The sequence below is a fragment of the Bacillus sp. FSL K6-2869 genome, from assembly GCF_040869405.1.
GTDB classification, from domain to species: domain Bacteria; phylum Bacillota; class Bacilli; order Bacillales; family Bacillaceae; genus Bacillus; species Bacillus altitudinis.
The window spans coordinates 3,537,812-3,768,497 of record NZ_CP152035.1; the positions used below are offsets into that span (position 1 = coordinate 3,537,812).

Below are 230,686 nucleotides of genomic sequence, written 5' to 3' on the forward strand. Positions count from 1 at the left end.
TTATACAACGTGAAATTCCCGAACTATTCAACAGCAAAAGTGATGGGCTACTATCAAGAAAATGATTTAAAAGCACTTGACCAAAAACAAGTCACACTCGTCCAAGCAGGCATCGGTGACGAAAAAGCTTTTGAAAACATCGATGTCAAAGGAAAGGTGGCAGTGATTGAACGTGGAGCCATTGCCTTTGTTGATAAAGTGGACAATGCGAAAGCTGCTGGTGCGATCGGCGTTGTCATGTACAACAATACCGATGGAGAAATCCCTGTGGATGTACCAGGTCTAGCCCTTCCGACGATTAAGCTGTCAAAAGCGGAAGGAACAGCACTTGTTAAAGCCATTGAGGCTGGTAACAATACAACGACTTTCTCGATTCAATTTGTGAAAGAGTTAAGTGAACAAGTCGCTGACTTCTCATCTCGCGGACCTGTTGTCGATACGTGGATGATCAAACCAGATCTTTCAGCACCTGGCGTGAGTATTGTCAGCACCATTCCGACACACGATCCTTCTCAGCCATACGGCTATGGATCGAAGCAAGGAACAAGCATGGCATCTCCTCATGTAGCCGGAGTAGCAGCGATTATTAAACAAGCAAAACCATCCTATTCTACAGAACAAATTAAAGCGTTAATGATGAATACAGCAGAAACATTGTATGACCCAAATGGTAACCCGTTCCCTCACAATACGCAGGGCACAGGCAGCGTTCGAATCATCGAATCACTTCAAGCGTCTTCTATTGTGTCTGATGCAAGCTATTCGTACGGCACTTTCTTAAAAGAAAAGGGCGTTCAAATCAAAACGAAGAAGTTCAAAGTAGAAAACCTGTCAAAAGCACCGAAAACCTATACCATTGATTATAAGTTCGATGGCAACGGCATTAGCACAAACGGCACGAAAAAAATCACAGTGAAAGGGAATTCCACAGGGTCCTTTACTTCCGCAGTACAAGTGAATTATGGAAAAACGAAAAAAGGAACGTACCAAGGCAGTATCACCATTCGCGAAAATGGCAGAAAGGTCACTGAAATCCCTACTTTATTGATTGTAAAAGAGCCTGATTACCCGCGCGTCACTTCGGTTTCCGTAGAGCCGGATAACCGTGCTGGAAGCTATGTTATTAGCAGCTATCTCCCAGGCGGTGCTGAAAATCTTGCATTCCTCGTCTACTCGACAGATGGAGAGTATTTAGGTGAAGCAGGAGTTTATCAACATGTTGATAAAGGAGAGCATCGTGTGAAATGGAATGGCACGATCAATAAAGGACAGAAGTTAGAAGCAGGTGAGTATACAATGCTTGCGTATGCGAGCCTGAAAGGTAAATCAGATACGGTTCAAACGAAAGAACCATTCGATATTTATCCTGAATAAACAAGAATCACATAAAAAGCCTTGTATGAGCCCATCAGCTCAACAAGGCTTTTCTATCATGTATGGAGGAAAGAGAAATTCATGTTGATATGGCTATGGATCGTTTCTTTTATGACGGCTTTTTTTCTCACGATCACCTTGGTTTATTTTTTTACCTTTTTACATGCAAAACAGCCTCGTCCTTTTCATCAAGCATGTGAACTGACTGTCTATACCACCTGCATTTATCCTCTTAGCTTGGCGGTGACAGCTGCCTTTATTCTCACCATGATGCTCCTCTATCCCTTTTATTGGCTGCGCAAATGGTAAAATGACATACGTTATGCATCAAAAGCTTCTTTTAATAAACGATACGATGTGAGACGGTCTTGTATGTGATGTGTGATGGTCACAGCGATCACTTCATCTGTACGATACGCCTTTGCGAGTGCTGTCAGCTGTTGCTTCACAGAGGACGGCGTGCCAACAACCATCCTCTGCCGATTGGCTGCTACTCGTTTTTGTTCATATGGACTGTAGGAATAGGCCTTTGCCTGTTCAAATGAAGGAAAGCCGCCAAGGTTCTGTCCTTGTTCGTTAGCTAATAATGATAAATCTAAGCTGACAGCCAATTTTTCTGCCTGTTCCTCTGTTTCTGCACATAAAACGAAGACCGCAAGACTGACACGCGGCTCATCACCAAATTCCGAAGGTTCAAATCGGCTGATATACTGCGACACAGAGTCTTCTCCGCCTTCTCCATTAATGAAAAGAGCAAACGTATAGCCTGCACCTACTTTTGCGGCAAGCCGTGCACTTCCTCCAGAAGAACCTAACATCCATACCTCTGGGGCAGTATCTACTTTCGGAGAAGCGGTCAGGTGAGGCAGCGGATAAAATTCATCGGCTAAATCATGTAAATACACCCTTAATTCTTCTACCTGCTCAGGGTATTGATCACCAAGTCGCTTCCGTTCTCCATGATGAAGGGCAATGGAGGAGATCGGCATACCTCCAGGAGCACGTCCAATGCCAAGATCAATTCTGCCCGGAGCCAAGGCTTCGAGCACTCTGAAGTTCTCTGCTACTTTATAGGCACTGTAGTGGGGCAGCATGACGCCGCCTGAACCAATACGGATATGTGACGTCACAGCTGATAAATGACCGAGAAGCACCTCTGGACTCGATCCTGCGAGCCGGTTTGAAAAGTGATGCTCTGATACCCAAAAACGATGATAGCCCCATTTCTCTGCCTGCTTCGCCAGCTCGACTGTTTGCTTCAGTGCCTCAGCAGGCGTCGCATCTCCAATCAAAGGAGATTGATCCAGTATACTTAATTTCATGATGTCGCACCTCTTACACAAATCCCCCTCTCTCACTCGAAAGGGGGATTTCCTGATTTATTTTCGATTAAAGCCCTTCTCTTTCACAAAATCTCCGAGGAAAGCACGTTTTGGCTGGCTAAAGCCTCGAAGCATTTGCTCAGACCATGTATCTTTTCTCTCACCGTTTGTTCGTTCTTCATAATATGATGAAATACGATCATCGTATTCTTTTAAATAACGATCCACATGAGCTTCGTCTTGCTGATATGTGTTTTCATGATAGATCAGCTCAACGGGCAGCCGTTCCTTTTGAGATGACGGATTGGCAGGATGTCCTATGGCCAGACCGAATAGCGGCAGCACATAGGAAGGCGTTTCAAGTAACTCGGATACTTCCTTCAGCTGATTACGCAGTCCGCCGATATAGCAGATGCCAAGTCCCATAGATTCTGCGGCGACACTGACATTTTGCGCAGCAAGCGCCGCATCAATCACACTGATAAGAAAGGCTTCAGTATTCTCAAGCGCTTCTTGATGGTTCTTTCCTGCTTTTTTTGCGATATAGTCGTGGCGTTTCAAGTCTGCACAGAAAACAAAAAAATGCCCATTCTTCTCAACGTATGGCTGATTTCCAGCCAGTTCAGCAAGCTTCGCCTTCTTCTCCTGATCTGTTACACCAATGATACTATACGCCTGTACATAGCTTGATGTCGAAGCAGCCTGTGCACTTTTGATAAGTGTCAGCACCTCTTCCTCTGTCAGACGCTCATCTGTAAACGAACGGATGGATCGATGATTTAAGATGGTTTCTATCGTTTTATTCAATTCGAAGACCTCCTTCACTCCTACTATCATAAGTCAAATGAATATTGCTTTTCAAAAGTTAGAACTCACGCCAAAAAGGCAGCCTACGCTTAGACTGCCCTTTACCCGTTTTATTTAAATAAATAACTTTGATATTTCGTTAATTGAACACTTGCATTATAGGCGATACCAAATCCAATAAGAACAGATAAAACAGAGCTTCCCCCGAAGCTGATGAATAAGAGCGGTATCCCCGTTACAGGCATGACGCCTATGTTCATGCCAATGTTCTGGAATGTATGGATGACAATCAATGCTGTATATCCTACACAGAAAAATGACGCAAACCGGCTATAAGGATGGATACGGTCAATCAGCACAACAAGCCGATAAATCAGGAAGAAGAACATGATGACCACAAATGCGCAGCCGACAAAACCAAAAGCTTCCCCTATGATAGAAAAAATCATATCTGTCTGAGCTTCTGGAACATATACTTTTAAGTTCTTAACACCGTTCCCGAAAATTTGTCCTGCCCCAATTGCCATAATGGCTTGCTCGACTTGATATTTATCCGATCCAGATGCATCCTGTGTCTGGGCTTGGTTAGCTGTCGAAGAACTATCAGGCAGCCAAGCGGTAATCCGGTTGATCTGATACTGCTGAATCCCGATCTTTTGTGCGAAATCAGGGAATAGAATAATCACGGCTAACACAGCGGCAACTAAGAGCACAACCACTGAACCGATGAGAGAGATCAATTTCCAGTTGACCCCTGATAAAAAGACCATGACAACGACAATAAACATACATACCGCAGCCGTACCTGCATCTTGCAAAAAGATGAGTCCGACTGGTACAGCAGCCACGCCAGCAATTTTTAATAGTAGGAAAATATCATCTTCTAATGTTCGTTTTCCTCTTGGGGTTGCCTTCCCAATGACAGAGGCGAGCATCATAATCAAACCAATTTTCATGAATTCTGAAGGCTGAAATGTTCCAATTCCCGGTAACACAAACCAACTTTTCGCACCATTTTTAATTGGAGCAAAATCATGACCTGCAATTTGTGCAGGAGCAATTTTTAAAAGAATTAAGAGCATAATGCCGCCTATAAAAATATATAAGCTTAACTTTTCTAATTGTTCCAGATCGAAGTAATTAATAGCCACAATACAGATGACCCCGACCATGTAGTAAATGATCTGTCTGGTCCATGCATTAGATCCATATTGCCCAAACTGTCCCGCAGCATAAATAGCGATGACACTGATGGCAAAGAAGGCTAAAAATATAAAAATCAAATCTCCTTGATAGTAAGGAGATGTATTCTGCTTGTTCATGAACTAACCACCCTTATTACAAAACATAAAAGCCCTTATTTATATTAGATTGAAATTTTCACAAAAGCAACTCACCTTAAATATGACGGAAGTGACACCTGAAAGGTTCCATTCTAATTTCAAAAAATGAAATACTTTTCATCCTAATAATAGGAAAAAATCCCTTTCTACTCTATCATGACAACCGATCATAAGTCCTTTAAAAAGATTATTTTACAGATTTTAAGGGGAAAATTCAATGACTTATGTGGCGATATGAAAGGTTAACATCTTGCCAGCATAAGCTTAACTGAGGTATAAGAAAAAAACAATTTCTGCGGAATAAGGCCCATTTTCCAATTATTGAGTTTACTTCAAAGTCAATTGTGGTATAATATTTGTAACAAAATGTTCACAATATCTCCTAAAAACAGACACAATTGCATCCTGACCTCTCATTTGAATTGAACATCAACTTACAAAGGAGTTGGATACGATGGATATGTTCTTTGCGTACCTATGTATTGCAACAGCTACACCCCTGTTTTTATGGTTGGAAAACAGAAAGATTGCATTAGCATCTATTCCACCCATCATGATTATGTGGATTTTCTTCGGTCTTTACATGACAAGCAGTTTATCTCCAGCAGGACATACCTTCATGATCGCATTCTTTGCCATTAACGTGATTCTGGCTCACATTGCAGCATTCCTCATCTATGGACTTCCATTCATTCGCAAAAGATTCAGCAGCAGATAGATATTGCATCATCAATTGGAAGCGTTATCACAATCAGCATAAAAACCACTCACCTATGAAAGATGAGTGGTTTTTTATTATTTCTCTGAATGCTCAGACTGCTTTGGCGCAGATGGTGAATAACCGTCTTTGCTGTTCTCTCCGTGGCTGTAGTGAGCCGCGAAGATCCATACAGACCCGATGACGAAAATGATCGCACAGAACAGACCAAACAAAGTATTTCCGACTTGAACAGTTCCGTTCTCGCTCTCTGTCATATGCATAAACATGAACAGCTGCAAGAATGCTTGAATGAAGGCAAAACCAAAGATAATCCATAGTTTTGCGGAACTGCCAATTTCAGCTCCGATGGCAATCCAGAATGCTAAGATGGTTAGCACAATGGAAAGGATGAAGCCGACTACGTGTTTCCAAGGGAAGTGTTCGTGCTCTGCTGAGGAATGTGTTTTTCCAGCCATATCACAAAAGCCCCCCTAATCCGATCAAGTACACAGCTGTGAAGATGAAAATCCATACAACATCAAGGAAATGCCAGTATAGACTTGAGATAAAGATCTTCGCTGCTGTTTGTGGTGTTAATCCACGTTTTTTAATTTGGAACAAGACACCTGTAATCCAGAAGATACCGATGGATACGTGTAATCCGTGAGTTCCTAAAAGAACAAAGAATGCAGACCAGTATGCACTTGTATGGATGCTCGCACCCTCATGTACATAATGGAAGAATTCGAAAATCTCAAAACCAACGAAACCTGCACCTAGAAGCAGTGTCAGAATCGTCCAAATGACAACCCCTTTTGTACTTCCACGGCGCATTTCATGAACGGCAATCCCACATGTAAATGAACTCACCAATAGCAGGAATGTCATGATCAATACAAGCTTCATATCAAATAGCTCAGCTGGCAAAACGCCGCCAGCTGTTCTGCCATGAAGAACAAAGTAGGTCGCAAAAAGTGTTGAGAATAACACGATTTCCGCGCCAAGGAATATCCAGAAACCAAGGATGTTTAAACGTCCTGTTTCAGACTGATATTCAAGCGGTGCATTTGCATAGCTGCTATCATTATGTCCCATTACTTCTGCGCCTCCTTATTCTTTTTCTCTGTTTCAATCACTTCTTCAACAGGAATATAGTAGCCATCGTCATATTCAAATGAACGTAAAATCATTGTAGCGAATACACCGATTAAGCCGATAACGCCAATCCAGTACCATTCAAATACAAGACCGAATGCACCAAGTCCGAAGAATGCAGACATGATTAGCGGTCTGCCTGAATTGTGCGGCATGTGAATTTTCTTGAATTCTTTTTCAGGATGAACGTCAACATTGTTTTGCTTCCAATGATGGAATGCATCTGGTGTCGTCACTTCTGGAAGTGCTGCAAAGTTATAATGCGGCGGAATTGCAGAAGATGTCGCCCAGTCAAGTGTACGTCCTTCTCCCCAGCTGTCTCCAGACACTTCACGTTTCGCGTGTCTCCAGCTGTAGTAAATGTTATAGCAAAGGATGATGAATCCGATACCCATCATGAATGCACCAATTGTTGAAATAAAGTTTAGTGCAGTCCAGCCATCTTCTGGTCCATACGTATAAATACGTCTTGGCATCCCTTGCAGTCCTAAGAAGTACTGCGGGAAGAAACAGATGTTAAATCCGATCATGAATACCCAGAAGAACCATTTGCCGATTCGTTCGTTTAACTTGTAACCAAACATTTTCGGATACCAGAAAACAAGACCTGCAAAACAAGCAAATACAGTACCTGCGATTAATACATAGTGGAAGTGGGATACAAGGAAGTACGTGTTATGGTACTGGTAATCCGCAGCTGCCATCGCAAGCATAACCCCAGTCACACCACCGATTACGAAGTTCGGGATGAAACCAAGTGCCCAAAGCATTGGGGATGTAAAGCTGATACGGCCTCGATACATTGTAAAGAGCCAGTTAAAGATTTTCACACCTGTTGGTACAGAAATCGCCATTGTTGTGATCGAGAAGAATGAGTTAACCGCTGCACTGTTCCCCATTGTAAAGAAGTGGTGAACCCACACAAGGAAACTAAGAACAGAGATTGCCACAATCGATACAACCATCGCTTTGTAACCAAACAACTGCTTTCTTGAGAACGTCGCAAAGATTTCTGAGAAAATACCGAAAGCCGGCAGGATCACGATATATACCTCAGGATGTCCCCAAATCCAGAAAAGGTTCGCCCAAAGCATTGGCATACCGCCCGCTTCGAGTGTAAAGAATGCTGAACCGAATAAACGATCGAATGTCATAAGTGCTAAAGCAACTGTTAAAACAGGGAATGCGAAAACGATAATGACAGACGTGATCAATGTTGTCCATGTAAACATCGGCATACGCATAAGCGTCATACCTTTTGTACGCATTTTTAAGATGGTCACCATGAAGTTAATACCTGTCATTAGTGTACCAATACCTGCAATTTGGAGCCCGAGCAAGTAGTAGTTCTGTCCAGGTCCTGGTGAGAAATCATTTCCGGCGAGCGGCATGTAACTCGTCCAGCCTGCACTTGGTGATCCTCCAATAACGAAGGAAATGTTGAACAGCATTGCTCCGACCATAAATGTCCAGAAGCTCAAGTTGTTCAAATACGGGAATGCAACGTCACGTGCACCAATTTGAAGAGGAACCACGACGTTGATTAAACCAATTAAGAATGGCATCGCCATGAATAAAATCATGATCGTACCATGCGTTGTGAAAATTTCATTATAGTGGTTTGAATCTAAAAACGTATTATTAGGAAGCGCCAGCTGCGCGCGCATCATCAGTCCGTCTACCCCACCGCGGAAGAACATAATCACAGCAGAAAGGATATACATGATTCCAAGCTTTTTATGATCAACTGATGTCAGCCATTCTTTCCAGAGCCATTTCCACTTTTTGAAGTAGGTTAAAACAAACACGATGGCAATGGAAGTAAGAGCGATAGAAATTTGCGCACCAAGAATTAATGGGTCTCCAGTTACAAAAAACTCATCCCATTTTAAATGCATAACGGCCTCCTCCTTTCCTTAGTCAGTTTATTCGTTTTCTAGTTTTCTTTTATAGTTCTTCACATTCTCGAAAGGATCTGTCTTGGAATGCGGAGAAACTGATTGGTAACCTAAACGTTTGCGTGCTTGGAGTGCATATTCAGAATCCTCTCCGTGCTTCGCAAAAGATAAATGTGTTGATGAGAATGTCTGCACATCTGCAGCATCAGGAAGCATCAAGTAGTCATACGTTTTCTTCGTTAACTTTGGTGCTTCTTTTTTCGTTTTATTTACCCATTTATCATAGTCAGACTGCGTCATCGCATTGACTTTGAATTTTTGCTGGGCAAAGCCTTCGCCTGTAAAGTTGGCGTTTCTTCCTTCATACGTGCCTACTTCATCAGCTTGAAGATATTGTTCCATTTCCATTCCAGCCATCGCATACTTCTCCCCGCCTAGCTGAGGAATCCATAGTGATGCCATTGTATCAGCGGAAGTGATTTTGAATAAAACCGGCTGATCTTTTGGAATGTTTAAGTAGTTCACTGTTTCAATATTTTCCTCTGGATAGCTGAAGATCCATTTCCAATCAACTGCTGTAGCATAAACGACAAGTGGATCTTTATGACTTGTTGCTTGAGGCGCCTCTTCCAAAGAGTAAATGGTTTTTACAGTTGGAACTGAAAGGGCAGCAACGATTAATATTGGGATCACTGTCCAGACAACTTCTAGAAGCGTATTCCCGTGTAGTTCTGGGTTATAAGAGGCGTTTCCAACGTCCTTACGCTCACGGTATTTAACCAAAATGATGGTAAACAGTACAAATACCGCACCAACGATAAAGAGCATGAATCCAATAGATAATAGGATTAAGTCTTTTTGTTGTGCTGCGACTGGTCCTTTAGGATCTAAAACAGCGATATTGCTGCAACCTCCTAATACAAAAACACTCACGAGCATCGCTAATAAAAGCATAGGTTTAATGGCTCTGAACAAGAAGATCACCATCCTTCCTTAAATAATGTATAAATTGCTGAATAATTGTGAAAAGCCATCTGCCTTCGAAAACTTTTCTTCCCTTTGTAATGCTATCAAAATCTGTTGGAGTTAGCTCCCCTTTTTTCAAAAGTTCATTTATTTTTCAACAGATTTCTATTGAAATGTCATAAATTCGCCATAAATTTATATTATTGCACACACAATAAATTTCTAGGATTTTGAAAAGTTGAGAGTTGAAGGCAAAGGACATACAATCAAGAACTTTGTCAAATTTAGGTTTACCACAATAAAAAAGTTTGGTCAAATTTCAATTTAACTTTATGAAATTTTATCTAGGTAAACAATTCTGAAATAGGTATCCCCATATTTAACAAAAACCTTACTCATTTTAACGCAAGTCGACAAGAAAAGAAAGTATCGATCCTCCGCCTATGCGCTGTAATGATTGGTAATGGTGATAAATGAGTGGAAACTCACTAAAGACTTCCAGCAAAAAACCGGCTCATCGCCGGCTTCTCATTATTCGTCTCTCACCAAAATGTCTGGTCGTCTATAGATGCTTCCTTCATGTTCTATGTCTATATACGTCCATTTGCCTGTATAGGTTAAAAAGCGATTTCCTTCTTTCTCAACGACCATCGTATCTTCTGATTTCAATCCTGGTAAGGAAGGATTCCAAGTGAATACTTGATGAAACTGGATCTCTTCCACCGATGTAGGAACTGCAATGATCTCTCTAGACACAAATCCAGTCTTGCCTCCTTGGTGAAGCTTTTTCCAGCTATCAGGAAATCCTTCTTTTTCATATTGAGCAATGCCGGCCTTCAATACAGCTCCAATGGTGTTCCCTGGACGAGTAGCCGCATTCATGACCGTGTCAATTCGCGCAAGCCTTTCCTTGTTTTCTTCAAGCTCCTTTGGTAGCTGTCCAAAGTAAACAGATCTTGTGACATTTGCCACGAGTCCATGCCGTTCAGCACAAAGGACAACCAGTGCATGTTTTTGAAGTGCTTTTTCTGTTGGGATCGGGTGGCGATATTGATGAATCCGGTCATCTGTTGCCACAAGCAGCACTTCTATCGTCATCCCCTGCCCTATCGCTCTTTGAGCAACAAGCGAAGCAATTTCATGCTCCGTCTGTCCTGGAACGATTTCTTGACAGACACTTTCTACAATAACAGCTGTTTCATGACAAAGGGTTTCATATTGGCTGAGCTGTGGCGCTGAAAGGATCGATCGAACACGAGACAAATCGGGTTCGATCCATTCCACTCCTTCCATTTGAATGTCTGCACCGATTCGTTTGTCTTTTATGAGTGTTTGAATGTAAGGATTCTCATCCTCAAACCAATCCATTGTGACGACCTGAAAGGGATGGTCAAAATACGCCATTTCTTCTTCAATGATTCGTTTTTCTTCCATTTGATTCACAACTAAGACAATATCGTCTTTCAACACAAGTAGCTGACAAACGCCCTCTGGCGTGTTTAACACAATGTGGTTTCTTCTTCCTCCTGTAAGCCAAGAAAAGTTATTACGCTTTTGAATCAGAATACCATCGAGTTGTTTTTCTTCCATTAAAGTTCTTACCTGTTCAATCATCAACTCATCACCTGCCTGTATGGAGTGTTTGAATGAAACGTTTAAATGCTGTTTTCCCTTGCTCTGTTCTTTTAAACACACCCGCCTGCGCGAGTATACGAGAAAAAATGAGGCCGATTTCTTTTTGTAAAATGGCTTCTACGTTGTCCTTCGTAAAGGTATTCTCTTCGATCAGACGCTCTGCCCATGACTCGTGCTTCATGATAGACGGGCAGGCTTTGATTTCTTCAAGAGGGTGTTTGGATAGCAGCGCTGCTTTTAGCAGGCTTAATTCCTCTGCTAATCTTCCAGGAAGGACGGCGAGACCCATGACCTCAATTAAACCGATATTCTCTTTTTTAATATGATGAACTTCTTTGTGCGGGTGGAAGATTCCGCCTGGGTGCTGCTTGTCTGTACGGTTATTTCGTAGCACGAGATCTAATTCGTACTCATCCCCATGACGACGTGCAATTGGTGTAATGGTATTGTGCGGGGTCTCTCCTGTATGAGAGAACAGACCCGCTTCTGGATCTGAATACATTTTCCACTCATGTAATATAAAATCCGCTGCCTCCGCAAGCGTCTGCTGGTCGCTGCTTTGAAGCCTGATCACTGACATCGGCCATTTCACAATACCCGCCTTCACCCTCGGAAACTTTTCGAGAGAAAACACTTCTTCCATCTTTGCTTTCGCCATCGGAAATTCATGAGCACCACCTTGAAAGTGGTCATGACTTAATATGCTGCCTCCAACAATGGGAAGATCAGCATTTGATCCTATGAAATAGTGCGGATATATAGATATGAAGGAAAGCAGACGCTCGAAGGTCTTTTTAGATATCTGCATTGGTTCATGCTCGCCCTTGAACACAATACAATGTTCGTTGTAATACACATACGGCGAGAATTGCATAAACCACGACTCATTTGTAAGTGTCACCGGAATAATCCGGTGATTCTGTCTTGCTGGGTGATTGATGCGTCCCCCAAACCCAACGTTTTCTTTACAAAGGAGACAAAGAGGATATTGCTTTTGACTCAGCTGTTTGGCTTCAGCGATCGCTTTTGGGTCCTTTTCCGGTTTCGATAGATTAATCGTGATCTCAAGCTCACCATCTTCTGTCGGTGTAAACCACCGCACATTTTTGGCGATTCTTCCTGTATGAATATAGTGGGCATGCTGCTGCATTTCATAAAACCAGCTTGTCGCTGCCTTTGGTCCGCAATGCTTGCGTTTCTCTTCAAACTTTGCATAGATGACACTCGGAGGCGCCACCAAGCAGCCCATGATTTTGGCATCTAATAAATCACGATACGTATCTGTCCCGTCAGGAATAAGACCTGTTTCAACTGCCCAATCGAGCATCGGCATTAAGATGTCTTCAAGGTCGCTGTCTCCTGAGACTGTTCTTGGCTCAGCATCATCGAGACCAAGCACCTCTAGCAGCCGGTTCCTTGTATAATCCATATCTAGTGGTGATATCAGCTCTTTATTAACCCCATATTGAATCAGCTGTTCTAGCTTTTCAAAAATATCAATCGCCATTCCCTTTGTCTCCTCCCCTGCCTGCTACACGTTACTCACTTTGATAGCCATCTGGATGTTTCTGAAACCAATCCCATGCACTTTGAATGATGGTGTGGAGATCTGCATATTGCGGCTTCCATCCTAGTTCTTTCAGCGCTTTTTCTGATGAAGCAATCAGCTTAGCTGGATCACCCGCACGTCTTTCTGCCACCTGTGCTGGAATGGCATGACCTGTCACTTCTCTTGCGGCTTCTACGACCTGCTTTACAGAGAAGCCTGTGCCGTTCCCTAAGTTGTACGTCGCGCTTCCTTTTCCTTCACGCAGACGCTCAACCGCTAGAATGTGCGCCTCTACTAAATCCATGACATGAATGTAGTCTCTAATGCATGTGCCATCCTCTGTTTCATAATCCTCACCGTAAATCATGATTTGATCACGTTTTCCTAATGCCACTTGCAGAATAATTGGGATTAAATGCGTTTCTGGCTGATGATCTTCACCGACAATCCCTTCTGTATGAGCACCGGCTACATTAAAATAGCGAAGCACAACGTATTCGATACCATATGCCTGCTCAGACCACTTCAGCATTTTTTCAATCGCGAGCTTTGTTTCCCCATAAGGATTCGTTGGGTTCGTCTCATCCGTTTCAACGATCGGTACACGCTTTGGTTCACCATATGTCGCAGCAGTTGAAGAGAATACAATGCGTTTCACATCAAATTCATTCATCACCTGAAGTAAAGCCGTTGCCCCTCCGACGTTGTTGTCATAGTACTTCAGCGGGTCTGTTACACTTTCTCCAACAAGTGAATCTGCCGCAAAGTGCATGACCGCTTCAATGTCATGTGTTTGAAAAACACGTCTTAAAAAAGCGTGATCCCTTAAATCTCCCTCTTCTAATACGGCACCCTTTACGACTGCCTCTTTATGACCTGTCTGCAAATTATCCACAATCACCACTTGTTCTCCTTTAGCCAAAAGAGCCGCTACCGCATGACTGCCAATAAAACCTGCTCCCCCACATACTAAAATTGCCATCAAAATTCCTCCTTCGTTAATTCTCTAGCGCCGCCTCCAATTCCAGCTGTGTAAAAAGAGGCTTGAATGCCTATTTTTTCTTGATAAATCGCACCTGTTTCTTCTATAAATGAGTCCAGTAGCTCTTCTTTCACAATGCTGACGGTACAGCCCCCAAAGCCAGCACCTGTCATACGGGAACCAATCGCCCCTGGATGCTGCCATGCGGCTTCGGCCAGTGCATCTAGCTCAAGCCCAGTGACTTCATAATCATTCTTTAAAGAAAGGTGAGACGCCTTCATGAGAGCACCTAGTTCTTCCATTTTATCATCTTTTAGAAAATTTACTGCTTTCATGGTCCTCTCGTTTTCCGTGATGGCATGTCTTGCACGTCTTCTACACGTTTCATCTTGTATCAAATGGTCATGCTTAGCGAATTCATCCTCCGTGAGCTCACATAAATGACCGATATCTAATTCTTTTCTAAGATCGCTTAAAGCAGATTGACATTCTGAACGGCGTTCATTGTATTTGGAATCTGCAAGTGTTCGTTTTTTATTTGTATTGGCAATGACAAGTGCCAGACCCTCTTGCCGAAATGGGCTGTATTCAAAGGAAAGCGTGTCACAATTGAGCAAAATAGCGTGACCGTCTTTTCCAAGACTAATTGAAAATTGATCCATAATGCCGCAGTTCACACCAATAAACTCATTTTCAGCACGCTGCGCAAGAAGGGCTAGGTCGATTTGCGTTACGCCGAATGACGACCATTCATTGATCAAGACAGCCGTGACGAGCTCAATAGAGGCAGAAGATGACAGACCTGCGCCATTTGGAATATTGCCAGCATACACAATATCAAAGCCTTCTTTCACATCCATGCCTGCTTCGATAAACTGTTGGAATACTCCCTTCGGATAGTTCGCCCAGCCGTCCGATTCTGCGAAAGCGATTTCAAAAAGGTCGAACTCTTTCACACCTTCTTCTTCAAAATTCAAGGAATACATTCTAACTCGTCCATCTGACCGCCTTGCACCCGCAGCATATGTACCAAGAGTGAGTGCGCAAGGAAAGACATGACCTCCATTATAATCTGTGTGTTCACCAATTAGATTGACTCTGCCTGGGGCGAAAAAATAACGGAGTTCTTCTTGATCTCCAAATTGCTGGTAAAATGCTGCTCGTAATGTGTCGATCATATCCATTCCCCTTTTCTCTTCTGATAATCTTATTTTAGTTGCCCTGTCAGCTGAAGTTCAATGGTAAAAAAATCGTTAAAAAATACCCTTTTTTTGCTGTGAGTGGTACGATGAGATATGAGGTGTAACATGATTCAAAATAGAAAAAGGTTGTTTTTTGCTGTGAAGGAGGGTTTCCAATTTGAAGAAAGAAGCATTTGCATTTCGTTTTCACCATTCTGATGTGACATTGCCGGCCCAAATCTGGTCTGTTGGCTGGGAAGTTCAATCATCTTCGTTATACAGCTGGAATGGCGTAGAGCGGAAGGATCAGGGCAAGTGCATCTTTCAGCTCACACTGTCTGGACACGGCATGATTGAAATCGGACAGAAACGATTCAAAGTATTGCCTGGACAGGCCTTTCTGGTGAAAAGTCCCAGTGCTTATCAATACTATTTTCCAGAAGACAGTGAACATTGGGAATTTCTCTATTTAACACTTTATGGGGAAGCCTGTGACCTTTGCTTTGATCAATTTATCGATCAAGGAAAGCAGGTCATGCGTTTTCATCCGAATTCCAAACCGATCCGCCTGCTAAAGAAGATTTATGATGAAGCCAGTGAAAGACGGATTACCAATCCATTTGAGGGGTCTAGCCTTGCTTATCAATTTGTCATGGAACTGTATTCATATTTGCCAAAGCTTGAGGGACAAATGGAGAAATGGCCTGAGCCCATCGTCCAAGCGGCCTTATTTGCAAGCCACCATTTTCACGAGGAGATTGGGCCTGACGATATGGCAGCTGCGGCACGTTTATCCAAAAGTCATTTTACGAGGGAATTCAAAAAGGCAACTGGCTTCACACCGATTCATTATTTAACCAATATTCGTTTAGAAAAGGCGGAAACGTTACTGAAAACAACGAAATACTCGATTGAAGAAATCGCCATACAGTGCGGCTACCGAAACGCGAATTACTTGAATAAAGTCTTTCGAAAGAAAATCGGCATGTCTCCAAAGCAACTCCGGGAAACAAGCGATGCATAATAAAAAGCAGCCGCTTTTCAATTGGCTGCTTCTTTTACGCTTTCGTCAGGTCAACACGAATTCTCCCTTGTCTTAAAACAATGGTCATTTGCGTATCAGGGGTCATTAAATTTTCTAAAATGTCCGTTGCTGTTTGAAGCGCAATGTCCATCCGGTTGATCTTTTCCTTTTCTTGTTCAGAAAATGCTTCTGGATGTGCGGTCATTTCTTTGACTAGCCTCAACACTTGTTCATGCTGCTTTTCTGTTTGTTGATATATGGCATCATATAATTCGTCTGGCCTGCTGCTCATTTCACATCACCTATCTTTTTCATGTGTTAAATCGCATCTTCTTTTGTTTTCTTGAAGACGAACCATTTACTGGCGACATAATTGACCACGACAATCACAAAGTTAACAAGAATTTTTGCGACGGTTTCGTTGAGCGCCATTTGGCTCACAAATAAAATCATCAGCCCCAGATCTACACCTAGAGACATGAGACGGACACTAAAAAATGAAGAAAGCTCACGCATTAGGCTTTTTGTGTCACGAGCCTTTTGCTTGAAGACATACTTCTTATTGGTGATATAAGCAAAGAGCACAGCAAATACCCATGAAACAACCGTTGCTGTTTTGTAATCCATAGAAAACATCTCAACGAATAAATAGAAGCTGACTATGTTGACAATGGTTGTACACACACCCATGATCAGATACATGACAACTTCTTGATACTTTTGAAAAAGGCTATACATGTCTTTCTTCATTCCTTCTTGGTGAATTCTGTTTCTTTTAGAATACCATCTTAAGAAGAACTTCCCAAACGAACAATATGTGCGTCCTGTAAAGATGAAATTTGTTCACGCTGATGGCATATGTCAACCTTATTGGTTTATATGAGTCAAATGATTTAGGTCTTTATCATTATTTTAATTTATAATCTTTTAACTGACTTTACAATTGTTTATTATGAGAAGTAAGAATTCAATATTTATGGGTTTTTTAGTCATTTTTTTAGGGACGTGGTAGGTGATAGATTTTACAAAATAGGTTAAATGTCATCATTTTTCGACAAAAATCTATTTTTGTACTCCATTCACATACACGTACAGTTACTAGACGGTTTGTTCAAGTCATTGGTTGCAGATGAATATGTCTTATTGAACTGGAGGATATTATGGATACGCAAGTGAAAAGAAGAGTTGACGAAGAGTGGGTTTATTTGATTCAAGAAGCGAAAAAAATTGGACTAGGCATCGAGGAAATACAAGCTTTTTTAACATCCAACGGTGATCAGAAGATGATAAACAAACCGTAATCAACGCCGTTATCCTTTGTCTTTCAGATTGCTTTGGCTAAAGTTCTAACCTGTCAATTGACCTTTTAAACATCCTTTCATGACGATACGCTACAATAATTGAACACCTCATCATACCAATCCCTTCCACTCAATGGGGTTCTGTCTTTCTATTTTTAGGAGGACAGTCCGTTCCCTGTTCTTTATATGACCCCTTTTTAGCTGTCATTCATGAAAATTGCCCATTTTCGTTATAAAACCAAGCTCCCCACCCATATATTAAGCATAAGACACAAGAAAGAAGAAAGGTGGGTGGCGCGTGAGTTCAGATTCCCTATCTTATTATCATCAAAAGAAGGATCAATATTATCACGGTGTGAACCCTGTGATTGTCCATCGTATTCGCAAGGAATGGACGTCTATCTTGGATATCGGATGCGGCACAGGTCAGCTTGGCAAAGTCCTAAAACAACAAGACCGTACCATATATGGAATTGAATCTTTTGAAGATGCGGCAAAGCAGGCTGAGAAAGCGCTGGATCATGTTTTATGCGGCAATATTGAACAGATGGCGCTGCCTTATCAGCATGAACAATTTGACTGCATCATTTTCGGAGATGTTCTTGAACATTTATTGGACCCTTGGGCCGTTTTAAAAAAGGTCAAACCCTTTCTAAAAAGGGAAGGGGCCATCTTGTCTTCCATTCCGAATATTGGTCATATTTCAACGGTTTTAGAATTACTAGCCGGGAGATTTACTTATACAGATGCAGGGTTAATGGATCAAACACATTTACGCTTCTTTACCCTTCACGAAATTCATGCCCTCTTTCAGTCAGCCGGGTTTCATGTTCGTGAGCTTGAAACCATTCGTGTACAACACCCTTCCTATACGGGCGTCATGAATGATCTACATGAATTACTCGTAAAACATGGCATCCGTTTTGATTTTAACGAGGCAGCGACAGCCTATCAATACGTGGTTGAGGCGGTTCAACTCAATGAGTAGCCCCACCATCTTATTTGTTTTATGTGTAAATGATGAGTCGATGTTTCAAGCTTGCTTCCGGCAGCTCGCTTCACTTCCTGCTCCGCACGGGTATCATGTAGAGGTTTTGCCCATTAGACATGCATCAAGTATGACCTCTGCATACAATGAAGCTCTCACTCATCCTGCACAGTTTAAAATTTATCTTCATCAAGATACACTCATCGTCAAACAGCATATGCTTCTCGAGCTGATCCCACTTTTCTTGCAGAATCCGTCACTTGGCATGCTTGGGGTAATAGGTGCAGAAAGTGTGCCAGACAATGGAATCTGGTGGGAGAGCCATGATTGCAGAGGGAAAGTCATTGAATATCGGCACGACACCTATCAGCTACTGACGTTTGAATCTGGTCATCCACAGACAGAGCCCCAAGGTTATATCAAAGCTTCTGCTATTGACGGTCTTTTTATGGCAACACAATATGATATCAAGTGGCGTGAGGACCTCTTAGACGGGTTTCATTTTTATGATGTGTCACAGTCTTTTGAGTTTGCACAGCAGGGATATGAGGTTGGGATTGCAAGGCAAGTGGAGCCCTGGTGTATTCACAAATGCGGAGATCATTTTGATGCAGAAGCATATGAAAAAGCAAGACAAACATTTCTTGCGCATTATCGGTAGAAAGCACCCTTTTCGGGTGCCCAGAATGTAGAGAAACTCCTGTTTTTCTACATTCTTTTTTATTTTCCACGTCATGATGTTAGGTGAGAATGAATGAAAAGGCCTTCCACACATGTCTTGAAATGGCCTTTTGGTGCTTTTGAGATCTTGTGCAGCTTTCAAGAAAAGGACACGGAGCTCATGCTTTCGGATCTGATTTGTAGAACCAATAACCTTTCCGATCCGTTATTGTACATGCTTTTCTTTATTATAAAATGAGGAGATGTAAATTTTAAGGGGGACAATTAGGCTGTCGAGATTTTCTCGACAGCCTGACAGACCCTAAAGATCTGTTTGATTCATCAAGTAGATAATCTAGAATCACGGGTTCCAAAACGAACATCAGGATTTTCACTAGAACGGGTTCCATTCCTCACAGCAAAATCGTTATCTTGTTGAGATAAAGTTATAAGAGGAAAATCCTCAGTAGTAACGCTACTGCCTGTAGCATTTCTTACAGTCAGATCAGTGGATTCTGGAGAAGTAGCATTTCTTGAATTCACATCAAAATCGACAGATGATAATGAGATCACACCTAGCAATGCTGAAGCACTCAAAAAACCAGTAAGAACCGTTTTAAAATTCATATGAACAGTCGCCCCTTTGGATTTGTTTTCGGGCGTACATCACTTTTTCATACATTTTTACAGATTCATCCATACGCCCATTCTCATTATAGTACCGAGCCGCTTCGAGCGCTAGGTCTTCCATGTATGGATAACCCCTCTCATTCTCTAATTTTTCCAATGAGCTCAAGACTTCACTTAGGTTTGCTGTTTTTAAAAATAAAATGTCCAATACCATCAGTAACGATAAAAATAGATCGTTTTTTCTATTCTTCGCTTCTTCCAAGCCTCTTTTGAAAAATCTTTCACCCTCAATAAATTCCTTTTGACTCAAATGAAATAACGATAATTCATAATAAACCAAAAGCAACTCTGTAGCATTAATAGGCTCTCCTTCTAGAATAACCTGATTAAAATAAGCTAGTGCCCTATTAAAATCACCTAATCCTTTAAAACAACACCCAATATTAAATAATGACTTCACAATCATTGGCTTATTAGACATTGCCTTAGATTTTTCTAAAGCTGACAATAAATGAGGAAGCGCCTTTTCTCTGCATTCAAAATCAATGAAATTACCTGCCATAACAGTTAGACAATTAATTTCTCGAATCATATAAAGAGAATTGCTCTTATGTGCCTTATAAGTATCATAAGAAAGACCAACGTAATACATAGACACGTGCGTCTGTTTCATGTGATAAAACACTTCTGATAATTTATAATAAAATTCCGCTCTCTCTAACTCATCCCCTACTTGCTCTAGGCGCTTTTCCGCGCGCTTATAGAACACAATAGCTCTAATAAACTCTCCTTTTTTGAATTCATACATCCCTTGAAAAAAATTAAAATAGTATTCAAGAATGGCTGACATCTTCTTTCCTTGTCCTTCTATAGCTTTCAAGTAATCCGATTTTTCAAGTGGTTCTTTAGAAGGCTGCACATAGTCTGTCATCAATTGATGACGGAACTCCATCAACTGAAAATAAAGAACCGCCTGTTCATCTTCTTCCATGACATCGATTTCTTTTCTAACCTCTTCTCTTAGCTTCTGAGCCTCTTTAACATTGAATCTTTTTATATGCTTATACCATTCATTTATCTTGATTGCCACAACTGGAGACGGTATAGACGCCATTTACAATCCCCCCTAGAAAACCAATTTTTAATAAATGTTAGCACATCAATTCCTAATAAAACCCTATTTATCCAATGATTTGTAAAATTTTCGGCATAGCGCAAGCACTTTTTTATGCAGGTAGGGAACAAGACATATCGGTTTTTATACGCAATCGCAGTGGTGTTTTTGAAATAGGCGCCATGTATTTTAAATAACAAAAAAACAGGCTCTTCAGCCTGTTCTTTATTATGATGAATGGGAAACTCATTAAAAAGAAAACGACAGCAAAATAACAAGCACCATTTAACATCATCAATACTGATATTACCGTCATCATACATTCGCCTTCCTTATAAAAGAACCTAAATTGCGGTCACCGCAACCCAAAAAGAAATTTTCCAATGAATTCCCAAATTCAAACCGATCAATGATAGGATGAAAACATGTCAAAAAAGGAGGGAGTACTATGAATTATTATGCTGTTGTATTTTTTTACGCCGCCACTTAATAAAAGCCACTGAAAACACAAGAAGTAAAATCGCAATAAGCTTGAAAATAAAGCGAGTGAAGAAAGTAGCATCTTCGAACTCCGTTGCAAAGATACAAGCCCCTATGATTATCCCGATCATGCCTACTACCCAATTCCAAAACACATCAATCACTCCTCAATTAACTTTTTTTAAAAGAAAAGCATTTTTTATCCATATGTTTATTATTGCACAAAAAACAAGGGGGAAATATCCAAAATGAAAAAGTTCATAATCGGACTTTTAGGCCTGACGCTATTTTTAACAGTTCCATTACAAACCGTAGCCGCAGTAACCCTAGAACCTCAAGGAATTAAAGAATCTTATCAAACTGAAATTGAAGGCAAACTACATACTTTCAATTCTGTAGTTAAAGGCAGCACTCAAACAATAACGATTGATAATGGTGAACAAATAGATACCGTCTCTTATGACCGGGAAAAAGAAGAACTCCGTATCAACAATGAACTAGTAGAGTTAGAGGAGTTTAAAGAAGCTGGCAAAGAATTGATCAATGAAGACGGTGAGGTTAGCTCAAAGTCAAACAAAGATTACCAATGGAGACTTGTAAAAAACTTTAAAAATAAATTCAACATCACTGTTGCTATCATAGTTGTTGTGACAGGTGCGATCTTAGCAATACCAACAGGGACCGGTGCTATAGCTGGCGCAGTCTTGACACTGAAAGCAGTAGCTTTAATCGCTTCAGCAGTAACTTCAGCTTCAGGATCCACAGGTCAAAAAGTCTTTCATTACACATTCAAAACATACTACAGCCCGAAAAATGGTTACTGGAACAACAAATTTGTCCTATCTGTCTACAAAGATTCAAAGCGTAAAAAACATGTTAAAACAGTTACACATACGACACGTCTCGGGAAAAAATATTAAAAAAGAAGCAGGTTCCATCAGCCTGCTTCTCTACATGTTTATGTAATGTAATTCTTGATGTTAATATGCCAACGTATCATGACCTCAAATGTTTCATTTGCTAAATCGAATCTACAGACCATGTGACAATGGATATCACAGAGTTTTTTTCTTTGATCTTATATTTGATTTCCAGCTTCTTGTGTTTATTTTCATTTTCCCAATATTTATATCCACAATTGATCAGGCTAATCACCCTTTTCGGGTGCCTTTTTTATGATATACTGTCATAAACAACCAGATCGTCTCATATGCATTGGAGTACCTTGTCCCTAATTCGTACAAAGGAGGAAACAATGGCAGACAAAAACGTTCATTATAAGAAGGTTGCCGCTTCAAAGGATTTTCGAAAACTTCTTGAGGAAAAACGCAGATTTATCGTACCGATGACGATTTTCTTTTTTCTCTTTTACTTTTCACTTCCGGTTGCTACATCCTACTTCACCTTTTTGAACACGCCAGCAATTGGAGCGATCACGTGGGCTTGGTTATTTGCCCTCACGCAATTTGTGATGACATGGGTTTTATGTGGGCTTTATGCAAAAAAAGCAGCTCAGTTCGACAAATATGTAAGCGCTTTAAAAGTTGAATCGAGAGGTGATGACGAATGAGTATGACCGCTTTTATTTTATTCATAGCGATCGTAGGGCTCACATTGGTCATCACGTATTTTGCTGCGAAAAAAACAAGCAATGCGAGTGATTTTTACACCGCAGGCGGCGGACTGACTGGATTTCAAAATGGCCTTGCCATTGCCGGGGACTATATGTCTGCTGCTTCATTTTTAGGGATCGCCGGCATGATCGCCTTAAATGGATTTGACGGCTTTTTCTATAGTATTGGTTTTCTTGTAGCGTATCTTGTCGTCCTTTATGTCGTGGCTGAACCACTGCGAAATCTAGGAAAATATACGATGGCTGATATGATTGCTGCACGATTTAAGCGTCCTGCCATTCGAGGGGTAGCCGCATTTAACACAATCACAGTCTCAACTTTTTATATGATTGCGCAGCTTGTTGGGGCAGGTGCATTAATCAAGCTGCTTCTTGGCATTGATTACTGGATTGCGGTGCTGATCGTAGGTGTCTTGATGACCATTTATGTCGTGTTTGGCGGCATGATCGCAACAAGCTGGGTACAGATCACGAAAGCTGTGCTTCTCATGCTGGGCACGCTGATTATTTCGCTGCTTGTGTTTGCCAAATTTGATTTTAGTCTGCTGAAGATGTTTGAACAGATGAAAACAGCGACCCCGCTTGGTGAAGCTTTTCTTCACCCGGGAAATAAATATGATGTGCCTTTAGAGACCCTGTCTCTGAACCTTGCACTTGTGCTTGGAACAGCAGGTTTGCCGCATATTTTGATCCGTTTTTATACGGTAAAGGATGCCATTTCTGCGCGTAAATCTGTTCTATCCGCTACGTGGATAATCGGGATTTTTTATTTAATGACGGTTTTCCTCGGCTTCGGTGCCGCTGCTTTTGTCGGAACAGATGCAATTACGGCAGCCGATGCAGCAGGAAACATGGCAGCACCACTGCTTGCACAGGCCCTAGGGGGAGATTTATTATTTGCCTTTGTTTCCGCTATTGCCTTTGCGACTATACTGGCAGTGGTCACCGGTCTCGTTTTATCAGCCGCGTCTGCCTTTGCTCATGACTTTTATAGCCAGATTATCCGCAAAGGGAAAGCGAGTGAACGGGAACAGGTGAAGGCGGCACGCTTTGCTTCTATCGGCGTGGCCATCCTTTCCATCATTCTTGCATTATTTGCGCAATCTTTAAACGTCGCTTTTCTTGTGTCACTTGCCTTCGCAGTGGCAGCAAGTGCGAATTTACCGTTGATTATCTTCACTGTCTTTTGGAAACGATTTAACTCAATAGGTGCTATCGCAGGAAGCTTAACAGGTCTTCTGAGCGCACTCCTGATCGTGTCACTCAGCCCAAGCGTCTGGGACCCATCAGGGGCAGCCATTTTCACAGGAGAGCCGCTTATCCCACTATCGAACCCTGGGATTATCTCGATCCCGCTCGGATTCCTTGCGGCTTACTTAGGCACCATTTTTTCCTCTGAAAAAGCAGATGAAGACACCTTTACAGAAATTCAAGTAAAAGCACACACAGGTATGCATATGGATACAGATTGATGAAAAAAAGCCGGCTGCTCTGCCGGCTTTTTCAGTGTTCTTGCTATTTCAAAACTGTACTCAATATGGGATAAATTGGCCTTTTAATCTCTCTTTATATCTTTCTAACTTGTCACATTTCCTCAACGTGATCAACGAACAGCATGTGATGATGATCAGCAGAATTTCATGAACTTCTCCTCTGTTATCAATGATTCTTTTCAACCCTATTACCCCCATAGACTTCAATTCTCTTGTTATTCTTATGTTATCATTTTAAACACATACTGGAAATTCACCCTACAAGGAAGAAGTGAAACATATGCATAAATTGTACTCAGCAAAATTATTATTTGAATCTAGCTCCTCACCAAAGGTGAGACCGGATAAAATCTTTGAGGAACGAATCATTTTAGTGAGAGCAAAAAACAATCGAAAAGTGAAACAAATCGTCAAAGACCATTTTCCAGATGAGACATTTGAAAATGGAGATCATGGACAAACAACCACAAAACTAGTAGCCGTACTAGATATTTTTGAGCTAGTTGAAAACTTAGACGAAGGTCCCCTGCATTTAAGCGAAGTGTACAGCCGATATCTTCTTTTTGATCAAGAAACATCTGCTAAAGAAGCGATTGACGCTTATTCGTTAGACAAATAAAAGAAGTCTAAGCTACCAGTGTGTGACGGTATTCTATCGGAGCACACTGGTTTAATTTTTTCTGGAATCGATCGTGATTATAGAATTGAATGGAATGATTAATTGACAGCAGCACAAAAAGAGATAGTGGAGGGAATAAATGATGCCAAGACTAGAAGAGAATGATGATTTTGTATTTGCTAAAGATGTATTTGTTTCTTCTTTTGAAGTGAAAGAAATTCAAGCTGCTATAAAGGTCGGTGTGCCTGTTAAGTTTGCAGGTGCAGTTTTAAATGCAGTGATTGGTTTTGCTGTAGGGGTGGTGTAGGTGTTATACAATCATTTATTATTAAAAAAGTAAAGCGGAAGCTAAAAAATTAGCGATCTCTATTGGTGTTGCTGTCGCAATTTCATTAAATGATTCGGATATCGAAACTCAAATTGCTAAACAGTTAGATAAGAGGGATAAGCGCACTAATAATGGTTGGTAGATATATATTAGGAGGAATGTTGTGAAGAGTATGATCAAGTATGCAGTGATGATTTTATTTATGAGTGTATTTTTCTATTATTACAATATGTTTGTACCTAAAAATGTTCTGTACATTTTCATTGCATTTCCATTTTGTTTTGTTGCTATAAGTTTGATTGATAAGCTATTTACGGATAAATAAATCTAATAATAAGCAAGCCTCATGCTTGCTTATTATCTCATACTGTCTAATTAGAGGGGATAATATCTGCTCTGCCGGCTTTTTAATATCGCTGGAATAACTCTGGGTTTTTCGGGACGTTTTCTAAATAAACGATCTTTCCTTGATCATCCAGCTCCGCAATATCAATGCCTTCTGCTGTATATACACGACCGTCTGTTAACTTTCCGCAAACAGCCCAGTTTGTTTCATACTTCCCATCTTCTCGTTTCACCCAGCCATCCCACATGTGCTTAATGTCTTCATGTACGTGGAAAAATGTGTTCAAAAACTGTGTGAACGCTTGGATGCCAGGCTTTTCAGCACCATTTAAGACAATCATGACATCATCAGAAAACAATGCCAGCAATTCGTTCATTTGCTCTTGCCCTTTTCCCGCTTCATCATATCGGCGAAAATACGTATCGAGCACTTCCATGATTCATTCTCCTTTATTTACCTGTCATTTCGAAGAAAATCGAACAATTAGATTGTACACAATTGTATCTCTTCTGTCTATTTTTCACGCAGGTAAGAAAAGACATGGATGAGTCAATCCATGTCTTTTACAGATGAAAGAGCTGCTTTCTCTGACTCGACGAGAGATGTTAGTTCTTCCGCAGCTTTTTTCGGATCAGCGCTTTGGCTAATGGCGCTAATGATGCTAATGCCATCGGCTCCCGCTTGGATGACTGGTGCCGCATTTTCATATGTGATACCGCCGATGCCCACAATAGGAATGTGAAGACCGTGTTGACGTACTTCGTTGATTAAAGAAACACCTTGGACACTGCGTGTATCCTTTTTTGTTTCTGTAGGATAGACTGGACCCATCCCAACGTAATCTGCCCCGTCCTTCATCGCTTGCCTCACTTCATCTAGATTGTGCGTGGACACGCCTAATATTTTATTCCCGATTCTTTGCCGTACATCTTGTGCAAGTGTATCTTCCTGCCCAACATGGACACCATCTGCATCAAGATCGATTGCAAGCTGTACATCATCATTTACGATAAAGGGGATATTCGCTTCTTGGCAAAGTGCTTGAATCTGCCGAGCGATTTTTTTCTTTTCTTCACCTTGCAGAGCACCTTCACCCTTTTCACGAAACTGAAACATCGTGATCCCGCCTTGAATGGCCTCTTTCACCACATCAAGCGGATGCCGGCTTGTATTCGCTGTTCCCATAATAAAATAAACCGATAATTGCTGTTTGATTAGCTGCTGATCAACCTTCGTCATGCAAAACTCCCCCTATTTTTCCTAACGTGATCACATCTTGACCATTTGTATTGGACAGCGCGTTTAACAATTCGATTTGAAAGGTCCCTGGCCCTTTCTCATTTGTATGCTGAGCTGCCTTTTCTGCAGCGACACCATAAAACAGCAGAGCTGATGCCGACGCATGAATGGGACGTTCCCCTGTTGCACAAAATGCCCCTATGACAGAGGTGAGTAAACAGCCGGTCCCTGTCACCTTGGTTAACCATTCGTGTCCATTATGAATAGACAGAACCTCTTCTCCATCTGACACGACATCCACTTCCCCTGTAATCGCCACAACGGTTTGAAGGGCTTTTGCCGCCTGCTTTGCTAAAGACGATACATCTCCATTTGCCCCTTTTGCATCAACGCCTTTTGACTGCCAGCCCTCCACTCCAATTAAATGAGCCATTTCAGCAGCATTCCCTCTGACAACAGTGATGTCCACTTGCTGTAACAGCTGTTTCGCCGCACTCGTCCGAAACGTTGTCGCACCAACACCAACAGGATCTAATAGAACTGGTACACCTTTTTCATTGGCCGCTTGTCCAGCAATGACCATTGCCTCCACTGTATCCTTTGTTAGTGTACCGATATTCAGCACAAGTGCATCCGCTAATTGCGCCATTTCTGCCACTTCTTCTTTGGCGTTTGCCATGACTGGAGAAGCACCTAAAGCAAGCAGTCCATTCGCTGTAAAGTTCGTCACAACTTGGTTGGTGATATTATGGACAAGCGGATTTTCCGCTCGAACCTTTTCCAAAAGATGAGACACGCAGCTTAATTTCATCTGTATCGTCCTCCCTTTTACTCTGCATCCCACACATAGGATTTTGTATGCTTTAACCATTCTCTTGCAGCAAAGGACAAGTAGCGGTCCTTTCGCCAAATGACACCCAAATGCCACGGAATAGACGGATTTAAGGAAATGATCCTCACTTTATCAGGATCTAGATCACGGCAAATCCGTTCAGGCAGAAGCCCGATTCCAAGGTTCTCAGCAACCATTTCACTGATGAAATCCCATTGTGACGTTTCATAAATAACGTTTGGCCTGAATCCCGCATTCATACATTCATTTAAGATTCGGCTGTGCAGAACGAAATCTTCTCGAAAGAAAATAAAAGACTCTTCCTTTAAATCAGCCAAATGAACCTCATCACGTCCTCCCATCGGATGTGATGGATGGGTGACAAGCTTCATATTCTCTTTAATGATGGTGTATGTATGAAAAATTTTATCATTTGCAGGCAGAACAATGACACCAATATCTAATGATCCATCCTCTACCCCTTCCTCTACTTTAATGGAGCCGTGCTCCACCAATTGAAAGGTGACATCTGGATACTGCTGGCGGAATTCCCCCATCACATTTGGGAAAAAGCTTGATCCAATCATGGGCGGCAGTCCTATTCGGATATGTCCTTTTTTCACATTCATTAAATCATTTAATTCACTCGTTAAATTCTGAAAGGATTGTGTGATTTCACTCGCCTGTGTATACATGGTTTGTCCAGCATCTGTCATTTCAACCTGTCTGCCATTACGGTAAAACAACTGCACACCTAGCTCATCCTCTAGGTTTTTGACCATCTTGGAAATGGTCGGCTGCGACACATAGAGCGATTGCGATGCTTTCGTAAAACTCTTTAACCGTGCCACTTCTAAAAAATATGTTAAATGTCTGATGTCCACATGGTTCACCCTTTCTATAGACAAAAGGAATACTAACTATTCGATATATGTATTTTACCTATAATAGAACGTGCTGTACACTTTAAAGTAAGCTCACCAATTAGAACGTTGTGTTGTTTTTGTGAAACAGTGAACAATTTATATAGAAAAAGGAGTGAACAGAAAGTGCAATTGCTCAAAACGTCGCTGATTGCTACCCTTCAGATTATGGCTTTATTTGCTTTTGCGAAATTGATGAATGTGCTGGCGGCCTTTTTGCATTTAAGAATTCCGGGCACGATCTTAGGCATTCTTGTCATTTTCTTATTACTTCATTTTAACATCATTAAATTAAAATGGATTGAACTTGGCGCCGTTTGGCTGCTTGGAGAACTGCTGCTCTTCTTTATCCCTTCAGCAGTAGGTGTGATTGATTACGGAACATTACTTTCTCAATCTGGCACAAGTATTGTCCTTGTGGTTTTACTTAGTACCTTTGTGGTCATGCTCTCGACTGGCATGATGACGCAGATGATTGCGAAAAGAAAGGAGCGAAAAAAGCTATGTTAGTTGGTGGACTATTTTTGATCTTAACCATTCTGATCTATCTCGGATCAAAAGCGGTTTATAAACGTCATCCGAAAGTCTATGTCTCCCCTTTACTTGTAACACCGGTTGTTCTTGTGGTCTTGCTGTTAATCGTGAACATTCCTTACGATGCTTACAATCAAGGCGGAAAATGGCTGACAAATATGCTTCAACCTGCGACTGTGGCATTTGCCATTCCTTTATATAAGTATTTTCACATTCTGAAGAAGCATGCAGTAGAAATTATTTTGAATGTGGCTTGCGGTTCTATCGTTGCGATTTTATCAACAGCGTTTATCGCCAAATTGTTTCATTTGGATACGAGTCTGATCGAGAGCCTCGTCCCAAGGTCCGTCACAACACCCGTTGCAATGAGTGTGTCTGAAATGATTGGCGGGATGCCGTCCGTTACGGCTGTATTCGTCATTTTAACAGCATTATTTGGTTCAATCATTGGGCCATTGGTTATCCGTTATTTCCGCATTGATAATGACATTGCAATGGGCGTTCTGCTTGGTACAGGAGCACACGGTGCAGGCACATCGAAGGCCTTTGAACTGAGCTCCGTCTCAGGCACGATCTCAAGTGTGTCCATGATCATTTCGGCCATTATTACATTATGTGCAGCGCCTATCCTGATGTCGTTTGCCTTATAGAAAAAGCCATTTCCCCTTATCGGAAAATGGCTTTTTCTTATGCTTGGATGAAGACAACCTTTAAATAGTTCCCCTCAGGATAATTTTTCGTTGTACGGAAGTCCTCAGGAAGTGTATATTCCTCAAGAATACGATACGTTTTCCCAGATTCTTTAAAGGCCTGTGCAATAAATCCTTTAAACTTTTTCATCCCAAATGCACTGCTATTGGTTGACGCCACAATGACGCCGTTCTCAGCTGTGATCTGGATGGCTTCTTTTAATAGTTTCTTGTAATCCTTCGCTGCACTGAATGTGTGTTTCTTCGTTCGTGCAAAGGAAGGTGGGTCCAAGATCACGACATCATAGCTCCAGCCTTTTTTCGCCGCAAACGGGAAATATTTAAAGACATCCATGACTTTGATATCCTGCCCGTCTACATCAATGCCATTCACTTCAAACTGCTCGGATGTTTTTTTCAAACTGCGGTTTGCAACATCTACACTTGTCGTACGGCTTGCCCCGCCAAGCGCTGCTGCTACAGAGAAAGCGCCGGTATAAGAGAACGTATTAAGGACGGTCTTTCCTTTTGCATAGCGATCTCGAATTGCTTTTCGCACATGACGCTGATCAAGGAAAATACCTGTCATCGCACCATCATTTAGATAAACCGCCACGTTCATCCCATTTTCTTTGACGATAAGAGGAAATTCACCTTTCTCCCCTTTTACAAAATCGTCATCTTCGATATATTGTCCAGACGTATCAAATCGTTTCTTTTCATAAATGCCTTTATAGTCAGGGTACACCTGCTCAATCGCAGCCAATACATCTTCTTTTAATGTAAAAACACCTTCGCTATACCATTGGATGAGATAGAATCCATCATAATAATCAATCGTGATTCCACCAATTCCATCCCCTTCCCCATTGAACACACGGAAAGCCGTCGTCTGTGCATCACGAAATAGATGCGTTCTGCTTTTGGATGCCTGTTCAAGTTTAGAAACAAAAAAGGGCTGATCTATTTTTTCGTTAGCGTCAAAGGAAAGCACCCAACCGATGCCTTTATTTTGCACGCCATAATATCCTTTCCCTAAAAAAGAGCCTCTTTCATCTACCCATTCAATGAGCTCGCCTTCCTGTACACCGTTCACACGCGACACAGCATCTTTTGAAATAAGCGGATATCCCTTTTTCACTTGTTCTGCAAATGTTTGTTTTAATGAGATTTTTTTCATTTGTGTCATCCTTATCCTAAATTGACTCTCTCTATCCTACCATATGAATGTATACGTTACTTCTATTATGATAAGATGAGGAGAAAAATATCAACTCGACATAGAGGAGGCTCTTTTTTGACAACATTACGCTTAGATCATACAGGGATTATGGTGACAAATATTGATCAGTCCATTGATTTTTATGAAAAAGTGGTGGGCATGAAATTAAAGGATCGCATCACTCATACAAACGGAGTCATTGAACTTGCCTTTCTTGGCTTTAAAGACGAAGCGGAAACGGAAATCGAACTCATTCAAGGGTATAGCAGTGACCTTCCATCTGAAGGAAAGGTTCACCATCTCGCCTTCACAACAGATAATATTCACGCTGAATTTAACCGTATTCAAAAGCTGCAAATTGAGCTAATAGATGAAGAAATCACAACATTGCCCAATGGCTATTGCTACTTCTTTTTCCGAGGGCCAGACCAAGAGTGGATTGAGTTCTTCCAGCGATAATATTTCCTAGGAAATGCATGTGAATCGGTATATTCATTCTCGTCACAAAAGAAAAAGAGTAAGAGCATGTGTACCTGCTCTTACTCTTTTTTTATAGCACCTTACTAAGAAATGATTTGGTACGCTCATGCTGCGGGTTTCCAAAGAGTGCTTCTGGTTTGTCTTCTTCGACGATATATCCGCCATCCATAAAGATCACGCGATCTCCCACTTCTCTTGCAAAGCCCATTTCATGTGTGACGACAATCATCGTCATTCCTTCGACTGCTAATTGTTTCATAACAGCTAATACATCCCCAACGACCTCAGGGTCAAGAGCAGATGTCGGTTCATCGAATAAGAGCACTTTTGGGTCCATCGCCAAGGCTCTTGCAATGGCAACACGCTGTTTTTGTCCACCAGATAATTGGTTAGGGTAACTTTTGGCCTTGTCTTTCAAGCCGACCTTTTCAAGCAAGTCTAATGCTTTATCGACTGCAGCTTTCTTCTCCATCCCTTTTACTTTCACCGGTGCGATCGTGATATTTTCTAACACGGTTTTATGAGGAAATAAATTAAAGTGCTGAAACACCATGCCAACTTCTTGTCTTACTTTATTGATATTCACTTTTGGGTCTGTAATCGTATGTCCGTGGACAACAACTTCCCCAGCCGTAATATCCTCTAATTTATTGAGACATCTTAGAAATGTGCTTTTCCCTGATCCTGAAGGACCAATGACACATACAACCTCTTTTTCCTCGATGACTGCATTAATATCCTTTAAGACTTCGTTATCACCAAAGGATTTCTTCAAGTTTTTCACCGTAATCATACTCATTTCACATCAAATCTCCTTTCTGCGTAGCTAGCCAGTAGAGAAAGTAAATAAATGATCACGAAATAAATGACACCGACAATGAGCCAGACATTCAAAGGATCAAATGTAGCCGATGCTTGAACTTGTCCCCGCTGCATGATATCAGCAATACCGATAATCGATAAGAGAGAGGTGTCCTTCAAACTGATGATGGCTTGGTTCGTAATGGCTGGAAGCATACGGCGGAATGCCTGTGGAAGAACGATAAAACGCATGTTTTGTCCACCTGTGAATCCTAAAGAGCGTGCGGCTTCTGTTTGTCCTTTATCAATGGACTGAATCCCTGCACGAATAATTTCTGAGAAATAAGCTCCTGCATTAATCGCTACTGTAATAATCCCTGCCGGCACTCGATCAAGCGAAATGAATTCAAGTGTATTAAGCCCAAAATAAATGAAGAATAGCTGTACGATAAATGGCGTACCTCGAATGGCATTGACAAAAACGAGTGAAATAAAGTTCAAGATTTTAAATGGTGACAGGCGGAATAGCGCCACAATCAACCCGATAATAAAACCTAAAATGATAGCAACAACAAAGATATATAAAGTGGTTTGCAAACCATCCATTAAATACGGAAATGCATTAACAATCGTATCCATGTTTCTCCCTCCCTAATTCACATACGGTTGACACATAAAGAAAGCGCGCTCTGAGCGCGCCTCGCTTGTGTTATGACTTCAAATATTTCTCAATAATTTTGTCATATTCACCGTTTTTCTTTAGGTTTTCAAGCCCTTTATTGATTTTCTTCAATAAGTCCTGATTTTTCCCCTTCATGACTGAGATCCCGTATTGGTCGCCATTCAAGCGGTCTCCAACTGTTTTCAATTTCAAGTCTTGCTGTGCGATCGCATACGTAATGACAGGATAATCCTCAATTAAAGCATCTGCATTTCCATTAGATACTTCTTGGAACATAGATGGACTGTCATTGAATTGAACTACTTCATACCCATATTTGTCTGCGTTATCTGATGCAAATTTTGCACCTGTTGTCCCATTTTTAACAGCTAGCTTTTTCCCCTTTAAATCATCAATCGATTTGATGCTGCTGTCCTTTTTCACAACAACTGTCAGACCAGCGTCGAAGTATGGATCTGAAAAATCCACTTTCTTTTTACGCTCATCTGTAATACTCATACCACCCATTCCAACATCAAGCTGACCTGCTTGCATCGCTGGAATGATCCCTGAGAAATCCATTGCTTCAAGCTTCACTTTGAAGTCTTGGTCTTTTGCAATTGCGTTAATTAAATCAACGTCTATTCCCTCATATTTACCGCCCTTTTCAAATTCAAATGGCGGATATGTTGTATCTATCCCGATTTTATATGTGCCTTTGCCTTCTCCCGAACCGCTGTCCGATTTTGAACCACAGGCTGCCATGACGAGCACAACAATTAGTCCCATGATCAGTAACATCGATTTCTTCATAAAACACGACCCCCAATTGTCAGTTTTGTCTAAATATTCGCAACAACAATCTTACTATACCACGCTAAAGCTATACTGTGTGATATTTTTTATCAATACCAAAGATCCATACAATTCTAGATCGATAGTCTCTTTAAATTTTACTTTTTTGCGAATAACTCATTTTATTCTGAAAGAAGCATGTTTCACAATATTCATGTGATATAATCTCACAAAAAACCGCGAACACTCCTTTATAAATACCACTTCTTTCTCACCTATGAAAAAACCCTCTTTCACTGTCTCTCTTCCTCTATTGATATCCTGATATATTTTTTTGAACATCCTCTTTTTACCTAAAAAAATGTAAGCGTATACAATTAGATCACTACTCCCTATTTTTTTCACTACTGGTTGAATTTACATCAAAAAACATGTTTTACAAATTGAGATAGACCGCTTAAAATATAAGAAGATACTTAATATGGAAAGATGATTCAGACAAATAAGAATCAGCAGAAATGAATAGGTGAAGAAAGGAGGATACCAATTGGCAGAAACAGGTGTTTTGTCATCCGTTGATGTAGCAAATATGCTAAATGACTGGTATGTCTTGATGAAAAAAAGAGACATACAAGAAGCAATACAGCTAAAAGAAGAGATTCTTCAAGCATTTGATCGAATGGAAGAGAATCAAGATGTCTTACTCTACTATCAACTTTTAGAATACCGTTTCAAAGATTTAGTCGAAGATACAGCTTCGTTAGATCACAGTCTTTTTGTGGATGAAAATGCGATTCGTACAGATGATATGCTCAGCTACTATTTCTATTTCTTTAAAGGCATGTATGAAATGCGCAGAGGGAATCAAGATACAGCATTTCACCATTTGAAATTGGCCGAGGATAAATTAGATCTCGTACATGATGACATTGAAAAGGCAGAATTCCATTATAAAACAGGATGTCTATACTATAATATAAGATCCACACTTCTCTCCATCCACCACTTAAAAAAGGCTTCGTCTATTTACGACGCAGATCCATGTTATGTGAAAAAATCAATCAGCTGTCAAATGATGCTTGCTCTGAATTATGCGGATCAATCGAAATATGATGAGGCAGAAACTTTGTTTCAACAGGTAATTCACTCACTAGAACAGATGGAGGATCCAGATTTACTTGGTCACGCGTATTGCAATGCAGCTTTTATTAAAAGTCTAAGAAATGAATACAGTGAAGCTGTGCCGCTCCTAGAAAAAGCTTTATTGATTGAGTCATTCGAAACTTCTTCCCCAGGCGGCTATTTACTGGCCTTGTATGCCTACACGAAAGCGCTGTTTAAGCTGAAAAAGCCTGGTTTGTTCCACTATTATGTACAGCTTTCACTTCAAAAAGCAGAAAATTTAAAACAACGAAACATTTCACTTAAATTATCCATTTTAGAAACATTGATGCTCCAGCCAGACAACATGATTGAGCAGATCATTTCTTATTGTGATCAATTAGAATCTATGAATTTCCTTGTTGATCTTGAGGCTATCTGTCAGGATGTAGCCGCCTACTTAACTGAAAATGGTCTTCCGAAAGAAGCGATGTATTTTCAGAACAAGGCATTGTCATTCAAAACTTGTTAAGAAGATGGAGTGATGTATGATGAAAAAATGGCTGATCTCAAGTGCGATTTTTGCGCTCTTGTTCACAGGTGTTTGGATTGGCACTTCTACACAAAAAGGCAGCCCGTCTGCACAATCGCAAGATGACGGTACGATCATTCAAAAGAGAGATCGAGGCACCAACCCTTAATAAGACTGAAAAGAGTAGCTGTCATTCAAAACAGCTACTCTTTTTATTGGTTAATCAATTTCTCGTTTGATATTTTGCATTTTTTCATCTAAGTAGTGAGCGATATCTGCCGCTTCCTTTAGTTCATCGGTGAGCTGATGAGGAACATCGTTTTGCAGTTTATAATAGATTTTATGTTCGAGACTCGCCCAGAAATCCATCGCAATGGTCCGCACCTGAATTTCAACCTTCACATGCTCCACACGATTCGTTAAGTAAACAGGAATTTCAACAATTAAATGAAGACTTCGATAGCCATTTGGTTTCGGATGCTGAATGTAATCTTTCACTTCAAGGATCTTTAAATCCTCTCTTTGCCTCAGAACATCAATAATGTTATAGATATCTTGAATAAACGAGCAGATGATGCGGACACCAGCGATATCATGTATGTACTCCTTGGCACATTGTGTGGTGATGTCACATCCTTTTCTCGCTAGTTTATTCACGATGCTTTCAAAGGATTTGATCCGTGATTTTGTATGCTCTATTGGGTTGTGTCCATGGATTAAATTATATTCCTGACTAATAATCGAAAACTTTGTATCCATTTCATCTAATGCAAATTTATATACTAATAATTCATTTTTCCAGTCTTCCATGACACTTTTCAAATCTTCTACATGAGTTGCTGACATATTCATTTCTTTTTGTCATCTCCTTTTGGCAAACAGCTGTTACACTGCTTTCCGTTTACTAGACGGAGAGAGAACGCAAATGGTTTTAAAAAAGTACATCTTACCCCCGTTGTTTGTAATAAGTCAGCGCGAGTGCCAGTGCAAGCACAGATCCTTTCACGATATCCATTGCATAATACGGGACAGACATCATCACAAGTCCATTTTGCAAAATACCGATGAGCACCGCACCAATAAACGTACCGAATGCGTTTGGTTTACCTGCTCCCATGACTGAAAACCCAATAAAAGCAGCAGCTACCCCATCCATTAAATATGGCGTTCCTGCGTTAATTTCTGCTGTCATCACCCTTGATGCCAGCACGATACCACCGATCGCCGCAAATAAGGCAGACAACAGATATGCTGCGATTTTGTATTTGTTCACATGAATACCAGATAATCGAGCGGCTTCTTTATTTCCACCAATGATATACATCAATCGCCCATGCTTTGTGTAAGTCATAAAAACATGTGCAAAAAGCACAATGGCCGCCATAATCAAAATGATATAGGGTACCTGCCCAATCTTGCTGAAAAAGGCAGGGATGGTGCCAGTTGAAAAAGTGCCATCAGGCAGCACCATATTTTCAGAAATGGTCGCACCTTTCGTATAGGTTTGTGCCAGCCCTTGAATGATAAACATCATGGCTAGTGTCATGAGCATATCTGGAATCTTCATTTTGACAATCATCCAAGCATTCAGCAAACCGACAATAAGAGAAGCCGCCAGCGCAGAAAGGATCGCAATGAGTGGGTTTTGCGAGAACCATACAAACATGGAGATCACAATTGCATTTGATAACGTAGCAACTGAGCCTACAGATAAATCAAAGCCGTTCACTGCTAGGGAGATCGTCAGCCCTACCGCAATGATGGTTACAATCGAGATCGATCGTAAAATATTGATGATATTTCCTGACTGTAAAAATGCCGGATTGGCTGCCGCAAAGACAACAATCAATACGACAATCGTTAAGATGGTGCCATATTGATAAAAGAAATCAAACAGATGAAAGGATGGCCGCTGTTTCTTGATTTGTTGAATTGGGGCTGAAACTTGTCGTTCACTCATGATTGTCCTCCTGTTGAATGATATAAAAGCTCTTCTTCAGTCATTGGTGCCGTCATTTCCCGGGCAATGCTGCCATCATATAAGACGTATACTCGGTCGGCGATTCCTGCAATTTCTGAAAGCTCACTTGAAGCATAAATAACCGCTTTTCCTCTTTCAGCTAGTTCTGCAATGAGAGAGAAAATGTCCTTTTTTGCTCCAACGTCTACACCTTTGGTTGGTTCATCAAAGAGATAGACATCCGCCTCAGCCAACAGCCATTTTCCAATCGCAATCTTTTGCTGATTTCCACCAGATAGATGCTTCACCTTCGCTTCAAGAGAAGGTGTCTTGACGCCAAGCCGCTTGACGATTCCATCTGCTGCCTTCCGTTCCTTAGAACGATGTAAGAAGCTGAACGGCCGTGTAAACGAACGTAGACTTGCAGCTGTTACGTTCCATCCAACAGTTTCTTCTGTTAGAATCCCTTCTTTTCTCCGTTCTTCAGGCACAAGGGCAATACCCGCTCTCACAGCGTGATGAGGCGACTTGATATGAATGGTTTGACCATGCAGCTGCACAGTGCCTGACTTTTTTTCTGAGGCGCCGAATAGGGCTTTGCACAATTCTGTTTTACCAGCACCGACTAGTCCTGCAATCCCGAGAATTTCTCCTTTTTTCACATGAAGATGAATGTTGTTTAATTTATGCTGGTCATGCAACTCTTTCACGTCAAGCACAATCGGTGCATCCTCAAGCGGTGTACGGGATGGGAATTGATCCTCTAATGGCGCGCCAAGCATTTCTTCAATGACCTGCTTTGGATCGGTTTCTTTAATGAGGTGCGCCGCCACATCGGTTCCATTCTTCATCACAGTCAGTTCATCACAGATGTTGAAAATTTCTGGCATGCGATGCGAGATAAAAATGATGCCTGTGCCGTTCTTTTTCAATTGATGAATCATTGAGAATAGCTTGCTTGTTTCTGCATGACTAAGTGGAGCGGTTGGTTCATCTAAAATTAAAATGCTGCATTTGATCGACACAGCCTTGGCAATGAGCACCATTTGTTTTTCTGCCAGTGTCAAATCACTCACAAGACGCTTCGTCGAGATGTCAATGTCCATCTTTTTTAACAGCTGTGCTGCCTTGCGGTGAATCTCTTTCCAGCGGACGAATGGTTTTTTCTCCATTTCATGGATCATCATATTTTCGCCAACACTTAAATAAGGCACTAGAGCTGTATCCACTTCTTGATGGACGGTCTGCACACCGTATGAGGCCGCATCCTTCGGAGTATGAATGGTCGCCGCCTCGCCATTGATGTGGATGGTTCCTTCAAAATGTGAATGAGCACCAGAGAGAACTTTCATTAACGTTGACTTCCCAGCACCGTTCGCCCCAATCAGGGCATGGACTGTGCCTTTTTTTAATGTGAAATTTGCTTGATCTAACGCTTTGACTCCTGGGAATTCAATCGAAATGTTTTTCATATGAACTAGCAGCGTTGTCATAGGTGTCCTCCTTCTCTCCTGATCGTCAATTGAAAAACGAAACACCCTCTATGAAAAGAGAGTGCACGTTGTTTATTTTGCATAATGCTTCTTCAAGGTCTTCATCCAGTCTTCTTCAAAAGCAGTCGATGATCCGAATCCTTTTACTTCATCTGCAAGATTGACCATATTGATGGCCTTTCCTGCATCCTGAAGCTGCTTTTGTGAAATGAGAGAGGCCTCAAGGTCATAGGAAGATGGCGTTTTCTCGCCAGCTAGTTTCTTCGCAAGAATCCTTACGTCGATTGCACCAATGAGCTTCGGATCGACAGCGGCAGTGTACTTCCAAGGACTGTCTTTCGCAGTCATTTCTTGCAGATCGGCATTAGACACATCAATACCGTATATTTTCACTTCGGTTCTTCCTGCTTCTTTTAAAGCTCTTGCGGCACCAATCGCAAATGCATCCCACGTGGCAAAAATCGCATCCAGTTTACCCTTTGGATATTTATTTAGCATAGCCGCAACCGCATTTTGTGTTTGAACTGATATATCAGAGGCCGCAACGCCAAATCGGTCAAGTTCCTTGATTCCTGTATGCTGTTTGAGCGTTTCTTGGTACACCTTGTTTCGTCTCACCATTGGAGGGAATCCGTCTACCCAAAGATACGCAATATTTGCTTTCCCTTTAAAATCAGCCACGAGTGCATCTAATGATTTTTTCGCTAATTGCTCGTCATCTTGAGACGTCACTGTGACCCCTTTGATGTCCTTCAGCTTCGGATTTGAATCAAACGCCACAACTGGAATGCCTTTCGCTGTGATCTTCTTCACATCAGCGACTGTCGCCTCATCATCCCCATGAGAGATGATAAAGCCATCATAGTTTTCTTCTAGTGCTTGAGAAATAGCATCATGAAACTTCGCCGTATCACCATTTGCCGTGTAGACATCTACTGTAAAGCCTAGCGCTTCACCTTCTGCCTTCGTTCCTGCTAAAAACTGAGCAGTATGATCGTCCCCGCCAATTTTACGGATGACTTTAATTTTTGCTCCCTGTCCTTTTGCAAATCGCTTCGGGACATTGTCAAAGGAGACCTTTTCGTTTGCACTAGCCTTTGAGCCTGCGCTTGATCCCGTACCGCAACCAGATAATAGCACGGTCAGGACCGTCAATAATACAAGAGATGATGTCCAATATTTACGTTTCATTGCTGTTCCTCCTCAAGTTGTTTTATTTTTCACATCGGAAAACTAGGTAAAGAAGTGGAAATATGCCTGTGAACCCAGTCTTTTGATTCTAAAAAAAGAGATCAAAAAAAGCCTCTCTTGATAAAGAGAGGCTTGATCACCGTTGCATGAAACATGTATCGGGAAGTCTTCCTCTCTTATCTGTCAAAGCTGTAACAGCTTTGCAGGAATTAGCACCAATTTCTTAAATAGAAACGGTTGCTGGGCGTCATAGGGCCAGTCCCTCTGCCTCTCTTGATAAGAGATCCGTTATGAAATTTGTTTTAGTTGAAATGTCTTCTTTACTTTAATGTGATGTCTCATCAATGTCAATGACTTTTTTGAAAATTTCTAAAATGATCACTTGCACCGAATGCCTTGTTTAACTGCCGATGATTTTCTTAGCAGGTGATGATGCCTTAAGACGGAAATCATATTTTTTCTCATTCACAAATTGGGGATTAAGGTGTGCTGATCCTTTATCTTGACCGCTTTTCGAGCGATACGTTTTGTAGCCTTCCAGCCATTTCCCGCGCCATACCCATTGTGAGGCTTTTGCACCTTTGCGGTCATCGTAGACATTCTTTTGGAATGTATTCTTCTTGTTCACTTCGTAGAGATTCACGACTAAGTAATGCGAAGCACTGGCTGTCATGATATTATTCGTGATTCGATTGTTCACCGATTGATATTGCATGAGCAATTGACCGCCTTCTAAGCCGGCTGTGTCATTTTTGTACAAAATGTTATGGGAGATGGTCGTGTTTGTGGTTCCGCCCCGCTTCTTGTCATAGCCGCCAATGGAGATGCCTGTATAACGATTTAAATATACTTGATTGTGCTCAATGCGAATGCGTTCGGCCATCTTCCCTTTATGTTCACTTGTGACCTCAATCCCAAGGTCATTATGATGGCTGATGTTATGATCAATCACGATGTCTTTCCCGCCATCCACATAGATTCCTCCTGCGGAGATGTCCTTGCCGTACGCTGGATTCCCAACACTCGTAATCTCATAAACTTTGTTTCTAGATACGACACCATTTCGCACTTGATCATACTTTTTAGAAGGTGCGACATTCTCAAAACCAATTAAATCAATCCCGATATTGTCCGTATGCCGGACTGTATTATGTGTCACGCGGAATTTTTTCACGTTTCCGTTTAGCACAAGGGCTTCACTAAAACCCAACTTTAACTTTTCCACAGTGTTTCCTTTGATTTCGATGTCTTCAATGGCTGCAGGTGCTTTCGTTCCATAGACCGCAATGCCATGAGCATTCCCATTTTGATGTGTCGTCTGAATGTCGTACACACGGTTGTTAAGCAGTTTGACGCCTTTGCCGCTTCCTGTGATGAATATACCGATGGGTGTCACATCTTCTTGATTCGTTTTAATATGACCGACTGTCAAACCTTTCAGGGTGATATAGCTCTTTTGATCAAGCTTCACGAGACCTCCGTCTGCTTGATTTCCTTTAAGAGATGCTCCGCTAATGACAGGCTTCTCTTTTCCATACGCTTGAAAAACAACTGGTGCTTTCTTTGTTCCAGAATGGCGGACAATCAATTTCTCTTTGTATGTACCGCCTCTCATATAAACTGTTGTCCCAGCTTTCGCGATACTTGCCGCTTTTTTCAGCGTACGGAAAGGCTTTTGCTTTGTCCCTGGATGTTTGTCGTTCCCATTTGCTGCGACGTAATAGGCAGTACCTTGCTTCGCACCAGCCTCCTCCGTCATCGCTTGACAGCCAAAACTAATGGCGGTCATCAATAAAATCAATAAGGCGCCTGATATCATTCGTTTCATCTCGTTGTTTGCTCCCTTCCACTCTCTTCTACCTTTATCGGTTAAAAAAAAGAGGATTAAAATATGGCAATGCCCCTTGCAATGTACTAGTCAAAAGGTGTATGGTTGAAAGAATATCTTACAGGAAAACAAATCGCTTTTAAATTGTCAGATTAATCAGTTAATAATGAAATTGGATTTTATTTCTAAGGGGAAACTTCAGTAAAACCACGACAGAGAGGAGGAAAGCGCTTTAACAGATTTTTCTTGTCTGAATTCCAGAAAACCTATTGCTAATATTTTGTGAAGGTATAGAATAGAATCATAATTATTTCATATTATTAGAATTTTCAAATAATCAAACAGCAAGGAGATTTACGATGCCAAAACAACCCATCCGCGTTGAACTTAGTTCAACAAAAAAACCAAAACCTCAATCTGATCAACTTGAATTCGGAAAAATCTTCACAGACCACATGTTTGTGATGGATTATTCAATTGATAAAGGCTGGTATGATCCGAGAATTATCCCTTATCAGGCGATTCCAATGGATCCAGCTTCTATGGTTTATCATTATGGCCAATCTGTTTTTGAAGGCTTGAAGGCGTATGTGTCTGAGGATCAAAAGATTCTCTTATTCCGTCCCGAAAAAAATATGGAACGCTTAAACAGATCAAATGACCGCCTATGTATCCCGCAAATTGATACAGAAACGGTTTTAGAAGGCTTAAATGAACTCATTCGCATTGATAAGGATTGGGTACCTGATGCAGAGGGCACTTCTTTGTATATTCGTCCATTCATTATTTCTACTGAGCCCTATTTAGGTGTTGCACCGTCAAGCACCTATAAGCTGATCATCATTTTATCTCCAGTAGGTTCTTATTATAAAGAAGGCATCCATCCGGTCAAAATTGCGGTGGAAAACGAATTTGTCCGCGCTGTTAAAGGCGGAACAGGAAATGCCAAAACAGCTGGAAACTATGCATCAAGCCTGAAAGCACAGCAAGTTGCTGAAACGAAAGGATTTTCACAAGTCCTGTGGCTTGATGGCATCGAGAAAAAGTATATTGAAGAAGTCGGTAGTATGAATATCTTCTTTAAAATCAACGGAGAAATCGTGACGCCTGAACTGAACGGCAGCATTTTAGAAGGGATCACACGGAATTCTGTGCTTGAGCTGTTAAAGCATTGGGAAATCCCTGTGACAGAACGTAAAATTTCAATTGATGAGTTAATCGAAGCACATCAGTCAGGTGAACTTGAAGAAATCTTCGGGACAGGAACGGCAGCCGTCATTTCTCCTGTCGGTGAATTAATTTATCACGATCAGCCATACGTCATTCAAAATGGTCAAACAGGCGAAGTATCGAAGAAATTGTACGAAGCGATTACTGGAATCCAAAAAGGAACTCAGCCAGATATCTTCGGCTGGACAGTAGAAGTCGATTCGGTCGTCAAGCAGGCATAAGCAAGCGAAAGAACCTTTCATTTGATGAAGGGTTCTTTTTTTGTTTCTTTATCTCCTTCTCTACCTCATAATGGAAAATATGGATCTATTCCACGCTTAAGGAGTGATGATATGTTTTTTACTTATTTACTAGCGTTCTTTGGGATTTGCATCGGATCGATCATCATCGCTACAGGTTTCGATGATTCACCGTTCTTCACCCGTTTTCTATTTAAGTTTCTCGGAATTTCTATCTTTGTTCTTTCCATTACTTTTGTAAAAGTGAGGCGAAAGAGGTTACGCAACAAAAAGGCGAAAAAGACTTAGATGTCAGTCAGCCTCTCATCAAATCGTGCACCAAAACAAGACCGATATCCCCACAATGGCCCCTGCATATATCCACTGTTTCCCTTTGATACTCCGCTTTCTCTCGATCAGTAAAAAGATCTCTGGTAAAAAGACGATGATGATTTCTAGGATAAAAACAAGATGATAAACTGGCGGCATCGGCTGGAAATCAAAGTCTCTTTCATCTCCACCAATGGTTGCGAAATACATTAACAGATTGGTTACTGGAATGGTAAAACAAACGAGCAAGCGGAGAACATACATCCACACATCCTGTCTATGCCGAATCAGGCCAATAAATGAAGCGATGATTCCATACAAAAACAAAACCACTGTGCCGTAACTAAGTAGAGGTTGAACGATAAAGCCGTAAAGCATTAAACCAATTGCCACCATATTCTAACCGTCCTTTCTTTGAAGCAGTACATGTTGTTTTTTCTATCATACACTGCTTTCTCCGGTTTCCATATGAAAAAATCATAAAAAACGACCCCATAAAGGGGCCATTTTATTTTACGCATTCACTGATTTGAAGAACTGCGGTAAATATTCACGGTGCGCTTCAAGCATTTCATCTAAGATTTGCTTTGCAATTTCGTCAGAAGGAACGAGTGGATTGATGGTCATGGCGACAAGAGCCGTCTCGTAATCTCCTGTCACAGCTGCTTCAGCTGCCACACGCTCGAAGGACTTGATTTGTTGAACGAGTCCTCTCACAGCCACAGGCAGATCACCTGTCGCGATTGGTTTCGGTCCGTCCTTTGTAATGATACAGTTCACTTCAACCGCTGATTCGGCCGGAATGCTGGCAATCGCTCCTCTGTTCACTGTATTTACCGGTTGAATGTCATGTTTATCATTATAGATGGAGCTGATCAAATTACATGCTGCATCGCTGTAATAAGCCCCGCCTCTTTTTTCGAGCTGCGGCGGTTTAATCGATAAATCTGGGTCTTTATATAACTCAAATAGTTCATGCTCGACTTGCTGCACAACCTCTGCTCTTGTTCCTTTTTCTTGAGCCGCTTTTTGTTCTTCCTCCAGCATATCTTTCGTTTTATAGTAATAACGATGATACGGACATGGAATGACCCCTAAGCCTTTGACGAAAGAAGGCTCCCAGTTTTTCGCTTCAATATTCCTCATGGACCACTGGCTATTTGGATTTCCTAATTCATCTAGCACTTGATCCATAATGCTGACCCCGTCTAAATACACATCTAAGCCATAGACCATGTGATTGAGGCCTGCAAATTGTACTTCAATGCGTTCGACATCGACATCCAGCGCTTTTGCAATGCCCATTTTGATTCCAATCGGCACATTGCATAGACCGACCACTTTTTTCAGATTCGTGTAGCGTAACACCGCCTCTGTGACCATGCCTGCTGGATTTGTAAAGTTCACCAGCCAGGCATCTGGGCAAAGCTCTTCCATATCCTTCACGATGTCTAGAATGACTGGAATGGTGCGTAGACCTTTAAATAACCCGCCTGGACCATTCGTTTCCTGTCCAATGACGCCATATTTAAGTGGGATTCTTTCATCCTTGGCTCTGGCTTCGAGCAGTCCTACACGAAATTGTGTCGTGACAAAGTCCGCATCTTTCAGAGCTGCCCGGCGGTCAAGGGTGAGGTGCACTTCAATCGGCAAACCCGCTTTTTCAACCATACGTTTTGCAAGGGCACCCACGATGTTCAACTTTTCCTGACCCGCTTCAATATCCACAAGCCATAATTCCTTTACAGGCAATTCTTGATATCGTTTAATAAACCCTTCGACGAGCTCAGGCGTATAGCTTGATCCACCGCCTATTGTGACAATTTTGATTCCGTCTTTCATGAATTGACACCTCCGAATTGCTTCATTTTTTCATGGAGCTCAATGATTTCAGCTGCAAGCTCCTTGACGGTCATTGCGTTCATCAGATGATCCTGTGCATGAATCATCAAGAGACTGACGTCGGTTTTCTCTCCTCTGATTTCTCCTTGGATCAGCTCTGTCTGTGCGTGATGCGCCTCATTTAACGCGTCTTGTGCTTCCTGCAATTTTTGCTTCGCCTCATCAAAATTGCCTTGCTTTGCACATGTAATGGCCTCCATGGCCGAGCTTCTGCCATTACCACCGTGCAAGATGAGTTGAAACACAATTTGTTCCATTTCCATCGGCCGCATCCCCCTTGTTCCCTCTATTACATGCTGACGACATTTTCATCTGTTGATGCTTTTGCTTCAAGCTCATTTTCTTCTTTCAATTTCTGCTTATCCCACATTCTAAAGAATGGATAGTATAGCGCAAATGACAAGGCAAGGTTAATCAGCTGCATGACCGCACCAGAGATTTTCCCGCCTGTTGCGAGATAGCCTGAAATGATTGGCGGCATTGTCCACGGGACAGCAATCCCTGCCGGTTTTGCTACAAGTCCTGTGCTCATTCCGATATATGTGGTGATGATCATCATAATTGGGGTAAGGATAAACGGAATGAGAAGCATTGGGTTCATCACAATCGGCATTCCAAAAATGATCGGTTCGTTGATGTTAAAGATGGCTGGCCCAATCGCAAGACGGCCAAGCTGTTTCATTTGCTTACTTCTCGCACGCAAGATCATGGTCAGTACCAAAGCAAGCGTCGCGCCGCTTCCGCCGACATTGATAAAGATTTCAAAGAACTGCGCTGTGAAAATATTCGGCAGCACTTCTCCTGCTTGGAAGGCAAGACGGTTTTCATCCATCGCACCGAGCCAAATCGGACCCATGACTCCACCGACAATGGTGGCTCCGTGAATACCACATGCCCAGAGGAGCATTTGCACACCGATGGCAACGATACTTCCGCCTAAGCTTCCACCAAGAATGGATAGTGGTGTGCCGATTAAGACCGTAATGATATTATGAATACTCTCAAAAGGTGTCATCTCAATCAGAAGCCTAGCGACCCAGATCAGCGTGATGACCACAAAACCTGGAATAAGTGCGATAAACGATTTACTAACTGCTGGCGGTACACCATCAGGCATTTTGATGACGATATTCCGCTGTACAATAAAGCGGTAAATTTCGGTGGAAAGCATGGCAATAATCATGGCAACGAATAGCCCTTTACTGCCCATCAGTGTGACGGGAATACCACCATTCACTAGGATAGCTTCTGTTGATCCTTCAGGTGTGAACGGTACTTGATAAGGTGTGGCTAGGAGGAAAGCTGCGACAGCAATTGCACCAGATGACAGTGCATCGACTGCATACTTTTCAGCTAACCTGTACGCGATCCCAAAGGTCGCAACAAGTGCCATAATGTCAAAGGTGGCATTCACAGGATAGGATAGTTTCGTGGCCCATTCGGCTCCGAAGACACTTGCCATAAAATCGCTGTATCCTGGAATCGGAAGGTTGGCTAAAATAAGAAACAGTGAACCGACGATAATGAGAGGCATGGTTAAAACAATTCCGTCACGCAATGCTTGTAAATGTCTTTGAGCGGCAATCTTCCCTGCAAACGGCATAACCTTCTCTTCTAGAAATCGGTTGAATCCATTCATCCCTTCCGCCCCCTTTATCCGTTCACTAACTGTTCAGCAGATTTTAAAACCTCAGCACCATTACATACGCCATAATGCACGGTATTAATCACGTCTACTGGAATTCCTTTGTCTTCTCCGAGTTTTTTCATTTGCGGTAATAAATAACGAACTTGAGGTCCTAATAAAAGCACATCGGCTTGATCAATATGATTTTTTGCAGCATCTCCAGATACTGCCCAAATACGATAGTCTTTTCCTTGTTCTTGTGCACTTTTCTCCATTTTTGTGACAAGTAAGCTTGTTGACATACCTGCTGCACAAACTAATAAAATGTTCATTGTAAACGCCCCCTTTTTGAAGTATGAAGCTTTTCTTTACACATTCATCATATTATGAAACCGCTTTCATAAACACCCATACTTTTTCCTTTAAGAAGCGGAAAAAGTTAATATCACACCATTAGTTCTTGTACGAAGGCGCTTTTTTATCCATGACATCCAGCATGTCTTCAAAGGTGTCACAGGTGATGAGGTGCTGAATAAATTTCACATGATGGACAAGCTCTCCAAGCAGACGGTACATGCCTTTTAAATCTTTGGCATTCTCTTTTTCGACACAAAGCAAGCACACAAATTGAACTTTTTTCTCTCCCCAAATAATCGGTTTTTCTAATGTACAGATCGCCCAAAACGTCTCTTCTGTTAGCGGGGTCATCGGATGCGGAATCGCTGTATAATGCCCAAATGAAGTCGGTGCAGACTCTTCTCTTTCCATCACAGATTGTGTAAGTTCTGCTGGCGCTAAGCCCATGTCAATGACCTTTTGCGTGAGAAAGTGTATGACCTCTTCCTTTGTTTGAAAGGCGCGTTTTGTAAAGACCAATTCCTTTTTCATATATTGCGTGGCTAATGTCACTCTTGTTTCACTTGTCAAAGCTTCTTCTATTTTTAAAAAATCACTGCCTCCTAAAATCGTGTTCACTTGAATGACCGGAATCGGTAAATCCATATGAATGGGAATGGTCGAAATAATTAAATCCAATGCATGTAAAGAGACATGCGGAAGCGAATAAAGCTCTGCTGTGCCTAAAATGGTCAGCTTCGACCCAAATTGTGACCGCAAACGATCTTGAAGTAGCCTTGCACTCCCAGCACCAGACGCACAGACAATCAGGCATCGCTTCGGTGGTATTTCCATTTTCCTGCGCTCTAAGGCCGCACCAAAATGAAGTGCCATATAGCCGATCTCATTTTCATGAATGGACAAACCTGTCTCTTCTTCAATGACCCTGCTCGCCACAATCCCTGCTTCAAAGGCAATTGGATAGCCCGCTTTGATCTCATCAAGCATTGGATTTCTTAAATTCATTCCATACTTACACCGATTGATCGCCGGCTTTAAGTGCAAACTGAGGCCAATCAGCAATTCCGCATCTCCCGCTAAATCCAGCTGCAATTTTTGATCAATGGCTTTCAGCATCAGCTGAACAAGACGGCTCGTGTCATCATCCACAATTTGTTTTTGACCGCCCGTTGAAAAAGACTGTACCATTTTGGCTGTTCCTAGCAAATGAATGGCGATATAAACGATTTCCTCTTGTGGAAATGAGACATCCAGCAGCCCTTCAAGACGCTCAACCATTTTTTTGGCTACCTTGTATTCTTTTGCCCTTGGGATTTCGTTGATTTCTTCAGGCAGCACAGATACATAGTTTCCGTGTCTAATCCGTTTACAGGCAATAGCAATATGAACAATTAAATTATTCATGCAAATGTCTGATAGATTCATTTTTTCCTCGTTGATATAATCAATCATGGTTCTCTGAATCAATTCCAGCTCATGTTTTGGCAAAATCGTAACCGCCGTGTTCAGCATTGTTTGATAGGAACGCCGTTCATTGAATAAATATTCTGACATGCAATAACGGATTTTCATCTCAGATCCTTTGATCCGGCAGCCTTTATTCGGCTTTGCTTCCAGCTTCAGATCAAAGGGTTCGAGCTTACGTTTGACCCATTTCATGTCATTACTCATCGTCGATTTACTAATAAACAGCTGCTCCTGTAAGTCTTCCAGCTTCACATATGATTCCGCTAGAAGCAGCTTTTTCAAAATAAATCGAACTCGTTCTTCTGGAAGAATAGCAAGCGGTTCTTCCTGTTCGACTTCTTCCTTCATAAAACGGCGAAAGGCAATCTCATCGTTGATCAACAGCTCATAGCCAGCGCCTCTAACAGCTGATACAGCTGCTTGATAAGGGGCTAGACGCTCATTCAGTTCCTTGATGTCTGTTCGGATGGTGCGGCTTGTCACTTGTAAACTGACAGAAAGCGCAGCGCTCGTGAGAGGAGTCTCAGCTGCCATCAGCTGACTTAAAATGTGCGCCAGTCTTTTACTCAGCATTAGGTCTGCCTCCTTCATTTAGGGTGGAGAATCTGCCTTGTTTGGACAGGTTGTATACGCTTACAGTTCTCTTCATTACTCATATTCTACTGAAAAGAAATAAAAATTGCCAACTCATTTATATGACAAACGCCCCTATTTATACAACCAACCATATCTAATGACCTATGAATCTTCTTCTAAGATGCTGTTGTGGAAATCATGAAAAAAAGGCGTTACACCTCCGTGTATCCGCCTTTTTCTTATGAAGAAATCAGTTGTGTAAAGACAACCAATCTTTTTTCATGTGTACCGGCTGCATGATCAAAAGTTCCCGTACATGTGATGAAATTGAGATTCCGTGTAAAGGCGTACCCGAAAAAAGCATTTGGTTTCTCTTCGCGCGGATAGCTTTTCACCTTGAGAACCTCAAAGGTTCGCTTTTCCCCTGACGAGGATGTCACAATGACTTTGTCTCCCTTTTTTAGCTCCTTTAGTCGATAAAAAACAGAAGGACCCCATTTATTATCAACATGACCATTTATGACAGCATTCCCTTTATCACCAGGCTTCGGACCATCTTCAAACCAAGCTGTGTGATCTGTATTTTGCGGAACACCCATACTGCCATCCTTTGATAAAGTCGTTTTCTCCACTTTTGCTTGGACATCAATCGCTGGAATGGAGATGTCAGCGGGAACAATACCCGATGGCTCATCTTTTAACGTGTCGTGTGAATGAGATGGATTCTTGGCTTGTTTTGCTGTCATTGGCTCAGGAGATGATGCAGTTTCAGAGGATGACTTTTCATCTATTGATTGGGATGCGCAGCCCGTGATGATGAAAAGCGTCAGAATACCAAACAGCCATCTTTTCACGCAAGTCGACCTCCTTTTGAAGAAAGGAACGGCACGATTGTGCACGTTCCCTCTTGTCTTGATGCCTGCTTAATTTGATGGTTTGCGGCGAATGAGGAAGAACGCCCCCACTGCACCTCCGGCTAAGATGAGACTCGCCATCATCCCAGCAAATGCTTCATATGACATACCTAATGGACCGGCTGTGCCTCCCATACCTGTTTTCGGCATCTCATTTGGCATGTTGGATTTGAACATGTCAGGATGCTGATCGACAATAGCTGATGCGACATCTTGACCAACCATGAACATATGACCGTATGCTTCTCTGACAGTCGGGTACAGCTGATCGTATTCACCATGATGATAAGACGTGTACGTTTTGATGAGCTCATCAATATGGGTTTTCAACCCAGCTTCTAAGTCAGCCGCCTTCAATCGTCCATCTGTCGCTTGATCTAAAAATTTTGCTTGTTTCATACGGTAAGCATCTAAATCTTTGACAGCCTTTTCTTTTGCTTGCTCGTCTCCTGATGCATCTGCTTTAACATAATCAACTAAATATCCGATATGACTTGACCAGATCGTTTTAAATTGTTTTCCTGCATCTTTTCCATAAACAGAAGCGATCGCATCTGATAAATCATTTGTATTTTCATTTAAGGCTGCGGCTGCTTGGTCAAAGTCCTTGCTGCCATCATTCCCTTTTTGCATAGCCACTACCGCGAGTGCCAAATGCTCTGAGAACAAGTAGTTTAAATCCTCACGAAGATCTGCCGCTGGAGTATCGACTGATTTTTGATCAAATTTCCCAGGAAATTGATCTGTAATCGCCCATGATACACCTTTACCTACTTCAAACATATGATGAATGGATTTTCTGACCGTTTCATAGGTTGTATCAAAATCCTTTTCTGTGTAACTGTCAAAAGCTTTTAGCAGTTCATTGACGTGCATCTTTAACCCTTCTTCAAGTTCACTTGCTTTCAATCTTCCACCTGTTGCTTTATCAAGCATATCAGCTTGTTTCATGCGGTATTGATCAAGCGCTTTGACCGCTTTCTTTTTACCTGCTTCATCTTTTTTCGCTGTCGCTTGTACATAATCAACGAAGTAGCCGATATGGCTTGACCAAATCTCTTTGAATTGTTTCCCTGCTTTTTTTCCATACACAGAGGCGATCGCATCCGATAGATCATTCGTGTTTTCATTTAACGCTGCGGCTGCTTGATCAAAATCTTTACTGCCGTCAATTCCCTTTTGCATCGTGATCACTGCTAAATAAGCATGCTCTGAGAAGAGCTGATCAAGCGCTGCGCGAAGATCCGTTGCTTTATTTGACACCTCTTGTGATGATGACGACTTTTTTGCATCCCCATGCATATGTCCTTCGTGTGCACTTGCCATTTGAGCAGTTGGTAATAATAATGCTGCACTAAGCGGGATCGTTAAAAATGCTTTTTTCATTTTCATCTGTTTTGCCTCCTCTTTCCGTTTGTTATGTACTTAACGGAGAGAGAAGTGATATGGATCATTCACACAGCATATTTTTTTGTTTCATGCATTTCATAAAAAAAAGCCGGATTACCCGGCTGATACGTTACGACTTTTGGATGCTTTTCGTTCTTTATATATTTTCCTCACCACTGGATAAATCACTGGTGCCCATTTGACAATTTGTTTCAGCCACTTTTTCATTTTCTCCCGCGCCTCCTTATTGTCATTCTTACAAGACGATTCCCGATCTTGTCATGAAATAAACAGGTGCGGGAGAGCAGGAGTTAAATGACGCCTTGTGCGATCATGGCATCTGCCACTTTGCGAAATCCTGCAATATTTGCGCCTACCATTAAGTTTCCAGCGTATCCGTATTCTTCAGCTGTCTCAGTACACTGACGATAAATCGACTGCATCATTTGTTTCAACTGACCATCTACTTCTTCAAAAGTCCAAGACATTCTCGCACTGTTTTGCGCCATTTCTAACGCCGAAACACCCACTCCCCCAGCATTTGCTGCTTTTGCTGGTGCAAACAAAATATCATGTTGTTCAAATACTTTGACGGCCTCAAGTGTGGACGGCATATTGGCCCCTTCTCCTACAGCGATGACACCGTTTGCCACTAGTTGCTGTGCTTGCGACTCTGAAATTTCATTTTGGGTCGCACATGGCAGCGCAATGTCACAAGGAAGAGACCAAATTTGTTCGCAATCTTCAATCAATTCAGCATGCGGGTGAATGTCTATGTAGGCACTAATTCGCTGGTTATCGACTTCCTTCAGCTGCTTCACTGTCTCAAGTGAAATGCCTTGAGGGTCGTAAATGGCTCCGCTTGAATCACTACAAGCCACTACCTTTCCGCCTAATTCCAATACTTTTTCCATCGCATAAATCGATACATTTCCTGACCCAGACACAACAACAGATCGTCCTTCAAATTGCATTCCGTGGGCTTTTAACATTTCTTCCATAAAGTACACCAGTCCATAGCCGGTCGCTTCTTTTCTTGCTAAACTGCCTCCGACGCCAGGGCTCTTTCCTGTCAGGACACCTGCTTCATACGCACCACGCATTTTTTTGTACTGGCCGAACATATAGCCGATTTCGCGTGCGCCTACCCCAATATCTCCTGCCGGCACATCTTGATCAGGTCCAATATAACGACTGAGTTCACTCATAAAGCTTTGAACAAAGCGCATGATTTCTCCATCAGATTTCCCTTTAGGGTCAAAATCTGATCCACCTTTTCCTCCGCCGATCGGCAAACCTGTCAGTGCGTTTTTAAAGATTTGTTCAAATCCTAAAAACTTGATGATGCTGGCATTGACCGATGGGTGGAAACGAATGCCCCCCTTATAAGGACCGATGGCACTATTAAATTGAACCCTGAATCCTCTGTTCACCTGTACTTTGCCTTCATCGTCTACCCACGGTACACGAAACATCACAAGCCGCTCAGGCTCAATTAAGCGTTCTAAGATCCCCTGTTTTTCATACTCTGGGTGTTTTGCAAAAACCGGGACGAGGGATTCCAGAATTTCTTTCACGGCTTGTTGGAATTCCGCCTCACCTGGATTCCGTTTTTCTACATCCTCTAGCACACGGTGGATGTAGCTTTGTGCTGTTTGTGCTGCTCGATCTAAGGTCAACATGTCTCATCTGCCTCCTTGTCAATATCTCACTCTTTGGTTGTTAGATTTTCTAACGCATATTGAGATTAATTTAACACCATTTGTAAAAACTGATCAATATTGATAACAGATGAAAACGATGCCGAAATGAGATAGATCAAGCAGAATCACCTTCCGTCATGAAAATAGCCCGCTCAAAGAATGACTATCGTGCTAGAAATGACGAACTGGACGTTCAACATCCCGCTTTCTTTGACACATTCATGAAACTTTCATTTTTTCTAGATGATGATCATTCAAAAAAAAGGTCAAAAGTTTTACAACGTCTTTCAATCTTTCCTGAGCTTTTCTCCTCTTTTACGATCAGGTAAGACAACACACAGCCAATATAAAATAGAAGAAGATGGGAAGTTGATTAATCCAATGATGCCCCAGAACCATTTATAACGCCCTCTTTTCTTAGCATCCATAAATAAGAGAAATCCCTGTGCAAACAGTAACGGTAATGCGCACAATAAGATGATCATTTCCGTCTGACTCATAAGGAGGACCCTCCTTTAATATGTTGATATTCCTTGATGCCGACAACCACACAGAGCGGCACGCTCACCACTTGGAGAAGAATGAAGATGATGGGCAAATGAGTAATGGCAGCTGCAAAAAGTGTCATGATGGTCAGACTGACGATGATGTACGCCAGCACTTCTTGTTTAAAACGTTTTTTCTCTTTTTCCTTTGCCTGCTTTAGCATCAACATCAAAGCTTGTTCACTCGGCTTTTCTACTTCGATTTGTTCATCGAGCTCCTGCAGCCCCTCTTTTAAACGATCGGCGAAACGATCTTCTTTCATCAGTCCCACTCCTTTCGAATTTTCTTGATCCCATGATGAACCCTCGATTTCACCGTACCTTCTCTCACCCCGAGCATCGAAGCGATTTCAGGGTAAGTAAAGCCATAATAGTAATGGAGAAGGATCGGTGCTCTCTCCTGAGCCTTTAACTCATTTAGAGCATCCCACATGTCATGCCAAGTATGGCCTTTTTGCTGAACATCCCATTTGAACCGGCGGATGGCTTCTTGATTCGCCTTTCCTTCTCTCGTTTGTTCACGTTTTCTTTTCTTTTGATGATCTAAAAATTGTCTAGATGCAATGGACATGAGCCATGTTGAAAATAATGAATCTCCTCTAAAAGAAGAAAGTTTCATGTACGCTTTGAGCATCGTTTCTTGCATGATCTCCTCTGTCAGCTCTTGTTGAAGGGTCAATTTCATCAAATAACGGTAAAGAAACGAATAATGATGCCGATAAAGGGCGGTAAATGCGGCATCATCCCCCTGTTTTGCCCGCTTGATCCATAAAGTCTCCTCGGTCTGCTCCAAACACGTCCCTCCTTCCTTTCTATCTCTTATTGATTAGACGACACCGGTGATCGCATCGTTTAAAATAGACCTTCTTTTTTTAAATTGGAGCCTTTTCTACCTACTGTTTAGCGCATGGATCTATTTGATATCCATTTTTTTCTTATGTAATGATTATGACATGTCTTTGTCTCTAACAAAATGACGCTTTCGTAATCATCTTGATTTTCCTTGAAAAGAAGAACGTCCTTTTCATAATCACTAGGTTACCCCAATACCTATCGTCAATGATCCTTGTCTCATGTAGATAAATTGAAATAATCATTGCCTTAGTTTCCTTGAAAATCGTGGAATACTTCGTTCCAATTCTTAGCCGATGATACCTTTTTGCGTGCTATGCTCTTCCTACATTCCGAAAGAGGCGATGCTGGCGAAGGAAGGAGGAGCGGTTGAATCGCAGCTTATTTTGGAAACGTTTACATTAAAACAAAATATAGAATGGAGATGTTCATGTTGAAGAAAAAAGTTCCAATGTTAGCTGGTGTGTTAGCGGTTGGTCTCGTGACTTCATTATTTGCGCCAAATGGGGAGGCAAAAGCAGCAACGAAATATCCAGAAAGCCCTTCGATTATGGCCAATTTTAATCAGCAAGGATTCTCCACATTAAATGGCGGTACAACAGGCGGTGAAGGCGGTAAAACGGTGACGGTGAAAACGGGAAATGAACTATTAGCTGCCCTCAAAAGCAAAGGAACAAATGAAAAATTGAAAATCGTGGTAGACGGAACGATTACTCCTTCTAATACATCAGCCAATAAAATTGATGTGAAAGATACAAACAATGTCTCCATCGTCGGTAAAGGGACAAACGGCGAATTTAATGGGATTGGTATTAAAGTATGGCGTGCTAATAACGTCATCATCCGCAACCTCAAAATCCATCACAGCAAAATCGGTGATAAAGATGCCATCGGAATCGAAGGTGGCTCTAAAAACGTATGGGTCGACCATAATGAACTCTACAACACTTTGAACTCTGGGAAAGATGACTATGATGGGTTATTCGATGTGAAAAATGACTCCGATTACATTACGTTCTCATGGAACTATGTCCATGACAGCTGGAAAACAATGCTGATGGGCAGCTCCGATAACGATAACTACAACAGAAAAATCACATTCCACAACAACCGCTTTGAAAACTTGAACTCTCGTGTACCGTCTATGCGCTACGGAGAAGGTCATGTGTATAACAACTACTACAAAGGCATCCATACAACTGCGATTAACTCTCGTATGGGCGCAAAAATGAGAATTGAGCACAACGTATTTGAAAATACAAACAATGCCATTGGCAGCTGGGACAGCCGTCAAGTCGGTACATGGCATGTCATCAACAACTCATATATTAATAGTACAGGCAGTCTGCCAACGTCTTCAACAGGTACGTACAACCCTCCTTATAACTACTCTTTGCTTAACGTGAACAATGTGAAATCAGAAGTTGTATCAAATGCGGGTGTAGGAAAAGTAAATCCTTAAACTCAAAAAAACGTTCGGGCAGAAATCTTCTGTCCGAACGTTCTTGTCATACATTTTTTACACGTTCGAAAATGGACGATCCATTTCATACAGCTTTTGATAACGCACATTTTCTTTCAGCAAATCATGATGCTGCCCTTCCATCTCAATACGTCCACCTTCAATAAACATCATACGGTCACATGCCTCACAGCCAGTGAGATGATGGGTGATCCAAATGACTGTTTTTCCTTTTAACACGCGAAAGATCGTTTCAAGCAATTCACGCTCTGTGCGTGGATCAAGCCCGACGGTTGGCTCATCTAATACAACAATCGGTGTGTTTTGCAGCAAAATCCTTGCTAGAGCCATACGCTGTCTTTCTCCACCAGAGAAACGAACCCCTGTCTCTTGTACACCTGTGTGATAACCTTCTGGCAAAGACTCAATGTAATCGTGCAGCTGAACTTGCCGCGCGGCTTCTTTTACTTGCTCTTCTGTCGCTTCTGGAGAACCTAAGCGAATGTTGTTTAAAACAGACGTATCGAATAAATAAGGCTGTTGATTGAGTACAGACACATAAGAGGATATCTCCTCTTGAATGCTTTGTACCGGTTTCCCCTGAATGCTGACAACCCCTTGATTTGGCACGACTGCCCCTTCTAACAGTTTTAAAATGGTCGATTTGCCTGCACCGCTTTTTCCTAAAAGAGCGAGCGATTCACCTTGCTTCATGGAAAACGAAAAATGCTTTAGTACATGTTGATCTACTTCATATCCGAAGGTGACTTGATCAAAACAGACCGCTTCAACGCCATCAGAGACGGGTGTCTCGTCTGCTGCCTTCCTCTCCACTAATCCTTCATACGACTGCTCTTCATAATGATTTAATCTGCTGACGGCATGCTGATAAACAGGAATATCGCCTGCTGCATCTGACAGCGGAAGAAAGGCTTCTGTTAATGGAAACAGCACAAGCACAAAGGCTGCGATGAGCGTGTGTGGCATAGAACCAGCCTGAACGACTGAGCCGCTCCAATACACGACAAGGACGACTGCTCCTCCAATGACTAGCTGTGCTAAAAATTGGCGCAGACGGATAAACCGGTGCTTTGCCGCTTCGAGTGCTAATAGCTTTGCTTCTTTTCGTTCATAGCCCTCAACAAAATCGTTCTGTCTGCCGCTAAACAACCAGTCACTCACGCCCATGACAGCATCTGTTAAATGGCTGTACAGTTCATTTCTGCCCTTTTTCATTTCAATTTGTCGCGCCCGGTTCACAAGTACTGTGATGTATGGGAATACAAATACGAGCAGCGCCATATAAAGCAGCATCAACCCGGCAAAAGGCCATGAAAAAAGCCCAAGTGCTCCAATTGAAGCGGCATATAAAAGCAGTGCACCGATGGATGGAAAGATTGTTTTTAAATACGCATCCTGTAATCTCTCCACATCTTCTGATAACAGCCCAAGCATTTCACCTGTTCCAAGCTTAGTCTGTTTGGCACTTCGTTCAGCCATATCATAAAGACGTACCCGCATTTTTTCAATCATCGTCAAAATGAGCTGATGACTCGCCAGTCTCTCTGCATAACGAGCAGCTGAGCGTGAAATACCAAAGGTACGTACTGCCACGATTGGGACATAGACCATCAAGATATTCTCAGGTCTTGTGGCAGCTTTTGAAATGAGGAACCCTGACGTATACATGAGCATAGAAGCAGAAAACACCGCAATCGCTCCTAAAAAAAGCACCAAGGCAAACAGCTTTTGATTCTCCTTGATATAAGGTATAAACCAGCCTTTACTGACCATGTGTGACCGCCCCCATTTGTTCCTGTACCAATTGATAGTACACACCTTTTCTTTCCATTAATGATTCATGAGTTCCCATCTCTGCAATCGTCCCATGATCCATCACAATGATTTCATCCATATCCGTCATCCAATGAAGTCTGTGTGTGGCTAAAAACACAAGTTTATCTTCAAACAATGGAAGCATTGTTTTCTTCAATTCATACTCTGTCTCAATATCCAGATGAGCCGTTGGTTCATCTAACAGCATAATGGATCGCTGGCCGAGCACTGTGCGAGCGAGGGCAATCCGCTGCGCTTGTCCACCGCTCAGTCCTCTGCCCTGTTCGCCAATGACCTCATCCAGTCCATTGGGGAGATCGGCTACGAGCTGAGACAAACCTGCCTCTTGCACCGCTCTTTCGACGTCTTCATCTGTTGCATTCGGTTCATAAAAACGAATGTTTTCTCTCAGTGTCATGTGAAATAAATAAGGATGCTGCGGCATATAAACGACTTCTTTTTGCCATGCCGCCAGCTGTAAATGAGCAAGCGGCTTGCCGTTTAGGATGATTTCACCTGCAGACGGTTCAACAAAACCGCCGAGAACATCCGTTAACGTCGATTTCCCCGAACCACTGGCACCGATGATCCCAATCTTTTTCTTTCCTTTCACAGTGAGATCGACATCCTGAATCGAATAAGGAGCATGTTCATCATGCAACACACTGACACCTTGCAGTGTGAGCTCAGATTGCTCATTCCACTCGTTCAGCTGCACGGATTGTGTCTCCTGCTCTCGGAAGCCCTTTTCCTCTAAAATGACTTGAATCGCCTCATTCGCTTCTTTACCGTTTAACGTCGCATGATAATCATTTCCTACTTCACGGACTGGCAAGAAATATTCTGGCGCGAGCATCAGTGCGGTCAAAGCCGGCAATAACAAAAGATCTCCTTCAATTAAGCGCAAGCCGAGAAATACAGCGACAGTCGCAATGGACAGCATAGAAAAGAAATCGAGAGCAAAAGATGAAAGAAAGGCGACTTTCAGTGTGCTCATCGTCGCCTTTCGATAACGCTTTGAGACCTCTCCAATATTGCGAGAATGCTTTTTACTAATCCCTAAGTAGCGAAGCGTTTCAAGGCCACGGAGAGAATCAGTAAAATGATTGGATAATTTCTCATACGATCTCCATTGTTTGGCCGCTTTACGCTGAGCGACAAGTCCTAGCAAAATCATAAAAACAATTAAAATCGGCAGCGTGACAATGAGAATGACAGCAGATGTTTCATCTAATGTCCAAACATAGACAAGCACCATCACCGGGATAACTGCCATGTTGACCATTTTCGGCAAAAACAGCTGTAAATACTGACGATATTGGGCAATACCCTCCATCGCCAATGTCACAAGCTTTCCTGTTCCTTTTTTCTTCGTGAAAGCTGGCCCTAAACGAAAAAGCTGGTCCAACAGCTGTTTTCTGACGTCTGCTCCAATTCGGGAAGAGTAGGTAAACATGACCTTCTCCCGAATCAAGGTGAGACCGTGCCGCACCAGAAAGGCAGCAAGAAACAGCAAGACATAAGGCGTTGCCTGCATGAGGCTCTTCCCGTCAAACAGCGTTGTTATGGCATGTGCCAGCCACTGTGCTTGAAAAATAATACTTGCTCCTTGGATGATTGACACAATACCTAAGAGGGCAAGAAGCCCCCTCATTCCTTTTAGTTGAAGCAAACGTTTATCCATTAGTAGGTCATTGGCTCCTTACCGCTTACACGTTTACGGAAGACATAGTAGCTCCAGATTTGATACCCAAGCACAAAAGGTAGCAAAGAAATGGCAACAATCGTCATGACCGTCAGTGAATAAGATCCTGATGCAGCGTTTTGAATGGTGAGGTCGAATGCATGGTTGATCGAACTAATCATGACACGCGGGAATAATGCTGTGAAAAGCATGGTCACCGTCACCATAATACCTGCACCTGTGAATAAAAATGTCCATCCATCACGCTCTTTTCTCATAAAGAATAGAGCCGCTACATAACAAACCACAATGAGTACAGTTAAAGGGATTGTGATGATCGGACGCACGGTATAAATGTCTGTTTCAAGAATAGACACACCAACAAATAGAACAAGAACTGGTAGTGCAATCAATAAAACACGCTGACCGAGCTTTCTTGCACGATTTCTTAAATCGCCCTCAGTGCGGAGTGTGACGAAAATCAATCCATGCAGGAGGCAAAGCACCGTCACAGCTACCCCGCCGATCACTGAATAAAGATTGACGAAGTCTGTAAATCCAGCGTACATATTCATATCTTGATCAATTGGCATTCCTCGTAACATACTTGTGAATAGCACTCCGAGTAAAAATGGCGGAAGCAGGCTTCCAAAGAAGATGACCCAGTCCCACGTTTTGATCCATGAAGCCTTCTCGACCTTCCCTCTAAATTCAAAGGCGACCCCCCGCCCAATGAGCGCTAATAGGAGAATCGTAAATGGAATATAGTATCCGCTGAACATCGTAGCGTACCAGTGAGGAAAAGCGGCGAAAATAGCCCCGCCAGCTGTAATCAGCCAGACCTCATTCGCATCCCAGAAAGGGCCAATCGTATTGATTAAAATGCGGCGCTCATGTGCATCTTTTCCAAGCAGCTGCATGGACATCCCGACACCAAAATCAAATCCTTCTAAGAAGAAAAATCCAACAAACAATACTGCGACAAGAATAAACCAAATCTCGTTAAGATATGCCATGATATGCGCCTCCATCAAATGGATCTGTAGACAGGTCCGTTTCATCCTTTTGATCTGTATTCTCTTCAGAATGTGCACCTTTTTTAATTTCTCGAATGAATAAGTAGGCAAGCACGATGGCAAGAATCAGATAAATGGTCGTAAAGCTAATGACTGAGAATAGCAACATGCCGTACGATACGTTTGGTGAAATGGATTGTGCGGTTGTCATCATACCAAAGACTGTCCACGGCTGACGCCCAATTTCCGTCATGATCCAGCCCGCTGAGTTTGCAATAAACGGGAACGCAATCATCCATACCATGAAGCGTAAAAACCATTTGTTTGATTCTAGTTTTTTTCTAAAGCTCAAATACAAACCAATCATACTAGCAAAAATCATCAACATGCCGGCACCCACCATGATTCTAAAGCTCCAGAAGGTTGTTTTGACTGGAGGAATGTAATCTCCAGGACCAAACTTTGCTTCATATTCTTTTTGAAGGGTCAGCATACCTGGCACATCTCCACTAAACTTCGAGTAAGCCAAGTAACTTAAAGCAAACGGAATATTGATCTCCGCAGAGTTTTCTTTTTTATCTGTGTCAATGTTGGCAAATAGTGTCCAAGCCGCTGGATCTCCACTATCCTTCCAAAGGGCTTCACTTGCTGCCATCTTCATCGGCTGTGATTCCATTAAATGCTTCGCTTGATCATGTCCAGAGAACGCCACACCTAAGCCAGAAATGAAAGCAAGCACCATGGCAATCTGGAAAGATTTTTTGAAAAAGGTCACTTCTTGTTTTTTGATCATTTTATAGGCACTAACACCCGCGATAAAGAAAGCACCGGTTGCCAATGCACCAAACAGAACGTGCGGGAACTCTACCCAAAGTTGCGGATTTGTCACGAGCGCCCCAAAGTCATTCATTTCTGCACGGCCATTTTTAATCACAAATCCAACTGGCTCCTGCATAAATGAGTTGGCGAGTAAAATCCAAAACGCCGAAAAGATCGTACCAAGAGAAACGAGCCAAATACATAACAAATGAATTTTTTTCGGTAGACGGTCCCAGCCGAATATCCAAAGACCAATAAAAGTCGATTCAAGGAAAAAGGCCAATAGCGCTTCAATGGCAAGCGGTGCACCAAAGACATCACCGACAAACCTTGAATAATCTGACCAGTTCATCCCAAACTGGAATTCTTGCAGAATCCCTGTCACCACACCTACTGCAAAGTTAATTAAGAAAAGGTGACCCCAAAATTTTGCCATCTTTTTATAGATGTCTTTTTTCTTCACCACATAAAGGGTTTGCATCAATGCAACGATAAATACCAAACCTATAGACATAGGAACAAAAATAAAATGAAATAATGTCGTTGAGGCAAATTGAAATCTTGCTAAAAACAGCTCACTCACAGCCTTACATCCTCCCTTACTTTCGCATGCCGAATGATTCGAGATATTTATGCTCACCATTTCACAAAAAGTTCACTATTTGTTCAATGATTCACAAGTGAAAGTCCATTTGATATAGTTCACTCGGTGAAATTTTACTCTTGATTTTCATTCGGTTAGTTATTTATACCTGTACTTTACACCCATGCGCTTCAAAAATAAAGTAAATTTTACCTAAAATTTGGATAGGATTGTGTCAGTTGTTTGAATACTTTGTCAAAAATATGTGACGGAAAGAGACAATCACAAAAAAAATAGCGCTGCTTTTTCGCTGCAGCGCTTTTGAATATTTAGGCTTTTTTCTGTAAAGCGGGTCTTGTGACTTGCACTTCATAGTACGTAATTTTGTTTTTTAACAGGCCTTCAGGTTTCGCCTTTCCATGAGCATGCGCATCACCAAATGCCTGAGATTTTGTCCAATTCACAAAATCTTCTTTTCGATTCCAGCGGGTGTGAATGGTTACTTCATCGTAATCAGTTGTCTGCTGAGTGACCCATACTTCCATACCTAAAAAGCCTTCCATAAATTCTACTTGCCCCTGCTTGTTAAACCGTTTAACAAGGTGGTCGGCACTGCCTTTTTCTACTCTTACTTGGTTGTTTACAATAATCATGTTTGGTTCATCTCCCTTTTGTTGTTGAATGGAGGCGATTGGGATAATGAGTGGATGCTCACCGTCTAAGTGAACCTCTGCCTGAATCCCAAAAACCTCCTTGAAAAAGTCTTCTGTTAACACTTCTTTTGGTGAGCCAATTTGATGCACCTGACCTCGCTTCATAGCAATGAGACGGTCACAATATTTTGCGGCCTGCTGCAAGTCATGGAGAACCATTAAAATGGTGATGCCATGTGTTTGATTCAGCTGTTTGAGCAGCTCCAGTAATTCAAGCTGATGCGCAATGTCTAAATAAGTGGTTGGCTCATCTAGAATGATGGTCTCTGTCTTCTGAGCCAGTGCCATTGCAATATATGCCTTTTGTCTTTCTCCGCCTGACAATGTATGAAGCATTCTGTTTTCATTGATGCGGCTATTCGTCACTTCAAGCGCCCACTCAATCGCTTCATGATCTGACGTACTGCTTTTTTTCCAGATGGAACGGTGCGGACTGCGTCCAAGTGCGACAAGCTCACGTACGGTCATCGATGGAATGGCGGTTCTTGTTTGCATGAGAACCGCCACCTCCTTGGCGATCTCCTGTGCCGTCATCTCTTTTTGCGGGATGTCGTGAATGTAAATCATGCCGCTTTCGATTGAGGTCAGTCGTGCGGCCGCTTTGATAAAAGTCGACTTACCTGACCCATTCGGGCCAATGATTCCGGTTACACTCCCTTTAGGAACAGCTGCTGAAATGGAAGACAGCCGAAAGCCGCCTTGACTGAGACTCACGTCATGCATTGCAATGACATCCATCTTAACCCCTCCCTTTCTTTTTTAATAAATAGAGGAAGAAAGGTGCACCGATGCAGGCAAGCAAAATCCCGACAGGCAATTCAACCGGTGTAAACCAGACCCGTGCTGCTGTATCGGCAAAGACCACAAGCACGCCCCCTCCAAGCATTGAAATCGGCAGCAAATACCGGTAATCATCTCCGATTAAAAGACGGATAAAATGAGGCACCACAAGTCCGACAAAACCGATTAAACCGCTGACACTGACAGCCGCTCCAGCTAAAAGAGCGGCCAGCGCAATGAGAAAAAATCGAGTCCGTTCTACTCGAAGGCCCAATAGCTGAGCCGATTCATCGCCAAGCAAAAGGAGATTGGACGGTTTAATGGCGAAAAAACAAAGACATAATCCAGCCAGCGCATATGGCGACACAAAGCTAAGATGATGCCAGCTCCGTCCGTTTAACCCCCCTGATAGAAAAGGCAAAACAGCCTGCACACGCTCACTATAAAGCACCATAAACCCATTCATCACCGCACCAAGCAGGGCATTGACGGCAACACCTGCCAAGATCAATTTAAGCGGTGAAACCCCTTGATCAAATGACAGCATATACACGACAAGAGCTGCTAATAAGGCGCCCAGAAAAGCAGCTGCCGGAAGCAAATACGTGAATTGCGGGAGAACAATCATGCTGAGTACAGCAGCTAACCCGCCGCCCGCAGTCACACCAATGATCCCAGGGTCAGCAAGTGGATTTCGGACAACTCCTTGTAAAATCGCCCCTGATGCCGCGAGACAGGCCCCAACGAGAAAACCAATGAGCACACGCGGCAGCCGTAAATCCATGACAATTTTTTCATGAACAGGCAGACCTGATCCCGTGAAGACAGCCATTAAATCCGGCAGCGATAATTGGACAGAACCTACCGCAAGTCCTAGACAGACGCCCACACATAAAGAGAGAAACAATCCTGGTAACAGCCATTTTCGTCTTGACTGCCTTTTTTGAAAATCTAGTTCTGCATTCATCTTCATGATGACAATCGCTTCAATTTCTTCTCTAATTCATCGATCGCTCTGATGACTTCTGCGCCTGGATTTGTCCCAAATAGGTCACTTGGCAAAATCTCAACGTGTCCATTTTTGACAGCTGATACATCGTGCCACGCCGCATTTTGCTTCATTTCACTCATAAAGCCTGCTTTGACATCTTCAGGATTGCTGTGTGTCATCAGCAAAATGAGATCCGGATCGGCCTCGATTACCTTTTCTGCATTGATTTGTGCATATTGCGGAAACTTTTCGAGTGCTGGTTCATTTTCAGCAATATTCGCACCACCAGCGATCCGCAGCAGATCACCGCTTAAAGATTGTGGAAGTGCCGCCATATATGTGCCGGGCGCACCATATACAACGAGTGTCTTTACTTTTTTCTCAGGCTGCTTCACTTGCTTGATCCGCTGATCGATTTGAGCATTGAGTGCTTTGGCCTTTTGCTGTTTTCCAAGTAAATCACCAAATAAAGTAACTTGACGCTGGATGTCCTTCACTGAGTTGGCACTTGTCAAAAGAAGCTGTGAACCAATTCCTTCTATAGTAGAGATATCCTTGCTGTTTAATGATTCATTCCCAAGCACCACATCGGGCTTTAAACTCGTGATCAGCTCGACATCAAATTGATGGGTTGTGCCAATTGATTGTACGGACTTTGCCTTTTGTAGATTGTCTGGCAATTCGGCAGTTGGCCGGCCGACCACCTGGCCACCTAAGGCATAAATGATGCTCATGTCGCCAGTTGACAACGAGACGATCCGTTCAGGTGATTCATGAAACGATAATGTTCTGCCGGCAAAATCCTGAATGTTGAGCGCACCTTGCTTGCTCCCATTCTCGACAGGCGCCGCCTGGCTGCATCCGCCGAGGAGAAGCACGACGACGAGTCCTGCCCAAATCACATGTAAACATTTCAACCGTCTGTCTCTCCTTTTCTAGTAAACTTTCTTTAGTTTCGCCTGTACCACGAGACGCTTGTTTTTAGGTGCCAGCACGTGATCACAGGTCGATAATGTGAGAATCAAGTCATCTGTGGATACGTCTGTTTTCGTTTGATAGATGGACTTCTTACGCACAGCTTGCAAGTAGTGCGCATATTCACCAAGATCCTGAAAATCAGTCTGAATATAATCGAAATCGACTGTCGTCTCATACACAGCAAAAATCTCTGCTTCATAGCTTTGGTACAGCGTATCGTACTGAAATGTGCGATGATCTTGGAAGAAATCTTTTTTCAAATAGTTTGTGAGACCAGCAAACATAGACCCATCCCTCATCCGATGACCGTACAACACTGTATTGGGACTTTCATGCAAGACGTCATTACGATAATCCATAAAGATACTGCCTGCCCGTGTGTCATCCTTTACATAATTACGAGTTAAATAGAATGCATTATCGTTTGACTGAACAATTGGATACTGAATCATCGTGTCCTTCATATCAATCCAACCGACAATGTCTTCATTCACCTTTCGCAAATCATCAAATGACTGACGGATTTCTCCAGGTTTTCGCTGTTTCATTCCATCCTCGTGTGTGTAAAGTGTCTGAGCCTTTGCAAGCACCTGACGATTTTGATAATAGCCAAAGAGCTCCAAGCCAATGGCAGTACCGCTATATAGAAAAACACCTAAACAGACGATCGTCAGCATTCGCTGCCCGATTCTTTTCCCTCGTTTCACACTGTCTCACCTGCTTTTTGCACAACTTATATGCCTACAGGCACGATATACATCCCTGTTTCTGCATCCTGCTTAATTGTGACGGACACATGATAAATGTGCCGCACCATCTCTTCTGTTAACACATCATTTGGCCGTCCTTCGCGAATAATTTGTCCATCTTTCATGGCGATGATGACATCACTATAGCGAATCGCCTGATTCATATCGTGCAGGACCATCACGATGGTTAATCCATGCTCGACATTGAGCTCTCGAATGAGCTCCAGAATGTCAAATTGATAATACATATCCAAATAAGTCGTCGGTTCATCTAAGAAAAGGATCGGTGTTTTTTGCGCTAAAGCCATCGCAATCCATACACGCTGCCGTTCTCCACCTGACAATGAGGCGAGAGGCACCTTTCGCTTATCCGTCAGCTTTGTACAGGACAGTGCCCACTCGATTGCTTTCTCATCCTCTTCCTTGTCACTGCCGCGCATCGTCTGATAGGGCGTTCTCCCAAATGCCACGACTCGTTCGATCGTTAAATCGAGCGGCGCTTCATTTTGCTGATGTACGACTGCCAGCTTTCTCGCGAGTTCCCTGGGCTTGAACGCATTCAGCTCTTGCCCATCTAAATGTATCTGTCCTTTATGTGGACAATGGTTATGTGCCATCAAGGAAAGCAGTGTGGATTTGCCCGAACCATTTGGACCGATAATGGTCGTAATTTTCCCTTTTTCGATGTGCGTGGTGACCGATTGAACAATGTCCCTCTGCCGATCATAGGAAAACGACACCTCACGAATGTCCATGCAGACGATCCCCCCTTCTTAATAAAAAGATCAGAAACGGCCCGCCAATAACAGCCATGATTGTAGAAGCAGGGATTTCATTTGGTGCCACAAGCGTTCTGCCGAGCGTATCAGCCGTCAAAATGAGCAAGGCCCCACTTAACGCAGAAAATGGAATCAGTACCCGATGGTCCGAGCCGACGAGCCTTCTAGAGATATGGGGAATGAGCAAGCCGACAAAGGCAATCACGCCCGCTACCGCAGCAGTCACCGCTGCTAATAACACCGCCGTGATTGAAATCAAAAGGCGCATTCTGGTCACACGCAGTCCTAAGTTTTTCGCCGTCTTATCTTGAAGGGCAAGCAAGTTACACCATCTGCTAAAGAAAAGCGCAACCACAAGCCCAATGACGCCATAGACACCGATTAAACGGACATCTCCCCACGTTTTCATCGTCAGATTCGACTGTCCCGACTGATTAATGGTGATATTGAAATAGCTGCAAATGGTCACAAACGCTTCTGCCATCCCTGTAAACATGGCATTGATGGCGATCCCCACCAAAATCATTCGAATCGGGCTTAAGCCGCCTTTCCAAGACAACACGTATACGAGGAAGCAGGCAATTGCTCCGCCTAAAACTGAAAATAAAGGAGAGTAGAAATAAAATTGAGGAAGCGCTGTAATTGCCATTAAAGAAAAGAAGCTAGCTCCCGATGAAATACCAATAACACCGGCATCTGCTAATGGATTCCTCATCACAGACTGCAAGAGGACACCGGAGACAGATAAAGCCGCCCCTGTAAACATCGCAATGAGCATGCGGGGGATTCTTAAATCTTTAATGATTTCTACCTGTGCATGTTGACCGGTCATAAGCCCTTCCAATAATTCAATCGGTGTAACATGAATGCTCCCCGTAATGGCGGAATAAATAAATACGCCAGCTAGTAAGAGACTGACTATCAGAAATAAAATCCCTGTTTTTTTCATCTTGAACGTCCTTTTATCATTAAGATTCGCCGCTTATGACGGATACAACATACGAGTCAATTCATCTAATGCCTCTGCTGCCTTTAAGTTGCCTGTTGTCCCGAATAAGCTTTCTTCGAGGTCGTACACCCGGTCTTGTTTGACCGCATGGAAATGTTTCCAGATGTCATTTGTTTTAAATTCTTGATCAAACATTTTGACGACTTCATCCGGCATCCCATGTGCGGCTCGGAGAATGATATCTGGATTGGCTTTTTGTAAATACTCCGTATTGGATGCCAAATACTCCATTTTCTCACCTTTTACGATGTTCTTTCCTCCTGCAATACGCACAAGATCACCGATATACGAATTCTCTGTTGCCACTAAATAACTGCCTGGTACACCAAGCAAAATGAGAACGGATGGCTTCGTCTTTCCCTTCGTTCTCTCTTGTATGTCTTTCTTTTTTTGTTCAAAATCATCCACAATGCGTTTCGCTTGTGTCTTTCTATCATATTTTTCTCCAAGCTTTGTGATGGCGTTCTCCATCTTGTCCAGGCTCTCAAGGTTGAGGTATGTCGCAGGGACAGAAGCTTGTTGAAAAGGCGTTTCTAAATCATATTGAAGGGTCGTGACAGACAGGACATCTGTCGGTTGAAGTGATTGGATGATTTCCATGTCCGGGCTCATTGGGTTACCGACTGCTGGGAGTCCTTTGTATCGAGCCGGCAAGGATTTTTGACTTGTTGGCACCCCGACAAGATCCACCTCTAGCGCATCCATGATCTCAGCAGCAGCTACAGTCGTTGCCACAATGCGGGCATTTGATGCTGCGCTTTTTTTGCCTTTCGCTGAGCTTTCAGCTGATTGTGAGCAGCCTGCTAAGAAGACGCACACACATAGAGCCGTGATCAGGGTACATAACATTCGATGCTTCAAAAAACAGAAGCCTCCTTTCGAAAAAAAGGAAGTGGATGCGCCGAGATGAATGGCGCACCTCACTTAAAATAGATTCTTTATCTTGTACGAGTTTGATACTTTCTGACGAGCACGAATAGTGATCCGCCAAATAAAAGAATGTACACCCAAAGAAGTGAAGTATCTCCTGTTTTTGGGTTCAGCTGACCTGTCTCAGACTTGGTTTGGTCATCTGATGGCGTAAAGGTCATCTGCTCTGCACCCGTTTCCTCAGGGGCAAGGTTCGCAAGCTGGCTTGGTTGAGAATCGTGATCATTCGGATTTTTCACAAAGCCGATGCTCTCATCGTCTCCAATCACCGTCGCAATTCCGCTTCCTTCACCAAGTGAAATGCCTTTCGTATCATAGACAAGTTTGACATCGTACTGCTCATGATAATTGGCAGCTGGAATGTCAATTTTCACGCGTGCTGCCTGATCACTGCTTACACTTTTTGCTTCATATTGAATCACTCGTGTATCTGCTTTTTGATCAGTCTTTGCAACTAGCGTCTCTTCAAATTTACCGCCGGTTCCTACTTGGAACGACGTGATGGCTGAGCTGTTCTTCACAGTGTATGAAACGAAATGGCGGCCATTTTTCACCACCAATGTCGCAGGGCTCACGACGTAATCGTTCATGCGAGAAAGCTCATCTTTGTCTGCTTTCTTCATTGAGAAAGGAAGCTTGTACACCCCGTCTTTTAGCTGAACTGTCTCTTGATTCGTTCCGCCGTTCGTTGTGTCTGGTGCTGGTTTATTTGGTTTTGGTGTTTCTGGTGTAGCCGGTGTTTCTTCCTCTATTTGACCGTCCTTCAGTGGAACGATACTTTTTGAATCAAATTGAAAACGAATATCGTACGTTTGATCATAGTGAGCGGCTGCTACCACAATGTGTACTTTTCCGTTAACTGCTTTTTTCAGATCAGACACTTCAAATGAAACCACTCTTGTGTTCTTTGCTTGATCTGTGCTCACGTTTTTCACTTCTTGATAAGAACCGTTTTTCTCTATTTTCAAAGAATCAACTGACGTATGATCCTTTACCGTAAAGGAAACGGTTTGCGTTCCATTTTTAACGGTTAACGATGCTGGATGTGAGAAGTATTGGCTCATCCGAGATGCCTCATCCTCATCGCCCTTCAGCACACTGTAGTTGATACGATACACACCATCTTTTAATTGGTTCTGCGTCGAATCAACTGGTGTTGTGCCGTTTTGATCATCTGGCTTTGTTTCGCTGTCGCCTGGCGTCGTGCCGCTTTGATCATCCGGCTTTGTTTCGCTGTCACCTGGTGTCGTACCACTTTGATCATCTGGTGTTGTTTCACTGTCGCCTGGCGTCGTACCGTTTTGATCATCTGGTGTTGTTTCACTATCGTCTGGCTTCGCAGGCGTGACAAGTGTGAGACTGCTCTCGTCGAAAGCGATCTGTACATCATACGCCTCATCATAAATAAAGCCGCCTAAGTCCCAGTAAATTTTGACCCAGCCATTTAATTTGGCTGATACATCGGCTACATCAAATTTGATCACACGCGTATTCGCTGTCTCATCTTCACTGACCGTTTCAGTGGTGACGAGAGAGCCATTTTGTTCGACCTTGAAATCTGTGATTTCTTTGCTTTGCTTCAGCGTAAGATAGGCAGTCGTCTTGCCATTTTCGATGACGAGCTTAGCTGGCTTTTCTGTATACGTATCCATCATGGATGCTTCAGTGCTGCCATTTTTTAAAATGGTGAATCCGGCCGTATATTCACCATCAACCAATGATGCCGCCTGAGCCGTTCCTTGAGGCAGCTGAAACGCAGTCAACAAACTGAATAAAACGAGCAGAATAGCTGTCTGTAGATGAAAAAGACGTTTCAAAAGATGACACTTCCTTCCGTTAATGCTTGATGATCCACTTTCTCGCTAAAAACCCGCCTGAACATAAGACAAGCACAAGGAGCCATCCCATCTGGCTTGTATCACCAGTTTGAGGATTTTCTTCTTGTTTTGTTTTGGTGGATGAATCAGTTGTTTTGGTTGTTTCCTTTGATGATTCTTGATGTTTTGCTGCACCTGCTGTTTCTTTTGAACTGTCAGAAGAAAGTGACTTGATGCTGCTTTCATCGAATTTCAGCTGGATGGTATAGTCGTGATCATAATCAGCCGATTTGACTGTGACATGGATTTTTGACTTGATTGGTTTAGACAAACTCTGTGCTTGGAATTGAACAAGCCTTGTATTGGCTTTCTTATTCGTTGATAGAACCGTCGTATCGACATAGCCGCCATTTCCCGGCACTTTAAATTCCGTTACCCAGCTGCTGTTTTTAATGGTCATTTGCACAGTCAGCTTGCCATTTTTCACGATCACTTTTGCCGGCTTCAGCCAGTAATCATTTGCCATCGAAACGGCAGTCCCTTCGGCCTTCATCACAGTGTAATTGACGGAGTATGTACCATCATTTAATGAGGCAGCCTGTGCATTTGAAAAAGGCAGTATAAGTGCCAGCAATAATGCAGCCACAAAGGCTGGCATCCTAATCCATTTTTTCATCAAACGAATTTCCTCCCTTTTTATTGAACAGTTGCTGCATCAAACTTGACGCGAATATCGTAATTGCCTGTATATCCAATGACCGGTACAGTCACACTCACTTTAGCTGGTACAACATTTGTCAGGCTGTTGACATTGAACTCTACCGTTCTCTTATTAGCAGCTGTGTTTGTACTGATCACCTTCGCATCTTTGTAGACACCTTGATCCAATGTTTTAAAGCTTGTAATCCAAGAGCTGTTCGTTAACGTGACTTGCGCTTTGATTTTTCCATCCTTCACAACAAGCTTAGCTGGTTTTTCAAAATACGTATTTGCTGTTGACGTTGAATCACTGTCTGCTTTCCATACCACATATTGTGCTGAATATTGACCATCTGCTAAGCCTGCTGCTGAGGCAGAGCTAACCGGGGCTAGAGCAAACAATAGAACAAAGCTAAAGAATAATAAGACGTGTGATGCTGAACGAAGTGATTTCATATATATCCTCCTAATTGATATTGATAATTATTCTCAATGGACAATAAAAAAAATAACCTTTATCAGCGTATGAATCACACTCATAAATGATTATGATAATCATTATCAATTGAGTTTAAAAAATAAATCTTTGCTTTCGACAAGTCAAAGATGTCTGTTGCTACATGATGTAGTGATACACGGTTTAGGTAATCTGTCCCATTCATGATACCATGGCATAACCTCCCCATTCCATTACAGGGAAAAGAACCCTCTTCCCCTTGATATTATATGATGAATGAAATTATTGTCAACATCATTTTTCATACTATTGGCTTAGATTTCTGGAAAATCACAAAAAAAAATCGATCAGGGACACTGATCGAAATCGATTAAGAAGGGACATGTTCACCCTTTTCACTATTTTTGCGCTCTAAAGACCAAGCATACATTTCCCGTATGACTGGTTCAATTTTCTTTCCTTGTTCTGTTAGTTCATATTCAATCCGCACGGGAATGTCGGGATAAACTTTTTTCTCAACAAGGCCTTCAGCTTCTAAATCTTTCAGCCTTTCTGATAATAACCGTCCGCTGATGTTCATTTCATTTTCTAGCTGACAAAAACGTTTTGGCCCTGTCAAAAGCTGATTGATGATCAGAATCACCCACTTCTTCCCTAAAATCTCCATGGCATCTGTAATTGGGCAGCCATCTACTTGAGCCATACTTTACTCCCTCCTGCTTTTCTCTACTTTTTTTCATTATAACATAATTAATTACTTGAAATAAGTCACTAACTATTATATAGTTTAGTTACTAAAAGTAACAAGGTAATCATTTTTATCAATTTTCAATAAACCATTGAACATGCAGATGCATATAACATGAAGGAGATGACCGAGCTTTGAATACAATAGAGCAGGTAAGATTAGGTGTAACAGAATTACATGTGTCCAGCTTTGAGCGTTCTTTGCCTTTTTATACAGACATTTTAGGTTTTACTTTATTAGAACAGACGGATTCTACTGTCACGCTTGGCAGCAACGCAAAGGAACCAATCCTTGTGCTGAAAGAAGATGTGCAGCTGAAAGAGAAGCCGGATCATGAGCCAGGACTTTATCATTTTGCGGTTTTATTACCTACCAGAAAAAACCTGGGCACATGGCTGGCGCATGTGATCAAAAAAGGCTATCCTTTAATTGGAGCAAGCGATCACTTTTTCAGTGAAGCCATTTATTTAAGTGATCCAGATGGCATCGGCGTTGAGATTTATGCTGATCGTCCTCAGGACATATGGGTAGGTGAGCATGGAGAGCTGAAAGGTGGCGGAAATGCTCCGCTTGATGGAGATGGTCTCCTGCAAGAAGCCGCTGATTCCACTTGGGAAGGACTCCCGGCTGGTACAGTCATGGGACACTTGCATTTCCATCTCAACCCAGAAGAAGCCGATTCCTTTTATGTGAACACGCTAGGTTTTCATATCCGAATGGCTCCCCCAGCCAGCTTATTCGTTGCTGGTGGCGTCTATCATCACCACCTTGCCTTTAATGCATGGGGACGCGGGAGAAAAGGAGCCATTGATCCACGTTTTTCAGGAATTAGAAGCTATACACTGGTTTTCCCAAAAGAAGACGATAGAACATCCGTCGTCGAACGTCTGACAAAAGCAGGCGCTCACATGAACACGACAGGAAAAAGTAACGAATTTGTTGATCCATTTGGCGTTCTCGTTCGTTTACAGATTGAAGAAACAGACAAAAAAGAAGGTGCAGAATATGGACAAACACACAGAGGTTAAAACAGCCATTTTAAAAGATAAAATCAAACGAGTACAGCAAGAAGACGGATTTATATATATCACTGGACCTATTAAACTGCCAGTGAATTTAGACGGTAGAACGATCATGTTTAACTGGTATTCATGGTTAAAAGATGACGGGAAAGAACCATTATCAGATGAAGCTTTAATCGAAAGCCTTTCCTCCCGTGAGCTTGCAGATCATCAGCAATCAAGTGTCCTTGTTTACGGAGATTTCGAACATGCTGATGAAGCGCTGATCCGCATGCATTCCATCTGCCACACCGGCGATATTTTCGGAAGCAAACGCTGCGATTGCGGGTTCCAATTGAAACAGTCTATGCGGATGATTGAGGACAATGGAGCAGGCGCACTGTTTTATTTAGCCAACCATGAAGGACGCGGGATCGGTCTTTTCAGTAAAGCCATGGCCTACATCTTGCAAGAAAACGGCTACGATACAGTAGAAGCAAACGAAGCACTGGGCTTTGAAGATGATACACGTCAATATGAAGAAGCGATTGCTGTTCTTCAAACATTGCGTACAAAGCCAGTCAGACTTATTACCAATAATCCGAAAAAGACCGATGCTATCAGTCATGCAGGCCTTTCTCTTTCTGGACGGATTCCACTTTGGGGTGATGTCTCTGAGTTCAATGAAAAATACTTGCAGACAAAAATTAACCGCTCAGGTCATATGAAGGCGGATCAAGAGGTGCGTACGATTGCCACATCATGAGCGATATATGAAACTAGCCCTTGAAAATGCCGAAGCAATGAAAGGTCAGACATCTCCCAATCCGCTCGTCGGGGCTGTGATTGTGCGAGAAAATGAAATTGTTGGGGTCGGGGCGCATATGAAGGCCGGCGAACCACATGCAGAAATCCATGCGCTCAAAATGGCTGGAGACAAGGCAAAAGGTGCCACGATCTATGTGACACTAGAGCCTTGTTCCCACCATGGCCGCACAGGCCCATGCGCTGAAGCACTTGTGAAAGCTGGCGTAGAAACAGTTGTCGTTGCTGCACTGGATCCGAACCCGCTTGTTGCCGGGCGCGGGATTGCCATTTTACAAGATGCAGGCATTCAAGTCATCACAGGCGTCATGGAGCAGGAATCCATTCTCATGAATGAAGTGTTCAACCACTTTATTACGAAAAAAACACCTTTCGTGACACTCAAAGCAGGCATTACGTTAGACGGAAAAATTGCATCTGCTACGTCTGACAGCAAGTGGATTACATCAGAAACGTCCCGTTATGATGCACATCACATTCGCAGTATCAACGATGCGATCTTGGTCGGTGCGCAAACCGTCATTCACGACGATCCTTCATTAACAGCACGGATTCCAAACGGTCATCATCCAATTCGAATTGTCTTAGACTCTAAGCTGTCTATCCCGCTGACAGCAAAGGTGGTCACAGATCAAATGGCGCCAACATGGATCTTTACAACAAAACAAGCCGATGAAGAAAAACGAGCCGCTTTAGAAGCAGCTGGCGTCAGCGTCATCATGACGGATAGCGATATCCGAGTGCCCTTACAAGAAGTACTTCAAGTGCTTGGAGAAAGAAATATCTCCTCCCTGATGATTGAAGGCGGCGGACAAATCAATGCCTCATTTTTAGAACAGCAGCTTGTCGATAAACTCGTCATCTACATGGCGCCCAAGCTCATTGGCGGACGACTCTCTCCTTCTTTTTTCGGAGGCGAAGGCATACGCCTCATGAGTGATGCAATTGAACTCGATCAACTCTCTCTTGAACCACTCGGAAAAGATATAAAGATAACGGGTTATCCTGTTTATCAATAACCTAACCTACTTTCATAAAATAAGGATGTCGAGATTTTCTCGACATCCTTATTGTTTCTCACAAGATTTATTTTCTACAGTCTCTCTAAAAATTCAATTCGATTTCCAAATGGATCATCTACATAAAACCTGATGGCTCCATCTAACGGCTGATCTTCCTTTATAAGAATATGATGTTTCATTAATGTCTCTTTTAAATTTGATAATTTTTTTACTTGAAAAGCTGGATGAGCTTTTTTCGCTGCTTGAAACTGATCTTCAATGCCAATGTGAAGCTGTTGATTGCCACACTGAAACCAAACACCGCCACGTTTTGCTAGGTGAACAGGTTTAGGTATTTCCTTCATTCCTAGAATCTCCCCAAAAAACAAACGTGCTTTCTCTTCACTCCCCTTTTGGGCAGCTAACTGGACATGATCAATTCCAAGAAAATTTGACATCTTTGCTCTCTCCCTTTTCACATCATTTAAAAAACATTATGTGTGACGATCACGTCTGAAGAATATATCTAGATGTGTACTCAAGCCCTATGATGTTGTCGATCCACAAAGCATCTCCACGAAACGTGTCGTAAAATGTTTCATGTGAAACATCTGTGATCTAATATTGATCAATTTCCCTCTATCAGCCTGCCGAAGCTTTCGGGTGAAAGTCCTGGTGAAATGCGCAGGCGGTGTAAGGACATCATGCCTTGTTCCTTTTTCGCATGTCCTGGTTCAGTGGTCACAGCCATTTCATATCCTGCTTCCTTCGCCAGCTTCAGTGTGTCTTCGTTATAGCGACCGACCGGATAGCTGACCATGATCGTTTGTTGAGAAAAACGCTGGTCAAAGAATACCTTCGATCCTTTTAATTCTTCTTCCTGCTGCTTCTGTGTTAAACGATTGAGTTCTAAATGATGAATGGTGTGACTCTCTATTGAAATACCATGCGCCATCATATCATCCATTTGAGCATCGGTTAAATGATGCGGACGGCCAATGGACTGCTCGATCATAAAAATCGTGGCTTTCATTCCATATTCCTTTAAAATCGGAAATGCCTTTGTGTAGTTATCCGTGTATCCATCGTCAAATGTGATAAGAACATACTTTTCACTTGGTGTCGAATTGGTCGCGAGAACTTGATATGCCTCTTTCGGCGACAGCGTGACATAGCCGTTGTCTTTCAGCCATTTCATATGAGCCGCAAATTCGCTTTTTGGCACACGTAACGAATTACCGCTGGAAATACTGTGATACATCAAGATTGGAAGCGCAACGGGTTCCTTTTGCTGAATCCAGTTTTGTTTGTCTATCTCTGCCGCTTCAATTTGCTGCGTTTCTGTTGTTTCTTTCGTTTGTACTTGACCCTTTACCTCTTTGATGGCTTGCTGGTTTCCTTCTGTATGCTGTTTCGTACCCATACAGCCCGAAATGAGCAGCATGACTACACCAACTGCAAGCCACATACATGTTTTTTTCATTCACCAATCCCGCTTTCTCTTTATCTACCGAATGATTATAACAGAAATTGGTTAATAACTGATATCTATTTTGACAGGGTATTCATTTTTTTACACATTTCGATCATTTCAATGGCAAGCAGATGGATGGTCTCTGTTGTGAGCATTTGGTCTTCTGCATGTATGAGCAGTAAAGAAAAGGGAAGCTGTTCCCCTGCCGCCTCTTTTTGTATCAGCGACAAGTGCAGGTCATGGATGCTTCGAAACGCTTCCTCCCCTTTTTCAATCAACTGCTGTGCTGCTTCAAAGTCATCCGCTCTTGCTAGACGAATGGCTTCTACATAATGGCTTCGTGCCTCACCTGCATGGGCAATGATTTGAAAGGCCGCTCCCTGCATTTCCTCTAATACCGTCATCTGCTTCTCCTCCGATTGCTCAAGATTCATTTGCTAGTTTCAGTGCATGTTCTAGAATTTTTTCTCCATTCGCTGTTCCATATAATCTTACATTTACCACATCGACAGGTATATGATAAGGTGCCGCTGTTTTTTCTGCTGCCTTTCTCATAAAGCTAACTTGCGGTCCTAGCAAAATGACTTTTACATCGTCCCCATGCTCTTCTAATTCGTCCGCAATGGCCCCTTCAGGTATCGCATAAATTTCATAATCCAGCCCTTTTCCTTCTGCGGCTGCCTTCATTTTAGATACCACAATCGACGTCGACATTCCTGCTGCACAAGCGAGAATGATTCGCTTCATATCCCATCACTCCTATTGATAAATGACATCTGGTTCATCCCTTAATTTCCTCGTTTGGATTAATGTTTTGAACCAGTACCCTGACGCTTTCATCTGACGATTCCGTTCATTCTCCAGTTGGATCTCTACTAATCCGTAGCGATTCTTGAATGCATTCATCGGCGAGACATTATCCGTAAAAGCCCAGAGCATATATCCCTTGCAGTTTGAACCTTCTTTTTTCGCTTGGAGGGCTTTTTTCAAATGCTGGCTGATAAATGAAATTCGGTACTGATCATCAATGATGCCGTCTTCGTTTTTAAACCGCTCTTCCTGCTCGACCCCCATACCGTTTTCAGCCACAAACCACTCGATATTGCCGTATTGTTCTTTTATTCTCATGCCCATATCATAGACGATATTCGGATAGATTTCCCAGCCTCTGAATGGATTCATTTTTCTCCCTGGGAGCTCAAATAGATCGTAATAATAAGATGGATGAAACGGTGTGTTTTCGTTCCAAGCCTTGCTAGGTGCCTTAACGCGATGCGGATAGTATAAATTAAGACCGACCACATCGACTGTATGATCTTTAATGAGCTGAAGCTCTTCTACCGTTGCATCGAAAAGAATGTCATGCTTTTTCAATACATCAAGCAGTTCTTCTGGATACTCGCCTTTAATGGAGGGATCTAAGAACACGCGATTAAAAAACAAATCATACATGCGGGCCGCTTCTTGATCATGCGGAGCAGTCGATCTCGCATACGTCACTTCTGGATTGAGAATGACCCCGATTTTTGCACCGGCTGATTCCTTCAAGCCCATTTCCTGAAAAAGCTTCACCACTTTTGATGTCGCCAAGGCTTTATGATAGTTCCACTGCATCCATTTCTTCGTATTTTGCTCGAAAGGATAACGAATAGCATCTAGATACACACGAGTCTGAACAACAATTGGTTCATTAAAGGTAAACCAATGTTTGACCCGGTCTCCATAGCGTTCAAACACCTTTTCTGCATAGAGAACAAACAGCTCGACAACATGTTTAGATGACCAACCGCCGTACTTTTCAAGCAAAACAGCAGGAAGCTCATAATGCTCTAAGCAAAACATCGGCTCTACACCTGCTTCAAGTAATTCATTGATGAAATCATCAATATAACGAGCATAGGTCTCATCTACAATTCCATTCTCGTAATCTATGAGAAACCTCGACCAATTGATCGATGTCCGGTAATGAGATAACCCAATTTCCTTCATAAGGGCTACATCTTCAGGATAGCGCTCGTAAAAATTCGTTGCTCCTGCTGGTCCGTACCCTTCGTGCCATACGTGATACCCCTCCTTATACCAAAGGTCTATATACGAATCCTGATGCGGTTTCTTCCCTTTCCAACCCTCCGTCTGCCAAGCAGAAGCCGCAGCACCTAGAATAAAGTCATTGGGTATGTCGATTTTGTTCATGTTGCCACCTGACCTTTCTTCGTGTGAATTTGAAGTCCTTCCCACATCCCTTGTAAATACATAGCTCCAAGTGCTCGGTCGTATAATCCATAGCCAGGTCTGCCCGTCTCACCAAAGATCATTCGTCCATGATCTGGCCGGACATAGCCAGCAAATCCTTCCTTAAACAATGCGTTCACAATCGCTCCCATATCGAGGCTACCTGCTGACGACAGGTGTGCCGACTCTTCAAAATCACCGTTTTCATACAAATTGACATTACGTAAATGAGCAAAGTGTATACGCCCTTTTTTGGCATACTTTCTCGCAAGTGAAGGAACATCATTTTTCGCATTACAGCCTAGGGAACCGGAACAAAAGGTCAGTCCATGCTGTGAGCGTTCATCGAGCTGAAGGATACGATCTATTTGTTCTTCACAGCTGACAATGCGGGGCAGACCAAATATGTTCCAAGGAGGGTCATCTGGATGCAGTGCCATGTTCATGTTCTCTTCCGCTGCAACTGGAAGGATATTTCCCAAGAAATAGTCTAGATTCTCAAACAACCCTTCCGCCCCCAATGCCCTGTATGCAGCCATCAACTTTCTCATTTCTTCCTGCGTATAAGACGTATCCCATCCTGGTAAGGAAAGTCGAGCTTTTTCTATATCCATCTGTTCAAGCTGATGCTGAAAATAGACAAGGGTCGTCGATTGATCAGCTAGTGGGAAATCGAGCTGTGTTCGTGTCCAATCAAGGACTGGCATGAAGTTATAACAAATGACCTTCACACCATGCCTTGCTAATCTCCGGATATTTTCTTGATAATGCTCGATATAAGCATCCCGGCTAGGCTTTCCCAGCTTAATATCTTCATGGACCGGGAGACTTTCTACGACTTCAAAAGCAAGATCATGACGTTCGATTTCCGCTTTTAAATGAGCAATACTTTCCTCCGGCCACAGATCACCAGCCGGCACATCATAGACTGCACTGACAATCCCTTTCATGCCGGGAATTTGCCGAATATATGAAAGGGAGACAGGATCTTCTTTGCCATACCATCTAAATTGCATGTTCATTCATGAGCCCTCCTTCTATTCTGAATCAGGTGCTGCTTCTGGCTTCCGGTTGGATAAGAGGACAAAAGGTAAATAGATGAAAACAGCGACAACAATACAGATGAGCTGTGTGATGACAGCCCCCATACTGCCAGCGGTAGACAGCCAAGCATTCACAATCGGAGGTGTCGTCCACGGCACCATCACCACCGCTTTCCCGGCAAAACCTGTAGCGGTTGCGATATAACCAATCGTACCTGTCACGAGTGGTGTGACGATAAACGGGATCGCCATCACAGGGTTCAACATGACAGGTAATCCGAAAATAACTGGTTCATTGATGTTAAACAGTCCAGGTCCTGATGAAAGCTTGGCAATGCTACGCATCTCTTCCCTTCTTCCTGCTATAAAAATGGCGATCAACAGACCAATCGTCACACCCGAACCACCAATGCTCATATACACATCCCAAAATGGCATCGTGATAATATTTGGAATCTCTTTGCCCTCTTGAAATGCTGTCATATTCACTGCAATTGATCCTAATAACAGCGGCTCGCGAATCGGTTTAATCATTTGGTTGCCATGAATACCGATCACCCAAAAAAATTGAGCCACAAACATTAACGTTAAAATACCAGGCAGTCCCTGCACAACACTTTCAAGCGGACGCTGCACGACGTTATACACCGCTTCATGCAAATAAATGCCTGTCACACGGTGAAACGCAAACCCGAATGAACTAATGATTGTAATCGTAATAATTGATGGGAAAAGTGAAGAAAAAGACGTCGCCACATTCGATGGAACAGAATCTGGCATCTTAATTTGCAGCCACTTCACCTCGGTAAGTTTACAAAAGATCTCTACAGAGACGATGGCAATGATCATACCCAAAAATAAGCTTTTTGGATCGGAGAATTGCCTCGCTAGCACATCGACAACCTCACGCATCGATCCATCGACTTCAAGAAGAAGTGTCGTCGGAATAACGGATATAAATGAAATCAATGCCATTAATCCTGGGAATAATGATTTATGTCCATTGATTTTCCCAAGCTCAATCCCGATGAGGAACACAGCCCCGATCGTTAAAAAGTTCAGCGTGGCATAATTGATTGCCTTCATAATTGGCTGAAGCTCTGCTAAAAACCTGAATATCTCAAAATGGGCAAGCCCCGTTTCCGGGCTCATGATCATATTTGCGACCAGTACAGCAAAAGCCCCCGTAATGATGATTGGCATTAATGTGACAAATGCTTGCTTAATCGCCATAATATACTTCTGATTTGTAATACGATAAGCGACATGTCCCATGACGTCGGCCGCTCTCTCTTTAAAGCTCATGATCCGTCTCCCCCTTTACAAAAACTCGTGATCATCCCTCCTTTTTGATGTTATTTTAAAAGCGCTTTCATTAACATCTAATCTTTTTCCTCACAGATGCGGAAATGGGTGTCCTTTTTTTTCATCTGGCTGTTCCAACACGTGCAGCGCCGCCGTCAGTTCTTCAAATGAAGCAGCTTTGATGATTTGCTCCACCACTTCCTTCTGCTCTGTCAAACGCACAAGAAATTGATAAAGTGACTGCAATTCTTTCTGATACGTCTTCTGTATACTTAACAAACAGACGACCTGTACCCGCTCTTCGCCCCACAGCACTGGTTTTCTCAACGTACAGATCGCACAAAACGTATCATCTGTTGCCGGTTTGATTGGGTGAGGGATCGCGACCAAATGACCGAACGACGTAGGTGACACTTCCTCTCTTTCCAGCAATAGCTGTTCAAAATCATCGGGGATTCGGTTTTGTTCCTGCAATACATTCACGAAAAATTGAAGAACCTCTTCCCTTGTTTGTAGATCTTGCTGAAAAAAAGTCATATTCGGACTGATATATCGCAAGACCCCCATTTCTTGTGACCCCTGTACAAATCGCTTCAGCCTCGACATATCGTCTTCACTGAGGATCGTATGTACATCAATCACTGGCACAGGTAGTGTGTTCTGAAGCGGGATGGTACTAATGATCAAATCGATACTTCTCAAGTCATACGACAAAAGGTCACTGACACTTGCAGTTCCAGCAATCTCTAGCCTTTCGCTAAAGGCGGCCTTCAGCTTATGGAGAAGAAGCTGACTGCTTGCGACACCCGTTGCACACACAATCAAGCATTTTTTTCTCACAGTCTGAGTTTTTGTCCGCTCTATGGCAGCACCAATATGCAGCGCCAAATATCCGATTTCATCTTCATGAATCTCTACATTCTCTTTTTCCTTCAGCCATCTTCCCATATAGACACCTGCTTCAAAGGCAATCGGATAATGCCTTTTTATGTCTGATAAATAGGGGTTACGGATGTTCATATCATATCGGAACCGATGAATCGCTGATCTCAGGTGAAGACTTAGTCCCACAATCAATTCCTTGTCTGTCTGAATATCAAGTGACATGTGCTCTTCGACATAACCAAGTAATTGATGAGTTAAACGGAAATGCTCTTCATCAAGCATGTGAAATAGCGTGTGGCCCGTTTCTCCATACGCCATCATTTTTGCCCCCATTAAATGAATCGCAATATAGGCCATTTCAGATAATGGAAAATCTATACCGAGTACGTGACGCATATCTTCTGCCATTTGCCTCGCCACTTGAAAAGCGGGCTGTGTTTGAATGTCTTTGAGTTCTCCTTCCGGCATCATGACCAATTTTTTCTCTTCAATTCGTTTGCACGCAATGGCGATATGTGTCACTAAGTTACTTAAACCGATCTCTGACACATGAAGGCCGCTTGCCTTTGTACGTGAACGCACCATATCTTGAATCAATTGATATGTTTCTTCAGGTAAAAGGGCAGGATTCGGATGCTCCTGCTGAAACACATGCTCAGCTAGACAATACCTTAATTTCATTTCATCTCCAGTCAGCCTCAGTCCATATTTAGGACGGTGTGCAACAGAGAGGCCATGTAAAGAGAAAATATGCTTGACTGCTTTCAGGTCATTTTTCACAGTAGATTCACTCACAAATAATTCCTCGGCCAATTCATCTAATTTCATATAGTCTTCGGACAATAAAAGCCTTCTCAATAAATAAGAGATACGATCCTCCGGCTGATCTGGAATGACTTGATTCTTTTTTTCATTTCTTTCTCTCATTGAGTTTTTCAAAAAAGTACGAAATGCTCCATAATCTTCGACAGTCAATGTATACCCTGCTCCACGTTTCATATGAAGTGTTGCCCCATGTGCTTCTAATATTGATTTAAGCGCTTTCATATCTGTTCGAACTGTTCGTGATGTGACGCCTATCAGGCGTGCAATTTCTTCACCTGTCAGCTCCTGCTCTGCCTGCATTAACCGCCTCAACAGCTCCTCCTGACGTAGAGATAACATAGACTCCCCTCCCTTGGTCAATTACTTTTGCCTATCATCATAAACGAAAATAGAACTCTTTGCCCAGTTTTTCTTTCCGACCGGGAACTTTGTTATGGCTCAAACGTATGAATATGAAACAAGAGGAGGGATACATCATGTTTGTTATCATCATCATACTAGCTTCTTTAGGCGCCATTGCCGCCCACATGTTTACACCAAAAGATAAGCGTTCATCTTCTAAGCATTCTGCACATCACAGTTCAACAACCAGTAACTATACTGATTCGTATACACATCACGCTTCTGATGCCTCCTGCGGTGGTGATTCTGGTGGTAGCGGCGGATGTGACTAAACCAAAAAAACAGCCGCTTGTTCAGCCGGCTGTTTCGTTTATTTTATTAAAGAGCTTTCCAGCCCCGTTCAATTAAATGTTTGACATCCTTTGCAAAATCCTCGCCCTTTTCCATCACATCTTGGGCTCTTCCTGCAAAATTACTAGCGACAGCGAGTTCCATTTTTTTTAACTCAAAGTGCATAATTTTTTGGTCTATCTCCGTAATATAGGTTTCATACTCATTGTTCACAATGTCGTGCAGGACGTGATAGGCTTCTTTCCGATGACGGTGAAAGTCCGTTCCTCTCTCACCTTTCCATGACGAATCTAGAGCAGGCTTCTTGATTTCCTTTATGTCAGACTGCGCAAGATCTTGTTCTGTTCGAATATTACTTTTGGCTGTCTTTAACCGAGAGATCATTTCGTCAAATTCTGCACGTTTGTTTTCAATCCCCATATGCAGATGGTGCAGCATCTCGGATAAACTCATGTCATCCACCTCTATTAGACCTCATAAGAAAGCACGGCGTCAGCGTTTTTGAAACCGAGCAGATCATCTGCTTTTTCCAGTCCTGACATTTCTATCGTTCGCTTTCATTAAGTATAGTATAAGGCGAAAAGCCTTAGGCTTAAATAGGGAAAAGGTGTCCTTTTAACATGGTGTTTGGAAGAAAAACGGAATAATCTAAGGTCATAAATCCCGAATTATATATGAGTCTTTACGACTATATTTTACGTCGTACTCAGCTACGCTATCAATAAAACGATTGGGGCTTATGATTTTGCCGCAATCGCTTCATCCTGTTCTTTTAGTGTCTTCACATTTGAGCGTGTATCCTGAACGTTTTTGATCAAGGCTTCTTTAAAGCTTGAGACCATTTCGCCCACCTCTGCTTCACGTGCCGTCCATTTGGTTACAAATTCAAGGCTGTTTTCACCAGCTTTATCTGCTGCTTTTTTCATTGTTAAAGCTTCAACTGCTTGGGAGACTTCATCTAGTTTATCCATCACTGTTTGGTAGTTTAACTTAATTTGTCCCATTATGATATCCTCCAGATTTGTTCAGCATGAAGCTCGCTTACAAGCTGCTCCATGCTTTTGAGATCAAGCGTTTTGCGTCTTCTACTGCGTCTTCTCCTTTTTCAGCCAAACGTGCGGCATCTCCAGCTAAAGAGCTGGCAAAGGATAAGGCAGCCTGCTCTGCTTCTAGTGTACTGATTTTGAATTCGATTCGGCTCACGTAGCGTGGGTATTTATCGCTTACGATCGTTTGCAGCGCATCATGCGCTTCATTTCGCTCTGATTTGAAATCTTGGCTCCGCTCACCTTTCCAAGAGGCCCCAAGCTTTGGCTGCTTGATTTGTTTTAGATCTGTTTCTGCCGCATCTTGTTCACGTTCAATCTTACTTTTTGCCTTTTTGAGTCGAGCAATTTTCTCTTCGATCTCTGCCTTTTTATTTGAAATGCCACCGTTAAGGGCAGACAGCATATCCGATAAGCTCATATGGGTTCCTCCTCCTGTCAAAAATAAAAACGCTGCTTAGAGTCCCTCTAAACGAGCGTAATGGTGAATCGCACTTTTTCCAATATTGTTATTATAAGGTTCAAAGACTCATGTTTGAATAGGGATTTGTGCCCTTTTTATGGTATAAATATGCTTTCAATCTGCTTCATACCACACCTTAAGCCCTCTTTTATAGGGGGTCAAAATACACAACCACCCTTCTGGAAACACACATAGTCTTACGGTCCTAGGACAAACAAAAGCCGCCCGGGGGAGGGGCGGCTTTTGCAGCGGCTTATGATGCCGATTCTTCTGAGTCTTGTTGATTTTTGACGTACCAAATGAATTTCCCTGTATATCCGTAGATAATGGCAAGACCAATGGCAACAAAGCTCAACCACATAAATGGTAAATAAGAGAATGTCGAGACGCCTAGAATCCCTGCCATGTAAATTCCGTTATCTGACCACGGAACCATACCAGACGTCATTGTTCCACCGACTTCAGCGTTTCTAGATAGAACGCGTCTGTCTATTTTCAATTTATCATAGCTTTTTTCCATAATTTTCGGTGTAAGAATTAATGAAACGTACATCGCACAGCCGAAGATATTTGCGAAGAATGCAACAACAAGTGTAGATAGGGTTACATTTCCTGCATTATATAATTTCTTCTCGAAAGTAGCGACAATTACTTTTAAGACGCCGAGATATTCAAGTACGCCACCAAAACCAAGTCCGAGAATAATGACCACTAGCGATCCAAGCATATTCACAATACCGCCACGATTTAACAGCGTATTTAAGAAATCTACATCTGAATTAATAGAAAAGCCATTATAAGCTGTTCCAAGCGCATCTGCCGGGTTCATTCCTTGGAATGCCATTGCCCAGACTGCACCAAGAAGGGCACCAATAGCGATAACAGGCATTGAAGGTTTCTTAAATACGAGCAGTAATACAACCACTACTGCTGGGATGATCATCCAAATGTTGATTGTGAATGTATCTTGAAGGGCATTTTTCAAAAATTCTACTTTACCTTGATCAATGTTGCGTCCGCCATACATAAAACCTGTAACCGTAAACATAATCGCTGTAATCACAAAGGCTGGTATGGATAAGACCATCATGGCTCTTACATGCGCCAGCACGTCCACTTTTGAAAGAGAGGAAGCGAGCACAGTACTATCAGATAAAGGAGATAATTTATCACCAAAATAAGCACCAGATAAAACAGCCCCAGCTACGATCGGTAATGGGATACCCAATCCTTCACCAATTGCGATCATCGCAATACCTGCTGTTCCAACTGTACCCCAAGAGGTTCCTGTTGCAACGGACATAATCGCACAGATGACAAGTGTAGCTAATAAGAAGATATTAGGATGAATAAATTCCAGTCCGTAATAAATTAACGTGGGTACAACACCGCCGGCAATCCATGTACCAACAAGTGCACCTACTGCAATTAAGATTAAAACAGCCTCTAAACCATTCGATATCCCTTTTGTAATCGCATTTTGAAGATCTTTGTATGAATGCCCTAAACGAATCCCTAAAGCAATAACCATAAACCATGAGATGAACAATGCGAGCTGAATATCTAGTTTGAAGTAAAGAGTGAATGATAAAACAATTGCTAAAAATAAGCCAAGTACAGACACGACTTCTAAAATAGACGGTAGACGTGGTGTTTTCATTTTGTTTCCTCCCTTTGTGCGTGCGTTAAGCGTTTTCAAAATATTGTGAAAAAAGTGTGTCAATTCGAAAGAAAGTGAATTGCCTGTTTTTCTCTCTTTCACAGGCAATTCCACATATTAATAAAATAAAATTTTTGATATTATTATCGCTCTAGGAGCTCTGCACCGGCAATGCCAGGCTTTGTCATCTCGAATGGATTCAAGATAATATCAAGTTCTTCTTCTGTTAACACATCATTTTGCAGGCAAAGATCTCTGATCGATTGTCCTGTTAAAATGGCTTCCCTTGCGATTCTAGCCGCGGCTTCATAGCCTAAGTGAGGGTTTACCGCAGTAATGACACCTGCACTTTTTTCGACATATTCTTTCAAACGTTTTTCATTTGCTTCGATGTCCGCTAAACAGTGATCTGTGAATGAGCGGAATCCGTTATTCATTATACTAATAGATTGAAGCAAGTTAAAGACCAGAACAGGCTCCATCACATTTAACTCAAGCTGGCCTGCTTCAGAAGCAAGACAGATGGTGTGGTCGTTCCCAATGACCTGGAATGCGATTTGGTTAATGAGTTCTGCCATGACTGGATTGACTTTCCCAGGCATAATGGATGATCCCGGCTGACGAGCTGGCAATGCAATCTCAGCAAGACCTGCACGTGGGCCAGATGCCATTAAGCGAAGGTCATTCGCAATTTTAGACATGTTCATCATGCATACTTTTAAGGCAGCAGATACTTCTGTGTATGCATCTGTATTTTGCGTCGCATCTACGAGGTGCTCTGCGCCTACTAGTGGCAGTCCAGAAATATCAGCAAGCTTCTTCACGACGATTTCGATGTAGCGAGGATCTGCATTGAGGCCTGTCCCAACAGCGGTCGCACCCATATTCACTTCATATAAATGCTGTTTTGATTGGTTGATTCGTTTAATATCACGGCTGAGCACACGGCTGTATGCTTCAAACTCTTGTCCTAAACGGATCGGAACAGCGTCTTGTAAATGAGTACGCCCCATTTTGATGACATGATCGAATTCTTTTGCTTTCTTTTGAAATACGTCATGCATGGCCTGCATCGTCTCAAGTAAAATGTCTAACTGCTTGAGCACTGCAATATGGATCGCCGTTGGGAACGAATCATTTGTCGATTGTGACATGTTCACATGTGTGTTTGGACTTAAATGAATGTATTCGCCCTTTTGATGTCCCATGATCTCGAGGGCTCTGTTTCCAATGACCTCATTGGCATTCATATTCATAGACGTTCCTGCGCCGCCTTGAATCGGGTCTACGATGAAATATTCATGGAATTTGCCTTCAATGACTTCATCTGAAGCTTGAACGATCGCGTTTCCAATTCCTTCATATAAACGTCCGACTTCCATGTTGGCTTGAGCTGCTGCTTTTTTGACAATGGCAAATGCTCGAATGAGTTCTTCATGCATGCGATATCCTGTAATCGGGAAATTCTCTTTTGCACGAAGCGTTTGAACACCATAATACACGTCTGCGGGAATTTCTTTTTCACCTAGAAAATCCTTCTCGTAACGATAAGTTGCTTGAACCATCTCGTATGACCTGCTTTCTATAGAATAGTTAAATCACTAAATCTTCTGCGATTGGCGTTTCCATAATCTTTTTCACTTCTCGTGGATCTGTTGTTTTACCTAATGCCCACATGAGCTTTGGCACGATAGCTTCTGTGTTCATGTTTCTTGAACGAGCAACCAGTTCTTGATTGATTTTACGTCCTACTTCATACACACTCATGTCTTCTCCTTCTTCGAGACACTGAGTGGTGATCACAACAGAAATGCCTTCTTCCAGCAATTCGTTGATTTTTTCTAAAAGGTTTCTTCCTTCGAAAGGAATTCCGCCGCTGCCGTAGCTTTCAATAACGACCCCTTTGTACAACCCTTTGATTGAATCTAAAAACTCAGGCTTCAGTCCAGGATGCAGTTTTAGTAAACAAACGTCTGTGTTCAAGGATGCATCTAATTTAAGCGGTTTCATTGATGATCTTTTTACTTTGCTATTGTATTCAATTTGATGATTTTCAATCGATGCAATATATGGGTAGTTAATACTTTCAAATGCATCGTAGCTTTTCGTTCTTAGTTTGATTGCGCGAGTTCCTTGAATGACTCTGCCATCAAACACGACATACACGCCGCCAACACCGTCACATGCAAAACGAATCGCATCTGTAATGTTTTTCTTCGCATCTGTTTTCTTAAACGTAATTGGAATTTGAGACCCTGTAATGACAATTGGCTTATCAGGATTTTGCAGCATATACGATAGTGCTGCTGATGTATAGGCCATTGTGTCCGTACCATGCGTGACGACAAATCCGTCATATTGATCATAATTTTCATAAATGGCTGTTGCGATATCAACCCAGTATTCAGGCTGCATATTGGTACTATCTATACTCATTAGGGACTTTGTGTCCATTGTGTAGTCTGCATTAATTTCGTTTAAATAGCTTAAAAGGTCCTCAGCTTTAACACCTGGAGCTAAACCATTTTCACTTTCTACAGATGCAATCGTCCCACCAGTGGTTAAAAGCAATAATTTCTTCAACAGGTCCACCTCTTTCAGTAAAATTACTTCGTTTGTCACACATATTATAAGCCAGCTTGTGCTATTCTATAATATACGCTTTACGCGTACCTTCATTGCCATTATAGTCACATAACGCGAATTAATCAAGAAATTATTACGCATAACGCGTACACTCTTTGTCAAAATATGATATACTGTTGTTGTATATAAAGGAGCGTTCATGTATGATACTCGATCGTTTAACCACCCTTAGAAAAAAGAAAAAATGGTCTCTCCAGCATACGGCAGATCGCCTAGGTATCGCCAAAAGCACCTATGCCGGTTACGAATCTGGGTACCGACGACCTTCGCTTGAAGCAGTGAAACTGCTGGCTGATTTGTATGATACGTCCATTGATTTTTTACTTGGTAGAACGGACGAGCCAGAGATACAACGCAAAATCTCTGATATCAAAATTGAGCTGACGGAAGCAAAAGAAGGAACCATCCATGTAGACGGCGTTCCACTAACAGATGAAGAAATTAAACAGCTTGTTGCCTTTATTCGGGCGAAAAACACTCTGAAAGTATAAACAACACAAAAAAGAGAGGTCCCTGTCATAGAGGGACCTCTCTTTTTCTGCTTACGACAGCTCACTTAATTCCTCTAACCGCCGCTTCGCTTCTTCTTTATTAAAGGAACTATAATAGCGATAATTCTCATCATCTAAGATGCGGTAATGCTGACTTAGCACATTCTGCTGAAGACGAAACGTACCTTTTCTCACAGACGTCCGCCACCAAACCTTTCCGCCAATCGTACGTTCAACAGATAAATGCAATTCATCGTGGGCGACGACTTCCAAAATCTCAAGCGGATCATCCCCAAGTGTCCCTTTTAAAATGTCACTATCCCTGAATAATGCACATACGGCCGCAGATTGCGTCCAGTTGAGGCGAAGACGATTCTTTTCTACCTGCTGCAAATGCCGTTTGGATAGCCCAAGCACCTCAGCCATGCGGTCCTGTGTATAGTCTTTTTCTTTTCGAATTCGTGCCATTTGTTCTGTGACGAGGTCAATTACCATTTCTTTGTCCATCTCTCATCACCTCTTGATTGTTCAGTCTTTACTGACATCTTACACGATTTCTTAAAAAAAGTGGCGTCTCACCTCATGGAATGATGGCGAAAACATCTATTGATTCTGCTTTTCACCATGACCATGCTGCTGTTTCCAATTCTCTTGGGCGGTCTCATGTAAATATGGATAAATGTTTTGTTTCACCGTTTGCTCAAATACTTCTTCATCTAAAATACTGTACGCCGGAATCTTGATCAATTTCCCATCAATTTTCCGAATGAGCACATCCATGAACAGAAATCCCCTGATACTGTAACGATGCCTGCGCATATCTATAGATTGAATGTCTTGAAAAGGGATTGTTTGTTGCCGGTATAAAACAGCGCCATTCTCTCCTCGCTGAATGCGAAAAATCACATTTCCCCTCTTCGTAAAAGCCGGAAGAATCATCAAAAAACAGATCCAACCATAGACAATGCCTAATAATCCGCCTAAAAATAAAAACAACGTATAATTCGATTCAAATGTAAGAGCTTCTGAAAATAACCAAATACCGATGATGCCAAATCCGCCCGTTGCTAAGAATGCCCATACTCTTAGAAAGGGTCTGCTCCTCACTTCTATTACTTCACTTGGATTCAAGCGCCATTCTCCTTTTCTCCATTAGAATATAGAACGTAATCCGTCCCTATGAGCCGTCTCTATCCGAAATTCATTTTCCTTCATGCCCGACACTAGCCAAGAATGCTTCTGCCCCGGAATAACAAATATCATAGACTCTACATCCGGCGTATTATTTTTATCATAAGTGACCTTCATCAAAGAATCCATTTTTCCTTTTCTGACCCTTACATCAGAAACAAATGCCCGCACAAGCTCTTGGTTCTCTGCTTTATTTAGAAAAGAAGGCCAATCATCATTCCCTTGACTGGCTTGTTCTAACAGCAGTTCAAATTCTTCCGCCTGCAAATTGATGACTGGTGTGAGGTGTTTACTCATGTGTATGTTCAAAAAGGTTGTCACTTGCTCCACAGTCTGCTGATCTTCTTTTAGTTTGTGAATCTGATGCACTTGTTGATCATAAAGCGTATGGTGTGAATACACACCTGCCTGAGTCGTATGAAAGGACGTACTGACCTCTTCATCTAATGCACCAAACCTTGAAGCTTTCACGGTATGTGATGCATCGTTCATGGCTTGAATGAAATGCCGGTATTTTTCTTTATAACGGTATTGTCTATTTCGAAATTCCAGCACGTCTTTTGCCAGCAAAGAGCGACATGCAATTTCAAATAAAAATCCAAGACGTTCATCCTCTACATCTGGATAATAGGCTTCCTTTAAAGACATCCCTTGCTCAAAATAGCCTTCACTGTAAAAACTAAAGATGAGTTCCTCGATACTTAGACTTAGCTGATCCAACTTGATCTCTCCTTATCCAAAAGAAAATGCGCCCTTCAAGAAATCACCTGCACCTTTCAACAGCGAATCTGCGGTTTCTTTTGTTTTTTCTATTCCTTTATGTATCACCTGATTTGCTTGATCAATGGTGTCATTGACTGCTTTAACACCTTGACCTGCCAGTTCAAATGCTTTTTTTCCTTTATCGACAACCGCATGAATTGGGTCTTTTAATTTCACTGCGACCTGTTCTGCAAAACCAGAAGTAAGCTTGGCGACTTTTTCACCAATAAAGCCACCTACTGCTGATCCTATCGCACCGCCAACGACTGTTCCAATCGGTCCTGCAAAACTTCCAAGAGCGCCGCCCACAACGGCACCTGCAACAGATCCGCCTGCAATAAAGACCGTATTATTCACTGCATTTCCAACAGCCTTTGCATTTTCACGCTTGAGAACTTCTGGCTGATCCCCAAATTCCGCATAGTTCTCCGCAATTTTCAGACCGCAGCCAACCGTTTCTGTTGCACCCGTGACGACCGTTGCAATGATGGCATTTCCTTTCGCAAACCTTGCACCATTTTTCAGAACAGACTTGATGCCAGCTGTGTCCTTCCAATTGATACTTCCTTTTGTGAAATCACGTACACTGTTCGTGAACGCAACTGTATCGCTAGGATAAAATTTCGTAAATTTCTTATGGACAAGGTCAGCCATCGACCAATTGGATCGTTTTAATAATTCTTTTTTACTCAGCCAAATCCTTGCCAACCGGTCAAATCTCGTTCCTTCTACCCGTCCGGTCACATCAAGAAGGAGCTTTGAATGCTGCGCAGCATAGCGGCCATTTTCTTTAATAAAGGTCGTCATGCCAAGTCCATAGTATTTTGCCTGCATCATCACAATACCAGCTAGGCTCGTGAGTGTACCATATTGATCATACAGACTGTACATTTTCCTTAAAATATCATCAGCTTCGACCATTTTATCCGTTGCATGACGAATGGCAATGTCGTCACTGCTCAATTTGCTCATTAAGGCTTGTCCAGAACCCCATGCATCTCCTACTCCAGAAAAACAGCTTCGATAACGGGGATCACAGCCTAGGATGAGGCCATCCAGTTCACTATGTAAATCGTGGTGCTTTGTTTCGATGGCCGAAAGCTCTCCTACAAAATCATTCGCCAGCCCTGTCAGCTGATCTGGATCTACTACAATGTCACGCGCCATCACATCATCTCCCTTCTCGGTTTCTTTCTCTCCGTTCTTCTCGCCTTTTTCGCTCAAGCTCTTCCATTCTGGCGATTTCAGCTTTACGTTCCTCGATTTTGACAGCAGCATCCCGCAGTTCCTGACTTGTTTCAAGCAAGTCCTTTTCAAATTGATCATAGCGTGCCACTGTTTCCTCAAAGCTTTGATCAAATTTATCTCTTGCTTCCCCTTGCCAGCCTGATCCAACTGCCTTCAGCCGATTCTCAAGCAGCTGCTTCGACTGCCGAATGCCATCAGCAGCTTCCTGGAACTTTTGAGCGAGTGCAAGTGTTTGACTAGAATCCAACTTTCGCACCCCTTTCTCCCAAATTAACGTACAAATGGATGATTTTATATGTCCTCATTATAAATAAAAAGACACCCAAAAAAATCACCCTAAAGAACCATTCAGCACATCGCAAAATAAAAGTAGGTCTTTTTCCTCTCTAATTGTCAGAGAAAGCCTTTCTTGTTATGAAGCGCATTCAAGACATGATAAAATGAACATATTCTACAAAAGGAGTGACGTATTGATGAAAGAGGAAATGATCCAGCGATTCACAAGTTATGTAAAAGTGGATACACAGTCTGATGCAGACATAGAGAGCTGCCCATCCACTGAAGGACAGCTGAACTTAGCAAGGCAGCTAGTTGAAGAGATGAAATCCATCGGCATTCAAGAAGTGACAATGGATGAAAACGGTTATGTCATGGGCACGATCCCATCTAACACAGACAAAGAAGTGCCAACCATTGGCTTCCTAGCTCATATCGACACAGCCACTGACTTCACTGGCAAGAACGTGAAACCGCAGATTCATGAGAACTATCAAGGCGGGGACATCACGTTAAACGAAGATCTACATATCGTATTATCTCCAGCACAGTTTCCAAATTTACAAAAATACCAAGGACATACGCTCATCACGACTGATGGCACGACCCTGCTTGGTGCAGATAACAAAGCAGGTATCGCAGAAATTATGACCGCCATGCATTACCTGATTGAGCATCCAGAAATCAAGCATGGAAAAATTCGTGTCGCCTTCACACCAGATGAAGAGATCGGCAGAGGACCTCACAAATTCGATGTTGATGCCTTTGGCGCTTCTTATGCTTATACGATTGACGGCGGCCCGCTAGGAGAGCTTCAATATGAAAGCTTCAACGCCGCAGGTGCAAAAGTATCAATTAAAGGAAACAACGTCCATCCAGGGACAGCAAAAGACAAAATGGTCAGTGCTGCAAAGATCGGCATGCTGTTTCACAACAAACTTCCTTCAGATGAATCTCCAGAATACACAGAAGGATACGAAGGCTTTTTCCATCTCACAAGATTTGTAGGAGAAGTAGAAGAAGCAGAGCTACAATATATTATTCGTGATTTTGATAAAGAGAAATTCAACAAGCGCAAAGCACTGTTTGAAAAAATCGCAAACGACTTAAAAGCGGTCTACGGCGAAAACAGCATCACCCTTAGCATTCAGGATCAATATTACAATATGAGAGAAAAAATTGAGCCAGTCAAACATATCGTAGACATCGCTCATGAAGCCATGGAAAACCGCTCAGTGACACCTGTCATTGAACCAATCCGCGGCGGTACAGATGGCTCACAGCTTTCATATAAAGGACTTCCAACGCCAAACATCTTTACTGGCGGGGAAAACTTCCACGGTAAATATGAATTCATCTCTGTAGAGAACATGCTGAAAGCGTCAGAAGTGATCGTGGAAATTGCACGTTTATTTGAAGAAAAAGCATAAACATGTTTACAACCGTTCCTGTTCGGGAACGGTTTTTTAATAAAAGTTTACAATTTTCTGAAACTTTTATGACACTTAATCGTACTAATAGAGACAACCCCAGAAAAATTCTTCTTGACGAGTGCAATAACTGGAAATATAATAGTTAAAAACAACCAGTATTTTAGACCTAAAAAAGCACCTAGAATAAACCTTTAGAACTAAACGCGATTTGCTAACTATTTTCAGTTATAAACATCACTCACCCTGTCTACACTTAAAGAATAGGATGAATTGGAGGAATGTCATATGATGATTTTATTGATTATCGCTTCACTTTGCTGCTACTTACTATTCTCTTTCAAAAAAGATAACCGCACCCAAAAACGAAAAAGCGCAGAGCTTTCGGAGTTTGAAATCTTTCGTATGCGCCGCCACTACAACGGCAAACGCCGTCACCCACTAAACGATGCACCCAAACAAGTATAAATGTAAAAAGAAGAGCCTCATCACCAGGGGCTCTTTTTATGTATAAAAAAACGACCAAATTCATGGCCGTTTCTCTTGTTTATTTATACACCTTCGCAGGTACTTGAATCATAGGAATTCCTACATAGTACGGTGAAATTTCATATGGCTGGAAGACAACAGCGATTCCCTTTTTCGTGAAGTAGTACTGCGTGTCGTAGCCGATTTGAATATCGCTTTTTTTCAGATTCGCATAGAATTTACTTTTATGCTTCTTTGTGTAGTTATAGATATAATCTCTTACTTTTGTACGCTTTTTCTTTGTTTTTACCACATCTGTAAAGTACAGTTGCTTTGTTTTTTTCTTTGTTAACACATAGTTCATGCTCGTAACCATCGTATCCCCGTGCATGCTACCGTCATTCATGTAATCATAGTTTAGGATACTTAGTTTCTTCCCATTGTTAAATTTCGTTTTAAACGATCTCTCGTATGTGATCTTCCCAATGCCTTCTTTTTTCGCTTCGTCCTTTAAGAACAAGTACGTAGAATAAGAGAATGCAATATCTTCTTTTAAATCACGATTGATGGTTTTCATATGCGCTTTACTAAGGTTTTTCACCTGTGCATATTTAAACGTTTTTTTCTTTTTATAATAGTGTGTACTTACTTTTGCTTTTTTCACTTGTTTGGCATCCGCAGATCCAACTGGCGCAAACAACGAAACAATCAGCGAAAAAATGAGCAGGCTGATCGTTAGGCCTTTTTTCATTGTCATAGTAAAAACCCCCATTTTTGTCTATTACCAATTGAGTATACCATGACAAAAGAACCAAAAGAAGTGTTTTCTTCCATATTATTCTTTATTTTTCATGTGAGGTTTGTTTACCGTTTTCATAAGTTCCTGTATGCTTAAGATAGAATGTTAGATGAAGTGTGGTGTTTATCATAGAAGAGAATATTTTTAGTCATATCCGGACAACATTTCATAGTTTGTCCCCTACCCAGAAAAAGATTGCCAATTACATTTTACAAAACCCTCAGAAAGTTGTGCTTCATTCGATTAGTGCACTCGCTGCTGAATGCAACACAAGTGAAACGACGATCTTTCGTTTTCTGCGAAAAATTGGCTATGAGTCCTATCAAGTGTTTCGTGTCCATGTCGCGCAGGATATTGCGACCAATACGCCTCAATCCATATACGGTGAAATCGAAGCATCTGATAGTGTCGCAGATATTAAACATAAGGTCATAGAGTTAACAACCAACTCTATTCAGGATATGAAACATATTTTAGAAGACCAAGCTGTGACACAATTTATTGAGCAAATGAAACAGGCTCATAAAACCGTCTTCTTTGGAGCAGGTGCCTCCAGTTTTATTGCCGGAGATGCCTATCATAAGTTTCTCCAGCTTGGCTTTGAAGTGAGTCTATGCAGTGATCCTCATATGATGAATATGATTGCAACACATGCAACGGAACATGATTTTATCGTTGCGATCTCACATTCAGGGGAAAGTAGAGAAATCCTTGATGCCGTGCAATTTGCAAAGGAAAAAGGTGCAACGGTCGCCTCGATTACGAGCTATCCGAAATCAGAGCTCGCCAAGAAATCCGACTTTCATCTGCTCAGTTCATCGAGAGAAACAACCTATCGTTCTGACTCAATGATTTCTCGTATTAATCAGCTTGTGATTATTGATGTTTTGTACGTCACAGCTGTTTTAGAATTAGGATCAAATGCAATCGACAACGTCAAACGTTCTCGATTAGCTGTAGCTAAAAATAAAACATAATCGACCATAGACCGGAGCTGTTTCCGGTCTTTTTTTTTGTGACTTTTCTCATATTTTCCGTTGACACATTCCTATTTCGTCATGTACATTAAGTGAACAATAGTTTATTTCCTACTATTAATTTAAATCGATAGTATATATACTAACAAAATGAAAAGAAAGCGCTTTTTGTAAGGGGTTTCTAAATAGGAGGCGGACAAAATGGCAAAACAAATTGGATTCATTGGATTAGGCATTATGGGGAAACCTATGGCACTCAATCTATTAAAAGCCGGTCATACTGTGACTGTTTTCGATATTCATACAGAAGCTGTTCTAGCATTAAAAGAAGTGGGCGCAAATGCCGCTGCATCAGCTGCTGAGGCAGCATCTGAAAGCGATATCATAATCACGATGCTTCCAAAAGGTGAGCATGTAGAAGCAGTCGTAGCAGGTGAACAAGGCATATTGGCTACAGCAAAACCTGGCACGATTATTATAGATATGAGCTCTATTTCACCTGTTACTTCTAGAGCATTAGCGGCACTGGCAAAACAGCATCAGGTCGAATTTATCGATGCTCCTGTCAGTGGCGGAGAGCCAAAGGCGATAGACGGGACACTTGCGATTATGGCGGGCGGAGAAGAAGAGATCTTTGAACAAGTAAAGGATGTCCTCTATGCCATGGGCACAGATGTCGTATTAGTTGGATCAAATGGAAGCGGGACAACCGCTAAGCTTGCGAATCAAATCATCGTCAACTTAAATATCGCTGCCATGTCCGAGGCACTCGTCCTTGCCGCTAAGTCTGGCATTGCGATTGATAAAATGTATGAAGCCATCCGAGGTGGACTGGCAGGAAGTGCTGTCCTCGATGCGAAGGTTCCTCTCATTTTAGAACGAAACTTTGAGCCTGGCGGACGTATTGACATCAACTTAAAGGATTTAACCAATGTCATGGAAACTGCCCACGATATCGGCGTTCCTCTCCCGCTTTCTAGTCAGCTGCTAGAAATCTTCCACGCCCTCAAAGCGGACGGAAAGTCTGGACTTGATCACGGCGGAATCGTTCAATATTACGAAAAAATGGCTCATGTTGAAGTAAAGAAAGGATGAGGTTCTATGAAACAAAGCATTGAGTTACTAAATGCCATTCCGAAAGCGGATTCAGACCGCATTCAATCAGCATACGAACAAGCACTAAACCATTTCCACCATAAAGTGATTGTATTAGACGATGACCCAACAGGCATTCAAACCGTACACGGCGTCTCTGTTTTCACCGATTGGTCAGAGAAAAGCATTGAAGCTGGTTTTCTTGAAGACAGCCGTATGTTCTTTATCTTAACCAACTCTCGCAGTATGACAGAGAAAGAAACGGCGGTTCTTCATGAAACGATCGCATCAACGATTGTAAAAACGGCTGAACGGCTTGATCAAGATTTCATCATTGTCAGCCGGGGGGACTCCACCCTGCGTGGACACTTCCCGCTAGAGACTGAAATTCTCAGAACGACCATTGAACAGCAAAGCTCCCGCCAATTTGACGGCGAAATCCTTCTTCCCTTTTTTAAAGAAGGCGGCCGCTTTACGATTGGCAATATTCACTACGTACAGGAAGGTCACGAATTAATTCCTGCTGGTGACACAGAATTTGCATTGGATCGTACATTCGGATTTCAATCTTCTCACCTCGGAGAATGGATCGAAGAGAAATCAAACGGATCGTTCACTAAGGAAAACACTACTTATATTTCTTTAGAAGATATCCGGGCTTTACGCATTGAACAAATCAAGGATCAGCTGATGACCGTGAAGGATTTTCAAAAAGTGGTTGTGAATGCAGTGGACTATGACGATGTCAAAGTCTTTGTCGTTGCCCTCATAGATGCCATCAAAGCAGGTCAGCACTTTCTATTTAGAAGTGCGGCAGCTCTCACAAAAGTGCTTGGCGGTGTTGAGGATCAAGCACTATTAACTAGACAAGACTTAATACAGGAAGAAAGCACGCACGGTGGCCTCATCATGGTCGGTTCCCATGTCAAAAAAACAACCGAACAATTGCGAGCGCTGCAGCAAAATAAAGACATCGCATTTATTGAATTTGATACACACCTCGTGTTAGAACCTGAAGCATTTCAAGAGGAAATTGACCGCGTGATTCAACAAACTGAACGGCTTTTAACAACCGGGCAATCGGTTGCTGTTTATACAAGGAGAGAACGGCTTGATCTTGGGGACGATCGTCAAGAGGAAGAATTGAAACTGTCTGTTCAGATTAGTGATGCTGTGACAAGCATTGTTCAGCGCCTCTCCATTCGCCCTAAGTACCTCATTGCCAAAGGTGGAATCACCTCAAGCGATATTGGAACAAGAGGACTCAGTGTCAAACGTGCGACCGTCGCAGGTCAAATCAAACCAGGTATTCCCGTATGGCAAACAGGAGAAGAGAGCAAATTCCCATTTATGGCTTATGTGATTTTCCCGGGAAATGTTGGCTCAAAGGATACGTTAAAAGAAGCAGTAGACATACTTGAAGGATAAAGCAGAGGGGGCGTTCACGCTCCCTTATGCAGCACAAAGGAGGAAAGATCATGTCGTTAGTTTTTATCGGACTTGGCGTTTTGTTATTACTTTTACTCATGGTTGTCTTTAAGTTAAACGCTTTCATTTCGTTGATTATTGTCTCTTTAATCGTTGCCGTTTTAGAAGGCATGTCACCACTTGAAGCGATTGCTTCAGTCGAAAAAGGGCTTGGAAGTACACTCGGCCATCTGGCGTTGGTTCTTGGCTTTGGAGCGATGCTTGGTAAATTGATGGCTGATTCTGGCGGTGCTCAGCGTATTGCCATGACACTCATCGACCGCTTTGGTATCGGGAAAATCCAATGGGCGACGATGCTGACTGGATTTGTTATCGGAATTGCTCTATTTTATGAAACCGGATTCATTATTCTTATTCCATTAGTCTTTACCATTGCTCAAGCCGCAAGACTTCCTGTGTTGTATGTGGGAATGCCGCTCGTCGCTGCACTCATTACAACACATGGCTTCCTCCCTCCTCACCCAGGGCCGACAGCCATTGCCAATGTATTTCAAGCCAACATGGGACAAACCTTATTGGTTGGAATTATTTTAGCCATTCCTGCTGTTTTAGTAGGCGGACTTTTGTTTACGAAACTATTTAAGAAAGATCAACTGCATGCACACATTCCAAAGGACTTGTTTAATCCAAAGGAATTTACAGAAGAGGAAATGCCAAGCTTCGGCATTAGTATTTTCACCGCTATTTTACCTGTATTGCTCATGACATTCAGAGCATGTTTAGAAATTTTCTTCCCGTCCTCCCCGCTGCTACCGGCGGCTGAGTTTTTAGGTGAGCCGGCGATTGCCCTATTAATCTCTGTGCTGCTTGCCATCTACACATTTGGTCTTGGCAGAGGAAAGAGCATGCAGGACGTCATGAAATCGATTACGGATTCAATTGGCTCCATTGCGATGATTCTATTGATCATTGCAGGCGGCGGCGCCTTTAAACAGGTGCTCATTGACAGCGGCGTTGATCAATACATTGCAGGGATTATGCAAGGAAGCACACTGTCTCCTCTGCTCCTCACTTGGCTGATTGCAGCTGTCCTTCGTGTCTCTTTAGGGTCAGCAACTGTCGCGGGTCTCACAGCAGCTGGCATTTCTGCACCGCTGATTGGTTTGACGGGAGTCAGCCCAGAATTAATGGTGATTGCAACAGGCGCCGGCAGTATAACATTCTCTCATGTGAATGATGCAGGTTTCTGGATTTACAAAGAATACTTTAATTTGTCGATGGCTCAAACTTTTAAAACTTGGACATTGATGGTGACTGTTCTTTCACTTGTTGGATTAGCTGGTGTTCTCGTCGCTGATTTGTTTATGTAGGAAAATAAATAGGAAAAACCATTGACTTTTTCTCGAAAAGATTGAATAATTGTGTTTATTAAGAAAATTGAATCAAAGGTAACCTTATTAAGAGTGGTGGAGGGACTGGCCCTGTGAAACCCGGCAACCGCTGTTCCTTGGAACAGAATGGTGCTAATTCCTTAAGCAAGCTAATGCTTGTTTGAAGATAAGGCAGAGATCTCACAGTATATGATGCTCTTCCTTATCCAAGGAAGAGCTTTTTTATTTGATTTATAACCTGAAGAAAGAAGGGATTCAGCATGACACAAGTACAAACCATTGGTAAGAAAACAACAAAGCCGCCATTTCGCGCAGATCAAGTAGGGAGTTTACTTCGTTCTGAACGCATCAAAGAAGCCCGCAAGCAAAAAGCAGACGGTATACTGACAGCAGAACAGCTCAGACAAATTGAAAATGAAGAAATCACTCGTATTGTAGAGAAGCAAAAAGAAATTGGATTAGAGGTTGTCACAGATGGAGAATTCAGACGTGCATGGTGGCATTTTGACTTTCTAGAAGGGCTTGATGGGGTCGAAGGATTTGAAGCAGACCAAGGCATTCAATTCCACAATACGACGACAAAAGCGAGAGGCATCAAAGTAACAGGTAAGATTGATTTTACCGATCATCCAATGCTAGAGGATTATCGCTTCCTTCACAGCATCGCGGGTGATCATACGGCTAAAATGACGATTCCAAGTCCGAATATGCTCTTTTTCCGTGGAAAGCTTGAAGAAGGTGTGTACGACAGCTTAGATGATTTTCACCATGACGTGGCACAAGCTTATAAAAAAGCCATCCGTGCTTTTTATGATGCAGGCTGCCGTTACTTACAGCTAGATGATACAGCTTGGGCTGTGTTCTTTTCTGAAAAAGGACATGAACAAATCAAAGCTTTTGGCCGCGAGGAAGATGAACTGCGTGAATCGTTTGCGAAAACAATCAATGAAGCGGTTGCCGATCGACCAGATGATTTAGTGATCACCATGCACATTTGCCGTGGTAACTTTAAATCAACATGGGCAGCCGAAGGTGGTTACGAGGCAGCGGCAGAAACAATTTTTGCGGGTCTCGATTTGGATGGTCTCTTCTTAGAATTCGACGATGACCGTTCTGGCGGATTTGAACCCCTGCGTTATGTGAAAAATCCAAACCTTCAAATCGTACTAGGTCTTGTCACTTCAAAGTATGGGGAACTTGAACCCGTTGATCAGATCAAAAGAAGAATCGAGGAAGCGGCTCAATATGTGGACATCAACCAAATCTGTTTGAGCCCACAATGCGGATTCGCCTCAACAGAGGAAGGCAATTTGTTAACAGAAGAGCAGCAATGGGAAAAGCTGCGTCATGTGATTGAGATTGCGGATCAAGTGTGGAAATAGGCGAAAATCTGCATAAAAACCTTACCATCGTAATAAAGAACCGCTTTATTGGCGGTTCTTTATTTTTTGTCATCTCAATCAACATTATATGAAGTTTAATCGTAATACTTCTATAGTAGAGTTAAGAAGATAAGTTATCTTCTTAAAAACCATCTTTTATACTCATAAGTTGTCTTACAACAAGTTGTGTAGATTGATATACATCTAAGTCATCTTTTTTTCTTGCAAGAATATCCCCTACTGAAATTCCCTTAAAATCGTTTGGCAAATTATTTATCATTGATTTTAATTTTTCTTCTACCTTTTTTCGTTCATTTTCATCCAAAAGATCAATATTAACCAGTTCTCTCCATTCGTCTTTTTGAATCAATCGATTCCTTAATTCTATTAAAATTAGATCTAGCCAAGCTGGCTGACCGAAGGTAAAGTTTAATGCAATGGTTTCTTCAGAAGAACTAGTTGAATGCCAACAACCTCTTGGAAGAAATAAAAATGATCCCGTATCCAAAATCAATTCCCTTCCATTAGATAAATTTTCATCAGGAAAATCACCATTCCAATACGACTTTAATGGATCTGGCAAATGAGGAGCCTCAATTAATTCATAATGTTGAAGTGGATTCACTGTATTAAAATTTTCAGCCAACTTCCATTTCTTTTTCCCTTTAAGTTGAAAAATGAAATTGCAATACGCATCAAAATGTGCTGAAAATCCAGCTGATTCTTTAGCAGCGTACAATACTGCTTTTGCCATTGTTCCCTCAGGCAAGCCTAAAAGATTATCCTATACCATTTAGAATTCAATTTAGTGGATATACAGCTCTCTAAAACCATAAACGCCTTCCTAGATTAAAATAACCGATGATTCTAGCCATCTTTTGTATTTTCTCCAATTTCTTTTTTACAAACTATCAATCTATTTGCAACATCAATCTACTCATCACTATTACTTTATAAACATAAAATTTGTCAAAAAATCATTGTTTAAATATTGAAAAAAATATAAATGACATGCTATTATCACTTTTGTTAGGATATAAAATAGGAATTTAATACATATACAGGAGGAATGTTACATCAAAAAAATAAAACTCCATGTCTTGTTGAGATTCGTAATGTAGTTGTTGCTGGAGGACATTAATAACTAGTTTTTCATCCCCTAACACTTTATGAAAGGAGTGTATAATCTTTGCTGACTCATGACGAATGTTATTTATATAATGATTTTGTCAAAGAAAATCAACTATACATATATCCTTTGAAGATAATAAAATCTTAAATCATACCCTGACACAAACGAGCCAAAGCTATAATCTTGGTACCTTGTTATAGAAAAAAAGAATGGAGGAATCACAATGGAAAATAATACAATTTTCGTGAAAAATACTGATAATGAACAAGAAAGTACTTAAAAGGTATCATTATCGAACCGGGCATGTCCCTAAATCAAGTCGCAACTGATTTTTATGAACGAATTGACGGACAAAGAGAGTTTATTTTTTATTTCAATAGTAACGGAATTTGCTGAAGAATATGATACAGATGTTCAAACTTGTATCAAAGACCTCCAAGCATTGAGTAAACAATTAATTGAAAAGGAAGTTGTATATGTAAAATGAATAAACTGAATGATGATATTCTAGAAAACATCTATAAAAACATTTCAACTAAGAGAAGCAAAACAATCGTTAATTACATTGCAATGCTAATGGCACTAGCAAGAGATCATGAACTAAACGAGGATGATTTAATTAATTGGATTCACAGTAAATTAAGTGCAATAGGATATTTTCAAGAAAAAAACCGTTTATTTACTCAAAACAAATTAGATGAATTTGTCGTAGAGTTTATTGAAGGAAGAGCACTATTATATGATGATATCAACATAACTGAAACAAAACAAAACGAATATGTCATCAGTAGCAAATTGTGGTACAAAAAGAATCCACCTGAAAGTTTTTTTTATTTTGGTATTGACCCTGAAGATTTTTCGAACTACGCACAAAAACTTGCTCAAATAAACGCCGAAAAACTAGGTATCTCAATCAATTTTTCTAAGGATCAAGCGACTGACAACGAAATAGCTCATATCCAGCTTTCAAAAAAATGTTCTCTTTCAGAAGAATTGACAGTAACTCAGCCAAGTTCAAAAGACTTTTCGTGGTTAACATGTTTTTTCAATGAACATTGGGGTGGAACGACTATGGTGTCTAAAGGGACAACTTATAATGTTTTAAATGAAAACATTATGTTGGCTAAACGTGGAGATACTATAGTAGGAATATTAGTTTACAAAATATTCAAAGAAGAGGCAGAAATCCTGACTTTAGAGGCTCTAGAAAAGTACCATGGGGTTGGCAGTAAATTGCTTTTTGAGTTAGAACAACATCTAAAAACACAAAATATACAATCTATTAATTTAATCACTAGTAATGATAACTTAAATGCCATTAGGTTTTATCAAAGGAAGGGATATTCTTTCAAAAACATCTATATCGGTGCAATTGATAAAGCAAGAATGCTTAAGCCGACAATTCCCTCTATAGGAAATTACGGAATAAATGTCAAAGATGAATTAGAATTTGAAAAAAGGTTGATACGATGACTATAAAAAGCAGATTGATTGTTATTGCGATTTCACTTTTAACTTAAACCAAGACGAAGCTCTCACGATTAATACATTACACGTTCCAATACTAAAAGAAAACATAGATGTTTTAATGCCTTTACAAGAGGATAACTTATTATATATCACTATTAATAATAGCATTGAATACCTTGTTGATTCACGCGATGATTATGAATGGTTTACTTTTTTAAGTAAAATCAATGGTATCAAATCCATAAAAGATATTTTATCTCAAAATAATCAAGACTTTAGAGATATAAAAGAAAGACTTGAAGAATCAGTATTACTTAATATTATCGAATTAAAACCACTTTTTGAAGATCAAAGCTCTTCTCCAAAAGCATAAATAAATATATTCGAAAGATCATATGATTTATTTGAACCACACAAAAATTTAAAGTGTGGTTTATTTTTTGTACAATTTTGTCTTTTTCATAAAACAAAAAGCATTATCATTCCAAAGTGACACCTAAAGAATGATAATGCCTCGATTCAAATTGTTTTCATCGTTTTATGAAACCGTGTGTTCTCAAAGAAACCAAACAATATTTTCTCTATTTATGCGTCTAAATGCTTTCCATTTGTCGCGATCACTTGTTTATACCAATCAAAGCTTTTCTTTTTCTTTCTATCTAATGTACCGTTGCCTTCATTGTCACGGTCGACATAAATGAAGCCGTAGCGTTTTTTCATTTCAGCTGTTGATGCACTGACAAGATCAATTGGGCCCCAGCTTGTATAGCCGATCAGATCAACACCGTCTGCGATCGCTTCTCTTGCCTCAAGCAAATGACTTCTGAGGTAATCAATTCGGTAATCGTCTTGAATGGAGCCGTCTTCTTCTACTTGATCCACAGCACCCAATCCATTTTCTACGATAAACAATGGTTTTTGGTAGCGGTCATATAGTTGGTTTAGTGTTGTACGAAGTCCTTTTGGATCAATTTGCCAGCCCCAATCACTTGCTTCTAGATAAGGGTTTTTCACGCCTTCAAATAGGTTACCACCAGTCACTTGTCCAAGAATCTCTGGATCTGTACTTGTCACAAAACTCATATAATAGCTGAAGCCGATATAGTCGACTGTATGGTTTCTTAGAATGTCTTCGTCACCGTCTTGGAATTCAATGTTGATGTTATTTTCCAGGAAATAACGTTTCATGTATCCAGGGTAATAGCCTCTTGCCTGTACATCTGAGAAGAACAATGTTTTACGATCTTGATCAATCGCAGCAAACATATCTTCAGGTCTTGAGCTGTACGGATATGTGGTCATCGCTGCAATCATACAACCGATTTTCGCATCTGGAATGATTTCGTGTCCTGCTTTAACAGCTAGAGCACTTGCAACAAATTGGTGATGCGCTGCTTGATATTGAATGCTCTTCTCGTCTTCGCCTTCTTCAAATACAAGGCCGCCCCCTGTGAATGGAGCATGTAAGACGACGTTAATTTCATTGAAGGTCATCCAATATTTCACTTTATCTTTAAAGCGAGTGAACAATGTTTTAGCGTATGTTTCATAAAGACCCACAAGCTTACGGTTTCTCCATCCGCCGTAGTTTTTCACAAGTGCAAGTGGCATTTCATAGTGAGAGATCGTGACAACTGGCTCAATTCCATGCTTATGCAGTTCATCAAATACTTTTTCATAGAAAGCGAGGCCCGCTTCATTCGGTTCCGCATCGTCGCCATTTGGGAAAATACGTGGCCAAGAAATGGATAGTCTGAAGCACTTGAATCCCATTTCTGCAAACAGGGCAATATCTTCTTTGTAGCGATGATAGAAGTCGATCGCATCATGATATAAGTTAAGGTCTTTCATTGATTCATCGAATGGGTGCATAATACCGTGTGGTGATACATCCGCTGTTGATAAGCCTTTTCCATCTTTGTTATAAGCACCTTCAATTTGGTTGGCGGCTACTGCGCCGCCCCATAAGAAACCTTTAGGAAATGTTTTTTCTAAATTGGTCATGTTGAATGCCCTCCTCATTTTCTTCTACACTGACTGTAAGCAATGTCTCTTTTACTGTAATCGCCCCATCTGTTTTCGCATTAACTTGTGCATAATCATTTGTGTTGGTGACGATAATTGGCGTTGTTACATCATAGCCTTCTTGCTGAATGCCCTCGATATCAAATTCAACGAGCACATCTCCTGCTTGAACAAGATCACCTGACTGCACATGACTTATGAAATGTTTACCGCCAAGTTTTACTGTATCAATCCCCACATGGATGAGAAGTTCTGTGCCTTGATCACTCTTTAAACCAATGGCATGTTTCGTTTGGAAAATGGTTTCAACCTTGCCGTTGAACGGTGCTACTACACGTCCAACTGTTGGGACAATGGCTGTTCCTTTACCCATGATTTCATTAGAGAATGTTGCATCATTTACTTGATTGAGCGGCTTTAGTTGACCTTCAAGCGGGCTTTGTACCACTTCATTTTGAAGCGCTACTGTGTCTTTCTTTTCTTCTGGTTTGTCTGCTTTTGTATCATCTTTCACTGGTACATCTTTGAACCCTAGAACAAGTGTCATGATGGTTGCTACAACAAAGCCGATCACTAATCCAATGATGGAGTAAACAAATGTCGGTCCAATGAACGTTGGGAGACCTGGAAGACCTGCTGATCCTGATATCACATATGACTTTACTTTGAAGATAGACATGAACACGCCGCCTGCTGCTGCACCAATGAGGGCTGCAAGGAACGGTTTTTTCAATCGCATGTTCACACCATACATAGCAGGTTCAGTAATACCCATTAACGCAGTGATACTTGTAGACATCGCCAATGATTTGAATGTTTTGTTTTTTGATCTTAAGAAGACACCGAATGCTGCGCCTGCTTGTGCCATATTCGCTACAAACATCATTGGAAGAATGAAGTCAAAACCGTTTAATGTAATGTTGTTGATCATGATTGGAAGTAGTGCATAGTGCATGCCCGTAATGATCAATGGTGACATAAAGCCACCGATTAAGAGTCCGGCCAAAATACCTGCATGTTTGAACAATAAATCAATTCCACCTGAAAGGCCATTTCCGATAATACCACCAAGCGGTCCAACCGCGATGAGCATAACTGGTACCACGACAAGAAGTGTAACTGTTGGAACAAGAATGATTTTTAGTGATTTCGGACTATATTTTTCCGCGAATCTTTCAACATATGAGCCGAGCCAGATAGTGAGTAGAATTGGAATCACCGATGAAGAGTACACAACGGCAACCACTGGTAGCCCTAGAAATTCTGTATTTCCTGCGCCTAGTAAAGCCGTTAACTGCGGGTGCAGTGCGGCTGCTGCAATGGCAGCGGCGATATATTGATTTGTGCCAATTTTTTTGGCTACGCTTACAGCAAGCAGAATCGGTAAGAAGTAAAAGGCTCCGTCTCCGATAGCTGTTAAAATCGCATATGTGCTGCTTTTATCTGAGATCCATTGGAACGTCAGCATTAATGCCAAGATCCCTTTGATCATACCAGCTCCAGCGATGGCTGGAAGAATCGGTGTGAAGACACCAGAGATAAAATCGAAAAGTTTAGAAATCACATTTTGTTTTGAAGCTTCTTCTGAACCGCCTGATTTCACATCGGCTGATAACCCAGAATCAGCAATCATTGCTTGATAGACGTTTGATACGTCGTTGCCAATAATGACATGGTATTGACCGCCGCTTTGATTCACGCCCATGACGCCGTCTGTTGATTGCAGCTTCTCTTTATCCGCTTTGCTTTCATCGTATAGGTTGAAGCGGAGCCTTGTCATACAATGCGTGGCTTGCTTTACATTCTTTTCACCGCCGACAAGCTCTAGAACTTCTTTTGCTGTTTGTTTGTGGTTCATTGTGTAACCCTCCAATCGTTGATTTCATCTTGATATAGAAAAAACCTAAACATCCATTAATGCCCGAAAAATAGCGATTCAGACATTAATCGATATTTAGGTTTTGCCTGCTTAACCAGTAACAATCCTTCATAGCGATTGATCGTTATTCAATTTTATAAGCCTTTAGATACAAAAAAACCTAAATCACGCCTTATCAAAGATAGGGACAATGATTTAGGTTTTGCCTGCTTGACCAGTAACAATCCTAAAAGATTGTGGGTTATTGAGTTTATAGTTATAAATTAGCATGTTAATTTTGATATGTCAACGCTTTCTTTTTGATTTATTTTCTTTTTATGACTCGATCGATGTGCAAAGTTAAGTATAACATCTCATCTTCTATGAGACTTCGGTTGTATTCTTTTTGAACATAGTCATTAATTTTCTCCGCACATTGAAAAGCGGCTGTATTTTTTTCCTTTACCACTTCATACAGAAACTCATTTTGATTTTCCATTTGTGTTTCGTTAAACAGACGCTGTCCAAAAAACTTCAAATGCGTGACAAAACGGAAATAATTTAATGATTCTTCGTCCAAATCAATTTGGAAATGATACTTTACGATGTTCAAAATATCTTGAATCAGTTTTGTAATTTGAATGACATTCGGCATTTCCTCATTCAGTTCTGCATTGACAATATGCATCGCAATAAAGCCTGCTTCATCCTCGGGAAGATGGATGTTGAGCTTGTCCTGTATGATCCGAATCGCTTCTACACCACACATGAATTCCTCTTTGTACAGCCGTTTGATTTCCCAAAGCAAGGCATTTTTAATGTCCATTCCTTTTTGATGACGTTCAATAGCAAAGGTAATATGATCCGTTAACGTGACATAGATGCTGTCATTTAAATTTTTGTTAAGGGTCGTTCTCGCGTGATCGATAATTGCCTCACACACTTGCATATACTCGATCGGAATATCATAAAGCAGGGTTTTGAATTTTTCTGATATATCTTTATTTTGAATGGAAAATACTTTTTCGATACGTTCTTCGTCAATCGGGTCTCCGCTTTTCTTTTGAAACGCAATCCCTCTGCCCATAATGACCAGCTCATGCTGCTCGTCATCATACGCACTGACCACATTATTGTTGATTACTTTCGAAATGATCAATTGATCCCCCCCAGTACATTCCGCTTTTTCGAGCATTTCATTGTTGATTGATATGTCATTTTATTATTATTTTCAAAAAAGAGGACTTTAAGATGATTTTACATTTTTTTTTGATACGGTCAACTAGAAAGAATGACATATTACCTCTCAGAAATGACGATTTAGGGGCAAAAAGGCTAAAAATAGACAAAAAACACTCTTCAAAAAGAGTGTTTTTTACAAAATTAGGAGCAATCCCAGTTATAGACGACATTTTCGAAATGTTTTCGTTTGAGGTCTTCTGGTTTGATAAAAAAGTTGGCAATGCCGCAATCTCCCCACAACATGTCCACTTCATCATCTGAGTCAATTTGCAATAATAGCACAGTATGTTCTTGGTCTACATAGGTACGCGGGTCTTCTTGTGTAAAACCTGGGTATCCGCCAACTTTATGGCCAAAACCACTTGCTGTCTCATAAAATTCATCTAGCAATTGATCTGCTTCATCACCATCAATACCAACAGCATCTTCGAATAGATCCCAGCTTTGCTTTCCTGTGACTTTTTCAAAGCGGAAATCTCCTACACTGATCGTTTCGCTTGATAATTCACCTGTAATTGCACCTTCCTTCGTAACTGGAAAATAAAAATCGTCAGGAATTTTCACGAATGAAAAATCAGTCAATAAGTCTTCTTCAGCTAAGAAAGGTTCCTCAATAAATTTGATCCGAAAATCTTTTTGCTCTGTTTTTTGGTCAATATTCATCCCATAAAGATCATCATGTACAGAAATAAACACTTGCAAAAGTCCTGTTTCTGGGTAATCTTTTAGCTTTGGCAGTTGGCCGAAATTGATTTGTGCCAGCAGCTTCATAGGATGGCCTTCTCCATCAACGGGATATTCGTCGTTTTTTGGGAAATAAGGATCACCTGCTATTTTGCTGTCATATGGCCCTGTTTTTCCTTGTTTTATCTGTAATTGAATCAGTGGTTTTTCAGTTTGATCTAACAATGGACGGTAAGGCGCAAGTACTTCTTGCAGCTTTGCTGATTGTGTCAAGATGGTCTTCCTCCTTATGAATAGGTCTAATGATCAAAACAGGTCTCTCTTTTTCTATCATACAGAAGTGTAACTTCTCTGTCAGTGAAAAACCCGTCAATATCATGACAAAAAACTCACTTTAACACGTTAAAAAACCTCCGATACGGCTGGAGGTTTTGTGATTCGTTTATTTATTTCACTTGATAATTCACTAAGTCTGTTGCCAATGTTTTCATCGTTTCGTTCGTTTCGTGCAGCCCCTCAATAATTTTTGTGAAAGTGCCAACGAGTTCTGCTTGATGTTCAGAAGAAGCCACGATTTGTGCTATTTCTTCTTCCATTCCTTTGATAGAGCCTTGCACATCTTTTAGCGCTGTTTCAATATCAGTCGTTGCTTGCTTCGCGTGAGTAGACAGCTTCCTCACTTCCGTAGCAACCACCCCAAAGCCTGCTCCTGCTTCACCTACTCTTGCAGCCTCAATGGATGCATTGAGTCCAAGTAAGTTCGTTTGATCAGAGATACCTTTGATGAGATTAGACACTTGGTTGATTTTAGAGGAATTTTCGACAGTGGTTTTTGTATTTTGTAGAATTTGTTCACTTGTCGCTTGTAGTTCCTCTGAATGTGCAGCCACTTGCTGTACCATCGCGACTAGTTTTTCGGAAGCATCGTTACTTTCCGTCATAATGTGTTCTAATCGTTGTTGATTCGTTTGGTCATATGCTACACAGAAGGCAGCGATCACTTGACCATTGTCATCTTTAATCGGAACGGCGACGATGTCCATAGGAATTCCGTACACCTCTTTAGGAATCTGGATAAACGATGGCTCTCTCCCATTTTTCAACATCGAAAAGTTTTGGAACCCGGGAGCTACAACATCCCCAGCTTTAAACCCTAAGTCAATGTTCCCGTGCTGCTGATAATAAAGAACCTTCTCTTTCCCTAATACAGAAAAGGTTAGCTGCTCTCTCATAGCTAGTCCAACGATTGGTAAAGCGTCTATTATGTTATCAATTCTCTGTGACATTCGCTCACGTTCATCCTCTCTTTTTCTCAGTACACTCTCTTTATCGGTTCTTTATATGATCTATTACAGCCTGCAATGTGTACTAATATCAACCAAATGTCCTAAGACATATAAAACAGCCACATTCTATCAAGAGAATGTGGCTGTTTTTAAAAAAAGAACATGCATATCAACACACTGATGACGATGAAAAAAAGATACATGCAGTCGATCCATGAAGTGCTGATGACATGATAATACGTTCTCTCCCTCGTCCCTGTGAAGCCTCTTGCTTCCATCGCAATGGCTAGTCGTTCAGATTTCCGTACGCCTTGCGTGAAAAGAGGGAGTGCATAACGTATAAAGGCTTTCCAGCTGTTTTTTTGCTTGTAGCCTCTAATTTTATGTGCAGCCTTCATTTGCTTCAATTCACTTTGAAACAACGGGATAAACCGGAAGCCTGCCAGCATCCCATATGCCCATTTGGGTGACATTCGGCATTGATGGATTAAGCTCATCATAAAGGCCGTCAAATCAGTTGTTGATGTAAAAAGGAGACCAAATGTCACAAACCCAAGCATTCTAAAAGAAATGGTCAGCCCATTTCTTAAACTCTCCTCTGTGATATGAAACCATGCCCATTTCCAAACTGTATGATCTCCCTTGCCAAAGGCCGCCATCATCCAAAACACGAGAATGAAAAAGAGCAGATAAGGTACAAGTCTGGTGATGAGGTATTTCAAATTCCAGCCGCCTAGGACAAGTCCAATTCCAAGTGCAAACAGCCAGATGATGAACGTCGTTTTAGGATCAGAAATCGCCATCAGACAGCACATCGCAAGGAGATGGGCGAGTAATTTCATGACTGGATTTACAGTGGATAGAAAGGAGTGATTACTTTGCAATCGTCATCACTTCCTTTCTTTCAGCCATATAGCGATAATGTAACGGCACTCTCAACTCACAGGAAGTGACAAGTTCCTGATGAGAAAACAAATCAAAAGGCGTACCATCATAAACATGCTCCCCTTGATGAAAAACAAGCACCTGATCAGCGCACTCATCAACGAGTTCCATATCATGTGTGACCATGATAATAGTGGTGCCTTGTCGTTGACATTCTTTTAAACGCCGGATTAACTCCCTCGCCGTTTTCTCATCCTGCCCGAAGGTCGGCTCATCTAAAATGAGTACATCCTGATCAAAAAGAAGCATCGTGGCAACACTTAATCTTCTTTTTTGTCCTAAGCTTAAGGTGAAAGGATGCGCGTCTCTATGCTTCTCTAGGCCGAACTCTGCTAATAGTTGATTCGTTTTTTCTTGCACCACAGACTCTGACCAATTTCGCTGTCTCCCACCAAATGCGATTTCATCAAACACTGTATCCTGTATAAATTGAAGTTCTGGATTTTGAAATACAAAGCCTGCTTTTTCATATAATGTTCGGTCAGACCACTTTTTCAGGTGTTTTCCTTTTAAAAAAATGTGACCTTTCTTTATTGGCTCTAAACGGATGACATGTTTAAGAAACGTACTTTTTCCGCTTCCATTTTCACCGATGATCGCAACCCAATCACCTGCTTTTATATCAAGATGCAGGTCATCTATAATGCTTTTTTTCCCGTAGCTTAATTGTAGATGATCTGTGCGAATAATGACCTCTCGATCTGTTGTTGACAATTTCTCATGACGTTCTTTTCTCGCCTCAAAGGTTTGCAAGAGTGTTTGACTCAGTGGATGAAACGGATTTTGTAAGACATTGGACCATTTCTCGGGAAATATTTTCGGACGCCAAATGCCGGCATCTTTCATTTCTCCCTCAAATGTATTCATCACGTCTTTTGGCGTTCCATCTGCTATGATACAGCCTTGATGATCTACCAAGATCACCCGATCCATCCACTCGATGACACCGTCTAACACATGCTCCACAAAAATCATCGTCTGATTCTGTTCAGCTGAAAGCTGCTGAAGTAATTGAAATATCTCCATTCTTCCTGCTGGGTCAAGCTGTGCTGTCGGTTCATCAAAGAACAGGACATCTGGCTCTAATGCTAGTAAACAAGCAAGCGCCAACCGCTGCTTCATTCCGCCAGATAAGGTATGAATATCTGTATTTGGGTCGACATCCAGCTGTACCTTTTTCATGAGATGCTGAATCATGTCATCCATTTGTTCACGAGGGACAGATCGATTCTCTAAGCTAAACGCAATTTCTTCATTGACTCGGTGCATACAAAACTGCGAATCTGGGTCTTGAAACATGACACCAGTATGCCTTTGCCGCATCACTTCTCCCTGTACTTCAGCTTCCATATGCTCTGGAATAATGCCAGCAAGCACAGAAATCAGCGTAGATTTCCCGCTTCCACTTGGTCCTAATATCAGCACCTTTTCCCCCTTTTGAATAGAAAGAGATACTTGATGAAGAACGGGATTCGGCTGTTCATAAAAACGGACAGTGAGATTACTGCACGCGAGAAATGAATCCATGCTGGTCACCCTTACTTCGTTTTTCTTTCATGATGGCATATTGATTCAGCACACCCGTTTTAGATAAAGCATCCACCACAACCTTTGCCAAGCAACCGCCGAGTAACATACCGCTGATGACTTGAGTGACAAGTGTCATGAGTAACACTTGAGGCGTGTAATAGCCGAATCCATTGGCAATGAGGCTATATGCCATTGCCCCTACTGCTGCAAAGGCACCAGACAACATGAGTGTCCACATGCGATATCGCTTATAGCCAAAAAGAGCGAAGGCGATTTCTGCTCCAAGTCCTTGGCATACACCAATCAAAAGCGCAGAAAGACCGAAGTGGCTGCCTGTCAGTAATTCCACGGCAGCGGCAGCTGTTTCTGCGATGAGGGCAGCGCCAGGCTTTTGGATAATGTAAGCAACGATTGGACTGGCAATGACCCAAATTCCGAACATGATGTTGCCTCCTGCTGGACCGACAAGGGCTGTAATCGGTAAATAAAGAGTCGACCACCCTAAATAGATAACTCCGCATGCCACTGATAAAATGACAGCAAGAACGACTTCTTTCATCTTCCATGTCATGAAGAATGCACCTCCATTCGGACAGGCCACTCTTCGACAGTAAAGGCCATGTCCCAAAATTTATACTCAAGCTGACAGCTTAAGATGAAGTGCTGTTTCATTTTCTCCTTTTCCTTCTCACTTGCTCCTTCCGCCCACTGATCAAGCCGTTTGCAAAGCTCCACTGTAACAGAGTCCGTTAACCCGCCATAAAACATGATCCACTCATAGAATGGATGGGCAGGGTCGGGCTCAACATCTTTAAGCATTCGTTTGCCTATTTCCCAATAGGTCCAAGGGCAAGGGAGCAAAACCGCAATGATTTCTCCTAGCGTCCCTTCCTCGGCGACTTGCAGCATGTGATGAATATAGTGATGAGCACTTGGCGCCAAAGACGCACCTTGCAGTTCATCATAAGCGACACCTGCCACTCGGCAAAGGTTTTGATGAGGATGTGTCTCACTATCAAGGACAAAAGCCATTTGTTGATGGAAAAAGGTAATGTCCTCTCTGTCTGTACATCTGCTGATGGCTGCCGCATAAATTTTAATAAAGGCATTTAAATATTCTGTATCCTGTTTGACATAATGAATGATCTGTTCCTTTTCGAGTTCTCCTGCTGCGAGTCCTCTCACAAACGGATGCTGATAAATCGCTTCAAATAATGGTTCTGCTTCTTGCCTTAATTGGGTTGAAAATGTCATAAAAAAAGCCTCCTCTTTTTCAGTTGAATAAATGAAAAAGCCACCCCAAATGGAGCGGCCTTCTTATCGATTCAATCATGAATAAGACAAGGTCCAGCTCCACTTCCCTCCGCTAGTACAAACTAGATCAGGTTCAAAGGGTCCAAGATTTCCTCTTGTCTCAGTCATACATGACTCCCCTAGTGGACTTTTGTCATTTAATTATCTTTACTCTACACATGTGACGATTTGATGTCAACCGCCGATCTTAATTCAATGTATTGATCGTTGGCAGCTTCTCGATCCCTGCTGCATAGTAGAAATTAAGGACACTGAAGAAATCAATTGGCTTTCCTGTCTTTAAATCAACAGCCAAAATATGATCGCCGTAATTTGTCAGGTCATCAATGTCTAAACGCCTTGGCGTTGTCTTTCCGAGAGTATCAACAAAGCTGCTATGGTAGTACTGCCCACTAGCAAACGATGATTCATGATACATAAATAATGTCTCCACATCTAAGTAGACAAGAATGGCCTCAGAGGAACTCGCGTATGGAGCAGAGTACGATACTGGTGCCGAAATACTCTTCACTTTTACACTGTCAACAGAATGCGTTCTCTGTTGATATTTTCCATCATATGAGAAATAAAATACACGCTCCCATTTATAATCAGCGGTCTTAGATTGTTTGTTATACACTTTTGTACCATTTGCGAAAACATCCCCATTGGCATACGAAGCAACAAAGTATTGCAATGTTGATGACAGGGATTCAGCACCTGTGAAATTTGGTGGGTTTTTTGCATTCACCTGTAATGTATATGAGTCTCCAAAGTCTCCACCGCTAGTAATACCAAACGCATAATCACCCGCTGGTAAATTGCTTAACGCAAGCAGACTGCCTGCCGGTTGAATCAGATCCGTTGGATAAGCTTGTCCTTCTTCATAATCAATAACAAATAACTGAACGAAATAATCAGCATTTGGAGAGGTAATCCGGCTGATGAGCGCCTGAGGGGACGATGTACTTAAGAACCATAAATCAACTGGATCTTCCTCGTTTAAAACTGCCGATTGATTAATGGCTAGTCCATCAATAGAGCGAACGGCAGACGTGCGCATCTTTCCATCTGCAGCCGCTTTTCGTTTAATACTTATTCCCTTTTTCTTATCTACTTTAAATGATTTTTTTACTTCCTTCTGTTGAACCGCAGTCCCTTTATCCTGCTTTTCAAACGACTCTTGCACTTGCTGAATGGCTTTTTCAGTCAGTGGCGATACTTTTTCACTTGATTTTGGTGCATCTTCTGCTTTGATTGCTGTTGAAAATAAACCTGTTGTGACCAATAAAATAGACAGTAAGGCGGCGGTGATTTTGACATAAAATGCTCTCACAGGAACATCCCCTTTTCCCTAATTTGGGTTTTTTACCCTGTGATTATTTTACCATTTTTCTAATACTTGTTTTGGACTTTTCAGGAAATTTTTATAACAAAAAACCAGCCGTATGAGTCACGACTGGTTTATTTGATGATTTATGCAATGGTTTTGACAAATAAACGTGCTGTTTCTGCACTTGATCCTGGATTTTGTCCAGTAATGATTTGTCCGTCTACAACGGCGAATGGCGCAAATGCATCGCCTTTTTCAAATGCTGCCCCTTGCTCGCGAAGTTTTGTTTCCAATAAAAATGGAACTTTAGATGTCAGCTGAACAGCATCCTCTTCCTCATTTGTGAATCCTGTTATTTTCTTGCCGTCGATAAATGATTTTCCATCACGATCCTTCACATCAACAAAGGCAGAAACGCCATGGCAAACTGCCCCAACGGCTCCATTTTTGTCTGAAATCGCTAAGATCGCATCGGCAACCAATTGATTGGACGCAAAGTCGATCATTGGGCCATGTCCTCCAGCAAAGAAAATGCCATCATACTCAGCTGGGTTTACATCGGTCAGTGCCTTTGTGTCTTGAAGTAATTCATATACATCTTGATATTGTGCTGGAACTCCTTCAGGAATTGAATTTTTATCGATCGGTACTGTTCCACCTTTTATTGAAACAATTTGCACGTTGAGTCCATTTTCTTTAAAAATATGAAATGGCTCGGCCAATTCTTCTAGCCATAAGCCTGTTGGGTGTCCGTTCATTTCTGAGCTGCTTGTTGATACTAATAAAACGTTCTTGCTCAAATTTATCATCCTTTCTATTTATCATGTGGCTATTTTATATTTTGCACAATTAAATATCAAGCAATCAGACTTGGATACAACTCTTTATGTTATACCCGATTTTTTTAAAAATATAGCCTCACTTCAAATCTAATCATTCTGTCACATTCTATTGACAGGGAATTTCATGTAAAATTGTGATGAAATGATATAATATGAGAAACAATTGACAGGCCTCTTGCGCTAGAGGGAATTTAAAAGGAGTGGAAAAAGAGATGAAAACCTATTCGATTGTGATGATTATCATCACGCTCTGTATCATATTGGCTGTCTTTTTAATGAATCTTACGGGCGTCATGTATGGAAAAATCATATTGGCTGTCGCTGTTGCCCTTTGTCTTACGTCCATTATTCGTTTGATGGGAATGCGTAAAAGATAAAAGCCGCCCTCTAGGGCGGCTTTACCGTGTAGACAAACCCTCGCATTTGGTGTCAGTCCTGTGCTTCAGTGCTTACCAATGTCCAATTCGCTCCGATGCTCGTCCTTCCTAAACTGCAAAGGTTTTCTATCACGCTGATAGGATTATATAGCCAGGATAAGTGCAATTAATGCAAGAAAAGCTGGTAACCCTTGTTTGATGATAATCGATTTATTAGACGTCACACCGCCAAATACTGCTGCGATGAACACACAAAGAACGAAAAATAGCTGAATCATATATCCTACGGTATTCGAACCAAGAATGAGCCCCCAAATGAGTCCAGCAGCTAGAAAGCCATTGTATAGCCCTTGATTAGCAAACATCACTTTCACATTTGGATCCTTTTGTAAGTGTTCAGGCAGATTGAAAGATCTTTTCGCCATTTTTGATTCCATAAAAAACATTTCTAGTAACATGATGACAATGTGCTCTAAAGCGACAATTCCTACTAAAATCATTGCTAAAATATTCAATTTAGTGAATTCCTTTCTGATAGACGGTCTCGTATTTGTATTTTGTCCGTGTATAAATCAAAGTCTTGGATTAGCTCTAACGCCTCATGAAAACGACTTTGTGGAATGTCTTTCATTTTTCTTACACCAAATTCCTTTTTAATAAAAGCCATGATGGTATTAATATGAAGCTTACCGTGGCCATCATACTCTAAATGGCTGCAAAAAGTCTGCATCGTCCCTCGAATCACCTTTAATTGCTTGGCAGTGACACAACTCATTGGTAACGCTCATCCTTTCTTGGTTTTTTAACAACTAAAAAGAACATTGAATGAAAGAAAAACCTTCCAATCTCTATTATATAATGGTTTCATTCGGATATCAAAATAAAAAAGAACAAACATTCGATCAAAGACGAGTCATACGCTAAAAATCCATGTCTTAACGTATCAAAAAGCCGGATTCATGGATAGAATCCGGCTTTTTGTTTAGTTGCTTTTAGAAATTAATACCTTTCCAACAGAACGGTCCTTACTTTGTCCGACGACTTTAAAGGATAGGCCGTATGTTGGCACATCACGTCCTGCATCCGGGTTATTTGGATTCACATAGTTCTTTTTATCACTAAATGTACGCGTTGGGCGGATATAGCGATCCTCTAAGGTTAAGCCTGTTGTCGCTGTATAATCAATATTCAGCTTCGTGCTTGGATTCAAAGAGAATGCTGCATCATGTACTTGGAAACCTGTCGCTGCAATAGAGCCGTCACTCCATTTCAACACTTGTTGATCTGCATCTACGACTCCAAGGAAGCCGTTCCCTGGATGTTTTCCAACCCAGTTATCACTGTACGATTGATCGACGTACCACACGACCAAACCGTTATTATAGCTCATCAGACTTGCTCCTCGTTTGATATGCTTTAAGCCTTTATCGACATCAGCATAAGAGCGCCATTCTAGTAAATAATACTGAGCGGCATATTGTTTTCCATTAGATTGAGAGAATCCATTAAAAGTGAACGTGGACGTTCCTTCGGCATCATCTGACCACACTTTTGCTCCATCTGCTGTAATCTTTAGATCATCTACAAATAAACCTGGCAGTGAATATCCTGCATCGGTTGTATAGCGGAATTGCAGATCGATCTTCTTCCCTGCATAAGCAGAAAGGTCAAAAGTTGCATCTACCCAGCCATCTGATTTTCCATCGATGCCATTGCCTTCATTCGCTCCTGCCTCATTTCGATCATTCGTAATATTACCAGCAATGGTTGTCCATTTGTCTGTCCCAGTTTCACGAACTTCTACATACGCATAGTCATAATCTTCTTCGATATCGTACCATGCTTTAAACGTAAGCTCGGCTTTGCTTCCCTTCGACAAATCAATCCCTGATGTCGTCATGGTAGCATTCAAATTGTCACCTGTTCCGCTGAAGTATGAATATTGCCCTTGTGCAGGCTGAGTGACCACAATCTCTTTATCTGGCAAATCGACTCGAACCGCATCATGGTTGGTTCCTTTTGTTGCTGCTTCATCGATTAAAACTGTTTTGCTTTTTGTTAATGTCTTACCATCAATGGTTTTTCCAGAAAGCCAATTGCCGCCATGCAGGTTTTGAAGCATTTCTTTTGCATATGGACTAAAACCTGTTGGTTCCGTACCAGGTACTTTACCTGCCCAGCTTCCGCTTGACATGATAGACCAATAAGAAACGGGCTCTCCTCTGCCTGTGTATTGTGTATCGTATTCATCAGGCAGACCAAGATCATGTCCAAATTCATGTGTGAACACGCCTGCTGCGCCATCTTCAGGCTCAATTGTATAATCTAGAGCGCCTAACTTTCCGCCTTGACCCACTTCTGATTCAGTGTTTGGAATCTCAAATACATCACCAAGTGACCAGCGATGCGACCAAATCGCGTCAGAGCCAAGCTGTCCGCCGCCAGCTTCTTCACCTACGCCAGCGTGTACAACCATGAGGTGGTCAATGATACCGTCCGGCTCATTATAAACACCGTCTCCATCCATATCATAGCGGTCCCATTGATCATATTCACCAAGGTCAATGTTTGGATCCTTTGCCGCTGCTTCGAGGGCTTCTTTCACCAATTCGCGCGGTCTGCCGTCACTGCCTGATTCGTCTGGTACGTTCCCGCCATAATATGCTGCTTCATGCTTGGCTGTATACCATCCAGCTACTGTTCCACTAATCGTGTAGCTTCCACCGGACTGCTTTTCATAATACTGCTTCATAGATACTTTTCTTTTACCATCTGGACCGATGTAGCCATTTTTTCCGAAAAGCATATCTTGGTAATGCTGCTGATCGTACTTGTCATAGTACATATCAGTCTCTTCTTTTTTAATACTATTATGCTTATAATCTTTAAAATCTACTAATAATACCAAAACTTTATCATTACGGACGTCGCCTTTATATTTTTCCTTTTTCACCGGCTTTACTTGATTGCCTTCTTTTCCTTTATGCTTCTTTAACTTTTTCTTTTTGGCTAGTTTATTATGTACATTTTGTTTGTATTCTTTTAGGAATTCAGGTTCTTCTGTTAAGGTACTTGCGCTTTGTTTCATCGCTGCTTCTTCTTTTTTCTTTAGGTAGTTCTTTAATGCTTTTTGGGTTTCTGCCTCATTGGCATTCTTTTTGATCTTTCCTTGTTTTTTCAAGGCTTTGATGAGGCGGTCTTCATTGACAACACTTGCGTCGAATGGAATACCTGAATAATGACCGCCATCTGAGGATGTTGACTTTTCTGAGGTGTGGGCAGATAGAGGGGTGCTGAAAGCTGTCAATGTGCCTAAACTGAGGACAGCTGTTAGTGCGATGCTCGTCCATTTCCCTTTTTTCATATTGGTTCCTCCCTAATTTGGTAATAAATAATATCTAATTCTAGCATATTCCAATATACTTAAGTCGAAAAACATTTTATTTTCAGAAACTTTGTGGAAAATGCACAATACGAGATTGAAATAGGTGGAACGAATTGTCGAAAATAAAAGAACCCTAGGCTATAAATGCCTAGGGTGTTTGTTGTTTTTCTATGAAAGCTGCTCTCCTTGATATGCAACAACATCAAGTGGAGCGGCTAAAAATTCTTTTGCCTTTGCGACGAAAGCTTGGAAATGTGCACTTGCATTATGGCTTTGAACCGCTGCTTCATCTTTCCACACTTCGACCATTAAAAAGGTGTTTTCTTTCTCTGTATCCTTGAAAAGCTTGTAGGACACATTGCCTTCTTCTTCCTGTGAAGCTTTCATTAAACCGTTGATTTCTTGTAGAAATACGTTTTCTTTCTCTGGATGAATGGTCATCCCTGCATGAATAATAATCATATGATCGTCTCCCTTTTTTTAAAAATTATTTCCACTCTGTGATGCGATCGATCGGTAAACGGTAAGAAGCATAACCTTCATCAGCCGCTTTCCCAATGGATAGAAGCATAACTGGTACATAGCGCTCTTTATCCCAGCCGAATGTTTCAGCGATGACTTCTTTGTCATATCCGCCAATTGGGTTTGTATCATAGCCATGCGCACGAGCAGCAAGCATCAGCTGCATTGACACAAGTCCACCGTCAATTAAGATCGTTTCACGATTCACTTGCTCTGGAAGAGCTTCAAAATGTGCAGTTAATGCAGCAATTTGTCTTTCTTTTACTTCCTGCGGCATGTAGCCATTTTCTACTGCTTTTGAATAAATTTCTTCTAAGTATTCATTGTTTTTCATATCTGCAAACACAGCGATGACGGCTGATGATGTAGCTACTTGTGTTTGGTTGAATTTTGCGAGTGGTGCAAGCTTTTCTTTTCCTTCTGGGCTGTCAATGACCATGAAGCGCCAAGGCTGTGCATTCACTGATGATGGTGCTGTTGTTGCCTCTTCTAAAATCTCCGTCATTTCTTCTTTGCTAATTTTCACTGCTGGATCATAGTTACGAATGGAGCGGCGCCCTTTCATAATATCCATAAAATCGTTTGTTTTTAATGTTGTAGCCATGTGTAACACTCCTTTAGGTTGTTTGAATCTTCTCGATGTTTTGTTGTATACGGATGAGCACATCAGTGAGAAGCTTTCGTTCTTCATCACTTACGTTTTCAAGCATTTCTGAGATAAATCGTTCTTTTTCTTTTTTAGAAGCTTCGATTCTTGTTCTGCCTTCATCTGTCAGACGAACAAGCGTGACGCGATTATCTTCCGGCTTTCTTCTGCGCGTGACCATTCCTTTTGTTTCTAACTGTTTTAAGTGACGCGTCACAGCCGCACTATCAATATTTACTTTTTTCTGCAAATCGGATTGGCTGATTTCGTCGGCTTGGAATAACAGTGATAGCAACTCCAGTCTTGATTGGCTGATGCCCGTGCATGCTTCGAACTTCACACCCATCATACGGTTCACGCACTGCAAACGATATAATACCTCTGCTTCTTCAGAGCAAAATGCAGTCAATGCCATCCCCTCTTTTCTATTCAGATCAATTAGTTGATATATCAATCATTGACTCGTCAACTAATATACACCCATTGTTTCATGATTGCAAGAGGTTTGTTTCATAAAGTGAAATTTTTATTTCAATCAAAAAAGACGAGCTTTTGCTCGTCTCAGACCGTAGACACAGGGCTAAAATTTACTTTATTTTAGCCCTGTGTCTTCTTTTCAGCGTGAAAAAAACCTTTGCAGTCTAGAAAGGACAGCTACTTTTGCGGAACGAATTTGACATTCGTGAGCACCAGCGCGCAGGACTGACACCGAATGCGAGGGTTTGTCTTCACGCTGGGACGAGCTTTTGCTCGCCTTAAGAACTTGGTGTCGATGTTGGTCCCACATAGTAGCTGATAAATCCAATGATCATCAAGACTACAAAAATAAAGAGAATGAGTTTGAGCATTCTCATGGTTTATCCCCTCCCACTCATCTAACTTATCATATCTAGAAGAAGCGCTACCTAAAATTTACATAAAAAAAGACAAAAGCGATTCATCACTTTTGTCTTCTTCTCTTTATTCTGTAATCACTGTATGAATCAAAGTCGGAGCATCAGCATGGTCAGCGATGCGGATGTTGTCATAAATTTTCTCCATGACATTCGCAACATCTTCACGATTTGCATGCAGCGTCACGAGAGATTCGCCTTTTTCTACACGATCGCCTACTTTTTTGTTGAGCATGATGCCAACAGATAGGTCGATATCGTCTTCTTTTGTTGCACGTCCTGCTCCAAGAATCATCGCTGCAACACCGATTTCGTCTGCGACGATTTCAGCGATCACACCTGATTCTTTTGCCGGCACTTCGATTTGATAAGGTGCTTGTGGCAGTTTTTCCGGTTGATCTACAATCGAGCCGTCTCCACCTTGGTTTTCTAAAAATTCCTTGAATTTCTCAAGTGCTTTGCCGTTTTTCATGACTTCAATTAGCTTTTCTCTTGCTTCATCAAGTGTCTCTGCTTTTTTCGCAAGAACGACCATTTGACTTCCTAATGTGAGCACAAGCTCGTTTAAGTCTTCAGGGCCTTCGCCTTTAAGCGTGTCAATCGCCTCTTTCACTTCAAGGGAATTTCCAATCGCTAATCCTAGCGGCTGAGACATGTCTGAGATGACAGCCATCGTTTGTCTGCCAACATTATTTCCGATACGAACCATTGCTTTTGCAAGCTTTTCAGAGTCTTCAGGTGTTTTCATGAAAGCACCTGCACCTGTTTTCACATCTAATACGATTGCATCTGCGCCAGCAGCGATTTTCTTACTCATAATCGAGCTTGCAATGAGCGGGATTGAGTTAACAGTTCCTGTTACATCACGAAGGGCATACAGTTTTTTATCAGCAGGTGTCAGGTTGCCTGATTGTCCAATGACCGCTACTTTATGACGGTTCACCAGCTCGATGAACTCGTCTTTTGTAATTTCAACGTGGAAGCCTTTGACTGCCTCTAACTTGTCGACTGTTCCACCCGTATGTCCAAGACCACGCCCAGACATTTTTGCAACAGGTACATCAAGTGCTGCAACAAGAGGAGCGAGTACAAGCGTTGTTGTATCGCCTACACCGCCTGTTGAATGCTTGTCTACTTTAATGCCGTCGATAGCAGACAGGTCAATTGTGTCCCCTGAGTTTGCCATAGCGAGTGTTAAATCTGCACGTTCTTGATCTGTCATATCTTGGAAGAAAATCGCCATCGCCAAGGCACTTGCTTGGTAGTCAGGAATTGTTCCGTCCGTATAACCTTTGACAAAGAAAGAAATTTCCTCTGAAGATAATTCTTTTCCGTCACGTTTTTTCGCAATGATATCTACCATTCTCATTGTTTTCACCATTCCTTTTTTAGTTTAGTAAATCAAACCGACAACGCCTGCTGTTAAGAAGCTGACGAGTGTTGCACCGAATAACAGCTTTAATCCAAAGCGTGCGACAACGTTTCCTTGTTTTTCATTTAAGCCTTTCACTGCTCCAGCAATGATACCGATAGACGAGAAGTTTGCAAATGACACAAGGAATACAGAAATGATCGCTTCTGTACGAGCAGTGAAATGGAAGGCATCGCCAGAAAGAATTTGCATCGCCACAAATTCGTTAGACACCATCTTGGTCGCCATAATACTTCCTGCTTGTACTGCTTCGCTCCATGGTACACCAACAATAAACGCAAATGGTGCAAACACATATCCAAGTACATCTTGGAAAGAAACACCGATGGCAGCTGTGAAAATACCATTAATCATCGCAATTAATGCAACGAATCCAATCAACATCGCAGCCACAACAATGGCTACTTTGAAACCATCCATAATGTATTCGCCGAGCATTTCGAAGAAAGATTGTCTTTCTTCTTCTACGACTTCAAGCATGTCTTCGTCTTTAGACACTTCATATGGATTGATGATAGACGCAATAATAAATCCACCAAATAGGTTCAGCACAAGTGCTGTAACAACGTACTCCGGTTTAATCATTTGCATATACGCACCGACAATGGACATTGATACAGTCGACATCGCAGATGCACACAATGTATAAAGACGCTGTTGAGGTAATAATCCAAGCTGCTTCTTAATGGAAATGAACACTTCGGATTGACCCAAAATCGCTGACGCTACGGCGTTGTAAGATTCTAGTTTCCCCATTCCATTGACTTTACTAAGCAAATACCCAATTCCGCGTACGATCAGCGGAAGGATACGCCAATGCTGCAGGATACCAATCAAGGCAGAAATGAAGACGATCGGCAGCAAGACATTGATAAAGAAAGTTGACGCATTATCATTCATTAAACCGCCAAATACGAAGTTGATCCCTTCACCAGCATAGCCTAGAAGCATTTGGAATCCTTTTGCAAAGCCCCCGACTAGGAAGTTCCCAACACCTGTATTGAGCAGAATATAACCTAAAATAAATTGCAGTACAATCATGACAATGACTGGACGGAATTTCACTCGCTTTTTCCCGTTACTTGCCAGCCATGCAATGGCGAGAATCACCAGCAAACCGATAATACCAATGACGTATTTCATGTTTTTCCTCCTTGAATGAATTCGTTTACATTAATGTGCTTGTATGGAACAAACCCTATTTCGCAAACAAATTGCGGAAGAAAATCCCAGAAATGAGACCCTTCCGCATATGACTTTTTCATCATCTAATGAGTCATGATTGTTATCCTACCATAGGATCGTATGAATTAATAGTCTTTAGAAGGAGCTGATTGATCCCCTTTAATAATGGAAACGCCTGCACTGGCACCAATACGGGTTGCGCCTGCAGCTGTCATCGCTTCTACGTCTTCTTTTGTTCTCACGCCGCCTGATGCTTTGACACCGAGGTCAGGTCCAACTGTTTTACGCATTAATGCGATGTCCTCAGCTGTTGCACCGCCTGTACTAAATCCAGTCGATGTTTTGACGAAATCAGCGCCAGCTTTTACAGAAAGTTCACAAGCTCGTACTTTCTCTTCATCTGTGAGTAAACAAGTTTCAATGATGACTTTCACTAAGGCTTTGCCTTTTGCTGCGTCTACAACGGCACGAATATCTTGTTCGACTGCATCATATTCGCCATCTTTCAATGCCGCAATATTGATGACCATGTCCACTTCAGTTGCACCGTTTTCAATGGCATCCTTTGTTTCAAATGCTTTCACTGCTGTTGTGTTTGCACCTAACGGGAAACCGATGACTGTACATACATCAACGCCTGTTCCTTCTAGTTCTTTCGCCGCAAGAGATACCCAAGTTGGGTTCACACAAACGGAAGCAAATTGATAAGTCTTTGCTTCTTCTAATAACTGCATGACCGCAGCTTTAGATGTATCTGGTTTTAGTGCTGTATGATCAATGAGCTTTGCTATTGTCATGATTCACACTTCCTTTTAAATATGATACTTTCATCTTAAATGACTATTGAACAATTGTAAATATAGTTATGAAATTTTGTTCATCTATTTTGTGACATTTAAAAGAGCTCTTGCTGTGTGCTGATCGATCATCAATACGTTCGCATATTTTCCTCTCAGCGCCCCATGGATAGAGGCAACCTTTCGATGTCCACCAGCCACAAGAATGGAGCGCTCTTTTGTTCTCAAATCATCCAGCTCCACACCGATTGTGCGATTGTTAATCGCTTCACTGCAAATGCGTCCTTCTTGATCATAAAAACGCGAACAGATATCTCCAACACTGGATGTCTTGAGCAGCGCCTTTTCTTCTTCACGGAAATAACCAAGCCTAAACAAAAGCGCCTCATCTCTTACCGTCCCAACAGTAAACACAGCGATATTTGCCTGTTTGCCCATTTCAATAATGCGCTGAATATGTCTGTCCTGTTCAACCATCTCTTTAACGGCGGCACTATCGAACACAACAGGCAGCGGCAAATAGCGTGGTGCCGTTTGAAAAGCTGATGCAAACAGCTGAATCGTTTCTGCAGAATATGTATTCACATGTGAATGGCTGATTCCACCTTTCAGCTGAACCACTTCTACCCCTTTTACCTGTTTAGGTTGCATCTTTTGAGCAATTTGATACATCGTGGTGCCCCAGCTCACTCCAACGATATCGCCGTCTTTCACCGTATTTTGAAGATAATCTGCACCAAACCGGCTCAAGTAATCCGTAATCGTTGGATAATCGTCCTTTGGTGAAAATACCACATGAGCCTCGAGCAGATCATATTTTTCTTTCAGCAATAAGGACAGCTCATTTAAATCCTCAAATGGGTCCATCACTGTAATTTGGACGTACCCTTTTTCCTTCGCATACTGAAGCAGACGAGACACCGTTGGCCTCGACAGGTCAAGCTGCTTGGCGATTTCCTGCTGACTGTAATCAGATAAGTAATAGAGCCTTGCTGCTTCAATACTTAATTGCTGTTTCTCCCGATCCATTCGTACGCCTCCTTTTTTCCTCTATCATAACAAATTGTTCACTTCACCATGCACAAATGTTCATTTAAAGAAAATGGTGTAAGCTGCGTGAAAGGCCTCTTGCTTCTCTAAGGTTTGAATGCCGAATTTCTCCTTATACTGCCCGTTCGTCCCTTCCATATCAGCGATCCCATACCAAGGCTCAATACAAACAAAAGGAGCCATTGTTCCCTTTTCTTGATCATATGGAGACCAAATACCAACGAACGGGAAACCACTGAGATCGACCTCAACGCCGTGACCTGCTTGAGAAGTCAATGATACTTGATCAATATGACTAAAGATCATTGCATCGTTCTGAAAAAGTTCTGGGCGAAGTTGAATCGGCTCAAACTCAACTCCTTTCTCCTTCTCTCTCACAAGTGAATTATGAAGTTCATATTGAATTGGATCATGTTCGGTGGAAGGTATCAATGTGAGTGAATAATCAGCTGTCTGCTCGCCTTCAACAAGCGGGACATGAAATGCCGGATGCCCGCCAATCGAGAAATACATCGTGCCACCTCCTTCATGAACAATTTCCCAGGAAATCGTTAGTCCATTTTCCGACAGTGCATAACTGATGCGCGCTGTAAATTCATACGGATATTGTGACGTGTGACGGCCATTTGATTGATATTGAAAAATCGCCTGATCTTTTGCTTCTTCAAATAGTTCAAAATCAACATCACGCAAAAATCCATGCTGCGAGAGTTGATACGTTTGATCGTCTATCTTGTATTGATCATCCTTCAACCGTCCGACAATCGGAAATAAGACGGGCGACACCCTGCCCCAATAAGCAGGGTCACCAGACCACATATATTGACGTCCACTTTCTTTATGAAGCACCTCTCTCACCTCGGCACCTCTCTCATTGATTTGAACCAATAACAGATCATTTTCAATCGTTTTCATTCAACACATCCCCTTTCCTTCTTCTTTTATTATGACAGGGATTTTCGGTTTGAGTATAAAAATAAGAATCCCTCAAGCCTTAGAATATTTCTTCATATAAAAAAATTTTAAAAAAGACAGAAATTCGCCAACAAAATGTAATGCTGATTCGTCTAATCTTATATAAAATAAAAGAATCGTTGTTCTTTTGGAGTGACAACAAAAAAGACGCGTTTGACATTGATGGGGGATTCTTTTTCATGAACAGCAAGGAAAACCGTTTACGTTACATATTAGGATTAGATGGGCTGAGAGCTGTTGCCGTATTGGCGGTCATTGCTTATCACTTACATATTGAACCCGCAAGCGGCGGGTTTCTTGGCGTTGATTTGTTTTTTGTGATTTCTGGTTACTTGATTACAACCATCTTGCTGCATAAGCAGGATTTGGGCTATCAAGAGCTTCTGCCTTTTTGGATGGGCCGCATCAGAAGGCTGCTTCCAGCTGCCTACGTCATGATTTTTTTAATCGTCAGCTGGTGCGCCATTGCTGGTTCAAATGCATTAATGTCCATTCGTGGCGATGCCTTATCGTCCTTTTTTTATGTGAGTAACTGGTGGTATATTTTTCATCAGCTCTCTTACTTTGACAGCTTCAATGCTGTATCTCCACTAAAAAATTTATGGTCTTTGGCTATTGAAGAGCAATTTTATCTCATTTGGCCGGTACTGTTGATTGCTGGACTGAAATGGGTGAAAAATAGATCCCATCTTCCTATGATTACCTTTGGTCTGGCACTTGTATCTGCTTTATGGATGGCCATTCTCTATTCACCGGATACTGACCCGAGCAGGATCTATTATGGAACAGACACACGTGCATTTGCACTCCTCATCGGGTGCAGTCTTGCATTTGTCTGGCCCATGCACAGACTTTCCAGCAGAAAATTACTTCCTGTCGGCAGACGTATGTTACATATAGCCGGATTTGGTTCGATGTTCATTTTCCTCTTATGTGTTTATGCAGTCGACGAATTTGACGGCTTTCTCTACCAAGGCGGTATGCTTTTATTCTGTTTGAATGCAGCGATCTTAATTGCGTGTGTCTGCCATCCTGCCAGTCTTATTGGGAAATGGCTGTCATTTCAACCACTCGTTTGGCTCGGAAAGCGGTCTTATGGCATCTACTTATGGCATTATCCAATTATCGTGCTGACCACACCGGTCATTGAGATTGGACAGCCTTCCATGGGACGTGTCACATTGCAGCTCATCGCAATTCTACTCATATCAGAGGCTTCCTATCGTTTGATCGAACAGCCGATTCGTAAACTCGGGTTTAGACACTATTTTGCCTCTTGGTCGATTTGGAAAACAGGAATCAAGCAATGGTCTATGTCCAATAAAGTGTTTCTTGGGATTGCCGCAGTCCTTTTGATTTTATTTACCATTGGCATGTCTAGCTCGTCTCATACATCCCCGCATGCGCAAGAAGTCACACAAATTAAGACAGCGCCCCAAAAGGCAGGCGATCAGACAGAATCAAAAGTGAAGAAAAAGAAAGACAAACATGAGAAAAAAGCAGCGGACCCTAAACAATTTCACCAAGTTCTTGCCATTGGTGATTCCGTCATGTTAGACATTGCTTCAAATTTAGAAAAGGCCTATGAACCCATCACCATTGACGCAAGGGTCGGAAGGCAAATGAACGAAGCCATCCGCATCGCCCCTCAATATGCTTCTTTTAACAAGGCTGATGCCGCTGTTATTATTGAGCTTGGCACAAATGGTTATTTTACAGAGGGGACTTTGACCTCATTCATTCAACATTTCTCGAAGGCACATATTTTTCTTGTGAACACTCGCGTTCCAAGAACTTGGGAAAATGATGTGAATGCAGTCATTGAGCGTGTGGCCAATCAACACCACAATGTGAGCTTAGTCGATTGGCATTCAGCCGCTACCGGACAGCCATCCTATTTTCAGCCAGATGGTGTTCATCTTTCCACAAAAGGCTCTGACACATTGACTGAGCTCATTAAAGCCAGTATCAAGAAAAAAGGAGATGTGTCCTCGGCATCATAAGAAGACTAGCATCCTGTGAAGAGAGATTCAAAAAAGACATGCTTTCCTATGATTGGAGGCATGTCTTTTTTTGTGATGGATGAGCACGGAGCTGCATTATGTTTTACTTTTAAAAGACCAAACGATGACAGGGATGAGAATTAACGATAAAATTCCTCCGCTTAAAGATAATGTAGCATAACTCGTATTCGCCATGACCATTCCTGAAAGGGCACCGCCAGAAGCACCTGCTAACGCAACAAAAACATCGAGTGTTCCTTGGGTTTTTGCCCGGTTTGATGGTTCTGTAGAATCCACTATTTGAGCAGTACCACTAATTAAACCAAAGTTCCATCCCAATCCAAGTAAAGACAAAGCAATGATTAATAGAATCATTGAATCACTTGGTGCGAATGCTGCTAATAAACCAGCAAGTAACAATGTGATGCCCGACGCTATGCTCATAGCTGTTCGTCCTAGTTTATCTACAAGTACACCCGTGATAGGTGAAGGAAGATACATGGCTCCTATATGAAAACCAATCACAATGCCCACTTCGGCTAATCCATGACCATGATGCTGCATATGCACCGGTGTCATGGTCATGAGTGCCACCATGACAATTTGAGTTAAGATCATCACTGTGGCACCTACTGTAAGCCCTTTTTTATCTGTTTTTTTATCAGCAGCATCTGGTTTATTTCCATGCCCATGTTCTGCTTTGTAAGTTGCTATTCTTCGGGCAATGTCTAATGGATCAGGACGCAGCAGAATAAAAAGGACAAGACCAGCTACAATAAATGCTACTGCTGATAAAATAAAAGGACCGGCAAGTGCTGGAACACCAATGGACACTGCAAATTTACCCATCACTTCAACTAAATTCGGACCTGCTACTGCTCCAAATGTTGTCATGACCATTGTTGTACTAATTGCAGTTGCACGCTGTTTAGAATTTGCTAAGTCCGTCCCAGCATAACGCGCTTGTAAGTTCGTGGATGTTCCTGCTCCGTAAATGAAGAGCGATGCAAATAATAAAATGACACTATTCATCATAGCTGCCAGCACAACGCCAATTGCTCCGAGCCCTCCAACAACAAAACCTGTCGATAAACCGATGCGTCGTCCATAACGTTGCGAAAGCTTTCCTACAATGAAAGCTGACCCAGCTGACCCCAAAGTAAATAAAGCGATTGGGACTCCTGCATAGGCTTCAGTTCCAAGCATTTGTTGCGCTAAAAGGGCACCTACCGTAATTCCTGCGGCTATTCCAGCCCCTCCAAATATTTGCGATAGACTGACAACGAACAATACTCGTTTATATAATTTTTTCAATTTTTGGGGTGAATCTATATAATTCTTCACTACATCTTGTTCTGTATCTAGCACTTGTAAACACCCACTTGAGATTTATTTTTCAAATATAACCATTATGTCAGTTCAGTCTACAATCCTCGATTTGAATCTCTTTCACCTCTCGGCCATTTACATGGAGAGCAAGCTGTTGTTTTCGGTTCATAGACACCTTGTTTTGAAATGGATCATGAATAAAGCGCCCACATGACTGACCTGTTCTTTTGAGCTGATGCGTATCTTTTGTCGTTTTCTTTTATGCTGTTAAAAGGCTGGCTCTCAATGCTAATGCGTGCTTTTCCTTCGTTTTTTGATCCACCAACGCAAAATCACCATTCTCATACGCTAATGAAAATAATTCTTCGATATGAAAAACACCTGCCTGCAACTGCCTACTCAATACATGCAGTGCCACAGCACTTGCGACTTGAGCCGTTGCTTGAGACTCATCGCGACCTTTTATTCCAAGCGCTGTTTGATGAATTTCGTTACCCTTCATTCCTACCGCTTCCACTTTCACTGCATATTGATCTGTACCCATTTGAGCAGATTGAATCAGTGAAATGGCTCGTTCCTTGATTTTCGGCATCGTGAGAAGGGACGTCATTCCGAGTTTCCTTGTGAGAGCAAATGCACGTGTCGCTACACCAGAATCAAAACAGAGCCTTGTTGTCACAGAAGGCACATGGAGCGTCGAAGGCAATGTTTGCTGGTCAGAGAAAGGAAACTGATAGGCTTGCCGCTTTCCAAGCTTTTTGCCAAAATCAATGCGTTTCCCTCCAGTAAAACTTTTGACTTTCTTTCGCTGATGATTCTTCGTCAGCTCATAATCCGTATGCACATGATCAAGCGTCCATTCAATAGCTGCTTTTCCATGCTGGTCACCTAGCCCAAGCATGATACTAATATCAATTTGCTCCACAGAGGTCAGAATAGATGCCGCCTTCGCTGCAAGCAAATTGGTGAGACCAGGTGCAAGGCCTACGCTCAGCACAGCCGTTGCGTTCAATTGCTGTTGATGGACCTTTGCTAGCTTCTCAATATAGGCTCCTTTTGCCGAAATATCGAGATAATCAATACCTGATCGTAAGCATGTTTCAGCAAATGACGTGTCATCTTGATCCAGACACATGATCACGAGTCTCGTTTCATCCATCCAGTCCGTATCCACTGGTTGTCTTACGTCTATCTGAAATGGACGTACACGCCCATTCGTTTGGCGTGCAAATTGTTCAGCCTTCTCATAACTTCGGCCAGCCGCAAAGACTTGCCCAGGATACACGTCACTTAATTGAAGACATATTTGCTGCCCCACATGTCCATAGCCGCCTATCACCATCACTTTTGACCTCATTTTCCAACCGCCTTTCTATCGCCTCTTTTACAAACAATCCCTTTGATCATGCCCGCTTGAAAATAAGGTCTGATGTCTTGAAATCCTGCTTCGGTTAATTGTGCTGTCATCTTTTCTTCAGACACGGGATATGTTGTGACACCCAGCCTTTCTCGGAAGGTCGTAGACACTTCCTTTCCCAAGCCTTGACGCTTCATGAATAGAGAAAGCATATGAAGCTCCTTCTGAAATGTCGGCGTTTCTGGGTCTCCTTGAATAAACGCCAACACGAGCGGTGCCCCTGGTTGAAGCCGGCGGGCGATCTCCTGTAAAAAGGTCAGCTGATCTTTTACAAAATGAATGACAAGCAAACTTACTGCTGCATCGTACAACTTTTCAACCGGCACTTTGTCTAAGGCCATCTCATACCATGTGACGCGATCTTGCATATGAAGCTGTGCCACTCTGCGCTTGGCCATATCAAGCATGGTTGGAGATGGATCAACCCCTGTGATATGCCAGTCTTTATTTCTTTGAAGCATGTTGATAATCTCTTCGCCCCCACCTGCTCCGACTGTTAACATGCGAGAAGCCGCTCCCATTAATTCGATTTCTACTCTATCCACTGTCAGCTCATGCAAAAGATGATAGCCCGGTACTTTATGTGCAATTGTCGCTGCATAGGATTCAGCAACAGGATCATGCCAATGTTGATTTACACTCATATGTCTTCTCCTCCAGTTTCCGCTTTGCTTCGTTTCCTTTACACTAACGGTATGTTATCTTCATTGTAAGAAGATAGATGAGAAAAAACGATCCCTAAAAGTAGGGATATTGAGGAGGAGATCAAATGAACAATCCAGCCGCTCATTTTCAGCAGCTGAGAAAAAACATTCGAGATGAACTTGCTGCTATCTGTGATTTTGATGCTGCCTGTATCACAACCATTGATCCAGCTACTCTCCTCTCGACGGGTTCTTTTACAGATGAACCGATTGAAGCCATACATAACGAGCTGTTTCAAAATGAATATTTAAAAAAAGATGTGCACCAGCATGAAGATCTAGCGAAAGGTCCTGTCCACGCTGCCAGTCTCGTCCAAAGCGGAGAATACACCAATAGTGGTCGATACCAGCACATTTTGTTACCTAACGGATGGGCAGATGAATTGCGGGCAGCCCTTGTGATTCAAGGTGAATGCTGGGGAATCGCCAGCCTTTATCGGAAAAAGGAGAAGGAACCTTTTCATGAACAAGATATACAAGCGGTTAGTCGTCAAACACCAGCACTCGCAGCCAAACTGAGAGATGAACTTTTTAAAAGAAGAGAAACGGAAGAAGATGAAACGGCGGAACACCAAGGCTTCCTCATTCTTTCACACGATTACCATCTTCTTTATGGAAATGAAACTGGACTTCATTGGCTCCACACCTTCCAAACCTTTGAGCAAATTCATGACGGTGCCATCATGCCCCGTCCGTTTAGAGCATTAGGTGCTAAGCTTTTATATGGCGGCGGTGACCAAACAGCGGTCAGCATCACCAGAATGCCGACAGGGCGTTTTCTCTCTCTTCAAGCATTTCGTTTAGCACAGGCAGCCGGGGAGGAAGAGGCTGTCATGATTCATATTAAGCGAGCTCAAACAAGTGACATCCTTCCTTATATAGCGAAAACATATCGGCTAACAGAAAGAGAAATGAACGTCCTTGACTGTTTAATAAAAGGACAATCCACAAAGGAAATTGCCAGTACGTTATTTATCTCGCCTCATACGGTGCATGATCATGTAAAGGCGATGCTCGAAAAAACAAATTTGAACAGCAGACGTATGCTTGTTTACTTTTTCTCACACATATAAAAAAGCGGCTACCTCATTGGTAGACCGCTCTTTCTTTATTTTCCGATGACTCGCTCATGCAGAACATGTGCGACTCCTGCTTCGTTATTGGATTTTGTCACAACATCCGCAACTGCTTTGACATCTTCAATGGCATTTCCCATCGCAACGCCACAGCCCGCAAATTCTAGCATCGACACGTCGTTCCCATTGTCACCAATCGCCATCACTTCTTCACGAGAAATCCCCAGTTCATGCGCTAGAAGCTTCACGGCATTCCCTTTGCTCACATCAGGATGAAGAATTTCTAGGAAGAAATCTGTGCTTTTTACCATCATGTACTGATCCTTCACTTCAGATGGAATGGCTTGTATCGTCTTTTCCAAACGTTCCGGCTGATCAATATACATCATCTTCGGAAGTCTCATGGATGGGTCTGCCTCTTCGACAGGTAAATACTTAAGCGGCAATTTCGTTAAATACGATTCAAGTACCGTGTATTCACTAATATCCCGATTTGGTGTGTATAGATGAGCCGAATCGAAATAATGCATAGGTGTATCCAGCTGACGGCTCAGTTCATATAAAGAAGTCAAATCATCATAGGATAAAGTTAATTCTGATACGACTTCATTTGTATGGCTGTTTTGTACAAGCGCTCCGTTATAGGCGATGACATAATCCCCCTCTTGATCAAGCTGCAGCTCTTTTAAATAGCGGTGCACCCCGCCAATCGGCCGGCCTGTACATAAAACAATTTTAACGCCTTCTGCCTTCGCCTGTTGAATGGCTTCAAACACCTCATCCGGCACCATATGCTGATCATTTAATAACGTACCATCCATATCAATTGCGACTAATTTATACATTCACTGCTCCCCTTTTCTCAGCAAAACGTGCTGTCACTATTTTGAGTGATCATCTACATAATCACATGCTATTCATCATACTATATACCTATTTTAGCCTATCGTTTTTTTCTCACGCTGTCTACTTGTTCCTATCTGTAACAAAAAATCACTTCATCCTCATCTATTATAACCTATTCTATAGAATCCGCTGTGAATAGAACAGACCTGTCATTTTAACAGTATGAAAAGGAACAAATGTTCATCGGAGAATATTTTGAAACTAGCAAATCTAATTGTATGATGGATAGCAAAGAAAGGAGGTGCAGGGAATGATTACATTTACGAGAGGAAAATTGTCAAAAATGTCTGGTGTACATATTGAAACCATTCGTTTTTATGAAAATGAGGGTGTGCTCCCCGAGCCTAAGAGAGCACATAACGGCTATCGTTTATATGATAAAAAATATGTACTCATGCTATCCTTTATCACTGAAGCAAGAAAGCTAGATTTCTCACTCAAAGAAATTCGAGAAATTATCACGTCACTATTCGAGAAACAGTCAAAAACAGAAGCGGAACAGCTGCTCGAACAAAAAGTAGAAGATATTCAAAAATCCATTCAAGAGTTAAAAAAGAGGAAGGCGGCCATTCAACTGTTAACGAAACAAACATTAGCTAACATTAGTTAATTGTAGAGACTGCCAAAGATGTGCCGGTATTTTTTACTGGCACCCCTCTGCGCCTAGCTGTTAAGTACACGTTGTATGAAAACATCAGGTATACTAGAGACAGCTTGACGTGACATCAATCGTATGAAAGGGGTTATGAATAGAATGAGAATAGCAACCATTGGAACAGGTGTGATTGTGGAAGGTTTCCTCCAGGCAATTGAACAGCTTGAAGGTGCTTCTTGCCACGCTGTCTATTCAAGAAAGGAAGCGACGGCAAAGAAACTCGCAGATCAATTTGGGGTGCAAACGACTTATACGGATTTAACCACTATGTTAGAAGATCCCCATATAGAAGCGGTATATATCGCATCACCCAATCGTTTACATAGCGAGCATGCCACGGCTGCATTGAAACACGGAAAACATGTGATTTGCGAAAAGCCTTTTACCTCTAATGTGAAAGAGCTAGAAGCCTTAATCGCTCTCGCAAAGGAAAAGCAGCTCTTCCTATTTGAAGCCATTACGACCGTTCATATGCCCAACTATCATTTAATCAAAAAACACCTTCATCAATTAGGCAGAATCAAACTCGTTCAATGCAACTACAGTCAATATTCAAGTAAATATAATCAGCTGCTCGCCGGGGAAACGCCGAATGTCTTTAACCCAGAGTTTTCTGGCGGTGCCCTCATGGATATTAACATTTACAATGTTCATTTCATTATGAATCTATTTGGTTCACCGAAAGACGTTCGTTACCAGGCCAACCGCCATCCAAACGGCATCGACACATCTGGTGTTTTAACTTTTACTTACAATGATTTCATCGCCACAAGTGTTGGCAGCAAAGATACAAGCAGTATGAATTTCGCTTTGATTCAAGGGGAAAAAGGGTTCCTGCATGTGAAAAATGGTGCGAATGGCTGTGAGGAAGTGTTGCTGCATATAGGAGACCAAGTTACTTCACTCAATGCACAAACAAATTCAAACCGCCTGTTTTATGAAGCAGAAGCATTTCAGCATATCATTGAAACAGGAAATGTCGAAAAGTGTTATGAATGGCTTGATGACAGCCTTTCTGTCATGAAGGTTCTTGAAACCGCTAGGAAAGACGCCGGTATTGTTTTCCCAGCGGATCATGCTTAAATAAAAAAACCGCCTTCTGATGAAAAGGCGGTTTTTTGACATTAGATACTCTTTGAATATGCCACCAGACGCTGAGACATATGATTCACTTCATCAACTGAAGCGTTCACTTGCTCTGTTAAAGCAGCCTGTGTTTGCGTAAGAGCTGTCATATTGGAGATATTTTCAAGAATTTGATCGATTTGTGTTTTCATTTCAGTTAAACTAGATTCGATATTTTCTGTCGCATTGGCACTATGAAGCGCTAGCTTACGTACTTCATCGGCAACGACTGAGAAACCGCGGCCCTGCTCGCCTGCTCTTGCTGCTTCAATTGCGGCATTCAAACCAAGCAGATTCGTTTGGTTTGCCACTTCTTTGATTAAGTCTGAAATGTTCTTCGTCTCATCTGCACTGTTTTTCGCCAAATTAGCAGCAGACGTTGACTGCTCTTGAGCGACAGCAAGCTCTTGTGCTTGGTTTGTTACAGAACTGATACCAGATACCATTTCACTAATAGAACTTGAAAGCTGCTCTACTTGGGAAGCCATTTCATTGGCTGTTTTTTCTTTATTTTTTTCTAACGTAATATCACGAATCGTTCCTGCGACACGTAAAGGGACACCCTTCTCATCACGAATGGTTTCACCACCCGCATGATACCAGCGGTACTCGCCATTTTTACTCTGCAATCTATAATCAATGTCAAATGGTGTGCGGCCAGAATGATCATTTAAGTGATCCGCAAAGGCTTGGAGAGCCGATTCTTTATCTTCAGGATGCAAACGATCACTCCAGCTGCTCAACACGTTCGGGAAATCCTTTTCATCTGTAAAACCAAGCGTTTTTCTAAACTGTGGAGACCACCAGAATTCATTGTTTGGATTGACAGAATCGCCAGCCTCTACAACCATATCCCAAGGAGCTTCCACAAGCGCACGGTTGATCAAGTCATATCTTGTCACGAATGCTTGCAGCTCTTCTTCTTTCAATTTCTGATCATGAATATCAAAAAGAGCCCCTGCCACACGAAGAGGTACCCCATTTCGATCTCGAATCGTCGTTCCAGTTGCTTTGAACCAGCGATACTCGCCATTTTTCAACTTCAGACGATACTCGATATCATACGGTGTACGGCCAGAATGATCCAATAAATGCGCAGAGAATGCATTCAAGGTGTATTCCTGCTCATCTGGATGAATTCGAGATGCCCAGCTGTCTAAGACATTCGGAAAATCGTTTTCATTCTGAAAACCTAGCATTTTGCGGAAATCATCCGTCCATGTGAATTCGTTTTTTGGATTCACAGGATCTCCTGCTACAACCGTCATATCCCATAGACCCACTTTAATGGCTTTTGTCACTAAATTCATACGCATATGAATATCTTCTTGCGCTTCTTGCATCTTTTGCAACGCTTCATTTATTTGAGCCACTGCTTCTATTGTTTGACTAGAAGAGAATGCAGCAGTATCAATTCTGGCTGAAAAATCTCCCTTCTCAATTCGTTCAACTAATTGACTGCTTTCACTAAGAAGGGCTTCCGACGATGAATCACTTGCTTTTCTCATAAACATCTTCAATAACTCCTTTCATTCTTTCATACATTTTTGAAATATTTTACAGTTATAAACAATTCTTTATTAGGACTTTAGTAATACAAAAGATATATCGACAAAAACTGAAAATTGTTTATGTCAGAATGAAGGCAAATGTTCATTTTTTCACGAAGTTTTAGATTTTGGGGATGGGTCATGGAAAAGATTTATGGAAGAAAACGGCTCATTTGATAGAATCAACCGCCTATTTTGTCTGAAAAATCTCTTTTTTTATATTGACACTGACCGCTCGAAAAAAGAAAATGGAACATAAGCATTTTAAAAAAGGAGAACGTCATGAGCGCGAATCAGGAACAACACGAATTAAAAAAGCTTTTATCGCCGCGTCATATTCGCATGATTGCGATGGGCGGGGTCATTGGTACAGGAATCTTTAAAGGAAGTGCCGATACAATCGGCTTAGCAGGTCCTGGAGTTATCTTTTCCTATGTATTTGCTGGATTGCTTCTTCTCATTGTCATGGCGGCTTTAGCTGAAATGGCCATCGTCTATCCGGGGAATAACCTTCGCGACCTCATACAGATTGCGCTTGGTCAACGTTTTTCATTTGTTGTCGGATGGGTTTACTGTTTTATGTGGCTCACTGTATGTGTCATTGAAATCATTGCAGCGGGGAGTTTACTTCAATATTGGATGCCAAACGTACCTTTATGGTCTTTATGTTTACTTTGCTCGCTCTTAGTCATCGGAATTAATTTAAATAATGTAAAATACTTTGGTGAAATTGAGTTTTGGTTCGCTGGAATGAAGATTTTCGTTATTATTGTGTTTATTCTTCTCGGTGCTGCATTATTATTTGGAATCATTCCGAGCGAACAAAGCACGCCTGTTCTCACCAATTACCAAAACTTTGTCCCGAACGGATGGGGTGCTGTCTTTGCCTCATTATTAGTGGTGATCTTCTCGTATGGAGGCTCTGAATTGATCGGGCTGACCATTACAGAAACAAAGGATGCAGAAAAGGTATTACCTGGTGTTGTCAAAAGTATGATGTGGCGCATCATCTTGTTTTACACACTGCCGATTTTGATTATTTGTGGACTCATTCCTTGGAATCAAATTGATCCGAATAACAGTCCTTTTGTCCAAGTCTTTTCAGCAGCTGGCATGCAAGGTGCCTCTCACTTCATTAATTTCGTCTTAATTACAGCCGTTCTATCTGCCGCCAACTCTGGTATTTACGGCACGACGAGAATGATTCATTCTCTATCTAAATCAGACGGCGGTCCAAAAAAGCTGGCACAGGTCAACAAAAGAGGTGTACCTATTTTAAGTTTATGGGTGACCGTTCTGTTTCTTTTAATCGGAACATTCTTTGCTTACTTGTACCCAGATCAAATTTTCAGCTATATGCTAGCTATCCCTGGTTTTGCGGTCTCTCTTATTTGGATTAGCATCTGTCTGGCACATTTGAAACTGCGTCCAAGATATCCGCAGGAGCCGTATTTCAAAGTTTGGTTATTTCCGTATTTCACTTTATTTGCTGGTCTTGTACTCAGTGTCAGTTTTGTTCTGTTCCTATTCAGACCAGAGAACTTACCTAGCTCGATTATCAGTATCGGTTTCTTAGCAGCCGCCATCATTGCTTCATTCTTAATGAAAAAGAAAGCTTAGAAACGCAAGCAAAAACCCGCCTCAGTGGCGGGTATCAGATTGTTGACAAAGGGCTAAAATGAACTTGATTTTAGCCCTTTGTCTTCTTTTCAGCGTGATAGAAAACCTTTGCAGTCCAGGAAGGACGAGTACTGGCGCAGAGCGAATTTGACATTCGTGAGCACCAGCACGCAGGACTGACAAAGAATGCGAGGGTTTGTCTACACGCTGAAACCCGCCTCAGTGGCGGGTTTTTTCATGAGCAGCTGCTGTGACTTCGAAATCAACAGACGCTTTTGGGATGCCGTTGATGATGATGGTTAATGTATGAATGCCCTCATAGTGCTTTCTCGTTGTCATATTTTGAAACGACTGTGACCGGACAAATTCTCTATGCAGCGCCGATCCTGTTTCAAATTCTGTGATTTTAAATACCTTTTGATTGCGTGTACCACGAGCTTTCACGTAATCAACGGCATACTCTACACGCAGCTTTAATGGCTTATCTGCCTGAAGAATAAAATGAAAGGTCAGCTTCTCTCCAATACGAACGGGGTCTTGCGTCACCTTCAAATCCGTTACTTGGATAGACGGATCATCTCCATAGCCAAATAAAGCCATGATATCTGGATCGCCTTTTTTCAATAACGTACGGGATGCATGTTTGACAATCCAGTTTGTATGTTCATTGGTTCCATACCAGCTTTTGACCATTTGCTTCATGAGGTCTGGCTGAATTGCAGAAATATCATTTAAATGATTCGCTACACTTTTTTGCACATACTTGGCCGAATCTGACTTCAAATTTTCTAAAATGGGCAGCGTGACAGAAGGGTCCTTTTTCAGCGCAGGGACGGATAATCCCCACGGCAAACGAGGCCTGCATCCTTCACTAGCGAGACGGCGAATATGTTCATTTTGATCCTGTGACCACACAAGCATCTGCGCCAGCATTTTCTCTTGATCTTGAATGAGAAAAGGTCGAACGGCAAATTCAGCAGTGGAAAACGGTGTAAAGAATTCAAGTGCTTTGATCGAGATATCCCAATGGTCAACACCATATGTCTCGACGTAGTCTGGGAATACGAGCGCACTGAGCCCTGTAAAATGCGGTGCTGTCTGACGCAGTACATCGATTGCCTTCTCATAATCTTCAAGCAGACAGGCGTGCATCGATTCAGTCACTCTTCTCATTCGTCCTTTTAACTCCAGCTGCTCCCAATCCTCTTGAAACACGAGCTGCTGAAAGTGATCAGCATCAAATACAGTTGACGCTTGCGCCAGTTTTTCTGCTAAATGTTGAATAAATGGTTCATTATATACATGTTTTAAAGGTTCGATCGTGTCCGCCTCCCATAGCTCAATATCATTATTTTATCCTAAATTGTCAAAAGCGGCATAACAACAAACCAAAAACAGCCCAATCCCGAAGAATTGAGCTGTTGTCCCGTTATATAAACATATTTATGATCATAATAAATGCAATGGCGCTAACGGAAATGATGGTCTCCATAGCCGTCCAAGTCAAGAACGTCTCTTTAATGGTCATACCAAAATACTCTTTGATCAGCCAAAAACCAGAGTCATTGACATGAGACAAAATCAGTGAACCCGCTCCTGTTGCTAAAACAAGCAGCTCTCTGCTCACATCCGGCATGGATGCAGCGATTGGGGCTACAATTCCGGCCGCTGTCATCATGGATACTGTAGCTGATCCTGTTGCCACACGAATAACCGCAGCAATCAGCCAGCTAAGTAAAATCGGTGAGATTGGGGAGTGTTTGGCTAAATCAGCAATATAATCCCCAACTCCTGAATCGATCAGTACATTATTGAACGCTCCGCCTGCACCAATCACAAGCAGAATGGAAGCGATCGGTCCCAAACAATCGTTACTGAATGACAGCACTCGGTCACGGCTCATCCCTTGTATAAAGCCAAGACTAAAGAAAGAATACACTGTCGCAATCAATAAAGCTGTTATGGGATCTCCAATGTACTTGAACATCTGATACCACATACTATCCTCTGGCAAAATAATATCCGCCAACGTGGCAAGCAGCATAAGAATGACCGGCACCAAAATGGTAAACATCGTATTCGCAAAACCAGGAAGCTTCCGATCAGCATGTCGTTCCGTGAATTGCTTTCTGAGCATCTCTGGAACTGGTTTATGTATCCGTTTTCCAATCCACTTACCATACAGCGGTCCAGCGATAATAGCTGTTGGCAAACCGACGATGATTGAAAAGAAAATCGTTTTCCCCACGTTGGCATGATAGATGCCTACTGCTGCCATTGCAGCTGGGTGAGGCGGAACTAGCCCATGCACAACAGACAATCCTGCGATTAATGAAATCCCAATCGTCACGAGCGAAATGCCCGTTTCAATCGCAATGGTAAAGAGTAAGGGAATGAGAAGAACGAATCCGACCTGGAAAAAGACAGGTATCCCCACGATAAAGGCTACAAACATCATCGCCCAATGCACATTCTTCGTCCCAAAACGACTGATGAGTGTTTGAGCTATCCGCTCAGCGCCCCCTGACTCAGCCATCATTTTCCCAAGCATGGTCCCAAGCGCTAGTACAATCGCCAGTAACGATAACGTGTTCCCTAATCCCGTTTTAATCGATTGAATGATTTCCTGTAAATCCATTCCTGTAGCAAAGCCTACTAGCATAGAGGTAATGATCAAACTCACAAACGGATTCAACTTAGCGACTGTAATGAGAATGAGTAAAAGGACAATCGCCGCAATCACAATGAATAAAAGCATGTTCTCCCACCTTTTCCCCGATGTTTAACGATTTTGTTTTAATTGCAACGCACTAATGACATCAAATTCATCCTTCAGTTTGTCATAGAGACGCTCATATAAATAAAACAGCTCTATGTATGTTTCGTTGTTCTTCATATTTGGTTCATGGCGGGCAGAAATACGGATCCATTCCTGCACCTCTTCTATCTCTTCCATATGACCTAAACTATGAAGTGCAAGGACAGCCGCCCCAAGTGCGGAAGCCTCGTAGCTCTCTGGAACAAGCACTTCTCTGCCCATTGTATCCGCCAAAATCTGCCGCCATAGCGGGGATCTCGCAAATCCACCAGAAGCCCTGACATCCTTCGCTGGACCTGTTAAATCTCTTAGTGCCACACCGATCGAGAAAACACTCATAATGACGCCTTCTAACACGGCTCTAATAAAGTGCTCGCGCTTATGCTGAAGACCGATCCCGAAGAACGTGCCTCTTGCGTTTGGATTCCAATAAGGTGCTCGCTCACCTGTTAAAAATGGAAGAAACAGCAGTCCTTCTGAGCCAGCTGGAACCTTTTCTGCAATATCAATCATCAGGTCGTAAGGGTCTACACCTAGACGCTTCGCTACCTCCACCTCTGACGACCCAAATTCATCCTTCAGCCATCTCAGCATAATCCCGCCGTTATTGGTCGGTCCTCCGACCACCCAATGCTTGTCCGTCAATGAATAGCAAAATGTTCTTGATTGCTCATCTGTAATTGGCTGATCTACGACTGTACGTACTGCACCACTTGTCCCAATCGTGACTGCTACCTCACCTTTGCCAATCGCACCAACACCAAGATTCGCTAATACACCGTCATTTGCACCCACAACAAATGGTGTATCTTTTTCAATGCCCATTCGCAGCGCAATTTCTGGCTGAAGCCCACGCAGCTGATGCGTCGTTGGAACAAGTTCAGACAGCTGATTCACCTGAATTCCTGCAATACGTAGTGCCTCCTCGTCCCATTGAAGCGTTTCCAATCGGAACAGTCCTGTTGCTGATGCGATTGAATAATCGACCACATACTGACCGAAGAAATGATAAAGAACATACTCTTTGATGGAAATGAATTTTGCTGCCTGATTGAAGACGTCAGGTGTCATTTCCTTGATCCATCGTATTTTTGAAAGCGGTGACATCGGATGGATCGGTGTTCCGGTTCTTTTATAAATTTGAAAGCCATCTAAGTCCGTCATGATTCGTTTCGCTTGTTCTGCACTTCTGTTATCAGCCCAAATGATACTGTTTGTTAATGTTTTTCCATTCTCATCCATGACGATTAAGGAATGCATCGCCGTACTAATTCCCACACCTATGAGGTTTTTTGCATCAAATGCTGCTTTCGTCAAGGCGCCTCTTACACTCGCAATCACAGCATCTAAAATATGTTCAGGGTTCTGCTCAACCCATGCTGGCTGGGGGTGAATGAGGTCATAAGGAACAGAATGCTTTGATATGACTTTCCCCTGTGGTCCAAATAGAACCGCCTTTGTACTTGTTGTTCCAATATCCAAACCAATTACCGCCTGGTTTCCCTTCATCTGTATCACGCCCAATCATTGATTTGAAATAAAGTGTCGTGGTGCCGGTGTACCTGATAAATCCCATTATAGGAATATTTTTTTCGACATTCAACGATCAAAAAGAAAATAATTTTCACTAAAAACCTCAGAATCGTTACCACAACAGCATTTTTCACTAATAGAAAAATTTATTTTTGAAATCATTACACTCTTTTTTGAGAAATGGTTTCTCTCATTTGCTTTAAGTTTGTTAATGTTTCCTGCTGCCTTAAATGTGCAAGCGCAAAATATAGCACATCAATCACAGTAAGCTGGGCAAGCCTAGCAGACATCGCTTCCGTTCGGAAAGCCGTTTCTTGCGTTGATGTATACAGCGTGACATCTGCAAGCTGACTCAATGGAGAACGCTGATAGCTTGTAATGCCAATGGTTTTTGCTCCTTTTTCCTTGGCTGTTTTCATCGCATCCAGTAAATCCTTATTTCGACCAGAATGAGATATACCAAGCACTGTGCTCTTTTGATCAAGCAGACCTGCCGACATCGCTTGAAAGTGAGAATCTGTATGAACAATACAGTTGATGCCTGTCCTCATAAATTTGTGAAAAGCATCTGTGGCGATGAGGCCAGACCCACCGCTGCCATAAAACTCTAAGCGCTCTGCTTCATGGATTAATTGTACGGCTTTTTCTACATCTTCTGGATTCAACAATTGAAAACTATCCTTTAATGCAGTGATGTTCGCCTGAAATACCTTTTGCATAAAAACGGCAGTATCATCGTCAAGACTCATCTCTTCATCTACATAATCAGGCTTCGTTTGGTCTATTTCCTGGGCAATAGCAATCTTCAAATCTTGATACCCCTCAAATCCAAGCCTTTTACAAAGACGAAAAATCGTTGCCTCTGAGCTCGCTGTCTTTTTGGCAAGCTCGACAATCGACAAATGGATGATGTCGCGGGGCTCACTCGTAATGTGCTCAGCAATTGCTTTCAGTTTTGGCGGCAATCCTCTGCTTGCTGCCCTTATCTTATCCATACTACTTAAACTGACAAAAGCCAATTGACTTCACTCCTTCTCTATTCATGTGAGCGCATACATTTCCTCATGTTCCCATCTTATAAAAAAGAAGCCTGTTTGCACAGACTTCTTTTTTAAGAATTCAAGACTTTGATCATTAAATCAAAAAACCCTTCAGCATCTACATCCATACACACTTGAAGATTGCGATCTTTTCCCCATTGGTGCTGAAAATCACATATCATTTGACCATCGCAGAACTCACTCTTCGTCTCCACTTCTACATGAAAAGCCTGTGTATTCACAAGTTGTTTATCAATTGCAAGACTTACAGCAAGCGGATCATGCATGGCACATGCCCACACCCCATTCCGCTCAAAATAGCGCTGGCGGTAAATGCTTGTGCTCTCTCTGATATAACTGGCTAACGTTTCATTTTGAATGGCATTAATTCTCTCATCCGTTAACAAGACCTGTCTTGTGACATCCAGCCCTACTTGAGTCAATGAAGGGAAACCAGCCTCCAGCACCAATTTCGCCGCTTCTGGATCTGCATATGTATTAAATTCCGCAACCGGTGTGACATTCCCCTGTCCCTGCACGACACCCCCCATAAAAATGACTTCTTTTACGTGATGAATCAGCTCAGGGCATTTTTTTACCGCAAGGGCTAAATTCGTTAACGGTCCTGTCAACACAAGCGTAACCTGCTTCGAATACTTCAGCACTTGGTCAATGATAAAATCAGGCGCAAAACCTTCATCTGCGGTCTTCTTAGGCTCAACATCCTTTAAAGCGCCGCCAATTCCATCCTCCCCATGCACCCGATGTTCATAATGAGGGGCTCTCAAAAGAGGCGTTACTGCACCTTTGATGACAGGGATTTCCTCTGCCTCAACCAGCTCAAGCACTTTACACGTATTCAACGTAGCCGCTTCAACAGACACATTCCCGCACACCGTTGTGATCCCCAACATATCAAACCGCTTACTTTTCACTGCAAGCAAAATACCAATCGCATCATCAATTCCAGTGTCTACATCCAAGATCAATTTCTTTTTATTTGCCATGTTTGAAAGCTCTCCCTTGTTTGTAAGTGTTGTTAGGGGAATGATAGCATATTTTGAAATTGATTTAGGGAATCAATCGGCTTTGTCGACTTGTTATTTCACTTTTTCTCCAATGTCTTTCAAATATTGTTCGCGTTCTTTTTTAGATAAACTATTCAGATAGTCTTCTTTCACTTGAGGATCAAAATCTTCCCAGTTCTCAAAACGATCTCCTAGTTCTGCTGAATAACTCATTGAACCGATTTCTTTTGTTCTATACTTTAATGAAGCGGAGAACTCGTACTTTTCTGGCTCATCATTTATATATCCTCTAATTACGATGTAGCCCATAGGATTAATAGTTACCCTCTCCTTAAACGTTATGGTCTTAATAAAGTGATGGATGTCTTCTTTGCGTAAACATTCTTCTATTTTAGGCTTCATTTTTTCTGCGAGCTCTTCTGCTTTTTCTTGATCGCTCTTTTCTTTTACCACATCATTTGTTTTACTTTGCTTATTGTGCTGAGTGATTAACGAAGTCACTGAGACAATGATGATAACGACCAAAACAGATACAAGTTTTATTGTGTTTTTCATGTCTACCGTTGCCACCTTCTTAATAATGAAAAATTAACTTTTTGTTATTTATCCCCAATATCCTTGAGGTACTGTTCACGTTCTTTTTCAGAGAGTCTTTTAAGATAGTTTTCCTTTAGTTCAGGCTCATCTTTATATTTATCCCAGTCTTTAAAGCGATATGATAAATCAGGAGAATGACTCATCGAACCTATTTCATTAGATTTGTATATTAATGATGCAGAAAAATGATATTTTTCTGCATCATTATTTATATATCCATCAACTGTGACATAACCCATAGGGCTTATAGATACATTTTTTTTAAATGTGATGGTTTTAATAAAATTGTGAATATCTTTTTCATGTAAATATTCTTCAATTTTTGGTTTCATCTTTTCTGCGAATTCTTCGGCCTTTTCTTGATCGCTTTTCTCTTGCACTACTTCATCTGAAAAACTCTGATGAATGTACTCTACAACAAACACAGTTACGGAGATGACGGCGACCACAATTATGATAGAAAATTTCATGATATTTTTCATAAAAAGCAAAACTCCTTGATGAACTTTAATCAGCTGACTATTGAATTTGACAAAATAAAAACAGGTAGGCTAGTACCTGTTCTACTCTTTTTCTCCAATGTCCTTGAGATATTGCTCTCGTTCTTTTTCAGAGAGTCGTTTAAGATAGTTTTCCTTTAATTCTGGTTCATCTTTAAATTTATCCCAATCTTTAAAACGATATGACAACTCAGGATCATAACTCATTGAACCGATTTTTTTAGCTCTATATTGTAAAGAAGCTGAAAATCTGTACTTCTCCGGTTCATTATTTATATAGCCATCGATTATAATATCCCCCATAGGATTGATGGTCACATCTTTTTCAAACGTTATGGTTTTAATAAATTTATGAATATCTCTTTTGTGCAAGTGCTCTTCAACCTTGGGTTTCATCTTCTCTGCAAGTTCTTCTGCTTTTGCTTGATCACTCTTTTCCTTGACCGCATTATTAGATTGAATATGCTTAACCTGAACGATTAACGAAGTCACTGCGACAAGGATGACTACAAACAATACAGATAAAAGCTTTATTGTGTTTTTCATGTCTACCGTTGCCACCTTCTTAATAATGAAAAATAAAAAACAGGTAGGTGATTACCTGTTTTATTATTTTTCTCCAATATCTTTAAGATACTGTTCACGTTCTTTTTCGGAGAGTCTTTTAAGATAGTTTTCCTTTAGTTCAGGTTCATCTTTGAATTTATCCCAGTCTTTAAATCGATAAGATAATTCAGGAGAAAAAGTCATGGTACCTACTTCCTTAGATCGGTATTCTAATGATGCAGAGAAGTCATACTTTTCTGGGTTACCATTAATATACCCTCTAATTATTATATAACCCATTGGATTAACATTTACTCCCTTATCGAACGTAATGGTTTTAATAAAGTTGTGAATATCTATTTTATGTAAACGTTCTTCTACTTTCGGTTTCATTTCTTCTGCGAATTCTTTTGCTTGTTCTAAATCGTTCTTCTCTTTCACGATTGTTTCACCTTCTGATTCATTCAATTTTTTTTCTTTATCTTTTTGAAAAACAAGTGATAATACTAGAATAAAAACGATAGTAATCAAAACAATCAGTACAACCTTAAATGTCTTTTTCACAAAAAATATCCCACCTTTTAAATATTCAACCGATAGGTTTTTATACCTTTTTTTATAGATATTTACCATACAATATCTTATAATATACATGATAATTATTACAGGAGTGTAAATGTTGGCCAAAAAATATGCAATTAATCAACTTAGCGATAAAGAATATAATGAAATATCATCAGCCTCTTATGATATCTTCAACTATGAAAATTCTAAAGATATACACTTGAAAAATGGTAAAATAATGTATGTTGTTGACCACCAAGAAACAAAAAAAGGGCTTAACTCACTAACCCTTGTATCAGAAGAAGATTTCGAGCGCTCCGATGGCGGAAAAGACCTCACCAAAATCAAAAACGCCGTCATCGCCTACCGTGGCTCAGAACCGATTGGGGCAGGCCAATATAAAGATACCATTAAAAAACATGGAAAAAAAGAGTCAGATGATCTTCTTTCTACCATTTTGACAAAGCTGCCTCCTTTTAGCCAGTCAGAGACGTCAAAGGAAGTCACGACGAAGGTGACGACAGGGACAACGACCTATACAAATGAGATTGTACAAGATTGGTTGATTTCAGATACGAAGTATTTGATTAAAAATATCCCCTTTGAACACGGTGCAGAGAATCAAATGGTGCAGGCGGACCGGTATGCAAAAGAGATCCATAAGAAAATGCCGAATGCGAAGATGTATGTGACAGGGCATTCACTTGGCGGGTCAAATGCTTCTTATGTTCTTGTCAAAAATGATTTTATTCAAGGCGGGGTCACCTTTGAGAATCCGAATATTTACCCAAATCTATCGGATGGTCTGCAAGCCAAAGCATTAAAAGGTGATTACCGTAGTAGATTAACAGAATATATCAATCTCAATGACGGGCTTTCTCTCTTAAATCGTCATACGACAGAAATCGGTCGTGTGAAAGTGATGTATGATGCCGCTTTACCTGAAGGCGTCGATTACACTGAGGACTCCTCAAAGGCCGTCCAATTTATGAAAAATCTCCTCAATCGGGCAATGAGTGTGAATCCTTCACTTGATGCGAATTTATTTCTTGAAGCCCTCGCCGGCAGCCATGGCTTAGACCGGTATTCCTTTTCGTCAGATGGCTCCGTTCAAACCATTGATGATATGTTGAGAAAAAACCCTTCTCTCACTGCCGCCATGTTACATCAATTGAGCCAATCAAATGTCCATCCGCAAAGTGTGGTAGCGATTTTAATCAAGTCGCATGTTCTTATGAACACAGGTCGTACATTCTCTACATATGCCGAGCACCATATGCAGCAAATCATTCGTAAAATTGAGAAACTCGATGACAAAGTGGAGCAATCGGTGGAACGCGTTCGTTCAAGATACAAACAAATTGTCGGTTTTGGTTCGTATGACCAGCTGACGGCTTCAGATGTGGATGCTGTGATTCGCCACTTAAAAACAGAGGGTCTTGAAAATGAGTTCTATTCGGTCAAAAAGTATGATGCAGCGATTGATCATGCGATGGATATGAAAAGGTGGATGGATTCAATATCAGATGATATGAGCCAGCTAGGAAAACAATACCACGATGCAGATACAACCCTTGCCAAGAATATGGGTATTTCTTAAGGAGTACGACAAATGGAATTTTCAAAGAAACAACCAACAGACGCAGATCGTTTTTTGCAGAGAGTCACAGATACGCATACATCTAGCTCCATCTTCTCTCAAGCAAACTTTAACACGGAAGATATGACACCAGCAGAGCTGGCTGCTTTGAAGGCAAAGATCAAGGAAGAACAGAAAACAGCGCTGATCAGAGCCATCCGGCATCAACTTCAAAATGAATTTGCAGAGGATCGTCAAGAAGCCAAAAAAATAGTAGATCTGATTGATGACCTTCTGATTAACGTGTACAAACATCAAAGGAACATCCAAACCCATATGTCAGGTGAAGCCATTGACGCCTTAATCGAAAAAATTGAAAAAAGACTCACATTTTTTGAGCTGAAAGAAGATGTTCAATCAGCCATTGATTCGATCGGCATTTAAATGAACCTGCCATCCGGTGAATCTTTTCCCCGTCTCACTCGTATATACTAAAAGAGTGATTGATTTGAAAGGAGATCTGTTTGTGGGATATATGTTGTTATTTTCGGTTGTGATCGGTCTTGTCCTGACCCTTTTGCTCACACCACTCAGGTTAATCTTTAGAAAGAAAGGGACTGAACAACAGGTGCCGCTTGTGTGGATTGCGGGACTGGCACTGCTGTTTATCATCGGGATTTTCGGCTTCTACTACATCACCAATTTAGACCGCAACCCATCATCACTGTGGCTCATTGGACTTGTTGTGACAGCAGCAGGTGCCTTTTTATCAGTGGGATTGGAGCGGAAGATCAAGGGCGTATTATTTCTCATTTTATTGCTGCTCGGTGTTTATATGGCAACCGCTTTTCTATTCAATGCAAATGAGAAATTCGACGTGTCTAAAATGGAGCAAAAAGTCGAAATCAAAGCGTTCGATGAGACAGAGACACCTGCGAGTGTACCACCGCAATTTGCTCGCAATAAGATGAAGAAATCGTTCGGACAGGTGCCAAACACGAGTTACTACGAGCTTGGCAGCTTGCAAATTCAGAAGGTCAATGGTGAGTATGTGTATATCGCACCCGTCGAGTTCTCCGATTTCTTTAAATGGATTCGTTCTGGTAGCACACCGGGTTACTTTACATTAAGTGCGACCGACTCATCTGCCAATCCAAAGTTTGTGAAAACCGAGATGGTCTATACGCCTTCTTCCTATTTCAATAAGGAAATTGAGCGGCATATCCGTCTTCAGTACCCAGATTTGATTTTCTATGGAGACACGCAGCTCGAGATCAATGATGATGGCAAGCCTTATTACATCCAAACATTTGGAGATTTCATCTCTGCACGAAACGGGTTTAAAGCTTCCGGTGTAGTTGTTGTGGATGCCAAAACGGGTGAAACGAAGAAATATTCCTTAGACAAAGTACCAGCCTTTATTGATGGCGCTGTGTCACCAGAGGCCGTCAGTCTGCAAAATAGTTACTTCGGCAACTATGTACATGGTTTCTGGAACAGTATGTTTGGAAAATCAGATGTGAAGCTGCCTTCAGACGAGGGAACGGAAGCCAATGTAAGTCCGGTGTTTGATTCAAAAGGGGATATGTATTACTTCACAGATTTCACCAGTCCAAAAGAGGGCGTTGATTCCATGCTCGGGTATGCACTAACAAATGCCCGAACAGGAAAAGCCACGTATTATACGGGTAATCTTGAAGAATCCTACATGGATTCACAGGGAGCTTTGCAAATTATTGAGAAGCGATTTATCGAAAAGAAATGGAAGGGCCGCATGCCGATTCTTTATAATTTCTACGGGGAAGCCAGCTGGCTTACACCTGTTCTCGATTCAAACGGGTTCCTGCAAAACTACTTTATTGTTTCGGCAGCCAATCCTGAAATCGCCGCATACGCTTCTACACCAAATGAAGCACTAAGAGCCTATAAAACTGCTCTTCAAAAAGGCGGCGGTACCGTCAATAGTTCATCAAAGCAAGAAAAGAAAGAGTCAACAGGCAAAGTGAAGAGGGTGTATAAGGAAAAGACCGGTGATTATACAACCGTCACCTTCTTACTAGACGATGGGAAAAACTACACCATGTCATCTGAAAAAGAGCCTCTTATTATTTATTTAAAAGAAGGCGATCAAGTCAACATGAAGTACACAGATACAGGTGAGATTTTCCTCCCAGTCGATGAAATCAACATCAAAGGATTATAAAAAAAAGACGTTTCTCCTACTGCGGAGAAGCGTCTTTTCTCTCTTTTCTCAACAACTCGACAAGCAATTCCTTATTTTTATTCCCACCTGTCATCGGGGATTCGACATAGGAAAATGTCCGTTTAAAGTCCATTCCCCTCACAGAAATGACAGCCAATTCCCCGCCAATGCTGCCCCGCTGGAGGACATATTTAGATAAAACAGATAGCCCCATTCCATGAATGACAGCTTCTTTTATCGCTTGATTGCTGCTAAATGTCACAAAAGTCCGCGCTTTCAGGCCATTTGATTTCAGGACGTGCTGTAAGTATTCTCCTGTCCCAGATCCTTCTTCTCTTGTGATCCATGTTTCATTTTGCAATTGATCAATGGTGACATCCTTTTTCTTTGCAAACGGATGGTCTAATGGGGCAACGATATACAGTTCATCCTCTAGGAACGTTTCTACAGAGAGTTCTTTGTCATTGGTTTGTCCTTCAATCAGTCCGATGTCGACATGGAACAACCGAACATGTCTAGCGATCGCCTCTGTATTATCAATGACTACCTCAATATCAACATGCGGATAGAGCTGATGAAATTGTGCCAAAATTTGCGGTAGCACATACTCCCCAATGGTAAAACTCGCTCCAATCGTGAGCTTCCCTCGTGCCAGATGATGATGCTCATAAATATCCTGCTTCGCCTGTTCATATAAACGAATGATTTGTTTTGATCGATGGTACAGCATATCCCCAGTTGGCGTCACCGTTAATTGCTTTGGCGAACGATTGAGCAGAACCGTCTGAAATTCCTGCTCCAAGTTCTTAATGTGAAGACTGACACTCGGTTGAGAAATCCGCAGCTTCTGGGCTGCTTTTGTAAAGTTCTTCTCTTCTACCACTGTCACAAATGTCTTCAGTGCATCATAATACATCTGTCCCTCTCCTATCAGAAATCTTAATCCTACATCTTCAATACATATATCTTACTAATTCCTTTCCAACTCGTAAAGAACAGCCTAAACCAATCAATTTAATAAAAATATTTACTAATTTTTTTAAAGACTCTATACTGAAAGGAGATATTTTCTATAGGAGGTGCTGACTTGGCAGCTAAAATAAAGGACATTGCGGAAAAAGCCGGATTATCCATCGCCACCGTGTCTCGCGTACTGAACCAAGATCCCAACCTATCGGTTACGGATCAAACACGAGAGAGAGTATACGCGGCAGCAGAAGCTTTGTCCTATCAAAAAAAGACATTCAAACATTCACTAAAAAAAATTGCCTTTCTCTATTGGATGACCGAAAAAGAAGAGCTTGAAGATATTTATTTCAAATCCATTCGTCTAGGCATTGAGGAACTCACCAATACCAGAAGCTTAAATGTTACCGCTTACAACCCATCTGATGGTCTTCAATCGATTGATCCTTCTACAGAAGGCATCATCGCCATCGGTCGATTTAAAAAAACTGAGCTTGATCAATTATATGCGATCACAAAACATATCGTCTTTATTGATACATCACCAGATGAAGACCGCTTTGATTCTGTGAAACCAAACCTGAAACGAATTGTAGAAAAGATTATCGATTCTTTTATCGAAAAACAGCACACATCCATCGGATTTATTGGCGGGACAGATCTTGATCTCAATACAAATAGGCAGATTCCAGATATTCGTGAAACGACCTTCCGCCAGTACATGACAGCACACAACAAACTGGATGAACAATTGGTCTATATCGGTCACCACTTCTCTGTAGATGAAGGCTATTCATTGATGATGAAGGCGATCGACGAGCTCGGCGATCACCTGCCAACCGCTTTTTGTGTCGCAAGTGATCCTCTTGCGATAGGCTGTTTACAAGCATTAAATGAACGCGGTTTTTCTTTACCAAATCGAGTGAGTGTCTTTAGTATCAACGATATTCACGTCTCTCAATATGTGTCACCACCGCTCACAACTTATCACATCCATACCTCTTTACTTTGCGAAACAGCTGTCGATTTACTTTTAGAAAGACTTGTTGATGGCAGAACATTACCAAAAACCGTGCTGATTGCCTCAGAACCTGTCTTTCGGAAAAGCACGATATAAACAGCTGGAAGGCCTGCCGTATATGGTGGGCTTCTTTTCTCTTTATTTCAGTAAAAAATTTTACTTAATAAATTTAATAAAATGTGTTTACTTTTTTTACTCAAGTTGATATTCTCACATTAAGAAAGCGTTTTCTTATCATCTGTGAAAAAAGAACGAGAGGGGATTACGAATGAAAAAGGGAAAATGGGCGACATTATCGGCAGTCGTTGGTACTGCTGTGCTGCTGCTGTCAGCATGCGGACCAGGAGATGACAATTCAAGCGGTACACAGCCGGCATCTACAGGTACAAAGACCTTGCTAGTGTGGGAGGATGTCAAAAAGTCTGATGGGATTCAAGACGCCGTCAAAGAATTTGAAAAACAAAACGACGTGAAAGTCAAAGTAGTCGAAAAAGCATATGCCGACCAAATTGAAGCGCTTCGTCTCGATGGCGCAGCCGGCACTGGTCCAGATATCATCACCATGCCTCATGACCAAATTGGATCAGCTGTCACAGAGGGATTGTTACAAGAAATCAAACCAGATCAAAAAGTAATCAATTCCTTCACAGACGAATCGATTCAATCACAAACGGTAGATGGTAAGCTATATGGCCTGCCAAAATCCGTTGAAACCACTGTGCTTTTCTATAACAAAGACCTTGTCAAAAAGGCACCAACGACACTCGATGGCTGGTATGACCTTTCGAAAAAGCTGACAAAGGACGGGAAATACGGTTTTGTTGCGAAGTGGGATGAAATTTATTACGCAGAAAGTGTATTAGGCGGTTCAGGCGGCTATATTTTCAAACAGAAAAACGATGGTTCTTATGACGTCAATGATATTGGTCTTAATAACGATGGTGCCATCGAAGGCGGAAAATACATTCAGACATTCTTTAGCGAAGGTCTTTTCCCGAAAGGCATCATTGGTGAGCAAGGAATCAATGTCCTCAATTCCTTATTCACTGAGAAAAAGGCAGCGGCTGTCATTTCTGGTCCATGGTCATTTGGTCCTTATAAAGAAGCGGGTATCGACTATGGCGTGTCCGAGCTACCAACACTCCCTAACGGAAAACATATGAGCTCGTTCTTAGGTGTAAAGAGCTACAACGTCTCCTCTTATTCTAAAAATAAAGAACTTGCCGAGAAATTTGTTGAGTTTATCACGAACGAAAAAAATTCGAAAAAGCGCTTTGAAGTCACAGAGGAAATTCCACCAGTGAAAAAACTGATGAAAGACCCAGTCATTACTGAAAACGCTAATGCGGATGCTGTTTCAAAGCAAACGAAATATGCCACACTGACACCGAACAATCCAGAGATGGCAGAGGTGTGGAAGCCGATTGACAGCGCATTAGGGCTGATTGCGACTGGCCGTACCGATGTGAAAAAAGCATTTGATGATGCGGTTAAACAAATCGACTCGCAAATTAAAGCGAATCACTCCAAATAAACATCAAGCGCAGGTAGCTGTTCATCTATCATGCTGCCTGCACTTGATCTAATTTCATATGAAGTAGGTGTTAAACGTGACGGGTAACCTTGAACTAGACCGCACACACATAGTGGAATCAAAGACACACCGGAGACGGGCGCTAATGTTCTCTCTTATACCCGGGATGGGGCAAATATACAACAAACAGTATGGCAAAGGGGCACTCTTTTTCCTGTTTGGCGTTTCTTTTCTACTTGTGTTTTATGATTTATTCAATATTGGCTTCTGGGGGCTGTTCACACTTGGTACGATGCTGCCTCGTGACAACTCTGTTTTCCTTTTAGCAAAAGGAATTATTGCACTTTTAACAGCTGGATTTGGCATCGGTTTTTATGTACTCATGATACGAGATGCATTTATGAACGGAAAGAAACGTGATCAAGGGGTTCCGCTTCATTCCATCCGTGCTCAATACCATCAGCTCATTGATCAAGGCTTTCCTTACTTAATGAGCACTCCTGCTTTCTTTTTACTTCTATTCTCTGTTGTCTTTCCTATTATGTTCAGCTTTGCGCTGGCCTTTACAAACTATGATTTATACCACTCGCCTCCTGCCAATCTCATTGATTGGGTAGGCATCAAAAACTTTCAAAATATCTTTTCAATCGATATTTGGAGAGACACATTCATTGATGTACTAGGCTGGACGGTCGTATGGACGTTGGCTGCATCGACCCTTCAATGTGCTGTCGGCATTTTCCTAGCGGTTCTGCTCAATCAAAAAGATTTAAAAGGAAAACGGTTTTTCAGAACGATTTTGATTCTGCCGTGGGCTGTTCCAGGATTTGTGACCATTTTGGTGTTTGCTGGATTGTTTAACGACACGTTTGGTGCGATCAACAATACCCTTTTTGCATCGATTGGAATTGATCCAAAACCATGGCTGACAGATCCATTTTGGAGCAAAATCGCTCTTATTGCGATGCAGACTTGGCTTGGTTTTCCTTTTGTGTTCATTATGACAACTGGCGTTTTGCAGGCCATTCCTGAAGATTTATACGAGGCTGCAACCATTGATGGGGCAAATTTCTTTCAGAAATTCCGTTCCATCACATTACCGCTTGTCCTCTATTCAATTGCACCTATATTAATCACGCAATATACATTTAACTTTAACAACTTTAATATCATCTACTTATTTAATGGCGGAGGACCGCCTGTGGCTGGCTCAACTGCTGGGGGCACAGACATCTTGGTGTCTTGGATTTACAAACTGACGATGCAATCTTCTCAATATGCACTCGCTGCCGCTGTTACGATCTTACTGTCAATCTTCGTCATTGCCATTGCACTTTGGCAGTTTAAGAGGACGAATTCATTTAAAGAGGAGGACATGATGTGATATGGGATCAAAACAAAATAAGCTCATTCGCCTGAGTATCACTTATTTCATCCTTTTCATTGCCTCCGTTTGTATTCTATATCCACTCCTTTGGACGATCGGCGCTTCCTTTAATCCTGGGAACAGCCTGATGAGCACAAGCATGTTTCCGAAGAATCCAACGTTCAGCCACTTTACAGAACTCTTCTTCGGTCAGGGAGCACTTTATGCAAAATGGTATTGGAACTCAATGAAAATCAGTATTGCGACTATGCTCTTAACGTTGATCCTTGTCAGCTTTACAGGTTATGCCTTTTCTAGGTTCCGATTCAAAGGACGCAAGAATGGACTGATGCTCTTTTTGCTGCTGCAAATGATTCCTCAATTTTCAGCGCTGATTGCCATATTTGTATTGGCTCAAATGCTTGGACTCATTAACAGCCATCTTGCATTGATTTTGATTTATGCAGGCGGACAAATTCCGATGAATACGTATTTAATGAAAGGCTATCTTGATGCGATTCCAAAGGATCTCGATGAATCAGCCAGAATGGATGGCGCAGGGCATTTCCGGATTTTCATCCAAATTATTATGCCACTTGCCAAGCCGATTTTAGCCGTTGTTGCCATCAACTCATTTACAGGACCGCTCGGTGATTTCATCATCTCCAGTGTCATTGTCCGGTCACCCGAAATGTATACGCTCCCAATCGGTCTATACAATCTTGTATCAGATAAAATGGGTGCCAGCTACACGACCTTTGCAGCCGGGGCTTTACTCATTGCGATTCCAGTTGCTTTATTGTTTCTTGTTTTACAAAAACAATTTGTATCCGGCCTCACACAAGGCGGGACAAAAGGATAAGGGGAGATTTGATGAAGAAATGGTTGCTTGTCACTGTTGTCGTTTTCTTTCTGATGGGGTTAGGTATTCTGCCTGAAGCAAAGGCTGATTCGATTTCGGTGAAACCGATCAATGGATTGCAAGGTGATTTCATCAAAGGAGCCGATATCTCCATGCTCGCAGAAGTGGAGCGAAGCGGCGGCAAATACTACAACCAAAACTGGCAGCAGGTTGATCCGCTCAAGCTATTAAAAGAGAAAGGTGTCAACTATGTGCGCATCAGACTCTGGAACCATCCATACGACAACCAAGGCCGTGCCTATAACGGGGGGACAAACGATTTAAATACCGCCATTGCTCTCTCGAAACGTGCAAAAGCACAAAATATGAAAGTGCTGCTTGATTTTCACTACAGTGATTTCTGGACCGATCCCGGTAAACAGTTCAAACCGAAAGCTTGGACCAATCTCTCCCAAAGCGATTTAGAAAAAGCTGTTGGCACTTACACAAGCGATGTACTTAAAGCGATGAAAGCACAAAATGCCCTACCAAATATGGTACAGGTCGGGAATGAATTAAATTCAGGTATGCTTTGGCCGAACGGAAAGAGCTGGGGTGAAGGCGGCGGTGAATTTGACCGACTCGCTGCTTTGCTAAAAGCGGGGACAAATGCTGTCCGCTCTGTCGATTCAAACATCAAAGTCATGCTTCATCTTGCACATGGAGGGGACAATGGTGCATCTCGCTGGTGGTTTGATGAAATCACCAAACGAGGCGTTTCATTCGATACGATCGGTTTATCTTACTACCCGTATTGGGACGGGGGTTTTAGCGGTCTTACTAACAACATGAATGATATTAGCGCCCGCTATAACAAAGATGTCATCGTGGTAGAAACCGCCTACGGCTTTACAACAGCAAATGGTGACAACCTCGATAACTCATTTAACCAAGATTCAGTCAATACGGCCGGTTATCCAGCATCACCACAAGGGCAGGCATCTTTTATACGAGATCTATCAGAAAAAATTTCACAAGTAAAAAACAATCGCGGGAAAGGGTTCTTTTATTGGGAGCCGCTTTGGATTCCAGCAAAAGGTGCTCCGTGGTCTAGTCAATACGGGCTCGCTTATATTCAAACAACCGGCACAGTCGGGAATGCTTGGGAAAATCAGGCCATGTTTGATTTCAACGGAAAAGCCCTGCCTTCTCTTGATGTATTTAAACAAATGACACCGTAATTAAACAGATAGGACGTGACAAAATGGGAAAGCGTTACCCACTCGTTCACCCAAATGTGAAAGGCTTTTTGCATGGTGGCGACTATAATCCTGATCAATGGCTTCATATGCCGGAGATCATTGACGAAGATTTTCGATTAATGAAGCTTGCACACTGTCAAACATTCTCTATCAACATTTTCGCTTGGAGCAAGCTCGAGCCAAAAGAAGGGGAATATGATTTTGCCTGGCTGGATGATATCATGGACCGCTTGGCAGCGCAGGGAGCTCACGCCATTCTCGCCACGCCAAGCGGAGCAAGACCTGCTTGGCTCTCGCAAACATATCCAGAAGTCTTACGCGTTGAAGCAAACCGCCAGCGCAACTTACACGGACTTCGCCATAATCATTGCTTCACCTCACCGGTTTATCGAGAAAAAACGAATACACTCAATCGTTTGCTTGCTGAACGCTACAAGGACCATCCAGCGCTGATCATGTGGCACATTTCAAATGAATACGGCGGTGAATGTCATTGTGATCTTTGCCAAGAAGCATTTAGAGACTATTTGAAAGACAAATACAACCATGACCTTGAAGCTTTGAACCAAGCATGGTGGACGGGGTTTTGGAGCCACACATATAGTGATTGGTCACAAATCGAGTCACCTGCACCTCACGGGGAGCACATGATTCATGGCATGAACCTAGACTGGAAGCGTTTTATCACAGCACAAACGATCAATTTTTATCAAAATGAAATTGAACCACTACGAGAATTAACACCTCATGTGCCAGTAACCACCAATTTTATGGGCGACTATCCGCATATGCGTCCATTTCTTGGACTGGATTATCATCAATTTGCAAAAGAAGTCGACGTGATCTCATGGGATAGCTATCCAGCATGGCATAGCGGCAGAGAATCCACTGCAGAATTAGCGTCAAACGTCGCCTTCGTTCACGATTTGTATCGTTCATTAAAGGGCGGTCAGCCGTTTCTTGTGATGGAAAGCACACCAAGCCTCGTGAACTGGCATGAAGTGAATAAGGTGAAGCATAAAGGAATGGCACACCTCTCTGCCATGCAGGCGATTGCCCACGGGTCCGACTCCGTCCTTTATTTCCAGTGGAGACAAGGCCGGGGCGCCTCTGAAAAATTCCACGGCGCTGTTGTGGATCATTCAGGACATGAACACACGCGTGTGTTTCAAGAAGTCGCTAATTTAGGAAAACAGCTGGAGCAGCTTCAACCGATTGCGGGTACATCCGTTCAACCAGAGGTCGCCATCATATATGATTGGGAAAACCATTGGGCAATTGATGATGCGCAAGGCTTAAATAATACCAACAAACGCTATGTAGAGGCTTGCCAAACTCACTATCGCAGTTTCTGGAAAAAGGGTATCCCTGTTGATATTGTCGGGATGGAAAAGGATTTCTCATCCTATCGAGTGCTTGTGGGGCCAATGCTCTACATGATCAAACCAGGCGTGGCAGAAAAGATCGAAGCATTTGTCAAAGAGGGCGGCATTTTTGTGGCAACGTACTGGAGCGGCATGGTCGATGAAAACGACCTCTGTTTCCTCGGTGGTTTCCCTGGCCCTCTCCGCCATGTACTTGGTGTTTGGGCAGAGGAAATCAACACATTGATGCCAGATGAACACGTCTTAATGACCACAGGAAATGGACGCACCTACCATGTCGGGCAATATTGCGAATCCATTCACCCAGAATCAGCCTCTGTGTTAGGGCATTTTGAGAATGGCTGCTATGAAGGACAGCCCGCCCTTACTGTCCGTCCATTTGGCAAAGGGAAAGCATACTATATGGCTTCTGAAAATGAGCAAGCGTTTTATGATGATTTTTACGAAGATCTCATCACAGGAATAGGGATAAAGCCGATCCTCTCCTCTTCAATTCCAGAGGGAGTCAGTGTCCAAAAACGAACAGATGGATCGCAGGACTTTGTGTTTATGATGAATTTTACAGATAGTAAAAAGGTAATTTTGTTAGAAGATCAAATCACTTATGAAGATGCATTCCACTCTTCAAATTTAACAGGAAAAATAATACTAGATGCCTATGAATATTTTATATTAAAAAGAAAAAAAGAATGTCTTTAAAGACATTCTTTTTTTCTTTTTATGCAAGAACCAACCTTAAATTCAGCTTAAATTCAGCTTATAAACACAATTCTAACTTGAAATAATATGGCAAAAAATGATACATTATTTGTGAGAATTAGCAAAAAAACACTTTTTGAATCAAGGAGCATTTATGGATAATAAACACAACTTTATTACTCTAATACATCATTTCGTCTTTTCTCCTAAGAACTTTCTCTTAATCAAATACTCTAGTGAAAAAAATTATCGTCATTCTTGGTTTGTTTTCCTGGCTGTGTTAAGTCTGTTTTTAGGGTTTTATTTAGCTATTTTCCCCACAATCTCTACATTAATTAATCATTCTTTTAAAACAAATGGGATTGATTATACTGCTGATATGAGCATACTCATTATGATGATTACACTAGCACTAGGGATTGTTCAATTTACAGCAATGGTTCTTGTAAGCTTCTTTATAATACATATCATTGGGATATTATTTGGTGGTGTTGCTACTGCTAAAGAGTTTTTCCCAAGTTTTATTTATTCTATCATACCGGTTGCTATCAAATTTATAATTCTCATTATCTTTTCTTTCTTTTTAGGTAGTGATTTTGCATTTTCAGTTATTTATCCAAATTCTCAAAAGCCAATTGATATTATATTGAATATTATCATCGACCCCTTTTTTTGGTGGTCTACCATTCTAGGGTGTATTGCAATTAAAGAAATACACAAAATTTCCTATATAAAAACTGTCATAATCGTTTGTATAACAATGTCTTTAGGTATTATTTCTCTTTTTTCAACTAGCTTATTTTTGTAAACTGAAAGGAGGTGAATTCAAATATGAAAAATAGCAATCTTTTTAAAATTGCGAGTGTTACAAGTATAGTTTCTCTTTTTGCCATCGCTACTTTCCTTATGGGTTCTTCAGAAGGTATTGCAAGTTTAGCTTCTATTGATTTCAATTCAGGTAATCAATTTGCATTAGACCTTGCAACAAACTTAGGAATTAGTCGCAAGACCGCTTATGCTGCTATAGGTGTTATCATGACTACTGGCGATGTCCTAACAATACTTAGTCTATTAGCTGTTGTTTTGGGTGGAACTGGCCTTGTCACTGCTGCTATGGTAGCTACTGCGAAAAAATTGGCTACAAAACACGGCAAAAAATACGCTGCAGAATGGTAAAATCCAAAGTGAAGAAATTGAGGAGTATAATTATACTCCTCCTTCTTTTCGTCTAGGAGGAATATAATGCTCAACAAAAAAGTTTTTATGGCAAACTTTAAACTTACATATAGACGTACTTTAAACCGTTTGATTTACTTTTTCCCATCAAGCGAAAATTTACTAAAATCAAATAGACTTATTTTTGTTTTTACACCCTTTTTTTTAGTCTACCTTTTTATTCTATATAAGGCTTCAACTACTCTTTTGCCTAATGTACCAGTCCATATCTTATCATTAGGTACAAATTTTATTATTCTTTTTTTTGTTTTGAATATTTTAAAATCATCAACTGATATTTTACATCGATATGTATACCCTGAAGATTTCCTTCTTTTACATACTTTAAAGACAGATCCCAAAAAAGTTCTATTATCGAGATTTTTCACAACAATTTTTCTAAATGTTTTATTCAAATTAACAATAATAGTATTCCCTATACTTTTTTTCATAAATTTTTATACAAGTAATAAATTATACCTTTTTTTATCATTTGTACCACTATTTATATTTATCTTTGGCCTTACATGCATTTACTCATTACTCACATATATCACTTATTCTAATTTTTTATACAAAATCTTGAATTCTAGGTTAATTAGTCTGTTATCTTTTATAGGAATTGCACTCTTATCTGCTCTTTCAACTACTTTTTTTGGTTGGATCGGACTTAACTACTTTTATGAAAAAGATCTTCTTGAAGCTATTGAAAATTTCATATCTGTATTTAGATTAGAGACGATATTAACAAACACATGGCTTCCTACTAACTGGTACCTACTTTCAACAAAAAGTGATATCTATTTATTTATCATATATTCTTTAGGTTTAATTGCACTAGGATTTCTTTTACTCTCTATTTCCTATCTAATAGTTTTGAAAGTGTTGCTTATAAAGGAAGCAACACCTAATAATCTTTTGCCGAGAATAAAACCAATCAAATTACCTTTTTTAAATTATTTAATAAATTTCTTTCCCCGGCAAAATATCGCAATTTTAAAAAAGGATCTTACTGCTCTATTAAGAGCTAATTTTACTATCAAGAGACGCTTAGTGCTATCTGTAAATATGATTGCAATAGAATTAGGTGTATTGGTAGGAATTAGTTTAAATCAAAAGTGGTTTGACTTCTCGGAACTTTTTGTTATTTATCCAATTTTATTTGCCGTAACTTACAACACTTCTTTATTAGGAGAAGGCTTGCTTGGGATAACTTCAGCAGATGCAGAGCGCGAAAATCTATATATTTATAAGAATTCAGGCGCTTCTATCTTCAAGTTGATTGCAGGAAAATCAATACTGCATTTATCTATAATTCTTATTATAATGAATTCATTATTTTTAGTTATATTATTATTATTCAACTTAGATACTATGACTCAAATTATTTTGTATATCATGATTAATTCAATTAGTCTTATTATAGGTTCTGGCCAAGTGATAGGTACTTTCCTCTATCCTCGTTTAGACTGGGAAAATTTAGAGGATATTGGTTCGTCTGTTAAAGCCTCATTTTTTGAACATACTATTCTTGGGGTACTACTAGCATTTTACCTTCAATTGTATGGGGTCTCAGGTGCTCTCGTTACTTTTGAAATTATTGATAGGAGTATATTCTTTTTACTTATTGTGACTGGAACATGTCTATTTTTCATTGGAATTTCTCTATTTTATTATTTTTGGATTAAAAGAATAGGAACGAAACATTGGGAGATGAAAACATGAAAATTGAGAATCTATCTTTCAAATATAAAGATAAACAAATTTTAAAATCTATAAATTTAAAAATAGAGCAAGGTAAGGTATATGGATTACTAGGACCGAATGGTGCTGGAAAATCAACACTTTTAAAATGTATTCTCGGGATTATGAAACCATACGAAGGTAATATTACTATCAAGGAGAAAACTATATATTCTGAGAGATCTTCCTATCTTAAGTATATAGGTTATGTTCCTGATTCTCCTTTTATCTATCATTATTTAACCCCTAGAGAGTACCTGGAATTTATTGCCGACTTACAAGACGTACCCTCTGAAATGAAGGATAATAGAATTGAAGTTTTGTTAGATCAATTTAACTTAAAACAAAATGAGAATGATATGATTTCTACATTTTCATTTGGTATGAAACATAAATTATCTGTTGCTGGAGCCATAATTCATGAACCTGAAGTTTTAATATTAGACGAACCATTAGGTGCGTTCGATCCTCCCACTACAAAGATGATGAAAAACTTTCTTAAACGTTATGCTGAACAAGGTAATACTGTGATCATGTCTACACACCTTGTTAATATCGCTCAACAACTATGTGATAGAGTTGGTATTTTAATTAACGGTGCTCTTGTTAAAGAATATGATCACCTTACAAACATTCAGCACTTTGAAGATTTAATTATAAAAGATATGGATACTTTACTAAAATGACAGGAATAATAATCAGAAATAAACGTATACTTTATATAGCAAGTATTTTATACATAGCAGGTATAGTTCTTGGGGTTATTTTTAACAATATTCTACCTAGTCTTAGTCCAGAAACTGTTGATGAAGTTACAGTTCTGGGATATTTCAAACATAACTTTGCTGCAAATTTATTTCTCATTTTCTCAATGTTTACATTTGGTATTTTGACATCTATCTTATTATTATTAAATGGATTTTTAGTAGGCTTATCCTCTTTACAAAGTATTACCGATCATGGTAACAATTTGTTATATATATTAACTGCTTTAATTCCTCATGGTATCTTTGAAATTCCTGCCATGATATTATCAGGTTCACTTGGTTTCAAATTGTTAGACTTTGTCTACTTAAAAATAAGAGGGCTACATTCCCCCAAGAAACATTTCTTTTCGGATATTTTATTTTTTACTATGGTGATATGTCTGTTGACATTACTTGCTGCTTTAACAGAAGCATTATTAACGCCCTTTTTACTAAAAAAAATTCAATAGGAGGTCCTTATGTTTATTAATAAAAAAAAGATAGATAAATTACTAGATGATCATTTAGAGGAAAACAAGGGAGATTCTAAAAACACAATTAATAGTTCTTTTATAATTGTATTTTATTTTTCAATACTCTTATCAATCTGTACTTTCTTTTTTGATTATAGATTTTTTTTAATCACTTTGTTTGGTCCAACCATTTTAGTGACTTTTATATCTCCTCCCCTACAATTTAATAAAGGAATTTATAGAGGTTGCTCTGCATTATATTTATTACTATTAATTATAGTGACATTTTTCTGGATCAAGTAAATTATCAACTGTTAATAAAAAACGTCCGAAACAGACGTTTTTTATTTTACCATTTTAAGTGGATTTTTTTCTAAATTTTTTGACATGTTGAACACCGCGCCACGATTGGATTCACCATCCTTTTTTACTATTGTATAGGTATGAAAGCGGTTGCCTAATACTCATATTTTTGATACTCTTTTTTTCAATGCAAATATGGGATTGCATTGGTAAAAAACAAACAAATGTAAACGGTTTATTGTAGGGGGAGGGGCTTATGTTAACGTTTGTTGGATTGTTGATTATTTTAACGATTGTTGTTTTGCTGATTTGGGGGAAAGCAAGTCCAATTGTCGCCATGGTCATGGTGCCTTTAATAGGGGCGCTCATCGCAGGATTTGGTATCAATGACATTCAAACTTTCTTTGAACAAGGGATTATCAAAGTTTTGCCAGTGGCGACCATGTTTATCTTCGCCATTTTATTTTTTGGCATTTTACAAGATACAGGGTTCTTTGAACCTGTAATTAAAGCGTTAATCAAGCTGACAAAAGGGAATGTTGTCACAGTTGCGATGGGAACTGCCTTGATTGGAGTCATCGCACACTTAGACGGAGCAGGCGCTACAACCTTTTTATTAACTGTACCTGCACTGCTTCCGCTTTATAAAAAATTACATATGAGTCCTTATTTATTGCTATTGTTAATCGGGACGAGTGCTGGATTAACCAATATGATTCCATGGGCTGGCCCCACAGGACGGGCAGCTAGTGTCCTAAATATGGACCCATCTGAACTGTGGGTACCGCTTATTCCCATTCAGCTGATCGGGGTCGTGCTCGTATTAGGAATGGCATTCATTTTAGGAAAAAGAGAAGAAAAACGAATTCGGGTGAAAATCGCGGCAAATGAAATAGCTGCTGTCCAATTAGAAGGCGCCGATTGGGATCGTGCTATTCAATCGATCAGCGAAACAGGCGATGCGTCTTTAAAGCGTTATCACTTAATGTGGGTCAATCTCATTCTATTTTTAGCTGTTGTTGTCCTTCTCGTGCTGAACGTGATTCCTGCTAGTTATATGTTTATGATTGGTCTTTCACTAGCACTTCTGATTAACTTTCCAAATGTGAATGTACAAATGGAGCGAATTAAGGCGCATGCCCCAAGTGCACTAATGATGGCAGCTGTAATTTTCTCCGCAGGTTCTCTTTTAGGAATTCTTGAAGGAACGGGCATGCTGAAGGCGATTGCAGTGGACAGTATTCACATTTTGCCAGCTTTCTTACTGCCATTTTTACATATCATTGTGGGGATATTTGGGGTTCCGCTTGATATGCTGACAAGTACGGATGCCTATTATTACGCACTCTTGCCGATTGTCGAATCGATTACATCAGAGGTTGGTGTGTCAGGGACATCTGCGGCATACGCCATGATGATTGGAAATATCATCGGCACCTTTGTCAGCCCTCTTGCACCTGCTGTATGGCTCGCCATCGGTCTTGCAGGGGTCGATATGGGGAAACATATCCGCTACTCCTTCTTTTGGATGTGGGGGTTCAGTATCGTTTTACTCATCATCGCCAAACTGATTGGCATCATATAAAAAGAAAGACATGCGCAAACCAGCGCATGTCTTTTTCTTTGAATTATGAAGGATACTCACTCGTGTGAATGTCTGTTTTCGGTTTTCTAATGAGTGACATCAATCCAACGATTAGCAACAAGATCATCGGAACGAAAGCAAGACCAACAGTTCCAATTAAAAGAGTCACAGCCGAAACCAAGAAAAGAATACCAGAAAGCACGGCACGGCGGTCTGTTTTCAAAACAATCACACCAACAAGGGCTAAGACAGCCGCAATTGCGGAAACAACCATAAACTGAACGCCAAAGGCATGAACCGATGCCTCAAGTGTTTCAACTGGCAAGGCGCTGCCTTCCTCTTTTAACACTTCATTCAATTCTTCATAAACTGCTGGGTCCACAGAAAGCATCAATGCCCCAAAACCAACACCAATTACGTTGAGGACAATACTGATTATCCCCATAATTTTTTCACCTTTACGCTTAATCATTGATAGAAACCTCCTAAAAAGTTAAATTAACCTGTTTTTACTTCTCTCTTTTGGAAGACGATTAAAGCAACCGCCAAGAAGATGGCCCAGTAAATGACTAGGACCGTTAGTGAGAATCCTAGGGACATGCCTTCGATATAAGTAGGTGTTTCTGCGAAATACTGTACAGGATCGTTGGCAAACAATAAGTATTTCGCCCAATCAAAGAAGAACATCAAAATGCTTGTGATGGATGCTCCGACAACATAGGCTAATACACTAATCGCTATGGAAATGGCCTCACTTCTAAACACCGTTGAGATGGCAAAAGAAAGTGTCCCTAATACAACAAACATAGCACAATGCGCCAAATAATAAGAGACCATATTTGCAAACTGAGACCGTTCAATGACTTCACCATTTTGATAAGCCAAATACACATAATCATGGTTTAGTCCAAAGAATATCGCACCTAAGATAAAGGATAAGATAAATAGGACAGCGATCAGGAAAAGTGAATATAGTTGAACGGTAAAGTATTTAGACAAAAGAACCTTCAACCTGGATGGCGGACGAATCAGTAATAATTTAATTGTACCATGCTTATATTCAGCCGAGACAATTGTGGCTGCAATAATAATCACAAATACACCGACCAGCTGAAGCAAATTAGCATTTGTTTTCACATAAGTCCATGCATTTTTACCGAATTGATCGGCTGGAGGTAAATCATGTTTGATTCGATACTCATTGATCGCTATATCGGTTTCAAGGGATCTCTTATAAAATCCTATATTATCCTCTTTCAATTCTTGCTTATTTGCTTTATTGATTTCTTGCAACTCAGTTTTCCAATCACCGGATGCTTGATCTCCGTCATTTGTTTTAAGTGCAAAAATCAACGTCGCAATCATACCTAAAACAAGAAGCCCAACCATAATCCAAGTACCCACACGATAACTGATTTTCATCCACTCGTTTTGAATGAGGCGAATCATACGTCTGCCTCCTTTTTACCTGTTAAGCTTAAGAACTTATCTTCTAAGGTTTGTTTTTCTATTTTGATTTCGTACAAATGAATAGAAGCTTCACTCAAATGACGAATCAATTGTGGCATTTTCTCTTCTAGGATGGAGAAGAATAAGTACTGCTCCTCTTCTCTAACTGTGATGCCTTCCTCAAATGCTTCAATGAGCTTTTGAGCTTCTTCAAGCTCACTTGATGCTACTTTCATTCGATAATTGACCAAATCATCCTGCTTCGTCTCTGCACGCTGATCCTCAATCGCAATCAGCTTTCCTTTTTGGATAATAGCAAAACGATCACACATCAATTCCATTTCTGACATGAGGTGACTTGAAACAATGACAGCAAGTCCTTCTTCCTTTGCCAGCCTTCTCAAGTAATCTCGTATCATACGAATTCCCTCTGGATCTAGTCCATTGGTCGGCTCATCTAAGATTAGCAGTTTCGGTTTATGTATCAATGCCTGAGCAATCCCCAAACGCTGCTTCATTCCTAATGAAAACGTACGGACACGCTTATGTTTCACATGCTGCAAACTAACTAGTTCTAGCAGTTCATCAATTCGACCTTCATCCACTTTTCCATTCATTCTGGCAAAATGAACAAGGTTTTGTCTTGCCGTTAAATGATTATACATTTCTGGATTTTCAATAATTGCACCGACATCTTGGATAGCATGCTGATATGAGGTTTGAATACTATGACCATTAATCAGAATGTCACCGGATGTAATGGGAGAAAGACCGACCATCATGCGAATGGTTGTCGTTTTCCCTGCGCCATTCGGCCCTAAGAAGCCAAAGACTTCGCCCGCTTGGACAGAGAAACTCAAGTCTTGAACAATCTTTTTCCCGCGAATATGCCTAGATACATTTTGCAGTTCTAAAACGTTCGTCACGTTACCTCTCCTTCTTTGTCTAAGTATCATCTATCATCTATTTCCTGATAAACACCATGATCCGTCAAAAATAGAAGAACACTTCCATATGGTACAGCAATGCCCAAAAGTTGTGAAGGGGATTAGGCAAAATTTAGAGAATCATCTGCCTTTTTTAAGGTAGAGTTAAGAAAAGCGTGAATTTTTATAAGAAAAGAGGCTTGATTTTTTTAAAAAAGAATGATTTTCAATAGGTACATATGTATGAAATGATGTTTAAGATTATACCTTTCACCTATAAATATCGAAATAAAAAAGAGGCTGATGATCGACAGCCTCTTTTCATATATTATACTTTCTTCACAAACTCCGATTTTAACTTCATCGCGCCAAAGCTAGGAATTTTACAATCAATGTTATGATCGCCTTCGACTAAACGAATCCCTTTGACCTTCGTTCCTATTTTTAAAACCGAAGAAGAACCTTTGACTTTTAAATCTTTAATCACAGTGACCGTGTCACCATCACTTAATAGATTTCCATTCGCATCTTTGACAATAAGCTGCTCCTCTGCCACTTGTTCTTGTTCTAGCGACCACTCATGCGCACATTCAGGACAAATAAGCATGCTGCCATCCTCGTATGTATAGGTTGAACTGCACGATGGACAATTCGGTAGATTAGACATTTGTGTTTCCTCCAACTTTCTTTTTCATTTAGAACCATTTTACCACATTTCTATAGAGAGGAATGTGATAGAAAAGGAAACATTTTTCATCATTTACTTATCTCTTCCAAATGTCATGACAGCCGCAATATTCCTTGCTGTTCTCTCTACATGCACACTAGCATCATGCATGGCTTCAGCCAGAGTCGTGACGCCAGGGACAATACTAAAAAGTGCATCAATGCCATGATCATGTACGACTGCACTGTCTTTTGAGAGGGACCCAGCGATACCAATCACAGGGAGTCCATATTGTTTCGCAGCTTTAGCTACACCGATTGGCGTTTTGCCGTAAATGGTCTGCTGATCAATCCGCCCTTCCCCTGTAATGACTAGGTCAGCGTCCTTGAGTACGTCAGCAAAATGTACGGCTTTCAGTACAATATCAATTCCCTTTTGCAGATCAGCCTGTAAAAAGCCTAATAAACTCGCACCAAGTCCTCCTGCCGCTCCTGCACCTGCCGCATCACCAAAGGAGACATGAAGATGCTGCTTAGCCACTTGTGCTAAATGAGATAAATTCTTGTCCAACAGTTGAACCATTTCTGTATCTGCCCCCTTTTGAGGACCGAACACAGCAGACGCTCCTCTTTCACCCGTTAAAGGATTATCCACATCACACGCCACTTCCAGACGGATTGATCGCAATCTTGGATCCAGTCGAGATAGATCAATAGAAGCTAATTGATTCAGTGATCCACCGCCCGGCGTGAGGTCTTGGCCTGCTTTATCGAGAAAAGAAGCACCTAAACCTTGCATCATGCCAACGCCACCATCATTTGTTGCGCTTCCGCCAAGCCCAATGATTAAATGCTTCGCTCCTTTATCCAGCGCTGCAAGCATTAATTCTCCTGTCCCTCTAGACGTTGTGAATAAAGGGTTCCGTTTTTCTGGCGGGACAAGATGTAATCCTGATGCTGCTGCCATCTCTATGACAGCTGTCTGACCATCTCCCAACATACCAAAAAAGGCATCCACAGGTTTGCCAAGCGGGCCTGTGACCACTTGCTTGACAATGGTTCCGCCTGTCGCATCCACTAACGATTGAACTGTGCCTTCTCCTCCATCTGCCATTGGGATTTTCATATATTCTGCATCTGGCAAAATAGAGCGAAATCCTCGTTCAATGGCACATGCTGTCTCATAAGCAGATAAACTTTCTTTAAATGAATCTGGTGCGATCACAATTTTCATCCAAAAACCCCTCGTTTCTCATTAAGTCCTCAGCCAAACAGCTGGAAAATACCAAAGATAATGGTCGATACAACGGTTAATGTCAAACCAATTAACGATTCAAAGGGCATTAATTTCAACCGTTCTTTTATATCCATTTGAACACTTCCTGCCGTTGCATGGAAAAAGCTTCCGTGCGGCATATGGTCGAGAACAGTTGCGCCAGCGTGAATCATAGCTGCGCCTGAAAGGGCAGATACACCAAGACCAATAAGAGTTCCGCTAAATACACCACTTGCAACTGCCGTCCCTGCAGTTGTCGAAGCTGTGGCTGCCGACATAAAAATTCCAGACGTTGGTGCAAGCAAGTAAGGAGGTAATCCCGAAGCGTCAAGCGCCTGAATAAATACCTCTTTCATGGAAGAATTCGATACAATTCCAGCTAATGTACCTGTCCCTAGTAACATGATCGCTACACCTGACATTTTATGCAGCCCTGACATCGCATAATCATTGAGAAACTTCCCTTTTTTCATGAAAAGAGCGCCAATAATTCCTCCTATTGGTAAGGCAATCATTGGATCAATATTTATTTGAAACAACGGCCTCAAGGCTAACAAGAGAATGGTCACAAGCGGGCCTACAAGCGCTTGTAGAAAACCAGGTACTTGAACCTCGCCTTGGTCAGCTCCCTCTTCCAAAACAGGTGTCCCTTTATTCGCAAGCTTTTTGGCTAAAACATACGTGACGGCTATCCCGAAAATAGCCGGTATGACACCTGCCGCCATCAGGGAAGTAAGCGGGACACCAAAAGCATCAGAGGCTGCAATGGCATTCGGATTCGGTGACATGATATTCCCCGCCTTCCCTCCTCCAATCATCGCAAGTAAAATACCCGTTTTAGAAAGTTTTGCACGCTTGGCAATGGCAAGTGCGATTGGTGCTACTGTAATGACTGCTACATCTACAAAAACACCCACCGTTGTTAAAATCATTGTTGCAAGTGCGAGTGCTAAAAGTGCCCTTGCCTCTCCAAGCTTTTTCACGATGGCCTCCGCAATAGATAACGCAGCACCCGACTCAATTAAAACACCTGCCAGTACACCTGCCGCCATGATTCGGAGAACAGCCGGAATCATGTCCTTTGCGCCTTCCATCATGACGTTCACGGTCTGCACAACATCTACACCGCCAACCAAACCGCCAATAAATGCGCCTGCCAGCATGCCATAAGCAGGTGATACTTTTCTTAAAATAAGAACAATAGCGATCACAAGCGCAGTCAATGCGCCCAATGTACTTACTGTCACATCTCCACCCATACTCCATCCCTCCTGATTGTCTTTTCTTAATTGTAAGCGTTTACCCATTGGGATCGAGTTGTGAATCCAGATGAACTTCTTTTATTTATTTCTTCATCCAGTTGTGCAAATGCACAATTAAGACAGTTGATTGTCCAATTGTGCTATGTACAGCTCCATCAACTGTTTCACATGACGAGGATCTTTTCCGGTCAATGCCTGGATTTTATCTAAACGATATCGCAGTGTATTACGGTGAATAAATAGACGATCAACGATTCTTTGTAAATCCCCGCCCTCTTCAATGTAAACCTTTAACGTTTGAACGAGTTCCGTTTCTTGTATCAGCGGATGATAAAAATCACTCCACCGTTTGCCCTCTTTGGCGGCTCTCGCTTTTATAAACAAGCTTTCAAGCTGATAAGATTCAAAAACATATATGCTTTCCTCTGGATGGAGCACCTTTCCTAACCGCAGGGCTTCTCTCGCATGCTGAAAGGACAACGGTAATTGACTCATGTCCTCAGCGACAGTTCCTACACCCACTAGCACTTGTCCATCAACTGCACCTGCCATTGTTTGTTGCAGCTGTTCGATCACATGCTTGAGTTGATGGTCACATATCGGCTGTCTTAACAGGATCAATTCATGACGGAAGGTCATGCCTAGTAAATCATCCGCATTCTTATCGTATTGAATGGCATGCATCATTTTGTGTACAGTGTCCTCAGACGATGGAATCGGCTGAAAAACAATAGCCATTCGCCGCTTGTCTAAATCCATTCCAAGCCAGTCAGCACGGTGCTTCAGCTGATGATCACCCATGTCAGACTCGGAGATGAGCTGATTCACAATTTCACTCTCTATTCGCTGCCGCCACTGGAAGCGTTCAAGTAGAAAAGACTGCTCTAATACGAGCTCAGCTGCCATTTTCACCAGCTCGGCATGATGACGAATGCCCTCTGGTTCACCCGTAATCCCAATGACACCAACAACTTGTTCCCGAAAGCAAATAGGCAGATTGATTCCAGGTCTCACGCCTTTTAAGCGGCGGGATGTCTCCTGATCAATCTCCACACTATCTCCGCTTGACAGCACTAGACGTGCTCCATCATGTTTTTGTCCAATCCTTTTTCGTTCACCAGACCCAATAATGACACCATCTGCATTCATGACATTGATGTTTTGATGTAAAATATGCATCGTACGTTCAACCATCTCTTGCGCCAATTCACTGGTTAAAAATTGCATTCAGCATCTCTCCTGAAGGGGTTTTCATTCAATGTATCATAGTGTCATTGCACAATAAATGCAAAGCTTCAAAAAACAGCCGTTGACAAAGATACGCCAAAAAGTGTTTAATCAAATCAAGGGACCGACCGACAGTCTAGTCAAAAGAAAGGATGGCTTTATGAGAACCGTTAAACATCCTGAGGAACGCAAAAATGACATCTTAAATGCAGCAGAAAAGCTTTTTTCAACCAAAGGCTATCAGCAAACCACGATTATTGACATCCTCAAAGCCGTTGGCATTGCAAAAGGCACATTCTATTATTACTTTACTTCCAAAGAAGAAGTGATGGATGCAATCATTGACCGGATCATAAAAGCAGATATCATCGAGGCAAAGCGTATTGCCGCTGATCCAGATATCTCAGTGGTTGATAAATTATTTCGCATCATCATGGCACAATCTCCTAAACAGGGCAGCCATAAAGAAGGCATGATCGAACAATTTCATCAGCCTGCTAATGCAGAGATGCATCAAAAAAGCTTGATCAAAGCCATTACAGAGCTATCACCCGTTTTAGCAGAAGTCATTCAGCAAGGGGTAGAAGAAGGGATATTTCAAACGGATTACCCACAAGAAACTGTCGAATTTCTCCTCGCTTCTGCACAGGTTATCTTTGATGAAGGACTTTTCCAATGGACCACAGCGGAAAGCATACAACGGGCTCTAGCATTTATCGCAATCCTTGAAGCCTCATTACATGCAGAAAAGGGAAGTTTCTCCTTCCTTCTCCAACGTTTAACTGGAGAACCGGAAGACAATAATCAGTGATTGGTCACTTCAATACCAATCCTGCATACATTATAGACTGACGGTCGGTCTAAAAGGAGAGTGATTTTCATGTCGTTATCAGCCAAAAATGGCTCCACCCATTTTATCTATCTCGTTCTCGGGCAAATTATTTCCGTTTTCGGGTCTTCCTTGATTCGTTTTGTTCTATCTTTACACGTCTTGGATATGACACATCGTGTTGATTTATATGCTCTGCTTTTCGCTTTATCCAATATCCCGCTCCTCCTTTCGCCATTAGCAGGAGCAATTGCTGACCGGTTTAACAGAAGAAATTTGATGATTTTATTTGATGTTCTTACTGGCATTATGATTCTGGCTTTTTATTTCTGGTTATTTTCAGGTCATGATTCACTTTATATGATTGGAGCCGTCATGATTCTCCTTGGTGTCATGAGTACGTTTTATGCTCCTGCTGTGATGTCCAGTATTCCTCAGCTAGTGAAAGAAGACAAATTAGAACAAGCGAATGGCATCGTGAATGGCGTGCAGGCCCTTTCAGGTGTTATCGCTCCTATCATTGGTGGCGTTTTATACGGACTCATTGGAAGCCAGGTCATCATAGGCGTTAGCAGCATTGTATTTTTTCTATCAGCATGCATGCTTTTACGGTTAAATATCTCTTTCTCACCTAGCCCACTCGCAGAACCGATGACCAAAGTACTCTTGAAAGATATGAAACAAGGCTTTTCCTATATCGGAAGCCAGTCATTTTTAAAAAGAGCCATGCTGCTTGCAGCGCTGCTAAATTTCATCCTCACACCATTTTTTATCGTTGGAGGTCCCATTATTTTAAGGGTCACAATGAAAAGCAGTGACATCATGTATGGAATAGGAATGGGCATCATTGAATTTGCCGTCATCGCAGGCGCCCTGCTAGTTGGGCTTGTAGCGAAACATTGGCGTATTCCTACTTTGTATCGCTGGCTGCTCGTCATCGCAGTCATTTTGCTGCCTGTTGCTTTTTCAACATCCAAGGTGGCTCTTCAATTTGGTACATTTCCAGCCTATTTTCTCTTTTTAGCAGGGTGTCTCCCAATTGCCATGCTGCTCACCATGATTTCGATCGTTGTCATCTCACATGTGCAAAAGAAAACACCCAATGCTCAATTAGGAAAAGTCATGGCCAATCTAACAATGGTCTCTCAATGTGCTGCACCGCTCGGTCAAATGATGTATGGGTTCTTGTTCAACACTTTTTCCGCTAGCATGTATGTGACCGTGTTAATCGTGAGTGCCTTGATGTTTGCACTTGCCTTTCTTACAAAAAATATGCTTCGACATGAAGGAGAATCAGCCTCATGAGATTGACGTTTATCAAGAAAGACCTAACCCGCCACCGTCTCATTTCAATCGGCTTAACCCTTTGCATCATGATGACATCATTTTTAGCAACAAGCGCTGCGCAAATGACGGTCCAGCTGAATGGTTCCATTTCTGATCTACTCCAATCAGCCAAAGCACCAGACTTTGTCCAAATGCACGATGGCAGCTTAGATGAAAAAGCGGTCGATATATTTTCAAGTAAACAGTCGATGGTGAAGGCACATCAAATTGTTCCAATGATTCCGATCGAACACGTCAGCATCAAGTTCGGGCAGGAGCCTGCTCAAGCGGGTGTGATGGATCATTTATTTGTAAAGCAAAATCGCTATTTTGATTTCCTTTTAAACGAACGAAATGAAAAGCTCTCTGTAAATAAAGGAGAAGTAGCAGTCCCTATTTATTTTCAACAAAAATACCATTTAAAGATTGGCGAAAGGTTACTCATTTCAAAAGGCTCTCATCAATTCTCTTTTCAAATCAAAACGTTCTTACGAGATGCCCAAATGAATCCAAGTCTTGTCAGTTCAAAGAGGTTTCTTCTGCATGATGCGGACTGGGTAGCACTGAATCAAGTGTTTCAAAAAAAGGAGTACTTAATTGAATTTTTATTGCATGATGCTAGTCAAGCAGATGCTTTTCAATCACTCTATCAATCATCTGAGCTGCCACAACAGGGGCCTGCTGTCACATTACCCCTGCTTCGCATGCTGAATGCCCTAACAGATGGTATGGTGATCGCCATTCTCCTTCTTGTTTGCTTTCTGCTCATTAGCATTTCCCTCCTCTCTCTTCGTCTCGCTATGACCGCCGCTATAGAAGAGGATGAACGTGAAATTGGAATCTTAAAAGTACTAGGAATCCCTTTATCAAAAATCAAACAATTATACGTTGGGAAGTATGCTGTGCTTGCCTGTATAGGGTGTATAGCAGGATATTTGATGACACTCATGTTTGGTGATTTGTTTACAGCCAATATTCAGCAATATATGGGGAATCGCTTCTCTTTTATTCATCAGGTGATTCCGCTTTTGGTGTCAATTTTGACGGCAATGATCGTCATCTCATTCAGCTATACTGTCCTAAGGAGATTTGGTCAAATATCAGCCGCTCAAGCTATTCAAGGTGGCATAAGCTCACCAAGCCGTAAAAAACAAATTCCTATGTACCTCCAGAAAAACAGATTCCTCCCAGTCAATTTTTGGTTTGGATTGAAAGATCTGTTCTCGCGAATAAAGATGTATTCAACAATTACCTGTATTATTGCGCTTTGTACATTTTTAATGTTAATGCCGATTCAGTTATGGTACACATTACAATCACCCGATTTCGTCACATATCTTGGCTCAGGAAAAAGTGACCTTCGAATTGATATTCGGCAGGGAAATCATTTAGAGAAAAGTACAAATAAAATAGAGTCTATGATTAGCGAAGACCAAGACATTCAAACATCTGCCGTCTATGAAACAACTTCTCTACAAGCCAAAACAATGGAGAATACATTAGAAACGCTCTATTTAGAAACAGGTGATCTATCAGCATTCCCTCTCACCTATTTACAAGGACGGGAACCGTTGAAGGAGGAAGAGATTGCTTTATCGGTGTTGAGTGCTAACTCACTTCAGAAAAAGATAGGCGAAAAAGTCACTCTCGCCACAAATGGACAGCAAGTTCAAAAAATGGTTACCGGCATTTATCAAGACGTCACCAACGGAGGGAAAACAGCTAAAGCATTATCTCAGCCTTTTCCTCATTCATCCCTTTGGAAAACCATTCAAATACAATTAAAACAAGGAATAGATATGGCAGAGAAAAAAGCAGCACTTGAAACAAATATGTCTCCTGCAAAAGTGACAGATATGAAAGAATATGTGCATCAAACAATAGGAAGCACCGCATCTCTAGTAAAAGTGATTGCATTATTTTCAACCATCGCAGCTTTTGGAACAGCCAGCCTAATGTTAATGATGTTTCTGCACATGTTAAGAGCGAAAGATTTAAATCGTACTCACTTGTTAAGGACGATTGGTTTTTCTCAAAAAGATTTAACCTATCAATACTTAACAAGTTTTATCGTCGTTCTCTCTATCGGCGCCTTCATTGGAGCAATCGCTGTTCATACTATTGGTCCGGCGTTGATGAGTGCAGGCGGAGCATCATTAGGAGCATCCAGCCTTCAGTGGTTAGCCCCGAAATGGGTTTGGATCGTGTATCCTCTCCTGCTGTTTATAGTGAATTTAACTGTCATCTCGTGGTTATTGAAGTCCTTTTTTTCTAGTAAAATCAGTCGTCATACTCTTTCATAAGGAGATGTTTCACATGGAACAATTAATTGAAGCGAAGCAATTGTCTTTACAAATTGATTCATTAAAAGGACAAAAACAGACCATTCTTAGAAATATTCATTTAACCATTAAACGTGGAGAATTTGTCACCATTATGGGACCTTCAGGGTGCGGAAAAACCTCTTTGCTTTATCAACTTAGCGGTATAGAGACATCCTCCAGAGGAGAAATCAAATATAAAGGTCAACTGCTATCAGAAATGACAGACAAACAGTTAACAGCTTTACGCTTATCAGAGATGGGATTCGTCTTTCAACACAGCCACTTACTAAAAAACCTCAATCTATTTGATAACATCATTGCTGCAGCTTACTTAGCGAAGAAAATGCCGAGAAAAGAAATCAATGAACGAGCGAAATATTTAATGGAGAAACTTGATATTGATCATTTAGCTGATAGATATTTATCAGAAGTATCAGGAGGACAGCTCCAAAGAGCCTCTATCTGTCGAGCTCTTATGAATGAACCAAACATTCTTTTTGCCGATGAGCCTACAGGTGCTCTTAATTCAAGCACCACAAAGGAAGTCATGGATATTTTTTCACAAATCAATTCTGAAGGAACAACTCTGCTTCTCGTCACCCATGATCCAAAAGTGGCCCTTTGCTCTGAAAGAATTTTGTTTATGAATGACGGTGAAATTTCAGCCCATTTAAATTTAGGAAAATACGATCGCTTTACCGCTGAGAAACGAGAGGCCTTGTTAAACAAGTGGTTACAAAACTTAGGGTTTTAATTGGTGTCAAACAGGCAGAAAGCTGCCTGTTTTATTTTTTCTTACACTCAAAGGAGTAATCCATAGTCAAACTATTTGTTTCTAGTATGATTTTGCCGTCTTCTTGTTGACAAGATTCTGTCAGCAACTCAATTTCTTTGCTATAAAAGTATCTCTTTGAGATATAAAGAGTGACTAAAACAAGTAAAAGCGTCGTCATCACAATTGTCATTTGCCAGTTTAACATTTGAAATCTTTTTTTCATTTCAACATCCTTTCTGAAAGGTCAACACTTGTCTCGGATATTCGCCTTTCTCAGTAACTACCAGTTTCTTTTCCAAAATCATCTAGCAACATCATAACTGATTTTCCCTTCTAGATCGACCTTTCATTGTTCTTCTCTCATAGCTAAAAAAGCTTTATTTCATATATTCGGATGGTATTTTCGACCATAAACTTAAAACTAATAGTATCTATAACGTTTTTAGACTTCCAAAAAAAGATTTTACTCATTTGAATAAACAATCAATCATCAATACAATAACGTACATCTCATGACATAAGGTCCTTTTTATTACCTCCTGTCAATCACCTCCCAGAAACGATTATATTTTACCAAAAATTGTGATATCGTTTTTTATTGAAACAGGCGAAAGGATGTTAAAGAGGTGAAATTTCCATGAAAATCATTTCAGCTGAACAGGTGGGGAACCGTTTAAATGATTGGCGAATTGCCATTCGTAAGCATGATGTGCACAATGCAAAGACAATCTACACAGAATTAAAGGAATTACTTCAAGAGATGGAAGAGAATCAGGAGGTCTTGACCTACTATTCATTGCTAGAAGGCAAGTTTAAGCTCATGTTATATGAACGAAGAGGTAAAAAACTGAATGAACCGACAGTGCTAGAATACCCTTCTAAAACAAACGACTTAATTGAATATTATTTTTACCTATATAAAGCCCTTTACGCTTCATATAACAGAGACTATGCATCAGCCATCGGACTGTTTAAAATTGCTGAGAAAAAACTACAAAACATTCCTGATGAAATAGAAGTAGCAGAATTCCATACGAAGGTCGCAAACCTATATATGCTGCTTCGCCAAAGCCTGATTTCACTTCATTATATTCAGAATGCTATCGATATTTTCAAAGGTCATGATGGCTATGAAAGAAGACTGGCAGCAGCTTTTGTGATCGCAGCCACCAACTTCATGGATATTGGCGATTTCAAAAGAGCTGAGAATTACTACACAAAAGCATTACACATCTCAAATCAATTAAACGATCATTTTCTAGCATCACAGCTTTATCACAATATCAGTATTCTATATGCCGAAGCTGGAGAATCAAAAAAATGTATTGATGCCCTAGAAAAGGCTCTTAGTGATGATGACTACCTTTCATCTTGTTATTTCGAACACTCCATGTTTATGTTACTAAAAGAGCTACTCTCCATTGATGAAAAGTCGCAAGCTCTCTATTATTTTGAATTAGTCAAACAAAAACAAGAAATAGACAGAAACCCCATCTATACAGCAAAAATGAATTTTCTCTACCACCTATATTTCACTGAAGACATATCCAAAAAAGCTCAAACCTGTTTCGATGACATCAGTATTCTGAAAGAATTAAAGGATGTTGAAGGTGCCCGTGAATTAAGTGCACTAGCTGCCAAACACTTTGAAGAGCTGGGTTCAATTCACCAAGCATACCTCTTTTTGAAGGATGCCTATCAATTGGAACACACTACACTTAATTGGAGGAATTATGATGAAAAAAGTGAGTTTACTCATTTTCGCTTTAGCCATCGTTGTTTTCGGACAAACGGTGTCTTACAATTCGTTAAATGATACAAATCTTGGCCCAACAGAACGACCTATCGGAACATAAAACGATACAATACAAATAACCACTTGCCTCATTACAAGGCAAGTGGTCCACATTTATTTTAGTTCTTGATAAGAAATGAGGCGGTGAATATGTACCGCCAGATACGTAAGTTCGTCATTTGGAATAACAATACTATGCACCTGTTTAATATAATCTTTTATTTTGAAAGCTACATCCATCGCTTGAGGATACAAGTGTGCAATTTGTTCAAACAACTCATTTTCTTGATCTGATAATAATTTATTTGCGTAAAATCTTTCAACAAAGAATTTCACATGTGTAATAAATCGGCTGTAATGAATATTCTCTTGATCCATTTTCATATTCAACGTATAGCGGACGAGATTCACAATACTTCCGATCATCTTGGCATACTTCATGCCATCTTTAGAATCGGACTCTTCACCTAACGCATTAATTAAATGGAAGGCGATATTGGCCGCTTCTTCCTTTGGTAATTGTATGCCCAATGTATTGTTGACTAACTCAAGCGCATAATTACCTACTTCAAATTCTTCGGTATAGTAGTTTTTGATTTCCCAGTATACTCGATTTGTAATATTAATATTCTTCTTGTACCGTTCTACTGCAAAATTCAAGTGGTCCATCAAGGTAAAATAGACACCAGAATTCAGACTTGAGTTTAAGCGTTTTTCAGCATATTGAACAATATGCTGAGTTAAATCGATAAACTCTTGTGGCATTGAATCTAATAGTTGGAGAAATTCCTTCGCTCTCATGTTATCGACAGACATAAACACTTGATCTGCCTTCTTTTCTTCAATCATTTGACCTGGTTTTTGTCCATAACCAATCCCCCGGCCGAATAGAACCATCTCCTGTTGGTTCTGATCTTCAGCCAGAACCACACTCGAGTTTAAAACTTTTTTGATTTTAAACATCGTCATCACCTGTCTTCATGATTGTGGTTTTTCAATCAAGCGATTCACCATTTGTTTCAATGACCTTTTTGTACCAATAAAATGAGTCTTTACGAGAACGTTTTAATGTACCGTTTCCATCGTCATCTTGATCTACATGAATGAACCCGTATCGTTTTGACATCTGTGATGTACCTGCACTTATAATATCAATTGAGCCCCAGCTCGTATATCCGAAGAGGTCAACGCCTTCTTCCACCGCTTCTCTCATTTGGCGGAAATGCTCTTTGAAATAGTTAATACGATAATCATCGTGAATTGATCCATCACTTTCAACAACATCTTTTGCACCCATGCCGTTTTCTACAATGATCAGTGGTTTTTGATAACGATCATATAATTCTATTAAAGAAATTTTCAGACCAACCGGATCAATTTGCCATCCCCAATCAGTAGATGGAAGGTAAGGATTTTTGACCCCACGGATGGTATTTCCATCCGTTTTTTCTAATCCTTCATCAGCTGATTCAGTTAAAGACATATAGTAGCTGAACGAGATAAAATCTACTGTATTTTCTTTTAAAATAGAAAGATCATCTGATTCCATTTGGATATGAATGTTTTTTCTCTCAAGCATGCGCTTGATAAGCGGCGGGTATTCACCAAATACCTGAACATCTGCATAGAAATAGTTTTCTAAGTTTTGTTTCAATGCCCGCTCCACATCATTCGGATGACAAGTGTGCGGATACGTTGTTAATTTTGTCAGCATACACCCTACTTGACTGCCTGGTATGATGCGATGACAATCTGCTGTTACGAGTGCAGAGGCAATGAATTGATGATGGAGTGCTTGATAAACCGTCTCTTCCTCTTTCCCTTCTGGGCAGCGATCAGGAATAATTCCTGCTGTAATAAAAGAGTGGCGGTGAATACTATCTATTTCATTAAAGGTAAGCCAATATTTCACATCATGTTTATAGCGTTCAAAACATACATTGGCGAACTTAACAAAGAGATCAACGACTTTTCTTTCAACCCAGCCATTATATTTCACGCTCAGTGCTAACGGCATTTCATAATGTGACAGCGTCACAATCGGTTCTATGTTGTGTTTTTTCATTTCTGCAAATAAACGATCGTAAAATTGGAGTCCTTTTTCATTTGGTTCTTTCTCTTCTCCAGTTGGGAAGATACGGCTCCATGCAATAGAAATGCGAAGAGTTTTAAAACCCATTTCAGCAAATAGAGCCAAATCCTCTTTATAGTGATGATAGAAATCAACACCTCTACGTTTTGGATACTTTTTATCATCTGGATCTTTCATCGCTCGATCTATATTTTCAGAAGTAACAGCTAGATGCCCTTCATAATCTTCTACACTCAAATTAGACCGGTACATCGCAATATCAGCAACTGATGGGCCCTTTCCATCTACATTCCAAGCGCCTTCTGCTTGGTTGGCGGCAATGGCGCCGCCCCATAAAAATCCTTTTGGAAAACCTTTTATTGTCGTCATATGTTTAGCCTCCTAATTGGGTGATAACCATCAATGTATCTTGGCGATTGACCTCTTGTAATGGCTGTACCTTAATATCATATTGATCTGTATTCGTGATGACAGCAAGCGTAACTGGATCGTATCCTGCTTCCATGATTTTTTCTACATCAAATTCAATGAGTAAATCCCCTGCTTGTACACGATCTCCTGCCTGCACTTTTGGATAAAAATACTGTCCTTCCAACTGTACAGTATCAATGCCAATGTGGAATAAAACTTCCACCCCTTTGTCCGTTTTCATACCAAGTGCATGGTTTGTTTCGAACAGCAAGGTGACCTCACCATCTACTGGTGCATATAGCGCTCCTTCTGAAGGAACAATGGCAATTCCGTCTCCCATGACCTTTGAAGAGAAAATATCATCTTTTACTTCAGATAGAGAGATCATTTGACCAATCACAGGGCTTTTGAAAGTTTCCCCTGCTCCAATTTGTTCAGCAAATGCATCTTGATCATTTGTCTTTTCTTCTACTTTTTTATCCTTACCTAATACAAAAGCAGCGATAAAAGCAACAACGAAGGAAATGACAGCTCCAATGACAGCAAACATTAGATTTCGTGGAAGCTCATCTGATATAAACATTGACATACTTGCTAATCCAGGACCAACAAGTACAAAGGCTTGTATACCAACTAATCCAATGAAGATCCCGCCAACAAATGAACCAATCATGACACTTCCAAGTACGCGTTTATTTTGAAGTGTCACACCATACAAAGCAGGCTCTGTGATGCCAAAAAATGCTGAAATTCCTGCCGAAATGGCTGTTGATCTGAGTACCTTGTCTTTCGTGCGAAGTGCCACTGCGAAACATGCCCCACTTTCCGCAATATTATGCGCAAGTGATGCTGGTAAATAAAGTGCTTCTTTCCCGAGGTTCCCCATCGTTGTAACTGCATAAGGGACCATTGCTTTGTGCATGCCTGATGCAACCATAAACGGGAGTACCGCTGCTAAAATTGCGACAGCTACCCAGCCTACTGTATTAAACATCGCAAGAATAACGGATGAAAACCCTTGTCCTGCTGTAAAACCAAGTGGTCCTAATAACAGTAACGTAACTGGTACAGTAATGACTAATGACATCATTGGGACAAAGAAAATCCGAATTGGTTTTGGTGAAAATCGTGTGAAGAATTTTTCCATTTGAGCGTAAAGCAATACAGAAAGGATTGCTGGAAACACTTGATACGCATAAGCTATATTTTTTACGTCGAATGACATTAATTGCGCACCTTCAGTAAGCATGGCTGTCATGTTCGGAAGAAGGAGTGCACCGACTGCTGATAATGCGACCAGTGGGTTTACCTTTAGTTTATTTGCCGTTGTGACAGCGACTAGTAATGGCAGGAAGTATAGTGGTGCGTCACCCACCATGTTCAGTATTTGATAGGTTTGGCCTTTTGCATCCACCCAGCCTAATAAAGAGAAAAGGAGAAGAAATGATTTTAAAATCCCTCCGCCTGCGATAGCCGGAACAAGCGGCTGGAAGACACCCACAATGAAATCTAATAGAACTGTGCCTGCTTTTCTTTTTTCTTTTGGCTGATTGGATGGCACGCCTTGCCCGGATGAGCTGCCGCCCATTAAATTTGTTACCTTTTGATACACTTCAATCACGTCATTCCCAATGACCACTTGGCATTGTCCTGACATTCTGACAGCTATGACACCTGGTGTTTTTTCTAATGCTGGTACATCTGCTTTTTTCTGATCAATTAGTGTGAAGCGAAGTCTTGTTGAGCAGTGCTCAAGGTGCGCAATGTTTTCTTTACCACCTACATGCTGTAAAACATCTTTGGCGACTTGTGTGTAATCCATTTTTTCTCCTCCTTTTCTCATACATGGGACCTATATTTTGGCAATAAAAAAAGGACCTAAAACGACAAATTAAAGAAATTCATCGTTTTTAGATCCTGCCTGCATGACCAGTCACATGTCTAATTTATTTATATTGGATTTGTTTTTAGTATATATTGATTATATGAAAGCGTCAACATTTATTTTCCTAAAAATTATTGAGGTCTATATACCTAAATTAATTTTCTTTAATTTAGTTGAAGCAACCTTTCTCACTTTTTTTATACACCAATATTTTTTATCATCAATAAGAACTCTTTATTAATAAAAAACCAGATAAGTTCACTCATCTGGTTTCATATCATCTATTTTTTTCTTTCTTCCGCCTGCTTTTTGAATGCTTTCGCTTGTTTTTGGTATTCCTGTTTCGTAACCGCTTTTAACTCTACAGTACCGCCTGTCATTTTAAATGGAAGTTTGATTGATTTTACATCTCGATCAGTGGAACCTTTAATGATCCCATCTTCAATTAAAGGCTCATGGCCCATTACAAAATTTCTTCCATCCGTATCACCCATGACTTCTAATCTCATTTCTTTATAAGGCTTACACTCTTCTCCGGGAACAGTTGTGATTAGAAGGAAGCCGGACCATCCAAGCTCAATATGCATGGTTTTCACCTGTAAAAATAGTTGTTTGTCCTTTGCCGTATAGAGAAAACCATATACTTTCGCCACTTTCTCCTTGAAGTTTCTCATACTATCATAAAACCTATCTTCAGCGGTATCGAATAGATAATCATATCGTTTTTGAATCTCTTTATGATATTTATCTAGCTTTTTTTGATTGATTGCCTTATATATCATGCCTTTCTTTTCACCTTGTTTTTTTACTGAAAGGTCTTTTCCTGAAAAGTGAACTTCGTATACGATCGTTTCTTTACCTTGTGTGACTTTGAATTCATACCCATTTTCTTTTGAACTGCCAGATACGACAAATTGTTTTTTATAGATTTGCGGATCCCACCTCACTTCTTCTATATACTTTTCATTCAAATGCCCCGTTACTTTGCCTTTATTCTCAGATATCTCAAACCAGCTCATTCTATCCTTCGTTTTATACGCAAATGCATAGGCATGATTCAATGAATTCTTTTGTGCGACTGCTTGATATGCTGTCCAGCCGCCTCCACCTAAGATGAGTACTGCCAGGATAGACACGACCCACATTTTCAGTTTACTCATACGTACCTCCACTCATATATGTTTTGAAAAACCTTCATGATCCCTATTTATTCTGATCGCCCTGAAATGCCATTCACAACATTCATCTGTTCCAACACGATCTACTTTTGCCATTCTTTCGCCTTCTTTTTGAATGCTTCTGTTTGTTCTTGATATTCCTCTTTCGTGACCACTTTAAATTCTATTGTCCCGCCTGCCATTTTAAAAGGAAATTTAATGTATGTTGCGTCTCGGTCAGTTTCACCTAAAATAAAACCCTTTTCAATTGCAGGATAAGTACTCAAATCAAACATCATCCCATCAGAAACTCCACCGGCTGTATGTTTCGTTTCTTTATAAGGTTCACCACCATCTCCTGGGGCCTTTCTCATTAGAAAAGAACCTGCCCATTCAGACTGCATATACATTCGTTTTACTTTTAGAAATAGTTGGTATGAACCATCCTCTGCCGTATACAGATAACCATAAGCGCCTGTTACTTTCTTAATGAAGTTTCGTACATAATCATGAAATCTATTTTCCGTGTCATCCATCAGTTTCTCATATCGAGTATGAATGTCCTGTTGAACAGCACGTAGGTTTTTTTGATCAACCGCTTTGTATGTGATGCTGTGCTTTTCACCTTGTCTTTTCACAGAAAGATCCTTTTCGGCAAGGTGAACTTCATATGTGACCGTTTCTTTCTCTTGCTTCACATAAAATTCGTAACCGTTTTCAATTGATTTCCCAGTTAATTGATATTTGTTGATAAATAGATTGGGATCATAATGCCTTTTCGGGTTTTCCTCTAAAATGGTTTCATTCAGATGACCTGTTACTTTTCCGTTTCTTTCCGTTACCTTGAACCAGTTCACACGATCATGAGTCTTATATGCAAAGGCGTAGGGATGATTCAAACCACTCTTTTTTGCGATTGCTTGATAGGCTATCCAGCCGCCTCCACCAATCAGTAGTACCGCCAGAATAGTCATGATCCAGATTTTCGATTTACTCATATGTCCCCCCCAAACTATGATCGTTCACTCTATATGAAGGATTCATCTCATTGATTAACAAATCAGTGATCTCTTCACCTCCTTTCTAGCATTTATTTTTTTCTCATACCTCTTGTATCTGCAGTTATACATCGTTTATTATATATCTAAATGATATATCTTTTAGATAGGTGTGTTGATCAATGAAAAAATACAATGATACGACGTATGCGATTTTGGGGATTTTAACGACAGATTGTAAGTCTGGGTATGAAGTGAAGCAATTAATTGATAGGAGCTTGCATCACTTTTGGAAAATTAGTTACGGACAAATTTATCCAGCTTTAAAGTTAATAGTCGAGGAAGGGCTTGCGAAGGTTTCACCCGCTTCTACAACTGGGCGCTCAGACAAGCGGGAGTATCATCTGACTGAAAAAGGGCTGGACACGTTGAGGCAATGGCTGGCGCAGCCGCTCGATCAAGTACCATCAGAACGAAATGAAGTGTTATTAAAGTTATTCTTTGGTCAATATCTTTCGTTTGAGAAAAAATTGGTGCTTTTACAGGATTATGAGAGGCAGCTCCGTATCCGTTATGAGACATATGTTGCGATTGAACAAAACATTCAAGAGCTGTATCCAGATGAAGCTGATGCGAAGTATTGGCTGTATACGTTAGATTACGGAAAGAAAGTGGCGCAGGCTGGAATTGATTGGTGCGTGGAGACCTGTGAATCGATGAAGAAAGAAGGATGAACAAATGAAAAAAAATATACGTGCTGGCAGGTATACAACAGACAATTCTGAGCCGATTGTTGTGTTCATTATCGGAATGAGAATCAATAAACGCTGGGCTGTCCATCAATGGCTGCCAGTATTTAAGGCGATGCCGGGGATGATCAAAGAACTTTATACACATCAAGAAGAACTTGGTTTTCTCGGGACAGAAAATTACTTCGGTTTACGCACCACCACCATGATCCAATATTGGAAATCAACAGAGGACCTCCTTGCCTACGCCAAGATGGAGAAGCATTTGGCTGCTTGGAAAGGATTTAACCAAAGAGCACGAAATAATGACGCGGTCGGAATTTATCATGAAACGTATCAAATTCAAGCCGGATCATATGAATCTATCTACGTGAACATGCCTTCATATGGATTGAGCCAAGCTAAAGCGCCCATCCTAATTGGAAAAGGGAAAGGAAAAGAAACCGCAAAAGAACGCCTTTCTACAACAAATTCCTAGAGCTGATTCTCTAGGAATTTCTTTTTGCAACCATCACAAAATGTTTTAATATGCGGGCAGTTAATCCCCAAATGGTGTAACGATCGTAATCATAAAACCACTCCTCAATAGAACGACTCCCCCAGCTGTATTTTTCACCATTCATGATTTTTTCATAAGGAAAGTCCTCTCCTGGTGTTGGCTGCACCGATACATGGTGTAAGTATGGTTCGTATTGGCTGAGCCATGATAGAGGCACAGTAAAGGTCTCCTCTACTTCTTCTTGATTAAAGGAATGTTTGACCTGCTGTTCATCAATGATTCCGACAAATGGATATACCACAAAGGATGGAGAGGCAATATAAGGACTGAGCTGTCCTAACACCTTGACGGATTCGGGCGGAATCCCTAGTTCTTCATATGTTTCCCGCAGTGCAGCTTCTTGTGCGGTTTCGCCGCCGTCGAGTTTGCCTCCTGGAAAGCTAATATCGCCAGGTTGTTTTCTCATCGTCAGTGATCGCACTTCAAATAAAACATGCCATTCCCCGTTTACTTGCACCAAAGGGACAAGGACTGCCGCTTTGAACGCTGTCTCTTCTCCGATAAATAGCGGCTGTGATTGATGTAAGTCACTTTTTAATTGATCAATGAACATGGGCATCACCTATTTTCCGTTTCTCTTTTCTTTAGCGTATCATTGATTCCCTTTTGAATAAAGGCGATCTTTCTGACAATTATTTTTATCATTTTGACAACTATACTTGTCAAAATGAATATAATACTTTACAATCAAGATAACATTTTGATCAAAGTTGAGGTGACAGAATGAAAAATCGGCTAAAAGAGCTGCGAGCACGTGATGGTTTAAACCAAACGGAGCTTGCGAAACGGGCAAAGGTTTCCCGCCAGACGATCAGCTTAATGGAACGAGATGAATTAATGCCGTCCCTCTTACTTGCTATGAGGCTTTCACGTATTTTTCAAGAACCCATTGAACATATTTTTCTATTCGAGGAGGATGAACTCACATGAAAACTGTATACAAAATGCTATTAGGTGCTCTCCTTGGTTTTCTCGGTGCTTACTGTTTGCTGGCATCCGAATTTGAGATGACACTTCTGCAGACTGCATTTGAAGCGACTCTTGTCATCACTGGCTTGACAGTTCTATTCATCATTTATTGTTTTTCAGGCATTTCGCGCATGAAGAAAAGAGTCTCTCTTTCAGTATCTGGTGATGAGGAGGATGAACTCGAGGTAAAACAGTACCGAACTTTTACTGATGTAACGTTAGCTAATACGGTGAGTACCATTTTATCGATCATTGCAATTAGTATTTCCATCGTAACCGAGCAACCACTCTGGCTGATTCTCACAAATGCTGCCTTATTTTTGATCACCGTCATTCTTTCTTATGCATCGATCTCTGTCCTAAAGCTCGTCTATCCTAATCGTCATCTACCTAGTCCATCCGATAAAGATTATGGCAAAAAACTGCTCGCCATTTCTGATGAAGGCGAAAAGCATGTGATGCTCGATGGGCTTTTTCACACTTTTCAAATGATGAATATTTTATTGACCGGTGCCATGTTTATTTTGATTGTCTATTCTCTTGGCGCCAATCACTCTCAGCTCTTCTCCATCATCGTCGTTGGACTTGTTCTGATCATTCTTAATGCATACTATATGTTGAAGATTCGAAATCGTTAAATAAGCAAAAGCACAGCCATTTAAAAAGGCTGTGCTTTTTTCGTTCATTATGCTGAACGACGTTTCTGTCGTGCATAAATCAAAAATAAGAACCCAAACCATACTGGTGTCAATAACAGGGCTGGACGTGTTGCATCAGCGAAAAACATGATGACAAGAATGCCAGCAAATAGCACAAGAACCGCTATATTCACAAAAGGTGTAAATGGCGCTTTAAAGGTAGACGCCTTATGCAGTTCAGGACGTGTCTTCTTATATTTCAAATGACATATTAAAATAATACTCCATACCCAAATGAAACAAATGGCACTAATCGTAGTCACAATACCGAAGGCTTGTTCAGGAATTAGCTTGCTTAAAAGAGCCCCTACTGACACCACAATTGTCGACACAAACAGGGCATTACTTGGAACAGCATGTTTATTTAGACGGCCAAAGGATGCTGGTCCTTGTTTTTGATGACTGAGATTATACAAAATTCGGCTCGTTGAGAACATACCGCTATTACAGGCAGAAGCCGCAGATGTCAGGACGACAAAGTTGATGAGTCCCGCCGCTACTGGTATTCCAATGAGCCCAAAGGTTTTCACAAAAGGACTTTCTGATGCACTGAGTTCTGTCCATGGGTTGATGCATAGTAATACAAAAATCGCACCTACATAGAAAAATAGAATTCTTAATGGAATTTTATTAATCGCAGACGGGATGTTTTTTTGCGGATTCGCTGTTTCTGCTGCTGACACACCGACAAGTTCCACGCCCACATACGCAAAAATCACCATCTGGAATGACAATAAGAAGCCTGTCACACCATTTGGAAAGAATCCTCCGTGTGACCACAGATTCGTTACCGTCACGGGCCCTGCATCTGTTTGGAAACCAATGATTAACAGGACAATTCCAACGCCAATCAACAGTAATATCGTAATCACTTTAATCAGTGCAAACCAAAATTCCATTTCTCCAAAAAGCTTCACCGTTAATAAATTAAATCCTAGCAAAATCAATAAACAAATAATAGCAGGAATCCACTGCGGAATATCAAACCAGTACTGCACATACACCCCGACCGCAATAACATCTGCCATCGCTGTCATAATCCAGCAAAACCAATACGTCCATCCTGTCACAAAGGAAGCCCACGGTCCAAGATAATCCTCTGCTATATCCGTTAAAGACTGATAGCCCGCCTTAGATAAGAGCAATTCTCCAAGTGCCCTCATGACAAAAAAGATGGCCATTCCGACAATTAAGTACGCAAAAATGATCGATGGTCCTGCCAATTGAATGGCCTTTCCAGACCCTAAAAACAGCCCAGTTCCAATCGTTCCGCCAATGGCAATTAATTGAACATGACGGTTTGATAAATCTCGCTTTAACTCTTGTTGTGCCAATTTCAACACCCTCCTACGACACGATCCTATACTGAAATAATGAACTCTCAAAAAGTCCATAAAAAAAGAGATTGGATGCGCTCCAATCTCACGGTCATAAAAGAATAGCAAAATAGAGAAAAGCAATACACAGTATGATCCATGCATCACAAATACAATATTTCGTACTCTTCTGTCCTTTTGCCTGAGATTGTGAACCCTTCGGCGCCGCACATACATGCGGTCTCTCCAGAAGCTGCTCCTGCCATAGTGTGACCCACAGCAATCATAGCCTTCGATATTTACTTTAAATGTTGCTATTTCTGAATAATTTTATATTTTACGCCTCTAAAAGAAAGCTGTCAATGGTAATCTTTCAAGATGTTGTTTCCTCCTTATCTGAAGCTGATATGACATCACTTCATCAACACCCCTTGATTAAGGTATAATGAAACAAAGAATGTTCGGCTCGTTTGGTGGAGACATCCATCTTGATGATGAACCATAGTTAGGCAATCCAATGAAGTTGGTGAAGACAAATGAAAAAAATGAACAAACAGCGTGTGACATTACAAGAAGTCGCCCGGCATGCCGGTGTATCGACTTCAACGGCCTCACTCGTTGTTCGCAACAACCCTAGGATCTCTGAAGCCACCCGGAAAAAAGTGCTGCAATCCATGGAGGATTTGGGATACGTGTACGATCGCGTCGCTGCCAACATGCGGTCGAAAAGTTCAAATATTGTAGGTGTGATCGTCACGGATATTTCAAACACCTTTATTTCTGAATTTTTAATCGGTGTGCAAACTACCCTTGAGTCACTTGGCTATACCGTTTTACTTGGGACAACCTTTGATAGTGTGGATAAGCAGGAGCGGCTCATCTCCACAATGGTAGAGCACCGAGTGGGTGGAATCATCTTAAATCCAGCATCGAAAAGTTCGACACGCACGGTGAAACAATTAAACAACATTCGCACACCAAAAGTATTGGCAAACCGTGAATTAGCAGATGTCCATTGTGATTATGTCGGCGTTGATTATGAACAAGGCACTTGGATGGCGGTCCGTCATCTTCTTCAAAAAGGGCATCGCCGCATCGCCTTCTTAGGTGGAATCAAATCCTCCTCGACTTGGATTGAACGGATGAAAGGGTTCAAAAGAGCCCATGATGATGAAGACCTAACGATGGATGAATCTCTTATGATCGATATGGTGCCTACCCGTGAAGGCGGGAAAGAAGCCCTTGCCCAAGTGATTGACCTTCCCGAACCACCTACTGCTATTTTTTGCTTCAGTGATTTAGTGGCGTTTGGGGTGATTCAGGAATTGGCAGCGCGTGACATCAAGCCTGGTGAAGACATTGATGTAGTTGGGTTCGATAACATCCCTGAAGCGGAGATGTATCACCCGCCGCTCACCACAGTCTCATCATTTCCACGATCCATTGGAGTCAAAGCAGCCAACCTTTTGTATCATAAAATGAACGAGCAAGATGAAGAACTGCAGCGATTGATATTAAAGCCTCAACTTCATATTCGAGAAACCTCGACATGATCATGAAAAGGAGAATTGCAAAGCGATTCTCCTTTCAGATTGTTGACAAAGGGCTAAAATGAACTTTATTTTAGCCCTTTGTCTTCTTTTCAGCGTGATAGAAAACCTTTGCAGTCTAGGAAGGACGAGCACTGGCACGGAGCGAATTTGACATTCGTGAGTACCAGCGCACAGGACTGACAAAGAATGCGAGGGTTTGTCTACACGCTGAAAGGAGAATTGCAAAGCGATTCTCCTTTTTTTATTGATCAAGTCAACTATTTCTTTATTACATTTTTCTTTTTTTAAATCACAAAGTCATAAACTTGACACATTTTATACACAGGAGTATATTTATCTCGTTGCTTCTTTTAGTATATCGTTATACCTTTTGTGAACATATCGTTATTTATCATATCAACTACAGTTAAAGATGGATCTTTTGATTCTGATCAAATCGAGGAAGTCCATCAACTGATGATAACTGTTATTATTTTTAATTTTTTAGTAGAACGATGTACTTATTTGAAGAACAGATGAATATTCATTATTTTTTCATCAATCACACAAGGGGTGTTGTGATGGACTTAATATTATTTACGTTTAAGGAAATAACAAAGGGTAACAAGAATTTGGCCCGAACAGGGTTTCAAATATAGGAGTGGGAACATGAAAAATCCATACATTAAATCATCACTTGGCATGTACTTAAACTATTTCATGCTAGGCATGATCAATATTATTGTGGCATCAAACATGGAAAGCTTATCTGAACGCTACCATGTAGATATTCCAAAAATCAGCTTGCTTGTATCAGCAATCGGGATCGGTAAATTAATTGCTCTCTTTTTCTCTGGCCGGCTGGCAGACAGCTGGGGGCGCAAACCTGTCATTATTACAGGTAACTTTCTCTACTTATTATTCTTAATTGGGATTCCAACAACGACCAATTATACATTGGCTTTCATTTTTGCCATTTCCGCAGGGATTGCGAACTCATTACTTGATTCAGGAACATATCCTGCTTTGACAGAATCATTTCCTAAAAAAGCAAGTTCAGCTTCTGTTTTAGTAAAGGCGTCTGTATCAATTGGTGCGACTGTTCTTCCATTTATCTTGGCATTCCTTATTGCACATGACATCTTCTGGGGCTGGGCATTCTTTGGTCTAGGACTTCTCTATTTACTTGTAGGCATTTACTTGATCTTTATGCCGTTCCCAAATCATAAGCAAACGGCTTCTCAAAACGATCTTCCCGTTCAAGAGCAAATGAAGGAAGAACCGAAAATGTTTGGTGAAGGTTTAGCTGTTGTACTTATGGGATTCACGTCTACTGCATTATTTGTCGTATGGCAAACTTGGCTTCCACAGCTCGGGTTGAAATTGATTGGGCTTGGCTCAGGACAAGCGACACAGCTTCTTTCTTATTTTAGTATTGGTGCACTCGTATCTGTTCTATTGCTTTCAATCGTATTAGATAAATTCATTTCACCGATTATGGTCGCCATTATTTACCCAATCGGGGCATTCCTTGCCATGCTTTCACTATTTCAAATCGAAACGTACGGCATCGTCATTGTTAGTACCTTTTTCTTAGGATTATTTACAGCCGGCATTTTCCAGTTGGCGATGAGTATTATGATGAAATTATTCCCTACAAACAAAGCAACGGCTTCATCATATGTCAACATTGCGGCAAGCTCAGCGTTTATCCTTGTTCCGCTGATTACAAGCGGACTCGTTAGCACGTACGATATTAAAATGACTTTATTCTTCGATATGATCATTGCGGTCATCAGCGTATTGTTAGCAGTCTTTGTTTTACGACGCATGAAAAAATTGTTTAGATAATTAAAGGAGATGTCAATCATGACAAACATACATGAACGTAATATTGATGGAAAAACAAAATTAGTCGGTCTTCTTGCAACACCAATCGGACACAGCCTGTCACCACGGATGCACAACCTTGGCTATACACTAACAGGAATCAACTATGCCTACCTTGCTTTTGAGGTAGGAAATGATGAACTAGAAGCAGCAGTAAACGGGATGAAAGCAATGGGTGCAGCTGGATTTAACGTATCCATGCCGAACAAAATGAAAGTACTCGATTACTTAGATGAACTAGATGATTCTGCAAAATATACTCGCGCAAGCAACACAGTTGTGAACAAAGATGGCAAGCTGGTTGGTTACAACACAGATGGTCTTGGTTATGTAAGAAACTTAATTGAACACGGCGTTGAATTAGCTGGACAAAAGGTTACACTCGTTGGATCTGGCGGCGCTGCAACACCGATCGCCATTCAGCTTGCACAATCAGGTATTCGTGAAATTAGTATTTTTGCTCGTAATGATCAATACTTTGTTCAAGCAGAGGAAAATGTAAATTACATCAACAACGAAATGAAATCATTCGGTGTCAAAGCGAATATTTTCCCACTTGAAGACAAAGACGCTTTCCGTCGTGAAGTAGCTGAAAGTGCGATCTTAGCAAACGGGACAAGCCTTGGCATGAAACCATTAGATGAGCTCAGCATTATTGACGATACCCTTGATGTATTACGCAAAGACTTAATCGTGACAGATGTCGTCTACAACCCGCAAAAAACAAAACTTCTTGCTCAAGCACAAGAAGCTGGTGCCAAAACGATTAACGGTCTTGGCATGATGCTATGGCAAGGTGCCCTTGCGTACAAACTCTTTACTGGCGAGGATATGCCTGTTGAACAAGTGAAACAAATTCTATTTGAAAATGACCGTTTCTAAACGAAACACAGAAAAAAGACGACCTCCGCTTTGGAAGTCGTCTTTTTTTATTCGTGTATCATCACACGGCGATATCGATAAAGGATATACACCGCGCCGATGATCGCCACAACAGCCACACCCGCATCAAATATAAAGATTTGCAAAATGGTCGAGTGGGTTTCGATCAAACCAGTGACGACTGGAATCACAATGGCGGACACTCCGCCTGCTGTTGAGATAATTCCTGTCATCGTCCCTTTGTTTTTCCAGAAGAACTCAGCCATTACGGTTAACGTCAGCTGAAAGACACCCGCTGTTGAAAAGCCCAATACAAATGCATTGACGGTCCCGATGACTGGAGACTTCACGACCAATAGCACACAGATAGAGGCTAATGTAATAATCGGATAGAGTAGCAGCACGGTGACCGGACGAACAATGCGGCGCAAAAGAAATGCGAGCAATAAGACAGACAGCAAACCGCCCATGCTATAGTAACTAAGCAGCTTCACAGCACTGCCAGAAGCCATTCCCAATATTTCCTCACCGTACGTAGGCAGCCAAATTTGCGGCAAGGCGTACAGACCATTTGATGTAAAACTGATCACAATCAGTGCGACCCCTTCTCTCCAAAACGTAGGTTCTGATGAGAAACGCGGAAGTCCATCATGCTCCGTCACCTGAACTTGCTCCACCTTGCGATGATTCGGAAATGGCAATGTCCACAGCATCATCACATTCACTAAATAGATAAAAGCAGGTACAAAAAACGCAAATCCATAAAACAGATCATGCTCTGCTAAAAAGAAAATAGCGAGCGGCAGAATGGTCGCCCCAATCGAAATAAACGCCTTCACCATCACATTTGCAGATCCCGAGTTTTGGGGAAAAGCTTCCATTAAAGCCGGATACGTCCCTGCATCCATCGCCGAATTCGCCACCCCTGCCAAAATCGCAAACGCAAACGCGATTTGATAATTCGGAGACAATGGGATTCCGATGAGGAACACTGCCATCAGCACCCCCGAAACCAAAATGACCGGCTTTCGTCCAAAACGATCTGACAAAACGCCCGATAGACCATACGTGAGCACCCTGCCAATACCAAGTGCAGAGATCATATAACTAATCCCTGCACTATTTGTATCTAATTGTTTGATCAAAAATGGCATATTTGAAGCCAAAATAATATTGACCATACCTAATAAAAAATAATTGATATAAAGACTAGAAGCCGTTCTCAAATACGGATTCCTCATGCTGACACACCCCTCAACACATTGCAATGAAGTGACAAATAATGGTTACGCTTACAAGATTCATGCGTGAGGAGAAACAGCTTTGCAACCTTCACGTACTTGAAACATCTCATCATTTCATACAGCTCACAGCTTACATGCCCTTCATTTATCAAGCATCTCTTCAAATTTTCACTAGCTCTTATTTTATATGAATGTGAAAGGTAATGATAGTGAATTGCTTAAATTTGAGGGAAATGGTGATAGAAAAAAATCCCTCTAAACTCACATTCCCCAAAGACTAAACTCATAAAAATATTCTTTACGCTCTATGCATCATCCAAAATGAAAATCCTCGGCTATTAATATGAAATCACCGTATCAACTTGAGCATTTGGTGTACTCAAGAAGTTTCGTTAAATGATGAAACACTTCATCTACATTCATCAAGAGCGATTCAATTTCATGATCTCAGAAAAACAGCAATCTCCCTTGTTCAGGAGTCGCTATCACCCTTAAGGCTATTTCGGTTAACGTTGTGTAGGCTTTTCTATATGCTCTAGTTAGTTGTCTCCATGTATTTGACTTTTATGTTCTCTTGATTGCAGGAAAGTAAATACCTTCTGACAAAACAAATGATTTTTTTGATCTCTAAAAAAGGGGAAATGAAACAACCAGTCACCGAAAGAGTTTCGACAACTGGCTGTTTCATACGGTTTTTTGCTCCCAGTCTCACAAAAAAGGGAGGGCAAGTCCCAAATGTGGGGATTGTTTAAAATATTACGGATTATTCTCTTTTAGAGATACTATGAATGGCTTTGTATTCGCTCCTGTATTTTCTGGGTATGATCTTGATTTAAAATCATTGCCAATTCGGCCTCATCTAGAACAGATCCCCATCTAAAGATAATTTCACCATTCAAACCATACTTCAAAAAAAGCGCTTGATAATCTACTTCATGACTATTCTGATCCAATCCTGTGAAAAACAAATCTTTTATAGGTTCCTCTGTGAGCATAGAATCTCTTCTACTGGCAATCATGAAACTAGATTGATACTGATCCACTATTCGCAATGCCTTATCTAAATCAGATTGAGGTACTTTGGCCATACTGACATAAAATTGATTTTCTTGTTCATCTAAAAGTAATTCTGGCCCCTTTTCAAAACCTGAAGTATTTATTTCCGAATCAATTGATTTCCATACTTTTCGGAATCTCTCTATTCGCGAATGTACATCATTTACTTTCTTACTTAGAAAGATATAAACATGGTAATTAGTTAATTGCCCGCTAAAAATTTCGATTAATTCATTTTGACAATAACTTTGAAAAGCCTCTATTCCACCATCATTTAAAAAGTGATATCCGTTTATACTATATACACTTAACTGTTTACATTCATTTATTTTCTGATCTAACCACTTATAGTAGTTTGTCACACCTTGTTCGAATTCAAGTTTTATTTTCATTAGTCACCTTTTAATCAGTAATTAAAATTGCTCGAATTGGACAACTGCTTTTTCTTTTTGTAAAAACTCATCAAAAAGAGATACTAATCTATTTATATTCTCTTCTTTTGAATACAGTAACGGATTATAACCATCTGAAGGAGGCATATAATGAATAAATGGTTCCATATCCTCAGGGTAACCAAAATCAGCGTATACTTCACACAATTCATCCAATAACTCTTCAGGTGACTTCTTATTTTTTTCTTTTAAGTGAGACGTTATACCATATCTCCATTTCCTTTTTTCAATGTCCCATTGGCTAGATTCTTCTTCTACCAAATCATTGTATAATTCTACTAATATCATTTGGAGTTTTCTATAATCCTCATCTGGATCGCCAGCACCCCAAGCTAATTCTAGGATTAAAGAATTTTCACATTCAGTATGATTAGATAAGTATTCCACTGCATACTTGCTTATTTCTTTGTATGAGATCAAATCTAGCCTAATTCCTACATATATAGTTTTCCAATCAACTTTTATTTTGTGATGTTTTAAATGCTCTAATGAAAAATACATAATTTAATACATTCCTTTTGTGATTAGACAAACTAATAAATTAGATATTTTTAAAAGATTTTTATCTCTGCCCTACACTTCGAAATAGTAAACATCAAATACCCTTTCTGCTAGTGAATGTTAAACCCCCTAACTTCCTGTGTTTCTGGTAAATGTCAAAGGTTTCATATACTTTATCTTATATACTGATCTACTTCTTCTACTGTTGAAATATCTTGTATAAAGAATAATTATTTATTTTGGTAGTATTATTGCTCCTTAAATACATTTGAATACCTCATATAAGTTAATCAACCTTCGTATTAAAGGTTTACTCAGTTAGGTTTAATTTTCACAAATTTAAAGTAGTCTTTACCTTGTCCAAAAGTAAATAAACTTGTGCCTTCTGTTCTGGAGTTTCAGCAACATACTCCATACAAATTTCTTCCAAGCAACTATAGAAATCTAGATTATCCATCACAATTTCATGATAAGATGCTGTGTCCATAAATATCATTACTCCATTATTAAATTCAACATCCTCTGAATGCTCTGGAAGTTCATATCCCATCATATGATCTTGCCAAGGTTCTCTGTGGGACAAACACTCTAACACCTCAACTAAATCATTCTTCAAAAAAGAAAAAAAGTCTTGAACAATCGGCTGCATATTGTTTAACATCAAAATCCTCCTAATTACTATATTTTTTCCATTCTAATACTGGGTACAAGCTTTCAATTTCTCCTGTTTTTGGATTTTTCCACCCTTCAAATTTTAAACCATTTGATGTACCTTGTATTACATGTTGACCGCCTCTAGTTACATACTCAGTACCATTTTCCATTGCCTCTTGGCCATATTTGTAAATTTGTTCATCAGTAAATACATTATCATCATAAACAGTCTTCTTATGAGTAGAGGCTTTAAATTCTTTTGTATACATACCACGCTCTTGTTTTGCTATTTTATAGTACACATCATTTATTCCATGGACCGAAGGATGGCGTTCCTTTCTCTCCAATTTATAGGGAATTTCCTTTTCATTTAAATAATTGAAAAATTCCTTTTCATTATGACCACCACTTACACCTGTTTTACTAACACCTTCTGGTCGTATTAGATGATTTTTGCTATTGTCAGAATACTTATGTTTAAATCCACCTTTACCAGTACTATCCTTCATCCCCATCTTCCCATGAAATCCTTTCGCCCCAAACGGCAAAAGCATCCCCAGCGCAGCATTCATACTCGCTTCCTGCTGTTCTTTCGAGACTTTATTTCCAAACATATCTCGACCCGTAATCGCTTCGCTGAAGCCGTTGGTCGCGGTGAGTCCATATAAGCCTTTTTGTGATGTTTTCAACGCATCGAAAGACTTCTGTGATGTCTTGTAAATGTCGACTGCTCTGACTGCGGCGGACGTGGCTTGAGTCGTTTTATAGACGGCTTTTCCGCCTTTGAAAATACGTCCTGCCCAGCCGACAATCGGGATGTATCCTGCTGCTGCCATGCCGCCTGCGGCGACTCGCTGGCCTGCGGTAAGTTCTTCACCTGTGATCGGATCGACGCCTGTTGCGGCACGTTTTGCATCGTTCACGCCTGTCAACTCATTAACGATATTCCCACCGTAATCAAGGGCTTTTTCATACCAAGGACGGTTGGCGAGCGCTTCCTGTTCCTTTGCGATCTCGCGGGCTTCTTCTTGATCTTTTTTGATTTTTAGATATTCAGAAGTTTGCTTCTCAATATCGCTTTTTGCCTTGTAGATTTCGCTATTTTGATACGCTTTCTTGTCAAAATTCATAGGCGAAATGGATTTTCCGTCATTTGTCGCATTCATCATTTCTGCGTACAATGCCATTGTAGCCTTCTCCTCAGTCTCTGACAAAGCATATTCATCTTTTAGATTTTGATCAAGTTCTATTAAATCTTTAACCGTTTTCTTCCGTTCATCTTCCGCATCTGCAATCTTTTCGTCAAAGGTTTTACTATCAAATACCTCCAGAGAAATGAGGTCATCAATATCTTGAAAAATCGTTTTGAGCGCCTTTTTTTGATCCTTCACGATGCTTTTGGCATTCTTGATTCCCATATGTACAGCGTTGTCTAAAAAGTGTTCTTCTACAAAGGTGTCGCCGCCAAAATTTGTATCATCAAGTGTCCCAGAAACACCTTCATGAAAGGCTTTTTGTTTATCAATGAAGCTAATAAACATGTCCACATTTCCGGTGAGTTCTTTGTAGAAGCTTTTAATGTTATCGGCACCTTTTCCAGTGAAGTCGTCACCGAGATTGGCAACACCTTGAAGTGCCTTTTTTAAATCTATCATTTGTTCACGGAGTTCCTGATAGTGTTTTGCCCTTGTATCCATGGCACTGGTTAGTGCTTTTGCATCAAGTATCTTGCCCAGATTAAGCCACTCCCTCCATTATTGATCATAAAGTCTATTTTACCGTGACCTCCAAAAAGGAAAAATAGGCTAAATGACATAAAAAATGGAATGGACTCTCTATTCAATTTACCCTCTAATTTGGATAAACGAGTTTATCAATTGTAGGGATATAGAAAAGGCCAGACAGTTCATTATACTCTGTCTGGCCACATGTTCACGTTACTTATAATCATTGATTGGTCCTTTATCCATCAAAACATCGATCTCATTTGAATATTTCATTTTTAACTTCGGTCTACGCTCAGAGTTGGGTTTACTGTAAAGCTCTAGTGGACGGATGATCACGCCATCATTTGTGTTTTGAAGAATACCTGGAACACAAGAATAAATTCGATCATTGTCATTTGCATGTTTCGCGTGAATCGTGACAGACGTTCCTTGATGATTATCGATACTCATAGACACTCTATATCTATAGAAAGAACCTGTTCCATTTGATTGAGCAGAGTAAACAACGGGTACCACCGCAAGGATATCATCATTTAACCTTAGTTTAATGACTTCTGTTTTCATTGATTCACGATCTCTACCGACATCTCCCATATGCTCAACAGCCCCGTTACCGTAACTTTTGAGAGCGGGAACACCTTTTGCGCCAAACATGGCCACATCTATTTGTTTTCCTGACTTCGTATAGACCAATGCGTAAATATCATAATCGGTGCCAGACTCCCAAGATACTGTAGCCGTAATCTCTGGTGTTTTTTCAATGATGATCGGTTTATGACCTTTGTCTAGACTTATTTTACCTTGAACTTTCTCTAAGCTAATAGGTGCAGGGACTTTCTCTTTAGCGGCTGTGTTCATTGGAGCAGGCTCATTAATTTGTTTTTCAGAAACCATTTCAGGAGGTGTAGAAACATCCTGTTCATCAGGTTCAACCTCTACCCCATAAAGCTTGCATAGCCCTTCCAATCCAGAATCGAAGCCACGCCAGATGGATCGTGCTTTCGTTTCACTATTTCTTATGTATAGCTCTACTACGACAATACCCTTTTCATTTGTAAAGCTAACTGGTGTTAGGTATAGGACCTCATCACCTGTTCGAATTTCTGCTTGCAGATTCTTCACATGAGAAAAGCCGATTCCTCGATCCTCTGTTAGTGTAATAGCCATCTTTGTGATTCCGACAGGCACTTTGCTCATATCAAAATTCAATTGATGTCTTTTCAACTGATCTGATATCTCTGCTGGTAAAAGTGTTGCGACACCCGTAGTACTCTCCGGCTGATTGTAAAAAATAATGCCATTATCTCCTTGAACTAGATTTGAATCTGTTAAGAGAAACGCCGTTAAAGAAATATCAATTGCAGATGACACTTCATAACTGATGGATAATTGCCCCTTTGGAGAGTTTAGTACGGTATTGGCACCCATTTGCAGAGTTTGATTCATTTCAACAACTCCTATTCTTTATCTACCATTTATCGTTTTTATAGACCAATTATACCAAATAGTGCAATAGAACCTATTAATATCTTTCTCTCTTTTCATCTCTGCAATGATATGAGACAATGCCACCTAAAAACAAACTACTCTCGAAAGGAGAATCAATGTGTATAAAAAAATCATCCCAGCTGTTACAGTGATATTCGGTTTTTGGATTCTTCTTCAATTAGCATTTAGTATCAATGTCTTCCACAATCCAATGAATTATTTTATTGTGATCACTCTCTTTTTTATTTGTATTCAGGCCACATTGAAGCATAGGAAATAAAAAAACCCGAACAAGCGCATCCCACGCTCATCCGGGCCAGTCATTTCTTTATTACACTTCTTCACCATTCGTTGCGATGACGTTTTTATACCAAGTAAACGAATCTTTTTTAAGACGCTTCATTGAACCATTACCTTCGTTATCACGGTCAACATAAATCATGCCGTAGCGTTTTTTCATTTCACCGGTTGTGAATGACACGATATCAATGATGCCCCAAGGTGTGTAGCCGATGAGGTCCACACCGTCATATTCAACCGCTTTTTTCAGTGCTTGAATATGAGAAGCGAGATATTGAATTCGCTCTGGGTCATGAATAGAGCCGTCTTCTTCCACTTGATCAATGGCACCAAAGCCATTTTCCACAATGAATAGCGGGATTTGATAGCGATCGTAAAAACGATTCAATGTATATCTTAAGCCTGTCGGATCAATGGACCAGCCCCAGTCACTTGATTTGATATACGGATTTTCTACACCATGTGGCAATGCTCCATTGACAATGTCTCCGTTGTGATCAGATACTGCATCGCTTTTGACCGTTGTAGACATGTAGTAGCTAAAGCCAAGGTAATCTACTTTTCCTTTTCTTAAACTTTCTTCATCGCCTTCTTCAAATGGAATGTGATAGCCTTCGCGCTCAAATTCTTTTAACGCGTAGCTTGGATAGTAGCCACGCACTTGGACATCTGGGAAGAAATAGCGCTGTCTCATATATTCTTCTGCCAGCATGACATCCTCTGGGTTTGAGGAATATGGATAAATTGGCACGTGGGACACCATCGCTCCAATTTGAAAGGAAGGATTGATCTCTTTTCCTTTTGCCACTGCCCATGCACTTGCAAGCAATTCATGATGGCCCGCTTGATACATGACTTCTTTGGCATTTTCGCCTTCTTTGACAGATACCCCTGAATTTGTCCAAAGGAACAACGGGTTGTTGACGTCCATTTTGTTATTGATTTCATTAAATGTCATCCAGTACGTGACCTTGTCCTTGTAACGATTGAAGCAAACTTCCGCGAAATTCGCGAAATATTCAGCGACTTTTCTGCTTCGGAATCCGCCGTATTCTCTTGCCAAATGAAGGGGCATTTCAAAGTGAGACAGCGTAATGACAGGCTCGATTCCATGTTTAATCAGTTCATCAAACACATCATCATAAAACTGTAAGCCTGCTTCATTCGGCTCTTCTTCATCCCCTTTAGGGAAAATTCGGCTCCAGCCGATCGATGTTCGCAAGCATTTTAATCCCATTTCAGCAAACATGGCGATATCTTCTTTGTAACGATGGTAGAAATCAATGGCTTCATGGTTTGGATAAAAAGTTCCTTCTTCTATCGTTTCCGTGATCTGTCTTGGTACACCATGAGCACCTGCTGTCATCACATCTACAACACTCGGCCCTTTGCCAGCTGCATTCCATCCACCTTCGAATTGATGAGCGGCTAATGCCCCGCCCCATAAGAAATCTTTTGGTAAAGTCATTATCTATTCCTCCTATTTCACAATTGTCATCATGACGTCAGTTGGCTGACATGTCGAATGTTTCTCTACAATCACATCTTCGTATGCTTGGGTATTGGTAATGATAACAGGTGTGATTGTTTGTAATCCTTTGCTTTCAATTGCTTCCTGATCAAATGTCATCAACAAGTCACCCTTTTTCACCTTGTCGCCTTCTTTGATATTGAGTGTAAATGCCGATCCATCTAGAGAAACCGTATCAATTCCTACATGAACAAGTAACTCTACACCAAATTCAGAACGCAGACCAATCGCATGTTTTGTTGGTGCAAGCATGACGATACTGCCGTCAAACGGTGCAAACAGTTTGTTATCGGTCGGATGAATGGCAAAACCTTTCCCCATCGCCCCAGAGCTAAATACGGCATCTGGCACTTCAGATAACGAAAGCACCTTTCCTGTAAGTGGAGCCGTGATCATTTCTTCATTGTTCATAGAAGTATTTGTCGTTTCTCCGTCTTGATCTTTAACAGGTGTTTCACTAGCTGACTGTTCTACTGTATCTTCTCCATATCCAAACATTTGAATAAGCACAACTGGTAAAATGAGCGCAATGGCCACACCAATCAAAATACCAATGATAGACGTTGGATAATCTGCACTGATTCCGTTCACAATGGTCAGCGGGCCAGGCAGCCCTGCATATGCAAAGTAATAAGGCGTAAAGAAGCTGGCTACAACGGCACCGACCGCTCCAGAAATACACCCGAAAATAAACGGCTTTTTAAAACGTAAGGTGACACCGTAAATCGCAGGCTCCGTAATACCGAAGAGTCCTGTGATTCCAGCTGAAACCCCAACTTTCCGTGTTTCCCGATTTCTTGCTTTTAAAATAACTCCCAGCACCGCACCGACTTGAGCGATAACAGCGATGGTTTGATATGCCTGAAAGGAGTCACGTCCATATTGTTCAAAGTTCGCAAGTACCATTGGCGTGATGCCCCAGTGAACACCGAAAATCACGAGTACTTGCCAGAAACCGCCGATAATGGCCCCTGCCAGAGCTGGTACATTTTCAGCTAAAACATTGTATCCGTTTGCAATCCCATTTGCACCTGCTGTCGAAAGAGGACCGATTAATAGAATGGTTAACGGAACCATGACGACCATACATAAAAATGGGACAAATAGCGGTTTGACGACCTCATGAATTCGTTTGTTTAAGAATTTTTCTACATAAGAAAGAATCCATACTAAGAAAAGCGGTGGCAAGACGGATGATGTATAAACCGTTTCAGATAACGCAATCCCTAAAAAGGTCACACCTTCCCCTGATGCTACACGTCCGGCAATCTCTGTCCAAGAAGGACTGACAAGCGCTGCTGTACAAGCAACCGCAATATACATATTCGTTTTGAAATGCTTGGCTGCAGTTATCGCAATAAAAATGGGCAAGAACGTAAACGGTGCCCAAGAAATAAAGCTAAACACTTCATAAGTGCCTGTTTTCGAGAAGCTTGGAAATATCAAATTTATTAAAATAAGTGCACCTTGCAAAATACCAGCTGCGGCTAAAATATACACAAATGGCGCAAACACAGCGGACATGGTCGCAATGACCCGATTCAGTATCGTTCCTTTGTTTTCATTCGGCTGGTCATCATCCGACGTTTGGAGCTGAACTAGGTTGGTAAAATGCTCATATACCTCACCTACATGCTGACCGATCACAACCTGAAACTGACCACCGTTTTCCACCACTGTAATGACGCCAGGCATGGCGTTGACTGCTTCTTTTGCCTTTGGATTAGAACGCTTCAGCACCAAACGCAGCCTCGTGGCGCATCTTGCGGCACTCACCACATTTTCTTCTCCGCCAACTGCTTCTAAGATGTCTTCTGCAAGCTTTTGATAATCCCTCACTTTTGACATATAAACCCCCCCTTTATCACTACTAGTATATGTACATTATAATTATACCGGTACAATTTATCAATACATATATAATTCGAGTTTGCATATCAAAGAGAAATCGGGATGTGCTATAATACAAAGACAATAAATCGTGAAAACAAAGAGGAATGGCTATGTTAAAGTATCAACAAATTGCAAGCGATATTGAAAAATATATTGTCACACATGAGCTGCAGCAAGGAGACAAACTCCCTGTGCTTGAGACGCTCATGAATCAATTTGCTGTGAGCAAAAGTACAATTATCAAATCATTAGATTTACTCGAAAGAAAAGGGATTGTCTATCAGGTGAGGGGCAGCGGCATCTTTGTGAGAAGGCATAGACGCAAAGGCTATATTAGCCTATTATCCAACCAAGGTTTTAAAAAAGATTTAGAGGAATTTCAACTGACATCAGAAGTTCTCACGTTAGATACCGTCAAACCGCCAGAAGAAGCTGCGCTAAATTTAAATATTGAACTAGATGAGGATGTTTTCTACCTTAAACGCATTCGTTACATCAATGGACAAACTTTATGTTTAGAAGAGTCCTATTACCGGAAAACCATTATTCCTTACCTCAACACAGAAATTGCAGCCGATTCTGTATTTAAATTCATTAGTGAAGGCCTTGGGCTCAAAGTTGGCTTCTCGGATATGTACTTAAAAGTAGGCAAACTGAATGAAACCGAAGCGAAGCACCTCGGACTTAAACAAAATGATCCTGCTCTTCGCGTCGAAACCGTCTTTCATCTCACAAACGGCCAGCCCTTCGACTTCTCGAAAATCACATATAACTACATGCAATCCCAATTTTTTATTCAGGCGAATAATTATTATGGGTGATGAAAGGAAAAAGCCCCTCATTTTTGAGGAGCTTTTTTTAATGCTGGCATCATTTGTAGTAGTTATAGTCATTGAATGTTGCGATCATATCTTCTTGTGTCCCTTTTTTCCCACGATTCGTATTAAAATATAACGTTCCGTCATCGAAATCAACAGCTTCTATCTCAAAAAGAGTAAATGCACTGCTCGTTATTCGGAAAGATAGGTCATTTCTAGTAAACAACTCTTTTGAAAAATCTTTTGTTGTTGTTCCCTTTTGCTCTTTGATCATTTGGTTGATATTTAACGGATACGTGAGAATAACACTCACATTAGAAGCCCCTCCGTTGGTATCTGGCTTAGATAAAGGGACATATAATGTTCCTTGGTAAAAAGAAATTCCTTGAAGAATGTACTTCGAAACATCTACCACTGACTGATTGATCACTGCTTTTGTATAATTTAATGTAAATGTGGCCTCATACTCAAATTTTCCTGTTTGATCATTAAAATTTCCAATGAAAAAGCGATTGCCAGACCTCACAATAAATTTGTCTGCTCCAACAGAATACGTGATGCCGCTAATTGATAAATTCGTTCCTTGGTACTGAAGGACATAGGCTTTAGCCACTTTGTATGTACTTTTTTTCGTGTTCACTTGTAGCTTCACGATCTTTTTTACATACTTGACACCATCGGTCATAGGGGCTACATAAATACTAACTTGCTCATCTCCTTTTTGGGCTTTGACAGCTAAGTCATTGGCATGTCCTAAATCATAGCTAGTACTATTCGTATCAGAGTTTTTAAGAAGCTTCACTGTTCTGTTGCTTGACGAGCTGTTCATTTTAATAGAGTACAATTGTGTCAGCTGGGTTGAAGTATTTATTTTTGCAGCATAAATCATGTTATTGTTACGGTCGACACACATTCCTTGCATAGAGGTGTAGAATCCAGAGCCTGACATTCCAGTATACGTTGTATATGTGTTGAAATAACCGGATTGAGCTTGAACACTAGAAGACCACATACTGCAACAAAAGATAATAGCCGTTAGGACGACATATTTTATTTTTTTCAAGATTGGCACCATCCTATGATTAGAGTTATTAAAAAAATACGATCTGAACATAAAATCGTCACCCATAAAACGAATGACGATTGTTATAGAAATGAAGTGTTACAAATTATTGGGAAAATCTACTTCTCAGCCTTAAACGACTTTACCGTCTTACTACTCTCTGACATGCCTTTTCTTGTAACCGTGACGTAAATCTTTCCGCCCTTAGCGCCTAGTTGTTTGATGGTCACCTTCACAACCTTACCTTTAGAAACCGTTGACTGACCAATTAATTTTCCTGATTGGTTATAGATTTTAACAAGATCCTGTTTCGCTAATTGACTAACGGTGATCACGTCATTTTTCTTCTTGTTGTTGACGATGTTAATTTGGTTGCCTTTTAATGCAGAGGTTGGCTCACCTTTAAAAGAAACAGCCTGTTTGCCGCTTTCCAACATCTTGTCACTGCTTCGTGTAACAAATACTTTGCCGCTCTTAGCCCCAACTTGTTTGGCGTACAATTTGATGGATGAACTGTTCGCCGGTTTTGATGTGGCAAGTAATTTACCGTTTGTTGAGTAGACTTTGATGACGTCTTTTTTCTTAATCTTACTCACTGTAATGACGTCTTTTTTATTTTTAAGATTATTGATTTTGACCTGGTTGACTTTTAGAGCATCTGATTTTTCACCCTGATAGCGAATTGGTACTCGATTTCCCTCTTTTAGACCAGGCTCTTTCATGCTGATATAAAGCGTTCCACTTGTTTGACCCAATTGTTTCATGGAAATCGTCATGTTCGAGCTCGATGCAGTTTGCTGAGCAATCGCTGTTCCACCAGAAGCTTGTTTAAAGATTTTGATGACGGATTGTTTTTTGATTCCTTTTATCGTTACCGTATCGTTTTTCCCTTTATTGTTCGTCACCTTCACTTGAGATGCTGCAAGAGGAGATGTGAAGATTTTTTTGACGGTTACGACTGGGAGGGAAACCTTCCTCTTCCCGCTTTGCAACGTGATCGTTACTTTAGAACCTTTTGTTAATTTTCCCGTTTTTAATTTAAAATTTTTCCCTGGGGTGATTGGAAATGGGCCATATTTCTTTTTTGTGGAACTTGTGCTGAGCTTGGACACGGCTTTTATTGTACTATTTGTAGAATCTGATTGTACTTCTACAACAGCATTAGACCCAAAGGTGCTGAAACCATTAATTGTATCACTCGAATCATCTATATCTTCTACATAAACTTTCTGTACATCTTCTTGAGATTGATCTGTTTCACTTGGGTTATCTGCCATGAACGTCTTTACTGTAATTAAGTCACCACCGATTAATTTTGAAACAGTAACGTCATAGACACCATTAGAGTCTGTCTGACCTTCTCCAATGACTTGCCCCTCTCCATTTAATACCTTTATGATACTATCTGGAGTGGCGGTTCCACTCACTGATGTTGATAACTGCGTAAACGGGTTCAATGTTGGAGCTGTCGACTTAACATAAAAGAAATCCCTTATCAAAACGTTGTCATAAGCTGGTTCAATAATTTTTACCTTGTTTCGGTCTAAGGCCTTTAGGGTTGCTTTGTCTACATTAAACTCAAAATTACCCTCCTCATCTGCTATCATGGACTTAATAATGTCGTTTGTTTCATTGTTAGCAAAGATGATCTTAGCGTAAGGAATACCTGTCTGACCTTTTAATGATTTAGACCATTTTGTCGTAGGGCCAAGTGAAAATTTCTTAGGATTAATGATTTTTTTATATACGTCGATATTGCTGCCAGTTGTCATTTTGACTGTCAGGAATGTTCCAGCAGTTAATACAGGTGGCAGCTTTAAATGGATGGCATCATTGAATGTCCCTGACGCAATCACTTTACCATCTTGCATGACCTCAACTTTTGTGTTCTTCACTGTTTTCCCAGTTAATTCTTGAGAAGTATCATATATATCATCTAAAGAGCTAAAAGAGCCTTTGAATACATATACGTTATTTGATGCAAGTAAGGTACCGCTTTGATCATACGTATCTAAATTCAAAGTTTGACCAGCAGTCGCTTTACCAGAAAACAATTTAAAATTTCCTTTACTATCTGCTTTTGCGTAATCGTGATATCTAGATTTCCAGTCTCTAGGAAGACCCCAATCTCCGAATGCAACGATTGCGTTAGGAATTGTCTTACCTGTCAGATAATCATCACCATATTTATAACGATCAACTGTTGTTATTGTTCCACCCTCTGCGGCACTCACATTTTCTTGTATATGAAAACTCAACATCATCATACAAAGAATAGAAGCTACTACTTTCAGGACTATTTTCATAAATATATCCTCTCTTTTCCTATTAATGTGTTTATATACAAATATTATACATTTTAACCAATATAGGTACAAGGTTTAATGTTGAGCCTAAAGACTTATATAAAATCCATATTCATAGATATAGAGAGTGATGTCGATCGATTTTTCATTTTGCATGAATCATACAAATTCATCACATCAAAAAGATTCATTTTACGAATGCATCCTACACACTTATGATGAACATAACAACATGGTTAGGAGGATTCGTCAGATGAAAGATATTAGGGTGTATCATGTCGATGCGTTTACAACTGAGAAATTTGGAGGTAATGCCGCTGGGGTGGTGTTGGATGGGGAATGGTTAACGGAGGATGAGATGCAGAATATCGCCAAGGAGTTGAACTTACCCGAGTCCGTTTTCTTGCTGCCGGCACATGATGAGAAAGCCGATTATCGAGTGAAATATTTCACTCCAACGGAAGAGGTCAATTTCTGCGGGCATGCGACGGTTGGGTTGACTTGGCTTTTAGCGACGGAGCTAGATATGGCTAAAGAAAAATCAGGGGTTGTGTTAGAAACAAAGATCGGCCATGTTCCCGTTGTATGGCACGAAGAGAATGGCAAAGTTGTGGATGTCGAGATGACACAGGTCACGCCAAAGACGCGAGATTTTATCATCGATGTAGAAGAGCTTAGTGATATTCTCGGTATAAGCAGTGACAGGATTGATCCATCCTATCCTATAAAATTAGCAAACACCGGAAACTGGCATCTCCTGGTTCCGCTGAAACACCAGCATGACATTGATCAAGCAGCACCAAACTTAGCAGCTTTAGGAAAAATGAATAAAGAGCAGGATATCACAACGACTCATCTTTATACGTTTCAATCCACAAAAGACTGTGATCTTTATACAAGGGATTTTGCACCTGGCATTGGTATACCCGAAGATCCTGTAACGGGAGCAGCAAACGGGGCATTGGCCGGATATCTGTATTTGGAAGGGATTATTCCTCAGCAAGAAACCACTCATCTGCGCATTGCTCAAGGTGATGCAATCGGCAGACCAGGATTGCTTCGTATCACGGTCATTCCGAATGAAACAAAGCCGGTCATTAAAGTAGCAGGTGCAGCGGTTATTACCATTCGTGGGGTGATCACGCTATAAATTGATCAGCTTAAACAGAGACTCTCGTTCAAGCTGAATCTATTTAAAATGATCTTTGACTGCTTCAATCCATCTTTTAGTAGAGGGAGAGGCTGCGTTAAAAGATTTAAACGCCATATTGATTTCGCGATAAACACGGGTCTCAAGTGGAATTACGTTCGCATGAGGCACCTGAGGCGGCAAAATCAACTTCGGAATGATCGTGAGCCCAAGGCCTTCCTGAACCATAGAGATGAGCGTATTGTTGTCCCCAATCTCAAATAAAACATGGGGCTTCACGCCTCTGTCTTTTAATAATTTCTTAATGAGTTGATCACAGCCCGCTTTTGGCATAATAAATGGTTCATCTTGGAACGAAGCCACTTCCATCACCTTCTTTGTATGGAAACGATGACTCTCTTGCATGAGCACCACCAATTCATCTTGAAACAGTGGAACAGTTTCCAAATCTCTAGATGGCTGTGTTAAAAACCCAAGATCAACTGTGCCAGATGCGATCCACTCTTCAATCTCTTCATAGCCGCCTTCGTATAATTCCAATTGGATATTGGGATAACTTTTCGTAAAACGATGAATGAGCTGCGGAAGCATTTTTGAAGAAAAACTAGAGAACGTGCCGATCTTGATACTCCCCACTTCCATCCCTTGAATCAACGCCGCCTCCTGCTCAAGCAATAACGCATGATGAATGATTTGGCGAATATGGGGCATCACTCGCTCACCTGCATCTGTCAGCGACAGCCCGTTTCGATTCCGATGAAGCAGCACAATCCCAAGCTCTGACTCAAGCTTCGCCATATTATGACTCACCCCAGACTGCGTCAGCCCAAGCTTCTCACCGGCTTTTGTAAAACTGCCGCATTCGACGACTGTTTGAAATACTTTGTATGGGAATGTCATTTGTTTGCTCACCTCACTTTAGATCTTGGCAAAACCTACTGTTAGACATGTCTGTGATTTTTCGATTTAATTGTTGTTCGACCAATTGAAAACATGCCTGCTGAATCCATAAACGTTTAAATGTATAGAGTTGTTCTTTTTCATCGCCATGCATCTCTTCATCTTTTTCTAACTGAAAATCTGTTAAATCGATTTTGTCATGAACATGCATATGAATAAAAACATGCGCATTGTGAAAATCATGCATATGCTCTACTAAAGCTGAGATATTGGTGATAAAGTCATCAAATATATCTTCTTCTAGCGTTTTCTTGAGATCTAGATGGCTGTGCACATCCATTGATATGTAATTATCTCTTTCATCCAGTTCTTCTTGAGTGGCTAGAGGGTTATCATGAATCGTTGCTTTTCTATTTAAATCTGTAATCGAGAAATAGACGATGATGTCTTTATTATCGAGAAATTCATACGCCCATATCTCTGCATCTCTTAATCTTAAAATGCGGGTGAGATTGTCCAACTTTAAACCCTCCAATTAATTATTCATCGTCGTCGACGAAGACCTAGACGCCGCTTCATCCGCTTTCACACAATCAATCGCAACAACCAATGCAATCATCACAGGCTCCATCTCTTCTTTCAAAATATCCACCTTGTAGCTATCCCCCCAAGTAAACCATTCCTTCTTTACCTGACCGATCACTTCGCCGCTTTGCAACACTTGGAAATTCATATCCCACCAGTTCCCTTGTACTTCGATACCAGCAGCATCAATTGAATATTTTGCTTTGAAGAACGTAAACTCTTTTTTGATCGTCAATACCTCTTGCCCACCGACTTCTACTAAAAACTTCGGTAAAAAGCTAAACATTTTCTTCGTAATTACAGCGATGACTTCTCGTTCTGTATTCAAAATGGTAAACGTCTTTGGCACCTTCATAAAGCTGCCTTCGACCACATATACATCATTCTCCTGTTGGTCCTTTACCGTAAACCTGCCGCTCAGACTAAATACCTTTTGCTTCATATACAGCTGCTTCATAAGTACCTCCGATTCAGTTCAAAAATTTATCCGTTCTTACCTTACCCCTGATTATACCAAAAGATAGAATGTGCAAAAAACCACCTGATAGCAGGTGGTTTTCGATTACTGATCCATTTTCAGAGATTCTTTTTCATATGTTTGAAAAGCATCTTCCATTCCCATGATGACCTCTTTCATTTTGACATAACCACTTGTGTAAGGAATAGAATCTCTAATCTCTTCCCACATAAAATGATAGAACTTCAGGTCATCTGTTTCACACATCACAAAATCTGTGTAATCCTTACCTGGAAGAGCTTCAGCATCAAAAAAGCGCACCGTCACATGTTCCTCATATTTCTGCATCAACTCTTGCAGCGAAGCCGCATGGGTTCTACGCTCCTCTCGTGGTAAAGCAAGCCAAGATGGATAGAACTCTAATAAAACAACCATCATATATTTCATCATCAAGCCCCTCGATTCTTCTATGATGTGATGATTGTACGCCAGATCTAGAGAATGTGCATTAACATAGGTTAATGTTCAGCAGGATGCAGCAGCCTGCTCAGCGAAACCGGAGAAATACCGATATATGAGGCAATGTGATATTGAGCGATACGCTGATGTAACCCGGGATATTTCAATAAAAACGCCTGATATCGCTCAATGGCTGGCAAATATAGCAGTTCCCTCTCACGCTCTTCCTTTCTCGTATACAGCCTTTCTACACTCACCCGAACAAACCGCTCCCACATATGACTTCTGTCCATCAACATTTGAAGTAGATCATTCGGAATTTCAATCACGATAGAATCCTCCATCGCTTCAATCGAATAAGGAGAAGGCTGCCCGTTGATCATGCTTGCATAAGAAGTAGCAAAATCATCTTCCAACGTAAAAGCCACGTTGTACTCCCTTCCATTCGGTAACAAATAGAAGAGACGGAAGAGACCTGTTATGCAGAAATAGGCATGCTTCACCGGATCGCCAGCCTTGATTATGCATGTACCCGCTTTTAATTGTTTAATCGTTGTTCCATCTTTAAAGGCTTGCCAATGATTTTGTTCAATTGGATATTTCGATATTTTGGTTTTGAACGTGTCGTATGGGTTAGTTATTTTATCCATCTGTAAGTTACCTCTCTAGTAATGGAAGACTTGATATAAAATAGTGTCAGAAAACACGCAAGTTATAATGGAAATATAAGCGATGATGAGGGGAGAAACAATGAAAAAAATCACTTTTTTTCACTGGAACATCCATTTACAAGCAGACTTAACAGCGATTACCGATCATCATGAAAAGAAAAGTCTCATTTGACACACGCAAACGAGACTTTTCTCAAATACTATTTCTTTGGAAAAACCGTCGTAAAGGTCGTTCCTTCTTTTTCATTGCTTTCTACTTCAATAGAAGCATTGTGGTACGACAGGACTTCTTGCACGATGGATAATCCAAGACCCATTCCCTCTTTATTTCGTGCCTGATCTACCCGGTAAAAGCGTTCAAATATTTTTTCTAATGTGTGTTGTTCTATGCCAATCCCCGTATCTCTAATCGTCACAACCGCTTCCGATTCATTTTCATTACAATGAATACTGATTTCCCCAAACTCTTTGTTGTACTTAATGGCATTGCCAATTAAATTCTCCCAAACATTGATTAGCAAGGTCCGATCCGCATATACCGAAACAGGCTGTAGATCCAACTTAATTTCTAGACCTTTCTCTTCTATCCGCCATAGCATCGAATGGACCACTTGATGAAGCTGCTCATCTACTCTGACGATTTGTTTATTCGTTGGATATGTCCCTTGATCAATAGAGGTTAAAATGAGAAGTTGTTTCGTTAAGTTAGATAATCGCTTTGCTTCTGTTTGAATAATGTGGTTGTATTTTTTCCCTTCGCTTGATGAAATCTCCTCATTTAGTAATTCAGAATATCCTCGTATATTTAATAGTGGTGACTGAAAATCGTGCGAGACGTTATTCACAAATTTCTTCCTTGCTTGATCGGTATTCTCTAACTTCTGCTGCATCATCCGAAAACGATCAGCAAGCTGACCAATTTCATCTTTTCGATTGATCATTAATGGATACTGAAAATTATGGTTTGCCATCTCTTGCGTCGCACTCGTCAATTCTGAAAGAGATTGGGTGACCTTTCGAGACATGAATAAAATGCCAATGATACTGCTCACAAAAACGGCGAAGATAAATCCAAAAATAATCAAATGGAACTCTGTAAAGAAACTGATATTATTCGGGCGTAAAAATAAGCCCCATTCTTCCCCGTCAATTTCTATTTTCGTCCCCACTGTATTTTGTATATCATTTGCGAAATGACTCATGATTAAGTATGAATTTTTAAAGGATTTGATCCCGTTGTACGCTTTACCGCCTTCAAATAAGGCGTGCATTTGGTCATTCCATTTTTTCGTTTTAAATGGTTCGCCAAACATCTTCATCTCCCCATCTTCTTTAACCAAAGCGATTTGGTACCCTAGATCGCTCATGGTTTGCAAAAAATCAGAAGATGCCCGCAAGGTAATTTCATGTTCTTTGATTTGTTTAGATAACTGCTCGGCAATGGCTAAATATCGATCATTCATTTGCTCTTTGACAACATGATTGTAAATCAAGTTAGAACAAATAAATCCAATGAAGATACTAATCAAAACAATCAAACACGTATATAGCATAAAACGTTGTTGTAGTTTCATTCTTTTACCTCAAGTTGATAGCCGAAACCACGTATTGTGACAATTTCAATCGTCGCTTCCGCCCTTTTTAAACGTTCTCGTATGCGGTTAATATGCGTGTTTAATGTGAATTCGGGTTGATCTAACGTATCCCCCCAAATGTCATCAATTAAATCCCAGCGGCTTACATTGCGGTTTGCCCGCTGCAGCAGATAATACAGAATTTCTAATTCCCGCATGGGCCAGATATATTGCTGATTCGCAATCATTAATTCCCAACGGTTCGTATCAATCTGAACATTTCCCGCAGTCGTTATAGCTTCTATAGATTTACGATATCGTCGTAAAATCGCATTTACACGGAATAGCAGTTCTTTCGTTTCAAATGGTTTGACGATATAATCATCAATCCCTTGTTCAAATCCTTGTTGCTTATCTTCAATCTGCCCTTTCGCTGTCAGCATAATGACAGGCAGTTCATATTGTTTCGTCACAATGTTCGCCAGCTGAAAGCCATCCATCCCAGGCATCATCACATCAATAATCATGAGATCAAATGACTGATGTTGCAAAAAAGCAAGCGCTGCCTCAGCATTGCTTGCTTTTGTCACTTGGTATCCCGCCTGCTCTAAATGGATGGACACTAATTGCAAAATGGCTTCATCATCATCCACAACCAATACATGCAATTATCCTTCCTCCTTTATTTCCTTAGCTTTGTCTTTTTCAAAGAATAATATGAGTGACGGCAGCAACATTCCTCGCACGAAAAATGTATCGATGATAATCCCAATAGCGACAATAAATCCAAAGATAAATAAATCCGTAATCGGCATGGTCATTAATGCGGCAAACGTTGCAGCAAGAATGAGCCCCGCTGAAGAAATCACCCCGCCTGTGTTTCGTATCGCCACTTCTAATGCAGCTTTGACGTGTAATGTTTGGCGTTCTTCTAAGAAACGGCTCACAAGGATGATGTTATAATCAATTCCTAATGCCACGAGAAAGATAAAGGCATACACAGGGGCACGAGTTGAAATCGCATCATATCCAAATAACACATCGACTAAGAAAATACCTAAGCCTAAGGCAGATACAAATGAGATTAAAATCGTCGCCATCATATAAATCGACATTTTCATGGAACGTGTCAAAGCAAGTAACAAGATTTGAATGAGTAATGTTTCCAGTAAAACGATCTTTTTAATATCGGATTGATTCACTTGTTGCTCATCCACTAATTTAGCTGTTGTGCCAGCAAAAGATAACTGTACCTTTTGACCATCTGATAATCGATAGACGGCTTGATCTGTACGGAAATCTCCTAAAAATTCAATGGCCTCTATACTGTATGGATTCACTTTTAATGATATCGTCATTTTGCCGTGCTCTCCATCTTTGGTTACCCCCGAAGGACGAGTCGATCCTATCTCTTCATTTTCTGAGAATTGGGCGGAGATTTCTTGTAAATGTTCCTGAGTTAGCTTTTGACCAGTCACAAGTACTGTTGTCTGGGCTAGATCACCTTTATTAAATTTTTCCTCAACGATTTCAAATGCAACACGAGAAGGTAAATCCTTCGGGAAATTTTTCACCGAGTTAAATTCATAATGTAAATTGAAAATATTCGCACCTGTCACAAGTAAAAACAGTAAGACCGCACCACCAATTAATCCTGGTTTTCTAACCACGAATTTGGCAAGAGGTCCCCATATGCCATGTTTTGCTTCTTTTGCTTCACCATATGCGGGTACTTTCGGCCAAAATGCTTTGCGGCCAAATAATGCAAACAAGGCTGGAATCAGTGTGACAGAAGCCAACATAATGACCACCATCGCAGCACCAAAGATTGGCGCAAAGTTTTGATAATCACGGAAATCCGCCACAAATAAAATGATCATCGCCGCAAATACTGTACCGCCTGCAAATAATACCGGTTTGGCTGTTGAACGCATCGCTACTTTCATCGCTTCAAATTGATTTTCATGATGTTGTAACTCCTCACGATAACGAGAGAAAACAAACAATGAATAATCAATCACAGCAGCAAATAACAAAATGCTCATAATCGAGGTGGTTGAGTTATTGATTTCAAGTCCACCCACGCCAAGTAAAGCCACAACTTGATTCACCACTTGATAGACAATGACCGTTGCGAACAATGGAATGATCGCTAATAACGGAGAACGGTAAATGACGATCAATAAAACCAAAATGATTGCAACAGTAGCTAATAGCAGTTTCAAGTCGGCAGATTCAAACAGCTTCACCGTATCCCCCGCTATACCTGCTGGACCCGTAATATAAAAATCAGCATCTAGCCCTTTCGCTATGTTTGTACCGACATCCGTTGTCTCATCATTAATCTTTGCATAATCAGCATTGCCTAATCCTGCTTTCAAATTCATTGGCACAATCATCGTCGTTTCATCTTCTGATAAAAAAGCGGATAACGCTTGAGGAGGCAATGCGGACACATCGACAATATCCTCAATCCCCTCAATCTTTGCCTCTTTAATTCCTTGAATGATCGTTTTTACATCTTGAATAGCCAGCTTTCCATTAGGGTTATGGAACACATATAATCCCGGAGTCCCTTTATCATTTGGGAAATACTGATCTAACTTCTTTTGTGTCACGATGGACTGAGCATCACTAGGTAAAGATTGAAAATTGCTCACTTTATGATCGCCCAATTTAGGCCCAGCACTCAACCCGATCATGAAAACAAGCCAAATGATAACAGTCAGCCAAGCCCCTTTTTTTGTAGACATTTTATCAATAAATGATCTGAATCCTTTCATTGATGGTTCTCCTCCTTTTCTCACCGGTTCGAGTATATCGCCTGTATATAAACTTGATATAAACTCAGGGAAAAGGACGAGCCATGAAAATAAAAAAAGCAGAGGTTTATCCCTCTGCTAATCCTTCATAACCATTTACAAAATAAGCGATCGTCTCTAACTCATCTTCTTTTAGTTCTCTGTTCACATGTGTTTGATATTCACTCTTGATTTTCTCCTGGTCTCCACCATAAAGATCAGTGTATTTCGCCATCATTCGAAGCTTGTCTGTTTCCTGACGAAACTCCTCTTTTGTCCACGGTCTTTGATGTGAAGGAATATACGTATCCGCATCAAAAGCATCTAACTCATCTAAAAGACGCAAAATTTCTTTTACCGTAAAATGTACTTTTTCTGCATACATTTTCGGATAAATGCAATCACCAAGAAACAGGATTTTTTCCTCTTTCACATACACGATCACTGAATCTGCGGCATGATCGCCCCCAACATGCTGCACAACACAAGTGACCCCGCCAAGATCAATCTCCATCCGACGATCAAACGTGACATCCGGTAAAACCACCTGAATGTCTCGATGATTCTTATATTCTTCTTTTATCGCCTTCGCGCAAAACTCAATCTCCGTTCCTTCCCTCACCCGCTCATCAATCGCCTCATCTGACCAAGAAAACGGAAGAAGCTTCTCCATTTCCTTTCTCGTTTTTGCAGAAGCAATTGAAACCGCATGAGGCAGCGCCGGTAGACCAAAAATATGATCCCAATGCCAATGCGTGAGGACAACCATATCCGGCGTGGCGTTCTCTTGTTTTAAGGTCTTTTGGATAAAATAGTTCGCATGATCTTCTGAATTACCGGCATCGATCATTAATGTTTTGTTATTGCCTACGACCATGCCTAGGATGGGGCGGTCGGTGAGTGATATTGGTGTGATGTACCAAAAACTCTGACCTGTTTTTCTAATTGAGTGCAAAGGTGCTTCCTACTTTCTGTCATTATTTTTTAAATTGAATCACGTTTTCCCATCGTTCCGCTGTTTATGATGCGGTTGTACTTCAATATAATATATGCGATTTATTAAGTATATCGAATTTCATTACTCGAAGTAGCACGTGAAGCCAATATTGTTACAATGATCGCGATTGCAACGCCTAAAGCACCTGCCCAAGTAACGGAAGATAGAGAAACCCTCTCTACAAAGATACCTCCAATAGCTGCACCTGCAGCCATCGCCAATTGCATCATTGACTGATTGAGACCTAATAGTATACCTGATGACTCTGGCTCCATTGTAGCTAAATGATATTGTTGAGTCGGGCCAGAAGACCATGCAGCAAATGACCATAATATTAAAATGAGCAATACTCCAACATAAGAATGCGTAACTAGTGAGAGCAATATGAGCATGATGACATGTAATGTCATTCCACTAATCAGAGTAAAATTCACACCCCATCGATCGGTACTAAATCCACCAAACTTTGACCCAACTAGACTAGCAATCCCGAATATGAGAAGAACTCCACTCAGCAATTTGCTGCTTACACCTGATATGTTTAAAAGGTAAGGGGATAGGTAGGTATAGGCAATTGAATAACCACCGAGCCAGAAAAAGGTGATGGCTAATCCCAACACTACTTTTGGTTTTTTAAAAAGAGCGAGTTGTTGAATTAAAGGTACAGGTTTATCCCCTTGAATTTTTGGAATCGTAAGAGAAATTATCACCATAGCTAATAATCCGAGTAAGGCTATTCCTCCAAATACAGCTTTCCAACCAAAGAAATCACTAGTCATTCTGCCCAGTGGGACTCCAATGATCAATGATGCTGTAAATCCCATTACTACTGTAGCAATAGCGGTACCTTGCTTACCTTTTGGTGCAATTTTTTCAGCAATTGTTAATGCAGTAACTACGACCATCCCCGCTCCAAGAGCCATAATAATTCTTGACACAATAAATAATTGATACCCAGGGAGGACGAATGCAAGAATATTACCTAGAATAAAAACGCTAAGTGAAAATAACATTAACTTGCGTTTATTCATTCCCGATGTTAAAGCCATTAATACTGGGGTGAAGATGGCATACACAAGAGAAAAAATCGTAATTAACTGGCCAGCTGCAGCTATCGTAATCCCTAATGATTCAGAAATATTATCCAAAATACCAGAGATGATATACTCTGATGTACCAACTAAAAAACTTACAATAGCTAAAATGTAAATCTTTACAGTGTTTGACAATGTAGATCACTCCTTATATATAATAAATTTACATATCTAGAATTGTTAATATGTATGGACAAAAAAACATATTACGATAAGTCGATTTGTATTTAATAAATGAAACTGAATTCTGATGTATGAATTCAGTTCATTTATTAAATATTTTTTTCTAGAATCTTAGCAATTTTTTTTATGGCATTTTCATCTCTTTTATAATACGTGTATTTACCTATACGCTCTGTTGTAATTAATCCAGCTCGTAGTAGAATTGAAAGGTATTGAGATGCTGTTGATTGCGTCATTTTCAATTTATCTGTTATTTGACTAACACATACCCCTGTAGTATTCATATCAATCCCTTCATGGGGTGTAAAATGACGATCAGGTTCCTTTAGCCATTGTAAAATTTGCAATCTTGATTCATTGGATAAGGCTTTGAAAACTTCTATTGGCTCCATACAAACCATTATATCGATAAATAACGATATGTCAACATGTGTTGTTGGAGATTCCTTACAACGTTGCCGGCATCGATCATTAATGTTTTGTTATTGCCTGCGACCATACCTAGGATGGGGCGGTCGGTGTGTGATACTGATGTGATGTAGGAGAAGGTTTGGCCTATTTTTTTATTGTGTGCATGGTGTGCCTGCTTTCTAATATTTTTAAGTTTTATCCCCGTTGAATTGTTATGCTCTACTTAATCAAATATTATTTCTTTAACAAATGTTTGGCTAACTTTCGATCTTCTTTATCATCAGTCTTAATGGATATATGTTCAATCAATTCCCTTGTGGCCGCTTTCTGCGCATACGAAGGAGGCCATTCCTTTAATACACTTAAAGCATGATACTGTAAATTTCCATCATTTGATCTAAGTGCAGCTTGAATCAATGGTAATCCTACACCGTCGTGTTCATATAAATCTTGCACAATATATTGTAGACAAGCCACTTCATCATCTGAGAGGTTTGATAACGATAAATGTGTTTCTGCAAATGTACAAAGCTCTCTAATATGCTGGTGATGATTTGTGTCCATCACAGCAAAGTATATTTCACTATTTGTCGGATCTTTCTCAAGTAAAGCAAATAGATGCTCAATCACATCTAAACGATAAAAGAGAGCGATTTCAAGTGCTTGGGAGCTAAAACCCTGTTGTAACGAATCGGTTGCAAGCTTTGGCCATCTACTGTCATTGATAAACGGTTGAACAGCTTCCTGGATAGCCTTATAATCGTCCTGTTTCCATGAATCATTCAATCGGTCTTCCCAAATCTCTTGATCATCATTTAAAAACTCATTTATTTTCAATATTGGATAAAAGTCCTCAATTGCTTGGCAGTGCTTATGAGCATGGTGAATAAATCGGCAGAGAACTGAGCTTGCATTTGAATACTCATCGATTCCGTAGATAGAAACCTCATCTTCTAATAATGCTTGAATGATGAGACTCGCTCCATCGTATAATTCTTTGGAAATTTCATCTTCTGATAAAGCTGTTTCCAGATCACCATTAAGAGCGCAAGTATAGGCTAAGTATTCATTCATGATTGTATTTTCGCAGCCCTTTGTTAGTAGCCATCGTTTTATTTCTGGCGTCGATGCTTCCAATTGCTCAACAGCCGAAATTTTTCCCCATCCATCAACAGACTTTGCAAGACGCCAAACATGTTCGTTTCCTTGAATTGTGCCATTCTTCAATGCAAACACGACATAAGAAGTAAATTCTTCATGCATACCTATTGTGAATAAGAGCTCTTTGTATTTTTCACAGTTCGTACATCCCAGTATCATAACTGCAAATTTGACGACCTCCCGATGTGCTGCATGCTCAAGAAGCCATAACGCTTCTTGCTGTACACGGGATTCATCCCATTGTGTTTGCTGAAATCGGTCAATTAACTCACTGTTGCGACTCGCCATATTGTTAGAAATGATTTTTTCATATGTTTTTTTTCTAGTTTCGTTTGTAGGATGATTCAGTTGTATTTCAAAAAGCTTCAATAGTTTCTTCACATAAAAAGGGGCAGGTCGTTCATCTACATAATAATCAGATAAACCGGGAGCCAATCGTGGTTCATTTTCGTCAAATAAATAATCTTCATCGGGTAAACGGTCGTCTACTATTTTATGATGTGATTGAATTTGTTGTTGAATAAAGGGAACGATTTTCTCTTTATGATCCCATTGTAGAAAATTTAACTTTATTGAATCATCTAAAACCGTTTCATGATCTACTTTCACAATACAACGAAATCGTACATACCCACCCAGTTTAACGGACACTTTGTGTTTTGTACCATCTTGAAGCTCCAATATCCCTGACAATTTTGAATAAGGGATCATATGAGTCAATAAACTTTTTCGTTGTTTTTTATCAACTGTCACACCATCAATGATTAGTTGCTCTTCTTTTATTTGGTTTGTAATTTCTATAGAATGCCCTTTATATTCAATTTTCCATGTTTTATTTATTTCTTTTTCTACATCTTTTATTACGTTACGTATTTCATGTTTAAAGTCAGCTTTGAAACCCATGGAAGTCTCCTTTGAGTAATTGTAGATTGAATATGTGATCGTTACCAATACCTGCTGTAATCGTTTCTTGAACTAAGTTTTCATTATATATAATACGATATTTATTAAGAAGAGTCTTCTTTTCTTCTTACATGAAAAAAGGTATGAGAAATGAATAATTCCCGTACCTTTTACTATTTAAAATTATTGATTAAATGTCGGCTCTTTTTGCTTTGCATCCTCAAAATACTGAGTAAACGAAGAAACACCTGAATAAGATATTGATAGGTACTCTTTAGCACGAGTCATTCCTATATACATTAAAGACACTTCTTTTTCTTGATCCTCTTCATACTTTAATGGCATCAGATCAGCTTTCACAATAAAAACTGAGTGGAAGTCAAGACCTTTACTACTATCGAGAGAACAAATTTTGACTGTCTCTTCCTCTGGATTGAACTTATGTTTGGTTGCACCATTTTCAGTTATCCAATTGTAAGGAATATTCTTTGTTTGAAATTCAGATTGAATCGCTGATATATAATGGTTATTATATCCCTTTATACGATATAAAATAGCCATTTCAGAGTAAGGTATGTTCTTTTCATTATGTTGATCCACTATTTGTTTAGTAATCTCCTCTATTTCTTCTTTAAAGGTATTACATCTTAAAAGCTCTACTTCTGGCCCTTTACGTTTCGTCTTTTTTGGAGGGATGATTTCGATTGTCTCTGTCTGTTCTTGTTTTAATTTAAGATCTAAAGCTCTATGGCTATCGTAAAATTTCCATCCAAAATCCACAATTTGTGACGTATTACGATAATTTATATTTAAGATTCTAGATCTACCTCTAAAATCAAGGCCCGTATCTTTCACATAGCTTCTACTTTTCCGATAGATATCTTGCGCTCTATCTTCTACTAAAAGTAAAGATTGCGTCTCTTGATCTAAGCATAAGCTCATGAGATGCAGCCAGCTCCCTTCAAAGTCCTGCCCTTCATCAATTAAAATGGCATCATACTTTACAGGAGTTAAAGCATCATTTTCTATTTTTTCAATGTAATCATCTATTTCAAGTTCTGAAATACCATGATCTTTTTTAATCCAGTGATGAAAATTTAATATTTGTATATTATTTAAATTTGGTGTTTTTCTATGATCGGATGTCAGAAAATCATCTGGTTCTGTAAATTTAGAATGAATCATTTGTTTAATATTTTGTTTCAAAGCTACATTGTAACAGAGTATTAATATCTTCCAATTCGGATGTTGTTCAGCTAACATTTTTGCTCGAGTCGCTAAGATTAAGGTTTTACCACTTCCTGCTACTCCTCTAATTAGCCGATGTTTATCACCAATCTGTTTAGCCAAGTTTTCTTGATGCAGATCCATCGTTTTGATGTTTCGAAAAGATAATAACAGTTTTTCTTGGTATGGGACTGGTTCAACATCTGCTCCAACGCGTATTTCTTTGTACAGATGATAACGAATCCTTTCTAATTCGTCAGATGATAGTGGAGTATTTAACTTGAAAGGCACATGAAACATATCAAACAATTTTTCTATTAAGATCTCAGGATCAAAATGGTCATTATCCGGATCAATCTGATCACGCGATAAAATAAAATGTGGATCAATAACCTCATATACTTTATTTTTTAAAAGTTGTTCTTCATGAAGCCGAGTGAAGACGACACCATAACCATAAGGAAACTTTAATTTAAACTGATATTTCCCTTCTGTATTGATTAAATCAATGTCTTTCTCAAGCATATCTTTTATTTTAAAAGCATACTCTCTTGATTGAACTAGGGGACTCTTCACTCTATGTAAATCACCAGAAGAATTTAAAATGCCCCAGGTATTATCGTTTAGCTCTCTTATTGTATTTTTGGTGTAATCTTTTACTTCCAAAACTAATACTCCTAGATCCGGACCGATTATCACAAAGTCTGGTCTAAACCCATTGATATTAGGCTCATAATGAACAATATAATCCTCGGGTAGATATTCCTTTAATGTTCGAAATAAAATTCGTTCTCCTGCAGTAGCAGTACTTTTAATACTTTCTGGTAATGTAATTGCCATTCATACTACACCCCTCTATTATCCTTATAAACCATATATCGGAATAATCTGGATTGTTTGAATGTAAATTATTACATTATATAGGATTATTTAAAGAATGGTGATCGTGATGTTCGTTAGAAAGATAGTTAAGTATATTTAAAGCTATGAAATTAACACAAGTCACTCAAATTCATAGCTTCTAAAAAATAAATTTTAAATTAGACCTTTTCTTTTTAATTCCCTTATTGCTCTTAAATCTTCAGGGGTTGGGGTTGGTTGTTCTTCACTTTTACTTAGAAAATCGGGTTGATTTAATCCCCAATCATTAAATACATTTAATAGCTCGTCAGAAATTCGTATGTCTCTTTCTCGAATTTCATTCATTCCCCAGTCTTTATGTTCGCTAGATAAATTTAATAAGATTTGAACTTTAGACTTATTGTAGCTGTCTTGTTTCTTTTTAAAATATCCATTACTTGCAATGATATTAAGCTTTTTTTCAAAAGGTATTTTATTTCCCAAATGCTCCACAAGTTCTTTTATCTCTTCCTCAGAATTATTTGGAAAATAACTGGATTGCCATTTTCTAGGTAGTATATGCTCGATTTCCCATTTATCAGGAAGGAGTTCCTCCTGCTTTTGATAAGCAAGTATCTTTAAAATCATTCGAACAGTATTACGATGCGCAGTTTTAATCTTAATTTTTAGCTCTTGTTCATCCAACTTATTAAAATTAAATATAGGTGTAGGCGAATTAATAATTTCAGAGTTTAGATTTAAAATCCCTCGCTTGACTACATTAATAGTTGGCGTAACTATGTAACGCGCTGCCAAAACAGCAAGTAAATTTTTAAGAAACCGTAAAAAAAGGTTTTCGAAATTTGGTAAATTATAATAATTAAGATAATAAATAACTACTGGATACTTCCAAAATTCATTTGGATACGAAGATAACCCATCAAGTATTTGTTTAATCTCGATATTTTTAGACCAATTCTCATCTTCTATTTCCACACGATTGTTAACCACCTTCCATAAATTCAGCATTGAATTTAAGTTTGTAATAATATCAGTTTTATATAACTGTTCAAAATTATTTCTGGAATAATACTTTCTTAGACCTGGAGTTGTAGTATTTCGATCATTTTCTAAGGCTCTTAAATAGAACATATAATAATAGAATAGTTTTTGAATGCTTTCACCAGCATCCTTCGCTTCATCATCAAGTTGTTGCCATTGCTCAATGAAAACAGCTCTAATATCAACACTTAAATTATTATAGATTTTCGCTTTAAAAATATCAGCATCGGATAAAGCTAGTCCTCTATCGTTAAGAGTTGAAAAGATCGTTAAAGCTGTATCTTGGGAATCAGCTGTGATTGGTAATAAGATTGCCTTGTTTAAAACATTCCTAATAAACCAAAA

At 40.9% G+C, this 230,686-nt stretch carries 223 protein-coding genes and 4 riboswitches (2 of these 227 cut by a window edge); of the genes, 70 read left to right on the plus strand and 153 right to left on the minus strand.

Annotated features, from left to right (window positions below; genetic code table 11):
* Both MHI58_RS18295 and MHI58_RS18300 read left to right on the plus strand, forming a co-directional pair.
* A protein-coding gene (locus MHI58_RS18295) for a S8 family serine peptidase (protein WP_024719489.1) crosses the window boundary here: on the plus strand, positions 1-1,374 show its 3' portion. 1,050 nt of this gene lie to the left of the window's left edge; the window shows 1,374 of its 2,424 coding nt (coding positions 1,051-2,424); its start codon lies off the left edge, out of view; it ends in the stop codon at positions 1,372-1,374.
* Between the two features lie 81 nt (positions 1,375-1,455).
* Positions 1,456-1,683, plus strand: coding sequence for a hypothetical protein (locus MHI58_RS18300; RefSeq protein WP_024719490.1), 228 nt, complete (start codon positions 1,456-1,458; stop codon positions 1,681-1,683).
* A gap of 11 nt (positions 1,684-1,694) precedes the next feature.
* Here MHI58_RS18300 and MHI58_RS18305 read toward each other — a convergent pair whose 3' ends face one another.
* From MHI58_RS18305 to MHI58_RS18315, 3 genes are all read right to left on the minus strand, one after another.
* Positions 1,695-2,699 carry an LLM class flavin-dependent oxidoreductase gene (locus MHI58_RS18305; protein ID WP_045034055.1) on the minus strand — a complete coding sequence of 335 codons (1,005 nt, stop codon included), beginning with the start codon at positions 2,697-2,699 and terminating at the stop codon, positions 1,695-1,697.
* 54 nt (positions 2,700-2,753) lie between these two features.
* Positions 2,754-3,503, minus strand: coding sequence for an oxygen-insensitive NADPH nitroreductase (nfsA, locus tag MHI58_RS18310; protein ID WP_017368283.1), 750 nt, complete (start codon positions 3,501-3,503; stop codon positions 2,754-2,756).
* Between the two features lie 110 nt (positions 3,504-3,613).
* Positions 3,614-4,825, minus strand: a complete 1,212-nt coding sequence (locus tag MHI58_RS18315) for an FtsW/RodA/SpoVE family cell cycle protein (protein ID WP_008345489.1) — start codon at positions 4,823-4,825, stop codon at positions 3,614-3,616.
* A 475-nt stretch (positions 4,826-5,300) separates the two neighbouring features.
* Here MHI58_RS18315 and MHI58_RS18320 point away from each other — a divergent pair, with 475 nt between their 5' ends.
* Positions 5,301-5,564 carry a spore morphogenesis/germination protein YwcE gene (locus MHI58_RS18320; RefSeq protein WP_008345491.1) on the plus strand — a complete coding sequence of 88 codons (264 nt, stop codon included), beginning with the start codon at positions 5,301-5,303 and terminating at the stop codon, positions 5,562-5,564.
* 77 nt (positions 5,565-5,641) lie between these two features.
* Here the strand turns inward: MHI58_RS18320 and qoxD are convergent, their stop codons facing one another.
* The 8 genes from qoxD to MHI58_RS18360 all read right to left on the minus strand — a co-directional run bounded on the left by qoxD (position 5,642) and on the right by MHI58_RS18360 (position 14,915).
* Positions 5,642-6,022, minus strand: a complete 381-nt coding sequence (gene qoxD / locus MHI58_RS18325) for a cytochrome aa3 quinol oxidase subunit IV (RefSeq protein WP_007497818.1) — start codon at positions 6,020-6,022, stop codon at positions 5,642-5,644.
* Between the two features lies 1 nt (position 6,023).
* Positions 6,024-6,641, minus strand: a complete 618-nt coding sequence (qoxC, locus tag MHI58_RS18330) for a cytochrome aa3 quinol oxidase subunit III (protein ID WP_007497820.1) — start codon at positions 6,639-6,641, stop codon at positions 6,024-6,026.
* Positions 6,641-8,599: a cytochrome aa3 quinol oxidase subunit I gene (qoxB, locus tag MHI58_RS18335; protein ID WP_045033825.1), complete on the minus strand. Its 1,959-nt coding sequence runs from the start codon at positions 8,597-8,599 to the stop codon at positions 6,641-6,643. The genes qoxC and qoxB overlap by 1 nt, the downstream gene beginning before the upstream one ends.
* A 27-nt stretch (positions 8,600-8,626) precedes the next feature.
* Positions 8,627-9,583 (minus strand): cytochrome aa3 quinol oxidase subunit II, encoded by a 957-nt coding sequence (gene qoxA, locus MHI58_RS18340; RefSeq protein ID WP_089374137.1) that lies wholly within the window; start codon positions 9,581-9,583, stop codon positions 8,627-8,629.
* A 513-nt stretch (positions 9,584-10,096) separates the two neighbouring features.
* The gene (locus tag MHI58_RS18345; protein WP_045033823.1) at positions 10,097-11,179 is read right to left on the minus strand and encodes a Xaa-Pro peptidase family protein; all 1,083 of its coding nucleotides are present in this window, start codon (positions 11,177-11,179) and stop codon (positions 10,097-10,099) included.
* Positions 11,180-11,186: 7 nt separating this feature from the next.
* Positions 11,187-12,707 (minus strand): UDP-glucose--hexose-1-phosphate uridylyltransferase, encoded by a 1,521-nt coding sequence (gene galT / locus MHI58_RS18350; protein ID WP_045033821.1) that lies wholly within the window; start codon positions 12,705-12,707, stop codon positions 11,187-11,189.
* 31 nt (positions 12,708-12,738) lie between these two features.
* Positions 12,739-13,731, minus strand: a complete 993-nt coding sequence (gene galE, locus MHI58_RS18355; RefSeq protein ID WP_017368288.1) for a UDP-glucose 4-epimerase GalE — start codon at positions 13,729-13,731, stop codon at positions 12,739-12,741.
* Positions 13,731-14,915: a galactokinase gene (locus MHI58_RS18360; protein ID WP_082055535.1), complete on the minus strand. Its 1,185-nt coding sequence runs from the start codon at positions 14,913-14,915 to the stop codon at positions 13,731-13,733. The genes galE and MHI58_RS18360 overlap by 1 nt, the downstream gene beginning before the upstream one ends.
* Before the next feature lie 175 nt (positions 14,916-15,090).
* Here MHI58_RS18360 and MHI58_RS18365 point away from each other — a divergent pair, with 175 nt between their 5' ends.
* Complete coding sequence (locus MHI58_RS18365) at positions 15,091-15,936, plus strand: AraC family transcriptional regulator (RefSeq protein WP_007497828.1); 846 nt, start codon at positions 15,091-15,093, stop codon at positions 15,934-15,936.
* A gap of 34 nt (positions 15,937-15,970) precedes the next feature.
* Here the strand turns inward: MHI58_RS18365 and MHI58_RS18370 are convergent, their stop codons facing one another.
* Positions 15,971-16,228, minus strand: a complete 258-nt coding sequence (locus MHI58_RS18370) for a hypothetical protein (protein ID WP_008345502.1) — start codon at positions 16,226-16,228, stop codon at positions 15,971-15,973.
* A 26-nt stretch (positions 16,229-16,254) separates the two neighbouring features.
* On the minus strand, positions 16,255-16,638 hold the full coding sequence (locus MHI58_RS18375; RefSeq protein WP_024719496.1) for a GtrA family protein: 384 nt from the start codon (positions 16,636-16,638) through the stop codon (positions 16,255-16,257).
* Positions 16,639-17,096: 458 nt separating this feature from the next.
* On the opposite strand from MHI58_RS18375, the gene MHI58_RS18380 reads away from it, so the two are divergent.
* The 3 genes from MHI58_RS18380 (at position 17,097) to MHI58_RS18390 (ending at position 18,886) form a co-directional block, all read left to right on the plus strand.
* Positions 17,097-17,237: an anti-repressor SinI family protein gene (locus MHI58_RS18380; protein WP_008345506.1), complete on the plus strand. Its 141-nt coding sequence runs from the start codon at positions 17,097-17,099 to the stop codon at positions 17,235-17,237.
* A gap of 298 nt (positions 17,238-17,535) precedes the next feature.
* Positions 17,536-18,225 (plus strand): bifunctional 2-polyprenyl-6-hydroxyphenol methylase/3-demethylubiquinol 3-O-methyltransferase UbiG, encoded by a 690-nt coding sequence (locus MHI58_RS18385; RefSeq protein WP_024719497.1) that lies wholly within the window; start codon positions 17,536-17,538, stop codon positions 18,223-18,225.
* Entirely contained in the window at positions 18,218-18,886 is a 669-nt protein-coding gene (locus MHI58_RS18390) for a glycosyltransferase family protein (RefSeq protein WP_045033819.1), read from the plus strand. Before MHI58_RS18385 ends, MHI58_RS18390 begins: the two co-directional genes overlap by 8 nt.
* 341 nt (positions 18,887-19,227) lie before the next feature.
* Here MHI58_RS18390 and MHI58_RS18395 read toward each other — a convergent pair whose 3' ends face one another.
* Complete coding sequence (locus MHI58_RS18395; RefSeq protein WP_017360144.1) at positions 19,228-19,512, minus strand: hypothetical protein; 285 nt, start codon at positions 19,510-19,512, stop codon at positions 19,228-19,230.
* Positions 19,502-20,629, minus strand: a complete 1,128-nt coding sequence (locus MHI58_RS18400; RefSeq protein ID WP_041507960.1) for a RapH N-terminal domain-containing protein — start codon at positions 20,627-20,629, stop codon at positions 19,502-19,504. Before MHI58_RS18400 ends, MHI58_RS18395 begins: the two co-directional genes overlap by 11 nt.
* Before the next feature lie 728 nt (positions 20,630-21,357).
* Here MHI58_RS18400 and MHI58_RS18405 point away from each other — a divergent pair.
* The 4 genes from MHI58_RS18405 to MHI58_RS18420 all read left to right on the plus strand — a co-directional run bounded on the left by MHI58_RS18405 (position 21,358) and on the right by MHI58_RS18420 (position 24,854).
* Positions 21,358-22,029, plus strand: coding sequence for a hypothetical protein (locus tag MHI58_RS18405; protein WP_045033816.1), 672 nt, complete (start codon positions 21,358-21,360; stop codon positions 22,027-22,029).
* Between the two features lie 335 nt (positions 22,030-22,364).
* Positions 22,365-22,679: a DUF485 domain-containing protein gene (locus MHI58_RS18410; RefSeq protein ID WP_024719499.1), complete on the plus strand. Its 315-nt coding sequence runs from the start codon at positions 22,365-22,367 to the stop codon at positions 22,677-22,679.
* Entirely contained in the window at positions 22,676-24,214 is a 1,539-nt protein-coding gene (locus MHI58_RS18415) for a cation acetate symporter (protein ID WP_045033814.1), read from the plus strand. Before MHI58_RS18410 ends, MHI58_RS18415 begins: the two co-directional genes overlap by 4 nt.
* A gap of 301 nt (positions 24,215-24,515) precedes the next feature.
* Positions 24,516-24,854 carry a DUF4288 domain-containing protein gene (locus tag MHI58_RS18420; protein ID WP_017360152.1) on the plus strand — a complete coding sequence of 113 codons (339 nt, stop codon included), beginning with the start codon at positions 24,516-24,518 and terminating at the stop codon, positions 24,852-24,854.
* 7 nt (positions 24,855-24,861) lie between these two features.
* Here the strand turns inward: MHI58_RS18420 and MHI58_RS18425 are convergent, their stop codons facing one another.
* The gene (locus MHI58_RS18425; protein ID WP_366966485.1) at positions 24,862-24,969 is read right to left on the minus strand and encodes an IS3 family transposase; all 108 of its coding nucleotides are present in this window, start codon (positions 24,967-24,969) and stop codon (positions 24,862-24,864) included.
* Positions 24,970-24,996: 27 nt separating this feature from the next.
* Here MHI58_RS18425 and MHI58_RS18430 point away from each other — a divergent pair, with 27 nt between their 5' ends.
* Positions 24,997-25,161: a hypothetical protein gene (locus MHI58_RS18430; protein ID WP_156132655.1), complete on the plus strand. Its 165-nt coding sequence runs from the start codon at positions 24,997-24,999 to the stop codon at positions 25,159-25,161.
* A gap of 428 nt (positions 25,162-25,589) precedes the next feature.
* Here the strand turns inward: MHI58_RS18430 and MHI58_RS18435 are convergent, their stop codons facing one another.
* The 4 genes from MHI58_RS18435 to MHI58_RS18450 all read right to left on the minus strand — a co-directional run bounded on the left by MHI58_RS18435 (position 25,590) and on the right by MHI58_RS18450 (position 28,483).
* A complete protein-coding gene (locus MHI58_RS18435) occupies positions 25,590-25,964 on the minus strand; it encodes a nuclear transport factor 2 family protein (RefSeq protein WP_008345523.1) in 375 nt (124 codons plus the stop codon).
* A gap of 113 nt (positions 25,965-26,077) precedes the next feature.
* Complete coding sequence (gene thiE, locus MHI58_RS18440) at positions 26,078-26,767, minus strand: thiamine phosphate synthase (protein ID WP_008345524.1); 690 nt, start codon at positions 26,765-26,767, stop codon at positions 26,078-26,080.
* Positions 26,754-27,578, minus strand: a complete 825-nt coding sequence (gene thiM, locus MHI58_RS18445; protein ID WP_045033812.1) for a hydroxyethylthiazole kinase — start codon at positions 27,576-27,578, stop codon at positions 26,754-26,756. The genes thiE and thiM overlap by 14 nt, the downstream gene beginning before the upstream one ends.
* Before the next feature lie 17 nt (positions 27,579-27,595).
* Positions 27,596-28,483 (minus strand): LysR family transcriptional regulator, encoded by an 888-nt coding sequence (locus tag MHI58_RS18450; RefSeq protein ID WP_045033810.1) that lies wholly within the window; start codon positions 28,481-28,483, stop codon positions 27,596-27,598.
* A 165-nt stretch (positions 28,484-28,648) separates the two neighbouring features.
* Between MHI58_RS18450 and MHI58_RS18455 the strand changes: the two genes are divergently transcribed.
* Positions 28,649-29,032: a CidA/LrgA family holin-like protein gene (locus MHI58_RS18455; protein WP_008345527.1), complete on the plus strand. Its 384-nt coding sequence runs from the start codon at positions 28,649-28,651 to the stop codon at positions 29,030-29,032.
* The gene (locus MHI58_RS18460) at positions 29,026-29,706 is read left to right on the plus strand and encodes a CidB/LrgB family autolysis modulator (RefSeq protein WP_007497850.1); all 681 of its coding nucleotides are present in this window, start codon (positions 29,026-29,028) and stop codon (positions 29,704-29,706) included. The genes MHI58_RS18455 and MHI58_RS18460 overlap by 7 nt, the downstream gene beginning before the upstream one ends.
* A gap of 37 nt (positions 29,707-29,743) precedes the next feature.
* Here the strand turns inward: MHI58_RS18460 and MHI58_RS18465 are convergent, their stop codons facing one another.
* Complete coding sequence (locus MHI58_RS18465) at positions 29,744-30,925, minus strand: class I SAM-dependent rRNA methyltransferase (RefSeq protein WP_045033808.1); 1,182 nt, start codon at positions 30,923-30,925, stop codon at positions 29,744-29,746.
* Between the two features lie 117 nt (positions 30,926-31,042).
* On the opposite strand from MHI58_RS18465, the gene MHI58_RS18470 reads away from it, so the two are divergent.
* On the plus strand, positions 31,043-31,426 hold the full coding sequence (locus tag MHI58_RS18470) for a VOC family protein (protein ID WP_008345541.1): 384 nt from the start codon (positions 31,043-31,045) through the stop codon (positions 31,424-31,426).
* A 91-nt stretch (positions 31,427-31,517) separates the two neighbouring features.
* On the opposite strand, the gene MHI58_RS18475 is transcribed toward MHI58_RS18470, so the two are convergent.
* The 3 genes from MHI58_RS18475 to MHI58_RS18485 form a co-directional block, all read right to left on the minus strand.
* Positions 31,518-32,246 carry an amino acid ABC transporter ATP-binding protein gene (locus MHI58_RS18475; protein ID WP_025208197.1) on the minus strand — a complete coding sequence of 243 codons (729 nt, stop codon included), beginning with the start codon at positions 32,244-32,246 and terminating at the stop codon, positions 31,518-31,520.
* Positions 32,243-32,887: an amino acid ABC transporter permease gene (locus tag MHI58_RS18480; protein ID WP_007497860.1), complete on the minus strand. Its 645-nt coding sequence runs from the start codon at positions 32,885-32,887 to the stop codon at positions 32,243-32,245. The genes MHI58_RS18475 and MHI58_RS18480 overlap by 4 nt, the downstream gene beginning before the upstream one ends.
* 70 nt (positions 32,888-32,957) lie before the next feature.
* Entirely contained in the window at positions 32,958-33,722 is a 765-nt protein-coding gene (locus MHI58_RS18485; protein WP_045033805.1) for a transporter substrate-binding domain-containing protein, read from the minus strand.
* A 529-nt stretch (positions 33,723-34,251) separates the two neighbouring features.
* Here MHI58_RS18485 and MHI58_RS18490 point away from each other — a divergent pair.
* Positions 34,252-35,337, plus strand: a complete 1,086-nt coding sequence (locus MHI58_RS18490; protein WP_045033804.1) for a Rap family tetratricopeptide repeat protein — start codon at positions 34,252-34,254, stop codon at positions 35,335-35,337.
* 19 nt (positions 35,338-35,356) lie between these two features.
* Complete coding sequence (locus tag MHI58_RS18495) at positions 35,357-35,506, plus strand: hypothetical protein (protein ID WP_017368302.1); 150 nt, start codon at positions 35,357-35,359, stop codon at positions 35,504-35,506.
* A gap of 50 nt (positions 35,507-35,556) precedes the next feature.
* On the opposite strand, the gene MHI58_RS18500 is transcribed toward MHI58_RS18495, so the two are convergent.
* From MHI58_RS18500 to MHI58_RS18520, 5 genes are all read right to left on the minus strand, one after another.
* The gene (locus tag MHI58_RS18500) at positions 35,557-36,189 is read right to left on the minus strand and encodes a GTP pyrophosphokinase family protein (RefSeq protein ID WP_007497867.1); all 633 of its coding nucleotides are present in this window, start codon (positions 36,187-36,189) and stop codon (positions 35,557-35,559) included.
* Between the two features lie 94 nt (positions 36,190-36,283).
* On the minus strand, positions 36,284-37,297 hold the full coding sequence (locus MHI58_RS18505) for an ABC transporter permease (protein WP_017358697.1): 1,014 nt from the start codon (positions 37,295-37,297) through the stop codon (positions 36,284-36,286).
* Entirely contained in the window at positions 37,294-38,790 is a 1,497-nt protein-coding gene (locus MHI58_RS18510) for a sugar ABC transporter ATP-binding protein (protein ID WP_045033800.1), read from the minus strand. The genes MHI58_RS18505 and MHI58_RS18510 overlap by 4 nt, the downstream gene beginning before the upstream one ends.
* Positions 38,791-38,862: 72 nt before the next feature.
* Positions 38,863-39,981 carry a sugar ABC transporter substrate-binding protein gene (locus MHI58_RS18515; RefSeq protein ID WP_045033798.1) on the minus strand — a complete coding sequence of 373 codons (1,119 nt, stop codon included), beginning with the start codon at positions 39,979-39,981 and terminating at the stop codon, positions 38,863-38,865.
* A gap of 173 nt (positions 39,982-40,154) precedes the next feature.
* Positions 40,155-40,264, minus strand: a riboswitch (SAM riboswitch).
* Positions 40,265-40,381: 117 nt separating this feature from the next.
* The gene (locus MHI58_RS18520; RefSeq protein WP_045033796.1) at positions 40,382-41,809 is read right to left on the minus strand and encodes a right-handed parallel beta-helix repeat-containing protein; all 1,428 of its coding nucleotides are present in this window, start codon (positions 41,807-41,809) and stop codon (positions 40,382-40,384) included.
* A 359-nt stretch (positions 41,810-42,168) separates the two neighbouring features.
* Between MHI58_RS18520 and MHI58_RS18525 the strand changes: the two genes are divergently transcribed.
* Positions 42,169-43,260: a branched-chain amino acid aminotransferase gene (locus MHI58_RS18525; RefSeq protein WP_008345553.1), complete on the plus strand. Its 1,092-nt coding sequence runs from the start codon at positions 42,169-42,171 to the stop codon at positions 43,258-43,260.
* Positions 43,261-43,584: 324 nt separating this feature from the next.
* Here MHI58_RS18525 and MHI58_RS18530 read toward each other — a convergent pair whose 3' ends face one another.
* From MHI58_RS18530 to sigY, 13 genes are all read right to left on the minus strand, one after another.
* Positions 43,585-43,983 (minus strand): hypothetical protein, encoded by a 399-nt coding sequence (locus tag MHI58_RS18530; RefSeq protein WP_025208200.1) that lies wholly within the window; start codon positions 43,981-43,983, stop codon positions 43,585-43,587.
* A 117-nt stretch (positions 43,984-44,100) separates the two neighbouring features.
* Positions 44,101-45,429: a 6-phospho-beta-glucosidase gene (locus tag MHI58_RS18535; RefSeq protein ID WP_007497885.1), complete on the minus strand. Its 1,329-nt coding sequence runs from the start codon at positions 45,427-45,429 to the stop codon at positions 44,101-44,103.
* Positions 45,426-45,752, minus strand: coding sequence for a PTS lactose/cellobiose transporter subunit IIA (locus tag MHI58_RS18540; protein ID WP_008345561.1), 327 nt, complete (start codon positions 45,750-45,752; stop codon positions 45,426-45,428). The genes MHI58_RS18535 and MHI58_RS18540 overlap by 4 nt, the downstream gene beginning before the upstream one ends.
* A 26-nt stretch (positions 45,753-45,778) precedes the next feature.
* Complete coding sequence (gene celB / locus MHI58_RS18545; RefSeq protein ID WP_007497888.1) at positions 45,779-47,128, minus strand: PTS cellobiose transporter subunit IIC; 1,350 nt, start codon at positions 47,126-47,128, stop codon at positions 45,779-45,781.
* Between the two features lie 14 nt (positions 47,129-47,142).
* Positions 47,143-47,448 (minus strand): PTS sugar transporter subunit IIB, encoded by a 306-nt coding sequence (locus MHI58_RS18550; RefSeq protein ID WP_007497889.1) that lies wholly within the window; start codon positions 47,446-47,448, stop codon positions 47,143-47,145.
* Between the two features lie 121 nt (positions 47,449-47,569).
* On the minus strand, positions 47,570-49,513 hold the full coding sequence (locus tag MHI58_RS18555; RefSeq protein ID WP_045033792.1) for a BglG family transcription antiterminator: 1,944 nt from the start codon (positions 49,511-49,513) through the stop codon (positions 47,570-47,572).
* Between the two features lie 242 nt (positions 49,514-49,755).
* Positions 49,756-50,370 (minus strand): class F sortase, encoded by a 615-nt coding sequence (locus MHI58_RS18560; RefSeq protein WP_045033791.1) that lies wholly within the window; start codon positions 50,368-50,370, stop codon positions 49,756-49,758.
* Positions 50,371-50,439: 69 nt separating this feature from the next.
* On the minus strand, positions 50,440-51,822 hold the full coding sequence (locus MHI58_RS18565) for a hypothetical protein (RefSeq protein WP_045033790.1): 1,383 nt from the start codon (positions 51,820-51,822) through the stop codon (positions 50,440-50,442).
* Positions 51,823-51,933: 111 nt separating this feature from the next.
* Complete coding sequence (locus tag MHI58_RS18570; RefSeq protein ID WP_008345567.1) at positions 51,934-52,047, minus strand: hypothetical protein; 114 nt, start codon at positions 52,045-52,047, stop codon at positions 51,934-51,936.
* 83 nt (positions 52,048-52,130) lie between these two features.
* Complete coding sequence (gene gdhA / locus MHI58_RS18575) at positions 52,131-53,501, minus strand: NADP-specific glutamate dehydrogenase (protein ID WP_045033788.1); 1,371 nt, start codon at positions 53,499-53,501, stop codon at positions 52,131-52,133.
* Positions 53,502-53,809: 308 nt separating this feature from the next.
* Complete coding sequence (locus tag MHI58_RS18580) at positions 53,810-54,022, minus strand: hypothetical protein (RefSeq protein ID WP_008345569.1); 213 nt, start codon at positions 54,020-54,022, stop codon at positions 53,810-53,812.
* Positions 54,019-54,330 (minus strand): YxlC family protein, encoded by a 312-nt coding sequence (locus tag MHI58_RS18585; protein WP_045033786.1) that lies wholly within the window; start codon positions 54,328-54,330, stop codon positions 54,019-54,021. The genes MHI58_RS18580 and MHI58_RS18585 overlap by 4 nt, the downstream gene beginning before the upstream one ends.
* Entirely contained in the window at positions 54,330-54,860 is a 531-nt protein-coding gene (gene sigY, locus MHI58_RS18590) for an RNA polymerase sigma factor SigY (protein ID WP_007497895.1), read from the minus strand. The genes MHI58_RS18585 and sigY overlap by 1 nt, the downstream gene beginning before the upstream one ends.
* Before the next feature lie 489 nt (positions 54,861-55,349).
* On the opposite strand from sigY, the gene MHI58_RS18595 reads away from it, so the two are divergent.
* Positions 55,350-56,381: a polysaccharide lyase family 1 protein gene (locus MHI58_RS18595; protein ID WP_008345573.1), complete on the plus strand. Its 1,032-nt coding sequence runs from the start codon at positions 55,350-55,352 to the stop codon at positions 56,379-56,381.
* A gap of 57 nt (positions 56,382-56,438) precedes the next feature.
* Here the strand turns inward: MHI58_RS18595 and cydC are convergent, their stop codons facing one another.
* From cydC to MHI58_RS18670, 15 genes are all read right to left on the minus strand, one after another.
* Positions 56,439-58,175: a thiol reductant ABC exporter subunit CydC gene (gene cydC / locus MHI58_RS18600; RefSeq protein WP_045033784.1), complete on the minus strand. Its 1,737-nt coding sequence runs from the start codon at positions 58,173-58,175 to the stop codon at positions 56,439-56,441.
* Positions 58,165-59,901 carry a thiol reductant ABC exporter subunit CydD gene (gene cydD, locus MHI58_RS18605; protein ID WP_045033782.1) on the minus strand — a complete coding sequence of 579 codons (1,737 nt, stop codon included), beginning with the start codon at positions 59,899-59,901 and terminating at the stop codon, positions 58,165-58,167. The genes cydC and cydD overlap by 11 nt, the downstream gene beginning before the upstream one ends.
* On the minus strand, positions 59,901-60,917 hold the full coding sequence (cydB, locus tag MHI58_RS18610) for a cytochrome d ubiquinol oxidase subunit II (RefSeq protein WP_045033781.1): 1,017 nt from the start codon (positions 60,915-60,917) through the stop codon (positions 59,901-59,903). The genes cydD and cydB overlap by 1 nt, the downstream gene beginning before the upstream one ends.
* Positions 60,904-62,319 carry a cytochrome ubiquinol oxidase subunit I gene (locus MHI58_RS18615; RefSeq protein ID WP_045033780.1) on the minus strand — a complete coding sequence of 472 codons (1,416 nt, stop codon included), beginning with the start codon at positions 62,317-62,319 and terminating at the stop codon, positions 60,904-60,906. The genes cydB and MHI58_RS18615 overlap by 14 nt, the downstream gene beginning before the upstream one ends.
* A 329-nt stretch (positions 62,320-62,648) precedes the next feature.
* The gene (gene isdG / locus MHI58_RS18620) at positions 62,649-63,770 is read right to left on the minus strand and encodes a heme oxygenase (RefSeq protein WP_045033779.1); all 1,122 of its coding nucleotides are present in this window, start codon (positions 63,768-63,770) and stop codon (positions 62,649-62,651) included.
* A 1-nt stretch (position 63,771) separates the two neighbouring features.
* Positions 63,772-64,785 (minus strand): iron ABC transporter permease, encoded by a 1,014-nt coding sequence (locus tag MHI58_RS18625; protein WP_007497907.1) that lies wholly within the window; start codon positions 64,783-64,785, stop codon positions 63,772-63,774.
* On the minus strand, positions 64,782-65,720 hold the full coding sequence (locus MHI58_RS18630) for an ABC transporter substrate-binding protein (RefSeq protein WP_041507984.1): 939 nt from the start codon (positions 65,718-65,720) through the stop codon (positions 64,782-64,784). The genes MHI58_RS18625 and MHI58_RS18630 overlap by 4 nt, the downstream gene beginning before the upstream one ends.
* An 18-nt stretch (positions 65,721-65,738) precedes the next feature.
* Positions 65,739-66,488, minus strand: coding sequence for a class B sortase (gene srtB, locus MHI58_RS18635; protein WP_039963055.1), 750 nt, complete (start codon positions 66,486-66,488; stop codon positions 65,739-65,741).
* A 26-nt stretch (positions 66,489-66,514) separates the two neighbouring features.
* The gene (locus MHI58_RS18640) at positions 66,515-67,285 is read right to left on the minus strand and encodes an ABC transporter ATP-binding protein (RefSeq protein WP_008345591.1); all 771 of its coding nucleotides are present in this window, start codon (positions 67,283-67,285) and stop codon (positions 66,515-66,517) included.
* Entirely contained in the window at positions 67,272-68,258 is a 987-nt protein-coding gene (locus MHI58_RS18645) for an iron ABC transporter permease (protein ID WP_007497915.1), read from the minus strand. The genes MHI58_RS18640 and MHI58_RS18645 overlap by 14 nt, the downstream gene beginning before the upstream one ends.
* 33 nt (positions 68,259-68,291) lie before the next feature.
* A complete protein-coding gene (gene isdE / locus MHI58_RS18650) occupies positions 68,292-69,179 on the minus strand; it encodes a heme ABC transporter substrate-binding protein IsdE (RefSeq protein WP_045033776.1) in 888 nt (295 codons plus the stop codon).
* A 77-nt stretch (positions 69,180-69,256) separates the two neighbouring features.
* Positions 69,257-71,065 (minus strand): NEAT domain-containing protein, encoded by a 1,809-nt coding sequence (locus tag MHI58_RS18655; protein ID WP_045033774.1) that lies wholly within the window; start codon positions 71,063-71,065, stop codon positions 69,257-69,259.
* A 19-nt stretch (positions 71,066-71,084) separates the two neighbouring features.
* Positions 71,085-71,741 carry a heme uptake protein IsdC gene (isdC, locus tag MHI58_RS18660; RefSeq protein WP_035702537.1) on the minus strand — a complete coding sequence of 219 codons (657 nt, stop codon included), beginning with the start codon at positions 71,739-71,741 and terminating at the stop codon, positions 71,085-71,087.
* A gap of 20 nt (positions 71,742-71,761) precedes the next feature.
* Positions 71,762-72,220, minus strand: a complete 459-nt coding sequence (locus MHI58_RS18665) for an NEAT domain-containing protein (RefSeq protein ID WP_041507988.1) — start codon at positions 72,218-72,220, stop codon at positions 71,762-71,764.
* A gap of 371 nt (positions 72,221-72,591) precedes the next feature.
* Complete coding sequence (locus MHI58_RS18670; RefSeq protein WP_007497926.1) at positions 72,592-72,924, minus strand: helix-turn-helix domain-containing protein; 333 nt, start codon at positions 72,922-72,924, stop codon at positions 72,592-72,594.
* A gap of 179 nt (positions 72,925-73,103) precedes the next feature.
* Between MHI58_RS18670 and MHI58_RS18675 the strand changes: the two genes are divergently transcribed.
* The 3 genes from MHI58_RS18675 to ribD are packed head-to-tail and all read left to right on the plus strand — an operon-like array spanning position 73,104 to position 75,814.
* Positions 73,104-73,997 carry a VOC family protein gene (locus tag MHI58_RS18675; protein ID WP_008345604.1) on the plus strand — a complete coding sequence of 298 codons (894 nt, stop codon included), beginning with the start codon at positions 73,104-73,106 and terminating at the stop codon, positions 73,995-73,997.
* Positions 73,975-74,736, plus strand: coding sequence for a GTP cyclohydrolase II (locus tag MHI58_RS18680; protein WP_045033770.1), 762 nt, complete (start codon positions 73,975-73,977; stop codon positions 74,734-74,736). Before MHI58_RS18675 ends, MHI58_RS18680 begins: the two co-directional genes overlap by 23 nt.
* Positions 74,723-75,814: a bifunctional diaminohydroxyphosphoribosylaminopyrimidine deaminase/5-amino-6-(5-phosphoribosylamino)uracil reductase RibD gene (gene ribD, locus MHI58_RS18685; RefSeq protein ID WP_045033766.1), complete on the plus strand. Its 1,092-nt coding sequence runs from the start codon at positions 74,723-74,725 to the stop codon at positions 75,812-75,814. Before MHI58_RS18680 ends, ribD begins: the two co-directional genes overlap by 14 nt.
* 74 nt (positions 75,815-75,888) lie before the next feature.
* On the opposite strand, the gene MHI58_RS18690 is transcribed toward ribD, so the two are convergent.
* The 8 genes from MHI58_RS18690 to MHI58_RS18725 all read right to left on the minus strand — a co-directional run bounded on the left by MHI58_RS18690 (position 75,889) and on the right by MHI58_RS18725 (position 83,899).
* Positions 75,889-76,254 (minus strand): VOC family protein, encoded by a 366-nt coding sequence (locus MHI58_RS18690; RefSeq protein WP_045033765.1) that lies wholly within the window; start codon positions 76,252-76,254, stop codon positions 75,889-75,891.
* A gap of 170 nt (positions 76,255-76,424) precedes the next feature.
* Positions 76,425-77,279 carry a polysaccharide deacetylase family protein gene (locus tag MHI58_RS18695; protein WP_045033763.1) on the minus strand — a complete coding sequence of 285 codons (855 nt, stop codon included), beginning with the start codon at positions 77,277-77,279 and terminating at the stop codon, positions 76,425-76,427.
* Between the two features lie 65 nt (positions 77,280-77,344).
* Positions 77,345-77,674, minus strand: a complete 330-nt coding sequence (locus MHI58_RS18700) for a PTS lactose/cellobiose transporter subunit IIA (RefSeq protein ID WP_008345614.1) — start codon at positions 77,672-77,674, stop codon at positions 77,345-77,347.
* Positions 77,675-77,693: 19 nt separating this feature from the next.
* Positions 77,694-78,017 carry a PTS sugar transporter subunit IIB gene (locus tag MHI58_RS18705; protein WP_008345616.1) on the minus strand — a complete coding sequence of 108 codons (324 nt, stop codon included), beginning with the start codon at positions 78,015-78,017 and terminating at the stop codon, positions 77,694-77,696.
* Between the two features lie 12 nt (positions 78,018-78,029).
* Positions 78,030-79,463: a glycoside hydrolase family 1 protein gene (locus MHI58_RS18710; RefSeq protein WP_045033761.1), complete on the minus strand. Its 1,434-nt coding sequence runs from the start codon at positions 79,461-79,463 to the stop codon at positions 78,030-78,032.
* Positions 79,460-80,524 (minus strand): mannonate dehydratase, encoded by a 1,065-nt coding sequence (gene uxuA / locus MHI58_RS18715; protein WP_045033758.1) that lies wholly within the window; start codon positions 80,522-80,524, stop codon positions 79,460-79,462. Before uxuA ends, MHI58_RS18710 begins: the two co-directional genes overlap by 4 nt.
* Before the next feature lie 15 nt (positions 80,525-80,539).
* Positions 80,540-81,850: a PTS sugar transporter subunit IIC gene (locus MHI58_RS18720; protein ID WP_024719533.1), complete on the minus strand. Its 1,311-nt coding sequence runs from the start codon at positions 81,848-81,850 to the stop codon at positions 80,540-80,542.
* Between the two features lie 90 nt (positions 81,851-81,940).
* Positions 81,941-83,899, minus strand: a complete 1,959-nt coding sequence (locus MHI58_RS18725; RefSeq protein ID WP_045033756.1) for a BglG family transcription antiterminator — start codon at positions 83,897-83,899, stop codon at positions 81,941-81,943.
* A 137-nt stretch (positions 83,900-84,036) separates the two neighbouring features.
* On the opposite strand from MHI58_RS18725, the gene MHI58_RS18730 reads away from it, so the two are divergent.
* The gene (locus MHI58_RS18730; protein ID WP_039963061.1) at positions 84,037-84,234 is read left to right on the plus strand and encodes a hypothetical protein; all 198 of its coding nucleotides are present in this window, start codon (positions 84,037-84,039) and stop codon (positions 84,232-84,234) included.
* 46 nt (positions 84,235-84,280) lie between these two features.
* On the opposite strand, the gene MHI58_RS18735 is transcribed toward MHI58_RS18730, so the two are convergent.
* From MHI58_RS18735 to MHI58_RS18760, 6 genes are all read right to left on the minus strand, one after another.
* On the minus strand, positions 84,281-84,706 hold the full coding sequence (locus MHI58_RS18735; RefSeq protein WP_007497950.1) for a DUF5082 family protein: 426 nt from the start codon (positions 84,704-84,706) through the stop codon (positions 84,281-84,283).
* 284 nt (positions 84,707-84,990) lie between these two features.
* Positions 84,991-85,257 carry a YwqI/YxiC family protein gene (locus MHI58_RS18740; protein WP_008345634.1) on the minus strand — a complete coding sequence of 89 codons (267 nt, stop codon included), beginning with the start codon at positions 85,255-85,257 and terminating at the stop codon, positions 84,991-84,993.
* Between the two features lie 37 nt (positions 85,258-85,294).
* Positions 85,295-85,720, minus strand: a complete 426-nt coding sequence (locus MHI58_RS18745) for a DUF5082 family protein (RefSeq protein ID WP_017358667.1) — start codon at positions 85,718-85,720, stop codon at positions 85,295-85,297.
* Between the two features lie 295 nt (positions 85,721-86,015).
* The gene (gene nhaC, locus MHI58_RS18750; RefSeq protein WP_041507995.1) at positions 86,016-87,422 is read right to left on the minus strand and encodes a Na+/H+ antiporter NhaC; all 1,407 of its coding nucleotides are present in this window, start codon (positions 87,420-87,422) and stop codon (positions 86,016-86,018) included.
* A gap of 143 nt (positions 87,423-87,565) precedes the next feature.
* Positions 87,566-88,987 carry an aspartate ammonia-lyase gene (aspA, locus tag MHI58_RS18755; protein WP_045033751.1) on the minus strand — a complete coding sequence of 474 codons (1,422 nt, stop codon included), beginning with the start codon at positions 88,985-88,987 and terminating at the stop codon, positions 87,566-87,568.
* A gap of 28 nt (positions 88,988-89,015) precedes the next feature.
* Positions 89,016-90,005 (minus strand): asparaginase, encoded by a 990-nt coding sequence (locus MHI58_RS18760; protein ID WP_017358664.1) that lies wholly within the window; start codon positions 90,003-90,005, stop codon positions 89,016-89,018.
* Between the two features lie 206 nt (positions 90,006-90,211).
* Between MHI58_RS18760 and MHI58_RS18765 the strand changes: the two genes are divergently transcribed.
* Entirely contained in the window at positions 90,212-90,559 is a 348-nt protein-coding gene (locus MHI58_RS18765; RefSeq protein WP_017368336.1) for a helix-turn-helix domain-containing protein, read from the plus strand.
* Positions 90,560-90,610: 51 nt separating this feature from the next.
* Here the strand turns inward: MHI58_RS18765 and MHI58_RS18770 are convergent, their stop codons facing one another.
* The 5 genes from MHI58_RS18770 to MHI58_RS18790 form a co-directional block, all read right to left on the minus strand.
* Positions 90,611-91,066, minus strand: a complete 456-nt coding sequence (locus MHI58_RS18770) for a helix-turn-helix transcriptional regulator (RefSeq protein ID WP_008345651.1) — start codon at positions 91,064-91,066, stop codon at positions 90,611-90,613.
* A 96-nt stretch (positions 91,067-91,162) separates the two neighbouring features.
* Positions 91,163-91,690 (minus strand): YfjD family protein, encoded by a 528-nt coding sequence (locus MHI58_RS18775; protein ID WP_045033749.1) that lies wholly within the window; start codon positions 91,688-91,690, stop codon positions 91,163-91,165.
* 21 nt (positions 91,691-91,711) lie between these two features.
* Complete coding sequence (locus MHI58_RS18780) at positions 91,712-92,470, minus strand: hypothetical protein (RefSeq protein ID WP_045033747.1); 759 nt, start codon at positions 92,468-92,470, stop codon at positions 91,712-91,714.
* A 12-nt stretch (positions 92,471-92,482) separates the two neighbouring features.
* A complete protein-coding gene (locus tag MHI58_RS18785; protein ID WP_017358662.1) occupies positions 92,483-93,679 on the minus strand; it encodes a glycine zipper domain-containing protein in 1,197 nt (398 codons plus the stop codon).
* Positions 93,680-93,683: 4 nt separating this feature from the next.
* Positions 93,684-94,007, minus strand: coding sequence for a WXG100 family type VII secretion target (locus MHI58_RS18790; protein ID WP_017358661.1), 324 nt, complete (start codon positions 94,005-94,007; stop codon positions 93,684-93,686).
* Positions 94,008-94,233: 226 nt separating this feature from the next.
* Between MHI58_RS18790 and pepT the strand changes: the two genes are divergently transcribed.
* On the plus strand, positions 94,234-95,466 hold the full coding sequence (pepT, locus tag MHI58_RS18795; protein WP_008345662.1) for a peptidase T: 1,233 nt from the start codon (positions 94,234-94,236) through the stop codon (positions 95,464-95,466).
* A gap of 288 nt (positions 95,467-95,754) precedes the next feature.
* Entirely contained in the window at positions 95,755-95,934 is a 180-nt protein-coding gene (locus MHI58_RS18800) for a hypothetical protein (protein WP_008345664.1), read from the plus strand.
* Positions 95,935-96,013: 79 nt separating this feature from the next.
* Here MHI58_RS18800 and MHI58_RS18805 read toward each other — a convergent pair whose 3' ends face one another.
* Entirely contained in the window at positions 96,014-96,691 is a 678-nt protein-coding gene (locus MHI58_RS18805) for a DUF3298 and DUF4163 domain-containing protein (protein ID WP_045033745.1), read from the minus strand.
* A gap of 161 nt (positions 96,692-96,852) precedes the next feature.
* On the opposite strand from MHI58_RS18805, the gene MHI58_RS18810 reads away from it, so the two are divergent.
* The 5 genes from MHI58_RS18810 to MHI58_RS18830 all read left to right on the plus strand — a co-directional run bounded on the left by MHI58_RS18810 (position 96,853) and on the right by MHI58_RS18830 (position 103,006).
* Entirely contained in the window at positions 96,853-97,710 is an 858-nt protein-coding gene (locus MHI58_RS18810) for a MurR/RpiR family transcriptional regulator (RefSeq protein ID WP_024719230.1), read from the plus strand.
* A gap of 201 nt (positions 97,711-97,911) precedes the next feature.
* On the plus strand, positions 97,912-98,805 hold the full coding sequence (gene garR / locus MHI58_RS18815) for a 2-hydroxy-3-oxopropionate reductase (protein WP_041091244.1): 894 nt from the start codon (positions 97,912-97,914) through the stop codon (positions 98,803-98,805).
* 6 nt (positions 98,806-98,811) lie between these two features.
* Positions 98,812-100,233, plus strand: coding sequence for a four-carbon acid sugar kinase family protein (locus MHI58_RS18820; RefSeq protein ID WP_045033738.1), 1,422 nt, complete (start codon positions 98,812-98,814; stop codon positions 100,231-100,233).
* 50 nt (positions 100,234-100,283) lie between these two features.
* The gene (locus MHI58_RS18825; RefSeq protein WP_008345676.1) at positions 100,284-101,603 is read left to right on the plus strand and encodes a gluconate:H+ symporter; all 1,320 of its coding nucleotides are present in this window, start codon (positions 100,284-100,286) and stop codon (positions 101,601-101,603) included.
* Between the two features lie 81 nt (positions 101,604-101,684).
* Positions 101,685-101,797, plus strand: a riboswitch (SAM riboswitch).
* 87 nt (positions 101,798-101,884) lie between these two features.
* Complete coding sequence (locus MHI58_RS18830) at positions 101,885-103,006, plus strand: 5-methyltetrahydropteroyltriglutamate--homocysteine S-methyltransferase (RefSeq protein ID WP_045033736.1); 1,122 nt, start codon at positions 101,885-101,887, stop codon at positions 103,004-103,006.
* 142 nt (positions 103,007-103,148) lie between these two features.
* Here MHI58_RS18830 and MHI58_RS18835 read toward each other — a convergent pair whose 3' ends face one another.
* Positions 103,149-103,760, minus strand: coding sequence for a cupin domain-containing protein (locus MHI58_RS18835; protein ID WP_231101345.1), 612 nt, complete (start codon positions 103,758-103,760; stop codon positions 103,149-103,151).
* An 861-nt stretch (positions 103,761-104,621) separates the two neighbouring features.
* Here MHI58_RS18835 and MHI58_RS18840 point away from each other — a divergent pair.
* Together MHI58_RS18840 and MHI58_RS18845 are read left to right on the plus strand one after the other, a co-directional pair.
* Entirely contained in the window at positions 104,622-105,611 is a 990-nt protein-coding gene (locus tag MHI58_RS18840) for a GNAT family N-acetyltransferase (protein WP_045033734.1), read from the plus strand.
* A gap of 115 nt (positions 105,612-105,726) precedes the next feature.
* Positions 105,727-105,981: a hypothetical protein gene (locus MHI58_RS18845; protein WP_041507999.1), complete on the plus strand. Its 255-nt coding sequence runs from the start codon at positions 105,727-105,729 to the stop codon at positions 105,979-105,981.
* 212 nt (positions 105,982-106,193) lie between these two features.
* On the opposite strand, the gene MHI58_RS18850 is transcribed toward MHI58_RS18845, so the two are convergent.
* The 11 genes from MHI58_RS18850 to MHI58_RS18900 form a co-directional block, all read right to left on the minus strand.
* On the minus strand, positions 106,194-107,612 hold the full coding sequence (locus MHI58_RS18850) for a glycoside hydrolase family 1 protein (RefSeq protein ID WP_041508000.1): 1,419 nt from the start codon (positions 107,610-107,612) through the stop codon (positions 106,194-106,196).
* Complete coding sequence (locus tag MHI58_RS18855; RefSeq protein ID WP_041508001.1) at positions 107,584-109,491, minus strand: beta-glucoside-specific PTS transporter subunit IIABC; 1,908 nt, start codon at positions 109,489-109,491, stop codon at positions 107,584-107,586. Before MHI58_RS18855 ends, MHI58_RS18850 begins: the two co-directional genes overlap by 29 nt.
* A 325-nt stretch (positions 109,492-109,816) precedes the next feature.
* Complete coding sequence (licT, locus tag MHI58_RS18860) at positions 109,817-110,650, minus strand: BglG family transcription antiterminator LicT (protein WP_017368351.1); 834 nt, start codon at positions 110,648-110,650, stop codon at positions 109,817-109,819.
* A gap of 224 nt (positions 110,651-110,874) precedes the next feature.
* Positions 110,875-111,690 (minus strand): YwqG family protein, encoded by an 816-nt coding sequence (locus MHI58_RS18865; protein ID WP_017358646.1) that lies wholly within the window; start codon positions 111,688-111,690, stop codon positions 110,875-110,877.
* Positions 111,691-111,863: 173 nt separating this feature from the next.
* Complete coding sequence (locus tag MHI58_RS18870; RefSeq protein WP_008345693.1) at positions 111,864-112,703, minus strand: methyl-accepting chemotaxis protein; 840 nt, start codon at positions 112,701-112,703, stop codon at positions 111,864-111,866.
* A 149-nt stretch (positions 112,704-112,852) separates the two neighbouring features.
* Positions 112,853-113,587: an energy-coupling factor transporter transmembrane protein EcfT gene (locus MHI58_RS18875; RefSeq protein WP_045033732.1), complete on the minus strand. Its 735-nt coding sequence runs from the start codon at positions 113,585-113,587 to the stop codon at positions 112,853-112,855.
* Positions 113,577-115,175 carry an ABC transporter ATP-binding protein gene (locus tag MHI58_RS18880; protein ID WP_045033730.1) on the minus strand — a complete coding sequence of 533 codons (1,599 nt, stop codon included), beginning with the start codon at positions 115,173-115,175 and terminating at the stop codon, positions 113,577-113,579. The genes MHI58_RS18875 and MHI58_RS18880 overlap by 11 nt, the downstream gene beginning before the upstream one ends.
* Positions 115,150-115,749, minus strand: coding sequence for an ECF transporter S component (locus tag MHI58_RS18885; RefSeq protein WP_019743666.1), 600 nt, complete (start codon positions 115,747-115,749; stop codon positions 115,150-115,152). The genes MHI58_RS18880 and MHI58_RS18885 overlap by 26 nt, the downstream gene beginning before the upstream one ends.
* Positions 115,746-116,432, minus strand: a complete 687-nt coding sequence (gene tenA, locus MHI58_RS18890) for a thiaminase II (RefSeq protein WP_045033728.1) — start codon at positions 116,430-116,432, stop codon at positions 115,746-115,748. The genes MHI58_RS18885 and tenA overlap by 4 nt, the downstream gene beginning before the upstream one ends.
* Before the next feature lie 87 nt (positions 116,433-116,519).
* A riboswitch (TPP riboswitch) is annotated at positions 116,520-116,623 on the minus strand.
* 56 nt (positions 116,624-116,679) lie between these two features.
* Positions 116,680-117,807: a hypothetical protein gene (locus MHI58_RS18895; RefSeq protein WP_045033726.1), complete on the minus strand. Its 1,128-nt coding sequence runs from the start codon at positions 117,805-117,807 to the stop codon at positions 116,680-116,682.
* A 140-nt stretch (positions 117,808-117,947) separates the two neighbouring features.
* On the minus strand, positions 117,948-118,604 hold the full coding sequence (locus MHI58_RS18900) for a type 1 glutamine amidotransferase domain-containing protein (RefSeq protein WP_017358640.1): 657 nt from the start codon (positions 118,602-118,604) through the stop codon (positions 117,948-117,950).
* 254 nt (positions 118,605-118,858) lie between these two features.
* Between MHI58_RS18900 and MHI58_RS18905 the strand changes: the two genes are divergently transcribed.
* Positions 118,859-119,023, plus strand: a complete 165-nt coding sequence (locus tag MHI58_RS18905; RefSeq protein ID WP_008345707.1) for a hypothetical protein — start codon at positions 118,859-118,861, stop codon at positions 119,021-119,023.
* Positions 119,024-119,166: 143 nt separating this feature from the next.
* Here MHI58_RS18905 and MHI58_RS18910 read toward each other — a convergent pair whose 3' ends face one another.
* The 11 genes from MHI58_RS18910 to MHI58_RS18960 all read right to left on the minus strand — a co-directional run bounded on the left by MHI58_RS18910 (position 119,167) and on the right by MHI58_RS18960 (position 129,848).
* Entirely contained in the window at positions 119,167-119,538 is a 372-nt protein-coding gene (locus MHI58_RS18910) for a DUF1304 domain-containing protein (protein WP_007498006.1), read from the minus strand.
* A complete protein-coding gene (locus MHI58_RS18915) occupies positions 119,535-119,798 on the minus strand; it encodes an ORF6C domain-containing protein (RefSeq protein WP_008345710.1) in 264 nt (87 codons plus the stop codon). Before MHI58_RS18915 ends, MHI58_RS18910 begins: the two co-directional genes overlap by 4 nt.
* A gap of 207 nt (positions 119,799-120,005) precedes the next feature.
* Positions 120,006-122,387, minus strand: a complete 2,382-nt coding sequence (locus tag MHI58_RS18920) for an immune inhibitor A domain-containing protein (protein WP_041508006.1) — start codon at positions 122,385-122,387, stop codon at positions 120,006-120,008.
* 189 nt (positions 122,388-122,576) lie between these two features.
* Complete coding sequence (locus MHI58_RS18925) at positions 122,577-122,870, minus strand: putative quinol monooxygenase (RefSeq protein WP_041508007.1); 294 nt, start codon at positions 122,868-122,870, stop codon at positions 122,577-122,579.
* Between the two features lie 25 nt (positions 122,871-122,895).
* Positions 122,896-123,534, minus strand: a complete 639-nt coding sequence (locus MHI58_RS18930; RefSeq protein ID WP_017368360.1) for a nitroreductase family protein — start codon at positions 123,532-123,534, stop codon at positions 122,896-122,898.
* A 13-nt stretch (positions 123,535-123,547) separates the two neighbouring features.
* Positions 123,548-123,991: a MarR family winged helix-turn-helix transcriptional regulator gene (locus MHI58_RS18935; RefSeq protein ID WP_045033720.1), complete on the minus strand. Its 444-nt coding sequence runs from the start codon at positions 123,989-123,991 to the stop codon at positions 123,548-123,550.
* A 545-nt stretch (positions 123,992-124,536) separates the two neighbouring features.
* Entirely contained in the window at positions 124,537-125,838 is a 1,302-nt protein-coding gene (locus tag MHI58_RS18940; RefSeq protein WP_039164991.1) for a pyrimidine-nucleoside phosphorylase, read from the minus strand.
* Positions 125,839-125,862: 24 nt separating this feature from the next.
* The gene (locus tag MHI58_RS18945) at positions 125,863-127,044 is read right to left on the minus strand and encodes a NupC/NupG family nucleoside CNT transporter (protein WP_019743592.1); all 1,182 of its coding nucleotides are present in this window, start codon (positions 127,042-127,044) and stop codon (positions 125,863-125,865) included.
* A 167-nt stretch (positions 127,045-127,211) separates the two neighbouring features.
* On the minus strand, positions 127,212-127,883 hold the full coding sequence (gene deoC, locus MHI58_RS18950) for a deoxyribose-phosphate aldolase (RefSeq protein ID WP_045033705.1): 672 nt from the start codon (positions 127,881-127,883) through the stop codon (positions 127,212-127,214).
* A gap of 84 nt (positions 127,884-127,967) precedes the next feature.
* Positions 127,968-128,912, minus strand: coding sequence for a sugar-binding transcriptional regulator (locus MHI58_RS18955; protein WP_007498020.1), 945 nt, complete (start codon positions 128,910-128,912; stop codon positions 127,968-127,970).
* A 60-nt stretch (positions 128,913-128,972) separates the two neighbouring features.
* On the minus strand, positions 128,973-129,848 hold the full coding sequence (locus MHI58_RS18960) for an aldose 1-epimerase family protein (RefSeq protein ID WP_045033702.1): 876 nt from the start codon (positions 129,846-129,848) through the stop codon (positions 128,973-128,975).
* A 239-nt stretch (positions 129,849-130,087) separates the two neighbouring features.
* On the opposite strand from MHI58_RS18960, the gene MHI58_RS18965 reads away from it, so the two are divergent.
* Positions 130,088-131,911 carry an acyltransferase family protein gene (locus MHI58_RS18965; RefSeq protein ID WP_045033700.1) on the plus strand — a complete coding sequence of 608 codons (1,824 nt, stop codon included), beginning with the start codon at positions 130,088-130,090 and terminating at the stop codon, positions 131,909-131,911.
* Between the two features lie 96 nt (positions 131,912-132,007).
* On the opposite strand, the gene MHI58_RS18970 is transcribed toward MHI58_RS18965, so the two are convergent.
* From MHI58_RS18970 to MHI58_RS18980, 3 genes are all read right to left on the minus strand, one after another.
* Complete coding sequence (locus MHI58_RS18970) at positions 132,008-133,279, minus strand: MFS transporter (protein WP_045033698.1); 1,272 nt, start codon at positions 133,277-133,279, stop codon at positions 132,008-132,010.
* Between the two features lie 220 nt (positions 133,280-133,499).
* A complete protein-coding gene (locus tag MHI58_RS18975; protein WP_045033697.1) occupies positions 133,500-134,597 on the minus strand; it encodes a saccharopine dehydrogenase family protein in 1,098 nt (365 codons plus the stop codon).
* Positions 134,594-135,301, minus strand: coding sequence for a class I SAM-dependent methyltransferase (locus MHI58_RS18980; protein ID WP_045033695.1), 708 nt, complete (start codon positions 135,299-135,301; stop codon positions 134,594-134,596). Before MHI58_RS18980 ends, MHI58_RS18975 begins: the two co-directional genes overlap by 4 nt.
* 125 nt (positions 135,302-135,426) lie before the next feature.
* On the opposite strand from MHI58_RS18980, the gene MHI58_RS18985 reads away from it, so the two are divergent.
* On the plus strand, positions 135,427-136,434 hold the full coding sequence (locus MHI58_RS18985) for a helix-turn-helix transcriptional regulator (protein ID WP_045033693.1): 1,008 nt from the start codon (positions 135,427-135,429) through the stop codon (positions 136,432-136,434).
* Positions 136,435-136,469: 35 nt separating this feature from the next.
* On the opposite strand, the gene yidA is transcribed toward MHI58_RS18985, so the two are convergent.
* Entirely contained in the window at positions 136,470-137,282 is an 813-nt protein-coding gene (gene yidA, locus MHI58_RS18990; protein WP_008345739.1) for a sugar-phosphatase, read from the minus strand.
* A 311-nt stretch (positions 137,283-137,593) separates the two neighbouring features.
* Between yidA and MHI58_RS18995 the strand changes: the two genes are divergently transcribed.
* Entirely contained in the window at positions 137,594-137,953 is a 360-nt protein-coding gene (locus MHI58_RS18995) for a MerR family transcriptional regulator (RefSeq protein WP_007498034.1), read from the plus strand.
* Positions 137,954-138,097: 144 nt separating this feature from the next.
* The gene (locus MHI58_RS19000) at positions 138,098-139,081 is read left to right on the plus strand and encodes a Gfo/Idh/MocA family protein (RefSeq protein WP_045033689.1); all 984 of its coding nucleotides are present in this window, start codon (positions 138,098-138,100) and stop codon (positions 139,079-139,081) included.
* 41 nt (positions 139,082-139,122) lie between these two features.
* Here the strand turns inward: MHI58_RS19000 and MHI58_RS19005 are convergent, their stop codons facing one another.
* Positions 139,123-140,637: a PAS domain-containing methyl-accepting chemotaxis protein gene (locus tag MHI58_RS19005; protein WP_045033687.1), complete on the minus strand. Its 1,515-nt coding sequence runs from the start codon at positions 140,635-140,637 to the stop codon at positions 139,123-139,125.
* Positions 140,638-140,955: 318 nt separating this feature from the next.
* Between MHI58_RS19005 and MHI58_RS19010 the strand changes: the two genes are divergently transcribed.
* Positions 140,956-142,293, plus strand: coding sequence for an amino acid permease (locus tag MHI58_RS19010; protein WP_041092624.1), 1,338 nt, complete (start codon positions 140,956-140,958; stop codon positions 142,291-142,293).
* A 219-nt stretch (positions 142,294-142,512) separates the two neighbouring features.
* Here MHI58_RS19010 and MHI58_RS19015 read toward each other — a convergent pair whose 3' ends face one another.
* The 9 genes from MHI58_RS19015 to MHI58_RS19055 all read right to left on the minus strand — a co-directional run bounded on the left by MHI58_RS19015 (position 142,513) and on the right by MHI58_RS19055 (position 150,919).
* On the minus strand, positions 142,513-143,466 hold the full coding sequence (locus MHI58_RS19015; RefSeq protein WP_113766870.1) for a DNA alkylation repair protein: 954 nt from the start codon (positions 143,464-143,466) through the stop codon (positions 142,513-142,515).
* 256 nt (positions 143,467-143,722) lie between these two features.
* Positions 143,723-145,051, minus strand: a complete 1,329-nt coding sequence (locus tag MHI58_RS19020) for a GntP family permease (RefSeq protein WP_017359903.1) — start codon at positions 145,049-145,051, stop codon at positions 143,723-143,725.
* A 24-nt stretch (positions 145,052-145,075) separates the two neighbouring features.
* Positions 145,076-146,620, minus strand: a complete 1,545-nt coding sequence (gene gntK / locus MHI58_RS19025; RefSeq protein WP_056408431.1) for a gluconokinase — start codon at positions 146,618-146,620, stop codon at positions 145,076-145,078.
* 185 nt (positions 146,621-146,805) lie between these two features.
* Positions 146,806-147,639 carry a MurR/RpiR family transcriptional regulator gene (locus MHI58_RS19030; RefSeq protein ID WP_034646848.1) on the minus strand — a complete coding sequence of 278 codons (834 nt, stop codon included), beginning with the start codon at positions 147,637-147,639 and terminating at the stop codon, positions 146,806-146,808.
* A gap of 116 nt (positions 147,640-147,755) precedes the next feature.
* The gene (locus tag MHI58_RS19035; RefSeq protein ID WP_056408434.1) at positions 147,756-148,691 is read right to left on the minus strand and encodes a nucleoside hydrolase; all 936 of its coding nucleotides are present in this window, start codon (positions 148,689-148,691) and stop codon (positions 147,756-147,758) included.
* A 93-nt stretch (positions 148,692-148,784) separates the two neighbouring features.
* Complete coding sequence (locus tag MHI58_RS19040; protein WP_045033679.1) at positions 148,785-149,267, minus strand: DUF1433 domain-containing protein; 483 nt, start codon at positions 149,265-149,267, stop codon at positions 148,785-148,787.
* A gap of 44 nt (positions 149,268-149,311) precedes the next feature.
* Entirely contained in the window at positions 149,312-149,791 is a 480-nt protein-coding gene (locus MHI58_RS19045; RefSeq protein ID WP_045033677.1) for a DUF1433 domain-containing protein, read from the minus strand.
* A gap of 81 nt (positions 149,792-149,872) precedes the next feature.
* On the minus strand, positions 149,873-150,355 hold the full coding sequence (locus MHI58_RS19050; protein ID WP_045033675.1) for a DUF1433 domain-containing protein: 483 nt from the start codon (positions 150,353-150,355) through the stop codon (positions 149,873-149,875).
* Between the two features lie 63 nt (positions 150,356-150,418).
* Positions 150,419-150,919 (minus strand): DUF1433 domain-containing protein, encoded by a 501-nt coding sequence (locus MHI58_RS19055; protein WP_041092634.1) that lies wholly within the window; start codon positions 150,917-150,919, stop codon positions 150,419-150,421.
* A 115-nt stretch (positions 150,920-151,034) separates the two neighbouring features.
* Here MHI58_RS19055 and MHI58_RS19060 point away from each other — a divergent pair, with 115 nt between their 5' ends.
* From MHI58_RS19060 to MHI58_RS19070, 3 genes are all read left to right on the plus strand, one after another.
* Positions 151,035-152,519 (plus strand): DUF2974 domain-containing protein, encoded by a 1,485-nt coding sequence (locus MHI58_RS19060; protein ID WP_045033670.1) that lies wholly within the window; start codon positions 151,035-151,037, stop codon positions 152,517-152,519.
* Positions 152,520-152,531: 12 nt separating this feature from the next.
* A complete protein-coding gene (locus MHI58_RS19065; RefSeq protein WP_024720438.1) occupies positions 152,532-152,942 on the plus strand; it encodes a hypothetical protein in 411 nt (136 codons plus the stop codon).
* An 82-nt stretch (positions 152,943-153,024) separates the two neighbouring features.
* Positions 153,025-154,701 (plus strand): hypothetical protein, encoded by a 1,677-nt coding sequence (locus tag MHI58_RS19070; RefSeq protein WP_045033668.1) that lies wholly within the window; start codon positions 153,025-153,027, stop codon positions 154,699-154,701.
* 16 nt (positions 154,702-154,717) lie between these two features.
* Here MHI58_RS19070 and MHI58_RS19075 read toward each other — a convergent pair whose 3' ends face one another.
* Entirely contained in the window at positions 154,718-155,617 is a 900-nt protein-coding gene (locus MHI58_RS19075; RefSeq protein WP_017359912.1) for a LysR family transcriptional regulator, read from the minus strand.
* A gap of 171 nt (positions 155,618-155,788) precedes the next feature.
* On the opposite strand from MHI58_RS19075, the gene MHI58_RS19080 reads away from it, so the two are divergent.
* From MHI58_RS19080 to MHI58_RS19140, 13 genes are all read left to right on the plus strand, one after another.
* On the plus strand, positions 155,789-156,784 hold the full coding sequence (locus MHI58_RS19080) for a LacI family DNA-binding transcriptional regulator (protein WP_045033666.1): 996 nt from the start codon (positions 155,789-155,791) through the stop codon (positions 156,782-156,784).
* A gap of 172 nt (positions 156,785-156,956) precedes the next feature.
* Positions 156,957-158,222 carry an extracellular solute-binding protein gene (locus tag MHI58_RS19085; RefSeq protein ID WP_045033664.1) on the plus strand — a complete coding sequence of 422 codons (1,266 nt, stop codon included), beginning with the start codon at positions 156,957-156,959 and terminating at the stop codon, positions 158,220-158,222.
* Positions 158,223-158,367: 145 nt separating this feature from the next.
* The gene (locus tag MHI58_RS19090; protein ID WP_045033662.1) at positions 158,368-159,606 is read left to right on the plus strand and encodes a carbohydrate ABC transporter permease; all 1,239 of its coding nucleotides are present in this window, start codon (positions 158,368-158,370) and stop codon (positions 159,604-159,606) included.
* A gap of 1 nt (position 159,607) precedes the next feature.
* Positions 159,608-160,450 carry a sugar ABC transporter permease gene (locus MHI58_RS19095; protein ID WP_007497274.1) on the plus strand — a complete coding sequence of 281 codons (843 nt, stop codon included), beginning with the start codon at positions 159,608-159,610 and terminating at the stop codon, positions 160,448-160,450.
* A gap of 11 nt (positions 160,451-160,461) precedes the next feature.
* Positions 160,462-161,670, plus strand: coding sequence for a glycosyl hydrolase 53 family protein (locus MHI58_RS19100; RefSeq protein WP_045033658.1), 1,209 nt, complete (start codon positions 160,462-160,464; stop codon positions 161,668-161,670).
* 23 nt (positions 161,671-161,693) lie between these two features.
* Positions 161,694-163,775: a beta-galactosidase gene (locus tag MHI58_RS19105; RefSeq protein WP_041508027.1), complete on the plus strand. Its 2,082-nt coding sequence runs from the start codon at positions 161,694-161,696 to the stop codon at positions 163,773-163,775.
* A 154-nt stretch (positions 163,776-163,929) separates the two neighbouring features.
* Positions 163,930-164,583, plus strand: coding sequence for a YIP1 family protein (locus MHI58_RS19110; protein ID WP_025208265.1), 654 nt, complete (start codon positions 163,930-163,932; stop codon positions 164,581-164,583).
* 23 nt (positions 164,584-164,606) lie between these two features.
* A complete protein-coding gene (locus MHI58_RS19115) occupies positions 164,607-164,951 on the plus strand; it encodes an uberolysin/carnocyclin family circular bacteriocin (protein WP_025208266.1) in 345 nt (114 codons plus the stop codon).
* Between the two features lie 66 nt (positions 164,952-165,017).
* Positions 165,018-166,715 (plus strand): hypothetical protein, encoded by a 1,698-nt coding sequence (locus MHI58_RS19120; protein ID WP_045033655.1) that lies wholly within the window; start codon positions 165,018-165,020, stop codon positions 166,713-166,715.
* On the plus strand, positions 166,712-167,419 hold the full coding sequence (locus MHI58_RS19125) for an ABC transporter ATP-binding protein (RefSeq protein ID WP_041508029.1): 708 nt from the start codon (positions 166,712-166,714) through the stop codon (positions 167,417-167,419). The genes MHI58_RS19120 and MHI58_RS19125 overlap by 4 nt, the downstream gene beginning before the upstream one ends.
* A complete protein-coding gene (locus MHI58_RS19130) occupies positions 167,416-167,949 on the plus strand; it encodes a stage II sporulation protein M (RefSeq protein ID WP_025208269.1) in 534 nt (177 codons plus the stop codon). The genes MHI58_RS19125 and MHI58_RS19130 overlap by 4 nt, the downstream gene beginning before the upstream one ends.
* Positions 167,950-167,958: 9 nt before the next feature.
* Positions 167,959-168,255, plus strand: a complete 297-nt coding sequence (locus MHI58_RS19135) for a hypothetical protein (protein WP_041508030.1) — start codon at positions 167,959-167,961, stop codon at positions 168,253-168,255.
* A gap of 256 nt (positions 168,256-168,511) precedes the next feature.
* Complete coding sequence (locus MHI58_RS19140; protein ID WP_041508031.1) at positions 168,512-169,840, plus strand: CitMHS family transporter; 1,329 nt, start codon at positions 168,512-168,514, stop codon at positions 169,838-169,840.
* Positions 169,841-169,883: 43 nt separating this feature from the next.
* On the opposite strand, the gene MHI58_RS19145 is transcribed toward MHI58_RS19140, so the two are convergent.
* The 7 genes from MHI58_RS19145 to MHI58_RS19175 all read right to left on the minus strand — a co-directional run bounded on the left by MHI58_RS19145 (position 169,884) and on the right by MHI58_RS19175 (position 176,646).
* The gene (locus MHI58_RS19145; RefSeq protein WP_024720447.1) at positions 169,884-170,312 is read right to left on the minus strand and encodes a DUF4064 domain-containing protein; all 429 of its coding nucleotides are present in this window, start codon (positions 170,310-170,312) and stop codon (positions 169,884-169,886) included.
* 26 nt (positions 170,313-170,338) lie between these two features.
* Entirely contained in the window at positions 170,339-171,289 is a 951-nt protein-coding gene (locus MHI58_RS19150) for an ABC transporter permease subunit (protein WP_041508032.1), read from the minus strand.
* Positions 171,286-172,215 (minus strand): ABC transporter ATP-binding protein, encoded by a 930-nt coding sequence (locus tag MHI58_RS19155; RefSeq protein ID WP_008347360.1) that lies wholly within the window; start codon positions 172,213-172,215, stop codon positions 171,286-171,288. Before MHI58_RS19155 ends, MHI58_RS19150 begins: the two co-directional genes overlap by 4 nt.
* Positions 172,216-172,543: 328 nt before the next feature.
* Positions 172,544-172,882, minus strand: coding sequence for a zinc ribbon domain-containing protein YjdM (locus MHI58_RS19160; RefSeq protein WP_041508033.1), 339 nt, complete (start codon positions 172,880-172,882; stop codon positions 172,544-172,546).
* A 93-nt stretch (positions 172,883-172,975) separates the two neighbouring features.
* Positions 172,976-174,115, minus strand: coding sequence for a glycerate kinase (locus MHI58_RS19165; RefSeq protein ID WP_041508034.1), 1,140 nt, complete (start codon positions 174,113-174,115; stop codon positions 172,976-172,978).
* A gap of 29 nt (positions 174,116-174,144) precedes the next feature.
* Positions 174,145-175,416: a GntP family permease gene (locus MHI58_RS19170; RefSeq protein WP_041508035.1), complete on the minus strand. Its 1,272-nt coding sequence runs from the start codon at positions 175,414-175,416 to the stop codon at positions 174,145-174,147.
* Positions 175,417-175,533: 117 nt separating this feature from the next.
* A complete protein-coding gene (locus MHI58_RS19175; protein WP_041508036.1) occupies positions 175,534-176,646 on the minus strand; it encodes a sugar diacid recognition domain-containing protein in 1,113 nt (370 codons plus the stop codon).
* Positions 176,647-176,806: 160 nt separating this feature from the next.
* Here MHI58_RS19175 and MHI58_RS19180 point away from each other — a divergent pair, with 160 nt between their 5' ends.
* The 5 genes from MHI58_RS19180 to MHI58_RS19200 all read left to right on the plus strand — a co-directional run bounded on the left by MHI58_RS19180 (position 176,807) and on the right by MHI58_RS19200 (position 183,716).
* Positions 176,807-177,457: a TetR/AcrR family transcriptional regulator gene (locus tag MHI58_RS19180; protein WP_008347371.1), complete on the plus strand. Its 651-nt coding sequence runs from the start codon at positions 176,807-176,809 to the stop codon at positions 177,455-177,457.
* 69 nt (positions 177,458-177,526) lie between these two features.
* Positions 177,527-178,780, plus strand: coding sequence for an MFS transporter (locus tag MHI58_RS19185; protein WP_041508037.1), 1,254 nt, complete (start codon positions 177,527-177,529; stop codon positions 178,778-178,780).
* The gene (locus MHI58_RS19190) at positions 178,777-181,104 is read left to right on the plus strand and encodes an FtsX-like permease family protein (protein WP_368004348.1); all 2,328 of its coding nucleotides are present in this window, start codon (positions 178,777-178,779) and stop codon (positions 181,102-181,104) included. The genes MHI58_RS19185 and MHI58_RS19190 overlap by 4 nt, the downstream gene beginning before the upstream one ends.
* A 13-nt stretch (positions 181,105-181,117) precedes the next feature.
* Complete coding sequence (locus MHI58_RS19195) at positions 181,118-181,879, plus strand: ABC transporter ATP-binding protein (protein WP_041508039.1); 762 nt, start codon at positions 181,118-181,120, stop codon at positions 181,877-181,879.
* Between the two features lie 658 nt (positions 181,880-182,537).
* The gene (locus MHI58_RS19200) at positions 182,538-183,716 is read left to right on the plus strand and encodes a tetratricopeptide repeat protein (RefSeq protein ID WP_041508040.1); all 1,179 of its coding nucleotides are present in this window, start codon (positions 182,538-182,540) and stop codon (positions 183,714-183,716) included.
* Positions 183,717-183,809: 93 nt separating this feature from the next.
* Here the strand turns inward: MHI58_RS19200 and MHI58_RS19205 are convergent, their stop codons facing one another.
* The 5 genes from MHI58_RS19205 to MHI58_RS19225 form a co-directional block, all read right to left on the minus strand.
* Positions 183,810-184,658, minus strand: a complete 849-nt coding sequence (locus MHI58_RS19205; RefSeq protein WP_045033646.1) for a PRD domain-containing protein — start codon at positions 184,656-184,658, stop codon at positions 183,810-183,812.
* Positions 184,659-184,689: 31 nt separating this feature from the next.
* Complete coding sequence (locus MHI58_RS19210; protein ID WP_025208280.1) at positions 184,690-186,156, minus strand: glycoside hydrolase family 1 protein; 1,467 nt, start codon at positions 186,154-186,156, stop codon at positions 184,690-184,692.
* A 4-nt stretch (positions 186,157-186,160) separates the two neighbouring features.
* Positions 186,161-188,020 carry a beta-glucoside-specific PTS transporter subunit IIABC gene (locus MHI58_RS19215; protein WP_041508041.1) on the minus strand — a complete coding sequence of 620 codons (1,860 nt, stop codon included), beginning with the start codon at positions 188,018-188,020 and terminating at the stop codon, positions 186,161-186,163.
* Between the two features lie 344 nt (positions 188,021-188,364).
* Positions 188,365-189,243 (minus strand): hypothetical protein, encoded by an 879-nt coding sequence (locus MHI58_RS19220; protein WP_251185147.1) that lies wholly within the window; start codon positions 189,241-189,243, stop codon positions 188,365-188,367.
* A 101-nt stretch (positions 189,244-189,344) separates the two neighbouring features.
* Positions 189,345-190,238, minus strand: a complete 894-nt coding sequence (locus MHI58_RS19225; RefSeq protein ID WP_368004349.1) for a hypothetical protein — start codon at positions 190,236-190,238, stop codon at positions 189,345-189,347.
* Positions 190,239-190,420: 182 nt separating this feature from the next.
* Between MHI58_RS19225 and MHI58_RS19230 the strand changes: the two genes are divergently transcribed.
* Positions 190,421-190,972 (plus strand): PadR family transcriptional regulator, encoded by a 552-nt coding sequence (locus MHI58_RS19230; RefSeq protein ID WP_008347390.1) that lies wholly within the window; start codon positions 190,421-190,423, stop codon positions 190,970-190,972.
* Positions 190,973-190,976: 4 nt separating this feature from the next.
* Positions 190,977-191,465, plus strand: a complete 489-nt coding sequence (locus tag MHI58_RS19235; RefSeq protein ID WP_008347392.1) for a DUF4188 domain-containing protein — start codon at positions 190,977-190,979, stop codon at positions 191,463-191,465.
* A gap of 10 nt (positions 191,466-191,475) precedes the next feature.
* On the opposite strand, the gene MHI58_RS19240 is transcribed toward MHI58_RS19235, so the two are convergent.
* Complete coding sequence (locus MHI58_RS19240) at positions 191,476-192,099, minus strand: CoA pyrophosphatase (RefSeq protein ID WP_052320578.1); 624 nt, start codon at positions 192,097-192,099, stop codon at positions 191,476-191,478.
* Between the two features lie 170 nt (positions 192,100-192,269).
* On the opposite strand from MHI58_RS19240, the gene MHI58_RS19245 reads away from it, so the two are divergent.
* Complete coding sequence (locus tag MHI58_RS19245; RefSeq protein WP_008347396.1) at positions 192,270-192,476, plus strand: helix-turn-helix transcriptional regulator; 207 nt, start codon at positions 192,270-192,272, stop codon at positions 192,474-192,476.
* On the plus strand, positions 192,473-193,153 hold the full coding sequence (locus tag MHI58_RS19250) for a DUF3169 family protein (protein ID WP_110487224.1): 681 nt from the start codon (positions 192,473-192,475) through the stop codon (positions 193,151-193,153). The genes MHI58_RS19245 and MHI58_RS19250 overlap by 4 nt, the downstream gene beginning before the upstream one ends.
* Positions 193,154-193,200: 47 nt before the next feature.
* Here MHI58_RS19250 and MHI58_RS19255 read toward each other — a convergent pair whose 3' ends face one another.
* Positions 193,201-194,547, minus strand: coding sequence for an amino acid permease (locus MHI58_RS19255; protein ID WP_163116115.1), 1,347 nt, complete (start codon positions 194,545-194,547; stop codon positions 193,201-193,203).
* A 162-nt stretch (positions 194,548-194,709) separates the two neighbouring features.
* A riboswitch (glycine riboswitch) is annotated at positions 194,710-194,789 on the minus strand.
* Between the two features lie 276 nt (positions 194,790-195,065).
* Between MHI58_RS19255 and MHI58_RS19260 the strand changes: the two genes are divergently transcribed.
* The 3 genes from MHI58_RS19260 to MHI58_RS19270 all read left to right on the plus strand — a co-directional run bounded on the left by MHI58_RS19260 (position 195,066) and on the right by MHI58_RS19270 (position 198,833).
* Positions 195,066-196,082 carry a LacI family DNA-binding transcriptional regulator gene (locus tag MHI58_RS19260; RefSeq protein ID WP_100324590.1) on the plus strand — a complete coding sequence of 339 codons (1,017 nt, stop codon included), beginning with the start codon at positions 195,066-195,068 and terminating at the stop codon, positions 196,080-196,082.
* Positions 196,083-196,730: 648 nt separating this feature from the next.
* Positions 196,731-197,912 (plus strand): MFS transporter, encoded by a 1,182-nt coding sequence (locus tag MHI58_RS19265; RefSeq protein ID WP_007497314.1) that lies wholly within the window; start codon positions 196,731-196,733, stop codon positions 197,910-197,912.
* Between the two features lie 18 nt (positions 197,913-197,930).
* Entirely contained in the window at positions 197,931-198,833 is a 903-nt protein-coding gene (locus tag MHI58_RS19270) for a shikimate 5-dehydrogenase (RefSeq protein WP_008344408.1), read from the plus strand.
* Between the two features lie 47 nt (positions 198,834-198,880).
* On the opposite strand, the gene MHI58_RS19275 is transcribed toward MHI58_RS19270, so the two are convergent.
* The 6 genes from MHI58_RS19275 to MHI58_RS19300 form a co-directional block, all read right to left on the minus strand.
* Positions 198,881-200,074 (minus strand): MFS transporter, encoded by a 1,194-nt coding sequence (locus MHI58_RS19275; RefSeq protein WP_024720468.1) that lies wholly within the window; start codon positions 200,072-200,074, stop codon positions 198,881-198,883.
* Between the two features lie 785 nt (positions 200,075-200,859).
* Positions 200,860-201,525 carry a hypothetical protein gene (locus MHI58_RS19280; RefSeq protein ID WP_045033623.1) on the minus strand — a complete coding sequence of 222 codons (666 nt, stop codon included), beginning with the start codon at positions 201,523-201,525 and terminating at the stop codon, positions 200,860-200,862.
* A gap of 21 nt (positions 201,526-201,546) precedes the next feature.
* Positions 201,547-202,086 (minus strand): DUF2247 family protein, encoded by a 540-nt coding sequence (locus MHI58_RS19285; protein WP_045033621.1) that lies wholly within the window; start codon positions 202,084-202,086, stop codon positions 201,547-201,549.
* A gap of 331 nt (positions 202,087-202,417) precedes the next feature.
* Entirely contained in the window at positions 202,418-202,747 is a 330-nt protein-coding gene (locus MHI58_RS19290; protein ID WP_045033619.1) for a hypothetical protein, read from the minus strand.
* Between the two features lie 10 nt (positions 202,748-202,757).
* Positions 202,758-204,476, minus strand: a complete 1,719-nt coding sequence (locus MHI58_RS19295; protein WP_255817070.1) for a T7SS effector LXG polymorphic toxin — start codon at positions 204,474-204,476, stop codon at positions 202,758-202,760.
* 201 nt (positions 204,477-204,677) lie between these two features.
* Positions 204,678-205,913: a TerD family protein gene (locus tag MHI58_RS19300; RefSeq protein WP_041508050.1), complete on the minus strand. Its 1,236-nt coding sequence runs from the start codon at positions 205,911-205,913 to the stop codon at positions 204,678-204,680.
* Positions 205,914-206,073: 160 nt separating this feature from the next.
* Between MHI58_RS19300 and MHI58_RS19305 the strand changes: the two genes are divergently transcribed.
* Complete coding sequence (locus tag MHI58_RS19305) at positions 206,074-206,235, plus strand: hypothetical protein (protein WP_041508051.1); 162 nt, start codon at positions 206,074-206,076, stop codon at positions 206,233-206,235.
* Between the two features lie 51 nt (positions 206,236-206,286).
* Here MHI58_RS19305 and bglA read toward each other — a convergent pair whose 3' ends face one another.
* Complete coding sequence (gene bglA, locus MHI58_RS19310) at positions 206,287-207,726, minus strand: 6-phospho-beta-glucosidase BglA (RefSeq protein WP_110487679.1); 1,440 nt, start codon at positions 207,724-207,726, stop codon at positions 206,287-206,289.
* Between the two features lie 9 nt (positions 207,727-207,735).
* Positions 207,736-209,634: a beta-glucoside-specific PTS transporter subunit IIABC gene (locus tag MHI58_RS19315; protein ID WP_045034877.1), complete on the minus strand. Its 1,899-nt coding sequence runs from the start codon at positions 209,632-209,634 to the stop codon at positions 207,736-207,738.
* Positions 209,635-209,789: 155 nt separating this feature from the next.
* On the opposite strand from MHI58_RS19315, the gene MHI58_RS19320 reads away from it, so the two are divergent.
* On the plus strand, positions 209,790-210,500 hold the full coding sequence (locus tag MHI58_RS19320; RefSeq protein WP_045034878.1) for a GntR family transcriptional regulator: 711 nt from the start codon (positions 209,790-209,792) through the stop codon (positions 210,498-210,500).
* A gap of 49 nt (positions 210,501-210,549) precedes the next feature.
* On the opposite strand, the gene MHI58_RS19325 is transcribed toward MHI58_RS19320, so the two are convergent.
* Both MHI58_RS19325 and MHI58_RS19330 read right to left on the minus strand, forming a co-directional pair.
* Entirely contained in the window at positions 210,550-211,560 is a 1,011-nt protein-coding gene (locus MHI58_RS19325; protein ID WP_192876918.1) for a hypothetical protein, read from the minus strand.
* 119 nt (positions 211,561-211,679) lie between these two features.
* Positions 211,680-213,866 (minus strand): Ig-like domain-containing protein, encoded by a 2,187-nt coding sequence (locus MHI58_RS19330; RefSeq protein WP_045034879.1) that lies wholly within the window; start codon positions 213,864-213,866, stop codon positions 211,680-211,682.
* A 253-nt stretch (positions 213,867-214,119) separates the two neighbouring features.
* Here MHI58_RS19330 and MHI58_RS19335 point away from each other — a divergent pair, with 253 nt between their 5' ends.
* Positions 214,120-215,016 carry a PhzF family phenazine biosynthesis protein gene (locus tag MHI58_RS19335; protein ID WP_045034880.1) on the plus strand — a complete coding sequence of 299 codons (897 nt, stop codon included), beginning with the start codon at positions 214,120-214,122 and terminating at the stop codon, positions 215,014-215,016.
* Between the two features lie 39 nt (positions 215,017-215,055).
* Here MHI58_RS19335 and MHI58_RS19340 read toward each other — a convergent pair whose 3' ends face one another.
* The 14 genes from MHI58_RS19340 to MHI58_RS19405 all read right to left on the minus strand — a co-directional run.
* Positions 215,056-215,916: a LysR family transcriptional regulator gene (locus MHI58_RS19340; protein WP_045034881.1), complete on the minus strand. Its 861-nt coding sequence runs from the start codon at positions 215,914-215,916 to the stop codon at positions 215,056-215,058.
* A 13-nt stretch (positions 215,917-215,929) separates the two neighbouring features.
* Entirely contained in the window at positions 215,930-216,436 is a 507-nt protein-coding gene (locus tag MHI58_RS19345; RefSeq protein WP_045034882.1) for a hypothetical protein, read from the minus strand.
* A 15-nt stretch (positions 216,437-216,451) separates the two neighbouring features.
* On the minus strand, positions 216,452-216,958 hold the full coding sequence (locus MHI58_RS19350; RefSeq protein ID WP_025208303.1) for an LURP-one-related/scramblase family protein: 507 nt from the start codon (positions 216,956-216,958) through the stop codon (positions 216,452-216,454).
* Between the two features lie 105 nt (positions 216,959-217,063).
* Positions 217,064-217,405 (minus strand): darcynin family protein, encoded by a 342-nt coding sequence (locus MHI58_RS19355; protein WP_039165381.1) that lies wholly within the window; start codon positions 217,403-217,405, stop codon positions 217,064-217,066.
* Positions 217,406-217,476: 71 nt separating this feature from the next.
* The gene (locus MHI58_RS19360; RefSeq protein ID WP_045034883.1) at positions 217,477-218,067 is read right to left on the minus strand and encodes a Crp/Fnr family transcriptional regulator; all 591 of its coding nucleotides are present in this window, start codon (positions 218,065-218,067) and stop codon (positions 217,477-217,479) included.
* A 221-nt stretch (positions 218,068-218,288) separates the two neighbouring features.
* Positions 218,289-219,662: a cell wall metabolism sensor histidine kinase WalK gene (locus tag MHI58_RS19365; RefSeq protein WP_045034884.1), complete on the minus strand. Its 1,374-nt coding sequence runs from the start codon at positions 219,660-219,662 to the stop codon at positions 218,289-218,291.
* Positions 219,659-220,330, minus strand: a complete 672-nt coding sequence (locus MHI58_RS19370; protein ID WP_061420762.1) for a response regulator transcription factor — start codon at positions 220,328-220,330, stop codon at positions 219,659-219,661. The genes MHI58_RS19365 and MHI58_RS19370 overlap by 4 nt, the downstream gene beginning before the upstream one ends.
* Complete coding sequence (locus MHI58_RS19375) at positions 220,331-222,445, minus strand: MMPL family transporter (protein WP_045034886.1); 2,115 nt, start codon at positions 222,443-222,445, stop codon at positions 220,331-220,333.
* Between the two features lie 106 nt (positions 222,446-222,551).
* Complete coding sequence (locus MHI58_RS19380; RefSeq protein ID WP_045034887.1) at positions 222,552-223,418, minus strand: MBL fold metallo-hydrolase; 867 nt, start codon at positions 223,416-223,418, stop codon at positions 222,552-222,554.
* Between the two features lie 104 nt (positions 223,419-223,522).
* Positions 223,523-224,689, minus strand: a complete 1,167-nt coding sequence (locus tag MHI58_RS19385; protein ID WP_045034888.1) for an MFS transporter — start codon at positions 224,687-224,689, stop codon at positions 223,523-223,525.
* A 137-nt stretch (positions 224,690-224,826) separates the two neighbouring features.
* On the minus strand, positions 224,827-225,129 hold the full coding sequence (locus MHI58_RS19390; protein ID WP_045034889.1) for a helix-turn-helix transcriptional regulator: 303 nt from the start codon (positions 225,127-225,129) through the stop codon (positions 224,827-224,829).
* A gap of 253 nt (positions 225,130-225,382) precedes the next feature.
* Complete coding sequence (locus MHI58_RS19395) at positions 225,383-227,212, minus strand: hypothetical protein (RefSeq protein WP_045034890.1); 1,830 nt, start codon at positions 227,210-227,212, stop codon at positions 225,383-225,385.
* A gap of 183 nt (positions 227,213-227,395) precedes the next feature.
* Positions 227,396-229,279: a nuclease-related domain-containing DEAD/DEAH box helicase gene (locus tag MHI58_RS19400; protein WP_045034891.1), complete on the minus strand. Its 1,884-nt coding sequence runs from the start codon at positions 229,277-229,279 to the stop codon at positions 227,396-227,398.
* A 195-nt stretch (positions 229,280-229,474) separates the two neighbouring features.
* A protein-coding gene (locus MHI58_RS19405) for a DUF262 domain-containing protein (RefSeq protein ID WP_045034892.1) crosses the window boundary here: on the minus strand, positions 229,475-230,686 show its 3' portion. 558 nt of this gene lie beyond the right edge of the window; the window shows 1,212 of its 1,770 coding nt (coding positions 559-1,770); the start codon falls outside the window, past its right edge — the gene reads right to left on this strand; it ends in the stop codon at positions 229,475-229,477.

Excerpts from the sequence above, each read along its gene's own strand:
- MHI58_RS18300 (WP_024719490.1), top strand. The coding sequence starts at position 1,456 with ATGTTGATATGGCTATGGATCGTTTCTTTTATGACGGCTTTTTTTCTC.
- MHI58_RS18315 (WP_008345489.1), bottom strand. The coding sequence starts at position 4,825 with ATGAACAAGCAGAATACATCTCCTTACTATCAAGGAGATTTGATTTTT.
- MHI58_RS18320 (WP_008345491.1), top strand. The coding sequence starts at position 5,301 with ATGGATATGTTCTTTGCGTACCTATGTATTGCAACAGCTACACCCCTG.
- qoxD (WP_007497818.1), bottom strand. The coding sequence starts at position 6,022 with ATGGCTGGAAAAACACATTCCTCAGCAGAGCACGAACACTTCCCTTGG.
- qoxC (WP_007497820.1), bottom strand. The coding sequence starts at position 6,641 with ATGGGACATAATGATAGCAGCTATGCAAATGCACCGCTTGAATATCAG.
- qoxB (WP_045033825.1), bottom strand. The coding sequence starts at position 8,599 with ATGCATTTAAAATGGGATGAGTTTTTTGTAACTGGAGACCCATTAATT.
- MHI58_RS18345 (WP_045033823.1), bottom strand. The coding sequence starts at position 11,179 with ATGATTGAACAGGTAAGAACTTTAATGGAAGAAAAACAACTCGATGGT.
- galT (WP_045033821.1), bottom strand. The coding sequence starts at position 12,707 with ATGGCGATTGATATTTTTGAAAAGCTAGAACAGCTGATTCAATATGGG.
- galE (WP_017368288.1), bottom strand. The coding sequence starts at position 13,731 with ATGGCAATTTTAGTATGTGGGGGAGCAGGTTTTATTGGCAGTCATGCG.
- MHI58_RS18360 (WP_082055535.1), bottom strand. The coding sequence starts at position 14,915 with ATGGATATGATCGACACATTACGAGCAGCATTTTACCAGCAATTTGGA.
- MHI58_RS18370 (WP_008345502.1), bottom strand. The coding sequence starts at position 16,228 with ATGAGCAGCAGGCCAGACGAATTATATGATGCCATATATCAACAAACA.
- MHI58_RS18375 (WP_024719496.1), bottom strand. The coding sequence starts at position 16,638 with ATGTATCTGATCATGGGTGTGTGTACAACCATTGTCAACATAGTCAGC.
- MHI58_RS18380 (WP_008345506.1), top strand. The coding sequence starts at position 17,097 with ATGGATACGCAAGTGAAAAGAAGAGTTGACGAAGAGTGGGTTTATTTG.
- MHI58_RS18390 (WP_045033819.1), top strand. The coding sequence starts at position 18,218 with ATGAGTAGCCCCACCATCTTATTTGTTTTATGTGTAAATGATGAGTCG.
- MHI58_RS18395 (WP_017360144.1), bottom strand. The coding sequence starts at position 19,512 with ATGAATTTTAAAACGGTTCTTACTGGTTTTTTGAGTGCTTCAGCATTG.
- MHI58_RS18400 (WP_041507960.1), bottom strand. The coding sequence starts at position 20,629 with ATGGCGTCTATACCGTCTCCAGTTGTGGCAATCAAGATAAATGAATGG.
- MHI58_RS18405 (WP_045033816.1), top strand. The coding sequence starts at position 21,358 with ATGAAAAAGTTCATAATCGGACTTTTAGGCCTGACGCTATTTTTAACA.
- MHI58_RS18410 (WP_024719499.1), top strand. The coding sequence starts at position 22,365 with ATGGCAGACAAAAACGTTCATTATAAGAAGGTTGCCGCTTCAAAGGAT.
- MHI58_RS18415 (WP_045033814.1), top strand. The coding sequence starts at position 22,676 with ATGAGTATGACCGCTTTTATTTTATTCATAGCGATCGTAGGGCTCACA.
- MHI58_RS18420 (WP_017360152.1), top strand. The coding sequence starts at position 24,516 with ATGCATAAATTGTACTCAGCAAAATTATTATTTGAATCTAGCTCCTCA.
- MHI58_RS18430 (WP_156132655.1), top strand. The coding sequence starts at position 24,997 with ATGCCAAGACTAGAAGAGAATGATGATTTTGTATTTGCTAAAGATGTA.
- MHI58_RS18435 (WP_008345523.1), bottom strand. The coding sequence starts at position 25,964 with ATGGAAGTGCTCGATACGTATTTTCGCCGATATGATGAAGCGGGAAAA.
- thiE (WP_008345524.1), bottom strand. The coding sequence starts at position 26,767 with ATGACGAAGGTTGATCAGCAGCTAATCAAACAGCAATTATCGGTTTAT.
- thiM (WP_045033812.1), bottom strand. The coding sequence starts at position 27,578 with ATGAAATTAAGCTGCGTGTCTCATCTTTTGGAAAAGGTTCGAGCGGAA.
- MHI58_RS18460 (WP_007497850.1), top strand. The coding sequence starts at position 29,026 with ATGTTAGTTGGTGGACTATTTTTGATCTTAACCATTCTGATCTATCTC.
- MHI58_RS18465 (WP_045033808.1), bottom strand. The coding sequence starts at position 30,925 with ATGAAAAAAATCTCATTAAAACAAACATTTGCAGAACAAGTGAAAAAG.
- MHI58_RS18475 (WP_025208197.1), bottom strand. The coding sequence starts at position 32,246 with ATGAGTATGATTACGGTGAAAAACTTGAAGAAATCCTTTGGTGATAAC.
- MHI58_RS18480 (WP_007497860.1), bottom strand. The coding sequence starts at position 32,887 with ATGGATACGATTGTTAATGCATTTCCGTATTTAATGGATGGTTTGCAA.
- MHI58_RS18485 (WP_045033805.1), bottom strand. The coding sequence starts at position 33,722 with ATGAAGAAATCGATGTTACTGATCATGGGACTAATTGTTGTGCTCGTC.
- MHI58_RS18495 (WP_017368302.1), top strand. The coding sequence starts at position 35,357 with ATGAAAAAATGGCTGATCTCAAGTGCGATTTTTGCGCTCTTGTTCACA.
- MHI58_RS18500 (WP_007497867.1), bottom strand. The coding sequence starts at position 36,189 with ATGAATATGTCAGCAACTCATGTAGAAGATTTGAAAAGTGTCATGGAA.
- MHI58_RS18505 (WP_017358697.1), bottom strand. The coding sequence starts at position 37,297 with ATGAGTGAACGACAAGTTTCAGCCCCAATTCAACAAATCAAGAAACAG.
- MHI58_RS18510 (WP_045033800.1), bottom strand. The coding sequence starts at position 38,790 with ATGACAACGCTGCTAGTTCATATGAAAAACATTTCGATTGAATTCCCA.
- MHI58_RS18515 (WP_045033798.1), bottom strand. The coding sequence starts at position 39,981 with ATGAAACGTAAATATTGGACATCATCTCTTGTATTATTGACGGTCCTG.
- MHI58_RS18520 (WP_045033796.1), bottom strand. The coding sequence starts at position 41,809 with ATGAAACGAATGATATCAGGCGCCTTATTGATTTTATTGATGACCGCC.
- MHI58_RS18525 (WP_008345553.1), top strand. The coding sequence starts at position 42,169 with ATGCCAAAACAACCCATCCGCGTTGAACTTAGTTCAACAAAAAAACCA.
- MHI58_RS18530 (WP_025208200.1), bottom strand. The coding sequence starts at position 43,983 with ATGGTGGCAATTGGTTTAATGCTTTACGGCTTTATCGTTCAACCTCTA.
- MHI58_RS18535 (WP_007497885.1), bottom strand. The coding sequence starts at position 45,429 with ATGAAAGACGGAATCAAAATTGTCACAATAGGCGGTGGATCAAGCTAT.
- MHI58_RS18540 (WP_008345561.1), bottom strand. The coding sequence starts at position 45,752 with ATGGAAATGGAACAAATTGTGTTTCAACTCATCTTGCACGGTGGTAAT.
- celB (WP_007497888.1), bottom strand. The coding sequence starts at position 47,128 with ATGAATGGATTCAACCGATTTCTAGAAGAGAAGGTTATGCCGTTTGCA.
- MHI58_RS18550 (WP_007497889.1), bottom strand. The coding sequence starts at position 47,448 with ATGAACATTTTATTAGTTTGTGCAGCAGGTATGTCAACAAGCTTACTT.
- MHI58_RS18555 (WP_045033792.1), bottom strand. The coding sequence starts at position 49,513 with ATGCTGAGTAAAAGACTGGCGCACATTTTAAGTCAGCTGATGGCAGCT.
- MHI58_RS18565 (WP_045033790.1), bottom strand. The coding sequence starts at position 51,822 with ATGAAAATGAAAAAAGCATTTTTAACGATCCCGCTTAGTGCAGCATTA.
- MHI58_RS18570 (WP_008345567.1), bottom strand. The coding sequence starts at position 52,047 with ATGAAAAAGTGGCTGAAACAAATTGTCAAATGGGCACCAGTGATTTAT.
- gdhA (WP_045033788.1), bottom strand. The coding sequence starts at position 53,501 with ATGTTGACCTTAGATCGAGCAGCACAAACAGCACAAAGCTACATCCAC.
- MHI58_RS18580 (WP_008345569.1), bottom strand. The coding sequence starts at position 54,022 with ATGAGTCAGACGGAAATGATCATCTTATTGTGCGCATTACCGTTACTG.
- MHI58_RS18585 (WP_045033786.1), bottom strand. The coding sequence starts at position 54,330 with ATGAAAGAAGATCGTTTCGCCGATCGTTTAAAAGAGGGGCTGCAGGAG.
- MHI58_RS18595 (WP_008345573.1), top strand. The coding sequence starts at position 55,350 with ATGTTGAAGAAAAAAGTTCCAATGTTAGCTGGTGTGTTAGCGGTTGGT.
- cydC (WP_045033784.1), bottom strand. The coding sequence starts at position 58,175 with ATGGTCAGTAAAGGCTGGTTTATACCTTATATCAAGGAGAATCAAAAG.
- cydD (WP_045033782.1), bottom strand. The coding sequence starts at position 59,901 with ATGGATAAACGTTTGCTTCAACTAAAAGGAATGAGGGGGCTTCTTGCC.
- cydB (WP_045033781.1), bottom strand. The coding sequence starts at position 60,917 with ATGGCATATCTTAACGAGATTTGGTTTATTCTTGTCGCAGTATTGTTT.
- isdG (WP_045033779.1), bottom strand. The coding sequence starts at position 63,770 with ATGGATGTCATTGCAATGCATGACGTGAGTCTCAGTCAAGGCGGCTTT.
- MHI58_RS18625 (WP_007497907.1), bottom strand. The coding sequence starts at position 64,785 with ATGAAGATGAATGCAGAACTAGATTTTCAAAAAAGGCAGTCAAGACGA.
- MHI58_RS18640 (WP_008345591.1), bottom strand. The coding sequence starts at position 67,285 with ATGGACATTCGTGAGGTGTCGTTTTCCTATGATCGGCAGAGGGACATT.
- MHI58_RS18645 (WP_007497915.1), bottom strand. The coding sequence starts at position 68,258 with ATGAAAAAAACAGGGATTTTATTTCTGATAGTCAGTCTCTTACTAGCT.
- isdC (WP_035702537.1), bottom strand. The coding sequence starts at position 71,741 with ATGAAAAAATGGATTAGGATGCCAGCCTTTGTGGCTGCATTATTGCTG.
- MHI58_RS18665 (WP_041507988.1), bottom strand. The coding sequence starts at position 72,220 with ATGAAATCACTTCGTTCAGCATCACACGTCTTATTATTCTTTAGCTTT.
- MHI58_RS18670 (WP_007497926.1), bottom strand. The coding sequence starts at position 72,924 with ATGGCTCAAGTAGATGGCTGCCCAATTACAGATGCCATGGAGATTTTA.
- MHI58_RS18680 (WP_045033770.1), top strand. The coding sequence starts at position 73,975 with ATGGACAAACACACAGAGGTTAAAACAGCCATTTTAAAAGATAAAATC.
- MHI58_RS18690 (WP_045033765.1), bottom strand. The coding sequence starts at position 76,254 with ATGTCAAATTTTCTTGGAATTGATCATGTCCAGTTAGCTGCCCAAAAG.
- MHI58_RS18695 (WP_045033763.1), bottom strand. The coding sequence starts at position 77,279 with ATGAAAAAAACATGTATGTGGCTTGCAGTTGGTGTAGTCATGCTGCTC.
- MHI58_RS18700 (WP_008345614.1), bottom strand. The coding sequence starts at position 77,674 with ATGACGGTATTAGAGGAAATGCAGGGAGCGGCCTTTCAAATCATTGCC.
- MHI58_RS18705 (WP_008345616.1), bottom strand. The coding sequence starts at position 78,017 with ATGAAGCGAATCATTCTCGCTTGTGCAGCAGGAATGTCGACGTCGATT.
- MHI58_RS18710 (WP_045033761.1), bottom strand. The coding sequence starts at position 79,463 with ATGAACAAAATCGACATACCCAATGACTTTATTCTAGGTGCTGCGGCT.
- uxuA (WP_045033758.1), bottom strand. The coding sequence starts at position 80,524 with ATGAACATGCAATTTAGATGGTATGGCAAAGAAGATCCTGTCTCCCTT.
- MHI58_RS18720 (WP_024719533.1), bottom strand. The coding sequence starts at position 81,850 with ATGAGCTTTAAAGAGAGAGCGGCCGACGTCATGGGACATGTCGCTTAT.
- MHI58_RS18725 (WP_045033756.1), bottom strand. The coding sequence starts at position 83,899 with ATGTTATCTCTACGTCAGGAGGAGCTGTTGAGGCGGTTAATGCAGGCA.
- MHI58_RS18730 (WP_039963061.1), top strand. The coding sequence starts at position 84,037 with ATGTTTGTTATCATCATCATACTAGCTTCTTTAGGCGCCATTGCCGCC.
- MHI58_RS18735 (WP_007497950.1), bottom strand. The coding sequence starts at position 84,706 with ATGAGTTTATCCGAGATGCTGCACCATCTGCATATGGGGATTGAAAAC.
- MHI58_RS18740 (WP_008345634.1), bottom strand. The coding sequence starts at position 85,257 with ATGGGACAAATTAAGTTAAACTACCAAACAGTGATGGATAAACTAGAT.
- MHI58_RS18745 (WP_017358667.1), bottom strand. The coding sequence starts at position 85,720 with ATGAGCTTATCGGATATGCTGTCTGCCCTTAACGGTGGCATTTCAAAT.
- nhaC (WP_041507995.1), bottom strand. The coding sequence starts at position 87,422 with ATGAAAACACCACGTCTACCGTCTATTTTAGAAGTCGTGTCTGTACTT.
- aspA (WP_045033751.1), bottom strand. The coding sequence starts at position 88,987 with ATGGTTCAAGCAACTTATCGTTACGAGAAGGATTTTCTAGGTGAAAAA.
- MHI58_RS18765 (WP_017368336.1), top strand. The coding sequence starts at position 90,212 with ATGATACTCGATCGTTTAACCACCCTTAGAAAAAAGAAAAAATGGTCT.
- MHI58_RS18770 (WP_008345651.1), bottom strand. The coding sequence starts at position 91,066 with ATGGACAAAGAAATGGTAATTGACCTCGTCACAGAACAAATGGCACGA.
- MHI58_RS18785 (WP_017358662.1), bottom strand. The coding sequence starts at position 93,679 with ATGGCGCGTGACATTGTAGTAGATCCAGATCAGCTGACAGGGCTGGCG.
- pepT (WP_008345662.1), top strand. The coding sequence starts at position 94,234 with ATGAAAGAGGAAATGATCCAGCGATTCACAAGTTATGTAAAAGTGGAT.
- MHI58_RS18800 (WP_008345664.1), top strand. The coding sequence starts at position 95,755 with ATGATGATTTTATTGATTATCGCTTCACTTTGCTGCTACTTACTATTC.
- MHI58_RS18805 (WP_045033745.1), bottom strand. The coding sequence starts at position 96,691 with ATGACAATGAAAAAAGGCCTAACGATCAGCCTGCTCATTTTTTCGCTG.
- garR (WP_041091244.1), top strand. The coding sequence starts at position 97,912 with ATGGCAAAACAAATTGGATTCATTGGATTAGGCATTATGGGGAAACCT.
- MHI58_RS18820 (WP_045033738.1), top strand. The coding sequence starts at position 98,812 with ATGAAACAAAGCATTGAGTTACTAAATGCCATTCCGAAAGCGGATTCA.
- MHI58_RS18825 (WP_008345676.1), top strand. The coding sequence starts at position 100,284 with ATGTCGTTAGTTTTTATCGGACTTGGCGTTTTGTTATTACTTTTACTC.
- MHI58_RS18830 (WP_045033736.1), top strand. The coding sequence starts at position 101,885 with ATGACACAAGTACAAACCATTGGTAAGAAAACAACAAAGCCGCCATTT.
- MHI58_RS18835 (WP_231101345.1), bottom strand. The coding sequence starts at position 103,760 with ATGGCAAAAGCAGTATTGTACGCTGCTAAAGAATCAGCTGGATTTTCA.
- MHI58_RS18840 (WP_045033734.1), top strand. The coding sequence starts at position 104,622 with ATGAATAAACTGAATGATGATATTCTAGAAAACATCTATAAAAACATT.
- MHI58_RS18845 (WP_041507999.1), top strand. The coding sequence starts at position 105,727 with ATGCCTTTACAAGAGGATAACTTATTATATATCACTATTAATAATAGC.
- MHI58_RS18850 (WP_041508000.1), bottom strand. The coding sequence starts at position 107,612 with ATGACCAATTTAGAAAAAACATTTCCTAAAGGTTTCTTATGGGGCGGC.
- MHI58_RS18855 (WP_041508001.1), bottom strand. The coding sequence starts at position 109,491 with ATGAACCACAAACAAACAGCAAAAGAAGTTCTAGAGCTTGTCGGCGGT.
- MHI58_RS18870 (WP_008345693.1), bottom strand. The coding sequence starts at position 112,703 with ATGTCACAGAGAATTGATAACATAATAGACGCTTTACCAATCGTTGGA.
- MHI58_RS18880 (WP_045033730.1), bottom strand. The coding sequence starts at position 115,175 with ATGGATTCATTTCTCGCGTGCAGTAATCTCACTGTCCGTTTTTATGAA.
- MHI58_RS18885 (WP_019743666.1), bottom strand. The coding sequence starts at position 115,749 with ATGACATGGAAGATGAAAGAAGTCGTTCTTGCTGTCATTTTATCAGTG.
- tenA (WP_045033728.1), bottom strand. The coding sequence starts at position 116,432 with ATGACATTTTCAACCCAATTAAGGCAAGAAGCAGAACCATTATTTGAA.
- MHI58_RS18905 (WP_008345707.1), top strand. The coding sequence starts at position 118,859 with ATGAAAACCTATTCGATTGTGATGATTATCATCACGCTCTGTATCATA.
- MHI58_RS18915 (WP_008345710.1), bottom strand. The coding sequence starts at position 119,798 with ATGAGTTGTGTCACTGCCAAGCAATTAAAGGTGATTCGAGGGACGATG.
- MHI58_RS18920 (WP_041508006.1), bottom strand. The coding sequence starts at position 122,387 with ATGAAAAAAGGGAAATGGACGAGCATCGCACTAACAGCTGTCCTCAGT.
- MHI58_RS18925 (WP_041508007.1), bottom strand. The coding sequence starts at position 122,870 with ATGATTATTATTCATGCAGGGATGACCATTCATCCAGAGAAAGAAAAC.
- MHI58_RS18930 (WP_017368360.1), bottom strand. The coding sequence starts at position 123,534 with ATGGCTACAACATTAAAAACAAACGATTTTATGGATATTATGAAAGGG.
- MHI58_RS18935 (WP_045033720.1), bottom strand. The coding sequence starts at position 123,991 with ATGGCATTGACTGCATTTTGCTCTGAAGAAGCAGAGGTATTATATCGT.
- MHI58_RS18940 (WP_039164991.1), bottom strand. The coding sequence starts at position 125,838 with ATGAGAATGGTAGATATCATTGCGAAAAAACGTGACGGAAAAGAATTA.
- MHI58_RS18945 (WP_019743592.1), bottom strand. The coding sequence starts at position 127,044 with ATGAAATACGTCATTGGTATTATCGGTTTGCTGGTGATTCTCGCCATT.
- deoC (WP_045033705.1), bottom strand. The coding sequence starts at position 127,883 with ATGACAATAGCAAAGCTCATTGATCATACAGCACTAAAACCAGATACA.
- MHI58_RS18955 (WP_007498020.1), bottom strand. The coding sequence starts at position 128,912 with ATGGATCGGGAGAAACAGCAATTAAGTATTGAAGCAGCAAGGCTCTAT.
- MHI58_RS18960 (WP_045033702.1), bottom strand. The coding sequence starts at position 129,848 with ATGAAAACGATTGAAAATGATCTGTTATTGGTTCAAATCAATGAGAGA.
- MHI58_RS18965 (WP_045033700.1), top strand. The coding sequence starts at position 130,088 with ATGAACAGCAAGGAAAACCGTTTACGTTACATATTAGGATTAGATGGG.
- MHI58_RS18975 (WP_045033697.1), bottom strand. The coding sequence starts at position 134,597 with ATGAGGTCAAAAGTGATGGTGATAGGCGGCTATGGACATGTGGGGCAG.
- MHI58_RS18980 (WP_045033695.1), bottom strand. The coding sequence starts at position 135,301 with ATGAGTGTAAATCAACATTGGCATGATCCTGTTGCTGAATCCTATGCA.
- MHI58_RS18985 (WP_045033693.1), top strand. The coding sequence starts at position 135,427 with ATGAACAATCCAGCCGCTCATTTTCAGCAGCTGAGAAAAAACATTCGA.
- yidA (WP_008345739.1), bottom strand. The coding sequence starts at position 137,282 with ATGTATAAATTAGTCGCAATTGATATGGATGGTACGTTATTAAATGAT.
- MHI58_RS18995 (WP_007498034.1), top strand. The coding sequence starts at position 137,594 with ATGATTACATTTACGAGAGGAAAATTGTCAAAAATGTCTGGTGTACAT.
- MHI58_RS19000 (WP_045033689.1), top strand. The coding sequence starts at position 138,098 with ATGAGAATAGCAACCATTGGAACAGGTGTGATTGTGGAAGGTTTCCTC.
- MHI58_RS19005 (WP_045033687.1), bottom strand. The coding sequence starts at position 140,637 with ATGTTTATGAGAAAAGCAAGTGATTCATCGTCGGAAGCCCTTCTTAGT.
- MHI58_RS19010 (WP_041092624.1), top strand. The coding sequence starts at position 140,956 with ATGAGCGCGAATCAGGAACAACACGAATTAAAAAAGCTTTTATCGCCG.
- MHI58_RS19015 (WP_113766870.1), bottom strand. The coding sequence starts at position 143,466 with ATGAGAAGAGTGACTGAATCGATGCACGCCTGTCTGCTTGAAGATTAT.
- MHI58_RS19020 (WP_017359903.1), bottom strand. The coding sequence starts at position 145,051 with ATGCTTTTATTCATTGTGATTGCGGCGATTGTCCTTTTACTCATTCTC.
- gntK (WP_056408431.1), bottom strand. The coding sequence starts at position 146,620 with ATGAAGGGAAACCAGGCGGTAATTGGTTTGGATATTGGAACAACAAGT.
- MHI58_RS19030 (WP_034646848.1), bottom strand. The coding sequence starts at position 147,639 with ATGGATAAGATAAGGGCAGCAAGCAGAGGATTGCCGCCAAAACTGAAA.
- MHI58_RS19035 (WP_056408434.1), bottom strand. The coding sequence starts at position 148,691 with ATGGCAAATAAAAAGAAATTGATCTTGGATGTAGACACTGGAATTGAT.
- MHI58_RS19040 (WP_045033679.1), bottom strand. The coding sequence starts at position 149,267 with ATGAAAAACACAATAAAACTTGTATCTGTTTTGGTCGTTATCATCATT.
- MHI58_RS19045 (WP_045033677.1), bottom strand. The coding sequence starts at position 149,791 with ATGAAAAATATCATGAAATTTTCTATCATAATTGTGGTCGCCGTCATC.
- MHI58_RS19050 (WP_045033675.1), bottom strand. The coding sequence starts at position 150,355 with ATGAAAAACACAATAAAGCTTTTATCTGTATTGTTTGTAGTCATCCTT.
- MHI58_RS19065 (WP_024720438.1), top strand. The coding sequence starts at position 152,532 with ATGGAATTTTCAAAGAAACAACCAACAGACGCAGATCGTTTTTTGCAG.
- MHI58_RS19075 (WP_017359912.1), bottom strand. The coding sequence starts at position 155,617 with ATGTATTATGATGCACTGAAGACATTTGTGACAGTGGTAGAAGAGAAG.
- MHI58_RS19085 (WP_045033664.1), top strand. The coding sequence starts at position 156,957 with ATGAAAAAGGGAAAATGGGCGACATTATCGGCAGTCGTTGGTACTGCT.
- MHI58_RS19090 (WP_045033662.1), top strand. The coding sequence starts at position 158,368 with ATGTTCTCTCTTATACCCGGGATGGGGCAAATATACAACAAACAGTAT.
- MHI58_RS19095 (WP_007497274.1), top strand. The coding sequence starts at position 159,608 with ATGGGATCAAAACAAAATAAGCTCATTCGCCTGAGTATCACTTATTTC.
- MHI58_RS19100 (WP_045033658.1), top strand. The coding sequence starts at position 160,462 with ATGAAGAAATGGTTGCTTGTCACTGTTGTCGTTTTCTTTCTGATGGGG.
- MHI58_RS19105 (WP_041508027.1), top strand. The coding sequence starts at position 161,694 with ATGGGAAAGCGTTACCCACTCGTTCACCCAAATGTGAAAGGCTTTTTG.
- MHI58_RS19110 (WP_025208265.1), top strand. The coding sequence starts at position 163,930 with ATGGATAATAAACACAACTTTATTACTCTAATACATCATTTCGTCTTT.
- MHI58_RS19115 (WP_025208266.1), top strand. The coding sequence starts at position 164,607 with ATGAAAAATAGCAATCTTTTTAAAATTGCGAGTGTTACAAGTATAGTT.
- MHI58_RS19120 (WP_045033655.1), top strand. The coding sequence starts at position 165,018 with ATGCTCAACAAAAAAGTTTTTATGGCAAACTTTAAACTTACATATAGA.
- MHI58_RS19125 (WP_041508029.1), top strand. The coding sequence starts at position 166,712 with ATGAAAATTGAGAATCTATCTTTCAAATATAAAGATAAACAAATTTTA.
- MHI58_RS19130 (WP_025208269.1), top strand. The coding sequence starts at position 167,416 with ATGACAGGAATAATAATCAGAAATAAACGTATACTTTATATAGCAAGT.
- MHI58_RS19135 (WP_041508030.1), top strand. The coding sequence starts at position 167,959 with ATGTTTATTAATAAAAAAAAGATAGATAAATTACTAGATGATCATTTA.
- MHI58_RS19140 (WP_041508031.1), top strand. The coding sequence starts at position 168,512 with ATGTTAACGTTTGTTGGATTGTTGATTATTTTAACGATTGTTGTTTTG.
- MHI58_RS19145 (WP_024720447.1), bottom strand. The coding sequence starts at position 170,312 with ATGATTAAGCGTAAAGGTGAAAAAATTATGGGGATAATCAGTATTGTC.
- MHI58_RS19150 (WP_041508032.1), bottom strand. The coding sequence starts at position 171,289 with ATGATTCGCCTCATTCAAAACGAGTGGATGAAAATCAGTTATCGTGTG.
- MHI58_RS19160 (WP_041508033.1), bottom strand. The coding sequence starts at position 172,882 with ATGTCTAATCTACCGAATTGTCCATCGTGCAGTTCAACCTATACATAC.
- MHI58_RS19165 (WP_041508034.1), bottom strand. The coding sequence starts at position 174,115 with ATGAAAATTGTGATCGCACCAGATTCATTTAAAGAAAGTTTATCTGCT.
- MHI58_RS19170 (WP_041508035.1), bottom strand. The coding sequence starts at position 175,416 with ATGGGTGGAGATGTGACAGTAAGTACATTGGGCGCATTGACTGCGCTT.
- MHI58_RS19175 (WP_041508036.1), bottom strand. The coding sequence starts at position 176,646 with ATGCAATTTTTAACCAGTGAATTGGCGCAAGAGATGGTTGAACGTACG.
- MHI58_RS19180 (WP_008347371.1), top strand. The coding sequence starts at position 176,807 with ATGAGAACCGTTAAACATCCTGAGGAACGCAAAAATGACATCTTAAAT.
- MHI58_RS19185 (WP_041508037.1), top strand. The coding sequence starts at position 177,527 with ATGTCGTTATCAGCCAAAAATGGCTCCACCCATTTTATCTATCTCGTT.
- MHI58_RS19190 (WP_368004348.1), top strand. The coding sequence starts at position 178,777 with ATGAGATTGACGTTTATCAAGAAAGACCTAACCCGCCACCGTCTCATT.
- MHI58_RS19195 (WP_041508039.1), top strand. The coding sequence starts at position 181,118 with ATGGAACAATTAATTGAAGCGAAGCAATTGTCTTTACAAATTGATTCA.
- MHI58_RS19200 (WP_041508040.1), top strand. The coding sequence starts at position 182,538 with ATGAAAATCATTTCAGCTGAACAGGTGGGGAACCGTTTAAATGATTGG.
- MHI58_RS19205 (WP_045033646.1), bottom strand. The coding sequence starts at position 184,658 with ATGTTTAAAATCAAAAAAGTTTTAAACTCGAGTGTGGTTCTGGCTGAA.
- MHI58_RS19210 (WP_025208280.1), bottom strand. The coding sequence starts at position 186,156 with ATGACGACAATAAAAGGTTTTCCAAAAGGATTTTTATGGGGCGGCGCC.
- MHI58_RS19215 (WP_041508041.1), bottom strand. The coding sequence starts at position 188,020 with ATGGATTACACACAAGTCGCCAAAGATGTTTTACAGCATGTAGGTGGT.
- MHI58_RS19220 (WP_251185147.1), bottom strand. The coding sequence starts at position 189,243 with ATGAGTAAACTGAAAATGTGGGTCGTGTCTATCCTGGCAGTACTCATC.
- MHI58_RS19225 (WP_368004349.1), bottom strand. The coding sequence starts at position 190,238 with ATGAGTAAATCGAAAATCTGGATCATGACTATTCTGGCGGTACTACTG.
- MHI58_RS19230 (WP_008347390.1), top strand. The coding sequence starts at position 190,421 with ATGAAAAAATACAATGATACGACGTATGCGATTTTGGGGATTTTAACG.
- MHI58_RS19235 (WP_008347392.1), top strand. The coding sequence starts at position 190,977 with ATGAAAAAAAATATACGTGCTGGCAGGTATACAACAGACAATTCTGAG.
- MHI58_RS19240 (WP_052320578.1), bottom strand. The coding sequence starts at position 192,099 with ATGTTCATTGATCAATTAAAAAGTGACTTACATCAATCACAGCCGCTA.
- MHI58_RS19245 (WP_008347396.1), top strand. The coding sequence starts at position 192,270 with ATGAAAAATCGGCTAAAAGAGCTGCGAGCACGTGATGGTTTAAACCAA.
- MHI58_RS19250 (WP_110487224.1), top strand. The coding sequence starts at position 192,473 with ATGAAAACTGTATACAAAATGCTATTAGGTGCTCTCCTTGGTTTTCTC.
- MHI58_RS19260 (WP_100324590.1), top strand. The coding sequence starts at position 195,066 with ATGAAAAAAATGAACAAACAGCGTGTGACATTACAAGAAGTCGCCCGG.
- MHI58_RS19265 (WP_007497314.1), top strand. The coding sequence starts at position 196,731 with ATGAAAAATCCATACATTAAATCATCACTTGGCATGTACTTAAACTAT.
- MHI58_RS19270 (WP_008344408.1), top strand. The coding sequence starts at position 197,931 with ATGACAAACATACATGAACGTAATATTGATGGAAAAACAAAATTAGTC.
- MHI58_RS19275 (WP_024720468.1), bottom strand. The coding sequence starts at position 200,074 with ATGAGGAATCCGTATTTGAGAACGGCTTCTAGTCTTTATATCAATTAT.
- MHI58_RS19280 (WP_045033623.1), bottom strand. The coding sequence starts at position 201,525 with ATGAAAATAAAACTTGAATTCGAACAAGGTGTGACAAACTACTATAAG.
- MHI58_RS19285 (WP_045033621.1), bottom strand. The coding sequence starts at position 202,086 with ATGTATTTTTCATTAGAGCATTTAAAACATCACAAAATAAAAGTTGAT.
- MHI58_RS19290 (WP_045033619.1), bottom strand. The coding sequence starts at position 202,747 with ATGTTAAACAATATGCAGCCGATTGTTCAAGACTTTTTTTCTTTTTTG.
- MHI58_RS19300 (WP_041508050.1), bottom strand. The coding sequence starts at position 205,913 with ATGAATCAAACTCTGCAAATGGGTGCCAATACCGTACTAAACTCTCCA.
- MHI58_RS19315 (WP_045034877.1), bottom strand. The coding sequence starts at position 209,634 with ATGTCAAAAGTGAGGGATTATCAAAAGCTTGCAGAAGACATCTTAGAA.
- MHI58_RS19320 (WP_045034878.1), top strand. The coding sequence starts at position 209,790 with ATGTTAAAGTATCAACAAATTGCAAGCGATATTGAAAAATATATTGTC.
- MHI58_RS19330 (WP_045034879.1), bottom strand. The coding sequence starts at position 213,866 with ATGAAAATAGTCCTGAAAGTAGTAGCTTCTATTCTTTGTATGATGATG.
- MHI58_RS19335 (WP_045034880.1), top strand. The coding sequence starts at position 214,120 with ATGAAAGATATTAGGGTGTATCATGTCGATGCGTTTACAACTGAGAAA.
- MHI58_RS19340 (WP_045034881.1), bottom strand. The coding sequence starts at position 215,916 with ATGACATTCCCATACAAAGTATTTCAAACAGTCGTCGAATGCGGCAGT.
- MHI58_RS19350 (WP_025208303.1), bottom strand. The coding sequence starts at position 216,958 with ATGAAGCAGCTGTATATGAAGCAAAAGGTATTTAGTCTGAGCGGCAGG.
- MHI58_RS19355 (WP_039165381.1), bottom strand. The coding sequence starts at position 217,405 with ATGAAATATATGATGGTTGTTTTATTAGAGTTCTATCCATCTTGGCTT.
- MHI58_RS19360 (WP_045034883.1), bottom strand. The coding sequence starts at position 218,067 with ATGGATAAAATAACTAACCCATACGACACGTTCAAAACCAAAATATCG.
- MHI58_RS19365 (WP_045034884.1), bottom strand. The coding sequence starts at position 219,662 with ATGAAACTACAACAACGTTTTATGCTATATACGTGTTTGATTGTTTTG.
- MHI58_RS19375 (WP_045034886.1), bottom strand. The coding sequence starts at position 222,445 with ATGAAAGGATTCAGATCATTTATTGATAAAATGTCTACAAAAAAAGGG.
- MHI58_RS19390 (WP_045034889.1), bottom strand. The coding sequence starts at position 225,129 with ATGGAGCCAATAGAAGTTTTCAAAGCCTTATCCAATGAATCAAGATTG.
- MHI58_RS19395 (WP_045034890.1), bottom strand. The coding sequence starts at position 227,212 with ATGGGTTTCAAAGCTGACTTTAAACATGAAATACGTAACGTAATAAAA.
- MHI58_RS19400 (WP_045034891.1), bottom strand. The coding sequence starts at position 229,279 with ATGGCAATTACATTACCAGAAAGTATTAAAAGTACTGCTACTGCAGGA.